General features: G+C 34.3%; 163 protein-coding genes and 2 tRNA genes (1 of these 165 only partly in view). 80 read left to right on the top strand and 85 right to left on the bottom strand.

The window, feature by feature from the left end; genetic code table 11:
- Positions 1-17 precede the first annotated feature (17 nt).
- From ERX46_RS11455 to ERX46_RS11425, 7 genes are all read right to left on the bottom strand, one after another.
- Entirely contained in the window at positions 18-917 is a 900-nt protein-coding gene (locus ERX46_RS11455) for a DMT family transporter (RefSeq protein WP_130094007.1), read from the bottom strand.
- A 701-nt stretch (positions 918-1,618) separates the two neighbouring features.
- Positions 1,619-1,702: transfer RNA gene (locus ERX46_RS11450), tRNA-Leu, on the bottom strand.
- Between the two features lie 137 nt (positions 1,703-1,839).
- Positions 1,840-2,187, bottom strand: coding sequence for a 50S ribosomal protein L20 (gene rplT, locus ERX46_RS11445; RefSeq protein WP_130094006.1), 348 nt, complete (start codon positions 2,185-2,187; stop codon positions 1,840-1,842).
- 102 nt (positions 2,188-2,289) lie between these two features.
- Positions 2,290-2,487, bottom strand: coding sequence for a 50S ribosomal protein L35 (gene rpmI / locus ERX46_RS11440; RefSeq protein WP_130094005.1), 198 nt, complete (start codon positions 2,485-2,487; stop codon positions 2,290-2,292).
- Positions 2,488-2,526: 39 nt separating this feature from the next.
- Positions 2,527-3,069, bottom strand: a complete 543-nt coding sequence (gene infC, locus ERX46_RS11435) for a translation initiation factor IF-3 (RefSeq protein ID WP_130094004.1) — start codon at positions 3,067-3,069, stop codon at positions 2,527-2,529.
- A gap of 16 nt (positions 3,070-3,085) precedes the next feature.
- Positions 3,086-5,041 (bottom strand): threonine--tRNA ligase, encoded by a 1,956-nt coding sequence (gene thrS / locus ERX46_RS11430; RefSeq protein WP_130094003.1) that lies wholly within the window; start codon positions 5,039-5,041, stop codon positions 3,086-3,088.
- A gap of 399 nt (positions 5,042-5,440) precedes the next feature.
- The gene (locus ERX46_RS11425; RefSeq protein ID WP_130094002.1) at positions 5,441-6,448 is read right to left on the bottom strand and encodes an LLM class flavin-dependent oxidoreductase; all 1,008 of its coding nucleotides are present in this window, start codon (positions 6,446-6,448) and stop codon (positions 5,441-5,443) included.
- Positions 6,449-6,998: 550 nt separating this feature from the next.
- On the opposite strand from ERX46_RS11425, the gene ERX46_RS11420 reads away from it, so the two are divergent.
- Positions 6,999-7,763: a hypothetical protein gene (locus ERX46_RS11420; protein WP_130094001.1), complete on the top strand. Its 765-nt coding sequence runs from the start codon at positions 6,999-7,001 to the stop codon at positions 7,761-7,763.
- A gap of 300 nt (positions 7,764-8,063) precedes the next feature.
- Here the strand turns inward: ERX46_RS11420 and ERX46_RS11415 are convergent, their stop codons facing one another.
- Entirely contained in the window at positions 8,064-8,438 is a 375-nt protein-coding gene (locus ERX46_RS11415; protein ID WP_130094000.1) for a DUF3127 domain-containing protein, read from the bottom strand.
- Between the two features lie 17 nt (positions 8,439-8,455).
- Entirely contained in the window at positions 8,456-9,352 is an 897-nt protein-coding gene (locus tag ERX46_RS11410; RefSeq protein WP_130093999.1) for a flavin reductase family protein, read from the bottom strand.
- A 296-nt stretch (positions 9,353-9,648) separates the two neighbouring features.
- Between ERX46_RS11410 and ERX46_RS11405 the strand changes: the two genes are divergently transcribed.
- Both ERX46_RS11405 and ERX46_RS11400 read left to right on the top strand, forming a co-directional pair.
- On the top strand, positions 9,649-10,980 hold the full coding sequence (locus ERX46_RS11405; RefSeq protein ID WP_130093998.1) for a DUF389 domain-containing protein: 1,332 nt from the start codon (positions 9,649-9,651) through the stop codon (positions 10,978-10,980).
- A gap of 46 nt (positions 10,981-11,026) precedes the next feature.
- On the top strand, positions 11,027-11,950 hold the full coding sequence (locus tag ERX46_RS11400; RefSeq protein WP_130093997.1) for an RluA family pseudouridine synthase: 924 nt from the start codon (positions 11,027-11,029) through the stop codon (positions 11,948-11,950).
- 76 nt (positions 11,951-12,026) lie between these two features.
- Here the strand turns inward: ERX46_RS11400 and ERX46_RS11395 are convergent, their stop codons facing one another.
- From ERX46_RS11395 to ERX46_RS11380, 4 genes are read right to left on the bottom strand one after another with little or no spacing between them, the layout of a single operon-like run.
- Positions 12,027-12,665 (bottom strand): hypothetical protein, encoded by a 639-nt coding sequence (locus ERX46_RS11395; protein ID WP_130093996.1) that lies wholly within the window; start codon positions 12,663-12,665, stop codon positions 12,027-12,029.
- Positions 12,666-12,722: 57 nt separating this feature from the next.
- Positions 12,723-13,118: a hypothetical protein gene (locus tag ERX46_RS11390; protein ID WP_130093995.1), complete on the bottom strand. Its 396-nt coding sequence runs from the start codon at positions 13,116-13,118 to the stop codon at positions 12,723-12,725.
- Complete coding sequence (locus tag ERX46_RS11385) at positions 13,118-13,384, bottom strand: DUF493 family protein (protein WP_130093994.1); 267 nt, start codon at positions 13,382-13,384, stop codon at positions 13,118-13,120. Before ERX46_RS11385 ends, ERX46_RS11390 begins: the two co-directional genes overlap by 1 nt.
- Positions 13,385-13,386: 2 nt before the next feature.
- Entirely contained in the window at positions 13,387-13,974 is a 588-nt protein-coding gene (locus ERX46_RS11380) for a hypothetical protein (RefSeq protein WP_130093993.1), read from the bottom strand.
- Between the two features lie 173 nt (positions 13,975-14,147).
- Here ERX46_RS11380 and ERX46_RS11375 point away from each other — a divergent pair, with 173 nt between their 5' ends.
- Both ERX46_RS11375 and ruvX read left to right on the top strand, forming a co-directional pair.
- A complete protein-coding gene (locus ERX46_RS11375; protein WP_130093992.1) occupies positions 14,148-16,544 on the top strand; it encodes a M1 family aminopeptidase in 2,397 nt (798 codons plus the stop codon).
- Positions 16,545-16,955, top strand: a complete 411-nt coding sequence (gene ruvX / locus ERX46_RS11370) for a Holliday junction resolvase RuvX (RefSeq protein WP_130093991.1) — start codon at positions 16,545-16,547, stop codon at positions 16,953-16,955.
- Positions 16,956-17,097: 142 nt separating this feature from the next.
- Here the strand turns inward: ruvX and ERX46_RS11365 are convergent, their stop codons facing one another.
- Positions 17,098-18,456, bottom strand: coding sequence for an ATP-binding protein (locus ERX46_RS11365; RefSeq protein ID WP_130093990.1), 1,359 nt, complete (start codon positions 18,454-18,456; stop codon positions 17,098-17,100).
- 304 nt (positions 18,457-18,760) lie between these two features.
- On the opposite strand from ERX46_RS11365, the gene upp reads away from it, so the two are divergent.
- From upp to ERX46_RS11350, 3 genes are read left to right on the top strand one after another with little or no spacing between them, the layout of a single operon-like run.
- Entirely contained in the window at positions 18,761-19,408 is a 648-nt protein-coding gene (gene upp / locus ERX46_RS11360; protein ID WP_130093989.1) for a uracil phosphoribosyltransferase, read from the top strand.
- A 7-nt stretch (positions 19,409-19,415) separates the two neighbouring features.
- Positions 19,416-19,883 carry a hypothetical protein gene (locus ERX46_RS11355; RefSeq protein WP_130093988.1) on the top strand — a complete coding sequence of 156 codons (468 nt, stop codon included), beginning with the start codon at positions 19,416-19,418 and terminating at the stop codon, positions 19,881-19,883.
- Positions 19,880-20,584: a YjjG family noncanonical pyrimidine nucleotidase gene (locus tag ERX46_RS11350; protein WP_130093987.1), complete on the top strand. Its 705-nt coding sequence runs from the start codon at positions 19,880-19,882 to the stop codon at positions 20,582-20,584. Before ERX46_RS11355 ends, ERX46_RS11350 begins: the two co-directional genes overlap by 4 nt.
- A gap of 501 nt (positions 20,585-21,085) precedes the next feature.
- Here ERX46_RS11350 and rlmB read toward each other — a convergent pair.
- Positions 21,086-21,841, bottom strand: a complete 756-nt coding sequence (gene rlmB / locus ERX46_RS11345) for a 23S rRNA (guanosine(2251)-2'-O)-methyltransferase RlmB (protein WP_130093986.1) — start codon at positions 21,839-21,841, stop codon at positions 21,086-21,088.
- A gap of 344 nt (positions 21,842-22,185) precedes the next feature.
- Here rlmB and ERX46_RS11340 point away from each other — a divergent pair, with 344 nt between their 5' ends.
- Genes ERX46_RS11340 through menD form a run of 3 tightly spaced genes read left to right on the top strand, consistent with a single transcriptional unit; the run spans position 22,186 to position 26,602 of the window.
- Positions 22,186-23,958 (top strand): ABC transporter ATP-binding protein, encoded by a 1,773-nt coding sequence (locus tag ERX46_RS11340; protein WP_130093985.1) that lies wholly within the window; start codon positions 22,186-22,188, stop codon positions 23,956-23,958.
- Complete coding sequence (locus ERX46_RS11335; protein ID WP_130093984.1) at positions 23,948-24,814, top strand: substrate-binding domain-containing protein; 867 nt, start codon at positions 23,948-23,950, stop codon at positions 24,812-24,814. The genes ERX46_RS11340 and ERX46_RS11335 overlap by 11 nt, the downstream gene beginning before the upstream one ends.
- A 54-nt stretch (positions 24,815-24,868) precedes the next feature.
- Positions 24,869-26,602, top strand: coding sequence for a 2-succinyl-5-enolpyruvyl-6-hydroxy-3-cyclohexene-1-carboxylic-acid synthase (gene menD, locus ERX46_RS11330; RefSeq protein ID WP_130093983.1), 1,734 nt, complete (start codon positions 24,869-24,871; stop codon positions 26,600-26,602).
- Positions 26,603-26,880: 278 nt separating this feature from the next.
- Here menD and ERX46_RS11325 read toward each other — a convergent pair whose 3' ends face one another.
- Together ERX46_RS11325 and ERX46_RS11320 are read right to left on the bottom strand one after the other, a co-directional pair.
- Positions 26,881-29,328 (bottom strand): T9SS type A sorting domain-containing protein, encoded by a 2,448-nt coding sequence (locus tag ERX46_RS11325; protein ID WP_130093982.1) that lies wholly within the window; start codon positions 29,326-29,328, stop codon positions 26,881-26,883.
- Between the two features lie 178 nt (positions 29,329-29,506).
- Complete coding sequence (locus ERX46_RS11320; protein ID WP_130093981.1) at positions 29,507-30,370, bottom strand: rhomboid family intramembrane serine protease; 864 nt, start codon at positions 30,368-30,370, stop codon at positions 29,507-29,509.
- A gap of 713 nt (positions 30,371-31,083) precedes the next feature.
- Between ERX46_RS11320 and ERX46_RS11315 the strand changes: the two genes are divergently transcribed.
- The 3 genes from ERX46_RS11315 to fabF all read left to right on the top strand — a co-directional run bounded on the left by ERX46_RS11315 (position 31,084) and on the right by fabF (position 35,849).
- On the top strand, positions 31,084-32,172 hold the full coding sequence (locus tag ERX46_RS11315; protein ID WP_130093980.1) for an FG-GAP repeat protein: 1,089 nt from the start codon (positions 31,084-31,086) through the stop codon (positions 32,170-32,172).
- Between the two features lie 40 nt (positions 32,173-32,212).
- Positions 32,213-34,411, top strand: a complete 2,199-nt coding sequence (locus ERX46_RS11310; RefSeq protein ID WP_130093979.1) for a T9SS type A sorting domain-containing protein — start codon at positions 32,213-32,215, stop codon at positions 34,409-34,411.
- A 193-nt stretch (positions 34,412-34,604) separates the two neighbouring features.
- A complete protein-coding gene (gene fabF, locus ERX46_RS11305) occupies positions 34,605-35,849 on the top strand; it encodes a beta-ketoacyl-ACP synthase II (protein ID WP_130093978.1) in 1,245 nt (414 codons plus the stop codon).
- 553 nt (positions 35,850-36,402) lie between these two features.
- On the opposite strand, the gene ERX46_RS11300 is transcribed toward fabF, so the two are convergent.
- Positions 36,403-37,311 carry a DUF2279 domain-containing protein gene (locus tag ERX46_RS11300; protein ID WP_130093977.1) on the bottom strand — a complete coding sequence of 303 codons (909 nt, stop codon included), beginning with the start codon at positions 37,309-37,311 and terminating at the stop codon, positions 36,403-36,405.
- A 161-nt stretch (positions 37,312-37,472) separates the two neighbouring features.
- Between ERX46_RS11300 and ERX46_RS11295 the strand changes: the two genes are divergently transcribed.
- The 7 genes from ERX46_RS11295 (at position 37,473) to ERX46_RS11265 (ending at position 79,304) form a co-directional block, all read left to right on the top strand.
- Positions 37,473-38,345 carry a cation diffusion facilitator family transporter gene (locus ERX46_RS11295; RefSeq protein WP_130093976.1) on the top strand — a complete coding sequence of 291 codons (873 nt, stop codon included), beginning with the start codon at positions 37,473-37,475 and terminating at the stop codon, positions 38,343-38,345.
- A gap of 605 nt (positions 38,346-38,950) precedes the next feature.
- Positions 38,951-46,540, top strand: coding sequence for an HYR-like domain-containing protein (locus ERX46_RS11290; RefSeq protein WP_130093975.1), 7,590 nt, complete (start codon positions 38,951-38,953; stop codon positions 46,538-46,540).
- A 1,195-nt stretch (positions 46,541-47,735) separates the two neighbouring features.
- Entirely contained in the window at positions 47,736-52,721 is a 4,986-nt protein-coding gene (locus ERX46_RS11285) for an HYR-like domain-containing protein (protein ID WP_130093974.1), read from the top strand.
- A gap of 535 nt (positions 52,722-53,256) precedes the next feature.
- On the top strand, positions 53,257-60,177 hold the full coding sequence (locus ERX46_RS11280; protein WP_130093973.1) for an HYR-like domain-containing protein: 6,921 nt from the start codon (positions 53,257-53,259) through the stop codon (positions 60,175-60,177).
- A gap of 796 nt (positions 60,178-60,973) precedes the next feature.
- Positions 60,974-67,207 carry a PKD domain-containing protein gene (locus tag ERX46_RS11275; RefSeq protein ID WP_130093972.1) on the top strand — a complete coding sequence of 2,078 codons (6,234 nt, stop codon included), beginning with the start codon at positions 60,974-60,976 and terminating at the stop codon, positions 67,205-67,207.
- Between the two features lie 529 nt (positions 67,208-67,736).
- Positions 67,737-68,183 carry a hypothetical protein gene (locus tag ERX46_RS11270; protein ID WP_130093971.1) on the top strand — a complete coding sequence of 149 codons (447 nt, stop codon included), beginning with the start codon at positions 67,737-67,739 and terminating at the stop codon, positions 68,181-68,183.
- 18 nt (positions 68,184-68,201) lie between these two features.
- Complete coding sequence (locus tag ERX46_RS11265; protein WP_130093970.1) at positions 68,202-79,304, top strand: HYR-like domain-containing protein; 11,103 nt, start codon at positions 68,202-68,204, stop codon at positions 79,302-79,304.
- 532 nt (positions 79,305-79,836) lie between these two features.
- On the opposite strand, the gene pyrF is transcribed toward ERX46_RS11265, so the two are convergent.
- From pyrF to ERX46_RS11245, 4 genes are all read right to left on the bottom strand, one after another.
- The gene (gene pyrF, locus ERX46_RS11260) at positions 79,837-80,658 is read right to left on the bottom strand and encodes an orotidine-5'-phosphate decarboxylase (RefSeq protein WP_130093969.1); all 822 of its coding nucleotides are present in this window, start codon (positions 80,656-80,658) and stop codon (positions 79,837-79,839) included.
- A gap of 359 nt (positions 80,659-81,017) precedes the next feature.
- The gene (locus ERX46_RS11255) at positions 81,018-82,151 is read right to left on the bottom strand and encodes an AAA family ATPase (protein ID WP_130093968.1); all 1,134 of its coding nucleotides are present in this window, start codon (positions 82,149-82,151) and stop codon (positions 81,018-81,020) included.
- A gap of 230 nt (positions 82,152-82,381) precedes the next feature.
- Positions 82,382-83,458, bottom strand: a complete 1,077-nt coding sequence (gene prfA / locus ERX46_RS11250; RefSeq protein WP_130093967.1) for a peptide chain release factor 1 — start codon at positions 83,456-83,458, stop codon at positions 82,382-82,384.
- Positions 83,459-83,466: 8 nt separating this feature from the next.
- Positions 83,467-84,633: an AIR synthase related protein gene (locus ERX46_RS11245; protein ID WP_130093966.1), complete on the bottom strand. Its 1,167-nt coding sequence runs from the start codon at positions 84,631-84,633 to the stop codon at positions 83,467-83,469.
- A gap of 643 nt (positions 84,634-85,276) precedes the next feature.
- On the opposite strand from ERX46_RS11245, the gene ERX46_RS11240 reads away from it, so the two are divergent.
- From ERX46_RS11240 to ERX46_RS11225, 4 genes are all read left to right on the top strand, one after another.
- The gene (locus tag ERX46_RS11240; protein ID WP_130093965.1) at positions 85,277-85,510 is read left to right on the top strand and encodes an Imm27 family immunity protein; all 234 of its coding nucleotides are present in this window, start codon (positions 85,277-85,279) and stop codon (positions 85,508-85,510) included.
- 20 nt (positions 85,511-85,530) lie between these two features.
- Positions 85,531-85,920, top strand: coding sequence for a hypothetical protein (locus ERX46_RS11235; RefSeq protein WP_130093964.1), 390 nt, complete (start codon positions 85,531-85,533; stop codon positions 85,918-85,920).
- Between the two features lie 164 nt (positions 85,921-86,084).
- Positions 86,085-86,975, top strand: coding sequence for a DUF4145 domain-containing protein (locus ERX46_RS11230; RefSeq protein ID WP_242494569.1), 891 nt, complete (start codon positions 86,085-86,087; stop codon positions 86,973-86,975).
- 164 nt (positions 86,976-87,139) lie between these two features.
- Positions 87,140-87,853: a hypothetical protein gene (locus tag ERX46_RS11225; RefSeq protein WP_130093963.1), complete on the top strand. Its 714-nt coding sequence runs from the start codon at positions 87,140-87,142 to the stop codon at positions 87,851-87,853.
- Between the two features lie 707 nt (positions 87,854-88,560).
- Here ERX46_RS11225 and dnaK read toward each other — a convergent pair.
- Complete coding sequence (dnaK, locus tag ERX46_RS11220; RefSeq protein WP_130093962.1) at positions 88,561-90,471, bottom strand: molecular chaperone DnaK; 1,911 nt, start codon at positions 90,469-90,471, stop codon at positions 88,561-88,563.
- 354 nt (positions 90,472-90,825) lie between these two features.
- On the opposite strand from dnaK, the gene ERX46_RS11215 reads away from it, so the two are divergent.
- From ERX46_RS11215 to ERX46_RS11205, 3 genes are read left to right on the top strand one after another with little or no spacing between them, the layout of a single operon-like run.
- The gene (locus ERX46_RS11215) at positions 90,826-94,884 is read left to right on the top strand and encodes a DUF7948 domain-containing protein (protein WP_130093961.1); all 4,059 of its coding nucleotides are present in this window, start codon (positions 90,826-90,828) and stop codon (positions 94,882-94,884) included.
- Positions 94,885-95,883, top strand: coding sequence for a PorP/SprF family type IX secretion system membrane protein (locus ERX46_RS11210; RefSeq protein WP_130093960.1), 999 nt, complete (start codon positions 94,885-94,887; stop codon positions 95,881-95,883).
- Positions 95,865-97,796, top strand: a complete 1,932-nt coding sequence (locus tag ERX46_RS11205; RefSeq protein WP_130093959.1) for a tetratricopeptide repeat protein — start codon at positions 95,865-95,867, stop codon at positions 97,794-97,796. Before ERX46_RS11210 ends, ERX46_RS11205 begins: the two co-directional genes overlap by 19 nt.
- Positions 97,797-97,921: 125 nt before the next feature.
- Here the strand turns inward: ERX46_RS11205 and ERX46_RS11200 are convergent, their stop codons facing one another.
- The 5 genes from ERX46_RS11200 to paaA form a co-directional block, all read right to left on the bottom strand.
- The gene (locus tag ERX46_RS11200; RefSeq protein ID WP_130093958.1) at positions 97,922-98,134 is read right to left on the bottom strand and encodes a heavy metal-binding domain-containing protein; all 213 of its coding nucleotides are present in this window, start codon (positions 98,132-98,134) and stop codon (positions 97,922-97,924) included.
- Between the two features lie 598 nt (positions 98,135-98,732).
- Positions 98,733-99,215: a 1,2-phenylacetyl-CoA epoxidase subunit PaaD gene (gene paaD, locus ERX46_RS11195; RefSeq protein ID WP_130093957.1), complete on the bottom strand. Its 483-nt coding sequence runs from the start codon at positions 99,213-99,215 to the stop codon at positions 98,733-98,735.
- Between the two features lie 167 nt (positions 99,216-99,382).
- Positions 99,383-100,141, bottom strand: a complete 759-nt coding sequence (paaC, locus tag ERX46_RS11190) for a 1,2-phenylacetyl-CoA epoxidase subunit PaaC (protein ID WP_130093956.1) — start codon at positions 100,139-100,141, stop codon at positions 99,383-99,385.
- 9 nt (positions 100,142-100,150) lie between these two features.
- Complete coding sequence (paaB, locus tag ERX46_RS11185) at positions 100,151-100,438, bottom strand: 1,2-phenylacetyl-CoA epoxidase subunit PaaB (RefSeq protein WP_130093955.1); 288 nt, start codon at positions 100,436-100,438, stop codon at positions 100,151-100,153.
- 36 nt (positions 100,439-100,474) lie between these two features.
- On the bottom strand, positions 100,475-101,428 hold the full coding sequence (paaA, locus tag ERX46_RS11180) for a 1,2-phenylacetyl-CoA epoxidase subunit PaaA (RefSeq protein WP_130093954.1): 954 nt from the start codon (positions 101,426-101,428) through the stop codon (positions 100,475-100,477).
- 292 nt (positions 101,429-101,720) lie between these two features.
- Here paaA and paaE point away from each other — a divergent pair, with 292 nt between their 5' ends.
- From paaE to ERX46_RS11160, 4 genes are all read left to right on the top strand, one after another.
- Positions 101,721-102,794, top strand: a complete 1,074-nt coding sequence (gene paaE, locus ERX46_RS11175) for a 1,2-phenylacetyl-CoA epoxidase subunit PaaE (protein WP_130093953.1) — start codon at positions 101,721-101,723, stop codon at positions 102,792-102,794.
- Positions 102,795-102,814: 20 nt separating this feature from the next.
- The gene (locus tag ERX46_RS11170) at positions 102,815-103,924 is read left to right on the top strand and encodes a 2Fe-2S iron-sulfur cluster-binding protein (RefSeq protein ID WP_130093952.1); all 1,110 of its coding nucleotides are present in this window, start codon (positions 102,815-102,817) and stop codon (positions 103,922-103,924) included.
- The gene (locus tag ERX46_RS11165) at positions 103,914-104,606 is read left to right on the top strand and encodes an SDR family NAD(P)-dependent oxidoreductase (RefSeq protein WP_130093951.1); all 693 of its coding nucleotides are present in this window, start codon (positions 103,914-103,916) and stop codon (positions 104,604-104,606) included. The genes ERX46_RS11170 and ERX46_RS11165 overlap by 11 nt, the downstream gene beginning before the upstream one ends.
- A 257-nt stretch (positions 104,607-104,863) precedes the next feature.
- Complete coding sequence (locus ERX46_RS11160; protein WP_130093950.1) at positions 104,864-105,298, top strand: hypothetical protein; 435 nt, start codon at positions 104,864-104,866, stop codon at positions 105,296-105,298.
- Positions 105,299-105,475: 177 nt separating this feature from the next.
- Here the strand turns inward: ERX46_RS11160 and ERX46_RS11155 are convergent, their stop codons facing one another.
- Together ERX46_RS11155 and pfkA are read right to left on the bottom strand one after the other, a co-directional pair.
- Complete coding sequence (locus ERX46_RS11155; protein WP_130093949.1) at positions 105,476-106,042, bottom strand: transposase; 567 nt, start codon at positions 106,040-106,042, stop codon at positions 105,476-105,478.
- A gap of 181 nt (positions 106,043-106,223) precedes the next feature.
- Positions 106,224-107,195: a 6-phosphofructokinase gene (gene pfkA / locus ERX46_RS11150; RefSeq protein ID WP_130093948.1), complete on the bottom strand. Its 972-nt coding sequence runs from the start codon at positions 107,193-107,195 to the stop codon at positions 106,224-106,226.
- Positions 107,196-107,375: 180 nt separating this feature from the next.
- On the opposite strand from pfkA, the gene ERX46_RS11145 reads away from it, so the two are divergent.
- On the top strand, positions 107,376-108,356 hold the full coding sequence (locus ERX46_RS11145; RefSeq protein ID WP_130093947.1) for a pyruvate dehydrogenase complex E1 component subunit beta: 981 nt from the start codon (positions 107,376-107,378) through the stop codon (positions 108,354-108,356).
- 782 nt (positions 108,357-109,138) lie between these two features.
- Here the strand turns inward: ERX46_RS11145 and ERX46_RS11140 are convergent.
- From ERX46_RS11140 to ERX46_RS11125, 4 genes are all read right to left on the bottom strand, one after another.
- Entirely contained in the window at positions 109,139-112,405 is a 3,267-nt protein-coding gene (locus tag ERX46_RS11140; protein ID WP_130093946.1) for a choice-of-anchor A family protein, read from the bottom strand.
- A 397-nt stretch (positions 112,406-112,802) separates the two neighbouring features.
- Positions 112,803-113,723 (bottom strand): DUF58 domain-containing protein, encoded by a 921-nt coding sequence (locus ERX46_RS11135; RefSeq protein ID WP_130093945.1) that lies wholly within the window; start codon positions 113,721-113,723, stop codon positions 112,803-112,805.
- A 176-nt stretch (positions 113,724-113,899) separates the two neighbouring features.
- A complete protein-coding gene (nth, locus tag ERX46_RS11130) occupies positions 113,900-114,547 on the bottom strand; it encodes an endonuclease III (protein ID WP_130093944.1) in 648 nt (215 codons plus the stop codon).
- Positions 114,544-115,233, bottom strand: coding sequence for a tetratricopeptide repeat protein (locus ERX46_RS11125; protein WP_130093943.1), 690 nt, complete (start codon positions 115,231-115,233; stop codon positions 114,544-114,546). The genes nth and ERX46_RS11125 overlap by 4 nt, the downstream gene beginning before the upstream one ends.
- Before the next feature lie 29 nt (positions 115,234-115,262).
- Here ERX46_RS11125 and ERX46_RS11120 point away from each other — a divergent pair, with 29 nt between their 5' ends.
- Positions 115,263-115,520 (top strand): hypothetical protein, encoded by a 258-nt coding sequence (locus tag ERX46_RS11120; protein ID WP_130093942.1) that lies wholly within the window; start codon positions 115,263-115,265, stop codon positions 115,518-115,520.
- A 559-nt stretch (positions 115,521-116,079) separates the two neighbouring features.
- On the opposite strand, the gene ERX46_RS11115 is transcribed toward ERX46_RS11120, so the two are convergent.
- Entirely contained in the window at positions 116,080-117,570 is a 1,491-nt protein-coding gene (locus ERX46_RS11115) for an MDR family MFS transporter (RefSeq protein WP_130093941.1), read from the bottom strand.
- Between the two features lie 1,351 nt (positions 117,571-118,921).
- Positions 118,922-119,371 (bottom strand): IS200/IS605 family transposase, encoded by a 450-nt coding sequence (gene tnpA / locus ERX46_RS11110; RefSeq protein WP_130093940.1) that lies wholly within the window; start codon positions 119,369-119,371, stop codon positions 118,922-118,924.
- A gap of 726 nt (positions 119,372-120,097) precedes the next feature.
- On the opposite strand from tnpA, the gene ERX46_RS11105 reads away from it, so the two are divergent.
- Positions 120,098-120,676 carry an anthranilate synthase component II gene (locus ERX46_RS11105; RefSeq protein WP_130093939.1) on the top strand — a complete coding sequence of 193 codons (579 nt, stop codon included), beginning with the start codon at positions 120,098-120,100 and terminating at the stop codon, positions 120,674-120,676.
- Positions 120,677-120,972: 296 nt separating this feature from the next.
- Here ERX46_RS11105 and ERX46_RS11100 read toward each other — a convergent pair whose 3' ends face one another.
- Positions 120,973-121,410, bottom strand: a complete 438-nt coding sequence (locus ERX46_RS11100; protein ID WP_130093938.1) for a hypothetical protein — start codon at positions 121,408-121,410, stop codon at positions 120,973-120,975.
- A gap of 170 nt (positions 121,411-121,580) precedes the next feature.
- Positions 121,581-122,792: a T9SS type A sorting domain-containing protein gene (locus ERX46_RS11095; RefSeq protein WP_130093937.1), complete on the bottom strand. Its 1,212-nt coding sequence runs from the start codon at positions 122,790-122,792 to the stop codon at positions 121,581-121,583.
- Between the two features lie 527 nt (positions 122,793-123,319).
- Between ERX46_RS11095 and ERX46_RS11090 the strand changes: the two genes are divergently transcribed.
- Positions 123,320-123,781 carry a hypothetical protein gene (locus tag ERX46_RS11090; protein WP_130093936.1) on the top strand — a complete coding sequence of 154 codons (462 nt, stop codon included), beginning with the start codon at positions 123,320-123,322 and terminating at the stop codon, positions 123,779-123,781.
- Between the two features lie 702 nt (positions 123,782-124,483).
- Here the strand turns inward: ERX46_RS11090 and ERX46_RS11085 are convergent.
- From ERX46_RS11085 to ERX46_RS11055, 7 genes are all read right to left on the bottom strand, one after another.
- A tRNA-Arg gene (locus ERX46_RS11085) sits at positions 124,484-124,557 on the bottom strand.
- Positions 124,558-124,711: 154 nt separating this feature from the next.
- Positions 124,712-124,981: an ATP-dependent Clp protease adaptor ClpS gene (locus ERX46_RS11080; RefSeq protein WP_130093935.1), complete on the bottom strand. Its 270-nt coding sequence runs from the start codon at positions 124,979-124,981 to the stop codon at positions 124,712-124,714.
- A gap of 66 nt (positions 124,982-125,047) precedes the next feature.
- On the bottom strand, positions 125,048-125,914 hold the full coding sequence (locus tag ERX46_RS11075; protein ID WP_130093934.1) for an EamA/RhaT family transporter: 867 nt from the start codon (positions 125,912-125,914) through the stop codon (positions 125,048-125,050).
- Complete coding sequence (ribD, locus tag ERX46_RS11070; RefSeq protein ID WP_130093933.1) at positions 125,911-126,963, bottom strand: bifunctional diaminohydroxyphosphoribosylaminopyrimidine deaminase/5-amino-6-(5-phosphoribosylamino)uracil reductase RibD; 1,053 nt, start codon at positions 126,961-126,963, stop codon at positions 125,911-125,913. Before ribD ends, ERX46_RS11075 begins: the two co-directional genes overlap by 4 nt.
- A 1,018-nt stretch (positions 126,964-127,981) precedes the next feature.
- Entirely contained in the window at positions 127,982-128,284 is a 303-nt protein-coding gene (locus ERX46_RS11065) for a GIY-YIG nuclease family protein (RefSeq protein ID WP_130093932.1), read from the bottom strand.
- Positions 128,285-128,673: 389 nt separating this feature from the next.
- On the bottom strand, positions 128,674-129,429 hold the full coding sequence (locus ERX46_RS11060; RefSeq protein ID WP_130093931.1) for a hypothetical protein: 756 nt from the start codon (positions 129,427-129,429) through the stop codon (positions 128,674-128,676).
- 859 nt (positions 129,430-130,288) lie between these two features.
- Positions 130,289-131,989, bottom strand: coding sequence for an ABC transporter permease (locus ERX46_RS11055; protein WP_130093930.1), 1,701 nt, complete (start codon positions 131,987-131,989; stop codon positions 130,289-130,291).
- Positions 131,990-132,046: 57 nt separating this feature from the next.
- Between ERX46_RS11055 and ERX46_RS11050 the strand changes: the two genes are divergently transcribed.
- Positions 132,047-133,291, top strand: coding sequence for an exo-beta-N-acetylmuramidase NamZ family protein (locus tag ERX46_RS11050; protein ID WP_242494568.1), 1,245 nt, complete (start codon positions 132,047-132,049; stop codon positions 133,289-133,291).
- 995 nt (positions 133,292-134,286) lie between these two features.
- Here the strand turns inward: ERX46_RS11050 and wecB are convergent.
- The 19 genes from wecB to ERX46_RS10955 all read right to left on the bottom strand — a co-directional run bounded on the left by wecB (position 134,287) and on the right by ERX46_RS10955 (position 157,531).
- Positions 134,287-135,381 carry a non-hydrolyzing UDP-N-acetylglucosamine 2-epimerase gene (gene wecB / locus ERX46_RS11045; RefSeq protein ID WP_130093928.1) on the bottom strand — a complete coding sequence of 365 codons (1,095 nt, stop codon included), beginning with the start codon at positions 135,379-135,381 and terminating at the stop codon, positions 134,287-134,289.
- 71 nt (positions 135,382-135,452) lie between these two features.
- Positions 135,453-136,151 (bottom strand): WecB/TagA/CpsF family glycosyltransferase, encoded by a 699-nt coding sequence (locus tag ERX46_RS11040; protein WP_130093927.1) that lies wholly within the window; start codon positions 136,149-136,151, stop codon positions 135,453-135,455.
- A 94-nt stretch (positions 136,152-136,245) separates the two neighbouring features.
- The gene (locus ERX46_RS11035) at positions 136,246-137,460 is read right to left on the bottom strand and encodes a glycoside hydrolase family protein (protein ID WP_207214160.1); all 1,215 of its coding nucleotides are present in this window, start codon (positions 137,458-137,460) and stop codon (positions 136,246-136,248) included.
- The gene (locus tag ERX46_RS11030) at positions 137,435-139,573 is read right to left on the bottom strand and encodes a bi-domain-containing oxidoreductase (RefSeq protein ID WP_130093926.1); all 2,139 of its coding nucleotides are present in this window, start codon (positions 139,571-139,573) and stop codon (positions 137,435-137,437) included. The genes ERX46_RS11035 and ERX46_RS11030 overlap by 26 nt, the downstream gene beginning before the upstream one ends.
- Entirely contained in the window at positions 139,561-140,607 is a 1,047-nt protein-coding gene (locus tag ERX46_RS11025) for a glycosyltransferase (protein WP_130093925.1), read from the bottom strand. Before ERX46_RS11025 ends, ERX46_RS11030 begins: the two co-directional genes overlap by 13 nt.
- Before the next feature lie 3 nt (positions 140,608-140,610).
- The gene (locus ERX46_RS11020) at positions 140,611-141,861 is read right to left on the bottom strand and encodes an O-antigen ligase family protein (protein ID WP_130093924.1); all 1,251 of its coding nucleotides are present in this window, start codon (positions 141,859-141,861) and stop codon (positions 140,611-140,613) included.
- A gap of 1 nt (position 141,862) precedes the next feature.
- The gene (locus ERX46_RS11015; RefSeq protein ID WP_130093923.1) at positions 141,863-143,038 is read right to left on the bottom strand and encodes a glycosyltransferase family 4 protein; all 1,176 of its coding nucleotides are present in this window, start codon (positions 143,036-143,038) and stop codon (positions 141,863-141,865) included.
- Positions 143,035-143,706 (bottom strand): hypothetical protein, encoded by a 672-nt coding sequence (locus tag ERX46_RS11010; RefSeq protein ID WP_130093922.1) that lies wholly within the window; start codon positions 143,704-143,706, stop codon positions 143,035-143,037. Before ERX46_RS11010 ends, ERX46_RS11015 begins: the two co-directional genes overlap by 4 nt.
- On the bottom strand, positions 143,688-145,100 hold the full coding sequence (locus tag ERX46_RS11005) for a nucleoside/nucleotide kinase family protein (RefSeq protein WP_130093921.1): 1,413 nt from the start codon (positions 145,098-145,100) through the stop codon (positions 143,688-143,690). The genes ERX46_RS11010 and ERX46_RS11005 overlap by 19 nt, the downstream gene beginning before the upstream one ends.
- The gene (locus ERX46_RS11000; RefSeq protein WP_130093920.1) at positions 145,093-146,367 is read right to left on the bottom strand and encodes an oligosaccharide flippase family protein; all 1,275 of its coding nucleotides are present in this window, start codon (positions 146,365-146,367) and stop codon (positions 145,093-145,095) included. Before ERX46_RS11000 ends, ERX46_RS11005 begins: the two co-directional genes overlap by 8 nt.
- A 65-nt stretch (positions 146,368-146,432) precedes the next feature.
- The gene (locus ERX46_RS10995) at positions 146,433-147,443 is read right to left on the bottom strand and encodes an NAD-dependent epimerase/dehydratase family protein (protein WP_130093919.1); all 1,011 of its coding nucleotides are present in this window, start codon (positions 147,441-147,443) and stop codon (positions 146,433-146,435) included.
- Positions 147,443-148,852, bottom strand: a complete 1,410-nt coding sequence (locus tag ERX46_RS10990; protein ID WP_130093918.1) for a nucleotide sugar dehydrogenase — start codon at positions 148,850-148,852, stop codon at positions 147,443-147,445. The genes ERX46_RS10995 and ERX46_RS10990 overlap by 1 nt, the downstream gene beginning before the upstream one ends.
- A 55-nt stretch (positions 148,853-148,907) precedes the next feature.
- The gene (locus ERX46_RS10985; protein ID WP_207214163.1) at positions 148,908-149,264 is read right to left on the bottom strand and encodes a four helix bundle protein; all 357 of its coding nucleotides are present in this window, start codon (positions 149,262-149,264) and stop codon (positions 148,908-148,910) included.
- Between the two features lie 169 nt (positions 149,265-149,433).
- Complete coding sequence (gene pgi / locus ERX46_RS10980; protein ID WP_130093916.1) at positions 149,434-151,038, bottom strand: glucose-6-phosphate isomerase; 1,605 nt, start codon at positions 151,036-151,038, stop codon at positions 149,434-149,436.
- Between the two features lie 209 nt (positions 151,039-151,247).
- Entirely contained in the window at positions 151,248-151,625 is a 378-nt protein-coding gene (locus ERX46_RS10975; protein ID WP_130093915.1) for a hypothetical protein, read from the bottom strand.
- A 253-nt stretch (positions 151,626-151,878) separates the two neighbouring features.
- Positions 151,879-152,877 carry an SDR family oxidoreductase gene (locus tag ERX46_RS10970; RefSeq protein WP_130093914.1) on the bottom strand — a complete coding sequence of 333 codons (999 nt, stop codon included), beginning with the start codon at positions 152,875-152,877 and terminating at the stop codon, positions 151,879-151,881.
- 674 nt (positions 152,878-153,551) lie between these two features.
- On the bottom strand, positions 153,552-154,043 hold the full coding sequence (locus ERX46_RS10965) for a UpxY family transcription antiterminator (RefSeq protein ID WP_242494567.1): 492 nt from the start codon (positions 154,041-154,043) through the stop codon (positions 153,552-153,554).
- A 1,030-nt stretch (positions 154,044-155,073) separates the two neighbouring features.
- On the bottom strand, positions 155,074-155,637 hold the full coding sequence (locus ERX46_RS10960) for a thioredoxin family protein (RefSeq protein WP_130093913.1): 564 nt from the start codon (positions 155,635-155,637) through the stop codon (positions 155,074-155,076).
- 1,447 nt (positions 155,638-157,084) lie between these two features.
- Positions 157,085-157,531: an Lrp/AsnC family transcriptional regulator gene (locus ERX46_RS10955; RefSeq protein ID WP_130093912.1), complete on the bottom strand. Its 447-nt coding sequence runs from the start codon at positions 157,529-157,531 to the stop codon at positions 157,085-157,087.
- A 1,062-nt stretch (positions 157,532-158,593) separates the two neighbouring features.
- Here ERX46_RS10955 and ERX46_RS10950 point away from each other — a divergent pair.
- Positions 158,594-159,841, top strand: coding sequence for a cystathionine gamma-synthase family protein (locus ERX46_RS10950; RefSeq protein WP_130093911.1), 1,248 nt, complete (start codon positions 158,594-158,596; stop codon positions 159,839-159,841).
- 1,855 nt (positions 159,842-161,696) lie between these two features.
- Complete coding sequence (locus ERX46_RS10945; RefSeq protein WP_130093910.1) at positions 161,697-162,278, top strand: DUF1287 domain-containing protein; 582 nt, start codon at positions 161,697-161,699, stop codon at positions 162,276-162,278.
- A gap of 419 nt (positions 162,279-162,697) precedes the next feature.
- On the opposite strand, the gene ERX46_RS10940 is transcribed toward ERX46_RS10945, so the two are convergent.
- Positions 162,698-163,390: a pseudouridine synthase gene (locus ERX46_RS10940; protein WP_130093909.1), complete on the bottom strand. Its 693-nt coding sequence runs from the start codon at positions 163,388-163,390 to the stop codon at positions 162,698-162,700.
- Between the two features lie 255 nt (positions 163,391-163,645).
- On the opposite strand from ERX46_RS10940, the gene ERX46_RS10935 reads away from it, so the two are divergent.
- The 11 genes from ERX46_RS10935 (at position 163,646) to ERX46_RS10885 (ending at position 178,879) form a co-directional block, all read left to right on the top strand.
- Complete coding sequence (locus ERX46_RS10935; protein ID WP_130093908.1) at positions 163,646-165,115, top strand: hypothetical protein; 1,470 nt, start codon at positions 163,646-163,648, stop codon at positions 165,113-165,115.
- Positions 165,116-165,733: 618 nt separating this feature from the next.
- Complete coding sequence (locus ERX46_RS10930) at positions 165,734-168,496, top strand: sensor histidine kinase (RefSeq protein WP_130093907.1); 2,763 nt, start codon at positions 165,734-165,736, stop codon at positions 168,494-168,496.
- Positions 168,497-169,037: 541 nt separating this feature from the next.
- A complete protein-coding gene (locus ERX46_RS10925; RefSeq protein WP_130093906.1) occupies positions 169,038-169,787 on the top strand; it encodes a LytR/AlgR family response regulator transcription factor in 750 nt (249 codons plus the stop codon).
- A 943-nt stretch (positions 169,788-170,730) separates the two neighbouring features.
- The gene (locus tag ERX46_RS10920; RefSeq protein ID WP_130093905.1) at positions 170,731-172,041 is read left to right on the top strand and encodes a hypothetical protein; all 1,311 of its coding nucleotides are present in this window, start codon (positions 170,731-170,733) and stop codon (positions 172,039-172,041) included.
- Between the two features lie 58 nt (positions 172,042-172,099).
- Positions 172,100-173,320, top strand: a complete 1,221-nt coding sequence (locus ERX46_RS10915) for a hypothetical protein (RefSeq protein WP_130093904.1) — start codon at positions 172,100-172,102, stop codon at positions 173,318-173,320.
- Positions 173,321-173,473: 153 nt separating this feature from the next.
- The gene (locus ERX46_RS10910) at positions 173,474-173,971 is read left to right on the top strand and encodes a hypothetical protein (protein WP_130093903.1); all 498 of its coding nucleotides are present in this window, start codon (positions 173,474-173,476) and stop codon (positions 173,969-173,971) included.
- A gap of 50 nt (positions 173,972-174,021) precedes the next feature.
- A complete protein-coding gene (locus ERX46_RS10905; protein ID WP_130093902.1) occupies positions 174,022-174,654 on the top strand; it encodes a SanA/YdcF family protein in 633 nt (210 codons plus the stop codon).
- 221 nt (positions 174,655-174,875) lie between these two features.
- On the top strand, positions 174,876-175,454 hold the full coding sequence (locus tag ERX46_RS10900) for a cytochrome b/b6 domain-containing protein (protein WP_130093901.1): 579 nt from the start codon (positions 174,876-174,878) through the stop codon (positions 175,452-175,454).
- Positions 175,455-175,668: 214 nt separating this feature from the next.
- Positions 175,669-177,060 (top strand): NAD(P)-binding domain-containing protein, encoded by a 1,392-nt coding sequence (locus tag ERX46_RS10895; protein WP_130093900.1) that lies wholly within the window; start codon positions 175,669-175,671, stop codon positions 177,058-177,060.
- Between the two features lie 335 nt (positions 177,061-177,395).
- Positions 177,396-177,935 (top strand): GNAT family N-acetyltransferase, encoded by a 540-nt coding sequence (locus ERX46_RS10890; protein WP_130093899.1) that lies wholly within the window; start codon positions 177,396-177,398, stop codon positions 177,933-177,935.
- Between the two features lie 365 nt (positions 177,936-178,300).
- Complete coding sequence (locus ERX46_RS10885; protein WP_130093898.1) at positions 178,301-178,879, top strand: uracil-DNA glycosylase family protein; 579 nt, start codon at positions 178,301-178,303, stop codon at positions 178,877-178,879.
- 294 nt (positions 178,880-179,173) lie between these two features.
- On the opposite strand, the gene ERX46_RS10880 is transcribed toward ERX46_RS10885, so the two are convergent.
- From ERX46_RS10880 to ERX46_RS10855, 6 genes are all read right to left on the bottom strand, one after another.
- Positions 179,174-179,770 (bottom strand): WbqC family protein, encoded by a 597-nt coding sequence (locus ERX46_RS10880; protein WP_130093897.1) that lies wholly within the window; start codon positions 179,768-179,770, stop codon positions 179,174-179,176.
- Positions 179,770-181,671, bottom strand: coding sequence for a S26 family signal peptidase (locus ERX46_RS10875; RefSeq protein ID WP_130093896.1), 1,902 nt, complete (start codon positions 181,669-181,671; stop codon positions 179,770-179,772). The genes ERX46_RS10880 and ERX46_RS10875 overlap by 1 nt, the downstream gene beginning before the upstream one ends.
- A gap of 12 nt (positions 181,672-181,683) precedes the next feature.
- A complete protein-coding gene (dapB, locus tag ERX46_RS10870; protein WP_130093895.1) occupies positions 181,684-182,433 on the bottom strand; it encodes a 4-hydroxy-tetrahydrodipicolinate reductase in 750 nt (249 codons plus the stop codon).
- 61 nt (positions 182,434-182,494) lie between these two features.
- Positions 182,495-183,079, bottom strand: coding sequence for a DUF5683 domain-containing protein (locus ERX46_RS10865; RefSeq protein WP_130093894.1), 585 nt, complete (start codon positions 183,077-183,079; stop codon positions 182,495-182,497).
- A gap of 4 nt (positions 183,080-183,083) precedes the next feature.
- Entirely contained in the window at positions 183,084-183,983 is a 900-nt protein-coding gene (locus ERX46_RS10860) for a ParB/RepB/Spo0J family partition protein (RefSeq protein ID WP_130093893.1), read from the bottom strand.
- Positions 183,973-184,785 (bottom strand): ParA family protein, encoded by an 813-nt coding sequence (locus ERX46_RS10855; RefSeq protein ID WP_130093892.1) that lies wholly within the window; start codon positions 184,783-184,785, stop codon positions 183,973-183,975. Before ERX46_RS10855 ends, ERX46_RS10860 begins: the two co-directional genes overlap by 11 nt.
- 509 nt (positions 184,786-185,294) lie before the next feature.
- Here ERX46_RS10855 and ERX46_RS10850 point away from each other — a divergent pair.
- Positions 185,295-186,092 carry a M15 family metallopeptidase gene (locus tag ERX46_RS10850; RefSeq protein ID WP_130093891.1) on the top strand — a complete coding sequence of 266 codons (798 nt, stop codon included), beginning with the start codon at positions 185,295-185,297 and terminating at the stop codon, positions 186,090-186,092.
- A gap of 422 nt (positions 186,093-186,514) precedes the next feature.
- Here ERX46_RS10850 and ERX46_RS10845 read toward each other — a convergent pair whose 3' ends face one another.
- Positions 186,515-187,120, bottom strand: a complete 606-nt coding sequence (locus ERX46_RS10845) for an acyltransferase (protein WP_130093890.1) — start codon at positions 187,118-187,120, stop codon at positions 186,515-186,517.
- Positions 187,121-187,171: 51 nt separating this feature from the next.
- On the opposite strand from ERX46_RS10845, the gene ERX46_RS10840 reads away from it, so the two are divergent.
- The 4 genes from ERX46_RS10840 (at position 187,172) to ERX46_RS10825 (ending at position 189,731) form a co-directional block, all read left to right on the top strand.
- Entirely contained in the window at positions 187,172-187,714 is a 543-nt protein-coding gene (locus ERX46_RS10840) for a DNA-3-methyladenine glycosylase I (protein WP_130093889.1), read from the top strand.
- The gene (locus ERX46_RS10835) at positions 187,699-188,391 is read left to right on the top strand and encodes a hypothetical protein (protein WP_130093888.1); all 693 of its coding nucleotides are present in this window, start codon (positions 187,699-187,701) and stop codon (positions 188,389-188,391) included. Before ERX46_RS10840 ends, ERX46_RS10835 begins: the two co-directional genes overlap by 16 nt.
- Positions 188,392-188,404: 13 nt before the next feature.
- Complete coding sequence (locus ERX46_RS10830; protein WP_130093887.1) at positions 188,405-189,226, top strand: hypothetical protein; 822 nt, start codon at positions 188,405-188,407, stop codon at positions 189,224-189,226.
- Between the two features lie 106 nt (positions 189,227-189,332).
- Positions 189,333-189,731, top strand: a complete 399-nt coding sequence (locus ERX46_RS10825; RefSeq protein ID WP_130093886.1) for a DUF1987 domain-containing protein — start codon at positions 189,333-189,335, stop codon at positions 189,729-189,731.
- A 10-nt stretch (positions 189,732-189,741) separates the two neighbouring features.
- Here ERX46_RS10825 and ERX46_RS10820 read toward each other — a convergent pair whose 3' ends face one another.
- On the bottom strand, positions 189,742-190,596 hold the full coding sequence (locus tag ERX46_RS10820; RefSeq protein ID WP_130093885.1) for a DUF1853 family protein: 855 nt from the start codon (positions 190,594-190,596) through the stop codon (positions 189,742-189,744).
- A gap of 423 nt (positions 190,597-191,019) precedes the next feature.
- Between ERX46_RS10820 and ERX46_RS10815 the strand changes: the two genes are divergently transcribed.
- Genes ERX46_RS10815 through ERX46_RS10805 form a run of 3 tightly spaced genes read left to right on the top strand, consistent with a single transcriptional unit; the run spans position 191,020 to position 192,542 of the window.
- Positions 191,020-191,277 (top strand): hypothetical protein, encoded by a 258-nt coding sequence (locus ERX46_RS10815; protein WP_130093884.1) that lies wholly within the window; start codon positions 191,020-191,022, stop codon positions 191,275-191,277.
- Positions 191,278-191,285: 8 nt separating this feature from the next.
- Complete coding sequence (locus ERX46_RS10810) at positions 191,286-191,942, top strand: OmpH family outer membrane protein (protein ID WP_130093883.1); 657 nt, start codon at positions 191,286-191,288, stop codon at positions 191,940-191,942.
- A gap of 42 nt (positions 191,943-191,984) precedes the next feature.
- On the top strand, positions 191,985-192,542 hold the full coding sequence (locus ERX46_RS10805) for a DUF4924 family protein (RefSeq protein WP_130093882.1): 558 nt from the start codon (positions 191,985-191,987) through the stop codon (positions 192,540-192,542).
- A gap of 88 nt (positions 192,543-192,630) precedes the next feature.
- Here ERX46_RS10805 and ERX46_RS10800 read toward each other — a convergent pair whose 3' ends face one another.
- Positions 192,631-193,551: a lysophospholipid acyltransferase family protein gene (locus tag ERX46_RS10800; RefSeq protein ID WP_130093881.1), complete on the bottom strand. Its 921-nt coding sequence runs from the start codon at positions 193,549-193,551 to the stop codon at positions 192,631-192,633.
- A 1,430-nt stretch (positions 193,552-194,981) separates the two neighbouring features.
- Here ERX46_RS10800 and ERX46_RS10795 point away from each other — a divergent pair.
- From ERX46_RS10795 to ERX46_RS10750, 10 genes are all read left to right on the top strand, one after another.
- On the top strand, positions 194,982-196,046 hold the full coding sequence (locus tag ERX46_RS10795) for a VOC family protein (RefSeq protein WP_130093880.1): 1,065 nt from the start codon (positions 194,982-194,984) through the stop codon (positions 196,044-196,046).
- A gap of 91 nt (positions 196,047-196,137) precedes the next feature.
- Positions 196,138-197,217 (top strand): DUF4249 family protein, encoded by a 1,080-nt coding sequence (locus ERX46_RS10790; RefSeq protein WP_130093879.1) that lies wholly within the window; start codon positions 196,138-196,140, stop codon positions 197,215-197,217.
- Between the two features lie 614 nt (positions 197,218-197,831).
- Positions 197,832-198,413 (top strand): RNA polymerase sigma factor, encoded by a 582-nt coding sequence (locus ERX46_RS10785; RefSeq protein ID WP_130093878.1) that lies wholly within the window; start codon positions 197,832-197,834, stop codon positions 198,411-198,413.
- Positions 198,410-198,595 (top strand): hypothetical protein, encoded by a 186-nt coding sequence (locus tag ERX46_RS10780; RefSeq protein ID WP_130093877.1) that lies wholly within the window; start codon positions 198,410-198,412, stop codon positions 198,593-198,595. Before ERX46_RS10785 ends, ERX46_RS10780 begins: the two co-directional genes overlap by 4 nt.
- Before the next feature lie 138 nt (positions 198,596-198,733).
- A complete protein-coding gene (locus tag ERX46_RS10775; protein WP_130093876.1) occupies positions 198,734-199,543 on the top strand; it encodes a T9SS-dependent choice-of-anchor J family protein in 810 nt (269 codons plus the stop codon).
- A gap of 561 nt (positions 199,544-200,104) precedes the next feature.
- On the top strand, positions 200,105-201,214 hold the full coding sequence (locus ERX46_RS10770; protein WP_130093875.1) for a hypothetical protein: 1,110 nt from the start codon (positions 200,105-200,107) through the stop codon (positions 201,212-201,214).
- 1 nt (position 201,215) lies between these two features.
- Positions 201,216-201,806, top strand: a complete 591-nt coding sequence (locus ERX46_RS10765) for an RNA polymerase sigma factor (protein ID WP_130093874.1) — start codon at positions 201,216-201,218, stop codon at positions 201,804-201,806.
- Positions 201,796-202,635: a hypothetical protein gene (locus ERX46_RS10760; RefSeq protein ID WP_130093873.1), complete on the top strand. Its 840-nt coding sequence runs from the start codon at positions 201,796-201,798 to the stop codon at positions 202,633-202,635. Before ERX46_RS10765 ends, ERX46_RS10760 begins: the two co-directional genes overlap by 11 nt.
- A 22-nt stretch (positions 202,636-202,657) precedes the next feature.
- Positions 202,658-204,100, top strand: a complete 1,443-nt coding sequence (locus tag ERX46_RS10755) for a WG repeat-containing protein (protein WP_130093872.1) — start codon at positions 202,658-202,660, stop codon at positions 204,098-204,100.
- A gap of 134 nt (positions 204,101-204,234) precedes the next feature.
- On the top strand, positions 204,235-204,957 hold the full coding sequence (locus ERX46_RS10750; protein WP_130093871.1) for a hypothetical protein: 723 nt from the start codon (positions 204,235-204,237) through the stop codon (positions 204,955-204,957).
- A gap of 147 nt (positions 204,958-205,104) precedes the next feature.
- On the opposite strand, the gene ERX46_RS10745 is transcribed toward ERX46_RS10750, so the two are convergent.
- A complete protein-coding gene (locus ERX46_RS10745; RefSeq protein WP_130093870.1) occupies positions 205,105-205,686 on the bottom strand; it encodes a YqgE/AlgH family protein in 582 nt (193 codons plus the stop codon).
- Between the two features lie 184 nt (positions 205,687-205,870).
- On the opposite strand from ERX46_RS10745, the gene ERX46_RS10740 reads away from it, so the two are divergent.
- Positions 205,871-206,281, top strand: coding sequence for a PH domain-containing protein (locus tag ERX46_RS10740; protein WP_130093869.1), 411 nt, complete (start codon positions 205,871-205,873; stop codon positions 206,279-206,281).
- Positions 206,282-206,314: 33 nt separating this feature from the next.
- Here ERX46_RS10740 and ERX46_RS10735 read toward each other — a convergent pair whose 3' ends face one another.
- Entirely contained in the window at positions 206,315-206,806 is a 492-nt protein-coding gene (locus ERX46_RS10735; protein ID WP_130093868.1) for a hypothetical protein, read from the bottom strand.
- 106 nt (positions 206,807-206,912) lie between these two features.
- Positions 206,913-209,459, bottom strand: coding sequence for a putative LPS assembly protein LptD (locus ERX46_RS10730; protein WP_130093867.1), 2,547 nt, complete (start codon positions 209,457-209,459; stop codon positions 206,913-206,915).
- Positions 209,460-209,526: 67 nt separating this feature from the next.
- Between ERX46_RS10730 and ERX46_RS10725 the strand changes: the two genes are divergently transcribed.
- The 5 genes from ERX46_RS10725 to ERX46_RS10705 all read left to right on the top strand — a co-directional run bounded on the left by ERX46_RS10725 (position 209,527) and on the right by ERX46_RS10705 (position 214,452).
- Positions 209,527-210,675 (top strand): N-acetylmuramoyl-L-alanine amidase, encoded by a 1,149-nt coding sequence (locus tag ERX46_RS10725; protein WP_130093866.1) that lies wholly within the window; start codon positions 209,527-209,529, stop codon positions 210,673-210,675.
- 67 nt (positions 210,676-210,742) lie between these two features.
- Positions 210,743-211,783 carry an MlaD family protein gene (locus tag ERX46_RS10720; RefSeq protein WP_165366216.1) on the top strand — a complete coding sequence of 347 codons (1,041 nt, stop codon included), beginning with the start codon at positions 210,743-210,745 and terminating at the stop codon, positions 211,781-211,783.
- Positions 211,784-211,800: 17 nt separating this feature from the next.
- Positions 211,801-213,141, top strand: coding sequence for a 4Fe-4S dicluster domain-containing protein (locus ERX46_RS10715; RefSeq protein WP_130093864.1), 1,341 nt, complete (start codon positions 211,801-211,803; stop codon positions 213,139-213,141).
- A 29-nt stretch (positions 213,142-213,170) separates the two neighbouring features.
- A complete protein-coding gene (locus ERX46_RS10710; RefSeq protein WP_130093863.1) occupies positions 213,171-213,965 on the top strand; it encodes a (Fe-S)-binding protein in 795 nt (264 codons plus the stop codon).
- Positions 213,966-213,975: 10 nt separating this feature from the next.
- The gene (locus tag ERX46_RS10705; protein ID WP_130093862.1) at positions 213,976-214,452 is read left to right on the top strand and encodes a hypothetical protein; all 477 of its coding nucleotides are present in this window, start codon (positions 213,976-213,978) and stop codon (positions 214,450-214,452) included.
- Positions 214,453-214,549: 97 nt separating this feature from the next.
- On the opposite strand, the gene ERX46_RS10700 is transcribed toward ERX46_RS10705, so the two are convergent.
- Positions 214,550-215,728, bottom strand: a complete 1,179-nt coding sequence (locus ERX46_RS10700) for an acetyl-CoA C-acyltransferase (RefSeq protein WP_130093861.1) — start codon at positions 215,726-215,728, stop codon at positions 214,550-214,552.
- A gap of 175 nt (positions 215,729-215,903) precedes the next feature.
- On the opposite strand from ERX46_RS10700, the gene ERX46_RS10695 reads away from it, so the two are divergent.
- The 4 genes from ERX46_RS10695 (at position 215,904) to ERX46_RS10675 (ending at position 219,571) form a co-directional block, all read left to right on the top strand.
- Positions 215,904-216,857: a DUF3078 domain-containing protein gene (locus ERX46_RS10695; protein WP_130093860.1), complete on the top strand. Its 954-nt coding sequence runs from the start codon at positions 215,904-215,906 to the stop codon at positions 216,855-216,857.
- 399 nt (positions 216,858-217,256) lie between these two features.
- Complete coding sequence (gene aroA, locus ERX46_RS10685; protein ID WP_165366215.1) at positions 217,257-218,510, top strand: 3-phosphoshikimate 1-carboxyvinyltransferase; 1,254 nt, start codon at positions 217,257-217,259, stop codon at positions 218,508-218,510.
- Between the two features lie 50 nt (positions 218,511-218,560).
- Entirely contained in the window at positions 218,561-219,013 is a 453-nt protein-coding gene (locus tag ERX46_RS10680) for a GreA/GreB family elongation factor (RefSeq protein WP_130093857.1), read from the top strand.
- A 141-nt stretch (positions 219,014-219,154) separates the two neighbouring features.
- Entirely contained in the window at positions 219,155-219,571 is a 417-nt protein-coding gene (locus ERX46_RS10675) for a hypothetical protein (RefSeq protein ID WP_130093856.1), read from the top strand.
- A 260-nt stretch (positions 219,572-219,831) separates the two neighbouring features.
- Here ERX46_RS10675 and ERX46_RS10670 read toward each other — a convergent pair whose 3' ends face one another.
- The 3 genes from ERX46_RS10670 to ERX46_RS10660 form a co-directional block, all read right to left on the bottom strand.
- Entirely contained in the window at positions 219,832-220,419 is a 588-nt protein-coding gene (locus ERX46_RS10670) for a 5-formyltetrahydrofolate cyclo-ligase (protein ID WP_130093855.1), read from the bottom strand.
- Positions 220,419-220,718, bottom strand: coding sequence for a YbaB/EbfC family nucleoid-associated protein (locus tag ERX46_RS10665; protein WP_130093854.1), 300 nt, complete (start codon positions 220,716-220,718; stop codon positions 220,419-220,421). Before ERX46_RS10665 ends, ERX46_RS10670 begins: the two co-directional genes overlap by 1 nt.
- A gap of 849 nt (positions 220,719-221,567) precedes the next feature.
- Positions 221,568-222,521 (bottom strand): acetyl-CoA carboxylase carboxyltransferase subunit alpha, encoded by a 954-nt coding sequence (locus tag ERX46_RS10660; RefSeq protein WP_130093853.1) that lies wholly within the window; start codon positions 222,519-222,521, stop codon positions 221,568-221,570.
- 66 nt (positions 222,522-222,587) lie between these two features.
- Between ERX46_RS10660 and ispE the strand changes: the two genes are divergently transcribed.
- A complete protein-coding gene (gene ispE, locus ERX46_RS10655; protein WP_130093852.1) occupies positions 222,588-223,400 on the top strand; it encodes a 4-(cytidine 5'-diphospho)-2-C-methyl-D-erythritol kinase in 813 nt (270 codons plus the stop codon).
- A gap of 39 nt (positions 223,401-223,439) precedes the next feature.
- On the top strand, positions 223,440-223,979 hold the full coding sequence (locus tag ERX46_RS10650; protein ID WP_130093851.1) for a hypothetical protein: 540 nt from the start codon (positions 223,440-223,442) through the stop codon (positions 223,977-223,979).
- Positions 223,980-224,085: 106 nt separating this feature from the next.
- Here ERX46_RS10650 and ERX46_RS10645 read toward each other — a convergent pair whose 3' ends face one another.
- The 4 genes from ERX46_RS10645 to ERX46_RS10630 all read right to left on the bottom strand — a co-directional run.
- On the bottom strand, positions 224,086-226,332 hold the full coding sequence (locus tag ERX46_RS10645; protein WP_165366214.1) for an FG-GAP-like repeat-containing protein: 2,247 nt from the start codon (positions 226,330-226,332) through the stop codon (positions 224,086-224,088).
- A 112-nt stretch (positions 226,333-226,444) separates the two neighbouring features.
- Positions 226,445-226,798: an Hpt domain-containing protein gene (locus tag ERX46_RS10640; RefSeq protein WP_130093849.1), complete on the bottom strand. Its 354-nt coding sequence runs from the start codon at positions 226,796-226,798 to the stop codon at positions 226,445-226,447.
- Between the two features lie 31 nt (positions 226,799-226,829).
- Entirely contained in the window at positions 226,830-229,949 is a 3,120-nt protein-coding gene (locus tag ERX46_RS10635; RefSeq protein WP_130093848.1) for a PAS domain S-box protein, read from the bottom strand.
- A gap of 9 nt (positions 229,950-229,958) precedes the next feature.
- Positions 229,959-230,686, bottom strand: the 3' portion of a protein-coding gene (locus tag ERX46_RS10630) for a sigma-54-dependent transcriptional regulator (RefSeq protein ID WP_242494566.1). Its footprint extends 688 nt past the window's final position; 728 of the gene's 1,416 nt are visible here — the last part of the coding sequence; its start codon lies off the right edge, out of view — the gene reads right to left on this strand; it ends in the stop codon at positions 229,959-229,961.

The raw sequence follows: 230,686 nt of genomic DNA, 5'->3' as shown, positions 1-230,686 counted from the left end.
AATTGTTGTTCAATTCTCTACCTAGGAACCATTCTTGGTTTGGCTTTCTTTTCACGAATGAGATAAACACCAATTAATATAAGCACTCCACTGAAAATGTACCAAGGACTAAACTTTTCTCCATCTAATAATCCCCACATGATTGCTAAAATTGGCAAAAGGTAAGAAACACTACTGGCGAAAATAGGTGTTGTATCTTGAATGAGCTTGTAGTAGATTACAATTGCTATCGTAGTTCCGAAGATTGCTAAAATACTCACAAATCCAAAGGCAGTCCAAGTTTCTGGAGTAGATTCGTGACTGCTAAAGAATCCAGTTGATAATAGAATAACCAGCGCTGGAACGGCCCACATTGTAAACATGCTGGCAGTCAATTCAATTGAAGTTAAGTGTCCCAATTTATCTTTGACAATCAAGGCTGCAATAGCATAACAAATCGTTGCAAAGACAATAAGTAGTGCATAACCGATTTGGGTTTCTTCAGTATTCGATTCAGAGAAGAACATTAATGTTGCAGCGCCAAAGAATCCTATGATTGCTCCAAAAACTTGTGAAATTTGTGTTCTAACTCCATAGAATATAAATCCAAGTACCAACACAAATATGGGGACAAGCGAATCTAATACTCCAGCCAGTGAACTACTGATATGTGTTTGTGCTATTGGAAATAAATAAAGCGGTAAGAAGTTACCAAACAATCCAGACAGAGCAACATAGAAAAGGGATTTCTTTTTCATTTTTCGGATGACAGGAATTCCAATAAATGACAATATAACACCCGAAATTAATACACGTAAAGATCCAATCTCAAAAGGTGAGAATTCAAGCAATGATTTCTTGATCATTATGAATGAACTTCCCCATGTTAGTGCTAAAATGACTAGCAAAAACCAACGGTTACCAAAAATACCCTTCATTATAAAATGAAATTACGAATTGATTAATTTTTTGACCTGTGTTTGAGGAATGATGTGTTTACTGGATGCTGTTGAGTTGAATAAAGACACAGGGGATTTTAATTCTTAAATCATGCTATACCGCATAAATCCTAATTGAGGTGCAAAGTTAAATGAACTTTTTAGATTGAGATTCTATGACTACTGAAAAAGTGTTAAAGTAAAGTGAAATTGTTACCCTGGTTGGTATATTCTAATCTTTATAAAAAAAAACCAACAAAATCCCAGCGGGATAATGAATATCCGTCTAGGATTTTCTACTTTAAATTTAGAGCGGTTTTCTATAATAATTTTAAGATTTCTGCGATATACCTTCCTGCATAAGTACTAACGTGTCTGAAGAAAAACAATCAAAATCCCAGCGGGATGGTGAATATCGTCTAGGATTTTCTCCTTTAAATTTAGAGTGATTTTCGATAATAATTTTAAGATTTCTGTGATATACGATCCTGCATGAGACCTAACGAGTCTAAAAAGTAAACCAACAAAATCCCAGCGGGATGGTGTATTTTCGCCTAGGATTTTAATCCTAGGTTTTCGATAAAAGAATCAGTGGTAGTAAAAGAATCAGCAGAAATGGAGTAAAACTAAGAAAGAGTGAGAAACAAAACGAGAGCGAAGTAAAAAGCGGAATAAAAACTAAGTTTTTATTCCGCTTTTTGTGCCCAGAGAGGGACTCGAACCCTCACATCCATAAGGACACATGGCCCTCAACCATGCCTGTCTACCAATTTCAGCACCTGGGCAACTTTGGTGGCACAAAGATATAAAATTGATTGTATTCCTTGGTGTTTAGCGAGAAATAAAGCACAAAAAATAAAGCATAAAAAAACCGAACTTATCAAAAGATAAGTTCGGTTTTCACTAGTGAGTGATTAATAATTTATTTCTTTATGGATTCTACAACAGCTTTGAATGCACCTGGGTGATTCATTGCTAAGTCTGCAAGAACTTTTCTGTTCAATTCAAGCCCACTTTTGTTGTACTGTCCCATAAATTGAGAATAGCTCATTCCGTGTAATCTAGCTGCAGCGTTAATACGCATAATCCAAAGTGAACGGAATTTTCTTTTCTTTTGTTTACGGTCTCTATAAGCGTAAACTAATCCTTTTTCAACAGCATTTTTTGCTACTGTCCAAACATTTTTTCTTCTTCCGTAGTAACCTTTTGCAAGTTTCATTACTGATTTTCTTCTTGCTCTTGCCGCTACGTGATTTACTGATCTTGGCATATTTTAATGTTTTTTGATAATAAAGTGCTTCTATTTTTCAGAAGTCTTAGGTACTCATCACCGGGTTTAAATACTAACCTCTGTCACCATGACAGAAAAATTTTACTTCATGCAAAGCATTTGCTTAACATTTGGGCGATCCGCTTTAGTTACGTATGCTGTCTTTGTTAAGTTACGCTTTTGTTTTTTACCTTTTTTAGTAAGGATGTGACTTTTGAAAGCGTGCTTTCTTTTAATCAATCCACTACCAGTTACTTTGAATCTCTTCTTAGCACTGGATTTTGTTTTCATTTTTGGCATATTCTCAATGTTTAAATTTACTCACTAGTATTGTATAGACTAATCCTTCTTCGGATTAATCATAATTGTCATTCTTTTTCCTTCTAGTTTCGGCATCAATTCAAGTGTACCGTATTCAGAAAGCTCTTGAGCAAAACGCAAAAGTAAGATTTCACCACGGTCTTTAAATACAATCGCACGACCTCTAAAGAATACAAAAGCTTTCACTTTAGAACCTTCTTGTAAGAATTTCTTTGCGTGATCTAATTTGAAATTAAAATCGTGTTCTTCCGTATTTGGACCAAAACGAATTTCTTTAATTACAACTTTTGATTGCTTTGCTTTAAGCTCTTTTTCCTTCTTCTTTTGATTGTACAAGAACTTTTTATAGTCCATGATTTTACACACAGGCGGATTAGCCTTAGGTGAAATCTCAACTAAATCCAGATCTTGTTCGTCAGCCATTTTAATAGCGTCCTTTGTATCTAAAATTTGAGGTTCTTGACCATCACCAACTAATCGAATCTGTGGAACGCGAATACGGTCATTGATTCTGTTAGGATCCTCTTGCCTCGGTTTAAATGTTCTTCTTGGTTTTCTCATTTATTCTTTTTATCAGTTAAGCATTTAAATCATCATGACTTAACTCTTCTTCAACTAATTTGTTAATTATTTTAATGAAGTCTTCAATTGGCATCGAACCCAAATCTTCTGCACCTCTCTGGCGCACCGAAATTGTGTTCGTTTCCATTTCTTTTTCACCAACGATAAGCATAAACGGTGTTTTTCCCATTTCTGCTTCACGAATTTTCTTACCTACCTTTTCGTTTCTATCATCTATGAAGCCGCGAATATCGGAATTTTTTAAAACTTTAGAAACTTTTTCTGCGTATTCATTAAAATTTTCACTAATCGGTAGAATTGCATATTGTTCAGATGATAACCACAATGGGAAATCACCAGCACAATGTTCTAATAATACAGCAACAAATCTTTCCATAGAACCAAAAGGTGCTCTGTGAATCATCACTGGTCTGTGCTTCTGATTATCTGCTCCAATGTATTCTAATTCAAATCTTTCTGGTAAATTATAATCTACTTGAATAGTACCTAATTGCCATTCTCTTCCCAAAGCATCTTCAACCATGAAGTCTAATTTTGGTCCGTAAAATGCCGCTTCGCCATATTCAATTACAGTATTCAAACCTTTATCAGCAACCGCTTCTAGAATTGCAGCTTCTGCTTTTTCCCAGTTTTCGTCGCTTCCAATATATTTTGAATGATCTTCTTTATCACGCAAAGATATCTGAGCAGTAAATGTCTTGAAATCTAGCGTTTTGAAAATGTAAAGTACAATGTCAATTACACTTTGAAATTCTTCTTTCACTTGTTCAGGCATACAGAAAATATGCGCATCATCTTGTGTAAATCCACGAACCCTTGTCAATCCGTGAAGTTCTCCACTTTGCTCATAACGGTAAACTGTTCCAAATTCAGCATAGCGAATTGGAAGTTCACGGTAGGAGTGAGGTTTTGCTTTGTAAATCTCACAGTGGTGAGGACAGTTCATTGGTTTCAACAAAAACTCCTCGTTCTCATCTGGCGTGTGAATAGGTTGGAATGAATCCGCACCGTATTTCGCATAATGACCAGAAATTTCATACAGTTTTTTACTTCCAATATGTGGAGTAATAACTTGCTGATAACCTCTGTTTTCTTGTACTTTCTTTAAGAAGTTTTCCAAACGCAAACGTAATTCAGCTCCTTTCGGTAACCAAAGTGGTAAACCTTGTCCAACAGCTTGTGAAAAAGTAAACAATTCCATTTCCTTTCCTAACTTTCTGTGGTCACGCTGACGTGCCAATTCAAGTTTCTCTAGGTATTCATTCAGTTCTGCATTTTTAGGGAAAGTGATTCCATAAATACGCGTTAACTGCTTATTTTTTTCGTCTCCACGCCAGTATGCACCAGCAATAGATGTTAATTTAATCGATTTTATAAATCCTGTATGAGGAATATGTGGACCTCTGCATAAATCTGTGAATTCTCCTTGTGTGTAGAAAGTGATTGTACCATCTTCTAAATCTTCAAGTAATTCTAATTTATAAGGATCTTGCTTTTCTTTAAAGTATGCAATAGCCTTTTCTTTAGGCATGTCTTCACGAATGAATTCACTTTTTTGCTTAGCAAGCTCTTTCATTTTTTGCTCTACTTTTTCTAAGTCCTTCTCAGTAAAAGTATAGTCCATGAAATCAACGTCGTAATAGAAACCACTTTTGATAGCTGGTCCGATTGCCAATTTAACTCCAGGATACATAATTTCTAAAGCTTCCGCCATCAAGTGAGCAGAAGAGTGCCACATTGCAGATTTACCTTCTTTATCATTCCAGGTGAGTAACTTTAGGGTACTGTCAGTTTCAATCGGACGCATTGCATCGATTACTTCATTATTTACTTCGGCAGCAAGCACATTTCTTGCTAAACCTTCGCTTATACCTTTGGCTATGTCCAAAGAAGTTGTTCCTTTTTCAACCTCTTTAACAGATCCGTCTGGAAGTGTAACTTTAATACTCATAGTTTTCCTCTACCTTTTTGAGGTGCAAAAGTACGAGAATCATTTGGATTTGTCTTGAGAAGTAAGTAAAATATCCTATGGTTTGTTAATAAACAATTAGGAATTACGAATTATCAATTACGAATCACGCATTCAACTAGGAATTATGATTTTTTCACTTCCCTAAATAGCCTTAAATGCTTTGATTAATAAACTTAACTTATTCCAATCGGAGAATTTAATAAGTAAACTCATATTCAATTGTCAATTACGAATTCTGATTTATCTATTCTCAAATATTCATTTCTATTTTACTCGAGCTATCGCCAGTTTGGAACCCGCAGTCAAGGTTATCGAACTCAAATCCTACAAATCCTACAAATTCGTAATTTCTCTAATTCGTAATTCGTAATTTTTCATTCAACATTCTTCATTTTTAATTTCCTCCATTACCTCAGAAAATATCCCAATCGATTCCAATCTATCCGCTTGATGGAACAAATAAGAAGTCGTCATTATTTCATCCACTCCTGTATCTTCAATAAACTTTTTAGTCATTGCTTTAACTTCATCTTTATCACCAATAAATGTATAATTCAACATTTGTTTTAGAGCCGGATGACTGCGCAATTGACGAATTTCATCATTCATGTCTATTGGCGGTTGCATGTAATCTAATTGTTGTGTCAAAACTCCCAACATCATTCTGTACATGCTTGTTGAACGGCGTTCTGCTTCTTCTGAGGAATTGGCTGCGATAATGTTTACCGCTGCAATTGTATAGGGTTTGTCCAAATATTTTGAAGGCTGAAATTCGTTGTGATAAATGGCTAAAGCATGATGCAATTGAGCAGGAGCAAAGTGACTTGCGAAAACATAAGGCAAACCTTTTTTAGCAGCCAAATGTGCGCTGTCTGTGCTTGATCCTAAAATGTAAATGGGAACATCAACTCCTTCTGCCACAGTTGCACGCACTTTTGTTGTTGATGATGTATTCTCAAAATAACCTTGAATTTCATCAACTTCCTGTGGGAATCTATGAACAGATTGCATTCTATCGCTTCGTATAGCTTGTGCAGTAACTTGATCTGTTCCAGGAGCGCGACCTAATCCTAAATCCATTCGATTTGGAAATAAATTCCCAAGTGTTCCCAATTGTTCAGCAACCACCAAAGGAGAATGATTCGGTAACATTATTCCGCCAGAACCCACACGAATTGAATTCGTTTTTGCGGCAATATGTCCCATTAAAACAGTTGTTGCCGAACTTGCAATACTCACCATATTGTGATGTTCAGCCAACCAAAATCTGTGGTATCCTAATTCCTCAGCTTTTTGAGCAATTTCAACGCTGTTTTTAAAAACGGTTTCGTGAGAAGTGTTCTCGTTCACCATTGCGAGTTCTAGTATTGAATATTTTGTTTTCATGTTTAAAATTCTTGTGTACACATAATACAAATTTAATTAAGGATTGTTATTCTGTTGTATGGATTTAACTTTTAATTATAGTTTGAGAAGTGTTTATTCTAACCCGGTGTTTGGAAAACTTCGCCGATACTTGTAATTCCGAATCTCGATTATTAAACTCAAATCTCCTACGATAAAAACGGAAATACTCTTAACTTAGACCGAAATGCAAAACTTATTCAGATTTATTAATGGATTAATTTACTTACTCATATTATTCTCTTGGTGGACAATTAAGTAATCGTCTAAATTTTTAGCTAATACGGTTCCTACATCCGATTATACTGAAGACATAGATGTTCAAGCTACATTGAATTATGAATACAATGGCTCATGGAATTTTGTCACCTCAAGAAGATTGGACGGTAAATTATTTTACATTCCTTTTTCTTATGGATAAGGAGAGATTTCATGTGATTTTAGTTTGCCTGAATCAACAATGACAAAAAAGGATTCTATGAAATCTGTAAATTCAAAGAAAAAATAAAGGAATTTTTTAAAAATAATTAAGATGAAATTTAAATATCGAACAATAGTTTATGTTTTATTTGTTTTTTGCATCTTAAACAGCTGTAAACCTCAATGTTCAGAGCGAATAGGAGATCAAGAAGTAAATTTATATAACGCTATGAATGAGTTGTATAAAGACTCGTTTAACTTAACGGTTGAAATTAGTCAAGATACTTTATTTGTTGATGTAAAGGGTTTACCAACCTATACTACAGGTAAGGATTATAACCATGTTTTATTTGGATACCTAATGTATAATTTGAATTTAGATAGTGTTAGAAGCTTTCATAAAATAAAGACGACAATATCCCATGATTGTAATGGCCTATATTACAGGTATAATACTGATTTGGATAGGGTTAATTTGGTGACTATTGATTTTTATGCTATCGAGAACTATATTAATATTACTAAATTTATATTAAAAAACTTTTCTGATCGTGAAGCAGCATTTGCAGATCTCATTTTTGAACCGGTTTCAGAATACTATCCGAAAATCACATTCGATGAAGGTTTGTATAACCTTCTTTTAAAACTTCACGTTGCTAAAAATAGAAGTCGAGGTAATATTAGCTATTCTGTTGATAATAAATATGAATTAGAGTTTGCTTTAATGTGGTTATATTATTCGTCTGATTTTTCATTTGAAGATTTATCTTTTCAAAAAGATCTTTTGGAGGAATATATTATGATGAGTAATATCAAAATTAAAAAGGATTTAAATAGAAAGGATTTAGATGAATTTTATAAAAAGCACTTTGGTTAAATAGGAAATGAAGATTTAGCTATGGATCTCAATTCAATCAACTAACAAACTCTATTGAGCGAAGGGCAAGCAAAAATAAAAAAATCCCTTCATGAATAATCACGAAGGGATTTTTAATATCTATACATTTTAAAAACAAATGTTCCCGTAAAAACGTTTTTCCATTTCTAAATTTTAAATCTCAATTTTTGAATTAGAAAATTCAAGAGTTAGACGCAGTATTTTTTGAAATCCAAGGAGTTGACGTTTGTCAATGACTGCTTTCAAAAATTACTGCAACGACGCTATTGGGTTTTATAATCAAAAAGGTAGATCGTCGTCTCCTTCGTCTACTAAAGTCTGCGCACTATCAGCACTTGCTGGAGCGATATCCGCTGGAGTAGGAGCTCCACCACCTTGACTTTTTTCTAATCTCCAAACGTCTAAAGAATTGAAGTATTTTACTTCACCTTGAGGGTTTGTCCACTCACGACCTCTTAAGTTAAATGTAACATTCACCGCGTCATTAACGTTGATGTTGTCCATTAAATCTGTACGTTCTTGTGTCAATTGAAATAAGATATCTTGAGGGTAATTTCCAGAACCATCTGTAATTACAAATTCTCTTTTCTTAAATTTCTCAGTGATTTGTTCAGTGTCTTTTTTCACTTTTACTATTCCCGAAATGCTAAACATAATGTTGTTGTTTTATATTATTGGTTATTAAATGCTAATAGTGTCATCCAAGCGGCTTCAATTTCATTCTTCTCCAAGTGATTCTTGGCTAATTTATGAAGTTCAAGCTCTAATTTGGCTGGTTCATCTTCTAAAGTTACAAAAAGTTCTGATAATTCAATTAACTTGTGTTCGTTAACATCAGTTTCATTTGGAAGTGCTTCTGAACTCCCTAATTTCCCGAAATCGTTTCCAGTTAAGATTGAACTTGCTCTAATGTCTTCCGGAATTTTATCGTATCCAATTCCGATTGCTGTAACAGGTTTTTCTACCTCAAACATCGATGCTTCGTTGGCGCGACAATACCAATTTCCTCCCATTCGCGAAACTAAATCAATTTTGTGTTGATCAATCATGCGATTATCATCCAAAATTTCTTCATTGATGTGGATTTTTACCACTTCACAAATCACTAGATTTCCAGCGCCTCCGCCAGTTCCTAATTCTTTTACTTCAATGACTTTGCATTCCAATTGTACAGGAGATTCCTTTACACGAAATGGTTTTACTTTCTCTGATGGGATTGGAGTTAATCCGCTTTTCACAAACTCGTTGACGTCTATTTCATAAGGAGAAGAACACAAACTCATTTGCTCTACCATGTCGTAATTCACGACATTGATAACGCATTCCGCAACCTTTTTTACATTATCGTAAGTGTCTTTTGTCTTTCCAGTACGTCCACTATTTGCCGGTGAAAAAATTAAAATTGGTGGATTCGCACTAAAAATATTAAAGAAACTAAAAGGAGCTAAATTAGGAGTTCCATTTTCATCAATTGTTGATGCAAATGCAATCGGACGCGGTCCAATAGCGCCTAATAAATAGCGATGTAATTCTGGAATGGGTAGCTCTTTTGGCTCTAATGTTAACATATCAGTCTCTTTATTTTTGCAAGTCGACAAAGGTAACGCTTATCTTCTTCAATAAAAATGAAACTGGTATTTTGTTGAAAAGTTATTGAAATTATGGAAAACTTATTCGCCATTTTCAGTTAAAGTCATAGTGGCTAATACGATTGATATGTCTCTTTTTTAGGTTCTTGAAATACTTATTTTCTAAGGTTTTTGAACCCTCCAATATGAGATTGTGTATTTAACCATCATTATTTTTAACATTTTCTTCAAACTTATTTTCATTATACTATATTTGACACAAATTAACTATTAAGATGACGCCAGCGCAAGCTTTTAGAAAAATCACCGAGTACTTTAGTTTAGACTCTGAAGTTGAATCGCATGACTTTATCCACGCAGAAATTCTCAAAGGATTAAGGTTTAAAGGTACAAATTTATGGATTTTAGTATTCGCTATAGTTGTGGCTTCTGTTGGATTGAACGTAAATTCAACTGCTGTAATTATTGGAGCCATGCTTATTTCTCCCTTGATGGGGCCTATAAATGTCATGGGTTACAGTATTGCGACTTATGATTTTGATTTATTTAGAAAGGCAATAAAAAACTTCGCATTTGCTGTAGGAGCCAGTTTAATCGCTTCTTTTCTGTATTTTTCTTTAAGTCCGCTTTCAACTGCACATTCTGAATTACTTGCCAGAACGAGTCCGACAATTTATGATGTTATTATTGCATTTTTTGGAGGTGTAGCAGGAATCATTGCTATAACTAGTAAAAATAAAGGAAATGTAATTCCTGGAGTAGCGATAGCAACTGCCCTCATGCCTCCTTTATGTACAGCAGGTTATGGTTTAGCAACAGGCCAATTAGAATTCTTTCTTGGAGCAATGTATTTGTTTACAATTAACACCGTGTTTATTGCGATTGCATCGGTAATTGTTACGCAGTTATTAAAATTACCTATCCGAACAATTGTTGATGACAAGCAAAAGAAGAAAGTCAACAGATGGATAACTATAGTGAGTTTTGTAGTTATTTTACCTAGTGTTTACTTTGGTTATGGATTGGTTCAAAACGAAAAATTTTCTGAAAAAGCAAGTAACTATATAGCGAATGTGAGCCTTTTTGAAGGGAATTATCTTTTGAAAAGTGATGTTAATCAAAACAAAAGAGAAATCACTTTAGTTTATGGAGGGACCGAATTAAATGAATCACAAAAAGAAGTGATTAAGGATAAAGTTCATGATTTTGAAATAAAAGATGCAAATATCATTATCCAACAAGGACTTACGTTTTCAAACTTTTCGGATAATAATAACAATAATGATGAAACTTTAAAATTACGAGAAGAATTATCTCATCTTTTAAATGAAGTGAAATTGCGTGATTCTAAACTAGACAGTATTCAGAAAAACCAGTATATGGGACGTGTTTTGTTAAATGAAATAAGAACAATTTATCCGCAGCTTAAAACTTGTACTTATGCCAGTTCTTATAAGTTTAAAGATTCATTAGATACTCCTTATGAAACAGCCATAGTGCTTTTTACTCTGGATTCTTTAGGCATAAAAAAAGAAGACAAAAAACGTGTTGATACATGGGTTCGTTCACGTGTGAAAGCACAAGAAATCAAAGTGTTTTTTGATTAGTCGATCAAGCACTAATAAATCTAATCTTTACAATTTATTCTAAAATATGTCTGATTCTCTTCCTTTACAAAAAACTGAAATCGAAAAGCTTACAGTGGAGGTTTGTGAAGATTCAACAAGGATTTATGATTATCTGGTCGGGAAACTGGTCACTATTTCTTCCAGAAAAGGAGTTAAAAAGGCATTGTCAAGGGATCAAATTTATTTAAATAATCAACTAGCGAAATCTGGTGATTATGTTCATCAAGGAGATTTAATTATCCTTTTTGAAAACAAAATCGTTGATCATAAATATTTTGAGATTGAGTTAAATGTCATTTATGAAGATGAAGAATTGGCAATTGTGGAAAAGCCTGCAGGAATTCCTGTTTCTGGAAATACTTTTAAAACCCTTCAGAATGCTTTACCCGATCACGTAAGTAAAAGTTCAGCTAAAGATTATCTTCCCATTCCTTTGCCCGCTCATAGGATAGATGCACCAACTCATGGAATTGTTGTGGTTGCAAAAACGCACAGTACACGCGTTGAATTGGGCAGAATGTTTGAAAATCGGGAGATGAAAAAGTCTTATCAAGCAATTGTTCAAGGAAGGCTAGAGGGGCGCGGAACATTAAATAGTTCAATTGACGGGAAAAGCGCAGTGACTTATTTTGAGTCTATGGCTGTCTTTCCATCCGTTAAAAATGAATGGATCTCGTTGATCAAACTTTCACCAGTAACAGGGCGAAAGCATCAATTGAGAATTCATTTGTCAAGATTAGGATTCCCAATTGTTGGAGACAAGCAATATGGTAAAAAAGGATTTACGCTGAAGTACAAAGGAATGTTTTTAGCAGCAGTTGGAATTTCTTTTAAGCATCCTAAAACAAATGAAGAACTCTCGTTTGAAATAGAGTTACCCAATAAATTCAATCGCTTCTTAAAACGTGAAGAAAACTGGGTGAAAAGAATAGAGGATAAGAAAAATTAGATTCATCTAATGAACTGACTCAAAACAAGAATTATCTTTTAGAGTTTATCAATAATCAGCTGAATTAAATCTATTCCTACATTTTACCGAAGTAATATGAATAACCAAATCCAATTGTGAAATAGCTTGTGTTTTTGTCCAATTTAGAGTTGTTTATTCCACTAAATGTATCAACACCCATGTGGTATGGAGATGTTTTAAATCCATGAAGTGCATAACCTAAAGCCAATCTGAAAGAAGTTTTTTCAGTTGCCATTAAGGATAATCCAAGTGTTGGTTCTACGAATACTGCATCATTTATAAAAGGTTTACCTCTTAATGAATCATTATAGTTTGTAGCAAAAAAGTTAGCTGCGTATCCAATTCTCACTCCGTAATCAACTCCGAAATTTCCATAAAATTTTTCCTGTCCAACTTTTACAAATGCTCCAGCAATGTGAATTGCACCTGTTAAGTCAACATTATTTTTAAATTCATTGACATTGAAGAAACCATATCGAATTCCTGCACCTATGGAAAGAGTATTTTCAAAGGTATGTTGAAAAGATGGCGTAACGACTACTAATCCTTGCAATAATTCACGAAAAGCGACATTACTCACATTATTAGGAAGACCAATTTCAACTTTAAAAGAAGATTTCGGTGCAAAATCTACTTGAGATTGAGCGTTGAAGAATAAGCTAAGTAGAAGTGCTAAAACGATTAGTTTGTTCATAATTTATGTTTTTAAAGGATAAAGGATTCTTTAGGATTACATTATAAATCTAAAGCATTAATTCCTTATTTCAATAAGTTTTCTTGTCTTTTGATTTTCTGTCTTCGCTTGATAGAAGTAAAAACCATTCTCAAAGTTACGGGTATCAAATTGAATAATGTTTCCTCCTTTTTTATAAGTCTTGTGTTCAATTACTTTATGAATAGAATCATCAGTCGAGAAAACACTTACTTCAACGTTCATTGGTGTATTCATTTCCATAAAAATTGGAACTACACCAAGCGCAGGATCTTTTTCAATTGGATGTAAAGTTAAATACAGTTTTTTCTCAATTTGACCACTTTTCATTCTTCTCACAAGAATGCGGTAGGCAATTAAGAAAAGTGAAATGAACAATGTAATCCATGCAATATTAGCTATGGCTTGTTTAATATCAATTACTAGTAGTACCATTATAATATAATTACACCGTCAATTTTAGCAGCTTCTTCATAAAATTCAATCACTTTATCTGCACTCATCATGATTTCTTTTACACTAATACTTGTATATTTTCCTTTGCTTGAAGGACGAATTGTGATATCCGAAACTTCATCAAACATATTTGTGATTAATGCAATTTTGTGATTGTCGCTAGGAGAGATGAATTTAAATAGGTATAAACTCGGCCACTCTTGTTGTTCTAGCTGTATTTTTAATTTGTCAAATTGTCCTTCCATATCTATACTTTCGTCAACAAAGTTAATCTTTTTACTTCTTTCTTTACGTTTTCAGAGAGAATATTGTAGTTCTCTTTAAGGTCCTTAATTCTTTTTGAATCAATTAACTTTTCTGTTTCTTTCAAGTCTTTTAATAAGTCCATAGGATCTGGCTCCTTACTGCGAATCACCTCAATTTCGTTGTGCTCACTTTCTTCAACTTTCCAAAATTCCGCGTAAAGAAACTCGGTCGCCAACCATTCGTCAATGACATTAACAAGCGCATCATAAGTTTGTGCTTGCAGAAGTTTAGATTTATAAACATTTCTCTGCTTATGAAATTGATGAAATGCGGCTACAAATTCATCTGAGAAAATAATTTCACTTTCTAAATGATTCTGAATATTTTCCTTCGGATTTTCTTGATCTATTAAAACCAAATAAGCTTCAAACTGCTTTTCTAATTTCTTTAATCTCGACATCCAAACTAATCTCAGTGGTGGACGCGTTAGAAAGAATTGCTTCTGTTCGAATAATCGTTGTTCCCATAAATCCTCCAAATCCTCTTCTTTAGGGTTTGGGAAAAATAAATGCGCTTGTTCCTTGGTCATGGAAACAAAATTAATGACTTCTATCGATTATAGTTTTAAATGTCGTATTAATACTTCTTAAAAGTGTATAGGCATATACGCTTGGTATTTTATTAAGTATAACTTTCGTTTTTCTTTGATTTAACACTAAATTCGTCAAGCATTCAGATTTTTCGCACTTTTATACATTCAAAATGAGAAGATACAACACAATAATTTATACTCTGTTTTTATTTTTGGCGACTTCAATTTCTTGTTATAGTCAAACCAATGGAGAGATTGATAATATGCGCAGCGACACAATTAATGTCCTCGATTATCAAATTAAAATGGACTTGACACAGATGTCAACTCAAACACTTTCCGCTTCTTGTAAAGTGAGTTTTGAAAGTAAAATGAATGCGATTGATGGTATTTCTTTGGATTTACTGAAATTAACTGTCGATTCTGTAAAAACAGCTAACAATCATTTGACTTATACTTACAACGATACACTTTTACGTATCGATTTCTTAATTCCTTTGAATACAGGAGATCAAAGTGAGGTAACCGTTTTTTATAGAGGAACGCCGCAAACAGACCCTTCTGGATTTGGTGGATTTTATTTCTCAGGAAACTACGCTTATAATCTGGGTGTTGCATTTCAATCTGAACCTCATAATTATGGTCGTACTTGGCATCCATGTTTTGATAATTTTGAAGAACGCGCAACTTATGATATTGAAATAACAACTCCTTCAACAATTACAGCTTACAGTAATGGATATATCCAAAGTGAAAGTGTAGGGCCGAACAATGAGAATATTCGCCGTTGGGTTTTAGATGAAGAAATCCCAACTTATTTGGCATGTGTTGGAGCGGCTCCATATACGCACGTGGCTCAGACATTCACTAGTAGTTTGACAAATGCTCAAACACCAGTTATGTTAATCGCAACACCACAAGATACAACGGATTTAAAGAATTCATTTGCTAATTTGTTTGGCGCAATGGATGCTTACGAAGCCAATTATGGGCCTTATGTCTGGAATAAAATTGCATTTGCATTAGTTCCTTTTAATGGAGGAGCGATGGAACATGCCACTTGTGTGATGTATCCGAAATTTGCAGTTGATGGAAGTTTGTCTTACGAAACATTAATGGCGCATGAACTTTCTCATCATTGGTGGGGAAATTTAGTGACTTGCCGAACGGCAGAAGACATGTGGATTAACGAAGGGTTGGCATCTTATAGTGAGTCGATATTCTTAGAACATGTTTACGATTATGAAAGCTATATTAATGAATTAAAAGGCGTTCATCGAAACGTAATTCAAAAAGCGCATTTTGATGATGGAGGGTTTTTGTCAATTTCTGGAGTTCCGCATGATGCAACTTATGGAACGCATACCTATAATAAAGGAGCAACTTTAATGCATAATTTAAGATCCCACATGGGCGATGCTGACTTCTTTGCAGGTCTAAAAGCAATTCAAACAAACTATGCTTTAAAAAGTATCAATGCCGAAGAATTTAGAGATGAGTTAACCAGTTCAACAGGATATAATGCTGATAAATTCTTTGATAATTACATTTTTAATCCAGGGTTTAACGGGTTCGAAGTTGATTCATTTATTGTGAATACCCAAGGAAGCCAATTAGATGTAAAAGTATTTATTCAACAAAAACTTTTTGAAGCTCCAGATTATTTCGAAGATGTTCCAGTTCAAATCACTTTTATGGATGCCAATTGGAATACTTTTTCTGTTGTCAAAAACATTTCAGGTGCGACTCAAAATGTTGATGTTTTAGTGCCTTTTGATCCAGTTATGGTTTATTTGAATAAGGAAAGTAAGTTACTCAACGCTGTGACTGGAGAAGATTTGGTAATTACTACAACATCAACTGAACAATTGAATTATGCATATTTCTACTTGAATGTTCAAGAAGAAGATGATTCTTCATTTTTAAGAATTGAACATTATCGAGTGGCGCCGGATGGATTTAATAATTCAAATTTAGGATTTGAATATGTGATTTCACCTGACCGATATTGGAAAGTAGATGGAATTATTTCTAATAGTTTTAAAGCAAAAGCAAGATTGTTTTACGATAGTCGAAATACTGCAGCTGGAAATTTGGACAATGGATTAATGAAAGATCACAACGGAATTTCCTTCAATGAAGATAGTTTGGTTTTATTGTGGAGACCTGATCAAAAATCAGCTTGGCAGGAATATGAGTTTTATGTTCCTTTTAGCCAAGGAAGTTTGACGGATGGTTCTGGAAGAATGGAATTGTCCGAAGTATTAAAAGGTGAGTATGCTTTTGGTTTTCGTAAAAGCGCATTAAATACATCTGGAGAAAATCTTCCTGAGCAAATGAAAATCTATCCTAATCCAACAAAAGATAATTTGCATATTGAATGGGAACAAGCTGAAAAAGCAAATAAAATTAAGATTTTCGACAACAGCGGAAAAGTAATGAACGAGAAAGAGATGGATGGAAACCATTTAATAGTTTCAACAAAGAAATATCCAAGTGGGATTTATTATGTGGCGCTTTACAATCAAAATGAAGTAATAGCAAAGCAAAAATTTATTAAAGAATAAATGAAAAGAATTTTAGCAATTGATTTCGGAATGAAACGCACCGGAATAGCAATTACAGACGAAAATAACATTATCGCTTCAGGATTAACAACTGTTCCCACAAGAGAAGTGATGACTTTCTTAATTAAAACAGTTAAAGAGAAAAGTGTAGGAACACTTGTACTTGGCGAACCAAAACGCCTAAACATGGAGGATTCCCACAGTTCTCAAAATGTTCGTCTCTTCAAAGAAGCATTAGACAAACAATTTCCTGAGTTATCAATAGTCATGATGGACGAAAGATTCACTTCCAAAATGGCAATGCAGTCCTTGATTGCAGGAGGAGTTTCTAAAAAGAAAAGACAACAGAAGGAATTGATCGATGAGGTGAGTGCTACTATAATATTGCAATCGTATATGGCCTCTGTTTAATTGATAATTGATAATTAAAAATTGATAATTCGGTTGCGTTGTTTGTTTTTTAACTTACCACTGCTGAGGGATCTTGTTAGTATTAAAGGACTCATCTTTTAATGTTTGAACAAAGCTTACAGATTAGAGCTTAGTCATTTTCCTAAAGCTTATAATCGTTCAATAACAACTCGATATAATCATAAATTTTAGTACCTAAATAATAGGGTAAATTCATTAAGTAATATTCTTTTCCTTTAGGTGTTTTGGTTTTAATTACGTTAAATTCTCCACCATACATTCTAATTCCATAAGGATGATTGGATCGGTCTATGAATTCATGCAATGATCTTAAAGTACCTGTTTTTCCTGATTTGAATTCTATTGGGATTAACATATTTCTGTGACTTAATATTAAATCCAATTCTGATGAGGATTGAGATTTTTCGCGAACCCAGAAGTTAGGTAATTCCGACTTGAATGTTTGTAAAGAAATGACCTCCTGAGTTATTATGTGGGGTAATAGAGAACCTTTGTAGCTTTCACTTAAATCTTCAGTTAATATTAAATCTGGAGCAATTCTTAATGTGTGATTTACTAAGCCTGTATCTAAAACTTGCAATCGTGGTGATTTCTTTAAATCTGGAATTGCAGGAAATTCTATTGCAGTTGTTGGGTAAATTAATTGAATGACTTTTGCGCTAGTTAAATCTCTAAAAGCCTCTCCAACTTCTCTTGATTTATAATTGGAATTTCCGAAATTTTGAAACTTAATCCTTTCATCCAAATAAAAAGGTGCTGTATTTATGATATGATTTAGAACCTTACTTGAAACAGATCCTTTTGAATATTTCTCCACATCACTTTTGTAAGAGGTCCAAATGCTTTCATAAATTTCAGGTAGTGCCGTAAAATCATTTGACTCAATAAAATTCTTTATTATTTCAGGCATTCCCCCAATAATTGCATATTGATGAAACTCTTTCATTAATAAATCATGGGCATAATTTTCTACAGGAACAGTATCCAGTTCATTTACAATTGATTTATTTGGGATGGCTAAAAGGTATTCTCTAAAATTGAACGGATTCAAATATAAAAACTCAACTCTTCCAACCGGAAAGCTTGCCACTTTGTCCAATGCAAATTCAAGAAGTGAACCAGCTGCTATAACATGTAAATCAGGAGATTCTTCATAGAAATACCTCAATAATTGAATTGCCTTCGGTACTTCTTGAATCTCATCTATTAAAAGAAGTGTATTGTTTTTTTGCTCTAGTTTGATTCCATTAACTAGAAATATCGTATTGATAATTTGATCAATATCATCCGTTTTTAGGAAGTAGTTAGCATGATCTGATTTTTCTAAATTTAAGTAAATAAAGTTTTGATATGTTTCACCAAATTGCTTGACTAGTGTCGTTTTACCAACTTGCCTTGCTCCCCTCAATATTAGAGGCTTTCTGTTCTTTTTTTCTTTCCAAGCCAATAATTGCTTGAACCGCTCTCTTTTCAAAACCATAGCTTAATGTAATTTGATGTAAATGTAACAAAACAAACCCAATTTTCAATAAATAATGTAACAGAACAAACCCAATTTTTAATAAATAGTGTAACAAAACAAGGGCAATTTTTTAAATTATTAATTTATAACGTTTAATAATTAATGCAAGCTAACGGGAGATTACCTTCGGTGCTACTTCGTGGTGTGTCTCGTGGTCTTGTGTTAATATCTTATTCCTAAACAAATCTTAAAAATCCAAAAAAATCAACATAATTCTCTCTATATTGTAATAACGTATTATTTTAGAGCTAAATTTGGAACTATGATAACTGATTTTTCAAAAAACAACTCGATATTCAATCAATTTCTTTCTGAAATTCGTGATGCTAAGGTGCAAAAAGACCGTTTGCGTTTTCGTAGAAATATTGAACGTATAGCCGAAATAATGGCTTACGAACTTTCAAAAACACTGAAGTATTCAGAGAAAGAAATTACGACTCCACTTGGGGAAGCGATGATGAATACATGTGATGATGAAATTGTTTTAGCTACGATTTTACGTGCTGGAATCCCAATGCATCAAGGATTATTAAATTATTTCGATAAAGCAGATTCTGCATTTGTAAGTGCATATAGAAAGCATACTTCAAAAGAAGAATTTGAAATCGAAGTTGAATATTGTGCATCACCAAGTTTGGATGGAAAAGTATTAATCATCAGTGATCCTATGCTAGCCACTGGAAATTCTTTGGCGGGTGTTTATCAAGTTTTGAAAAAATATGGAACGCCAAAGCAAATTCATTTAGTGTTTGGTATAGCAACAGAGCAAGGTTTAAACTTTATTGAGAAAAAGTTACCGAAATCTACAAAAATTTGGGTAGGAGCAGTAGATGTTGAACTTACAGCACAAGCTTACATCGTTCCAGGTTTAGGAGATGCAGGCGATCTTGCTTACGGAGAAAAAGTATAATATAGTGATGTGGACTTACATAAGCTTCGCATTATTTAGTTCATGGAAGTTCATGTTTACTCCATTGGCCGGGCCAGCTGCTGGATTAACTTTTTGGGAGACTTTTATCGTATGTTCTATTGGAGGATATATTTCTGCAACCTTATTTTACTTTGGAAGTAGTTATTTCATGAATCTTTCAGTTGAAAGACATGCAAAGCGTGTCAAAAAAGCGCAACTCAAGGGAAAAGTAATTCCTGTTAGAAGGAAGTTTACCAAAAGCAATAGAAGAGTAATTCGCTATAAACAAAAAATAGGTAGAATTTTTTCTTACTGGGCATTTCCTTTGTTTCTCTCAATTCCAGTAGGAACAATAATAGTTGCGAAGTTTTATAAGCACTATAAGCAAACATTTCCGTTGATTATCTTGTTCCTTACGATAGATTGTTTCATCATTACTGGTGGAACGTATTTCATCAAAGATTTAATGTTATGAATTTTATAAAAGATGTGTTCTTCGATTTAGACAGAACACTGTGGGATTTCGATAAAAACTCCGAAAGTGCATTGCGTATTATATACGACGAACTAAAATTGAGCGATCATTCTTCTTCATTTGATGCTTTCATGACTATTTATCGAGATGTGAATGCAAGATTTTGGAGAGATTATGCACAAGGTAAAATTGATAAAATTCAATTGAGAAATGGTCGATTTACAGATACATTAAAAGAATTTAATATTGATGATTTAAAGATGGGGGAACAAATGGGAAACCGTTATCTCGAAATCTCTCCTTATCAAACGCATCTTTTTCCATCCACAAAAGAAGTCTTAACAGATCTCAAGAATAACAATTATAATTTACATATCATCACCAACGGATTCAAAGAAGTTCAATTTACAAAATTAGAAAATAGTGGGATACTTCACTTTTTTGATGATGTATTGTGCAGTGAAGAAGTTGGAAAAGCAAAACCACATCCACTGGTGTTCCAAGGCGCGTTAAAACGTACAAAAGCAAAAGCAGCCAACTCTATAATGATAGGAGATGACATAAATGCTGATGTAGTAGGAGCAGAAAATGCTGGGATCCGAGGAGTTTTATTCGACCCCGAGAAAAAACACGAAGGAAAATCTGATTTAGTTAGAATCGAACACTTGGAAGAAATTCCACCATTGATTTTACGATTTTAGATAGTGTTTCTCCTGCAGATTTCCGCAGATCTCGCAGATTTTTTTTGAAGGATAATAGGGTGAAATCAATTTTCTCTATTCACTTCAAATCAATGTCGTTTGTGCATCTCTACTTCGGAAAGTTTTACATAATTGTGAAAAGCCTCACATTGTCAAGATCAGTGTGTTTCTGTGTTCACTATATTAGAAATAATTGGCATCGCCACCAACTCAACCCAAACCTCTCTGTTTCTCCATTCACCGCAGGTGAATCCTCTGTGTATCTCTGTGAAAACCCTCTGTGTTCTCTGTGTTAGAAATAAGTGGCACCGCCACTAACCAACCCAAACCTCTCTGTTTCCTCATTTACCGCAGGTGTATCTCCTCCGCGAACTTTGCGAAACCGCATCTAACTCTGCGGTTAAAAAAAAGCGGTACCGCCGCCCACAAACCTCCATCATCCAACAAAAAAGCCGAGAAAATTAATCCTCGGCCAGTATCTATAAATTTCTTTTGAATCTCTTAACTCAAAATCATCTGTCTCATTTTCTCATACAATACAATCCCAGCAGAAACACCAACATTATAAGAAGAAACCGTTCCCAATAGTGGAATTTTAGCTCTCTGATGTGCTAGTGCCAATAACTCTGAAGAAATACCATCTTCCTCAGAACCCATAATAATTGCTGTTGGACCAGTCATAGTAACATCGAAAACTAAATCATGAGTTTTTTCTGTACACGCAACAATACGCAAACCAGATTCTTTTAAGAAAGAAACAGCTTCGTTAAGATCCTTTGTTTTACAAACAGGAATTTTAGTCAACGCTCCAGAAGAAGTTTTGATAGAATCACTTGTAATTAATGCTGAATTTTTATCTGGAATAATAATCGCGTGAACACCTGAACATTCTGCAGTTCTTGCAATAGCTCCGAAATTTCTAACATCCGTAATACGGTCAAGCACTAAGAAATTAGGAATATCTCCTCTTTCAAAAACATCTGTTAAAACATCAGACACTTCATGATAAATCACAGGAGAAATAAACGCAATCACACCTTGGTGATTCTTTTGCGTCAATCGATTTAGTTTTTCGGCTGGAACAAATTGTAACGTATATTTCTTGTTGGCTAAAGCTTCTTTTAACTCTTTAAAGAGCGCTTTATCCATTCCACGTTGAATCATTATCTTATTGATTTCTTTTCTGGCATCAATTGCTTCAATTACAGCATGAACTCCAAAAATTAAATCCTCTATTTCACCTTTTTTATATGACATATCTTATATTGTAGTGTGCAAAGTTAATGCTACTTTTTGAATTAGCTATCTTCAACTTTTATTTATCGAAAATTAGTAGGGTTTTTAAACATCTTCACTCCATGAATTTGTCCTTATTTTAACAATGATTCAGAACGTTTTGCAGAACAACCCAACGTTTTCTCTCTGAATGATTGTCGAACCTTGGGAATTCATCATTATTAAAGGTTCTTACATTGTAACTTCAAATTATTGTTGTCTTTTGAATTGTTGAACTTTCTTACGCAATCAATGTTTCTAATGTTATTACAATAATTTATACTTTAAATACAAGGAAATCTCATTCGACAGGCTATTTTTGCACCATGGGCGATACCAAAAAACCAATATTTGATTTTTACATTCTAAAACGCTTGTTCGTTTATGTAAAACCATACAAGAAATATTTATTTTTAGCGTTTATTTTTACGTTAGGATTAGCTGTCGTTTCCCCACTTCGCCCAAGTATAATCGGGAACATGGTTGACGAATATATCGATAAAGGTCAAAATGCGGATGCTCTTTTATATTGGACAATAGTCATTATTGGAATGCTTATTCTTGAAGCTGTTTTCCAGTTTTTCACGACATTTTTCGCCAATCTTTTAGCCCAATCACTCATCAAAGACATCAGAATCAAGTTGTTCAAACATATGATGTCTTTTAAAATGAAATACTTTGACCAAACGCCAATCGGTTCTGTGGTTACGCGGATTGTATCAGATTTAGAAGCCATTTCTGAAATATTCTCACAAGGATTAATCAATATGTTCAAGGACATTCTTGTCCTTGTCACGATTATAGTTTGGATGTTTCTATCAAATTCATTACTTACTGTCTTTGTTTTATTGCCAATTCCTCTGCTTTTAATTGCAACTCGAATTTTCGCAAAAGCAATGAAGAAAGCTTACCAAAAAGAAAGTGTTGAAGTCAATCGCTTGAATACATTTGTGCAAGAACGTTTAACAGGAATGTCAATTCTTCAATTATTTAACCGTGAAGAAGTTGAGAAAGAACGTTTCGCAGAAATTAATGCACGTCACAGACAAGCGCATGTTGATACCATTTGGGCCAATTCAATCTTCTTTCCAGTAGTAGAATTCCTTACCTCTTTATCTATCGCTTTCCTAATCGTTTTTAGCGCTTGGTCAATTTCTAGCGGACTTTCTGAAGCGGCAGATTCAACTGGAACAATTGTGAAGTTTACACTTTGGGTAAATATGTTGTACCGACCTATTCGTCAATTAGCAGATAAATTCAATGTATTGCAAAGAGGAGTTGTTCGTGCTGAACGTGTTTTCAAAACATTAGACAGAGATGAAGTAATTCAAGATGCTGGAGAAATTAGAAATCTTGACTTTCAAAAAGATATTCAATTCGATAAAGTTTGGTTTGCTTACCAAGATGAAGATTGGGTTTTAAAAGATATTAATTTAACGATAAAACCAAACCAAACAGTTGCCTTTGTAGGTGCAACAGGAGCAGGGAAGTCGTCAATAGTTAATTTGCTTTCTCGTTTCTATGAGTACCAAAAAGGAACAATTACAATTGGAGAAACCGATATTCGAGATGTAGATTTAACGTATTTAAGACAAAATATTTCGATAGTTCTTCAAGATGTTTTCTTGTTTTCAGATACGATAATCAATAATATTACGCTTGGAGATAAAAACATCTCAAGAGAACAAGTAATTGAAGCAGCAAAAGCTGTTGGAGCGCATGATTTCATCATGAAATTACCCAACAATTACGATTACGAAATAGGCGAAAGAGGAGGAGTGCTATCAACTGGTCAGCAGCAATTGCTGGCGTTCATTCGTGCTTATGTTTACAACCCACACATTTTGATTTTAGATGAAGCCACTTCAAGTGTTGACAATGAAAGTGAGGAATTAATTCAAAAAGCAACAGAGAAATTAACTGTCGGTAGAACATCAATCGTTATCGCTCACAGATTATCGACAATTCAACGAGCAGATAAAATTATTGTGCTAGATCAAGGACGTGTGATGGAAGAGGGAAGTCATCAGGAGCTTTTGGCAAAAGATGGATTTTATAAGAATTTATACGAAAAACAATTTTTAGGAGATGAAGAATAGAATGAAGTTGAAAATAGGTGGAGTTCCAGAACACTTTAATTTACCATGGAGATTGGCCATGCAAGAAGGTGATTTCGAAAATGAAAACATCGCTTTGCATTGGGAAGACATGAGCGGTGGAACAGGTCAAATGATCAAAGGTTTGCAAAACAAGACCATCGATGTTGCTGTTTTATTGACTGAAGGAATCTCAAGAGCAATTCTTCAAGGCTTAGATGCTAAAATATTAAAGGTTTATGTAAAATCGCCATTACATTGGGGAATTCATGTGCCTTTTGATGATAAATCGATTCAAAGAACGGAAGAGCTAGAAGGGAAAACTTTCGCAATTTCTCGCGAAGGATCAGGATCGCATTTGATGTCTTATGTTTTGGCTGACCAAAAAGGTTGGGATATCGATAAATTGAGATTCAATAGTGTAGGAGACGTTTATGGCGGACTTTGGGCTTTGCAGAACAATGAAGCACAAGCATTTTTGTGGGAAAAATATACGACGCATCCTTATGTCGAACAAGAGAAATGTCGCTACATTGATGAAGTGGTAACACCTTGGCCTTGTTTCGTAATAGCTGTTCGTACTGAGATTGCTGAACAATATGAAGCTGAATTGCAAACGATGCTTGATGTAGTAAACAAGAAAGCTAGATTTGTAAAAGAAAATGAAAATACGCCAGAAATTTTGTCTTGGAGATATGGTTTGAAACTGGACGATGTTACAAAATGGTTGAGTGAAACAGAGTGGAACTATGAAGGAGCGAAATTCGACGCAGACTTCGATAATGTAATCGATTATTTGTTAAAATTGAAGTTGATTACCACTGAGGAAGCTAAGGATTACATGAAGAAGTTGTTTTAGATAATTTGAGTTATTGGTTTCGAATAGGCCTTCTTGGCTAAATTTAAAAGTGAAATGGGAAAAGTAAGTGAGAAAGCAGGAGTTCAACAATTGGTAGAATCATTTTTTAAACATGGAGTAAAGTACATTGTATTTTCGCCAGGTTCAAGGAATGCACCGCTTGTAGTGAGTTTTGCCAATGACAATCGTTTCAAATGTTACGTTATTCCAGATGAAAGAAGCGCTGCTTTTTATGCTTTAGGAATGGCTGAACAATCAGGTACTCCAGTCCCGGTAATGTGTACTTCAGGCTCGGCACTTTTGAATTATTATCCTGCGGTGAGTGAAGCTTTCTACAGAAATATTCCGCTAATTGTTGTTTCTGCGGATCGACCAAATGAATGGGTAGATCATGGAGATGGACAAACAATTCGTCAAGAAAATGCATTCCAAAATCATATTTGTGCTGCTACAACTTTGTATGAAACGCCGACTTCAAAAGATCAAACTTGGTTCAATAAAAGAACAATCGATGAGGTAATGAATATTGCCAAATCTGCTCAAGGAGGACCAATTCATATTAACTTTCCTTTTACAGAACCTTTATATAAAACTATTGAGAAAGAAACATCTTCTGAAAATGCTCAAGGATTTACCGAAATAATGGAATTGAATCCGCAATTATCTTCTGTTCAAAAAGAGGAATTGCGTGAAATTTGGAACAATTCTCCCCGTAAAATGATTCTTTGTGGTCAAATGCCTAAAAACGGATATTTGAACGAACAATTAAAGAATTTAGCCAATGATAAAAGTGTTGCAATTGTGGTAGAAAACACAAGTAATTTGCAAGACAAAAGTTTTATTCATTGTATCGACAGGACGATTACCAGTTTTTTAGAGAACGATCCAGAATTATATCAGCCTGATTTATTGATTACCATCGGAGGAGCAGTAATTTCTAAAAAGATCAAAACTTATTTGCGAAAATACAAAGCGAAAAACAACTGGAAGATTGGTCAAGAATTTCCGTTTATGGACACTTATCAATCGTTAACCAATTCAATTCCTATGCAACCCAATGCATTTCTAGATTTCCTGTTAGAAGATGGATTCTCAAGAAATACTTCGCGTTATGGAGAGCAGTGGAAACAATTGGATTACTTGGTGAAAGGAAATCATGATCAATATTTGGAGACCGTACCCTATTCAGATTTATCAGTTTTCGATTTGATTTTAGATTCCGTTCCCGATCAAAGTGACTTGCATTTATCGAATAGTTCCGTCATTCGTTACGCACAACTTTTTGACCCGATTAATAGCATTAAATACTATTGTAATCGCGGAACAAGCGGAATAGACGGTTCAACAAGCACAGCCATCGGAAACGCAATAGTAGGAGAAAACAAATTACATACTTTCATCACAGGTGACATCAGCTTTTTCTATGACAGCAATGCATTTTGGAATCACCATGTTCCTTCAAATTTCAGAGTTTTCTTGATTAACAATGGAGGAGGAGGAATCTTCAATATTATTCCAGGACCGCAAAGCACACCAAACGGAGATGAGTTTTTCGTAGCCAAACATTCCTTCTCAGCAAAATCAATTTGTGAAGCGTTCAATGTTAATTATTTCGCAGCCAATTCAATGGAAGAAATTGATCAGCAATTGGATAAATTCTATGAAATCCAATCCAATGATCGTCCAGCGGTTATTGAAATCTTTACAGACGGCAACGAGAGCGGAAAAATCTTATTGGATTATTTAGAGAAAACAAAGGTGAAGGATGTTCCGGTTTTAGGAATGTAATTTTTTTTCACCCCCGTAGAGACGAAATGCATTGCGTCTCTACGGGGGTGAAAAAAATATTTATCGCATGTGAAACCAATAAAAAACCATTTTTCCCAAATAAAAAAAGCCAATTTCGAATAAACGAAATTGGCTTTTTTACTTTAACTTCTAAAAATATTCACATCATAAATTAGACTCAACACTTATTTGAAAAACATCCAACATCTAATTGTCTAAAATCTAATATCTAATTGTCTAACATCTAATATTTAAACATCTAACATCTAAATATCACCTTAATTCTTCACAATCCTGTGCGTACTTTCTCTTGTTTCATTAGAAATTCGAATCAAGTAAACTCCCTTGTTGAAATTTGATAAGTCTACTTGCGTGGAGTTATTAGTAATCGTTTGTGTTTTCAATTTACGACCTGTAGCATCAATCACCTCTAAAGTGTATTGCTTTGCTTCCATGTTTTCTAAAAGAACAGTAACAGCTCCATTAGTTGGATTTGGATGTAAACTTATTCCAAAGCTTTTAACATTGTCTTTTAAACCAACTGTTGAAACTACTGTACAACTTGAAGTGTCTGAACAGCCATTTGATGAAGAAGCGATTACCGCATATTCTCCATTTACTGTTGGATTGAAAACAGCAGCTGTTGCTCCAGCGACATTTGTGTTTGTTAAACAATCAAACCACTGATAAGTTGCCGATGTTGGTGTTGCAGTTGCAGTAAGTGTAGCACCGGTAAGCGATGTTGTTACAGTTACAGGAGCATTCAATGTTAAGTCTAATGTAATTGTACTATCACAACCATTCGCATTCGTAGTTGTTTCTGTGTAGATTCCTGACGCTGTTAAATTTTGTCCTTCAAACAGATAAGAGCTTGCACAAAGTGTAATCGTTGAAGAAGAACTTGTTGGAGGATTAACAACTAATGATAAGTTAATGATACTATCACATCCAGCTGCTGATTGAAATGTTTCAGTATAGCTTCCACCTGTTGTCAAAGTTTGTGTTCCGAGCGTATAGCTATCTCCTTGACAGATTCCATCTGATATATTGTAGGTTTGTGCTGGGGTAACAGTAATAGCTTGTAAATTACTGCTGAACATACATGAACCATTTGTAATTTCTACAAGAAAGTCTGTTGATGCGGTTAATGGTCCAGTTGAATAAGATGATACTATACCGTTTTGTACACTAACTCCACCAATGAAAAATTCATAATTACTGAAACCATTCACTGGTGTAATGTCGAGTATAGAATTTTCACAAAGTACTCCATTAGTAGATGAATTTGTAACATCAAATCCATCAAAAGTAAGTGTAGCGTCAATCATCATGTATCCAAGACCATCGCCTAATGGAGAGGGAACTCCACCAAAAATAGGGAATGTCGCTGCTGCAATAGGATCAACATAAGAATTAAGTTGATTTGCGAAAGGGAAATATCCAGTAATTAAATTAGCGGTTTGACGAAATCCTACATAAATAGTATCTCCAGAAACATCAATTGCACCATTAATGAAACTAAAAATTTGTTTCGTTCCGAGCATAGCTGCCGTAATTGTAAATAAATTGGTTGAATCAAGAATGGTACCTGCTTCGTTTATTAATAATCCTTTCATTGTATTTCCTGAATTGTCCACAGAAACTGGAAAGTAATTAGAAACATTCTCAACAAATGTTGGAAAATTCGATGTGATTTCGTGTCGCACTGCAATAACTCCAGTTCCAGTATTAAATCCTACACCAGATCCTTGAACAGATCCTTGTGTGTATCCTATTGTATCACATTGTACTTGCTGGTTGAATACTTGCGTATTATTTGTAATATCATCATCCGCAGGAATAGAAACAGTTAAAGTTTGAGATCCATTGTTTAATGTTGGTACATTATTAAATAATAAAGTTTCTGTTGCTCCAGGCGCAATTGTAGTAATCGTTTGACTAATCGTATATGGATTTGCTCCTGCAACAATAAGCGTTACAGGTATATTAGTTAAAGGTCCTACTGAAGTATTTGTAATTTGTGAAGTAATTGTTTGTGTCGATTTTATATTATTATTAAAAATCCCTTTTTCACCCGCAAGTCCTGAAACGTTTAATTCATTTGTAAAAGGATTTGTAAATGTAAATTGGAAACATGGTCTAAATGCTGAAGACCCAGAAATTGTTACTGGTGGAGTAGTAGATGAGCTAACTATACCTTTCCAACCTCCTGCAACATCTGTGTTTGCATCATAAGTACCAGCTATTGTTGTAAATGTTGATCCAAGATAATCATAAGCGATGTAGACCGAACCACCTGAATATACAAAACCTGTTGTTAATGTTAACGGAGCTGTTGGTCCAATTGCAGTTGGTAAAGAAAATGCACCATTGTAAACACTCGTCATAGTTGAAATACATGTCGACCAAGTAGTTGATTTAAGATTCGTTACATCAGGTGTATTTTCCAAATAAAATTCAATATTTCCACCGGCAGGTCCGGGAGAAACTCCAGCCGCCATCAGCATATTTAATTTTGTAATTGTAGTTCCAGTAGGAATAGCAGCGAGTTCTGCAGCTGTCACGATAATTACTCCACGAACAGTAGTGTGTGCTGATGTACCATTCGGTGCACGAAGTCCTGTTGTAGCTGTTGCGCTTGGTGCTGTTACAACTAATTCTGTTTGGGAATGACTAAAGAAGGTTCCGAAGATAGGAAGGATCAGTAAAAGTAGTTTTAATTTCATATCATTTTAGTGTTTAATTTGCGATAAACATATGCTAAAAAAATGATTAATTTACTTAGATGTTGAAAATTAACATATTAAAACCTCCAATATTTGAATCTACCAATCCTTAAAACCTCCAATCTCTAAAACCTATAATCCTCCAATTTTCGAATCCACCAATTCACGAAACCATAAATCATTCCTCTTTCTTTTTCCTAGGAACAAAATGATAATTAACCCCAAAACCTTGGGTTGAAGAAGAATTTTTTTCATCAATTGAATTATCTTCTTTCGTTTCATTTTTCAAAGTTTGATTTATTTGTTTTTGCATTTCCAAAGCTTCAACTCTTTGGCGAATTTTTTCTTGATTTTGAAGTTGTTGTTCTTCCCAAATTCTCCTGCGTTCTTTCCATTCTCCTTCTAAATCTGGAGGCTCAATTCCCATTTCCTTTTCAATTTCATAACGGTACTTAGGTGGAACAGGACCTTTCTTGCGAAATGTAACGGCTACTAAAGCCCCAACCATAAATCCAGATAAGTGACCTTCCCAAGAAACACCTTGTTCCATTGGGAAAATTCCCCAAATCATAGAACCATAAACGAAAGCAACAATCAATGAAATCGCTTGAAGTGGCAAATACTTTTTAAAAAATCCACTGATAAATAGAAAGCCAAACAATCCATAAACCACACCTGACATTCCGATGTGATAAGATCCAGTATTGACAGCCAAATACCAAACTAAAAATCCAGTACCCAACCAAACCAAAAGCACAACATATACAGCAATTTCTCGATAAAAGTAAATCAATGTACCCATTAGAATAAACGTTGGAACAGAATTGTTGATGATATGAGAAAAGTTCCGCTGACCATGAACAAAAGGCATTAAAAAGATTCCTTTGATTCCTTCAACAGTTTGAGGTTTTACTCCATATTTATAAAAGTCCAAATGAAAATGTCTGTCGATTAAAAATACAACCCACATTACAATCACTATCAATAAAGGATACAATATGGCTTCTAAAGTTCTGCCTTTTTCAGTCTGTATTAATTTCATGCTTGTTGCTTGTCAAAATCTGTTCCTTGAATTATTCAACGCCATTCTGTCACAGTAATTAAAATTTTCAATTTAAATTAGTCTTGAGAGCGAGGTTGAATCATAGGCAATAGATAAGTGTTAAGCTTTGATTTCTAGTTCAAACAATAGTGTTTAGTCAAATATTTTAATTTGTCTAGAGAGTTCTCAATGGCAAAAATCGGGAGAAGGAGTTTTGAAAGTGGAATAAAATAGTAAAACGAGTTATTGTGAGACACTAAGGAATTATCGATAGATACCTTGCAAGAAGTAATTGACTTTGTTTAATTTTTGCGACAAAAACGCTCAAAAGTGGATTGTGATAATTTAACTCAAGAATTATCAATTATGAATTCAAAACAAATTGAATATCTTGAGATTATAAAAAAAATGGCTCTAGTTTAAAACAGATATGTTTCACACAGTAAATGAGGTTTAAAAAATTGAGTTGCACTTTCAGTGCGCTTAAAATAACAATCACATACCAGCTGGATACGATGTATCCAGCTGATATGATCTGGACTTTCAGCCCGTGAAAAATTCTTAGTATCAGTGCGCCTTGAAAAGGCAATACATTTCAAATCAAGGCATCGCCTTGGGTTAAAATGTAATCTTGAACAATCCAGCGCCTTGAAAAGGCAGCATATTTCAGCATATTTTTAGTATAATTGTAAACTAAAGACTAATTTTTTGGTATGAAGACAATTCTTTTAATTTTTTTTACATCCTTTTTTTTCACGGGAATACAATATGCGCAGAATTTAGGACTTGATCAAAAAGGATCAAATATTATCGGTGAATTCCCCGACGATAAATCAGGATGGTCTATAAGTATGCCTGATTTAAACACTGTGGCAATTGGAGCTTACCGTAATAGTTCTTATTCTGGTCATGTTAGGATTCATAAATGGAATGGAACAACATGGACTCAAAAAGGACAAGATATTGATGGAGAGGCAGCTGGAGATGAGTCGGGGAGATCTGTTAGTATGCCAGATGTAAATACAGTGGCAATTGGAGCTTATCTAAATGATGGGAATGGAGCGGATGCAGGTCATGTCAGAATCTATGAATGGAATGTAACAGCATGGACACAAAAAGGTCAAGATATTGATGGAGAAGCGACTGGAGACGAGTCAGGCTGGTCTGTTAGTATGCCAGATGCAAATACCGTGGCTATTGTTGCGTCTAACAATGATGGAGTAAACGGTGTTTCTTCTGGTCATGTAAGAATCTATAAATGGAATGGATCATCATGGGTACAAAAAGGAATAGATATTGATGGAGAAGGCGCTAATGACGGGTTTCGGATGTCTGTTAGTATGCCAAATAATAATACTGTAGCCATTGGAACCCGCCATAATGATGGAGGTGGATTTGCTTCTGGTCATGTTAGGATTTATGAATGGAATGGAACAGCGTGGATGCAAAAAGGTCAAGATCTTGATGGTGAGTCATCTAATGATCAGTCAGGCGCATCCGTTAGTATGCCAAACGAAAATACAGTAGCTATTGGAGCACCTCGCAATAGTGAAAATGGAAATATTGCAGGTCACGTTAGAATCTATGAATGGAATGGAACAACTTGGACTCAAAAAGGAATGGATATTGATGGTGAATCAGCAGGGGACCAATCTGGAGAAAGTGTTAGTATGCCAGATGCAAATACAATAGCCATAGGTGCTCGTCTTAATAATGGAAATGGTAACGGTACTTTTGCTGGTCATGTACGAGTTTATCATTGGAATGGAGCATCATGGGTTCAAAAAGGAATAGATATTTGATGGTGAAGCTGCTAATGAATGGGTAGGCTGGTGCGTTAGTATGCCAGATGCCAACACAGTAGGCGTTGGAGTTCCTTTTTTTAACATTAATACCGTAGCGGGTCATGTAGAAATTTATAAATTTAAAGGAGTATACGGAGCTTTTTATAATGATATGAACGTAAACTGCATACGGGATGAAATGGGGGTTGTTTTTGGATTGCAAGGTGTAATTCAGCCCGGTAGTATAATTGTACAATCCAATGTAAATGGCAACTGGTACATAGACTCACTTCCTGCTGGGACTTATACTATTACTATTGATACAAATAGCCATTGGCAGCCAACATGTAATATCACACAAAGCTTTACTATTACTGACCCTGAACTATTAACAGAAGCACCATCTTTCGGTATGATCAGCAGTCAACTTTGTCCTGATCCTGATGTTTCTATTGAAATGCCTTTTATTCGTCCTGGTTTTTCTGATCAGAGAGTCTATGTTCAAGCTTGTAATGATAATATCGCTACTGGAGCTTTGACTAATGCCTATGTAGATATAGAATTGGATAACCTAATTACTGTTGATAATGCTTCTTTGCCCTATATTAATTTAGGTAATAATATTTATAGATTTGATGTTGGTACCCTAAATCCAGGAACTTGCGTAAAATTCAATATCTCTAACACCATAAGTACAAGTGCAGTGCTTGGTCAAACTCTTTGTTTAGAAGCCAATTTATTTCCGATAGAGGGATGTACTTTAGATTCTCTTCCAGCTGCCGCCCCGGCAGATTTTACTCCTTGCAGTTTGCCGTGGGATGAATCTTCTATTGTGGTTGAAGGCAAATGCCTTGGTGACTCTATCTTTTTTGCTGTCACCAACACGGGTGTTCTTGGAAATGGAGATATGGACTGTTTTTCTCCTGTTCGATTATATATTGATGGAGCTTACATTTGGTTAGATTCTTTACAGCTGGTAGGAGGAGAGACTTTTACCTATGGCTTTTCAGCTGATGGGCGTACTTGGCGACTAGAAGTTGATCAACATCCTGAACATCCTGGCTTATCTGCCCCAAATGCAACTATCGAACTATGTGGAGATATTGGGAATTGGACTCCAGATTTAGTGAATATTTTCCCTATGGATGATGCAGATCCAAATATAGACATTTTTTGCGGAACCGTTACAGGAAGCTATGACCCCAACGATAAAAGAGGCTTGCCATTTGGATTGGGTAATGACCATTTGATTAAACCCAACGGCCAGTTGCAATATAGAATACGTTTTCAAAATACAGGAACAGATACGGCTTTTACCGTTAAGATAATTGACACTATTGAGCAGGACCTGAACATCTTTTCAGTGACCCCTGGAGTCAGTAGCCACGATTATGTCTTTCGAGTACACGGTTCTCGCGTATTAGAATGGACTTATAATAACATTTTACTTCCAGACAGCAACACTAATGAGCCAGAAAGTAATGGTTTCTTAACTTTTACAGTAAATCAAGTGAAAGGTCTGTCTAACGGCACAGAAATCAACAATTTTGCAGATATTTATTTTGACTTTAATTCACCGATACGAACTGATACCACTAGTCATACAGTTGATAGACAAATAAAAACTGCTGGATGGACTGAAGAAAAAGAGATTACGGATGAAGCATGTGATGAATATGGTTACAACGGATTAATGTATTTTCAAACAGGAATTTATTATCAAATAATAGAAGGGATAGCAATAGATACATTGGTAAAACTCAATCTATCCATTAATAAAATACAAGATTTAGATTTAAATGTAAGTCAAGTAGGTAATGTGTTGACTTCGAATGATTTATTTGCTTCCTATCAATGGATTGATTGCAATAAGGGTAATTTTCCTATAAATGGAGAAACAAATCAATCATTTACGGCAAATTCTAATAGGGATTATGCAGTGATCTTGACTGTTGGGAGTTGTATAGATACTTCTGATTGTGTGAATATTAGTAATGTTGGTCTTAAACTAGTCAATAATTTAACTATTACAAATATTTATCCAAATCCAAGTAAAGGAAGTTTTACGATTGAGTTGGGTGAAGACCATAATAATACAAATTTTACAGTAAAAAATGTTTTAGGAAAAACGGTGTACACTGCTACTAAAAATGGGAATAAGGTAAAGATACAACTAAACGAATCCAAAGGCATTTACTTCGTAAATATTCAAACAGAAAAAGGTGAGTTTGCAATTTTTAAATTGATTGTAGAGTAGTTTAACTTTAATTATAAAGTGAACCTAACAATAAAATACCAAGTATATTGAATTTCAAATGCAAAATATTGGAGTATTGAGATATAATAAAATATAGTTGAATGTATTTTATATTTCAAATTGGTTTATGCTTACAGAAGAAATTAACCCTTATTTTCTTATCTTCGCCACGCAATAAAAAAAATAAAATATTATGCGTAGAGTTGTAATCACAGGGATGGGAGCCCTAACTCCAATTGGAAATTCTGTAGATGCTTTTTGGGAAAATGCACTTGCCGGAGTAAGTGGAGCGGGACCAATTAAAACTTTCGATACGGCTAATTTTAAAACGCAATTTGCTTGTGAATTAAAAGACTTTAATGCAGAAGATCATTTAGATAGAAAAGAACGTAAGAAATATGATATGTTTACGCAATATTCTTTGGTTGCAGTAGACGAGGCAGTTAAACAAGCCGATATCGATTTTGAAAATATCGATTTAGATAGAGTAGGAGTGATTTGGGGATCTGGAAACGGAGGAATCCAAACCTTTGAAGAGCAATTGAAAGAATACCATGATGGAGATGGAACACCACGTTTTTCTCCGTTTTTTATACCAAGAATTCTTGTGGATATCGCAGCAGGTGTTATTTCAATGAAATATGGTCTGTGTGGAATTAATTTCGCGCCAGTTTCAGCTTGTGCAACTTCTACAACAGCTATTATTGAAGCCTTCAACTATGTGCGTTGGAACAAAGCAGATATGATTGTTGCAGGAGGATCTGAGTCTCCAATTGGAGCGGCAACGATTGGAGGATTTAATTCATTAAAAGCATTGTCCACAAAAAATGATGATTATGCAACAGCTTCTCGTCCATTTGATATTGATCGAGATGGATTTGTAATGGGAGAAGGTGCTGGAGCATTAATCGTTGAAGAATTAGAACACGCCAAAAAACGTGGAGCGACAATTTTAGCAGAAATAGTTGGAGGAGGAATGGCTGCCGATGCTTATCATTTAACAGGAACACATCCTGAAGGTTTGGGAGCAATCAAAGGAATGAATTTAGCAATTGAGGAAGCTGGAATTACAGCAGATCAAGTTGATTATGTGAACATGCACGCGACTTCAACACCAAATGGAGATATTAGTGAAATCATCGCACTAGACGCTATATTTGAAAAGAGAAAATCGTTGATGGTAAGTGGAACAAAATCCATGACCGGACATTTATTGGGTGCTGCAGGCGCAATTGAAGCAATTCTTTGTGCAAAATCCATAATGCATCAAATGGTTCCGCCAACAATAAACGTTGAGAATTTTATACCAGAATGTCAAGACAGTTATATCTTCCCAGTAGGAAAAGGAGTTCCAGCAAAAGTTGATTATGCTTTGAGCAACACCTTTGGGTTTGGAGGGCATATTGCGGCAGTTCTGTTGAAGAGATACGAGGAATAAGAAGGAATTACGCAAAGATGCGCTGAGGTGCAGAGTTTCGCAAAGTTTTGAGGGGAATAGAGAGCGAAATTTTCTATTCTCCTTTTTTTTATACGAAACTTTTCTTTCTTCCTTTCTTCCTTTCTTCCTCTGCGAAACTTTGCGAAAACTCTGCGTATCTCTGCGTCATTTTTCTAATTACACAACCACCCTAAAAATATAGCGGACTCACTTCCAACTTCCCACCACTCAAAATTACCGCCGGAAAAGGAGTCTTCACATGGTTAATCACTTCCCTACATAAAACCTCTTCTTTCTTACTTACTTTCCTCTGCGAATCTCTGCAGAATCTCCGCGCATCTTTGCGGTACTTTTATCATTGGCCTTGTTTGTCTTAGAAGTAAAGCGCACTCATCCCCAATTTCCCACCACTCAAAATTACCGCCGGAAAAGGAATCTTCACATGGTTAATCACTTCCCTACATAAAACCTCTTCTTACTTACTTACTTTCCTCTGCGAATCTCTGCACCTCCGCGCATCTTTGCGGTACTTTTATCATTGGTCTTGTTTATCTTAGAAGTAAAGCGGACTCACTTCCAACTTCCCACCACTCAAAATAACCGACGGAAAAGGAATCTTCACATGGTTAATCACTTTAAACAAACTCTTTACCCATTTTTTCTTCGGATTAAATTCTTCAAAATCTATATCTAGAGAAAACAAATACTGACTCTTGGCTTGGAAAGTTTTAATTCCTGATTTGCCATCAAGTATTGCGTACAAATTATAATCACCATGGATCTTTTCATCAATGCTGTACCCAAAACTAAAGCTCAACCATTTTGGAAAAGAGGTTGACGCGCTTAAAAACTGAGCTGGAGTAATCGAAAGCCAATACGTTTGACCATTGTAATCTTTTAAAAGTCTTTCAGAATAAGTACTTCCTAAAACATTTGGTCTGTATTGCGCATAAGGAGTTAAATGAGCGCTGAATTTAAGTTTGAATCGTTGTTCTTTCCAAAGTAATTCTTGCCAAGCGTACCAAGCAATTCCAATTGTATTTGCTCCAACATCACTCCATGAGAATCCCCATTTATTTGAATAACCATCCAATAGTTCCATACTAGCCAAATATCCGAAAGCAACGGAAGAACCAATCAGTAAACTTTTCTTTCTTTCCACTCCCGACCAACGATAAAAGGAGGAGATGTTTCTAGTGATTAAGTGTCCAGTAAAAACATGTCCAGCTTTATCCATTCCTAACCATTGTCGAGAATCATCAAAAAAGTGAAAGTCCTTCGTCCAAGAGTCTTTGTACCAAACGTTTTTTAAAGTGAGAATACTTCCTGTCCATCCAACAGCGATTGCTCCGCTCGTCCAAGCAGTTCTTTTGATGTTTAGTGTTGTATCATTCTCAAAGAAACGCTGTGTTTGGCCATTTAATGCTGAAAACAAAAAAAGAATTAATAGAAGTTTTTTCACCGTATAAAATTAGTTAATGTCTTGTGGATTCCAAAAGGAAATATGTTTTCAATTTTAACATTTCTGGTTTTTCCGTTCTTTTATCAATTAACAAGTACATATATTTCAATTCGTAATTCGTAATTGATTAATTTTATGAATTACATTTTAAAACATAATAAATGGGACACAATCACGATCATTCTTCTACAAAGAATCTAAAACTAGCATTTTGGATGAATCTAGGCTTCTCTATTTTTGAAATTATTGGAGGGATTTATGTTAACAGTGTAGCTATTATTTCTGATGCTATTCATGATTTAGGTGACAGTATTTCTCTAGGTTCGGCTTGGTATTTAGAAAAGAAATCTAAACAAAAAGCGGATTCAAAATTCTCATTTGGATACGCCCGATATTCTTTACTTGGTGCTTTGATCAACAGTGTTGTTCTGATTGTAGGTTCTGGAATTGTTATTTATGCAGCGGTTGGAAGGTTAATTAATCCAGAGGAATCTGATGCGCTTGGAATGATTGTTTTCGCAGTGATTGGAGTAGCGGTTAATGGAATTGTTGTCCTAAAAATGCGTTCTTCAAAAAGTCTAAACGAAAAAGTTGTTTATTGGCACATGTTGGAAGACGTTTTAGGTTGGGTGGCTGTCTTAATCGCTGCAATCGTGATTTACTTTTACCCAAACCCTTACATTGATCCAATTTTGTCTTTGGGAATTACTGCTTACATTTTATATGGAGTCATCGGCCGATTGAAAGAAACCTTGTATTTCTTCCTTCAAGGAGTTCCAAAAGAAATTGATTTGGATGAAATTCAAAAGTCTATTCTTGCAGTTCCACATGTTCATTCGATGCACCATACTCATGTTTGGTCATTGGATGGAGATCACCACGTTTTTTCGACGCACTTGTGTTTGAAGAATATTGATTCATTTGGTCAAATCACATCCACCAAAGCAGCTGTAAAACAATTGCTTGAAGAGAAAGACTTTAGTCATTTTACAGTTGAAACGGAGCTGGATGATGAAAGTTGTAGTTTTAAATAGAGGGATTACTAAACTAAGACTGAAAATATTTTTCGGTTAATTATCGAAATACCATTTAAACTAAAGTCTAATTCAATTTTATAAATTACTGTTATTTAAGTATTTATTATTCAAAGTCCGCCAACTGGAGGACTAACCATTTGGAATACAGACTACCATATACTTGCTTGCGAAAATGAAATGATAATTTTGATAAATACTTTAAAATACAACTCGTTTGGGTTACAGTTAAATTCTTAGTTAGGACTATTAATTTTTCGAAGGATTAAAATTGATTACCCACAGTATTTCATATAAAGCCGAAACTTCCTTCTTCATATTTTTGATTTAAAAAATAATTTATTAACAATTTAACTTTAATTGTTGATAACCAGAATTTGTGTAACTTATTTTTTTAATTTTAACCTCTATTAAACGCTTGTCTTATATGGCTCGTTGCTATTGTTTTAGATAAAAAAAACGTATTTAAGTGAGTAGGTTTGTGACTATAAAGTTTCAATTTTCCAAAACTTATGCTTTTTAATTCAAAAGATCATCTAGTTAATACAGTTTAGAACTTAATTAATCTATAAATTGTTTAACGAAAACGTTATTAAAAATATTGTATGAAAAACTTAATACTAACTGGAATAACCTTAATCTTCTTTGCCTTTTTAGGTAAAACTCAAAATTGCCCTAGTTATTCAACTGTAGTTTCTGCAACTGGCGAAGCTTGCGCGGGACAAAACTATTCAATGACTTTCGAAAATGATGGTTGTAACAGTGAAATATATTTCAACTATAACGGGAATTTATTGGCTGGAGGAAGTGTTGATATTATCAGTGATTTTTCTGGACTTTCTGTCTATTCTGAAACGGGAACTGGCGCATACTCTGGAACTGTTGGTCCATTGGATCCTACAGTGCATGGAACTGAATTTACAATAACTACGGTGAATGGAACTTATACTCTAACGCAAAATGGCGTTTCGGTTGCAGTAGCAGTAAACCAAACCAGATTTTTTAGTTTAAAACCTTTAATTAGTTCTGCAACTTTAACTATTACCACTCCATCAGGGAATTTAACAAAAACAATAGATTATTGTAAAGACATCAGCATAGGTGTTACACTTTCAAATACTCAATTTTGTAATACATTAAATGTTGCTTTACCTTGGGAAATCGTTTGTGACCAGACGAATGCGGTAATTTCTTCGGGCACTCATAATGTTGTAGTTTATCCTGAAGTTCCAACAAATCCAAATGATTTAGTTGATATTGTGTGGGATCCAGTAACTTGTACATGGGATGTAACTGCAAATTTCGATTGTGACAATAACGATATAGGAACCATTTTCGATATTTCTCCTGCTCCTTCAACTGTGCCTGCGAACGCTTGTGTTGATGGAAATCAGACCTTTACTGTTAGCTATTCAGGTTTTGCGGCAGGTCCAGATTGTTGCTCAACAGCAGGTCCGAAAGATCCTATTCTATTAAATACATCATCAGGCGCAACAGTTGTCAACTCCCCATTTGGAGGAATCAATAATGCTGGATTCGTTACTTTTCCGCCAAACAATACAGGCGGTAGCGCAAGTTCAGTAAGTTTAAATGTTGCTGTTAATGGTTATTGCTTTAATCATACAGATCCTAGTGGAATAGTTAGCGTTTATGTAGATGATATTGTAGTTGCTAATTACCCTTTTAGTACCCCTATTTTTAGTTACGGATTTGACCTAACTTTCATGCCATGGTACGATGCAAACAGTACTATTGAAGTTTATATTCATCCAAATACTCTAGATAATGGAGGTAACAATACAACCTATTCTCCAGGAACAAATTGTGGAGCTTTAAATCCTATGGAATGGAGTGGAAGTATTTCTGCTACTTTGGATGTTGAATTTGAAGACTCTATTGGTGCTGGATTAACTTGTACAAGTGATTCAATTATTGCTTTCACGAATTGTACTCCAGATGATCCAATTTTAATATTAGAAACAGCAGCAGCTTGTAATTTAAACAGTACGGTTGCGGTAACGAATTTTGACAATTCTTTATCCTATACTTTTGTTCCAGCCGGTCCTATAATTAGTGGAACGGGAATTATTAGCGGTGCTGCAGGGAATTACACGGTTTCAGCAGGAAATGGGAGTTGTGCAGGCGATGAAACTTTCACAATTGACCCAGGTATACCCATACCATCATTCACACTCAGTTCAACAAACCCTACTGTTTGTGCAGGAACTGACGGGACAATTACATTAAGTGGATTGGATAATAATACAACTTATGCTATTTCTTATGATGATGGTGGAGCAGCTGTTGGACCAATAAATATTACGTCGAATGGTTCAGGAGAAGCTGTAATTACAGGTTTAAGTGCAGGAAGTTATAACAATTTCTCTGCGGAATTGAATGGATGTACTGGAAACGATAATTCAACAATAGGACTTTCAGATCCTAATGGACCAACTGTTGATGCAGGAACGCCTCAAACTATTTGTGCAGGAAGTTCTGCAACTTTAACTGCTTCAGGATATCCAGTAGGTGCAACTATAACTTGGGATAATGGAGTAACGGATGGAGTGCCTTTTATTCCATTAGCAACACAAACTTATACTGTAACTGTTTTATTGAATGGATGTAGCGCAACGGATGTGGTAACAATTACATTAACTCCGCAAGACATTCCAACTTTCAATGCTATTCCAAACTTTTGTGAAAACACAACCGCACCAAGTTTACAGGTGCTTTCAAATGAAAATATTTCTGGAACATGGAATCCAACAGTGATTGCGAATACAGCTGGAACAACAACTTATACTTTTACACCAACTGCAGGATTATGTGCAGCAACAGTAACCTTGGATGTTACCGTTGATCCTGAACCAAATCCTACTATTAATCCAGTAGCTGATCTTTGTATTAGTGCAGCTTCAGTTACCGTTGTCGGTAATCCAGCTGGTGGAACTTTTTCAGGAGCAGGAATGACAGGTGATTCTTTTAATCCGAGTACAGCTGGAATTGGTACACATACCATTACTTATACTTTTACAGATGGAAATGGTTGTACTGGTTCTTCAACAGTTGATATTGTTGTGAATACAAATTTAGATTTCACTCTTACTTCTACAAATCCAACTGTATGTGGCGGAAGTGATGGAACTGTTACTATTGGAGGCCTTTCAAATAATACGAATCACATTGTTTCTTATGATGATAATAGTGTAACGGTTGGACCATCGGTTTTTATTTCAAGTGCTTCTGGAGAAATCGTAATTAGTGGTTTAAATGCTGGAACATATACAGATTTTTATGTTGAAGCTGGAGGATGTTTTAGAACAGACAACACAAATATAAATTTATCTGATCCTAATGCACCAACTGTGGATGCTGGAAATGCCCAAACCGTTTGTGAAGGAACTGCCGTTACGCTTACAGCGACAAATCCAAATGGTGCAGTTATTTCATGGGACAATGGCGTTACAGATGGAACTCCTTTTACACCAGCGACTACACAAACATACACAGTAACAGCTAGTTTAAATAATTGTACTGCTATTGATGATGTTACAATTACAGTGAATATTCAAACCGTTCCTACTTTTAATGTAGCTACAGATTTTTGTGTGAATAATCCACCGCCGACATTACCAACAATTTCAAATGAAAATGTTAATGGAACTTGGAGTCCAGCAGTTGTAGCAACAACTTTGGGAACATCAACTTATACTTTTACTCCTAATGCCGGTGAATGTGCAACAAATCAAACTATTGATATTACAGTAAACCCGCTCCCAACACCAACAATTGATCCTCTTGCTGACATCTGTGAATTTGCAGCAACTGTAACTTTAGTTGGTAATCCTGCTGGAGGTGTTTTCTCTGGTCCTGGAGTAGTGGGTGGCGATTTTGATCCTAGCATTGCAGGTTTAGGAACGCATACTATTACTTACACTTATACTGATGGAAATGGTTGTTCTGCCGATGCTTCAACGAATGTTTTAGTCAATACCAATATTGTATTTACAGTTTCTTTTACTGAACCTACAGTTTGTAATGGAGTAGATGGAACCATTACCCTTGAAGGTCTTGATCCTAGTGATGTTTATGATGTATCTTATTTTAATGGTGCAACAGTAGGTCCTTCAGTAATGAATTCCAATGCATCAGGAAATATTGTGCTTACAGGTTTAAATGCTGGTGCTTATTCTGATTTTGAAATAATTTTTAATGGATGCCAAGGAATTAACAATTCCAGTATTGTTCTTGATGACCCAAATGCAGCAGCAATAGACGCTGGATTCGATCAAGTGATTTGCCCAGGAAATCCTGTCACTTTAACCGCTTTTAATCCAGATGGAGCAGCTATTGGTTGGGACAATGGGGTAACTGATGGAGTAAGTTTTGTGCCGCCTGTTGGGGTAACAGTTTATACTGTTACTGCTAGTTTAGTAAATTGTATCAGTACGGATCAAGTGACTATTACTGTTCCAGGTTCAATAACTGGATTGAATTGTCCAGCTGATTTAACTGCTTCTTGTAATATCTCTCAACAACCTGCTTATGCTGATTTTGATGCGTTTTTAGCAGCTGGAGGCTCTATTTCGATTCCTGCAGGAGGAGTAATTGATTCTACTTCTTTTACATTATTAAGTGAAACTACTGATGGAAATACGTGTGCAGAGGTGATTACAAGAACTTATCAAATTACAGATGCTTGTGGTGTTCAGGTTTCTTGTTCACAAATAATTACTGTAAATGACCTTATTAATCCAACAGGAACTGCACCCGCTGATATAACTGTTCAGTGTACTGCGGATGTACCTGCAATTGATCCAACTACTATTACTGATGAAGCAGACAATTGTACTGCAAATCCATTGGTTGTTCATGTTAGTGATGTCTTAACTGGAAGTGCATGTTTAGAAACCATTACAAGAACTTATAACATTTCTGATGATTGTGGAAATGACATTAACGTTGTTCAAATAATAACGATTAGTGATAACACTGCACCAACAGGGACAGCAGCGGCAATTACTGTACAATGTGCTGGAGATGTTCCAGCACCAGATGTTGCTTATATCACAGATGAAGCAGATAATTGTACCGTTAATCCAATAGTTACTTATGTTGGCGATGCTTCTGATGGAAATACTTGTCCAGAAATAATCACGAGAACATACAATATAGAAGATGATTGTGGAAATAATGTAGACGTTATTCAAACGATTACAATTAACGATGATATTGCTCCGACAGGAACAGCACCTGGTCCACTAGTATTTCAATGTATTGGAGATGTTCCATTACCAGATGCTACATTAATTACAGATGAAGCTGACAATTGTACGGCAATTCCAACTGTTACTTTTGCTGGAGATGTTTCAGATGGAAATACGTGTCCAGAAGTAATTACTAGATCTTACGCTATTGCAGATGGTTGTGGAAATAATACAATCGTGACGCAAACCATTACAATAAATGATGATACTAATCCAACAGGAACAGCACCTGCAGCAATGGCATTTCAATGTATGGGAGACATTCCAGCAGCAGATGTAACTTTAATTACAGATGAAGCTGACAACTGTACTGCTAGCCCAACGGTTACACATACTGGCGATGTTTCAGATGGGAATACATGTCCACAGGTAATTACAAGAACTTACAACATCGCTGATGATTGCGGAAATAGCATAGATGTTACGCAAGAATTCACAATTAATGATGATGTTTTCCCAACAGGAACAGCTCCTGCAGCAGTCGCAGTTCAGTGTTTTGCTGATATTCCAGCTGTAGACATTACTTCAATTACTGATGAAGCTGATAACTGTACAGTGAACCCGATTGTTACACATACTGGAGATGTTTTAGATGGAAATACTTGTCCTTTAACTGTTACAAGAACTTATAACATTGCAGACGACTGTGGAAATAGTATTGATGTAACACAATTAATTACAGTTAGTGATGATATTCTCCCAACAGGAACAGCTCCTGCAGATTTAGCATTACAATGTATTACAGACGTTCCAGCAGCAGATGTTGCATTAATTACAGATGAAGCTGACAATTGTACTGTAGCTCCAACCGTTACTCATGTTGGAGATGTGTCAGATGGAAACACTTGTCCACAAGTAATTACAAGAACATACAACATTGCAGATGATTGTGGTAATAACATTGATGTTGTTCAAACAATAACGATTACTGATGATGTTTTGCCAACAGGAACAGCGCCTGCAGATTTAGCGGTTCAATGTATTACAGATGTTCCAGCAGCAGATATTACTTCAATTACTGATGAAGCGGATAACTGTACGGTTAATCCGATAATTACACACACTGGAGATGTTTCAGATGGAAATACTTGTCCAGAGGTGATTACAAGAACATACAATATTGCTGATGATTGTGGAAACAATATAGATGTCGTTCAAACATTTACTATTAATGATGATACTGATCCAACGGCAACTGCTCCGGCTGATATAAACGTAGCTTGTTTAGCAGATGTTCCAGTTGGAGATCCTGCCGCTATTACAGATGAAGCAGATAATTGCACAGTTAATCCAACAGTGACATTTGAATCTGATGCTTCTGATGGAAATACATGTAATGGAGAGGAAATCACAAGAACATATAGAATTACGGATGATTGTGGAAACTTTGCAGAAGTGACACAAACTATAACGATTGATGCTGTTGCACCTGCGTTTACTGTTTCTGGGACTGATCCTACAACTTGTTTAGGAACTGATGGAACAATTGTTATTGCAGGACTTGATGCTTCTTCAAACTATGAAGTAAGTTATGGAGGTGGAGCTTCAAATTCAATTACAACAAATGCCGCAGGTGAATATACTATAACAGGACTTGCAGAAGGAACGTATATAGATTTTACTGTAACTGAAGCAACATGTTCAGAATGTAGTACAACAGAAAATGTGACCATTACATTAACGGATCCACTTCCACCTGCTGTAGATGCAGGAGCTGATATGCAAGTGTGCGAAAATGAGTCAATAACTTTAACTGCTTTAAATCCAGATGCAGCGAATATCTCATGGAATAATGGAGTAACTGACGGTGTTGCATTTGTTCAACCAGTTGGTTCTACAACTTATACAGTAACAGCAGAATTAGCCAACTGTTTTGCAACTGATGATGTTATTGTAGTTGTTGCACCAACTCCAAATGTTTCTGGTGGTATGTTTACTGAAGTTTGTGAAGGAGAACAAGTTACTTTATCTGGAAGTGGAGCGGCTACTTATGTATGGGATAACGGTGTTGTAGATGGTGTACCTTTTACACAGCCGCTTGGAACTGAAACATACACTGTGACAGGAACATCAATCTTTGGATGTGTAGCTACAGCTCAAGTTCAAGTAAGAGTACTTCCTGTTCCTGTTGTCTCTTTTACTTCAAACACGAGAGAAGGTTGTGCGCCAGAAGAAATTAACTTCATAAGTACAACAGGTGGAGTATCTAATCAGTGTACATTTACTATCGGTGGAAATGTTGTTTTAACGGGTTGTAATGTGAGTAATATATTTACGGAAGCAGGTTGTTATGATGTTAATTTGGAAGTAGAATTGACAAATGGATGTTCTGCCAATGAAACGATCATCGATTATATATGTGTTGATGATTATCCAATTGCTGATTTCTCAATAGATCCTGAAGAACTTTCAACATTTAACAACGAGATAGATTTCACAAACGAGTCGATTGGAGCGGTTACTTATGATTGGAGTTTTGGTGATAATACATATAGCAACTCAATAAATCCAATTCATGAGTATTCAGTGTTAGGAAATCCAGCTGAATTCATCTATGATGTAAAACTGATTGCTTACAGCGACTTAGGATGTGCTGATTCAATTATTGGTGAATTGCCTTTCTATGAAGACTTAATTTACAATATTCCAAATACATTTACGCCAGATGGAAATCTGTATAATGAAACATTTAAGCCTGTATTCACATCTGGGTTCGATCCTTTAGAATATAACCTAAAAATATATAACCGTTGGGGAGAATTGATTTTTGAAAGTAATGATCCAGCTTATGGTTGGGACGGTTCTTATGGTTCAAGCCAAACAATTTATGCTCCAGAAGGAACTTATCTTTGGAAAGTAAGCTTTAAGAAATTAAAAGATGATGAAAATGTTGAAATCATCGGAAGTGTGAATTTGTTGAGGTAAGTTCTCACATAAATGACTTATTAAAGTACAATACAATTAAACACATATTTCCTTTGTGTCTAATTAGAACAAAATATAAAATCAAAGAAGACTTTAGTTTTCTTTGATTTTTTTTTGCTCCATAATATTTTTGGATCTAGATGAAATACTTTGGGTAATCAATATTAATCCTTTGAAAAATTAATAGTTCTACTACGAATTTAACTGTAACCTACATGAGTTGTATTTTTAAATTAATTATCCAAATCATCATTTAATTCTTGCAAGAAAGCATATGGAGTCCTGTATTTCAGCTGGTTATTCCCGTCGGGACGGCATGTTAATAGCCAAGGACGAAAGTCCTTGGTTTAAAACAAATAGATGTAATACAAAACCCAACAAAATCGACCTAACTGCATGCAATTAGGTCGATTTTGTTGGGTTTTGTTTCGGTTTGTATCGTTTGGCGGATGGACTTACGTCCATCCCTATTAACATGCCGTCCCTCTGGGATTTAGAGTGGTAAATAATTAATTAACAGTGCTTTATAAGGTTGGTCGAAATTTATTTTAATAGAAAGTTTCCATTTAAATAAAAGTAGAACCAAATTAACAATCGTTTAGCTTCAATTAAAACCATAGATTTTAAAACTACCCACACAAAATCATATATAACCATATTTTTCTGGATAACTTTTATGGCTCAGTTCTAATAATCATCACAATGTTGATGGTTTTACTATCACTTTCATAACCTTTACACAACATTTCTTGACGTAATACAACGCACACAGGCTTAGCTCTCCAACAAAAGCTCTCCGCCACCTGAAGAGTCCTTCAATCACTAAAATTATTTTTCGAACTTGTTGAAAATGAATTTTAATGAGGGATCTTGCTGGTATTAATGGTTTACAGTTTACTCTTTATAGGTATGAAAAGAGCTTGCAAAATTGGACTATTATTTTTTTTAAAGTTTTTATAATTCAAGTATCATCAATAAAAAAGATGACGATGATTAGAATTGAGCGTTTTTAATCAATTGGTAGTCAGTTGTTTTTAATTCTATAAAATCTTCCAATGATTTCGTAATGCCACATTTCATTTTAATTTTCTAAGTAAAGGAGTAGAGAGATAGCGGGAAATAAAATATTTTCCTCTAAATTCGTGGCATTATTAAGATTTATATCTAATCTTAATATATTTCAACGAAATTATTTATGAGAATCTTTCTTTTGTTATTTACGGTAATTTGTTTTGCGCAAGTTACTCTTGGTCAATGTACTGTTGCCATTAATTCAGCATCAACAAACGTTAATTGTGGGGAATGCATTACACTCAACGCAGTTGGAACAGCCATTGCATATCCGTTAGTTGAGAATTTTAATTCTATGAGTTTGGGTCCTGGATGGTCTTCAAATGTTTTTCTGGATTATTCAAACCCTTGTGGAGCGCCACTGGATGGAAGTGCTTCAGGTTGGTTTGGCGCAGGTGCAAACCCTAGGAGTTTAGAAACCCAGGTTTTTGATGTATCAGGTGGTGGAGATGTTTGTTGGGAGATGAGATTTAGTCAGCAAGGTGCACCAGGTGGTTGTGATGGACCAGATTCCCCAACAGAAGGTGTTGCTTTTCAATACTCTATAAATGGTGGCGCAAATTGGATAGGAATTCAATATTGGCCTCCGAATGGCGGGTACGATCCGATGTTAACAACTTGGAATCAGTATTGTGTTACCATTCCACCAGGAGCCATGGGACCGAATACCCAATTTAGATGGTATCAAAATGTAGGATCAGGTAATCAATTTGACCAATGGGGATTAGATAATATTGAAATTGCTAGTCAACTTATCGGGGTTTATTATTTTGATTGGCTTGAGGATGGTTCGATTAACAATGCTGATACGACCGTTTGTCTTGGAAACTCTGACGAAACATATACAGTACTTTACACTGATGGAATAAACGATTCATGCACAGCTTCAATAACGATTTCAGTAATTGACTCTATTCCCCCAACCGGGACAGCACCTGCTGCAATTTTTGTACAATGTTTAGGAGATGTACCTTTACCAGACGTTAATTTAATTGCAGATGAAGCAGATAACTGTACTGTTAATCCTACTGTAACTTTTGTTGGGGATATTTCAAATGGAAATACTTGCCCTCAAATAATCAACAGAACATACAATATTTCAGATAGTACAGGAAATAATATTGATGTTGTTCAGTTTATCACCATTAATGATACTATTCCGCCAACTGGAACAGCTCCAGCAGATACAACGGTTAAGTGTATTGAAGATTTTCCAGCGGCTGATGTTACTTTAATAACAGATGCAGCTGATAACTGTACAGCAAACCCAATCGTAACCTTTGTTTCTGACGCTATAATTGGTAGTGGGTGTTCCCAAATTATAACTAGAACTTATAGAATTACTGATGATTGTGGAAACTTTTCTGATCTAACCCAAACCATAACAATTTATGATGATATTGATCCAACCGGAACGGTAGTAGATTTATTTGTTCAATGCATAAGTGAAGTGCCACCAGTTGATGTAAGCGCAGTTACGGGAGTGACAGATAATTGTTCTGTAACCCCAACAGTAATTCATGTTTCTACCAATTCTGGTGGGTTCACCTGTCCAGCTATAATCAAAAGAAAATACAGAGTAACTGATGGGTGTAATAACAGCATTGATTTAATACAAAGAATTACGATAAACGATACTATTAAACCAACTGCCAGTAATCCAACCCCTATTTCAGTCCAATGCATTGGCGATTTACCTGCTGCAGATATTTTAGTGGTAACAGACCAAGCAGACAACTGTACTGCAAATCCCGTTGTTACTTATGTCGGAGAAGTATCTGATGGAAATACTTGTCCAGAAATCATTACGAGAACATACAGAATAACTGACGATTGTGGAAATTTCAAAGACGTGTATCATGTCATTACAATTGATGATGATATAAGTCCAACAGGAACTGCTCCAGCAGATTTGACATTTCAATGTTTTACAGATATTCCAGCTCCAGATGTTAATTTGATTACTGATGAAACTGATAATTGTACAGTGAATCCCATTGTGACGTATGTTGGTGATGCTTCAAATGGAAATACCTGTCCTGAACTTGTTACAAGAACTTATAGAATTACCGATGATTGTGGAAATAACACTGATGTCACACAACTATTTACAATAAACGATGATGTCCTGCCAACAGCAAGCGATATTATTACAACTGTTGAGTGTTTAGCAGATGTTCCAATTGTTGATATTTCTGTAGTTTCAGACGAAGCGGACAATTGCACAACAAATCCAACGGTTGCTTTTGTTTCTGAAAGTACAGATGCAAATACGTGTAATGGCCAAGAAATTACAAGAGTTTACAGCGTGACAGATGATTGTGGAAATAGCATAACTGTGAATCATACAATTACTGTCGATTCTTATACGCCGACATTCACAGTTTCAGGAACAGGGACAACAACTTGTGATGGAAGTGATGGGTTTATAACTATTTCAGGGCTTATACCTAACTATAATTATGACTTGAGTTATGATGGAGGAGGAGTTATCCCATTTGTAACAAACGCTGCGGGTGAATATGTTATTACAGGACTTCCAGCTGGTTCTTATACGAATTACACTGTTTCAGATGGTGATTGTTCTTCTTGTACAACTACTGAAAACGTTTCCATAAACATCAATGACCCAACGGCGGCTATTATAAATGCTGGGCCAGATGCTCAATATTGTGAAGGAACAACTGTAGTTTTAAATGCTTTTAATCCTGAAAATGCAAATATTTCATGGAATAATGGTGTAACGGATGGTGTAGGATTTATTCCGCCTGTTGGAACAACTTTTTACACCGTGACTTCTGTTCGTGTGAACTGTTATTCTTCAGATCAAATGATGATTACCGTTTCTCCTGCAATTACGGACATTACTTGTCCAGCAGATTTAACCGCTTCATGTGACATTTCCGAACAAGCTGCTTATGCTGATTTTGAAGAATTTATTACCGCTGGAGGTTCTGCAACTATTCCCTTAGGAGGAGTAATTGACTCAACTTCATTTTCTTTATTCAGTGAAGTTTCTGATGGAATAACTTGTCCAGAAACAATTACAAGAACTTACCAAATTGCAGATACGTGTGGCGTGACTTTAACGTGTACGCAACAAATTGTAATTAGCGAAATTATTTTACCAACAGGAACAGCGCCAAATGATACGTTAGTGCAATGTATTGGTGATGTTCCAGTTGTAGACGTTAACTCAATCACTGACGAAGCCGACAACTGTTCTGCAATTCCAACTGTGACTCATGTGAGTGATGTTTCAGATGGAAATACTTGTCCGGAAGTCATCACAAGAACCTATAACATTGAAGATAAATGTGGAAATAACATTGACGTTATTCAAACCATTACAATTGATGACGATATTCTACCAACAGCAAGTAATCCAGATACAATATTTGTAGCTTGTTTGGCTGATGTTCCTTTGACAGATATTACAGAAGTAACCGACGAAGCTGATAATTGTACAGTAAATCCTACCGTGGCATTTTTATCAGAAGCAACGGATGCAAACACTTGTAATGGAGAACAAATTACACGTATTTATAGCGTTACAGATGATTGTGGGAACTTTAGAAACGTGACTCAAATAATAGTTATTGATTTATTTGATCCTGTTTTTACCGTTTCAAGCACAAATCCGACAACTTGCGATGGAAACGAAGGTACAATTACACTTTCTGGATTAGCACCAAGTTTCAATTATGAATTAAGTTATGCTGGTGGAACTGCTTTTTCTATCACAACTGATGCGGCTGGAGAATACACAATCACAGGTTTAGTTCAAGGAGCTTATACTGGATTTACAATCACTGAAGGAACATGCTTAACCTGCAGTACAACAGACAATGTGACCATGACATTAACTGATCCAATTCCACCTGTTGTAAATGCAGGATCTGACATTGTAGCATGTGAAAATGATATAATCACTTTAACAGCTTTTAATCCAGATGCAGCTAATATTTCTTGGAACAATGGAGTAGTGGACGGAGTTGGTTTTGTTTCCCCAGTCGGAATTTCGACATACACAGTAACTGCCGAAAGGGTCAATTGTTTCACAACAGATCAAGTTCAAGTTACTATAAATCCTTTACCGATTGTGAATGCAGGAATTGACAAAGTAATTTGTGATAGAGATGAGGTAACTTTGGCCGCAAGTGGAGCAACTACTTATTTGTGGGACAATGGAGTTACTGATAATGTTCCTTTTACTCCAACATTAGGAACAGTTACTTATACTGTAATCGGAACATCTGTTTTTGGATGTGTGAACACAGACCAAGTGGATGTTGAAGTAATTATTTCTCCAGATGTATCTTTTACTGCGAACAGAACAATTGGTTGTGCTCCACAAGAAATCAACTTATTTAGTACTTCGCCTGGAATTGGAAATCAATGTATTTACACAATTAATGGTGGGGAACAGTTTACAGGATGTAACGTAAACCCTATTTTCACAGAAGCGGGTTGTTATGATATCAATCTACAAGTGGAATTAACAAATGGTTGTACCGATGACTTAACAGTTACGGATTACATATGTATCGATGATTATCCAATTGCTGATTTCACTGTAAATCCAGAAGAATTGACAAACATTTATAACATTGCAGATTTCACAAATGAAACTACTGGAGCGACAGACTACGAATGGAATTTCGGAGATGGAGATTTCAGCAATGCAATAAATCCAACGCATGAATATTCAGTGGATGAGATTAGCAGAAAATTCATTTTTGATGTGGAATTAGTCGCAACGAGTAATTTAGGCTGTAAAGATACTTTCAATTTAGATTTACCATTTTTTGAGGAATTGATTTACTTCATTCCAAATACATTTACACCAGATGGAAATCAATACAATGAGTCATTTAAGCCACAATTTACTTCTGGATTTGAACCGCTAGAATACAAATTACAGATTTATAACCGTTGGGGAGAATTGATTTTTGAAAGCAATAATCCAGCTTATGGTTGGGACGGTTCTTACGGTTCAAGTCAAACAATTTATGCACAAGAAGGAACTTATCTTTATAAAATATATTACAAGAAAATAAGAGATGGAGAGAATGTTGAGATTGTGGGGAGTGTTAATTTACTTAGGTAAATAATGAAGAATTAAAAATGAAAAGTGAAAAGTGAAAAATGTTGAATGGTGAGTTTTATGGATTTCATGAGGAGATTTAGGGATTCATAATAAAGAATTCTCTTTTCAGTGTCAGAGATGCAGAAGGAGTTGAGTCAGTTAGGTCATGCTAAATCATTCAATTTTTGAATCCTTGAATCATTGAATCCTTGAATCCTTGAATTTTCAGGAATGAGATTTCACTATTTGATTTAGGTATAGACATGGCTTTAACCGACTTGTCCGATAACTGGCGGAACAATAATTAAATAATCAGTACTACCTTGCTTTTAAGCAATAACTCTTTACTATAATTTTTTAGTTTAACAAGAATTTCTTCTTAAGTTATTAACTTAAATTCCATTTCATAATAGGTTTTACATTGAAATCGTTAGTTTTACTTCCAGATAAGATTCTTTTTAATTAGAAATTAAGGAGCAAAACGAATTCGGAAACTCTAAGGATAGTCCAGTTTGATTTCTTTTTTGAACACTTATGGGATCTATGAAAAATACTTATGAGAAAATTTTTACTACTAACGGTTTTGTTTTATGCACAATTTAGTACGGCTCAGCAATGTACTATTGAAATAACACCACCAACCAATGCAATCGATTGTGGCGATTGCTTTACCCTTACCGCGGTAGGGAGTTCATTTACAGTCCCTTTAGATGCTAGTTTTAATGGAGGAGCTTTGGGACCAGGTTGGAGTTCAAACGTGAATATTATGTATGACAACCCTTGTGGACCTCCACCAGATGGAACTGCTGCTGCTTGGTTTGGATTAGGTTCTCAACCTAGAGAAATGGAAACAGTAGGTTTTGATGTTTCTTGTGGAGGTGACGTATGTTTTGAAATGAAATATGCAACTCAGGGAGGTGCTGCTGGTGCTGGGAATTGTGAAGGTCCAAACGAAGCTAATGAAGGAGTGTTTTTCCAATATTCTATTAACGGAGGTGCAACTTGGGTAACTATTGAATATTGGTCTCCAAATGGTGGGTTTGATCCTATATTAACACAATGGAATACGTATTGTGTGACAATTCCGACTTTTGCAGAGACAACAAATACTAAGTTTAGATGGTTTCAAAATGTAGGATCTGGAGCATTATATGATCACTGGGGAATTGATAACGTAAATATTTCAGCTATTAATTGCACGTTTTATTATTATGATTGGCTTTCTGATGGAATAGCCAATAGTGCAGATACAACGTTTTGTATGGCGACTAGTCCTCAAAATTACGAAGTGACTTATACAAATGGAGTGAATGACACTTGTACTGCAATAATTACAATCAGTGACGGTGTAGCTCCAACGGGAACAGCTCCAGCAGCTATAACAGTTCAATGTATTGGAGGTGTTCCAATTCCAAATATCGCAACCATTACTGATGAAGCAGATAATTGTACAGCAATACCAACGGTTACTCATGTTGGTGATGTTTCAGATGGAAACACATGTCCAGAAATCATTACTCGAACCTATAATATAGCCGATGATACAGGAAATAGCATAGATGTCACCCAAACAATAACCATAATTGACGATATAGATCCAACTGGAACAGCACCACCAATGACAGTTCAATGTATTGGTGATTTGCCATTGCCAGATGTTACAGTCATTACAGATGAAGCTGATAATTGTACTGCAAACCCAATTGTTACTTATGTAGGAGAGGTGTCAGATGGAAACACTTGTCCAGAAATAATTACAAGAACTTACAATATTGCTGATGATTGTGGAAACAACATTGATGTCACACAAATAATTTCGATAATTGACGATACGGCTCCAACAGGAACAGCACCTCCAATAACAGTTCAATGTATTGGAGATGTTCCATTACCAGATGTTACAGTAATTACGGATGAAGCAGATAATTGTACTTTGACTCCAACAGTTACTTACGTTGGAGATTTATCTGATGGAAATACTTGTCCAGAAATCATCACAAGAACTTACAATATTGCTGATGAATGTGGAAATAGCACTGATGTTGCACAAACGATAACTATTATTGATGATATTAATCCAACAGGAACTGCACCAGCAGCAATGGCATTTCAATGTTTAGGAGATATTCCAGCAGCGGATATTACCTTAATAACAGATGAAGCAGATAACTGCATTACAATTCCAACAGTTACTTATGTTGGAGATGCTTCAGATGGAAATACCTGTCCAGAAGTTATCACAAGAACATATAGAATTACAGATGTTTGCGGAAATTACACCGACATTACACAAGCGTTTACAATTAATGATGATATCCTTCCTACAGGAACAGCGCCTTTAGATTTTGCATTTCAATGTGTAACGGATATTCCTGTTCCAGACATTACTTTAATTACTGACGAAGCTGATAACTGTACTGTAAATCCTATTGTCACGCATGTTTCGGATGTTTCAGATGGAAATACTTGTCCAGAAACCATCACAAGGACTTATAACATCGCCGATGATTGCGGAAATAATATTGATGTAACTCAAGCTTTTACTATTAATGATGATATTGATCCAATAGGAAGCATAACAAACTTGGTCGTTCAATGTATTGGAGATGTTCCTTTACCAGATATTACAACAATTACAGATGAAGCGGATAATTGTGCTGTAAACCCAACTATTACTCACCTTGGAGACGTTTCAGATGGGAATTCTTGTCCAGAGATCATCACAAGAACTTACAATATAGAAGATAACTGCGGAAATAACATTGACGTTGTTCAAACAATCACGATCATTGATGATATTGCGCCAACAGCGAGTAATCCAACAGCGTTAGCGGTACAGTGTATTGGAGATGTTCCAATAGCTGATGTTTTAGTAGTCACAGATGAAGCAGATAATTGTACAATTAATCCTACAGTTACTTATGTGGGAGATGCATCAGATGGAAATACTTGTCCAGAAATCATCACAAGAACTTACAATATCGCTGATAATTGTGGAAATAACATTGATGTTTTTCAAACGATAACAATTCTTGATGATATTGCGCCAACGGGTTCAACGTCGTCATTAGCTGTTCAATGTATCGGAGATGTGCCAGTGCCAGATATTACTACGATTACCAATATTGCCGATAATTGTACAGTAAATCCAATTGTTACGCACGTTGTAGATGTTTCAGATGGAAATACTTGTCCAGAGGTGATTACAAGAACTTATAATATTGCTGACAATTGTGGAAATAACATTAACATTAACCAAACAATTACAATTAATGACGATACTGATCCAGCAGCCAGTAATCCAAACCCAATTACGGTTCAATGTTTAACTGATGTCCCGCTTGTTGATATTTCAGTGGTAACTGATGAAGCAGACAATTGTACGGTAAATCCAACAGTTGCTTTTGTATCAGAAAGTACAGATGCTAACACATGTAATGGAGAAATTATTACACGTATATATAGCGTTACAGACGATTGTGGGAACAGTATTAGTGTTAGTCAAGCAATCATAGTTGATTCTTACACACCAATATTTACGGTTTCAGGTAATGGACCAACTTTCTGTAATGGAAACGATGGAGTAATTACTCTTTCAGGTCTTGTTCCATTCGAAGATTATGTGTTGAATTATGATGGAGGCGCAACTAATCCTATTACTGCCAACGCAGCTGGTGAGTATTTAATCACCGGACTTTCAGCAGGGACATATACTGGTTTTACTGTTTCAGATGGGAATTGCCAAGCTTGTACTACAACAAATAATATTTCTCTAAATTTGAATGATCCAGCTTCTGCTTTAATAGATGCAGGGCCAGACCAAGAACTTTGTGAAGGAACTACCTTAGTATTAACTGCTTTTAATCCAGATGGTGCAAATATTTCTTGGAATAATGGAGTAACAGATGGAGTTGGTTTTGTTCCTCCTGTTGGAATTTCTTTCTACACTGTGACTGCAGAACGTGCGAATTGTTTTTCTTCAGATGAAGTAATGATAACCGTTTCACCTGCAATCACTGGAATGACTGCTCCAGCAGATTTAACAGCAACTTGTGGAATTTCACAACAACCTGTTTATGCTGACTTTGATGCTTTTGTTTTAGCAGGAGGTTCAGCAACTATTCCAACAGGAGGAGAAATTGATTCTACTTCTTTTAGTCTATTTAGTGAAATATCCGATGGAAATACTTGTCCTGAAATCATTACCAGAACTTATCAGATAGCAGATACTTGTGGAGTAACAGTTTCTTCAACGCAAACGATTACTATTAATGATTTAATTCTGCCAACAGGAACTGCACCAGCAGATTTAGCCGTGCAATGTATTGGAGATGTTCCAGTTCCTGATATCACAGCAATTACGGATGAAGCGGATAATTGCACAACAAACCCAATTATTACCCACGTATCTGATGTTTCGGATGGGAATACCTGTCCTGAAGTCATCACAAGAACTTACAACATTGCAGATGCTTGTGGAAATAACATTAATGTAATCCAAACAATTACAATCAACGATGATACAAATCCAACAGGCACAGCGCCAATGGATCTCGCTGTTCAATGTATTGGTGATGTTCCATTACCAAACGTTTTAGAAATCACCGATGAAGCAGATAATTGTACAGTAAATCCAACGGTGACTCATGTTTCAGATGTCTCCAATGGAAATACTTGTCCAGAAGTGATCACTAGAACTTACAATATTGCAGACGATTGCGGAAATAACATTAATGTAGTTCAAACGATAACAATCAATGATGATACTGACCCAACAGGAACGGCAGCGCCAATTGCAGTTCAATGTATTGGAGACGTTCCGTTGCCAGATATTACTGTAGTTTTAGATGAAGCAGATAACTGTACGGCCAATCCAACTGTAAATTTTGTTTCAGATGTTTCTGATGGAAATACTTGTCCAGAAATCATCACAAGAACTTACAATGTCGCAGATGATTGCGGAAATGATGTCAATATCACGCAAATCATTACAATAAACGATGACATTAATCCAACAGGAACCGCTCCAGCAGATTTAGCAGTTCAATGTATTGGAGATGTTCCAGCAGCAGATATAGCTTTAATCACTGACGAAGCAGATAATTGTACAGCGGTTCCAACAGTAACTTTTGTTTCAGATGTTTCAGATGGAAATACCTGTCCGGAAGTCATCACAAGAACTTACAACATTGCCGATGATTGTGGAAATAATATTGATGTTACTCAAACGATAACGATCAATGATGACATTGCTCCAACAGGTTCAGCAGCTCCAGTTTTGGTTCAATGTATAGGAGATGTTCCAGCTTCTGATATTGCATATATTACAGACGAAGCGGACAACTGCACAACAAATCCAATAGTTACTTTTGTGAGTGATGTTTCAGATGGAAATACTTGTCCAGAAGTGATTACAAGAACTTACAATATTGCCGATGATTGCGGAAATAATACAGATATTACGCAAACAATAACAATTAACGACGATACCAATCCAACAGGAACAGCGCCAAATGATACTTTAGTGCAATGTATTGGAGATGTGCCAATTGTTGATGTTACTAAAATTACAGATGAAACTGATAATTGTACAGCTAATCCAACGGTGACTCACGTTAGCGATATTTCCGATGGGAATACTTGCCCAGAAGTCATCACTAGAACATACAATATTGCTGATGATTGCGGAAATGATATTGATGTTATTCAAACGATTACAATTAACGATGATGTTTTACCAACTGCTTCTAATCCAGATTCTATAACAGTAGCTTGTTTAGCTGATGTTCCATTACAAAGTATTGCGGTGGTAACGGACGAAGCAGACAATTGTACGGTAAATCCAACGGTTACTTTCGTGTCAGAAACTTCCGATGGAAACACATGTAATAGTGAGGAATTGACAAGGATTTATAGCGTAACGGATGATTGTGGAAATACAATTAACGTAACGCAAATTATTACAATTGATTTGATTGCACCAACATTCACAGTCTCAAGCACAAATCCGACAACATGCGATGGAAACGAAGGAACAATCACACTTTCAGGACTTGCGCCTTCTACTAATTTTGAGTTGAATTATGATGGCGGAGCAGTAATTTCAATTACAACGGACGCAGCAGGAGAATATACGATTACTGGTTTAGTTCAAGGAACTTACACTGATTTTACAATCTCAGAATTATTATGTTCAACGTGTAGTACAACAGAAAATGTAACCATGACCTTAACCGATCCAATTCCGCCAGTTGTAAACGCGGGAACCGATATTACAGCATGTGAAAACGATATAATCACTTTAACAGCTTTTAATCCAGAAAGTGCGAATATTTCATGGAACAATGGAGTCGTGGATGGAGTCGGTTTTGTTTCTCCAGTCGGAATCTCAACCTACACAGTAACTGCCGAAAGAGTGAATTGTTTCACAACAGATCAAGTTCAAGTAACGATAAATCCTTTACCAATTGTAGATGCAGGAATTGATTATACTGTTTGTGATGGAGATCAAACTACACTCTCTGGAAGTGGAGCAGATAATTATGTTTGGGACAATGGAGTTGTTGATAATGTTCCTTTTACTCCGAGTTTAGGATTGTTGACTTACACCGTAGTCGGAACATCTGTTTTTGGATGTGTGAACACAGACCAAGTTGATGTAGAAGTAATTATTTCTCCAGATATCTCATTTACAGCAAACAGAACAATTGGTTGTGCTCCACAAGAAATCAACTTATTTAGTACTTCGCCAGGAATTGGAAATCAATGTGTTTATACCATAAATGGTGGTCAGCAAATTTCAGGTTGTAACGTAAACCCTATTTTCACCGAAGCGGGTTGTTTTGATGTTAATCTGCAAGTGGAATTAACAAATGGTTGTACCGATAATTTAACTGTTACGGATTACATCTGTATCGACGATTACCCAATTGCTGATTTCACTGTAAATCCAGAAGAATTGACAAACATTTATAACATTGCAGATTTCACAAATGAAACTATTGGAGCGACAGACTACGAATGGAATTTTGGAGATGGAGATTTTAGCAATTCAATCAATCCAACCCATGAATATTCGGTAGATGAGATCAATAGAAAATTCATTTTTGATGTGGAATTAGTCGCAACGAGTAATTTAGGTTGTAAGGATACTTTCAATTTGGATTTACCATTTTTCGAGGAATTAATATACTTCATTCCAAATACATTTACGCCAGATGGAAATCAGTACAATGAATCATTTAAGCCACAATTTACTTCTGGATTTGAACCATTAGAATACAAATTACAGATCTATAACCGCTGGGGAGAATTGATTTTCGAGAGCAATAATCCAGCTTATGGTTGGGATGGTTCTTACGGTTCAAGCCAAACAATTTATGCGCCAGAAGGAACTTATCTTTATAAAATATATTATAAGAAAATAAGGGATGGAGAGAATGTGGAGATTGTGGGGAGTGTTAATTTGTTGAGGTAAATAATTAAAAATGAAGAATTAAAAATGAAAAGTGAAAAATGGTGGATGGTGAGTTTTTTGGATTTCATAAGGTGATTTAGGGATTTTTAAAAAAAATGAAGAATGAAAAATGATGGATTAGGAAATCATAAAAAAGAATTCTCTTTTCAGTTTCAGAGATGCAGAAGGAATTGGGTCAGTTAGGTAATGCTAAATCATTGAATCATTGAATCATTGAATCATTGAATCCTTGAATTTTTGAATCCTCTAATCCTTGAATCTTTTAATCATTTGAATTGATTCCCTTCACTTCTTTAGAAATCATCACTTTAAAAGTGTTGGAATCCCTTGTTGTATTATAAGATTTACTGATAATTGGAGACAAAACAATTAAATATCTATTAAAGCACTAACTATTTGATTTTTTCAGCGTCTATAGTTTAAGACAATACTATTTCTATGACGCTTTTTATAAAAATAATTCCGCTTTCATTTTTTAATTTTTCAATGTTTTTTCTGTTCGCTCAGATAAAAAATACTGATCAATTTGTAAATTATTTTTTAAGATCAGAAAGAAGTGAAAGAAGTTTGGCTAATAATCTAGGTTTAATAAAGTACTCTAATGTGAAAGTTATTTATGACCGCCTTATTGAAACTTTCCCTGCTAGTCATTTCCATTGTATTCAACAGCTTCTTTCCATTTTGTATTTGTATAAAAAAATATCATTAGATCAATTCGATACTGATAATAATGCTGGCGATTTTAAGATTTCAAATAATTCTTTTCTAACTACAGTAAAACCATAAAGCCCAATTTATGAAATTCCTAATTACAATACTATTAATTCTGTGCCTGACTATAGTCGGTAAAACCCTTCATGCGCAAAATTTTAATATGGTGAATAATGCAACTGTTCCAGCATGTAGCGGAACTTTTTATGATTCTGGAGGTGCCTCAGGAAATTATGGGAATAACCAAGGTTTCACTTATACAATTTGTCCAGCTGGTGCTGGTGGAGTTTCGGTCAATTTCTTAGCTTTTAGTGTGGAAAATAGTTTTGATTTTCTCACAATCTATGATGGCAATACTTCTACGGCTCCCTCTTTGGGAACATTTACAGGCACAAATAGTCCAGGTTTTATTGCAGCAACAGCAAGTAATACCACCGGTTGCTTAACTTTCGTGTTTTTTTCAAATGCTACAAATAACTCCTCTGGTTGGGCTGCAACAATTAGCTGTAGTCCACCTTGTCAAGAGATTGTTGGGAACACTACATTCTCACCCGCACCAGATTTGGATGGAATAATTAGAATTTGTCAAGGAACAACTGTTTCAATGAACGGAAGTGGAACCTATCCTCAAAATAATGCTGCTTATGCGCAGTCTGATGCTACTTCGATATTTAATTGGAGCACATATGATGGAGCGAATCCTGTTGGACAAAACGTGTCACACACTTTCAATAACGAAGGTGGATTTCTTGTTCAATTAGAAATTGAAGACATCCAGGGATGCACCAATGCAGTTGTGGTAGAACAGGAAATACATGTTTCAACAACTCCTAATTTCAGTGGTACAGTGGGTAATCCAAATCCTATTTGCTTAGGAGAACAGGCATCTTTTAATGGTGCAGTTTCAGCAGTGGCCTTCGATAAATCATGTGTTCAACCTGTTTTTCCGCCTATCGCTTTACCTGATGGTAGCGGTGTTTCTTATGAAACTTCAGTGGATTTGGAATGCTTTTCAACAGGACAAACACTGACAAATATTAATGATCTGATTTCAATTTGTGTAAACATGGAACATTCTTATATGGGTGATTTAGAGATCGATATCGAATGTCCTTCAGGTCAAACAGTTATTTTAAAAGGTTTTCCTGGAGGGGGCTCAACCAACTTGGGAATCCCCGGTAATATTGGTGGATCTTCGGCAGGAATAGGTTTTAATTATTGCTGGACTCCAAATGCTACAAATGGTACATGGGTAGGTAATGCAGGAGGGAATTCAACTCTAGCTGCTGGAACATACGCATCAGATAATCTAATGAGTGGATTAGTAGGATGCGACCTAAATGGTGTTTGGACACTTACAATTACAGACTATTGGTCTGGTGATAATGGTTATCTTTTTGATTGGGGAATAAATTTCGATCCAGCTATTATTCCACCTTCAGTTTCTTTTACGCCAACAATCGTATCACAAAATTGGCAAGCTGACCCAACTATTTTGTCAGGAACAAACCCAATAAACGTTGAACCAATAGTTGCAGGGAATGCTTGTTATATCTACAAAGTAACAGATGATTTTGGATGTAACTATGATACTACGGTTTGTATAACAGTGAATCCTTATCCAGAAATAAATTCCATTGCAGAAGTAAATCAATGTTCTCCCTATACGCTTCCAGTTATTACGGGGAGTAATCTAACTGGAAATCAAGCTTATTATACTGGACCCAATGGAACAGGAACGCAATTTAATTCGGGAGATATTATTAGCGCTTCGACAACACTATATATTTATGACATTAGCGCTTCTTCACCTTTGTGTAAGGATCAAGAAATCTTTGACATAAATATTTCAGTTGCTAATACGATGCTTACTTGTCCTACACCTACAACAAAGAATTGCGCACTTTCTGTGGGAGCACCTTTTGCTGATTTCACAAGCTTTATAAATGGTGGAGGTTCAGCTTCATGGGCTATTGGTACTTCTATAATAGAAAGTTCCTTTACTTTATTAAGTGAGGTGACAACTGGTCATTCATGTTCTAAAACAATTACAAGAACTTATCAAGTATCTGATAATTGTGGAAATAATGTGTCCTGTTCTCAAACCATAAATGTAATCGATAATATCGATCCAACAGGAACAGCTCCAGCAGACTTAGCAGTTCAATGTATTACAGCTATTCCAGTTGCAAATATCGCTTCTATAACTGATGAAGCAGATAATTGTACGATAAACCCAATTGTTACGCATGTGGGAGATGTCTCGGATGGAAATACTTGTCCAGAAATTATCACCAGAACTTATAACATTGCTGACAATTGTGGAAATAATATAAATGTTACTCAAATCTTTACAATCAATGATGATGTTCTTCCAACAGGAACAGCGCCCGATTTAACGGTTCAATGTATTGAAGATGTTCCAGTAGCAAACATTAACTCAATCACAGATGAAGCAGATAATTGTGCGGTAAATCCAATTGTTACTTTAGTTAGTGATTTGTCAGATGGGAATTCTTGTCCAGAAGTCATCACTAGAATTTATAACATTGCGGATAATTGTGGAAATAATATTGATGTCATTCAAACCATTACAATTAATGACGATGTTCTTCCAACGGGAACAGCGCCAGATTTAATTGTACAATGTATTGGTGATGTTCCAGCAGCAGATGTTAATTATATTAATGATGAAGCAGACAATTGTACAGCTAATCCATTGGTGACTTTTGTTAGTGAATCTTCCAATGGAAATACATGTCCAGAAATCATTACAAGGACTTATAATATAGCCGATGACTGCGGAAATAATGTTGATGTTGTTCAAACCATTACAATCAATGATGATATTCTTCCAACTGGAACAGCTCCAGCAAATCTGGCTATTCAATGTATTGGAGATTTTCCAGTCGCAGATGTTACTTTAATTACTGACGAAGCTGATAATTGTACAGTAAACCCAACTGTAACTCATGTCGGAGATGTTTCCACTGGAAATACTTGTCCAGAAGTCATCACAAGAACTTACAATATTGCCGATGACTGTGGAAATAATATCGATCTCATTCAAACGATTACAATCAATGATGATATTAACCCAACCGGAACTGCACCAGCGGATTTAGTTTTGCAGTGCTTTTCAGATCTTCCAATTGCGAACATAAATTCCATAACTGACGAAGCAGATAATTGTACTGTAAGTCCAATTGTTACTCATGTTGGAGATGTTTCCAATGGAAATACTTGTCCGGCCGTTATAACAAGAACTTATAATATTGCCGATGATTGTGGGAATAATATCAATGTCATTCAGACCTTCACAATCAATGATGATGTCTTTCCAACAGCAAGCGATATTATTACAACTGTTCAGTGTTTAACTGATGTTCCAATTGCTGATATTTCTGTAGTTTCAGATGAAATGGACAACTGTACTACAAATCCAACAGTAGCGTTTGTTTCAGAATCAACAAATGGAAATACTTGTAACGGAGAAATTATTACACGCATTTATAGCGTAACAGATGATTGTGGAAATAGTATAAATGTGAATCATACAATTACTGTTGATTCTTACACTCCAAATTTCACAGTGGCAGGAACAGGAACAACAACTTGCGATGGAAATGATGGAATGATAACTATTTCAGGGCTCAGACCATCGTATAATTATGATTTGAGTTTCAATGGAGGAGGAGCAAACCCAATAATCACAAACATTTCTGGTGAATATGTTATTACGGGATTAATAGCAGGAACTTACACTGGTTTTACAATTTCAGATGGTGATTGTATTTCTTGCAGCACTACAGAAAATGTTTCGATAAATTTAAATGATCCAAATTCAGCTATTATAAATGCTGGACCAGATGCCGAATATTGTGAAGGAACAACTGTTATTCTAAACGCTTTTAATCCAGAAAATGCAAATATTTCATGGAATAACGGAGTATCGGATGGAGTTGGATTTGTGCCACCAGTTGGAACAACTTCTTATACTTTGACCTCAGTTCGAGTCAACTGTTATTCTTCAGATCAAATGATGATTACCGTTTCTCCTGCAATTACGGACATTACTTGTCCAGCAGATTTAACCGCTTCATGCGATATTTCCGAACAAGCTGCTTATGCTGATTTTGAAGAATTTATTACCGCTGGAGGTTCTGCAACTATTCCCTTAGGAGGAGTAATTGACTCAACTTCATTTTCTTTATTTAGCGAAGTTTCAGATGGAATAACTTGTCCAGAAACAATTACAAGAACTTACCAAATTGCGGATACGTGTGGCGTGACTTTAACGTGTACGCAAAATATAGTGATTAGTGAAATAATTCTTCCAACAGGAACAGCGCCAAATGATACGTTAGTGCAATGTATTGGTGATGTCCCGATTGTAGACGTTAACTCAATTACAGACGAAGCCGACAACTGTACTGCCATTCCAACAGTTACTCATGTGAGTGATGTTTCAGATGGAAATACTTGTCCAGAAGTCATAACGAGAACTTACAACATTGAAGATAAATGTGGAAATAACATTGACGTTATTCAAACGATCACGATCAATGACGATATCCTTCCCACAGCAAGTAATCCAGATACAATATTTGTAGCTTGCTTGGTTGATGTTCCACTTTCAGATATTTTAGTGGTGACAGACGAAGCCGATAATTGTACAGTAAATCCTACCGTAGCATTTGTTTCAGAAAGTACAGATGCAAACACTTGTAATGGAGAACAAATTACGCGTATTTATAGCGTTACAGATGATTGTGGAAACTTTATAAACGTGACTCAAATAATAGTTATTGATTTATTTGATCCTGTTTTCACGGTTTCAAGCACAAATCCGACAACTTGCGACGGAAACGAAGGAACTATTACACTTTCTGGATTAGCTCCTAATTTTAATTATGAATTAAGTTATGATGGTGGAAATCCCTTTTCAATCACAACAGATGCCAATGGAGAATACACAGTCACAGGTTTAGTTCAAGGAGCTTATACTGGATTTACAATCACTGAAGGAACATGTTTAACTTGTAGCACAACAGAAAATGTAACCATGACTTTAACTGATCCAATTCCACCTGTTGTAAATGCAGGAATTGATATTACAGCATGTGAAAATGATATTATCACTTTAACTGCATTTAATCCAGATGCAGCGAATATTTCTTGGAACAATGGAATTACTGACGGAGTTGGTTTTGTTCCTCCAGTGGGAATCTCAACTTACACAGTAACTGCCGAAAGGGTCAATTGTTTTACAACAGACCAAGTTCAAGTTACTATAAATCCTTTGCCGATTGTGAATGCAGGAAATGATTTTACAGTTTGTGATGGAGATCAAACTACGCTCTCTGGAAGTGGAGCAGATACTTATGTTTGGGACAATGGAGTTACTGATAACGTTCCATTTACTCCGACATTAGGATTGTTGACTTACACCGTAATCGGAATATCTGTTTTTGGATGTGTGAACACAGACCAAGTTGATGTAGAAGTAATTATTTCTCCAGACATCTCATTTACTGCAAACAGAACAATTGGTTGTGCTCCACAAGAAATCAACTTGTTGAGTACTTCACCTGGAATTGGAAATCAATGTATTTATACAATTAATGGTGGGGAACAGTTTTCAGGATGCAACGTAAATCCTATTTTCACAGAAGCGGGTTGTTATGATATCAATCTACAAGTGGAATTAACAAATGGTTGTACCGATGATTTAACTGTTACGGATTACATCTGTATCGACGATTATCCAATTGCGGATTTCACTGTAAATCCAGAAGAATTGACAAACATTTACAATAATGCAGACTTCACAAATGAGACTATAGGAGCTACTGATTACGAATGGAATTTTGGAGATGGAGATTTTAGCAATGCAATAAATCCAACCCATGAATATTCAGTGGATGAGATTAGCCGAAAATTCATTTTTGATGTGGAATTAGTCGCAACGAGTAATTTAGGCTGTAAGGATACTTTCAATTTGGATTTACCATTTTTTGAGGAGTTAATTTACTTTATTCCCAACACATTTACGCCAGATGGAAATCAGTACAACGAATCATTTAAGCCGCAATTTACTTCTGGATTTGAACCCTTAGAATACAAATTACAGATTTATAACCGTTGGGGAGAATTGATTTTTGAAAGCAATAATCCAGCTTATGGTTGGGACGGTTCTTACGGTTCAAGCCAGACTATTTATGCTCCAGATGGAACTTATCTTTATAAAGTTTATTACAAGAAAATAAGAGATGGGGAGAATGTGGAGATTGTGGGGAGTGTTAATTTACTAAGGTAAGTAATGAAAAATTAAAAATGAAGAATGAAGAATGAAAAATGGTGAATTTTATGGATTTCATGAGGAGATTTATGGATTTAAAAAAAGAATGAAAAATGAAGAATTAAAAATGTTGAATGGTGAGTTTTTAGATTGCATAATTAGATTTAGGAATTTAAAATAAAGAGTTCTCTTTTAAAAAAAAAATCCAGTTTCGATGATCGAGTTCAGAGTATTGGAAATGTGAATTTGATGCGTTGGATAGACAATTAGGAATTATTCAATGGGGTATTTTAGTTGATTGTAAAAGCAAGCTCCCTACTACTATTTAAGAATTATCCAAAAAAAAATCAAATATTAGAATTCCATTCTTACTTTAAACGTTATATTAACAGTCCAGTTATTAACGATTTACTTATGAATTATTATGTTAAAAGGCTGTTTTCTAGAATGTGCAAGTAATTCTCTAGAATTAGAACAAAAATAAAAGTGAACTGAGCGCAACTTTTTAATGAGTTTTTCCGTTTGTATAACACACAATACTATTTGAATGAAGTACTTAATACAATTGATTTTACTAATATTTTCATTTTCATCAACCACTTTTCTATTCGCCCAAAATAAGTCAACAGATCAACTCGTTGAGGAATTTCTGGGGACTTCAAAATATGAAAATTGTATAATAGATAATCCAGGCTTGATTGAATACCTTAAAATGAAATCTACTGAAGGTTATGAAATTGAAACAGTTTCAAAGGAAAAATTCTCATCTTATAAAGAATTACCTAAAGTTTTGTATTTAAAAAAGGAAATTTCAGCGAATCAATTTTCAAAAGCTACAAAAAGTCCAGATTTCAATTTTTTAAATTACTCTTTTCCAACTATTGAGGAAGGAGCATTTCGTTTAAGTAAAAACGAAAGATCTGTTATAGTAATCTATTCCAGTCAAAACATTAATCGTAAAGTGAGAAATATAAAGTCTATTTCAAACAAATAATACTACAAAAATCCTTTTATGAAACATATAATTTCTATTATTTTTCTTTTCTTAATTATAGGAGTTAATTCAAGCCATGCACAATCATATATCATGACAAATGGTGGCAACGTTTCAACTTGTGGAGGAACTTTTTATGATTCAGGCGGTGGATTAGGAAATTATGGAGATAATCTAAACCTAACCTATACTATTTGTCCAAATAATGGAACTTCTTCCACTGTTGACTTTACCAGTTTTAATATTGAGAACAATTATGATTTTCTTACAATTTATGATGGAGCAAATATTTCTGCACCAGTTATAGGTGTATATACAGGTGGAGTAGGGCCAGGATTAGTTACAGCAACTCCAAGTAACGCCTCAGGTTGCTTAACATTTGTATTTACTTCAGATACAGGAGTGAATAGCACTGGGTGGATTGGAACTATTGGTTGTGTATTGCATTGTCAGGATATTATAGCAAATCCTACTTTTTCACCAGCCCCTGATCCAGATGGAATTATTCGGATATGCAAAGGAGCTTCTATTACTATGAGTGCAACGGGTACTTATCCAGAAAACAATTCATTCTATACCCAATCCGATGCTACTTCAACTTTTATTTGGAAACCACAAGATGGTGTAACGAATTATGGGCAAACTGTTACTCATACCTATAATAATGAAGGAGGTTATATTATTCAATTAGACTTAAAAGATATAAAAGGCTGTTATAATTCAAATGGAATCAATCAGGAAGTTCATGTTTCAACAACACCAAATTTTAGCGCATCAATAGCGATTCCCGATACAATTTGTTTAGGTGATCCATCTTCTATAACTGGTGATGTAGATCCTGTAACATTTGATAAATCTTGTAATCAGCCCGTTTTTCCGCCGGTTGCTTTGCCTGATGGATCTGGAGTAGCCTATTCAACTTCAGTTAATTTGGAATGTTTTAGTATTGGACAAAAACTAAACAATATCAATAATTTGCTTTCAATTTGTGTGAATATGGAACACTCCTATATGGGAGATGTAAATATTGACATCATTTGTCCTAATGGTCAGATGGTTACACTGCATGATTATTCTGGCGGTTTTGGTACTTATTTGGGTATCCCTGTCGATAATGATGCATTACCTAATGCCCAAGGTACTGGTTTTGACTATTGTTGGACTCCCACTGCTACAAATGGAACATGGACTTCTAACTCAGTTTCGAACACCACACTTCCAGCAGGATCATACGAGTCTGATGAACCACTGAATGGATTGGTAGGGTGTAACTTAAACGGAATATGGACTTTAGTTATTAAAGATGAACTTTATTCAGATAATGGATTTGTTTTTGATTGGAGCCTTAATTTTAATCCTGCTATTATTCCACCAGCTGTTATTTTTACGCCAACTATAGTTTCAGAAGGTTGGCAACCTGATCCTACTATTCTAGGAGGAACGAATCCTATTAACGTTTTACCAACAGCACTCGGAAACTCATGTTATACTTATGAAGTTACAGATAATTTAGGTTGTGATTATGATACTACAATTTGTATAACTGTCAATCCCAATACCGTTGTAAATGCGATTCCTAATGTGGATCAATGTACACCTTACACACTTCCAGTAATTACTGGTGCTAACTTATCAGGAAATGAAGCTTATTTTACTGGAATGGGCAGAACTGGAACCCAATACAATGCAGGAGATGTTATTTCAACTACTCAAACGTTGTATATAAATGACAGTGGTTCTTCACCATCTTTTTGCGGTGATGAATCGATAGGTATCGTAATCACTATATTCAGTTCAAGTATAACGATGAGCTGTCCTCCGAGTTTAACTGCAAATTGTGCGATTTCAGAACAACCTCCTTATGCTAATTTTACAGCTTTTCAAAATGCAGGAGGTTCAGCGACAACTAATTTTACAGCCGCAATATTACCCAATTCATTTATTCTACTATCTGAAGTTTCAGATGGGGATTCGTGTCCAGAAACTGTCACAAGAACATATCAAATAACAGATGATTGTGGAAGTACGCAAACTTGTACTCAAATTATTGAGATTGATGATATTATAAATCCAACGGGTACAGCACCAGCTCTTGCGATCCAATGTATCGGAGCTCTTCCTTTGCCAAATATTACAATAATTACGGATGAAGCTGACAATTGTACAACAACTCCAATTGTTACTTATATCGGCGAATCTTCTGATGGAGGTACTTGTCCGGAAATTATCACAAGAACATACCGAATTACGGATGGTTGTGGAAATTCAACGGATGTTTTGCAAACAATTACAGTTATGGATGATATTGATCCAACAGGAACCGCTCCAGCTGCAATAACGGTGCAATGTGTTGGAGAAGTTCCGGCAGCAGATATAGCATTAATCACAGATGAAGCTGATAATTGTACTGTAAATCCCGCGGTAACTCATGTTGGAGATGTATCTAATAATAATACTTGTTCGGAAATTATCACAAGAACCTATAGAATTACTGATGACTGTGGAAACAATACTGATATAACCCAAACGATAACAATTAATGATAACACAAATCCAACAGGAACAGCACCTGTAGCAGCTACACTTCAATGTGTTGGAGATGTTCCAGCAGCAGATATTACTTTAATTACAGATGAAGCGGATAATTGTACTATAAATCCTATTGTTACGCATGAAGGAGATGTTTCAAATGGAAATACTTGTCCGGAAGTGATTACAAGAACATACAGAATTACTGATGCTTGTGGAAACTTTACTGACCTTAATCAAGTTTTTACAATCAACGATGTTATTTCCCCAACGGGAACCGCTCCAGCAGCAACAACAGTTCAATGTATTGGTGATGTTCCAGCATTTGATGTTAACTCAATCACAGATGAAGCTGACAATTGTACAGTGAATCCAACGGTAAGTCATGTGGGTGATGTTTCAAATGGAAGTACTTGTTCTGAAATTATTACAAGAACATACAGAATTTCTGATGACTGCGGAAACAATACAGATGTAACTCAAATCATTACTGTTAACGATGATATTCTTCCAACCGGAACTGCACCTGCAAATATAACAGTTCAGTGTATTGGCGATGTTCCAGTAGCTGATATAAATTCAATTACAAATGAAGCGGATAATTGTACAACAAATCCAGCGGTAACGCATCTCGGTGATGTGTCGAATGGAAATACCTGTGCTGAAATTATCACCAGAACATACAATATTGCTGATGATTGTGGAAATAACATTGATGTCATTCAAACGATAACAATCAATGATAATATTCTCCCAACAGGAACTGCTCCTGCAAACATAACGGTTCAATGTATTGGGAATGTTCCAGCTGCAAATATTGCTTTGATTACCGATGAAGCTGACAATTGTACTGTAAATCCAATAGTTACGCATGTTGGAGATGTTTCAAATAATAACACTTGTCCAGAAATTATCACAAGAACTTACAATATTGCTGATGATTGCGGAAACAATATTAACGTGACGCAAACAATAACAGTTTTTGATGACACTAATCCAACAGGAACAGCACCAGCGAATGTTACAGTTCAGTGTATTGGAGATGTTCCAGCAGTAGATATAGCATTAATCACAGATGAAGCTGATAATTGTACTGTAATTCCAACAGTTACACATGTTGGAGATGTATCTAATAATAATACTTGTTCTGAAATTATCACAAGAACCTATAGAATTACTGATGATTGTGGAAACAATACTGACATCACCCAAACGATAACAATTAATGATGATACAAATCCAACAGGAACAGCACCTTTAGCAGCGACACTTCAATGTTTAGGTGATGTTCCAGCAGCAGATATTACTTTAATTACAGATGAAGCAGATAATTGTACTGGAATCCCTATTGTTACGCACGAAGGTGATGTTTCAAATGGCAATACTTGTCCGGAAGTGATTACAAGAACATACAGAATTACCGATGTTTGTGGAAACTTTACTGACCTTACACAAGTTTTTACAATCGCCGATGATATTTTCCCAACGGGAACCGCTCCAGCAGCAACAACAGTTCAATGTATTGGCGATGTTCCAGCAGTTGATGTTAACTCAATTACCGATGAAGCTGACAATTGTACAGTGAATCCAACGGTAAGTCATGTGGGTGATGTTTCAAATGGAAGTACTTGTCCTGAAATTATTACAAGAACATACAGAATTACTGATGACTGCGGAAACAATACAGATGTAGCTCAAATCATTACTGTTAACGATGATATTCTTCCAACCGGAACTGCACCTGCAAATATAACAGTTCAGTGTATTGGCGATGTTCCAGTAGCTGATATAAATTCAATTACTAACGAAGCTGATAATTGTACAACAAATCCAACGGTAACGCATCTCGGTGATGTGTCGAATGGAAATACCTGTGCTGAAATTATCACCAGAACATACAATATTGCTGATGATTGTGGAAATAACATTGATGTCATTCAAACGATAACAATCAATGATAACATTCTTCCAACCGGAACAGCTCCTGCAAACATAACGGTTCAATGTATTGGAAATGTTCCAGCTGCAAATATTGCTTTGATTACCGATGAAGCTGACAATTGTACGGTAAATCCAATAGTTACACATGTTGGAGATGTTTCAAATAATAACACTTGTCCGGAAATAATTACAAGAACTTACAATATTGCTGATGATTGCGGAAACAATATTAATGTTACGCAAACAATAACAGTTTTTGATGACATTAATCCAACAGGTACAGCACCGGCAAATGTTACAGTTCAGTGTATTGGAGATGTTCCAGCAGTAGATATAGCATTAATCACTGATGAAGCTGATAATTGTACTGTAAATCCAACAGTTACGCATGTTGGAGATATTTCGGATGGCAATACTTGTCCAGAAGTCATTACAAGAACTTACAGAATTACTGATGATTGTGGAAACAATACTGATATAACCCAAACGATAACAATTAATGATGATATTCTTCCAACTGGATCCGCTCCAGCAGATTTAGCTTTACAGTGTTTTGCAGATATTCCAGCTGTTGATATAAACTCGATTACCGATGAAGCAGATAATTGCACTGTAAATCCTATAATTACTCACGTAGGTGATGTTTCAAATGGAAATTCTTGTCCACAAGTAGTGACAAGGACTTACAATATTGCAGATGCTTGTGGAAATAATATTAACGTTTCGCAAGTATTTACAATCAACGACGATACGAATCCAATAGCTAATAATCCAGCTGCAATTACAGTTCAATGTTTAACTGATGTTCCAGCTGCAAATATTGCAGAAGTTGTCGGAGAAACAGATAATTGTACTGTAAATCCAACAGTTGCTTTTGTTTCAGAAAGTACAGATGCAAACACATGTAATGGAGAAATAATTACTCGAATTTATAGTGTAACAGATGATTGTGGAAACAGTATTAATGTTAGCCAATCAATTATTATTGATTCTTACACACCAACATTTACTGTTTCGGGAATAGGAACAGGATCTTGTGGAGGTAATGATGGAACAATTACACTGTCTGGACTTGATCCAAATACAAATTATGAAATGAGTTATGATGGTGGTGGAACCAACGCTATTACCACTAACGCAGCTGGCGAATATGTCATAACTGGATTATCCGTTGGTTCATTCACTAATTTTACTGTTTCGGATGGAGATTGTCCAGCGTGTACCACCACAGAAAATGTTTCTATAAATATTAATGATCCAACTTCCGGATTTATAGATGCAGGACTTGACCAAGAATATTGTGAAGGAACAACGGTAATATTAACGGCTAATAATCCAAGTGGAGCAATTCTCTCTTGGGATAATGGAGTTACAGACGGAGTTGGTTTTGTTCCACCAGTTGGAATAACTTTCTACACAGTTACAGCAGATTTAACGAATTGTTTTTCTTCAGATCAAATGATGATTACAGTTTCGCCAGCGATCACAGATATTACTTGTCCAGCTGGTCTGACTGCAACTTGTGATATTTCTGAACAACCCGCTTATGCCGACTTTGATGAATTTATTGCTGCAGGAGGTTCAGCTACTATTCCAGCAGGAGGAGTTATTGATTCAGCTTCATTCGTTTTATTTAGTGAAATATCAAATGGAAGTACTTGTCCAAAAACGATTACAAGAACTTATCAGATTGCAGATACTTGTGGTGTAACAGTAAGTTGTACGCAAGAAATACTGATCAATGATCTTATAAACCCAACAGGAACAGCGCCAGCAGATGTTTTAGTTCAATGTATTGGAGATGTTCCGGCAGTAGATATTACTTCAATTACTGATGAAGCTGATAATTGTACAGCAAATCCAATAGTTACACATGTAAGTGATGTTTCAAACGGAAATACTTGTCCAGAAATAATTACTAGAACTTACAATATTGCAGATGCATGTGGGAATAATATTAATGTTACACAAATCATAACGGTTAATGATGACATTCTTCCAACAGGAACTGCACCTGCAGATTTAGCATTTCAATGTATCGGTGATATTCCAGCAGCAGACGTTACTTTAATTACAGATGAAGCCGATAACTGTACTGTGAATCCAATTGTAACACATGTTGGAGATGTTTCAAATGGAAATACTTGTCCTGAAATCGTTACTAGAACTTACAATATCGCAGATGCTTGCGGAAATAACATTAACGTTACTCAGTTATTTACAATTAATGATGACACTAATCCAACAGGAACAGCGCCTGCAGATTTAGCATTTCAATGTGTTGGTGATATTCCAGTTGTAGATATCACATCAATCACCGATGAAGCTGATAATTGTACTGTAAACCCGACTGTTACTCATGTTAGTGATGTTTCAGATGGAAATACTTGTCCAGAAGTAATCACTAGAACATACAATATCGCTGATGACTGTGGAAATAATATTAACGTTGCACAGGTATTTACAATCAATGATGACATTCTTCCAACAGGAACTGCACCAGCAGATGTTTTAGTTCAATGTATTGGAGATGTGCCAGCAGTAAATATTAATGCAATCACCGATGAAGCAGATAATTGTACAGTAAACCCAACTGTAACTCATGTTGGAGATGTTTCTGATGGAAATACTTGTCCAGAAGTGCTCACAAGAACATATAATATTGCTGATGACTGTGGAAATAACATTGATGTTATTCAAACGTTTACAATTAATGATGATATTCTACCAACAGGAAATGCACCAGCAGATATTGCAGTTCAATGTATAGGAGATGTTCCAGCGGTTGATGTTAATGCAATTACCAATGAAGCTGATAATTGTACAGTAAATCCAATTGTTACTCATGTTAGTGATGTTTCAGATGGAAATACTTGTCCAGAAATAATTACAAGAACATACAATATCGCTGATGATTGTGGAAACAACATTGATGTGATTCAAATAATTACAATTGATGATGACACCAACCCAACCGGAACTGCACCAGCAGCAGTTTTAGTTCAATGTATTGGAGATGTTCCAGCAGCAGATATTACTTTAATTACTGATGAAGCCGATAATTGTACTACTAATCCAACAGTAACGTATGTTGGAGATGTATCAAACGGAAACACTTGTCCAGAAATCATTACAAGAACTTACAATATCGCTGATGATTGCGGAAACAATATTAACGTAACACAAATAATAACAATCAATGATGATATTCTCCCAACAGGAACGGCACCTGCAGATTTAGCATTTCAATGTATCGGAGATATTCCAGCTGCAGATGTTACTTTAATCACAGATGAAGCTGACAATTGTACTGTTATTCCAACGGTTACGCATGTTGGGGATGTGTCAGACGGGAATACTTGTCCTGAGGTAATTACAAGAACTTACAATATTGCCGATGCGTGTGGAAATAGCATTAATGTAAATCAGTTATTCACAATTAATGATGATATTCTTCCAACAGGAACGGCACCAGCAGATTTAGCATTTCAATGTGTCGGAGATATTCCAGCAGCAGACATTACAGTTATTATAGATGAAGCAGATAATTGTACAGTAAACCCAATTGTAACACATGTTAGTGATGTTTCGGATGGAAATACTTGTCCAGAAGTCATTACAAGAACTTACAATATTGCTGATGCTTGTGGAAATAACATTGATGTTACACAGATATTTACGGTTAATGATGATATTGATCCAACGGGAACAGCAGCGCCATTAGCAGTTCAATGTATTGGAGATGTTCCAGCGCCTGACATTAATTACATTACTGATGAAGCAGATAATTGTGCAGTAAACCCAACTGTTACGCATGTTGGAGATGTTTCAGATGGAAATACTTGTCCAGAAGTGATCACAAGAACATACAATATTGCGGATGACTGTGGAAATAACATTAACGTTATTCAAACAATTACAATTAATGATGATATTCTCCCAACAGGAAATGCACCAGCAGATCTTGCTGTTCAATGTATAGGAGATGTTCCAGCGGTTGATGTTAATGCAATTACCAATGAGGCGGACAATTGCACCGTTAATCCAATTGTAACTCATGTTAGTGATGTTTCAGATGGAAATACTTGTCCAGAAGTGATTACAAGAACATACAATATCGCTGATGATTGTGGAAATAATATGGATGTTATACAAACGATTACAATCAATGACGATACCGCTCCAACAGGAACAGCACCTGCAGCAATCGCAGTTCAGTGTATTGGTGATGTTCCGGCGGCAGATATCGCATTTATCACAGATGAAGCAGATAATTGTACTTTAACTCCAACAGTTGTTCATACTGGAGATGTTTCAGATGGAAATACTTGTCCAGAGGTAATTACAAGAACTTATACTATTACTGATGATTGTGGAAATAACACTGATCTTACGCAAACGATAACGATAAATGATGACATTCTTCCAACAGGAACAGCACCTGCAGATTTAGCAGTTCAATGTCTTGGCGATATTCCAGTTGTGGATATTACTTCAATCACAGATGAAGCTGACAATTGCACAGTAAATCCAACAGTTACGCATACAAGTGATGTTTCTGATGGTAATACTTGTCCAGAAGTGATCACAAGAACTTACAATATTGCTGATGACTGTGGAAATAACATCGATGTTATTCAAACGTTTACAATCAACGACGATATTCTACCAACAGGAACAGCACCAGCAGATGCCGCAGTTCAATGTATTGGAGATGTTCCGGTTGTAGATATTACTGCAATTACTGACGAGGGTGATAATTGTACAGTAAATCCGACTGTTACTCATGTTAGCGATGTTTCAGATGGAAATACTTGTCCAGAAGTGATCACAAGAACATACAATATCGCTGATGACTGTGGAAATAACATTGATGTAGTTCAAACGATTACAATCAACGATGACATCCTACCAACGGCGAGTAATCCAACTGATTTAACAGTGGAATGTTTAAGCGATGTTCCAGCAACTGATATTGCCTTGGTAACGGATGAAGCAGATAATTGTACAGTGAATCCAACTGTTGCATTTGTTTCTGAAAGTTCAGATGGAAATGCATGCGATGGAGAAATAATTACACGAATTTACAGTGTAACTGATGACTGTGGAAATAGCATTGATGTTACGCATACAATTACTATTGATTCATATACGCCACCTGCATTCTCAGTTTCAAGTACTAATCCAACAGCTTGTGCGGCTGCTAATGGAACAATTACACTTTCAGGGCTTAATCCTTCATCAAATTATGAAATGAGTTATGATGGAGGTGCTTCCTATCCGATAACAACAAACTCAGCAGGTGAATATGTTATAACAGGATTAATAGCTAGTTCATACGTTAATTTCACTGTTTATGATGAAGATTGTCCATCTTGTAGTACGACAGAAATAATTTCAATCAACTTATCTGATCCTAATGCACCAGTAATTAACGCTGGACTTGATCAAGAACATTGTGAAGGAACTACTGTAACATTAAATGCTGATAATCCAGAAAGTGCCAATATATCTTGGGACAATGGAGTTACCGACGGAGTTGGATTTATACCGCCAGTTGGGACAACTTATTATACGGTTACTGCTGAATTAGCGAATTGTTTCTCTTCAGATGTTTTGGCTGTTTTAATTCATCCTTTACCAGCGGTTTTAGCTGGAAGTGATATTGATGCTTGTATTGGAGATCCAATTATTTTGAATGGAAGTGGAGCTACTAGTTATACTTGGGATAACGGTGTAACTGATGGCGTAAGTTTCATACAAAGTGTAGGAACAAAAACATATACTGTAACTGGAACTTCAATTTATGGCTGCGACAATACAGATCAAGTTGATGTAACAGTTCATTCATTGCCATTAGCTGATTTTGTAGCCGATACACTAACAGGTTGTTATCCTTTGGAAGTGAACTTTAGTAGTTTATTACATACTCCAACGGATGTCTGTACTTTCACTATTAATGGAACAACAGTTTTACCAGGAACTAATGTCAACTATACATTCAATTCAGTAGAATGCTATGATATAAATTTAGAGGTGGTATCGCAATATGGCTGTATTAATAATCTCACAGAAAATGATTATATCTGTGTAGGTGAATATCCAATAGCCGACTTTTCAGTTAATCCAGACGAACTTTCAAGCTTTAAAAATGAAGCGTCATTTACAAATGAATCAATAGGATCAGAAACGTATGAATGGAGCTTTGGTGACGGAGAATCTAGCACTTTAACAGATCCAAATCATCTTTATTCAGGTGAAGAAGATGGTGTGGATTCATACACAATTCAGATGATTGCTTATAGCGAGTATGGTTGTGCTGACACAGTTTATAAAATCCTGCCGTATGTTGCAGATTTAATCTATTACATTCCGAATACTTTTACGCCAGATGGTGACAAGTACAACGAAACCTTTAAGCCTGTTTTTCACACAGGATATGATCCAATGGATTATAGATTAAGAATCTACAATAGATGGGGAGAATTATTGTTTGAAAGTAATGATGCTAATTACGGCTGGGATGGAAGTTATGGAGTAAATGGAGCAAAAAGAGTTCAAGACGGCGTTTATATCTGGAAAATTGAATTTAAGGAAGCTACAAACAATAATAAAGTGGAGCTGTCAGGAAATGTGAATATAATTAAGTAATTTTTTAATTATGAATTATGAATTATGAGTTATGAATTACGAATTACCATGATTTTCCCAAAGGTTTGACCTGTGTGGCTTCTTAATATTTGTGTGGAGTTGTTAGTTGAATTACGAATTTCGAATTATGAATTACGAATTAGAAATTACGAATTACCATGATTTTCCCAAAGGATTGATCTGTGTCGCTTCTCAATATTTGTGTGGAGTAGTTAGTTGAATTACGAATTTCGAATTATGAATTTCGAATTACCATGATTTTCCCAAAGGATTGATCAGTGTGGCTTCTCAATACTTGTGTGGAGTAGTTGTTAGTTGAATTGCGAATTACGAATTACGAATTACGAATTACGAATTATGAATTTTCGAATTACCATGATTTTCCCAAAGGATTGATCTGTATGGCTTCTCTATTTACGTTTGGAGTAGTTGTTAGTTGAATTACGAATTACGAATTATGAATTTTAAATTGTAAAGCAATTCAAAATCAAAACATCCAAAACGTTAACAATTAAACATTAATAATTAACCATTAAATAAACCCTTTCTCCACTAAAATAACCTCCATTTGTTTTTGAATTTCCTGCGCTTTTTCACCTGCTTTTTGTGCGAAATCTTCACCATTTGAAGCATAAAGAATACCACGAGAAGAATTCACTAACAATCCGCAATCGTCATTCCAACCATACTGAGCAGTATCTATTAAACTTCCGCCTTGCGCTCCAAAACCAGGAACTAAAAAGAAGTGATTTGGAACAATTTTACGTACCGTTTTAATACTTTCAGCTCTAGTTGCTCCAACAACATACATTAAGTTTTCTGGAGTTCCCCATTTTGCTGTTTTCTTCAAAACACGTTCATACAATTTCTCTCCATTCATGTCTGTCATAAATTGGAAATCTAATGCGCCTTTGTTTGAAGTCAATGCCAAAACAATTACCCATTTGTCTTTATATTCTAAGAATGGAGTTATGGAATCTTCTCCCATATAAGGAGCTATTGTAACTGCATCAAAATCCATATATTCAAAGAAAGTCTTTGCGTAATAACGAGAAGTATTCCCAATATCACCGCGCTTTGCATCTGCAATAGTAAACTTATCCTTTGGAATGTAGTCTAACGTTTTCTTTAAAGACTCCCAACCTTTTGGACCATGACATTCGTAAAAAGCAATATTTGGTTTGTAAGCAACACAAAAATCTTTTGTTGCATCAATAATTGCTTTATTGAATTCAAAAATAGGATCTTCAGTGTCCAACAAATGCTTTGGAATTAAATCCATATCAGTATCTAACCCAACACAAAGGAAGGATTTTTTTGATTTAATTTCTGCTATAAGTTTTGCCTTGTCCATAGTCGATCAGTTTAGTTGCTGAAATTTTTTAAAGACACAAATATACTGATTTATTAGGTGATTTATAGTATAAAGCTACTTTAGATTACAATAAGAACGTTTAGTTGACAGAAATAGTATCGCTAATCTCAAAGGCATTGGTCAACAGTTGAAGTTTGACTTTATACTATCTGGAAATTGAGGTTAAATTACCTTTTGAATTTGATGAGATACAATCCATTTGAAAATTAAAAATTACGCAAATTGTATAACGCAAAATGCGTAACGCATTTTAAGAAAATCGCGCTAAAGTTATTTTATTATCAATAATTCCCGTCAAAATGAGAGTTTATTGAATCACATTTTTTAAGTGTTAATTATCAATTCCCTTTCTCCAACCATCTCAATAAGAACTTGTCATATACTTCATAATACGGATGCTCAACTGAAGTATTATAAAGGATCATTTCTTTTTCTAATAATGCATGAATACTTCTGCTCACTGTTGAAGGAGTTCCCAACTTATACTTTTGAATAAAAGAAGTGGCTGTGGGTTGAAGAAGCCTTTCTTCTTTTGCAACCGCCATTAAAGTTTTCCATTGTGGAGTTGTCAGCAGATTTCTATACTGGAAAAAGGTGCTTTCATGAGTATCTAAAATCTCGAGTGCTATCTTCTGTGCAATCTTTAAATCTATCTTTTTATATTTTGAGGCAAATAAAAAATTACAAAAATATTGAGTGTAGAAAGTGTGTCTCATTGTCCATGAACAAATGAAATCTAATGTTGTCTGGTCAATTTCACGATTTGCGCTTTCAAACATTTTCCGAATGAATGTTGAATATTCATCTTGCGCTATATAGCCTAAACTCATTGGCGTGCAACTGGCAAAAAATGGTCGCTTTGCGTTATTGAAAATCTCATGCATTATTTTCTGATTACTTCCGCAGAAAATAAATTGAATATTTTTCAATTGTTGCATTTGAGTACGAAGAATTGATTCTGTATTGTTTTCTGGATATTCTAAAACCTGCTGAAACTCGTCAATCGTCAATGTGATTTGTATCTCCTGATCATCTAAAAACTTAAATAATTGTTGTAAAGTAGCTTCGTTTTGTGACTTACTGCTTATATTAAAACTTATGCTTGGTGAACCTGTAAATTCATCAAATGAAATGTTCGGTCGAAGCGATTGAATGGCCTTTATTATCTTTTTGCCAATTGTATTGTTCTTTTGAAATTCGTTATAAACGCAAGTAGCGAGCATATTTGTAAATTCACCTAACTCTGTTGTTCCAAGAATATCTATGTAAAGACAGACAATTTCTTTATCATCTTTCAATTGGTTGTGTACATGTTTTATTAGCCCTGTTTTTCCCAAACGTCTGTAGGCAAATAAACTAACATTTACTTGATTCTTTATCAGCCGAATTAATTGCTCAGTCTCTTCCTTTCGGTCACAGAAGTATTTACTTCCACCATATCCAGAAATTAAAAATGGGTTCTTATTCTTCATTTAAAACTTATTTACAGTAAATGTAACAATAAATTAAAAATTACGCAAATTGTATAACGCAAAATGCGTTACGCAATTTGCGTAACGCATTTTATAAAATTTATTTCCAAAAAATTAAATTTCTCAATCCATAATCCAGAATTTATCAATTAACTCCGAGTCAACCAAAATTCGTAATTAACAATTAAAAATTCGTAATTGTCTAAGCGTTAACCATTAACCATTAATAATTAACTCTCTCCTTTCAACTTCTCAGCATTCTCAGCCATTTTCAAAGCATCAATCATTTCTTGAATATCTCCATTCATAAATGACGAAAGATTATACATCGTTTTATTGATTCTGTGATCTGTAATTCTTCCTTGTGGATAATTGTATGTTCTAATTTTTGCCGATCTATCTCCAGATGAAACCAAAGATTTACGTTTTTCAGCTCTTTCGCTCATGATTTTATCCAATTCAACTTGGTATAATCTTGAACGTAAAACAGAAAGTGCCTTGTCGTAGTTTTTGTGCTGTGAACGTCCATCTTGACATTCAACCACAATTCCAGAAGGTGCGTGTGTCAATCGAATTGCAGAATCCGTTTTGTTTACGTGCTGACCACCAGCTCCAGAAGCACGGAAAGTATCACGGCGAACATCACCCATATTTAATTCTACATCAACCTCTTCGGCTTCAGGTAAAACCGCAACTGTAATTGCTGAAGTGTGAACACGTCCTTGAGATTCTGTTTCTGGAACTCTTTGAACACGGTGTACACCAGATTCAAATTTCATTCCTCCATAAACACCTTCTCCTTCAACGTTCATTGAAACTTCTTTGTATCCAGTAGTTCCTTGGTTTGAGTTGATGATTTCAACTTTCCAACCTTTTTCCTTGAAGTACATTGTGTACATTCTGTAAATATCTTCAACGAAAATACAAGCTTCGTCTCCACCAGTTCCAGAACGCAATTCAATAATTACGTTTTTGTCGTCTTCAGGATCTTTAGGAATCAACATGAATTTAATATCTTCTTCCATTTCTGGACGTTGATGCTCTAAATCATCCAATTCCATCTTCGCCATTTCTCGCATTTCAGGGTCTTTTTCCTCTGCAAGTAAAGCACGTGAAGATGCGATGTTTTCTAAGACGTTTTTATATTCTTCGTAAACTCTATCTAGTTCCTCTAAATCTTTGTACTCTTTATTCAACTTGACGTAGCGAGTCATGTCCGAAATAATGTCAGGGTCAACAATCAATTGACCAACTTCCTTAAAGCGGTAATGAATAGCTTCTAATTTGCTTAATAATGTATTATCCATAAATGTGATTAATATTCAAAAGTACCGAATTCCGATGTAATCGTAAGTTTTTTTGTATCACTTTCTTTTACGCGACCAACAATTTGTGCATCCACATTAAATGATTCTGAAATCTTAATAATGTCTTGTGCAATTTCTTTAGGTACGTAAAGTTCCATTCGGTGTCCCATATTGAAAACCTTATACATCTCTTTCCAGTCTGTTCCAGATTCTTCATGAATCGCTCTAAACAACGGTGGAATAGGGAAGAGGTTATCTTTAACAATATGTAAATTATTTACAAAGTGTAATACTTTGGTTTGTGCACCACCACTGCAATGAACCATTCCATGAATGTCAGAACGGTGGTGATCTAAAATTTTCTTAATAATTGGAGCGTAAGTTCGTGTTGGAGAAAGTACTAGTTTTCCAGCGTTAATCGGACTTCCTTCAACATCATCTGTTAATTTATAATTTCCACTATACACTAAATCTTCAGGAACACTTGGGTCAAAACTCTCTGGATATTTCTCAGCCAAGTATTTATGGAAAACATCATGACGAGCAGATGTCAATCCATTTGAACCCATTCCACCATTGTATTCCTTCTCGTAAGTCGCTTGTCCAGACGATGAAAGTCCAACAATTACATCTCCAGGTTGAATATTGTGATTGGAAATAACATCTTCACGTTTCATTCTACAAACCACAGTTGAATCAACAATAATTGTACGCACCAAATCCCCAACATCAGCAGTTTCACCACCAGTTGAGTCAATTCCAATTCCCATTTCACGTAAATCAGCCAATAATTCTTCAGAACCATTAATTAATGCAGAAAGAACTTCTCCAGTAATTAAGTTTTTGTTGCGACCGATTGTAGAAGAAACCAGAATATTGTCTGTCGCTCCAACACACAATAAATCGTCAACATTCATAATCAAAGCATCTTGCGCAATACCTTTCCAAACAGAGATATCACCTGTTTCTTTCCAGTACATATAAGCCAAAGCAGACTTCGTTCCCGCACCATCAGCATGCATCACAATACAGTGATCCTCACTTCCAGTCAATAAATCCGGAACGATTTTACAAAATGCCTGAGGAAAAAGTCCCTTGTCAATATTTGCAATTGCATTATGAACATCCTCTTTCCCCGCGGAAACACCTCTTTGATTATAACGATTATCTGCCATGATTCTTTTACAATTATGAAAGTGCAAAGATAATTAAAATTTAAGAGAGGGGGGAAGGTTTTTTAAGAGTATCGGGTAAAAATAAAAGGGTGACGCAAAGTTTCGCAGAGGAGCGGAGATACGCGGAGAAGGAAAGAAGAAAAAGAGAGGGGTAAGCATAACGTCACATTAATTGGAAAGTTCATAGAGTTTAAGGAGATGCTAAATTATTTATTTTTGAATTCGTAATTATAACATTCGTAATTCGTAATTAATTTTGCGTCCTTTTCTGTCTCCACCTCCAATCTGTCTTGCTGAAAAGCCACGCTGTAAAATGCCCCAAAAGGAGCTTCCAAGGTCGCTCTTCTGGTGCATACAGCTGGGTTTTCATCTGTGACAGGATTTTCGTTTTTGTCAGGGCCGGTTGGGGATTAGCGTTGAAATTGGAGGATAGGGAATTTTTATTTGAATTGATTAAAAGTTTGATTGATAGGGTTTAGGTTAGGAATAATTGTTTAGATTTATGGGGTATTAAACAATAAAACTGTACAATGTTATTCATTTAAAGAGATAATGTACGGTTTATTTGGATGTATAAATAAGTTGTGCAACATCGTAAGGCTACAAGTCGGATAGAACAATTGCTTTTCAATTTATAAGTTAAATGATAATGGAAATTGATGGGAAATGGATTGAAATTAATGGGGCTCTTAAGGCAGACTCTAACTGTAAATTAATTGCAGAAATGCTTCAGAATGATCTAAAAGTCATAGAATCTAGTGAAGATGGCTGGACGCAAAAGTTAGAAGGAAAAAATAACGAGATATGGAAATTAACATATCCCCAGAGTCATTTACAAGGTGGAGGTCCCCCGAAACTGACTTTAATTAATGAATAGAAAATACTGTTTATTCGATTATGAGAGTTAAAGAATTAAAAACAATAATTAAAGAATATAATCATCCTGAGATCATCGGGATGTATTATAATTTAAGTGAAGTATTTATTAATTATGTTGCAAACCCTAATCAGATATTTGAAATTCGCTTCAAGAATGTCGCAGGATTTAGATGTTTAGATGAGGGAGACTTGACTAGTTACTGGGGGAAGAAAGATTTGTCAGGAAAATGGTTAGTCGAAATTACAGAAGGAGGATGGCAAGATTCCGAATATGTAAATGGCAATTGTATCGTCTCTAAACAAGACAGTGAAATTCGAGAGTTTTTAATTATGAGCGAAAATGATTGTATATCAATTTTAAGCACAGACGACCCCGAAATAGCGATGACGTTGCATAACAACACCTAAAAAACAATGCAACGATTGCGCTTCGAATGATAAATCATCCTCAGCTCAATCACGCTCCTTTCAAATTATTGCTTATTTTTAAGGATTGCAGCGATTTTATAGCTGCAAAACGTTATGCGCAAATTAAGGTTGCATGCCAAGCAAACAAGTGAAATCAAGTAATTATGATGAAAGATAAGTTTTTTTGTAGAAATTGTAAAGGAATAAGAAATCACAAGGAGATTCATCAAGAAAAAACAAGAGGTGGAGATTATGAGGGTTATTTTCAATGGATGAGGAATTTCTCAATCATTCAGTGCCTTGGTTGCGAGACAATCTCTTTTCTTGAAATTTATGGTGATACAGAAATGATTGAACATAATGAAAATGGAGAGCCAGACTATTACTTTGACAGCACAATTTATCCTTCTTACCTTAATAAGTCTGAGGAACTTGACTATCAGCATTTCATTCCAGAATCAATCAGACTAATTTATGGTGAAACAATTTCTGCATTTAAGGCAGATTCATACATATTGACAGCAGGGGGATTAAGAGCAATAATTGAAGCTATTTGTAATCATTTAAAAATTAAAAAGGGTAACCTTGCAGATAGGATTGACTTATTGCATAATAAGGGTCATTTGACATTAAGCGAATCGAAACGTTTACATTCTATAAGATTTCTTGGCAATGATGCCTTACATGAAATTGAAAAACCTAAGAAAGACCATTTATATATTTTACTTGATATTATTAATCATTTGTTAGCGAATTTATTTATAAATGATAAAAAGCTAAAAGGAAAAATGGATACCATAGTTGATAAATATGATGAATATATTAAGCTTATTCAAAATAAAATTGAAAAAGATATGATTGGAAAAGAATATACAATGAAAGATATTCTTGGAAAGTCCATCCGCCTTATTCCTAAAAAAGATTACAAAAAATTGGAAGATGAGTTAAAGAAGGAAATAAATGTTGGGAAAATCGAATATATCTCGATTGCAAAAGAACCTGACGAAACGATATACAAAATTGTAAAAGGACCAGAATTTGCATTTGACTGGTAAAAAATAAAAGCGCATAACACAGCCTTAGCCGGTCAGCCTTTAAAAACCTTCCATTTTTACATTAATGTAGATCTAAAAGTTTGTATCTTCGATAAAACATTTAACAAACAGGCCGCAGCAAAGGCCCAACCGATGGGCAATATATGAGGTATACGATTTTAATAGTGATAGGAATTTTTATTGCAAATCCAGTCTTTTCACAAGAAGACAGCTCTACTCAGGAAATAAATCCGACTGAAAATGAGGATTCTGTTAGGGGTAATTGGGGATTATCCTTCACGTATTTTTCTGACCATTTTATAAATGATTTTAGTCAGTTTTCAAATGTATTAGGTGAGCATAACACTAACTTAATGAATGAATTAACTTTAACACATAATTGGGGATTGGCAGCAACTTATAAAAAGTATCAAGTAGGGTTGAATTATGGCAATGGAAGTGTAAAAAATAACGAGTATGATTCTTTGAATCTATCTTTTAACTCAAATGTGTTACGGCTTGATTTGGGTTATAAGTTAATTGACCGAAAAAGAGTAATAGTAATGCCTGTATTTTCATTGAAAATGAACCGGTATAAGCTGATTAACAGTGAAAAGGATGAAGACGTATCAATTGAAGAATATTTGGTTAACAGAGACCTTGATATTCGATTTAACCAATTGACAGGATTTATTGGCTTAAATGCCGCTATTAAAATTAATGGCCGCTATTTAAAAATACCCATAAAGTATTGGACTTTGGGTATGTACGCTGGCTACCATTTCAAACTTAATAAATATCCGTTTATAAATTCTTCCGGGAATAATTTGAAAAGTGAACAACAAATAAAAATAAACAGTCTAAATTTTGGCCTAAAGTTAACACTGTATATTATATGATAAGAAATAATGTTGCCCAACACGCATTAAAAAATGTAAGGCATAGAACATTGTTTTTAACAACATAGTATTTAATAAATGACACGTTAACTTAATAGGTATGCGCTTCAAAATGGCCAACGTTTCTTATTAGCACCGTTAGCTGTAATCTAAATAAAAATTCAGATCTACCTCAAAAAGGATTAATAAAAAATAGAAGTAATATTTTAAAAAGGAAATAAGCGCCCTTTGTCCATCCCGTCATCTTCAGAGGTAGGAAAATCTTTCCGAATTTCCGCATTCTTTATTTACCTAGCAACCTCTTTGTTTTCTGTATAACTTCTGTGAACCTTCTTACTTTTGAACCACAGCGTGGTGGTGTACGTTACCATAGGATGTATTCCTATGTTTTCATATTAAGAATTACAAATCTCTGCATCTCTCTATTCCAAAGTGATTTCTTTTTCTCTTCTTCATTCCTCAATTCACCGCAACCAAACCAAACCTCCGTGCATCTCCGTGAAAACCCTCCCTTTTTCTCCGTGTAAAAATAAGCGCCAACGGTGCCTCCTCTCTCTTTCTTCCTCCCCTAAATACCCCACCCAAAAACCTCTGCGAATCTCTGCTCCTCCGCGTATCTCTGCGTCACCCTTCCACCGCAGGTGAACCCCAAAAAAAAAGAGGCCGCTCTCTCGAACGACCTCCATTAACCCTATAAGAATTTAACCTTATTTTTTATCTTCTTCTTCAACTTCTTCGAAGTCAACATCAGTTACCTCGTCGTCACCAGCTGCGTTTTCTGCACCTGCTGCTCCTTGGTCTGCTGCTCCTTCTTCACCACCTTGCTTGTACATCTCTTCAGATGCTGCTTGGAATACAGTGTTTAGTTTTTCAGACGCATAATTGATTTTTTCAATATCTTTTGCTTCGTATGCTGTTTTTAATGCAGCTAAAGCATCTTCAATTGGTTTTTTCTTGTCTGCTGGAATTTTGTCTCCATATTCAGTCAATTGACGTTCAGTTTGGAAGATTTGAGAATCAGCTTTATTAATAGCTTCAACTTCTTCTAATTTCTTCTTGTCAGATGCTTCGTTAGCTTGCGCTTCGCTTTTCATCTTTGCGATTTCTTCTTCGCTCAATCCTGAAGATGCTTCAATTTTAATTGATTGCTCTTTTCCAGTTCCTTTATCTTTTGCAGAAATGTTCATAATTCCGTTTGCATCGATATCAAAGATCACCTCAATTTGTGGTTCACCTCTTCTTGCTGGTGGAATGTCAGTCAACTGGAAACGACCTAAAGTCTTGTTATCCGTTGCCATTGAACGCTCACCTTGAAGTACGTGAATATCTACTGATGGCTGATTGTCTGCCGCTGTAGAGAATACTTGTGATTTCTTCGTTGGAATAGTTGTGTTTGCTTCGATTAATTTCGTTAAAACACCACCCATTGTTTCAATTCCTAAAGAAAGTGGAATAACGTCTAATAACAATACGTCTTTCACCTCTCCAGTTAAAACACCACCTTGAATAGCTGCTCCAATTGCAACAACTTCATCAGGATTAACTCCTTTTGATGGATCTTTCTTGAATAAGTTCTTCACTGCAGCCTGAATCATCGGGATACGTGTAGATCCACCAACTAAGATTACTTCGTCAATATCATCAACTGTTAAACCAGCGCTTTTTAATGCCTTACGACAAGGAACGATAGTTCTTTCAACGATATCAGCGATCAATTGCTCAAATTTAGCTCTTGGTAAAGTTCTAACTAAGTGCTTAGGAATTCCGTCAACTGGCATAATGTATGGCAAGTTGATTTCCGTTGTTGTAGAAGAAGAAAGTTCAATTTTCGCTTTCTCAGCTGCTTCTTTCAAACGTTGAAGTGCCATTGGGTCTTTTCTCAAGTCAATTCCTTCGTCGCTTTTAAATTCGTCAGCCAACCATTTGATGATTCTCTCATCAACATCGTCACCTCCTAATTGTGTATCACCATCTGTAGACAATACTTCGAAAACACCGTCTCCTAATTCTAAGATAGACATGTCAAAAGTACCTCCACCAAAGTCAAATACTGCAACTTTTTGGTCTACGTTCTTTTTATCTAATCCATAAGCTAAAGCTGCTGCTGTTGGCTCGTTGATAATTCTTTTGATTGTTAAACCAGCAATCTCACCAGCCTCTTTCGTCGCTTGACGTTGAGAGTCATTAAAGTATGCAGGAACAGTAACAACTGCTTCTGTAACTTCTTGACCTAAGTAATCTTCAGCAGTTTTCTTCATTTTTTGAAGAATCATTGCAGAAATTTCTTGTGGTGTATATGTACGGTCATCTATTTTAACACGTGGTGTGTTGTTGTCTCCTCTAACTACTTCGTAAGACATTCTTCCGTCTTCGTTATTAACTTCATCATAAGTTACACCCATGTATCTTTTAATAGACGAAATAGTCTTTGTTGGATTTGTAATGGCTTGACGTTTAGCTGGATCTCCAACTTTACGTTCTCCTCCTTCTACAAATGCAACGATTGAAGGTGTTGTACGCTTTCCTTCTGCGTTTGTAATTACTACTGGCTCGTTACCTTCCATCACTGAAACACAAGAGTTGGTAGTACCTAAGTCAATTCCAATTATTTTTCCCATATCAATTTTTGTTTATTCTATTTTTAAATTTTAACTCTCCTCCCTATTCTCAATTCTTGTGCCACTGAATAAATACGCAAATATTCATTCATTTTGACATCTTTTCATTCTTTCGTGCGTCTAATGACTGACATCTTGTCCTAAAACTGTCAATATTGTAGTATGTTTAGTGACTGAATGAAAACGCAATATCCTGATTCATTGATAAGAATACGTCAAAGTCAAGATTAGCTGAGGTTATAATTATCAGGATTTCCGCCTATTAAAGTCAGGATGAATCCAATTATAAAATGTGCAGAACAGTAATTGACGTTTTCATGCAAAGATTATATAGAATTACTTACCTTTAACTTTATGTATCGATTTTCACTATTACTGTACATCTTTCTCCTCGTATTTACTGGAAATACGCAAGAAATAACCCATGCTCATTCCGTTCATCATGCTTTCATTGAGAATAAAGGACAATGGGGAGATCATGTTTTCTTCAAGAATAAAGTTGAAGGAGGAAATATGTGGGTGGAACAAGGAAGAATCTTATTTCAATTACAAGATTATTCAAAACTACAAGAAGCACATTTTTCTAAAAAGGAAATTAAAGAAGATATTACTTTTAAAGAGAAGTTAATTGAATTAGAATTTGTGGATGCGCTTGAAATTCGAAAAGTTGAAAAGAAAGGAGCAACAGCGCATTACTACAATTACTTCTTAGGAAATGATGAATCTAAATGGGCTTCTGATGTTAGAGGTTTTGAAGAGTTTACCCTAAAAGAAATCTACGCAGGAATTGACATAAGATTTATAGAACAAGAAAAGCAAATTAAATATGAGTTTATTGTTGCGCCAGGAATCGAAACAAATCAAATCAAATTAAAATATTCCTATCAAGATGAATTGAAAATTGACAAAGGTGGAAACTTAATCATTAAGACTGAACTAGGAAATATCATCGAAGAAAAGCCTTACGCTTATCAAATTGTAAATGGAAATATTGTTGAAATTTCATGTGAATACGAATTGATAGACAATGTAGTGACTTTTAAATTAGGTGAATACAATAAAAGAGTCGCTTTGGTGATCGATCCAACACTCGTTTTTGCAACATATAACGGAGCGCTTTCAGATAATTTTGGAATGACTGCAACTTATGGGCACGATGGTTCTGCATTTACTGGAGGAACAATTTACGGAAATTCTCATCCTATGCCAGATCCAAATGCGTATGACATTTCCTCAAATATGACAGTGACAAATGTTGGAGGTGTTACTACAGATGCTTTTGTTGTAAAGTATTCTGCTGATGGAACAACAATGTTGTGGGCTACTTTTTATGGTGGAGGAACCAATACAAATGGTACAGATGTTCCACATTCCTTAATTTGCGATGCAGCCGATAACTTGTATGCTTTTGGCTCAACTTCCTCTTTAGATTTTCCAATTGTTAATGGTTTTCAGTCTAATCATGGGGGAGGAGTTCCTTTTGCAATTACATCAAACGGAACAAATTTCGGAATAGACGGAACAGATATTTATGTTGTTAAATTCAGTACAGACGGTCATAATTTATTAGGTTCAACTTATGTTGGAGGAAATAAGAATGATGGAATAAATTATATGATTAGTGCTGGGAATTATACTTCTGCAGGCGCTTATGATAGTTTAACCACAAATTATGGAGATCAATTTCGTGGTGAAATCATGTTGGATTCTTTGAATAATATAATCATAGGATCCTGCTCACGTTCGGCGAATTTCCCAACACAAAATGCCTTTCAGCCTGCTTTAGCTGGACAACAAGATGGAGTGATTTTTAAATTGAAAAATGATTTCTCTACGTTATTATTTTCTAGTTATTATGGCGGATCACAAGCAGATGCTATTTATTCTGTGAAAATAGATTCAAGCTACAATATTGTCTTTGGAGGTGGAACAACTTCCTTGGATTTAAACAGTACTCCTGGTGCATACCAATCTACAAATGCCGGAGGAGAAGCAGATGGATTTATTGGGAAATTATCACCTGACGGGTTGACTTTGACACATTCAACTTATGTTGGAACGCTAAATTATGATCAGGTATTTTTTGTGGAAATAGACCGATTAGATAATATTTTTGTTTTAGGTCAGAGTAATGGAGGACTTTTTCCAGTTATTAATGCCGCTTATTCAAATCCAAATTCTAGTCAGTTTATCGCTAGATTCGATCCTGATTTATCAATTATTGAAGGGTCAACAGTTTTTGGAAGTGGAAACCCAATATTTGATATTTCTCCATCTGCCTTTTTAGTGGATATCTGTGGAAATATGTATGTTTCAGGTTGGGGAGCTAATATTCTGCAAGCTAGTCCGATGAGTGGAATGCCAGTAACTCAAAATGCATTTCAAAGTACGCCGCCCAGCGGATTTGATTTTTACTTAATGGTGGTAGAACAAGATTTTAATGGTCTACTTTATGGGTCGTATTTGGGCAGTACTTCTTCGCCAGAACATGTGGATGGTGGAACAAGTCGCTTTGATAAAAATGGTGTCGTTTACCAAGGAGTTTGTGGTGGATGTGGTGGATTTAGTAATTTCCCAACCACACCAGGAGCTTGGTCAAATCAAAATTTATCTACTAATTGCAATGCTTTAACATTCAAATTTGATTTCAATCTTATTCCAAATGCCGAGTTTTCAATAGCGTCAGAGACAGGATGTGCGCCTTTTGAGGTCAATTTCGAAAACTTTTCATCCGATTCAGATTCCTATTTATGGGATTTTGGAAATGGAGATGTAGATTCAACAACCTTTGAACCCACGGTTATTTATTCAACTCCTGGAGTTTATAATGTGATACTCACTGTACTGGATTCAATTTGTTCAATTGTTGATACAGCTTATATTACTATTGAAGTTTTCCCTCAAGTTATTTTAGAAAGTATTCCTGAAATTAATGTATGTGATTCAACATCTATAACAATGACGGCTGATGCCAATGGAACTGCAACATCTTTCGTTTGGTCAACTAATAATAATTTTACTGATACCCTGAATTTATCTATAGCTGACTCTACTGTAACAATTGTAAATCCTGCAGATGGTTACTATTACTTCATGGCCTCGAATGGTGGCTGCAGCGTCATGGACAGTGTAGAAGTTATTAATCTCGTTTTAGATGCCGACATTACACCTGATAATTCCATTGGATGTTCGCCCTTTATTGTGAATTTCGAAAACACTTCCTCTGGCGCCTATAGTTTTGTATGGGATTTTGGAAGCGGCAATTTAGATTCAACAACAGTAGATCCGACAATTACCTATACAGATCCAGGGTTTTATGAAGTTATACTTATAATTACTGATTCAATTTGTTTTATTTCTGATACTGCTTTTATAACCATTGAAGTTTATCCTGAAATTGATTTAGAAAATATTCCTGAGATCAATTTGTGTGTTCCAGATACGATTACACTAACTGCAGACGCCAACGGAACAGCTACTTCTTTTGTTTGGTCAACGAATATTAACTTTACTGATACATTAAATTTGACTGTTTCAGATTCATCAGTGACTATTAATGATCCGGTTTATGGTTATTACTATGTTACTGTTTCCAATAACGGATGCAGTGTTATTGATAGTGTTTCTGTAAACTTCACTAGCGCTAATTTAGTGATTGAGGGAAACACCAATTTATGTTTGGGTGATGAAACTGTCATTTCTGCTTTAAGTAATAACAGCGCTGTAACTTTTGTTGATTTCGATTGGCAGCCCGATTCTATTGTCGTTTCTGGCGATGGAACAAGCGATGTGACTATTCAACCGAATGTTTCGCAATATGTTTATGTTACCGCAGTTGCCAATAACGGTTGTGTTTTATTCGATTCGATTCTTGTTTTGGTGAGTGATATTGACGTATCTAGTGTCCTTGCTTCAGCATCAGAATCGATTATTCCAGCAGGTACGGATGTAACTTTGTCGGCTAAACCAGATGGATACTCCTATTCATGGTCGCCATCTGAAAATGTTGCGAACCCAACTGCGCAAGAAACCAATGCTACCCTTTTTGAAACAACTACATTCACAGTATCTATTTCAGACGGTATTTGTACAAAAACATCATCTGTTACAGTAAAAGCTTTTCCTTATCTCTGTAATGAACCATTCATTTTTGTTCCCAATGCATTTACTCCAAACGGAGATGGGGAAAATGACGTTTTATATATCCGAAGTCAGATTGTTAGTGATGTCATTTTTAGAATTTATAACCGTTGGGGAGAATTAATTTATGAATCAACGACATTACATGAGGGTTGGGATGGGACTTTTAAAGGAAAAAAACTTGATCCAGATGTTTATGATTATTATTTAGAAGGACACTGTATTGATGATCAAGAGTTCTTAATAAAAGGAAATATTACATTGATTCGATAATTGAAAACGATTAAATACATATTTGTTTTATTGTTGTGGTCGAATTTTGTTCAATCGCAGGACATTCACTTTTCACAATTTGATCATAATCCGGTGTTTCAAAATCCTGCCAATGTTGGTCGTTTCAATGGAGATTATCGGATTCATGCCAATTACCGAGATCAATGGAGAAATGTAACAGTTCCTTTTCAAACTTTCTCAATATCGGGAGAAGTAAAACAAATCTACAAAGATTTTAATGTCGGTGGTTTTCTAACCAATGATGTAGCCGGAGATGGTTCTTTTCGTACAATCGAATTTCAACCCTCTGTTTCTTATACTTATAAACTAACATCAGACTCAGTCCATCTTTTGAGGCCAGGAATTCAATTTGGAATTAACTTTCGTTCTTTCGACGCTTCTGCTTTCACTTTTGACAACCAATGGAATGGTTCACAATTTGATGAATCTTTGTCCAGCAATGAAGTGTTCCAATCTCAAAGAAAAACGAATTTCACATGGGGAGTTGGAGCAGCTTATGAATTTCAGAAAGGCAAACGACAACGTATTATTGCAGGTTTAGGATTATTCAACATCAATAGACCCAATCAAGGCTTTTTTGGAGAGAAAATTAAAAGAGATATGCGTTTTAATTTCTTCACGCAAGCAGAATATAAAGTTGGATTTGACTGGGATATTTTACCAAGTATACAATTGAATTTACAAGGAAAATACCGCGAATTAATTTTAGGTTCTCAAGTAAGGTATATTCTCGAAGACAGATTAGGAAACTACAAATCAATCATGGCGGGAATTTATATGCGAAGTAGCGATGCTTTTTACATCTCCGCAGGAATGGAATATCAAAATTACTGGGCTGGAATTTCTTACGACATCAATACTTCAAATTTATCGCCTGCCAGCAGATCGCGTGGAGGATTGGAATTCAGTTTCCGCTATATTATTCATAGGTTTAAACCTGAGATTATAAAACATAGAGTATGTCCAGATTTTATATAATATTCATCTTTCTGTTTTTGTCAACAGCTTCTTTTGGGCAAGAGTTGAAAAAATATCTTGAGTTTGCCCAAGAAAAATTTCAAGAAGGAGATTATGTCTATGCTTTGCAGTATTATGAAAAAGCAATGAAAATTGATTCTAATACAATTGATATTTTATGGGAATATGCCGAAACATTAAGAGCATATAAAGATTATCCAAAAGCAGCTTTTTATTATGGAAAAGTATATGGCAGAGAAGGAGCAGAGCTATATCCATCCAGTTTATTACAATATGGTTTAATGCTCAAACAAACTGGAGAATATGATAAAGCTTTGGAGCTTTTTAAATTGGGAAAGAAGAAATACAGGAATGACAGAAGAGGATACTTATATCAAAAAAGTAGAGCGGAAATTCAATCTTGTATTTGGGCAAAATCCAATCAAGGAGATTCATTAGATTATATTTTTGAGGCTTTGCCAGATCATATCAATACGCCAAATGCTGAGTTTGGACATAGAATTCATAAGAATCAATTAATTTTCTCATCACTTCGAGCAGATTCTATAAGCACAAGCGAAGAAGTTTACGATCCATCTTATCGCACACATTTATATTCATCAGTAATAAAGGAAGGACAATTTGAAACTGAAAACCGCATTGATGAATTGGCCTACGAAAATGTGCATACTGGAAATGGAACTTTTAGCTTAGATGGAAATCGATTCTACTTTAGTTATTGTAAAGATGATGGATACAATTATAAATGCAAAATTCTTGTGGCTTATGTTGATGGAGAGAAATTCGTTGACATCGACACCTTAGGAAGCATAATAAATGTTGAGAATTCAAATACGACAATGCCATTTATTGGCGAATGGGATGGAAGCGAAGTATTGTTTTTTGTTTCTGACCAAGAAGGAGGTAGAGGAGGAATGGACCTGTGGTACAGTTTTATAAAAGATGGAAACCAATTTCAACGACCAATTAATATTAGAACATTAAATTCTATTGACAATGAATTATCGCCTTTTTGGGACGGTAAAACGAAAACACTGTATTTTAGTAGCTCATGGCATGATGGTTTTGGAGGTTATGATGTTTTTAAATCGCATTACAATACTTCATTCGGAGATCCAGAAAATATGATGGAACCGATTAATTCGCCAGCCAACGATTTGTATTATTTTGAGACTTCTTCAAATGATTCTGCATTTTTCAGTTCTAATCGTTTGGGAAGTAATTACAGTAAAAATCCAACATGTTGCAGCGATATTTATAGCATTAGGAAACCATTAATTGATTTTCCACCAACAATTGAAGAAACGCTAGAAGATTTAAACAGGAGATTGCCGGTCACGCTTTACTTCCATAATGATGTACCAAATCCAAGATCAACCGACACAGTTTCCAATGTCAATTATATAGATAGTTATAATGATTATATCGCAATGATGGACGAATACAAGAAAAAGTATTCAGTTGGATTAAAAGGAGAGAAAAGTGATGATGCAAAAGATGATATCGAAGATTTCTTTTTAGAATATGTCAAGCAAGGAGTAAATGATTTAAACCAATTTATTTCACTTCTGATTACAGAATTAGAACGCGGTCGCAAAATTGAATTAACCGTCAAAGGTTTCGCAAGTCCCTTGGCAAAAAACGATTACAATGTGAATTTGACTAAAAGAAGAATTGCTTCGATGGTAAATTATCTGAGCACTTTTGATAATGGTGTTTTCAAGAAATACTTAAATAACACATCAGAAAATGGAGGAGAATTAAGAATAGTTCAAATCCCATTCGGAGAAGACGAAGCCAACAAAATTGTTAGTGACAACCCAAACGACAAGAAAAATTCGGTGTATTCCAGAGCAGCAGCAAGCGAAAGAAAAATTGAAATCCAAAGTGTGGATTTGCGTAAAGATTTGTAGGGGCGGTTCTGTAGGGGCGATTTGCAAATCGCCCTTACAAAACCGCCCCTACAAATCACCCATATGGAACCGTCCATACGAACCCCCCATACAAATCACCCATACAAAACCGTCCCTATGAAAATCTATGCATCAACCAAAGCCAAATCCATCTCACAAAGAGGACATTGTCCTTCTACTTCATAAGTTTTTCCGTCTTCACAATCCATTGGACATTGGTAAACTTCCTGCTCAGCCGTTTGTTCTTGTACTTCTGTACCTTCAGCGCCACATGCAGTAAACATCATTCCAGCTAGGAAAAACATTCCTGTTGCCATTAAAACTTTCATTTTTTTCATGTTATATTGTTTTTGTGTAATTCTTTAAATTTCCAAGAAAGATAGTTAAAACGATTAATTTAAACAAATTGGAGGAATTAATTTTTATATCGATGCTAGATTTGAATAGATATATTGGGCTGCCAATATAGGTCGTTAATCCCTAATTTTAACGAAATGTTTTTTAATAATACAGCAGATAATCGCATTAATTAATTTTATCTAGAGTTAAACTTTAGCAAAAAGGAAGAAGGGATTCCTCAGTTGTTAAAATCTAATATTTTCTCAACTATCAGAATGACAGTTCTTAGAGAAGTCTTTGGGGTAAAATTTGCTCAAGCGAAGCTTGAGCAAATTTTACCCCACCCAAGCCAACGAAAACCTGTCATTCCGATGGAGTGAAACGACGAGGAATCTCTTTTTAAATAATTACGACTTAGCTTGGTAACCCAATAGAACCATAAAGAACAGCAAACAGTATAAAAGGATTTTGGTAATTACTGATTCTTCTATAATGCTTTTATATTCAATGAAATTAAAAACGATTACGCACAAAAAAAGAGGAAATAATTAATTATCTCCTCTTCAATCAAGCTTTACTCAATATTATATTAATCTTCTACTTCAAACATTTAAAATAATCAAATGGTTCTTGACAATCATTACATTGATAATGTGCTTTACAAGCCGTAGAACCAAATTGAGAAATCAATCTTGTGTTTTTCGACTTACAAAGTGGACAAGGAATAACAGGTTTTTTACCAAAAAGAACAGACTTATCTCCCTCATCTTGTGGCGGAGTAATTCCATATTCTTCAAGCTTTCTTCTACCATCTTGACTCAACCAATCCGTTGTCCAAGCAGGAGAAAGAACCAGTTCCACATCAACTGTAATGTTTTCTTTGGCTAATCTTGCCTTAATGTCTTCCTCAATAACCTGCATGGCCGGACATCCAGTATAAGTCGGAGTAATAATTATCTTCCAATGATCTTTACTCACAAACTGAACATCACGAACAACTCCAAGATCAACAACAGTCAACACAGGAACCTCTGGATCCGTAACGTCCTCAAGCATTGCCCAAATATCCTCAGCTTTCATATTAATTACGAATTATGTAATTACGAATTACGAATTGTTCAGTTGAAAGTATTATGAAATAATTCAAACATTCGTAATTCGTAATTGATTTACAAATCAGACCGTTAACCATTAATGAAAAGTCCAAACGCGTTAACCATTACTAATTAACCATTAACCATTAAATTTTACCATTCCATTCCCGGATAAGTTCTCTGCATATATTGCAATTCAGCCAATAAATAACCTAAATGCTCAGAGTGAACTCCTTTTCTACCACCTGTTAACTGCCATTTTTCTTCTGGAAGTTTCAATGTTGCTTCTTCAAGGATTTTTTCAATGTTGTTTTCAAAGGCTACTCTGAATTCTTTAACATCTGGAATAATTCCTTCCTTAATAAGGATTTCTTCTACTTCATCTTGGTAGAATAATTCATTTATGAAGCGAGATAAATCTTTAACTGATGCTTGAACACGGTCATGAGATTCTTCAGTTCCGTCTCCTAAACGAATAATCCATTCACTTGAATGTCTTAAATGATATTTAACTTCCTTAATTGTTTTTGTGGCAATTGCAGAAATTCTTTCATCCTTACTGTTCATTAATCCTTCGTACAATAAATGTTCGAAGTGATCAAAGAAGAATTGACGAACAATTGTTTTTCCGAAATCTCCGTTTAATTGCTCAACCAGCAATACGTTTTTGTATTCTCTTTCAATACGCAGGAAAGCTAAATCATCTTCAGTTCTTCCTTTGTCTTCAACTTCAGCAGCGTATTTATATAATTCTGTCGCTTGACCAATTAAATCAAGTGAAATATTCGTTAATGCGATGTCTTCCTCAAGGATAGGACCGTGTCCACACCATTCAGACAAACGGTGACCAAGGATTAAACTGTCATCTGCTTTTCGCAATAAAAATTCAAATAATGCTTCTTGTTTTGTCATTTTTTCGGCTTACATGTGTTTAATTCCTTCTGGAACTTCATAAAATGTTGGGTGACGGTATATTTTTGAATTTGCTGGTTCAAACATTGGTCCAGCTTCAGAAGGATCTGATGCAACAACATTTTTAGATTCAACAACCCAAATACTCACACCTTCGCTACGACGTGTGTAAACGTCACGTGCATTATTGATTGCCATTTCTTCATCTGGTGCCCTTAAACTACCCGCGTGTTTGTGACTTAATCCTTGTTTACTGCGAATAAATACTTCCCAAAGTGGCCATTCTTTTTTGCTCATAATTTCTTTTCTTGAATATAATTAGTGAATGCTTTATTAAGATACTTTTTTATTACGTCTAGCTCTTTTTTCAGCATAAACATTTGCGGCTTCTCTAACCCACATTCCATCTTCTTTTGCTTTTTTACGGGCTGCAACACGTTCATCATTACATGGTCCGTACCCTTTTACAACTTGCCAAAACTCATCCCAATCGATTTCTCCAAAGTCATAATGACCTGTTTCTTCGTTGAATTTAAGATCCTTATCTGGAATTTTTAATCCAATTAATTCTGCTTGCGGCACAGTAGCGTCAACAAACATTTGTCTTAATTCATCGTTGGTGTTTCGTTTAATTTTCCAAGCCATTGACTGAGCAGTATGTGTAGATTCTGCATCATTTGGTCCAAACATCATTAATGAAGGCCACCACCATCTGTTCAATGATTCTTGCGCCATTTCTTTTTGAACTTGTGTTCCTCTAGCCAATTGCGTCACGATTTCAAATCCTTGACGTTGGTGAAAAGATTCTTCCTTACATACACGCACCATTGCACGCGCATAAGGTCCATAAGAACATCTGCACAAAGGTACTTGATTCATAATTGCAGCTCCGTCGACTAACCAACCAACCATTCCCATATCTGCCCAAGTCAATGTTGGGTAATTGAAAATACTTGAATATTTAGCTTTACCAGAGTGCAAGTCATCTATGGTGTCTTCACGATCTGCTCCTAAAGTTTCAACAGCACTGTATAAATACAATCCATGTCCAGCTTCATCTTGAATTTTAGCCAATAAAACAGCCTTTCTTCTCAAATTTGGTGCACGTGTTACCCAATTCGCTTCTGGTAGTTGTCCTACAATTTCTGAATGGGCGTGCTGTGATATCTGACGAATTAAAGTTTTACGGTATGCATCAGGCATATAATCTTTCGGTTCAATTTTAATCTCACGATCAACTTTGTCCTGGAAATTCTTGTCTAATGCTTCTAAATTATCTTTCTCCATGTTTTTTAGTTTTTTGAGCGCAAATCTTTTGTGAAAATCAGCTCCTCTACAAATTTATAAAATAATTACGATTTCTTATCTTGATTATCAACTCTACTTTCTGTTTATCTTACTTTTTACCAGTTAAAACAATATAATTAAGCATAAGTTCAACAATATATAATCCTAATGGCTGAAAAGAGCTTAAATGTCACTTTTAAAATCAATGTTGCAATAAGATATAACTTTTTACCACGGAATCCAAGAAAATTGCCTTTAGTTGTTAATTTTGTAAGCACAGAATTTGAAAATTATGAATCCAAGATTTCACACATTAAAAGTAAAAGATATTCGTCAGGAAACTAATGATGCTGTATCTATTGCATTATCAGTCCCTAATGAGTTTGCGGAGAATTATAAATATACACCAGGTCAATACGTGACTTTCAGAACCACAATTGATGGTGAAGATGTTAGAAGATCTTACTCTATTTGTACTGGTTTGCAGGAAAATGAATTGCGTGTAGCTGTTAAAAAGATGGTTAATGGTAAGTTCTCAACTTTTGCAAATGATGTATTGAAGGTTGGAGAAGAAATTGAAGTGATGACGCCAATGGGAACATTTACTACTGAAATTGACGAAAATACGAATAAATCATTCTTGTTTTTTGCTGGTGGAAGTGGAATTACTCCTGTTATGTCATTGATCAAAACAATTTTGCATACTGCGAAGAAAAGTAATGTTACTTTGATTTATGGTAATCGAGGTGTTGACCACATTATTTTCCGTGATGAATTAGAAGATTTGAAAAATAGATACATGAACAAGTTTAGCTTGATGCATGTATTTAGTAATGAGAAATTAGGAAATAAACTACAAGAAGGTTTATTGGATAAAGATAAAATTGAAAGTATTTATAAAGCAGTTTTGGAAGGTCAAGATACAGACGAAATATTTGTTTGTGGTCCTGAACCAACTATTTACGCTGTAAAAGATGTTTTTGAAGAAGCTGGCTTTGATCCTAAGAAAGTGCATTTTGAATTATTTACTTCGCCAACTCAAACCAATAAAAAACCATTACCAACTGTTGCTGCTGCTGAAAAAGTAGAAGCTAATATTAAGGTTATTCTAGATGGTGAGGAGATTTTATTGAATTTGCAAAGTGATGGAGAAAGTATTTTAGATGCAGCTGCAAAAGCGGGTGCTGATGTACCTTTTTCATGTAAAGGCGGTGTTTGTTGTACTTGTAAAGCAAAAGTTTTGGAAGGTTCAGCAAGAATGGATGTTAACTATGCGCTAGAAGCTGACGAAGTTGAAGCCGGATATATTTTAACTTGTCAAGCACATCCGATAAGTGAAAAGTTGGTAGTTTCTTTTGATGAATAATAACGATATAAAAGATAGATATGAGTTTGTTTAAAAAAGTGTTTGGGGGGAAGAAGGAGTCAAGCAAAGACAATAAGAAAGCTACAAAAGAGCAATCGAGTGCTGTTCTTAAAATCAAACAAATTGACCGATTGACTGAAGATGCAGTAAAAGTTGTTTTTGAAGTTCCTGAGGCATTGAAAGTAAGTTATGCTTACGTTCCAGGTCAATATTTGAATTTGATAATGGACATCAATGGAAAAGCGGAACACCGTTCTTATTCTATTTGTAGTGATGTTAATGAACCTTTGGCAATTGGAATTAAGAAAGTTGAGAAAGGAGTTGTTTCTTCTCATTTCAATGATAAAGCTAAGGTTGGAGATGAAATCGAAGTTAGTTTTCCAATTGGAAATTTCAAGATGGCTAAAGTTGATGGGAATTATGTTGCCATTGCAGCAGGAAGTGGAATTACTCCTGTGTTGTCCATTGCAAAATTAATCAACGGAACAGGAGAAGGACATTTAGATTTATTCTATGCAAATAGAAATGACCAATCTATAATGTTTGAAGAAGAATTGAATCTATTATCAGCAGATAAAGTAAAAACAACGCATATATTTTCTGAACAAGAAAAAGAAGGTTACTTACACGGAATGTTGACCGAAGAGGTGATTACCGGTATTATCAAAAATAATTTAGAGTTACTTAAAGCGAAAGGATTCTACTTATGTGGACCTGAGCCAGTAATTATCAATGCGCAAAATGTATTGAAAAAGTTTGGTGTTCCAGATGAGAAAATGTTCTATGAATTATTTACTACGCCGGTTTTAATGGAATCAACTAAAGAGTCAGTAGTTTCTAATTTCACTGGAATATCGAAAGTAACTGTCATTTTGGACGACGAAGAAGAGGTTTTTGAATTGGCGACTGACGGAGATACAATCCTTGAAGAAGTTGAAAGTCATGGAATCGATGCACCATATTCATGTCGTGGAGCAATCTGCTGTACATGTAAAGCGAAGGTTTTAAAAGGTTCTGCAACTATGGAAAAGAACTTTACATTAACAGATAGCGAAATTAAGGATGGTTACATTTTAACTTGCCAAGCACATCCAAACAGTGAAGAATTAATTATAAGTTATGACGAATAAGGTAATTGTAGTTATCGGAGCAAGTAGGGGGATTGGTAAGGAATTAGTCCTTCAATTTGCTAAAGAGAAATCCAATACTGTTATTGCTTTATCGAGAAATACTGAAGCAATGAAATCTAATTTTACTGCTGAAAATATTCATTCAGGTTTTATCGATTTAATGTCGGAAGACCTGCATGTTGACATGGCGAAAACGCTAGACCAATTTCCTACGGTTGATATTGTGATCAATAACGCTGGAAAATTAGTGAATAAGCCTTTTCTTGAATTAACAAGAGAAGACATTAACGCTTGTTACCAAACCAACGCAATTGGTGTTATGCACGCGACGCAATTCATGGTGGGCAAAATGCTAGAAGAAGGGGGGCACATTGTGAATATTTCAACAATGGGAGCGTTTCAAGGAAGTGTGAAATTCCCTGGATTATCCGCTTATTCAACATCGAAGGCCGGAATAACAAGTTTCACGGAACTTTTTGCTGAAGAATACAAAGACACAAAAATTAAAATGAATTGCTTGTGTTTAGGAGCAACTCAAACAGAGATGTTGGAAGAGGCATTCCCTGGATTACAAGCACCAATTTCTGCATCTGAAATGGCTGAGTTCATTGTTGATTTTGCCTATACAGCTCCGAAGTTTTTTAATGGGAAAGTTTTACCTGTGAGTTCGACTACTCCTTAATCAATTAGGAATAATTCAATTACGAACGGCGAAGTAGAGGTAATTGAGCCTGAGGATTTATTAAACGAAGAATGAAATTTATATTTGATTTTGCACGGTACGGACGATTTGCAAATCGTCCCTATACCATGCAAATCGTCCCTACATCATGCAAATCAATTAAATTTTGAAAATTCATCCTACAAGCCACCTATAATTCTTCAAGTCTAACAACCCCCAAAACGTTAACAATTTAACAATAAAAATTAATAATTAAAATGAAGCTGTACGCCATTCGATTAAAGAAACTTTACCTAGCTATTGCATTGCTTTCTCCAATTTGGATTGTGATTCCAGTACTTATTCAAAGAAATGGTGGCCATCAATATCTTGTTATATTTCTTGGACTTGTATTGTTAACATTAACAGGTGTTTTAGCACATAGAGTCGCTCGAAAACCAATAGAACTAAAAGTTGATGATAATAAAGTCACTTACGATGAGATTTCTATACCTAAAAAAGATATACAAAGCATCAACATAAATAAATCAGGAATTGGAATATCAGCTATAGAATTTAATATGAAATCTGGTAAAAAGGTAATTCTACATTTGCCAAATTTAAAACGCAATGCCGAAAAAGGAATTGCGTTTATCGAAAAGAATTTGCCTGAAATAGAAAAGATTGCACCTGTGGATTTGTTGGAGGAGTAGGCTTGCCCTATTAGGGCATGCATACACCGCCAACATGCATACACCCCCAACATGAATGAACCGCCAACATTTATACATACAGCATACACATTATATGCATAGGACCACATCATTCATCCATACCAGCATGCATAACCTTCTAACAAAGATAATCCAACATACCAAACCCAATAAGCATCACCGTTTCCTTTTCCCATTAAAAATATCATCTTCCCATTTCTGAGGATTATTTTCTATATAATTTTGAATTCGTTCAAATGATATAGAATTACGAATGATATGATCATTAAATTTTGGCTGCCAACCGAATGAAGGATTTTTCTTACGTGCATTGATTGTTACGATTCTTTTATATTGATTAATGATAACACCAACACTACCAGGATTCCAATTTTCATTTTTTCCACCAATTCTTATTTTAGATTTTGATTTCGGTTCTGCTTGTTTATTGGTATCATTAGAACTTGATAAACCAGCGCAACCTTTCAAAATTAAAATTCCATGCGTATGATTTGGCATTACTACAAAGTTTTCCAATTGAACGTGAGCAAAGTGATTAGGTATTTCCATCCAAAATTCTTCAGCAAATTTTCCAATATCATTGAGATGCATTGTTCCATTTTTAATTTCACCAAAAAAATGCTTGTGGTTTGCGGCGTTTATTGTTACGAAATAAGCACCATCATTTCGGTAATCCCAAGATTGTAGTCGAAAGGAACCATTTCTGTATTTATTGTTTTTCATGAATTAAGTGGTTTTTGATATTTATCTAAATTAAGATACAAAAACTAAATGCTTTATTCACGCTAAAACAAGACCAATCTCATAAATAACATTTGAAAATAGATTATTAAATGACAATTAAAAAGGATGATAAACAACCAAAACAACCACGCCTAACGAATTATCAATTTACCATTAATAATTACTTCGTAAGCAACTTCAACAAAAGCTCTTCTCTTTCGATTTTAGGCATAGCTTTCTTTTCAATCGCATCTTTAAAGTCAACTGTAATTAATTCATCGGCTTTAATTCCAACCATTTTTTCTGTAACACCAGCCATTAAAAGTTCAACTGCCATAATTCCAGAACGAGTTGCTAAAGCACGGTCATAATAGGAGGGAGAGCCACCTCTTTGAATGTGTCCTAGGATTGTGGTGCGTAATTTGAAGTCTTCTAGATGAGGTTTTATTTTTCGCATAATGTCCATCGCACCGCCTTCTTCATCTCCTTCGGCAACAATGATTATACTGCTTCTGCGTCCTTTATTTTGAGATTTTATTTGATTGGCAATTGCAACTATGTCGGTTATTGTTTCAGGAATTAAAACAGATTCTGCTCCAGATGCAATAGCTGAATTTAAGGCTAAAAACCCTGAATCTCGTCCCATTACTTCAACAAAGAAAACCCGTTTATGTGAGGTAGCAGTATCTCGAATTTTATCTACAGCCTCAACAATAGTGTTTAATGCAGTATCATATCCAATTGTCGCTTCTGTTCCATATAAGTCATTGTCGATTGTTCCTGGAAGCCCAATAACTGGGATATCTACCTCTTTGGCCAATACATTTGCACCACGAAAAGAACCATCTCCACCAATTACGATTAATCCATCAATTCCGGCTTCTTTAACATGGGCAACAGCACTTTTTCTTGCTTCGGGATCTTTAAATTCTGGGCAACGAGCAGATCCTAAAATTGTTCCTCCGCGTTGAATAATGTTGTCAACATCGGTATATTTCATATTTATAAATCGACCATTCATCAATCCTTCAAAACCATCTCTGATACCCACAGCTTCAATCCCATAGTGCATTGCTGCTTTTGTAATTGCGCGAATTGCAGCATTCATTCCTGGTGCGTCGCCTCCTGAAGTAAGTATTCCGATCTTTTTCATAGTAAATTTTGGGTTAATCAATAATTATGTGAACAATGAACCCTAAAAATAAGTGAATAAGTTCAACCTTGCATTATTTAAAGAAAAAAGATGCCGTTTCTTTAAGGTTCAACGCAAAAATTCTTAGTTTTACCCACGTAAATTTACTTTTAATTAAAAGGAAAATATAAGACTTTAATAATGAAGACAGTTCAATTTAGAGAAGCCCTGAGAGAAGCGATGTCAGAAGAGATGCGTCGTGATGAAAATGTATTTCTAATGGGGGAAGAAGTTGCCGAATATAACGGTGCATATAAAGTTTCGCAAGGAATGTTAGACGAGTTTGGAGAAAAACGCGTTATTGACACTCCTATTGCTGAACTTGGTTTTACTGGAATAGCAGTAGGTGCTTCAATGAATGGTTTACGTCCAATCGTAGAATTCATGACATGGAACTTCGCTATTTTGGCAGCTGACCAAATTATTAATAGTGCAGCGAAAATGTTGCAAATGTCAGGTGGTCAATACCATTGTCCAATCGTATTTAGAGGTGGAAATGGTACAGCTGGACAATTAGGAGCAACGCATTCACAAGCGTTTGAATCTTTTTATGCGCATGTTCCAGGATTAAAAGTAGTAACTCCATCAAATCCAGCTGATGCTAAAGGATTATTGAAATCTGCAATTCGTGACGAAAGTCCAATCGTTTTCTTGGAATCTGAGAAAATGTACGGAGATAAAGGTGAAATTCCAGAAGGAGAATACCTTATTCCAATTGGAGTTGCTGATGTAAAACAAAAAGGAAGCGATGTTACCATCGTAACTTTCGGAAAGATCATCAAAGAAGTTTTCAAAGCAGCAGAAGAATTAAAGAAAGAAGGAATTGTTTGTGAAGTAATTGATTTGCGTACTGTAAGACCAATCGATTATGAAACAGTTGTTGAATCAATCAAGAAAACAAACCGTTGTGTAGTTGTTGAAGAATCTTGGCCACTAGCGTCAATTTCATCTGAAATAGCTTATCATTTACAGCGTTATGCATTTGATTATTTAGATGCGCCAGTAATGAGAGTAACACAATCTGATACTCCATTCCCATTCTCTCCACCGTTGATGGAAGAAGCGTTGCCAAATGTAAGTAGAATCATGAAAGCAGTAAAAGCGACAATGTATAGAAATTAGAATTTTCATAATATATTTAAAATGAAGTCCAGGCGTTAATGTCTGGACTTTTTTTTGTTATTGTGAATTAAAAAAAGCGCTACATATGATTTTGAGGGGTTTTGTTCCTGTTTTTTACCAAGGACTTTAGTCCATGGTTATTAACATGTCGCTCTTCTGGATCTACTTAATTATACTAGCTGTAAAAGCTTTTGATTTGAATAAAAATTTAGGTTAACAAGTTAGGTCGAAAATCAATACTGATGATTAACTAATTTACGGATTATAACAATTAATCATCATACAATTTTTACGTAAAATTGAACTCTTGCAAAAGAAAGAGGGGATTCCTCTGGTGCCGAAAATCATAGATTTTGTCATCATTCGGAATGACAGATCATGTGCGGGTTTTCAGCAACCTTCTTCCCACCTAACGCTCGAAAACCCTGTCATTCCGATGAAGTGCAACGACTGAGGAATCCCTTTTAAAAGAATTAAGGCTTAGCTTTGCAACCCATTAAAATGATTATCCACACAAAATCATATAGCGTCTAAAAGATTCCATTCCTTTGATTTTCCCCCTAAAGAATTAGGATAATCCTCTCGCTCGGTTTCTTTTGAAAAGATGCAGTCAGAGTATCACCTTTACGGACTTGTTTTCTTAAAATAAAACAATTAAAATTAGAATTTAAATTGCAATTTATAAATTTGAGTTATCATAATTATCTCAACAAAAAAGTCCAAACATCTCTGTCTGGACTTTAATTCATACGTTTAATAACTATTTAAATAACCTTTAAACTCTATTTAAACATCACTCTACTCGTTCCGAAATTCGTTTTAGAACTTGTGATATTGAAGAACAACACACCTTTTGGTTTTTCTAAATCAAACTGTAATTCATTTCTTCCCTTAGTCAATTTAACTGGAGCAGAATAAACAATTTTCCCAGTTATGTCATGAAGTGTAACTTTCGCATCACTTTCTTCTTCGCTATAAAGAACACATTTAAGGTTTCCATTTGACGGATTAGGATAAACGATAAATTCATTACTCATCGTGCTTAGGAATTCTTGATAACCATCAGGAGCAGATTTTGTGAACTTAACACCTTCAATAGTTAAGTCTAAATCATTTGTTTCAGCTTCAACGGGAAGAAAAGTAAACGTTAACATAGTTAAGTCATTTGCTTTTATGGTTTGCATTGTTCCTGTAGAATTAAAGTAATCAAAAGGAATGTAATAGGTACGTTCCTCTTCTAACACATTTATAGTTGCTTTGTATTGGTTTTTCCAATTCTCAACCGAAGATTTTACTAAACCTAATTCAAGTAATCCACTTCCTTTAGCTGTGAATGATAAGAATTTATAAGCTGAATAATCTTCAGGAGTATTTCCTGGTAACAAAGACTTATAAAGCGTTAAGTAATCAAATTCACTGTGTGCTTTAATGTGCACATTCCTGTGAATCGCCATTTCGTTTTCTTCATAAACTCTCTCAAAATCATTTGAAACAGTATATTCTTCAATGGTAGTAAAAGTAGGGTCAAAATCTAATCCCCAATTACCATCTGCATGATAAAAAGCATCTTGAATTTCTCCATTTACTTTTATTAAAGCATCATATTCATAGCCATCTTTAATTTCAAAACTTACAATTTGTTCTCTTTCAGATTTAAAAGGATTATATCTTAAAGCAGATCCACCAGTTTCAGTATAAACTTCTTCCATCGAAATTTCAATACTTTGTTCTACAGCGGTGCTTTTAAGTTTTATAACCATATCTATACCTTCTCTAGAGACTTTCGCTGCATAAGTTTTAGGTAATTTTTGAATTTCAGTTTGATCAATGTTTGTATTAGAAATTAAATTATTCAAAATATCTTTGACTAACTTATTTGTCTCTTCTGGCGAAGTAGTCCAAACTTGGAAATTATAAACTTCATCAGATTTAGTAAACTCATTTACATACCAATTCGTTTGAAGAGAATAATTTGTTTGATCTTCATTTTTTCCTACTACAAAAGAAATAGCATATTCCACATCTCCATTTCTTTGTTTTATAGCTTGTGCAAGGAAATTATAACCTTCAATTTGAACTGTATTAACGTTTAGAATTTCAGCGCCATTTAATCTGTCACATGAAGCTTTGGTATGATTGTAAACTTTGTCAATTGTTTTAATACCTAAAACAACACCTCTTGTTTTTTCATTAATAGAAAAGTCTACGCTTAAAACTTCTTCCGCTGTAGTGTAATCTAGAATATCTGTAGGAGAAGAAATGTAAGCATTATCTCCAACTTCTAATTCTGTTGGAAACATTTCTAAAAGTGTTTGGCTATTGCCTCCCCCTTTTGTTGCGTTAGACAATAATTCGATTTTATTATACTTTAAAGCGCTTTGCTTATCGAATATGGTAGGAATGCTTTTCATTTTTCGATTAGCGTATTGTTTTGATACAGCATCTCCTAAACTTTCACTTTCTAAACCACCATTATTTCCTGTACTTACTTCATCGGAAGCGATAACAACAGGAATCATATTGGTGTTTTCACAGCCATTGTTATCAATTGTCGTAACAATAACTTCATAATATCCAGCTTGTGTAAAGTCAAAACTCACGTTACTTTGATTAACAAACAATCCTGATCCAATGGAAGAAAGTTCCCATAAAAAATTACTAAATTGATTGCTATTGGTTAAAGTAAAGTACTTGGTAACTGTACTCGTTCCAACGCCTGTTGTTGTTACAGTAACTATTGCATCAATAGTTGGGTGAACTGTTATTTGTAATGTTTCAGTATCACTTCCGTATGTATTTGTAGTCGTTAAAGTAACAGTGTAAGTGCCTGCAGAAGCATAAATATTTGAAGGATTCATGTCTGTACTTGTTGTACCGTCTCCAAAATCCCATAAATAACTTAATGGAGCAGAGGGTTGAACAGCACTTCCGGTGTTGGATGTATTATTAAACTGAAACTGATTGTCATTTAAGCATTGAGAACTGTTTGTAGTATTAAATTCTGAAGTTGGTGAAACTCCTGGAGCTGGCGCGCAACCCGTAATAGAGGGTGCGAAAAGCGCATAATGCATTTCACCTCCTTTGTGATTTAATGACTTACCAATTACTTGTCCTTCTATATTAGATTGATTTACTATTTTCTCAATGTCTGCAAAAGGAGCATAAACAGTTCCTTCAATTGTCGAGTTTCCTTGGATTTTTAAGTTAGTTGTATTGTAGAAGTTATATAAAATATAAGGGCAGTTTTGAAATCCAACACCTGCTTGGTTCCATACTTTCCAGTTGAAATTTCCTGGCGCATTCACGTTGATAATTAAAACCTTAGAAGCGCTAGGTTGCTGATTATATGTAAATACTTGAACATTATTCATGTCAGCTCCAGTAACATTCAAATAATTAATTCCGTTCTGAAGATTGATTTTAACTTGGCTTGGAAGATTTGTGTTTGGAATGGGTTGACCGTTAGGATTTGTCAACTGAGCATTTCCAGAACATTGTGCTATACTTGAAGAAATACTTCTCATTTTTTGAAAAGCATTAGAGAAATCTACAAGATTTCCTTCAAATACGGGATTATTATTTACTCCAACACCGAGTTGATTGGAATTTGCCTGTAGCATGATTCTCGGAGAAGAATTGTAGTTTGAACTCGGTGTAATTCGAATAGGTGAAGCAGCATTGTTTTGATCATAATACCAAACATTTGAACCTTGACTATTTCCAATTTTTACATACGTGTTTTGATTTACATATAATTGATTTCCTGATTCATATTTTACTAATCCACCCACCAAAAGTCCAATCTTAGTTCCGTTTACCAAAAAGTTACCACTGTGGTTTGTTGCTACTTGATAATTGCCTTTTAATATTAAGTCGTTACCACAAGCAACCGGTCCTTCCGACTCATTCGTAGAAAGTGTCATGTCGTTTTCTATAAAAACGTTAAACCCTTTTGCAAGATGTGTAGGACTTTGACCGAATGTTAAGGTCGAACATAAAATGACAATTGCTGACAAGAAAAAATTCAACTTAAGGTAGATTCTAACCATAATAATGTAAATTTATTTACATAAATGTAATGTTTTTAATTAGATGATAATATGTGATTACCTATTTATTTTCTATAATGATATGATTTGAGGTGCTTTATGTACTGCATTGAAAATCCACCTATGATCTGTTATTCCAACTGTTGTCAAAATCTAAGATTTTAAGCACCAGAGAAATCCCTTTTTCCTCTTTGCAAGAGTTCTATATTAACTAAAAATTGAATGATACGATTAATGGTTGTAATTGGTAAATTAGTTAGTCAATATTATTGTTTTACGACCTAACTTGTTAACCCTAATAAATAATATTTTATTCAAATAAACACTCTGCCAAATTATCAATTGCCAATTACCCCAACACGTTAACCATTAATAATTAACCATTAATAATTAAATATCATCTCATTTTCCCGCGTTTATTCAAAAACTGAACTAACAATTCATTCAAAGGCTTATTCGTATCCAACTCATGAAAGTCAATTCCATAAGCTCCACATTTCTGTTCTAACTCCTTGAAATAGTCACCAACTTGCTTGATATAATGCTCCTTTACTTCTCCAGGAATCAATTTCATTTCCTCACCTGTTTCCATATCCACCAAAGTATACGGACGGTTTTCAAATTGAAAATCTAATTCCTTTTTCTTATCCACAACATGAAATAAAATCACTTCATGTTTGTTGTGCTTCAAGTGTTGAAGTGCCTCAAAAAGTTTGTCTTTATTTTCTGGATCATTTAACATGTCAGAAAATACAACAATCAAACTTCTGCGTTTACACAATTCAGCAATGTCGTGCAAAACCTGAACAGATTCAGTGGTTTTTGCTTCTTTTGCTTCGTAATTATGAAGTGACTTTTCTAATTCTGATAAGATATAACGGTGATGTGTATTCGAAGATTTATTTTCAGTATGTAGATCTAATTTATCTGTAAATAGAGAAAGACCAACAGCATCACGTTGACGTTTCAATAACTCCATCAAAGAAGCGATTCCATAAATACTGTATTTCAACTTGGACCAATTGTCATCATGTTGGAAATGCATAGAACTCGAAGTATCCAAAACAAACTGACAACGTAAATTCGTTTCTTCTTCGTATTTCTTTGTGAAAAGTTTATCCGTTCGGGCAAACAATTTCCAATCTACATGTTTGGTAGATTCTCCAGTATTGTACAAACGATGTTCGGCAAACTCAACAGAAAACCCATGAAAAGGACTCTTGTGAAGTCCAGTAATAAAACCTTCAACAATTTGTTTAGCAAGAACCTCTAAGTTCCCAAATTGCTCTAAATATTCACGGTTAATTTGTTCAGCCATGGGGGAAAGATAATAATTAAATTACGAATGAAATAATTACGAATTACGAATTAAAAAAATCTATTTTAATCCGCGTTTTTTAAATCCCATGTCATCCGCGAGTCATTTCACCTAACACCGAGTCATCTCAACGCCCAACAATTCGTAATTCGTAATTAAAAAATTCGTAATTGTTTTTAAGGTTTATAATCCTTCAACACCGACTTCCTCCCAATCGCCTCCGTAATATAATCCACACTCAACTTCGGACTTCTCGCTGGCGAGTGACTTCTGCCATAAAATATAATCTGTAAATGCAATTTGTTCCACTTTTCTTCTGGGAAGATTGCTTTTGCATCTTTTTCAGTTTGTGTTACATTTTTACCATTCGTAATTCCCCAACGATAAAGCAAACGGTGAATGTGAGTATCAACAGGAAACGCAGGATAACCAAAAGCTTGTGACATTACGACAGAAGCCGTTTTATGTCCAACGCCTGGCAAGAATTCTAAATCTTCATAATTATCAGGCACAATTCCGTCATGTTTGTCAATCAAAATATGTGATAAATTAAATATAGCTTTTGATTTTTGAGGAGACAGTCCACATGGTTTAATAATCTCACGAATTTCTTCGATAGAAAGTTTAATCATGTCATAAGGATTATCGGCTTTTGCAAAAAGATGAGGCGTAATTAAATTCACACGAACATCTGTGCATTGCGCCGATAATAAAACAGCAATTAATAAAGTAAATTCATCTTTATGATCAAGTGGAACTGGGGTGGTGGGATACACTTTGTCCAATTCTTCCATTATAAATTTTGCCTTTTCTTTTTTGGTCATTTCTTTAGTTTAAATCCATTCTTTACAAATGCCACAAACTCTTTAAAAACATTTTTGTCAGTAACTAAATCCTTAGAAACTGAACCAAAAGTTTTCGGTGAATCTGTTGCTAACTTTTTAGGTTGTAAACGTTCACCTTGAGGTTTCATTTGAGAACCAGGTTTTGGAAGTGGATTGTCTTTCTTCTGCTGACCGTTAGTTTGCTGTCCATTATTAGAAATAAAATTATCTTCTCTAGCTTCTAATTCATCCAGTTTACCCAGCATGTCGTCTTGAATTTCTGCAAGTCTATCCGCTCTTTCGAAATTGTCTTTCGCTTTTTTCTGATAACCGCGTTTCTCCATGAGTAATCCCAAGTTATTATGAGAAATAGCATCATCCGGATCAACTTGAACCGCTTTTTCGTACAAAACTATTGCAGCATCAATATCTCCAAAATAATCTGTTGCATAAGCCAAAGCAGCATAACGAAAGCCATAATCTTCATCTAAACGAAGAGATAACTCTAAATCGTCAATACACTTTTTCTTTTGATTCAAGTGCAAATAAAGCACTCCTCTATGCGAAAGAATATCCGGATGATTTGGATCTAGTGTCAAAGCTTTATTGAAAGCAAGCAAAGATTTTTCAAACTTTTGCTCATCCAATAGCTCTTGCGCTTTTTTATGTTCTGAATTAATATACATTTGCGTTTCTTAATTAATGATACAAAAATATGGACTTTCCCCAATATAGAAAACGATTTGACAATAAGTCTTTTTACAAAGTTACTTCATTTACCACGTTCGAAGAAGTTCAACTAGTAGGTAAACGTTTTTTAATCCATCTTGTTCATGCAAAAAAGTATTTCGAGCAACTACAAATTCAAGATATGCTAACTTCAGAAATGGAAATGTACCAAAGGAGTGAAGAATCGGAGTTTGAAGAACAATTTCAAGCTGCGAAAATGTTTATTGAGAATAAGAATAGTTGAAAATCTCAATCTTGATTAGGTAAGTTTATTGGGCTCAGAAATAGTTAAAACCATGTAAATTAGCATATCTAGATTTAGTTTCTAAAAACCTTTATATCAATCATTAGATTTTGACGTTAGAATAAAGTCTGCGGTGCATAGCGTTGCACAGAACTTGTCGTGGTGAGCTTGCCGTGATGTCATTCCCGGTTAAAAATTCGTTTGTCAAATTGTTGCAAATAAATTTTAATGCGGGATCCTGCTAGTATTAAAGGATGATTGGGTTACTCACTTAAATCGCAAAACCTTTCTTATATTTCTTTACTTCCAATATAGAAACCTATTAACACGGCAGCGGAAGATCCATAAATTCATATTAAAGAAGTAAAATAGATCCTTCGGAAAACATAAAATTTTTGATTTTTTGATTGAAGGATATTTACATGAGTAAGCCTAAGGGATTAATCTTCTCATGTTTGATCAAAGCTTCCAGATCCGAACGGTTATTTCTATTGAAGTCTTTTAATTCAGATATCATCAATGCAAAATTTGACGATGATTAGATCTAAGTCGTAATAATCTATTTCCTTATCGTAGGAAACTTCGCTGGTGTCCAAATTAGAATCAAAAAAGTTATTACTGCCATTATTGTAATTCCAACATAAACGGAATGTGTAGAATCAAAGAATATCTCACGGAGGAATAAACGCAATTCAGCGCTAGTTTCCTTGGATTGCATAACATCGACCACTTGATTGACTGTTGGTAATTCAGCTTGTAAACTTTGAGGTACCGACTCCATTTTTGATTTAATTCCATAATTGAAAACCACTGCAAATATTGCTGCTCCTAAACTTTGTCCAAAATAACGAGAGAAAATATTTGCTCCAGTGACAACTCCACGCTGCTCATATTCAACGGTTGATTGAACTCCGACCAATAATGGAGTGGAAATTAATCCAAACCCTGCACCCATCATCATTTGAATAGTAACCAAAGACCAAGCAGGTCCCGGGAATTGAATAAAAAGAAAGTTAAATGTTCCAATTGCTACAATTATAATTCCACACAATGCAGTATTTCTGAATCCAATTCTTAAATAGAGTTTACCCGATAAAGCAGATGAGAGCGGCCAAGTGATACTCATGCTTGCGAGAATAAATCCTGCTGCAATTGCACCAACTCCGGTTACTGATTGTGCGAAAACGGGTAAGTACATGCTTGGTCCCATCAAAATCATTCCCATTCCTATTGTTGCTAAGTTTGAACCTAATATTGCACGTTTTTTCCAAACCCAAATTGGTAAAATAGGTTCGGCAGCTTTACGTTCAATGCGAACTGTTATGTAAATCAAAAGGGTACACAACGATAAAAACCCAAGTGTTGTGAAGGAAAGCCATGGCCAAGATTTTCCACTTTGAAGAAGGGTAAACATAATAACTGTCGCCGTGATTAACATTGAGATTGCTCCAGCCCAATCTATTTTTGGACGTTTTAAAGTTTTTCCCTCGTGTAAGAATTTTACAATTAAAATGATTGATAAAATACCGAATGGAATATTGATGAAAAAGATCCAGCGCCATGATGCATAATCTGCTAAAGCTCCACCTAGTGTTGGCCCTAAGATCGCGGCAATTCCCCAAACACTGGAAAGCCAACCTTGTATTTTTGCACGTTCTTCAATGGTGTAAATATCTCCTGCAATAGTATTAACTGTGGCCATGATTGCTCCAGCTCCAACAGCTTGTAAACCTCTGAAAACGATTAATGATGGCATATTCCAAGCAAATCCACAAGCCGCTGATCCCAATAAGAAAATAATTATTCCAAAGATAATGATTGGTTTTCTTCCCAGTAAATCTGCCAGTTTTCCATAAAGTGGAATTGTAATGGTTTGAATTAACAGATAAATAGAAAAAAGCCAACTGAATAAAGAAAATCCGCCTAAATCACCTACGATTTGTGGAATTGCAGTTGCAACAATAGTATTGTCCATCGCTGCAAGAATCATAGTCATCATTAAGGCGGCTAAAATCCAGTTTCTGTTGAGTTCTTTTTTTTCTACTTCCATTTTTTTTATCGACTAGCAAAGTTAAGATTTCAATTAGGTTTAGTCGTTTTATAGAATGGACTAATAGAAGATTTGATATGTTTTGACAAATGGTGGGGTTTAGGTAATGTTTGAATTATCTGTGAGCAGACTAGAGACAGCAAAGCAGTGCTTTGTTTTAGTAATATGCCGCTTCTCTGGAGCTTGAGTTGAGTTGTGATTGGATGGTTGATTTTGGTAGTTTGTTTCTGTTAACTATTAATATTTCGCTCCTCTGGAGCTTTGTTTGGTTTTGTTGGTTTTTATTTTTGAGCTATTAATATTTCGTTCCTCTGGAACTTGGTTTGTTTTTTTGGATTGTCTGTTAACTATTAATATGTCATTCCTCTGGAGCTTGAATTGTGATTTGCTGGTTGATTTTGGTAGTTTGTGTCTGTCTACTATTAATATGTCGCTCCTCTGGAGCTTTGTTTGGTTTTGTTGGTTTTTATTTTGAGCTATTAATATGCCGTTCCTTTGGAACTTGGTTTCTGTTAATTGATGATATGTTGTTCGTCCATAGCTTGAGTTGTGATTTGCTGGTTGATTTTTGTAGTTTGTGTCTGTCTACTATTAATATGTCGCTCCTCTGGAGCTTTGTTTGGTTTTGTTGGTTTTTATTTTGAGCTATTAATATGCCGTTCCTCTGGAACTTGGTTTCTGTTAATTGATGATATGTTGTTCGTCCATAGCTTGAGTTGTGATTTGCTGGTTGATTTTTGTAGTTTGTGTCTGTCAACTATTAATATGTCGCTCCTCTGGAGCTTTGTTTGGTTTTGTTGATTTTTATTTTGAGCTATTAATATTTCGTTCCTCTGGAACTTGGTTTCTGTTAATTAATGATATGTTGTTCGTCCATAGCTTGAATTGCGATTTGCTGGTTGATTTTTGTAGTTTGTATCAGTTAACTATTAATATGTCGTTCCTCTGGAACTTTTTTTGGTTTTTTTGATTTTTATTTTGAGCTATTAATATTTCGTTCATCTGGAACTTGGCTTCTGTTAATTAATGATATGTTGTTCGTCCATAGCTTGAGTTGTGATTGGATGGTTGATTTTGGTAGTTTGTGTCTGTCTACTACTAATATGCCGTTACTCTGGAGCTTTGTTTGGTTTTGGTGGTTTTTATTTTTGAGCTATTGATATGCAGTTCCTCTGGAACTTGGTTTGTTTCTTTTAATTATTGATATGCCGCTCCTTAGGAAGCTTAATCCATTTAATGGTTAATGTCTCTAAAAACCCCTTTAGGGGTGGAATATTAGTATCAACCTAATGCATTTATGATTTTAAAGCTCCGTAGGTGCGACATATTTTTCTGCTTTATCTAAATTGATTTAGAAAACGTAACGTATATCATATTCGATTTCGTTAAGGTCTAAAAATTTAAGATATTCTTCTCGAAATGTTCTTTTCTTATGATGAATTTCTTGATTTTTAATATATTCTGTAACCATTGGTAATTGCGAATATCCTAATGAAAATGCGCTAAAACCAGTTTGCCATCTGAATTTAGCTTTGGTTAAATTGTTTTTATTTATCCATTTTGAAGAATTACATTTTACTTCTTTTACTAGAACTGATAGATTAAAATCTGGTACTGCTCCAATTAATAAATGAACATGGTCAGGCATTCCATTAATAATCATAACTTTTTGATTGTTAGATTTAATAATGCCTGTAATGTATTTGTATAATTCATCTTTCCATGTTGAATGAATTCCATAATCTTTGTTTTTTACAGAGAAAATTGCGTGATAATAAATTCGAGAATATGTGTTAGCCATAATTTAAGTGATTTAAAGGTTCTAAATTAAGGTAGTGAAATAAATGAGTTTACCAGTAATTTAATTCGTTTATTTTTTATTTCAATGGGATTTATAGTGAATACTGTATTGATGAATAAATGATTATATTTTTACTATTGCTGAATAGAGTGGAGGGAATAAGGCGCTGCGTTGTTTTATTAATATGTCGTTCCGCTGGAACTTTGGTTGATTTTTTGTTTGTATCTGTCAACTATTAATATGTTGCTCCTCTGGAGCTTTGTTTGGTTTTGGTGGTTTTTATTTTTGAGCTATTAATATTTCGTTCCTCTGGAACTTTGGTTTGTTTCTGTCAACTATTAATATGTCGCTCCTCTGGAGCTTTGTTTGGTTTTATTGATTTTTATTTTGAGCTATTAATATGCCGTTCCTCTGGAACTTGGTTTGTTTTGTTGGTTTGTGTCTGTCAACTATTAATATGTTGCTCCGCTGGAACTTGGTTTGTTTTGCTGGTTTGTGTCTGTTAACTATTAAAATGTCGTTCCGCTGGAATTTTGGTTTTTTTTTTGTGTCTGTCAACTTTTAATATATCATTCCTCTGTATTTTTATTTCTTTTATCGACATTTTTTATAAAACCTCTGCAGATGAGTGATTAATAATAATTTAATTGTTTAAATGCTACTTAGTTTCGATATATTCCATGACATTTATTAATTCAAAACTTTGTTTATTTCTATATTTGGCAAGTGAATAATAAAATCCTTGTTTTAGACAATTATGATTCGTTTACTTACAATTTGGTTCATTATATAGAATCAAGTGGGGAGTATGAAGTGGATGTTTTTAGGAATGATGAAATCACTTTGGATGAAATTGATAAATATGAAACGATTGTACTTTCTCCAGGGCCGGGTTTACCAGAAAATGCTGGTGTTTTAAAAGAAGTAATTAGAAAACATGCTCCACATAAGAAGATGTTGGGAGTGTGTTTGGGAATGCAGGCAATAGGGGAGGTCTTTGGTGGGGAATTGGAGAATTTAGCTCAAGTTTATCATGGCGTTTCAACTGAATTGACTGTTGTTGATGCGAATGATCCATTGTATTTTGGTCTGCCTCAATCTTTTCAGATGGGAAGATACCACAGTTGGATTATTTCGAATGAAAATTTCCCTAAAGAATTAATCGTTACTGCAAGAGATGAAAATAACCAAGTAATGTCATTGAGACATGTGACGTACAAACTATATGGCGTTCAGTTTCATCCAGAGTCGGTGTTAACTGAATATGGTAAAGAATTAATTGATAACTTTTTGAATATCAAGTAGAGATTTATTGATCACAGAAATATGCGCTTCAGTGCATCCATCTTTGGCTTCTAAAAAGTTTCATATCAAAAAATAGATTTTAGATGTTAGACAAAAGACAAAAGACTAAAATTTGTCTAACATCTAACATCTAACATCTAACGTCTTTTTTTGTCTAACGTCTAACGTCTAACGTCTAAAATCTAAACATCTAACATCTATTGTTAGTTATAGAATTTTATTCTCATTTGAATCTATACTACTTTCAGTCCGTCGTGGTTCATTTTCGATCAACAAAATATAGCAACTTTGGATTTTCATTTCCTCAAGTAAACATGTGAATAACAATCATAACACTGTTCTGATAATACTAATGTTCTGTTGTCAGCAAATTCAAAGGAATGTGAAATTTCTTTTTTATAATCTTTATCATTAAAGTAGTAGATTAAATAATCATTTCCTGTTTCATAAATTGAAGGTGATATTTTAAAAAAGAATTGGCTTACTTGACTAATCTCTTCATCAATGAATAGGTAATGCTTTCCATTTTTATCAAATTTAATAGATTGATTATAGTCCTCTGTTTTTGGTGTTTTTATAGGAAATCCAAAACCAGCCGTTGAATAACTCCATTCCCATTCTCCTATTAGCTTACTACATTCGTCATTGGGAGCCTCAATATCTTTTTCACAGCCAGTAAAAATGATACCGGTCAGCAAGACAATTGTTATGAAAAAGTGGTTTAGAGTTTTCATTACCCCTAAAAATACACAACAAGGTCATTAAATGCAAATTTAGATGGGTAATTATTTTTTTAAAATACTGTTTTACAAAATGTTGGAATTTTCTAAAGACAGTTCTAAAGCATTACTTCCAAAATACTTTAGACTTTTAATTTATCCAATTTTTAAGTTGGACATCATTTTTACGAACTAACTATTAGTTTTTTTCTTGCTCCTTCAAATATCACAAAGTAAATTCCAGGCTTTAAGTTATTTTTGAGTTGAATATTTGATTCAAATTTGGATATTTTTATACTTTTTATTAAAACACCATTTGATGCATAAATTAAAAGCTCCGCATTCTGATTCTGTGTATTCAATTCTTTAAAATGAATCACCTCGCCTTGTCGAATAGGATTTGGCGACATTTCAAAATTAAGAGTAAAATTGCATTCTACACTTTTTACTGGAAAGTATTCAAATAGACCATCAAAATCAGTTTGCTTCAGGCGATAATACGAAACTCCATAAAAAGGATTCTTATCTAAATAAGAGTAAATTGATTTTGAACTACTGTTTCCTGCTCCATCAATATTACTAAGTGTTTCCCAATTTAAACCATTGCTACTGCGTTCTATGGTAAAGAAATCATTGTTTGTTTCAGAGGCTGTTACCCAATTCAGATTAACCACTGATTTATATTCATCTGCCTGAGCAGAAAATGAGATTAATTCAATAGGAAGATAGGCTGATAAAACTTCTGATAAAATATATTCGTCATAAAATGTTCTGTTGGAACCTGATCCATCCATGGTTGTTCCAATGGTCATATTTCCTCCGTTCGACCAATCCATAACTTGTCCAGGCGTTCCATTATATGTCCACTTAATATCTCCGTCGACGTCTAAAGTTCCTACTCCTGTAAATTGATTATATCTAAATCTATAAACTCTAAAAACTCCATCACTTGGAATAGGATACACATTTCCAGCGTTTACATCAATATAATTTGGTGTATTTGTCTCATCTTTGAGTCTAAACTTAACTGTCAAAAAGGAAGCGTCTAAAAATGAAAAGTAACTTCCTCTTTTCATAAATGTTCCAACAGATTCATCTCTTTGATATGCGACTGACAGTTCAATTCCATCCAGGTTAAAGATTGGATTATCTGTAAATATCATTATAATATCCATTTTAGGAAGCCCTGCATTTAGTCCTGTAGTTCCGCCATAACCATTAACATCAACTTTAGCACTTGATGAAATACTTAACGCGTTTGGACCCACATCAGCAATTGTGGGATCAAGCGAAATATCATTCCAAGAGAATTTTGAAACGATTACAGAATGTTGAGAATTAACATTGTAACTAATTAAAAGTGAGATTAGTAGTGCAGTGTAGTAGTAGATTTTCATACCTAAAATTTCGACTAAATTAAGTAAAATACTTATTTATTGAGGAAATAAATAATCATAATTTTGAATAAATTCACCATTTATTTTATATTCGGCTAAACATGAGAGTTTTAAAATCTACAGCTAAATATATCTTTGCGTTTTGTAGCCACTATTGATTTTCTCGATTGCTTTCATTTTTGAATATTGGGTAGAACATTCTTAAATTAAATTTTTCATAATTTAACTAGAATTTGAGATGTCCAAATTAGAAGAATTGTTAAATTTTTAAGAAGTTTAACTTTTAAAATCAACCACTTGAATTGATGTTTGATCGGAACAATTTTATCTGTAGAGATAAGTGCAAAACCCTTGTTGTTAGGTTGATATAATGGTCTTTGTGTTTGGATTTATAAGATTTATTTAACTTAAATATTTTAGGAATTCGAGCTTGTTTACAATGCTAAGATTTTATCATAGTTAGGAATAATGATTTCTGTTTCGTATGTTTAACTATTAATTAACACAAAAAACTAAATTTTAAAGAGATGAAATTAACTAAGATTGTATTAACAGGAGTAATAGCAGCAGCATTGATGAGCACTTCATGTTCTTCAGATTCAAATGATGACATGGCTGGAGATGATGCATCTAATGACACTGTGCACATGAATCATTCTGATGAGCATCCATCTGATTCAGAACATCCAGCAGGAGACGATTCTAACGAGGAACATCCATCAACAGATGCAGAGCATCCATCAGATGGTACTCATGCTGACGGAGTTCATGAAACAAGTGCATTAGTTAAGCACGAAGAAGTGAAGTTAACACTTTTGCCGCCAGCAGTTACTGAAGCTTTAAAACAAGAAGAATATCTTGATTATAAAGTTGAAAAAGCATTTGTAATCAAAGAAAATGATGTTAAAACGTATGAAATACGTGTGAAAAAAGCAGATGTTCAATCAAAAATGCTTTTCAATGAAAAAGGAATCAGACTTGATAGATAATAGAAGGTCTATTTAGATTCAAATAATTTTATAATAAAAAGTCATACCCTAGCGGTGTGGCTTTTTGTTTTTTTAGTCTGATTATCATTTTTAAATGTAGATGATGATCTGGTTTTTTATCATCCGTCAGCTGGCGGATGTTTAGCACTAGCGCAGGATATAATCCTATGCTAATAATGATTACGAGATTTTAGTAATCTTGTGTAATATCAGTTGTCGGGTGCGGGCAATGTTGGGATTTAGGATTCTTGGTCTTTTTTCATTTTATATTTGCTTGTCCCGATAAAAATCGGAATCAGATAAAATATAAAATGAAAAAAGCCTCCACTAAAGTGAAAGCTTTTATTCTTAGTGACCCTGTCTAGATTTCAGATCGTTTAACGCTCCGAATTCCGAATAAAATCTTTACATTCTTTCCGAATGCCAGTCTTTTTTCATTTTATATTTACTTGTCCCGATAAAAATCGGAATCAGACAAAGTATAAAATGAAAAAAGCCTCCACTAAAGTGAAAGCTTTTATTCTTAGTGACCCTGTCAAGATTACAGATCGTTTAACGCTCCGAATTCCGAATAAAATCTTTACATTCTTTCAGAATGCCAGTCTTTTTTCATTTTATATTTGCTTGTCCCGAAAAAAATCGGAATCAGATAAAATATAAAATGAAAAAAGCCTCCACTAAAGTGAAAGCTTTTATTCTTAGTGACCCTGTCAAGATTCAAACTTGAAACCTCTACAGCCGTAATGTAGTGCTCTATTCAGTTGAGCTACAGAGCCATTTTTAATGTTTTTTAATCTTTCGCTAATCGTTCATAGCGAGTGCAAAAGTAACTCTTTATTTTCCAAAAACAAGTGGAATATGGAAAATAATTATCTTTTCTTTTGGCTTAATTTTAATGTGCTTGTAAATCAGTAGATAAAGAACAAAAATTTATTCTACCTCTGCCGAAATTCCACGATCTAACAATCCTGTACACATTCCAGTTAATTTTTCGAATTCACCCGATTTAACGTCACATCTGCCTTTGTAATGAATCAACATTGTACATTGTTCCGCCTGAACAGAATCATGTTTGCATATTTTAATTAATGATTCAATAACATAATCAAATGTGTTAACATCATCATTATAAACGATTAAATTATGTTCTGCAACTTGTTTTTCAACAACCTCTTCCTCAAATAATGTTTCTGTACTCATCTTAACTTTTTTCCATTGGTTTGATAATGCAAAAATACACTATTAATTAATCACCGCCAATTAATTTCACAAAGTCAAAAGCAAAATCGCAGCAATTGAAACAACTCCACCAATTATCTTTAAAGGAGTTGCAGCTTCTTTAAAAACTAAAATTCCAACTATAAAAGAAGCAATTACAACCCCAGTATTATTTACTGCATAAGTAACAGAATCCGATAAATCTGAAAATCTAATTGCCATCATTAAAAAGTAAATTGAGAAGAAATTTGGTATTCCTAGCAAGAAACCACCGATTATAGCACGTTTTTGTAATTGAATGTCTTTGCGCAAAACCTTAATCAACATAATGAATAAACCAATACAAGCAGCAATTCCAAATCCAATGGCTGAAAATAGAGCCAAAGAGAGTTCACCAATAGCTACTTTTTCAACGTAGTTTATGAGCGTGTCCAGTAATCCACCTCCGATAAATAAAACTATTAAAAACCATAGTTTACCTTTGCTCCCCTTGTCTTTAGCGACTTTCTTTTGATAGGTAATTAAAAATACGCCAATCAATGCTGTGATAACGCCTATTATTTTGGTTAAATAAACCGATTCATTATAAAGGAAAATAGCCGCGACAACAGGAATTGCCAAACTCATTTTTACCGTTACCGAAGTAATTCCAATTCCATTTTCTTGAGAACTTTTCCCCATCATTAAGAATAAACCAATGAACAAAGCGCCAACAATAAATACATACGGAATCCATGTACCTGTTGATAAATCTCCTGGTTTCCATTCATCACCGAAAAGTATGAATCCTACCGCGCAAGCAGTTATGTAATTGTATACGATTCCTTGAAAGACATTGATTTTAAATCGCTCAAAAGCTCTAAAAAACACCAAAATCAATGTGGAACTGGCAATGCTTAAAAGTAAATAAATCATGATTTACGAAAGTGTTGAATGATGTCTTTCCCAATATGCTCACTTGAAATTAAAGTTTTATTAGAAAGGGTAGGAGCTTTTATTCCATTTTCAAAAGTAGAACTTCCTATGAGTTGATAAGCTTCGTCCCACAAACCATCTTCAATGAAATGTGCATGCGTTTGAGCGCCACCTTCAATAAAAACGGATAACATTTTCTTGTCATATAGTATGGACAAAATATTCTCTGAGGATATCTTATCCAGTGTAATCAATTCAACATGATCTGGTAAACCTTTAATTTCAGATTTTAAACTGATTATAGTTGTTGGTTCACCATCTTGAAAAACTTTAGCATTCAGATTAACATTTCCATCTTGATCAATTACAAAACGATGAGGAGATTTCCCTGCGATTTTCCTCACATTCAACTGTGGATTATCATTATTAATAGTTTTCCAACCTACCATAATTGCTTGTTCCTCACTTCGCCATTTGTGAACATACATTTTCATCCGAGGTTGAGTAATCCAGTTAATTCCTTTATTTCTATCCTCAGGTAAACGGTCCATAAATCCATCTCTCGTTTCAGCCCATTTCAAAATCACGTAAGGACGCATTTTTTCATGATATGTAAAGAAACGCCTATTTAACCAACGTGCTTCTGACTCCAAAACACCAATTTCAACTGTTATTCCCGCGTCTCTCATGCGTTGAATTCCTTTTCCAGAAACTTCCGAAAAAGTATCTAAACAAGCCACAACAACACGTTTGAATTTATTTTGTACAATTAAATCCGCACAAGGAGGAGTCTTTCCAAAATGAGCACAAGGTTCTAAAGTCACATAAATCGTAGATTCAGAAAGTAAAGACATATCTTTTACAGAATCCACAGCGTTGACCTCAGCATGTGGTTTTCCATGTTCTTGATGGAAACCTTCACCGATAATTTTGTCATTGTGAACAATCACAGCGCCTACCATTGGGTTGGGTGCCGCGTTGACTCCTGCTAGTTTAGCGAGTTGGAGTGCGCGTTGCATGTATTTTTTGTCGATGTCGTTTTGCGTCATATTGGGTGCAATTTAAGGAATATATTAGAAAAATATTCTTCAATCCTCTCCCTTTTTCTATAGAATATACATTTAGGAATATTCAAAAAGGGATTCACAGTCATTTCACTCCATCCGGAATGACAGGTGTTTTATTTTTCCAAATAAACAACAACAACCCAGCCCACTGTCGTTACTATTACGATGAAACAATCGGGATGAATCATTTTTTTATTGGTTTAAAAAGTGAATGCGTATTTTCTAGAGTTAACATCTGCAATAAGGAGTAACCAAAAAAGGGATTCCTCAGTCGTTTCACTCCATCGGAATGACAGCATTGAGGAATCCCTTTTTTACTAGTTTGAATAGGGATTGTTTTCCTTTAGAGTTAACATCTACAATAAGGAGTAACCAAAAAAGAGATTCCTCAGTCGTTTCACTCCATACGGAATGCCAGTGTGTATTTGTTTGAGGTGTGAGAAAGCAGAAAAAGCTTCGCTTTTACACCTCTTTCCCAATAAACCACCTATTCGACTGTCATTCCGAAAATGCACAGCATTGAGGAATCCCTTTTTTTCTAGTTTGAATAGGGATTGTTTTCCTTTAGAGTTAACATCTAGAATAAGGAGTAACCAAAAAAGAGATTCCTCAGTCGTTTTACTCCATACGGAATGCCAGTGTGTATTTGTTTGAGGTGTGAGAAGGCAGAAAAAGCTTCGCTTTTACACCTCTTTCCCAATAAACCACCTATTCGAATGTCATTCCGAAAATGCACAGCATTGAGGAATCCCTTTTTTACTAGTCTGAAAGGGAATGTTTTTTTTTAGGATTACCATCTACAATAGTAACAAACCAAAAAAGAGATTCCTCAGTCGTTTCACTCCATCGGAATGACAATATGTCTTTGATTGGTATGGGAAAGAATTGAAAAAGCTTCGCTTTTCCAACTCTTTCCCAAAAGTGCGCCTCACCAGCTGTCATCCCGAACAGCGCTTAAAATCTGTGATTTTCAGTGGTGGAGAAATCTCTTTTAAATATATTAGAAATTGTTTAAGGGCGCTTCTAATTCTCTCCACTGAGGATTCACCTTATTTATAAGTTTATTCTTTTTTGATCTATTATAACTCTTAATCTGTTGTTCTCTTTTTATTGCCTCATCAATTGAGGTATAAGTTTCAAAATAGATTAGTCTATTAATGTTGTATTTCTTTGTGTGGCCTTCAAAGTATCCGATCTTATGCCTATGAACTCTTTGTGAAAGATTACTAGAAGATCCAACATAAAGCAATTTATTACTATAATTGGACAACATGTACGTGAAATATAATTTAGTGGTTTTCATACTTATCAAGTTAGTAATAAATATCAAAACATAAAAATAAAATATTCTATCTTTTTTAAAATTAAAAGTTTGCCTTGTCATTTTCTAAACATTAACATCTACAATAAGGAGTAACCAAAAAAGAGTTTCCTCAGTCGGTTCACTCCATCTGGAATGACAATGTGGTGTTTGAGTGGGGTGGTAAAGAGGTGCAAAAGCGAAGCTTTTGCACCTCTTTACCAATAAACTACCCAACCGACTGTCATTCCGAAAATGCACAGCATTGAGGAATCCCTTTTTTACTAGTCTGAAAAGTGAATACATTTTCTTAGAGTTAACATCTGCAATAAGGAGTAACCAAAAAAGGGATTCCTCAGTCGTTTCACTCCATCGGAATGACAGTGTGGTGTTTAAGTGGGGTGGGAGAGAGGTGCAAAAGCGAAGCTTTTGCACCTCTCTCCCAATAAACGACCCAACCGACTGTCATTCCGAAAATGCACAGCATTGAGGCATCCCTTTTTTACTAGTCTGAAAAGTGAATACATTTTCTTAGAGTTAACATCTACAATAAGGAGTAACCAAAAAAGAGTTTCCTCAGTCGGTTCACTCCATCTGGAATGACAATGTGGCGTTTGAGTGGGGTGGTAAAGAGGTGCAAAAGCGAAGCTTTTGCACCTCTTTACCAATAAACTACCCAACCGACTGTCATTCCGAAAATGCACAGCATTGAGGAATTCCTTTTTTACTAGTCTGAAAAGTGAATTCATTTTCTTAGGGTTAACATCTACAATAAGGAGTAACCAAAAAAGAGATTCCTCAGTCGTTTTACTCCATCGGAATGACAGTGTGTATTTATTAGAGGTGTGAGAAAGCAGAAAAAGCGAAGCTTTTTCTACTTTCTCACAAAAACGACCCAACCTACTGTCATTCCGAAAATGCAAAGCATTGAGGAATCCCTTTTTTACTAGTCTGAAAGGCGAAAGTGTTTTTTTAGGATTACCATCTACAATAGGAACAAACCAAAAAAGAGATTCCTCAGTCGTTTTACTCCATCGGAATGACAGTGTGTATTTATTAGAGGTGTGATAAAGCAGAAAAAGCGAAGCTTTTTCTACTTTATCACAAAAAACCACCCAACCGACTGTCATTCCGAAAATGCACAGCATTGAGGAATCCCTTTTTTACTAGTCTGAAAGGCGAAAGTGTTTTTTTAGGATTACCATCTACAATAGGAACAAACCAAAAAAGAGATTCCTCAGTCGTTTTACTCCATCGGAATGACAATATGTATTTTTTTGAGGTGTGAGAAAGCAGAAAAAGCGAAGCTTTATCTACTTTCTCACAAAAAAAGACCCAACCTACTGTCATTCCGAAAATGCAAAGCATTGAGGAATTCCTTTTTTACTAGTCTGAAAAGTGAAAGTGTTTTTTTAGGATTACCATCTACAATAGGAACAAACCAAAAAAGAGATTCCTCAGTCGTTTTACTCCATCCGGAATGACAATATGTATTTTTTTGAGGTGTGAGAAAGCAGAAAAAGCGAAGCTTTATCTACTTTCTCACAAAAACTACCCAACCGACTGTCATTCCGAAAATGCACAGCATTGAGGAATTCCTTTTTTACTAGTCTGAAAAGTGAATTCATTTTCTTAGGGTTAACATCTACAATAAGGAGTAAACCAAAAAAGAGATTCCTCAGTCGTTTCACTCCATCCGGAATGACAATGTGGTGTTTGAGTGGGGTGGGAAAGAGGTGCAAAAGCTTCGCTTTTGCACCTCTTTCCCAATAAACTACCCAACCGACTGTCATTCCGAAAATGCACAGCATTGAGGAATCCCTTTTTTACTAGTCTGAAAAGTGAATACATTTTCTTAGAGTTAACATCTACAATAAGGAGTAACCAAAAAAGAGTTTCCTCAGTCATTCCGAAAATGCACAACATTGAGGAATCCCTTTTTTATTGGTCTAAGAAGGAATACTTTTTCTTAGGAATTAAGACTTACATTGAGGAATCCCTTTTTATCTAATCAAACTTCAAAGCCTTGATAGGCGAGATCTTCGTCACCACATACGAAGGAATAATCAAAGCGGCGGTGCACAAAACAATAGTTCCTATATTCAATAATCCAATATGCCAAAAGTTCAATTCCACTGGAACAGCATCTAAATAATAAACCTCAGGATTCAATGGGATAATTGTGAAATAATCTTGCAATAAACACAATCCAATTCCAACCACATTTCCAATAATGACAGCACGTAGGATAATAAATACCGCTTGATATAGAAACAATTTTCTTATGTCCCAATTGTTCGTTCCTATTGCTTTTAACAATCCAATTAATTGTGTTTTTGTGATGATTAAAACCAATAGTCCTGAACCCATGTTAATTGTACTGATCAATAACATGAGAACCAAAATGATAATCACATTCAAATTTAGGAAATCCAACCACAAGAATATCTCTTGTTGATCTTCTGAGATTGTGCGCACGCGATATTCTATTTGTTCATCTGTATCTTGAAAGTAAATCGCACGTTTTATATTATCCGCTATTTCATCCAGTTTAGCGAAATTATTCACCTCAACTTCATATCCGCCAATGTAATTTTGGTGACTTCCTCTTCCGTCTTTATATTCAAAAATAACACGTTTTCCACCTTTGATATTAATTGCGAATTTCGTTCCTGATTTATTTAAAAACTCTTTTTGAATTTGCCCCATTTCTAAGTCTTTAGGAAAACAAGGCAAATATTTATTTCCTTCGACTTTTATGCTCAAATATGCAGTGTCAGGAATAGAATTCAATTCTCCAAAACCGTCTACAAAAGAATAATAATCTGAACTAATTAGTCGAATTACAGTGTCTTTAACATCACAATAAGTAAAACCATACGCATTTTCGAAGCCTTTTCCCCAATCGTGACGGTAGTTTCCATTTCCACCTCTGGCATCTGCATAAATAACAAATTGTCCATCATCCGTAATCGTGTCAGCTACTCGAATTGCAGTTTGAATTCCCCAATCATTTAAGCGCTGAACACTTCTCATATCGCCAATTACAACTTGTTCGTCGAATTCTTGAAGGCCAGTTTTAAAAATTCCTGAAACTTTATATTTTAACTTTACAGGAGTTGCTTTTACGAAAAATACACTCACATCTTCGCCAACTTCAATTCCAAGATTCTTTGCAACTTGGGAGGAAACAATGATTTCATCATGCGGGATACTGTCTCTAACATTTGGAACAATACCTTCAATTAAATGCGATTCAAAAAAAGTCCAATCGTAAGTCTTACCCACACCTTTCATGACAATTCCATGAATTTCTTGTTGCACTTGGAAAGTATCAATTCCGTTCACATTATAGCGATTGGTATCAGGATCCGACTGTAATAAAGCAGGTTTATAGGCAAATGGTTGAATGTTTTTAACCCCTTGAATGTTTCTTACCGCCATTTCCAATGAATCACTGTAGACAATAGGCGCCGTTTCAAAAGTAGAATTTTCACCAGCTTTAACAATTGTAGCGTGCGAACCAAAACCAATTACCTTATCTTTGACCTTGTTCTGAAATCCCGTAACCACAGCTAGGGTTATGATATTGATGACCATAGCCAATATAATACTCAGGCGAGCAATTCGCGTGATGGGTTGCGAAACTTTTTTATCTTCGCCTTTCCCTTTATGGATTTTCTTTGCTATGTAATAGATTTTATTCACAATATCTTAAAATGCTTGCTAATGTACTCATTGCGTCTGTTCCTAAAAAGTTTTTTTGTGTTTTTCATCGTTTCTTGTCAAAGCAATTTGCCAGCACAAGAAATCATTACGCCAAATCAAGTTGAGAAATCAGAAGATACCTTAAAAAAGGCCATAGATCAGCAGTCAGAGAAACTTGTCGTTGGCGCTGAACAAATCGATCTTATAAAAACGCTTTTAGCAAATAAAAAGGTTGGAATTGTAGGAAATCAAACGAGTAGAGTGGGAGAAACCCACTTGGTTGACAGACTAATTTCAAGTGGAATTAATGTAGTTAAGGTCTATTCACCAGAACATGGTTTTCGTGGAGATGCGGATGCTGGTGAACATGTAGCGACAGATAAAGATCCAAAAACAGGCTTGACAATCGTTTCTATTTATGGAAGTAATAAAAAACCAAGCGCGGCACAATTAGAAGGAATCGAAGTTTTGGTTTTTGACTTGCAAGATGTCGGAGCGCGTTTCTATACGTACATTTCAACTTTGCATTACATCATTGAAGCAGCCGCGGAGAATAACATAGAAGTTGTGGTGTTAGATAGACCCAATCCAAATGGACATTATGTAGATGGCCCGATTCGTAAAAAAGGATATGAATCTTTTGTGGGAATGCATCCAATTCCAATAGTTCACGGAATGACAGTCGGTGAAATTGCAAAAATGATCAATGGTGAAAAATGGCTAAAAAACGAAATTCAAGCTAAATTGACAGTTGTTTCGTGCTTGAATTACGATAGAAATATGCCGTATTCATTGCCTGTTTCGCCCTCGCCAAATTTAAGAAGTGACGCTGCAATTCAACTCTATCCTGGCTTGTGTTTATTCGAAGGAACGATTTTAAGTGTAGGAAGAGGAACAGAAACCCCGTTTGAAGTCTTTGGTCACCCTGATTTGAAAGGAAAAGAAGGCTTTACTTATAGTTTTACGCCTGTTCCGAGTTACGGAGCGAAAGACCCGAAGTTAAAAAATCAAGTTTGTTATGGAATGGATTTACATGATCATGGAACTCCAGATAAAAACGATACAGGAAATAGAAAGATTAATCAATTGGAAATTCAATGGTTGATTATGGCTTATAAAGCAATGGGATCGGAAGGGTTCTTTATAACGAAAAATCGTTGGTTTGATATTTTGGCGGGGACTGATGAGTTGCGCAAGGATATTATTGGTGGGAAGAGTGAAGCGGAGATTAGAGAGAGTTGGAAAGTTGGGTTGGAGGAGTTTAAGGGGGTGAGAGAAGGGTATTTGATTTATGGGGAATAAAATGAAAAATGAAAAATTACGTAGAGCGCTGCACTGAGCTTGCCGAATGTGATTCGCGGAGGGGCGGAGGTTCGCGGAGAAGAGATTTTTTTATGAAATCATAGCATTCCATACTATGGCGAAATTCATCACCCGTCAGCTGATGGAGTTTCATTTAAAGAGTAGGTCTTCGATTATGTTAAAGGGAGAGCTTAAGGGATATAGGATGATCTTTTTCTTCATTCTCTACCGATAATTATCGGTACTGTTTCTCACTCTGATTTATTTGGGGCTTCCCTAATTTTCTCTCCGTAAACTCCAAGAAAATAAGGTCGGGCTTTCCGCTATATCTTTTTATTACCACGAGTTAAAAAACTCGCGGTAATAAAAAGGATGCCGCTGCTATCCCTAAGCCGAAGGATATGAAAACATAGCATTGCATACTATGGTGACATACACCACCCCGCTGGGGTTTTTATTTAAAGAGTAGGTCTTCGATTATGTTAAAGGGAGAGCTTAAGGGATATAGGATGATCTTTTTCTTCATTCTCATTCTGTTTCTCACTCTGATTTATTCGGGGCTTTCCTAATTTTCTCTCCGTAAACTCCAATAAAATCAGGTCGGGCTTTCCGCTGTATCTTTTTATTACAACGAGTTAAAAAACTCGCGGTAATAAAAAGGATGCCGCTGCTATCCCTAAGCCGAAGGATATGAAAACATAGCATTGCATACTATGGTGACATACACCACCCCGCTGGGGTTTTGAGCATATTGTAAACCAAAAAAGAACGCAAATTTGCGTTCTTTTAAATTCTAAATGTTTGAATGGAAAGTAATGGCTTGGATATTCGCCTCAATACTAAATACCCAAAATCTTTTACTGATTAATTTAGTTTGTTTTGAATCGAATAAATGAACTATAAGTACATTTTAAATGTTTAAAACAAACTTGGTTTATCGCCTCGATACTCCCTCCTCAACCTGTGCCGATTTTTATCGGTATACTCCCTACTATTTATCCATAAATTTCTAGTAATTTTTCTACAATTCTTCCAGAAGTCTTTCCATCCCACATTGGAATTTCTTGTACTTCCTTCCAGTTACCACTAAACAATTTTTCCATTGCTGGTGCAATTGCATCTGGATTAGTTCCAATTAATTCGTTGGTTCCTAATTCCATTGTTTCTGGACGTTCTGTATTGTCTCTTAAGGTCATACATGGAACATTCATGATTGATGCTTCTTCTGTTATTCCTCCTGAATCTGTTACAACTGCTTTTGCTTTCTCTACCAAATAGTTAAATTCTAAATAGCTTAATGGTTCTACCATGTGCAAACGTGGATGCGATACACCTAAATTGTTTAAGATTTTAGCTGTTCTTGGATGTACTGGGAATATTAAAGGCAATTCATTTGAATGCTTAACGATTTCATCCATTAAATCTTTAAGCTTTTCTTCTTCATCAACATTAGCTGGTCGGTGAAGTGTCATCACCAAATATTCGTTTTCTTGGAGTCCTAATTCATCCCAAACTGGCGGTTTTAGGAAGTGGGGACGCTGAGAAAGTAAGGTGTCTATCATTGTGTTTCCAACAAAGTGAATACGTTCTTCCTTTACTCCTGTTTTTCTCAAATTTTCATTGGCCAACTCTGAGGTAGTGAAGAAATGATCTGTGATAGAATCTGTAATCATTCTATTGATTTCCTCAGGCATACTTAAATCCCATGAACGAATTCCCGCTTCTACGTGTATAACTTGGATATTTAATTTCTTAGCGGTAATACTGCACGCCATTGTTGAAGTTACATCTCCAACAACTAAAACAATATCGCAAGGATTTGCTAACAATTCTTCCTCAAAACGAACCATGATATTGCCGGTTTGCTCCGCCTGTGTTCCACTTCCAACAGCTAAATTTGCATTTGGCTCTGGTATTCCCAATTGATCAAAGAAACTACCTGACATTTTTTTGTCATAGTGTTGTCCTGTGTGGACCAATCTAAAATCGATTGAATTCCCATTAGATTTAGACGAATTAATGGCTTTTATAATTGGCGCAACTTTTACGAAGTTTGGTCGTGCACCTGCTATTATTGTGATGTTTAACATGTTGTTTATTTTTTTGATTTTTAAGCTATAAGGCTATTTAAACCTAATATTTCTATTATGATAGTTTAGATTTATAGTTTCCCCATTTTCAATAGTGCGAAAAACCTCACTAAGTGAATTTGTCTTTTTATTCTACTTGGTTGCTTAACTAAACGATAGGCCCATTCTAAATTGTTGTTGACCCACCAATTTGGAGCACGATCAACGCTCCCAGTGTACACATCAAAACTTCCACCTAAACCTTGGTATAGTGCTGGATGTTTTTGTTGAATCTCTTCCATTAACATTTCTTGTTTGGGAGAACCTAATGCTATAAAAATAATAGAAGGTTTCTTTTCAAGGATATCTTTAATTAATTCTTGTTTTTCTGCTTCAGTCTTTATGTAACCATTTCTGAAATTAGCTATAGTGATTTTAGGATAATCTGTCTTTAATTGAGAAACAGTTTTTTGAATTATTTCTTCTTTACCTCCAACCAAATAAAAAGATTCGGTGTCTTGGTATTGTTGAACAATATCTAACCATAATTCACAACCAGGAATCTTTACTACGCTTTCACATCCTTTACTTTCCAATGCCCAAACAGCACCAACACCATCTGGATAACCTAAGTTACGATTGATGATGTTTCTTGATTCGTCAGTTGCATGAAGAATCTTTTCAGCATTGATAGCAACAAGAATAGACTTGTTTTTAAAAGCATAGGAAATTAATTGCTCACGTGACTGTGGAGCGTATGTTTTTACTCCGTTGAGTTCTTTATAGATCATTTTATTATTGCTGTATGCTTAGTAGATTTAAAAAGTGAAGTTATCTTTTCACTTCCCCCTTTGGAGGGGGACAAGGGGGAGGAGGCTTCTAGAGTTAATTAGTTACTTGTTTTTCTTCCAGCAACAAATAACTCATAGCATTAAACATAAAAGCATTACTCCAACGCATATACGGTATTTTAGAACTCATGCCTTCCTTTACTTGATAATAGAAATAGCCTTTTTTGTCTTGCATATTATTGCTTACCCAATTGAAAACTGAATCCGCTAATACTTTATTCTCCTCAAACTTTCTGTTAATCCATAAATTGACAAATAACTGCCCCGGACAATGTATGTCTATGGGATAGGTTTTGTCATGATAATATTTCGGTGTACCGTCTGCCAAAAAGAAGTTTTCAATGTAGTATTTAAATCCTTTTTCTATACTCTCATTGAATTGCAAGTCTCCAGTTTTATCTTGATAAGTCTGAATGGCATCTAAATTATATCCTGTATGGAAAGAGTCGATCCAAGTTTGAACGGGTAACATTCCATAAATCCATGAACCATCTTCACTTTGAGCTTCTACACATGTTCTCACAGCTATTTCTGCTGTTTCTCTATATAATTCGTTTTTGTTGTAACTGTACAATTGGCTTAAAACTTTCCCACCTAACAAGCTTGCGTTAAACACTGTGTTATTACCGTTTAAGGGAGAGTAGGAGAACAAGAAACCAGATTTGTATTCTGTTCTGTTCAGGTCATTCAATATGAAATTTCCCGCAGATAGGGCAGTTTCTAAATACGTCTTGTTCTTTGTTATTTCATATGCACTCAACAAAGCTGTAACACAAAACGAAGTGGCAACAACAGTAGGAGTATGAGCTGGAAATAAAAACAAACGACGTGCTTGCCAATCGAAATTATATCCCCAGCATGCTCCAGAATAGTCTTTGTTTTGCATCTCCAAAAGTAGCTCAGCTAATTCATGAATATGCATCAATATCTCTTCTTTTGTACCAAAACTTGTATCTCCTTTTTCAGCTAAGATATACAGATTACAATATCCATTAAGAAATAATCCGATTCCCTTGGCATTATGTTGTTTAGGAACCATCAATAACTTTCTAAAGTTGATTGGACTGCGTTTAAATCCTTGAATCCAAGCTAAACGAGCTAAATCCCATTTTTTCAAAGGTGTTGCTCTGAAAATTTTGGAATTTAAGCCGTCATAAGGATCCCAACCTGCGAAGTTTTCTTTTTCGCAGTAGGATTTGAGTGAGTTGAAAGAATCGTTTAGATTAGACTGCATAAGGTTGACTTCCATTTTTTATTGATTCTAAAACTTTGAAAGTTGCACGCGTCACTGCAAAAATATCTTTCATTGGAATAGGGGATTGGCCATCTTTTAGAAGTCCGTTAATAAACGCTTCAACCATTTCTTTCTGACCTTTATTCTGGTTGAATGATTTATTTTTGAAAGGTTTTCCTTTTCCGTATATTTTCAATTCTTTAAAATCTGAAAGTATAGCTGTGTTTCCTGAAGCAAAAACTTCTAGGTATTCTTTTGGTAATTCTTTTGAACCATTTGCATAGTAAGCTACAATTCCTGTAGATCCATTTTCGAATTGTATAGAAATATTTACTGTATCGTTTAATCCATTTGGATCTGGCAGTGCCATTGCGGTTACTGTTTTTGGTAAACTTCCATTGATGAAAGTTAATAAATCTATAAAGTGACATGCTTCACCAATAATTCTACCTCCACCGATTTCCATGTCTTGAATCCAGTTGTCTTTAGGAATGTTTCCTGCATTAACTCTGTAAATCATCGTCATTGGTCCTTCTCCAAATTTCTTTTTAATAGTGGAAATGAATGGTGAAAAACGACGATTAAAACCAATCATAACTGGCTTTTGTACTTTTTGTTGAAGGGTAATAATTTCATCAAGTTCACCTTCGGTCAAACAAATAGGTTTTTCAACAAAAATATTTTTACCCGATTTCAATCCTTTTAAAACATACTCAGCATGTGAATCGTGTCTGGTTGCTATGAATAAAGTGTTTGTTTTATCATCTAAAACATCTTCTTCTTGAGTTGCGCAAAAACCAAATTTAAACTTCTCTGCAACGCGTTTAGACGATGTTCCTGTATTTGTCAATACACCAATTCTACTTACGTCATTACTTTCCGGTATGTTCGGTAATAAATTCCCTTGAGCATAACTTCCCGCTCCAATAAATGATACAGCCACTTTACTATTGGCTTTTAAATCGTTTACTTTTATAGCTTGCTTTGTAACTTCTTTCTCAACATCATATTTTAATGCAATCCCAGAGAAAGGTTCTGTTCGTTTAACAACTAAGTCAAACGCTTTAGGAGCATCATCAAAATTGAACTCATGAGTTGTTAGATAATCTAAATTTATAGCCTTTGTCTCTATTAAACGTTGAAACGCTTCCATGTTTCGTTTTTCTGTCCAACGAACAAAAGCATAAGGATAATCTATTCCTTTTTCTTCGTAGTTTAAATCGTAACGACCCGGACCATAAGAACAGGCCATTTTTAGCTCTAATTCTTTTCGGTACCAATGCGGGTCACGCTCAAAACCAGTTGGAACAGCTCCTAATACAATAACTTTACCTTTCTTACGCGCAATTGCACCTGCAAAGTTAATAGGGTCTAAACTAGATGTTGCAGCGGCAATAATTACTGCATCGGCTCCTTGACCACTTGTTACTGCATTTATCTTTTCTTCAATTCCAGCTGAATCTCTTGTATAAGCAGCATCAACTACTTTGTTTTTGATTGCTTGTTGAACGGGTGCATCTGAGACATCAATTCCGATCACCTGAATTCCTGAAGCTTTTAAAATCATACAAGCCAATTGGCCTAATAATCCTAAACCTATTACAACTGCAGTTTCACCTAAGCGCATATCCGCTTGGCGAATACCTTGCATTGAAATAGCGCCTAAAGTATTGTAAGCAGCGTCTTTTAAATTGGCATCAGTATTTAGTCTAACGCATAAGTTAACTGGAACCGCAACGATTTCTGCGTGATTTGCATATCCTGCTCCAGCACATGCAACTTTATCACCTACTTTAAATTCTGTTACGCCTTCTCCAACTTCTAAAACTTCTCCTGCACAACTATATCCTAAAGGAGAGTAGGCATCCAGTTTTTTCATTACTGCACGGTAAGTTTGAACTGGTCCTTGTTTTTTTAAAGTGTCAATTACTTGCTTTACTTGTTGTGGACGCTCTTTTGCTTTTCCAATTAAACTCTTTCTTGCTGCAGTTACTGTGGAACCTTCTGTTCCTGCACTGATAATTGAAAAATGGTTTTTGACTACGACCATTCCTTTGCCAACTTGTGGATAAGGAAGTTCTTGAATGACCATGTCTCCAGAGCCTAGTTTTTGTGTTAGTTGTTGCATTGGTTGTAAATTTTTGTGTATTCTTGTTTATAATCACTAAGTGTTTTTAACACAGGGTTTTTTGATGCTTCTTTCGAGGTTACCTCTTCTATTTTTAAATATAAATCTTCAATGTCTCCAGTTTTATATAAATATGTTCCTTGAGGCCTTTGAACCACATCCGAAGCAAGAACATTCTTATTTAAAAATAAAGCTTCTCTGATTGTCAATGCGTCTCCATCCGATAAAGTTGGGCGAAGCACTAAATCACTCTCCTCAATTAGCTTAACAAATGAAACCTTCTCAGGAACGATTGATATGAAATTTTCTAAATTATTTTCTTTAATTAAATCTTTAAAACTAAAGTAGTATTCTTTATCCTCATCACGAAGTGTTCCAATTATAAAGATAATATGGATGTTTAATTGGTTTTTCTTTGCTAGTTGAGCTACTCCAATACACTGGTCAAGTCCATATAACTCACTGTCATTAAAGTTTGTTAATCTAAAAGCGTTAGCAGAAACTAATATTTTATTTTCTAATTTTATATCTTGTATTAGCTTTAGTATGCTTAAAGGTAAAATGTCTTCATTTTCTATAATCGGAGGAATAAATGCTTCTTTGATTTCAGCCTTTACTTTAAGACTTTGTGGTAGTTTTCCTTTTATTTCTTTACTTACTACGATTATTAATTTTGTTTTTGATAATAAACGTTCTGTCAATGATGCTTTAAAACCTTTTATTCTATAAGAATGTAAAGTAACAATAAATGGCTTTCTAAATAGAGCGGAAAAAATAATAAAATATAATCTGAGTAACCAATTGCCGCTATGAATATGAATTAAATCATGTTTTTTAAGAGCTTTTAAAATTGATCTTTGATCTTTTAGTCGTCTTATATTTAGTTGGTCTGCTGGAGTTAATCCTGAAGGAGATTCATCAATGTATTCAAATTCGAAATCTTGATTTAGGATTGATGTTAAGCGTTTAATATGAATACTAACACCGCCAACGTAGGAGTGAGGGCCGATTTGTAAGACTTTGCTTTTATTCAATGTTTAGTGCTTAAGTGATTGATAACTATATGCAGTTTGTTTTCGGCCTAATTTTCTATTGGAATTACTTAATAGTGATAAAGATAATGCTAAAAGACAATAAACGACATAGTTATCTCCACCTTGAAGGAATGTAGCGGCCATTAGCATCATAAAGATTACAAGACTTAATTTATAATAATAATGCTTTTTTCCTTTCTTAATTGCTTTATATATTCCAATATAGAATAGCATAAATATTATAAACCCAATAAGACCTTCTGTTTGTAATATTTCAATGAATCCATTGTGAGCGAAAATAGCACTACCCTTATTACTTAACATCTTCTCTCTTGCTAACTCTTCACCTAAACCAAAAAAAATAGATATTACTCCTTCATCCCACCAGTTTTCAAGTGCATAGAAAGCTATCATAAATCGACCAGAACCTATATTTTCAACACTGATACTTGTAGATTCCTCTTGATATATATTTTTTTCCTGAAATCGCATTTGAATCCCTTCATTATTTTGATAGAATACAAATGCACTAAATCCGATGATGACTATGATTGGTGTTAATTTGATGTAGTAGATTAAACTTTTCTTTTGTAAAAACAATATTCCTAAGCCAACTAAAAACATTGCCCATCCTGTTCTAACGTATGTTTGGATAAGTGCAATAGTTCCAATACAAATTAGGATTATAAAAAAAATCTTTACTGATTTTTTTGTTTCTTGTTTAAGAAAGAAAAAAATAATTATTAAAGCAATGGAAAGAATTATTGAAGCAGAATGAGGTTTTTGAAAAACACCAATAAACCCATCTCCATCAATGCCATACTTGGATAAATCATATCCTGATTTTAAAGGTTTTATGAGTTTTAAAATAAATGGAATAGTTGATAATATGATATATGTTGAGAAAGTTTTAAGATAATAAATGGCTTTTTTATTACTTATAAATAAATGGAAATAATGAATTATTAATGGAAATACAACAAACCTAATCATTGAGTTTACAGTAATAATTATTGATGATAAGCCACTTATAGAAAAGAGCATTTTGAAAGTAAGAAGATAACCATACTTTAAATAGTTTGTATTATGAATTATCCGATATCCTTTTAACGTTCTAAGTGCCATAAATAGAAGAACAGGTGCTTTCCAAATTATGGCAAACTTAACTCCAGCAATTTCATATGTTTCAAAGTAAAGAATACAAAAAAATGTACTAAAAAAGAGTATATGATTTATTAACTTTAAAATAATCAAACTAGCTCTTTTTAAACTTTTTAATTATATCCAAAGAAATTTTAGATATTGAAAACTTTGATTGAATAAAATGCGCAGCATTTTCTCCTAATTCGATTTGCATCTTTTCATCTTTTATTAATTTTTTCAATCCAAGTGCTAAAGCATTAGTATCATTTACAATTAGCGAATTAATATTTTTTTTTGTAATATAATCATCTACCCCTTTCATCGATTTTACAACTGACGGTAAACCACACGCCATGGCTTCTAGTAAAACATTTGGCATACCCTCCATAACAGAGTTTAAGACAAATATATCTGATGCTTTAAGATATTTGTCAACTTCATTTGATTCTCCTAAGAATTTAATCCTATCATTTAATAATGAATTCCCATAATTATAGATTTCCTTCATTTCATTTTTGAGATAATACATATAATGATCCTTATCTGGATTAAAATTTCCAATAATTAAAAATTGAAAGTCAACTTCATTTTTTATACTATTTAACGCTTCAAACACTTCTCTGTATCCTTTTCTTTCAATTACATAACCTACACTAATAATATTAATCTTATTTTTAGGAAGACCTAATTCTTCTTTTAGCAATTGTTTTTTTTCCTCTGAAAGAGGAAAAAAAACTTCAGTATTAACACCTTGAGCACTTTCTAGAATTGGTATTTTACTTCCGTATTCATTTACAATGGATTCAGTCATTGCTGGAGACTGAGATATGTATCCTCCCATTTTACTTAAAATATGCTTCCTAAATTTATAAAGTCCTGGGCCAAATTTATTATTTAAGGTTGTAATATCATCTTTTCCAAACATAGTTGATCTAAAGACCACTTCATTATTCAATATCTTTCCTATTAAAATTAGAATAGTATACCCCTGTAGAGGACCAAAAATAATTGATAAATCTGAGATCTTTAAATGTTTTATAAAAGCAGGGAATATTGAGAAGTAAGAAAAGGCTTTTGTGATTTTATTTTTAGTATTTATTGGTATTCGATAGATTTCGATTCCACCGATTATTTCTTTTTTAGCATCCGACCCAAGATTAAAGCTAATTATTCGTACTTCGTGATTATGATCTTTTAAAGCTTTAGCCAAATTATAAGCATTTTGACCAGCCCCTGACTTGTAAGGTAATGTTATAGGACAAAATATTGAAATCTTTTTTAAACTCATTTTTCAACTTGTTTAGTGAATTGAATGATCTTATTTATATTTTCATTAATATTAAATGAAGTATCTATAACGATATAGTTTTCTAACTCTTCAATAATTTTTTTTAAAGTTTCATGTTGCACAAGGCTAACTTTCATAATTGTTGAAGTATCCATTTTAATCATTCTTTTTGGGACACCTCTTTCAAGAAGTCTTTTCAATTGTATTTCTAAATTTAAACTAACAAGTATTGGAGTAGTTTGACAATGACTAGAAGACCATTTGACAAACTTTTTAATACTTTTATCATTAGCTAATTTTTCTGAATATGCAAAGATACTTAGAGTTCGTTGTAAAATTAACTCATCCCATAATATTATGAAATTATGTTTTTTAGAAGATAATAAAGAACTCTTATAGTTGGACAAATTAAGTATAAGTCCTAAAATAGCTAAAACTTTATTTTTGTTTGAAACTTTAGATCGTTGCACTGAACAAATACTGATCCATAATACTGATCTAGCACTCCATATAGATTTAATGAATAGAACAGGGTTTGACAATAATAGTTTGGAAATTGACTTATAACGCTTTCTCCCTCTTATAAAGCTATCAGGGTATTTGTTAATAAGCTCATCCACTATTGTTGTTTTACCTGAAGCAGGAAGACCTACGAATTGAATATGCATAATTTTTTATTTACTTCATTATTTATTTTAGATATTGTCCTCTCTATTTTATCGTCATTTTCGATTAAAAATAATTCGGATTTATTTTTAACTAGGAATTCTTTTTGCGTTTTTATTTTTCTGGTAATATCAATTACCTCATTAGGAGCTAATTTTCTTCTTTTCTTCATATTCTCAATATCTGTGATTACAAGAAAAGAAATATCAGGTTTTTCTAGTCTATTTATTATTCTATTGATTTTTTTAATACGTTTATCAATTACTTTAAAAGGTGAATAAAACTTATGCAAATACAGCTCGTTTAAATTATTAGGAAAATCAAATAAACCAATAACTGGATATCGTTCAAATATAACTATCCATCCTCTGCTTTTTAGCTTATTTCCTTTTATAACTTTTTTACGTCTATCTTTTGCTTTACCTAATTCGAGTAAAGTAACTGAATTATAATAAAGTAGCCATGCTATAGAATATTTTTCTTTTAAAGGTGATAGAACTCTAACAAAGTAATAATTGAAATAGTATAACCTAGTTATAATTGAATAGGTTTTAGAATTACCACCTAAGTAAAACTTTCTACAAGATGTTTTTGCAGAATATTGTTTAAGTAATTTACTTGTAATAGTTGTTTTACCAGATCCGTCTGAACCAATAATAGAAAATGATGTTCCTATTCCGGTAAGTGTTTTATTTGAACTTTTATTAATACGCAGTCTAAATAGATTAAAACGGATCTTAAAATAATGATAAACTAATTTAAGTCCTCTTATCTCTTTATAATTGTTTAATTGTTTATTAACTTTTTTTCGATTAACAGCTGATTTCTTCCCTTCTAATGCTATATTTATTAAATTCTCTGCTGAGTTCTCTAGAATTGGTGCCACTTTGTGAATGAATTGAGATACCTTCTTTATGCTATAATTCGCAGAGAGTAATTTCAATCTTTTCACTTCACTTTCTTTAATTTCTTTTAAGAGCATAGTATTTTTTATGAATAGACGAATCGAAAGAAATGCAATCTCTCCCTCTATATCAACAACCTTTACATTCCTATCTAAAATAAAGTCTTCAAAAATAGATTCATCTAATCTAAAAGTATATTCTTTGGTATAATGATTCCCAGTTATTAGATCATAATATACATGTAAATGAAAGTACTTCCCATTTTCATATTTAATATAATGATTGATTTTCTCTATTCTTATAGAATCAACTACAATTAGAGGGATGAAACCATTTGTGAAAATTATTTTTTCAAAGTTTTGTTTTTGATTAAAATTTACTAAAAGATCTAATTCAGCATTTCCTTTAAAAAACTGTTCTACTTTTTCTGTGTCTTTCCAGATAAAATAGGAAACCTCTTCATCTTTTAAATGTTCAAATAATTTATCCATTTCTTGGATTTATTTTTTTAACTAATAATACTAAATTTCTTATGTCTTTTTTGTTTAACACAATCATTTCTATGTAAGTTGTTTTTGTGTCTCTTTTAAATTTGTTTAACATTATTATACCATACAAAAAATAGGATACGCTTGATGATATTGCCGCTCCGATGATGCCCATTGTAGGTATAGTGATTATACAAAGAATAATATTTGTTGATAAAGATACTATTGAGGTTTTGTAAAGCTCACTAGGTTTTCCAATAGCTTTAAAGTATGAATTAATACATGCAGTTGGAGATTTTGCTATTGCACCGATTATTAAAATTAACATTGGGATGTAAGCTTCAGCGAATGCATCTCCATATAATATTGTGATTATATACTTTCCAAACAATATAATTGTAATTAAAAAAAAGATAGAAAGTGTTGATGATATTTTAAAATACTCTTTTGTTATCTTAATTCGTTTATCAGGTAGACTTTTAACAAGCATAGGATATAATACTGTAGATATTGAAGTTTGAATAACAGTTTGAAATATTAATGTAATTGATATTGCTACAGAATAGATCCCTACTGCACTAATATTTATAATATAACCTATTAACAGAACATCAAATTTTGCTTCTGTAAAGTTCATTATACCAAAGAAATGAACCTTATAACTATATTTAAAAATTTGATTTACTTTTGTATCAGTGGTACTAGTAATTAACTTGTTTTTAACAGAATAGTATAATATTATATTTTGTATAATATTACTTAATAGATACCCCCATAGTAGAAGTTTTAAATCTGTTTTTAATATTAAAATTATAATTAAACCAATTAGAATTATAATTGGATCAAGTATCTGAATTAAATTAAATCTTTTAAAATTAAGAACTGCTTTTAATGAAAATTTTAGAATATTTCCTAAGAAAAGTGAAATCATCAATAATATTTGAGGAAATATGTAATATTCATAATTTACTAATAGATAATAGCTTGCGAAAAATGTGATTATTAGTAATATCGAAAATAATACTGTTATTTTTATTAAAAGTTTGTCAAAATTATTTTTTGATACTTTAGAATTACCTATAAAATATAAAAATCCTTCCCCAAGACTAAAGCCCGCATATAGGGATATCATTGTTGGAATTAAAATTAAAAGAGTAATTAATCCTTTACCTTCTGTACCATATACTCTACTAATAACTATTCCTATTATTAGAGCTATCAAAAGACTTAGAACTTTACTAAGTCCTGTTTTGAATATACTTTTTAACATTAAATTTTTATATAATATTTTTTGTGTAAATATTGATGATTTTTTAAAAATAAAAAGCTTATCAATTATTTATAGTAGTCTTTATACCACTTAACAAACTCCTTTATGCCTTTATTGATGTTGGTAGATGGTTTGTAATTATAATCCTTAAAAAGCGCACTTGTATCCGCCCATGTTTGTTCAACATCTCCTGGTTGCATGGGCATCATAATCCTTTCAGCTTCTTTTCCAGTAGCAACTTCAATTTCCTCTATGTAATTATTTAATTTAATAGGACTTCCATTTCCAATATTGTATAAATTGTAAAGACTTTTATTTGGATTTTTCTTTTCAATAGTATTTATTACACCCTTTACAATATCGTCGATGTATGTAAAATCTCGTGAAAGATTTCCTTCATTAAATACCTTAATAGGTTTGTCATTTAGAATAGCATCTGTAAATAAGAACATTGCCATATCAGGTCTTCCCCATGGTCCGTAGACAGTAAAAAATCTTAATCCAATTGTTTCAATTCCAAATAAATGGCTATACGTATGTGCCATTAATTCATTGCTCTTTTTAGTAGCAGCATACATACTAATCGGATTATCCACATTGTCATCAGTAGCGAATGGGGTTTTTTCGTTTAAACCATATACACTTGAGCTACTAGCATAAACTAGTTTACTAACTTTGTTACTACGTACACATTCTAATAGATTAGCAAAACCAACAATATTGCTTTCAACATACTTCATTGGTTTTTCAATGCTAAACCTAACACCTGCTTGTGCAGCCAGATTACAAACCACATCAAAACTATTTTCTTTAAAAAATACAGGTAAATTTTCTTGATCCTCCAAATTGATTTTAATAAACTGAAGTCTCTTACCATGTATATTACTTTGTACACTTTTGTTGTATTGGATTCCTTTTTCTGAAATACCTAACTCTTTTAATCGATCAAGTTTTAAATTGACATCATAATAATCATTTAGATTATCTAATCCAACAACGTCATGGCCTAGCTTTATTAGTTGTTCACACAAGTGATACCCGATAAAGCCTGCTGCTCCAGTTACTAATATTTTCATTATTTGTTTTGCGTTTTAGAAATTCCAATTGAAGAATAATCAAATCCAATTTTTGACATTAATTCTGCATCCAATAACTTTCGTCCATCAAATACAAAAGCTGGTTTCACTACTGAATCGTATATTTTCTTCCAATCATATTCAATAAATTCATCCCATTCAGTCAAAATAGCAATAGCATGAGCTTCTTCACTAGCTATATAAGGGTCTTTAACGACTTTGAGTAATCTTCTATTTTCTTCTGGACTTCTTGAACCTAAATAATCAAGGTCTTCATAAATTCTTTTCTCGCTTACTTTTGGATCATAAACAATTATTTCTGCTTGTTCATTCATTAAAGCATCAGCCACATAAATAGCCGCAGATTCACGGGTATCGTTGGTGTCTTTCTTAAAAGCCCAACCTAGGAAAGTTATTTTCTTTCCAGATACGGTATTATAAAGAGTACTTACTATATTATCGGCAAATCTTCTTTTTTGGTAATCATTCATAATAATTACTTGCTCCCAATAATCTGCAACTTCATTTAAACCATAAGTTTTTGCAATGTAAACTAAGTTGAGAATATCTTTTTGAAAACAAGAACCTCCAAAGCCAACAGAAGCTTTTAAGAATTTAGGACCAATTCTGCTGTCCATTCCAATTGCTCTGCTCACTTCACCAACATCAGCTCCAGTGACTTCACAAAGTTCTGATATAGCATTAATAGAGGATACTCTTTGGGCAAGGAATGCGTTGGCAACTAATTTTGAAAGTTCAGAAGACCAAACATTGGTGGTTAATATATTTTCTTTAGGAATCCATGTAGCATATATTTCAACTAAGGAATTCATAGCTATTGTACCTTCTTCACTTTCCTCACCACCAATTAAAACACGGTCTGGTGTCAGTAAATCTTGAACTGCTGTACCTTCTGCTAAGAACTCAGGATTCGATAAAATTTGAAATTTTACTCCGTTACCTGTATTGTCTAGAATATCTTTAATGGCTTGTGCCGTTCTTACAGGTAAAGTGGATTTTTCAACGACTATTTTATCTGTCGTTGCAACTTTAGCGATTTGTCTAGCACAAAGTTCTATATATTTTAAATCAGCCGCCATTCCTTTTCCTTTACCATAGGTTTTAGTTGGAGTGTTTACTGAGATAAAGATCATTTCTGCTTCATCAATCGCTTTTTCTACATCAGTACTAAAGAACAAGTTTCTTCCTCTTGCTTCATTAACGATTTCCTCTAATCCAGGTTCATATATAGGTAAATCACCCAAGTTTTCGTCATTCCATGAGTTAATTCGATCTTGATTGATATCAACAACTGTAACTTTTATGTTTGGATTCTTAAGTGCAAGAACTGACATTGTTGGTCCTCCAACGTAACCAGCTCCGATGCAGCAGATGTTTTTAATTTTCATTTTTTTTTAAAATTGTTGTGATGTGATCTTGTGATGAAGTGATGTTGTTATCTAGTTATAAAACGATGCTTTTAATTAGTTTAGAAAGCATTCTTCTGATATAAATTATTTTGTCAAAAATCACCTCTGTTTGAATTTCGTTTGGAATGTACTTTAAGCGGATTGCTATTTCGAATTGTGTCTCTAATTCTGAAAGGGAACCTAAACCTATGTATAAAAAACGGGCAAATTCTTTTTCTCCTTTTCTACCAGCTCCTTCAGCAATATTTGATGGTACGGAAACTGCACATCTTCTCATTTGACTAGTTAATCCATAAATTTCTTCTTTTGGGAAGTTTTTTGAGATGGAGTAAATGTCTTCAACGAGATCCATGCTTTCTTTCCAAACATTTAAATCTTTGTGGCTTTTGATGGTCAATTTTTTTCAGTTATATTGTGATGTTGTGATGTTGTGATGAAGTTATCTGGTTAGGTTGTTATGAAGTTATGTTGTTATGATTTGATGGAAATTTAATTTTAGAATTGTAGTTCCATCAAATCATAACTCCGTAACATGACAACCTCATAACATGATAACTCTTTTAAACCCTCCATTCTTCAACCTTATTCAACAATCCATTTGTAGATCCATCAAAAGCTTTAGCTTGTTTATGCTTTTTAATTGCGACTAATTTATCAGAAGCAAGTTCTTTCCCTAATTCAACTCCCCATTGATCGAAACTAAAAATATTCCAGATAATTCCTTGAACAAAAATTTTGTGTTCATAAACAGCAAGAAGACTCCCTAAATTATAAGGTGTAAGTTCTTTAACTAAAATCGAATTTGTTGGTTTATTTCCTTCGAATATTTTAAAAGGTATTTCATTTTTAGAATGTGTTCTTCCTTTCATCAATGCTTCTGTTTGTGCAAAAGCGTTACTTAATAATTTGTCTTGATGATCTTGCAAACCATTTTGAGAATTGATTGGAATGATAAAGTCACATGGAATAAACTGTGTTCCTTGATGTAAGAGTTGATGAAAAGAATGTTGTCCATTTGTTCCTACTTCTCCCCAAATTACAACTCCTGTTTGGTAATTTATGGGTGAACCATTTCTGTCTGTGCTTTTACCATTACTTTCCATCGCACCTTGTTGTAAATAGGCTTTGAATTTTGATAGATGATGATAGTAGGGGAGGACAGCCTCACTGTTTGCATTGAAAAAGTTAATGTACCAAATACTCAACATCCCCATGATAACTGGAATACTCTTCTCTAGTTTTTCATTTTTAAAATGTTTATCAACAGCATTTGCACCTTTTAAAAGTTCTTCAAACTGCTCATAACCGATTGTTAAAGCAATAGAAATGCCCATAGAACCCCAAAGACTAAATCTTCCACAAACCCAATCCCATATTTCAAAAATATTTTCATCTGGAATCCCAAATTTATTGGCCGCCTCTTTATTTCCTGTAATCGCTATAAAGTGATTTTCAATAAAAGACTCTTCATGACATTCTTCGAGAAATAATTCTTTAATTGTAGTGGCATTGGTCATTGTTTCTTGCGTTGTAAAAGTCTTAGAAGCCACAATAAAAAGTGTTTCTTCAAAATCAATTTCTTCTAACGCTTCTAAAAGATTGGCACCATCTATATTGCTTATGAAAAGAGGTTTCATGTCTTCCTCCCAAAAAGGCTGTAGCGCTTCTGTAACCATTGCCGCACCTAAATCACTTCCGCCAACACCTATATTAACAATGGTCTTGATCTTTTTCCCAGTAAAACCAGTCCATTTCTCAGAATGAATTTCTTCACAAATTGCTTTTATTCTATTTCTTTCGTGTTCAACTAGTGGAGTAATATTCTCCCCATTCACAAGAACAGGTTCATTCGAAAAATTACGTAACGCAGTATGTAAAACCGCTCGATCTTCAGTTTCATTGATGTTTTCTCCATTAAACATCGCAGAAATAGCTTCTGATAGTTGACATTCTTCAGCTAGCTCCATCAATAATTCCATCGTTTTCTCGGTGATAATATTCTTAGAGAAATCAAATAGAAAATCCTCGAACTCAAAAGAGAACTTTTCAAAGCGATTTGTATCATTTTCAAAAAGCTCATTCATGTGAATCGAACCGTGCGTTAGATAATGCGCTTTAAGCTTTTTCCAAGCTTTGGTTTGAGTAGGGTTAATTTTAGGGAACATGTTTTTAAGTAGGGTGTTCGGGGGGTAAATTTGTTTTTTCGGTTATTCGTTAGAAAGTAAATTTGTTTGCATTGCGTCTCGCTCACAAATTCCCGTTATATTTAATTTAATCGTTTTTTTTCTGTTAATTCGTTTATGACAAAGTTTGATAATCCTTGACCAAACAAATTGACTGTTATACAAATAAACAAACTCACGATTTTACAAATTTATCCATTTATCACAATCGAAAAGTCTTGATCAGCGGCTTCCTTAGGATTATAACCAGCTATTTCCTCTTTTTTATACTCAATAATCGGCAAATATAATTTATCACTTGTTCCGTTCGAACCGTTTTTAATTTGATCCAAAGTCTTCATTTCAGCGATAGTTTTATCAAAAACTTTTACACTAATTCCACTTCTATGTAATCCATTGTTGAGTTTCTTAATAATTACACCATCACTACAAAAAGTCATTTGACTTGAAATTGATGGATGAATTATGTTAGATGTGTTATTAAGATTGTGTTTGTTAACTTTTTCTTTAAGTAGTGCTTGGTACTCTTCTTCCAAAGCGATCCACTGGTTTTTTAAATTTGTATTCATGATTTTGGTTTTTTGGTTGTTGATTTGGTTATTCGTTGTTTTTAGATTTCTTTATTCGCTTAACTTTTATAGATGCTCCCCTTAATCCCTCCGGATTTTAACTTAGTACTTTTTCTTTTAGATTAATTATTTGAGTTATATCTTCTTTTCTCTTTACCGCAGGTGAACCCTTCTTTCTTTGCGATCCCGACAACTGTACGGGATTGCGTCTCCTTTGTGCCCTCTGCGGTAATTTTTAGATGCCACCGGCATCCTATTTCAAATTATCCCAGTACCATTGAACAGACTCAGAAACCCCACTTTCAATGACATGAGTAGGATTATAACCCAGTAATTCCTTAGCTTTATCCACAGCCGCCAAAGAATGAGGAATATCTCCTTTTCTATTCGGACCATGCTTAATCTCTACTTTAGAAATCTCACTATCAAAATTAGCCAAATGTTTTTTTAATAATTCAGTTAATTCCAATAGAGTAGTGCGGTCACCTACAGCGGTATTGTAGACTTGGTTTAATGCAGATTTATTTTCTGTCGTCATTGCCAATAAATTCATCTGCAATACATTGTCTATGTATGTGAAATCGCGTGAATAAGTTCCATCACCATTTAAAGTTGGACTTTCGTGATCCATAAATTGTTTCACGAATAAAGGAATAACAGCAGCATAAGCCCCATTTGGATCTTGACGTCTTCCGAAAACATTGAAATAACGTAATCCGATTGTATTTAATCCATAAGTTACAAAGAAATTATCAGCGTATAATTCATTCACATATTTTGTAATTGCGTACGGAGATAATGGTTTACCAATAATATGCTCAACTTTCGGTAAGTTTTCAGAATCACCATAAGTAGAACTACTCGCAGCATAAATAAAACGTTTGACATTAGCATCTCTTGCAGCAACTAACATATTTAAAAAGCCGCTAACATTTATTTCATTTGTTTTAATAGGATCCTTAATAGAACGTGGAACTGATCCCAGGGCAGCTTGATGCAGTACAAAATCCATTTTTTCACAAGCTTTATGACAAGTTTCTAAATCACGAATATCACCTTCAATTAAAGTAAAGTTTGAATTTTCTAGAAAGGTTTTAATATTTTGTTTGTTTCCGGTAGAAAAATCGTCCAAGCAAGTAACTACCGCTCCAATTTCTAATAAAACTTCACAAAGATTAGAACCTATGAAACCAGCGCCTCCTGTTACTAGGATGTTTTTGTTTTTTAAGCTTGTGAATTGTTCTGTATTCATTTTTTTTAATATGATTTTGAAAAGGTGTTTAGCGTCCTCCCCCTGCCCCCTAAAAAGGGAAATGTAAGAATACCTCTGTTCTTTAAATTTTGATTTAATAAGCTAAGTTAAAAAAAGAGATACATATTATTAATAGGTGTCAGGTATTTTGATTTCGTCTCCCTCTTTGGAGAGCCTGTCCCGAAATAATCGGGAGGGGTAGGGGGAGGATTTTCTAACTCCTCTATTACTCCCTCTATTTTTCAATATTCAATACTTTCTCTCCTTTTCCCTACCGAAGGCACCTTCTCCCTGGAAATTGGTGGCTGAGCGGAGCCGAAGCCCCAATTTTCCGCGGCTTCGCCCTCATCAGTCACATTGTTATTTACAACATGTTGATTATAAGTATTCAATAAATATAGTTCGACAATTGGTGCTTGTATAATTTGATTTCTGTGTATACGGACGGTTTACAAACCGTCCCTACAACATTATCAAATTAATCATTCCAATCATGTCAAATAACCACTCTGCGAATTATCAATTTTAATTGACAATTAAAAACCGCCCGAGTCAAATAACCACCCAGCTAACCACCCAGCGAATTATCAATTATCAATTATCCATTGTCAATTGATCCCCCGCGTTAATAATTAAACCTTAATAATTAACCATTAAAAATTTAGGATATGTTGTTAAATTTTGATTTTAACGACGTAACCTAAATTTTTGAGTACCACCCAACATTGATTCCCCGAGATCTTCTTCACCACCCCTTTTTTGACTTCACTTCCCAAGTTGGTAATATCAATTTCACTACCTTCTTTGAGTTGTTCCACCGAAATAATGTTAGCTTGGTTTTCACTCATTTCTTTCAATACATCAATTTCTTGCTCACTTACTTGGGCGGGTTTCCCCATCCAAAAAAGATAGCGCAATGCTCCAGGAACTTCGAAAACGATATCACGTTCTTTGTCCTCTAAATTTACCAATATCATCGATGGAAGTAATGGAGTTTCGACCTTTTTTACTCGGTCACTCCATTGACGGCGTTCGATTCTGGTGGGGCAATATGCATTTACGTCTAATTGCAGTAAGCGGGATTCCACTTTCTTTTCACTTTTAGGTTTCGTTAAGAGCACATACCAAGGCATTGCATTATCATTTAAGTTTGCGAATTTAAACAATTTTATTAGAAGGTTGTAGCTTTAAAGGCTAAAAATAGGAGAGATGATTCTTTTTTGAAGAAATTCTATGGTTGGTTACAGTTGTAAGTTGTTGTATGTGAGTTTTCTATTGTAGAATTGAGACAGAGCAATTTCTCTAAATTAGAGTTTTTCTAAGGTTCGGTTCCTCGTTACTTTTATCCAAAAACAGAAAATTTCTATTAACTTTCATGAGTCTAATTTCTTTTACAATTCGTCACCTTCAACAAGCTCGGTCGCCGAAGAGTAATCCGTTGACTGAGCCTGAGGTTCCTGAGCTTGCCGAATGGATCGAAGGCAGTGTTTATCAGGGTTATACTTCTATGAATTCGTCACCATCGACGCGCTCAGTCGCTAGGGTTTTAAACTTTCGGGACTGAGTAAGTTTAATGATTTCGTAAAGATCCTTCGCAAAGCTTCAAAAACAAATTTTTGAACTTTACTCCAGGATGACGAGGTTTGTATGTGGGGAATTGAAAAACCCCACGGAGCACGTCATCCTGAAAATCGCTAAAGTCCGTGACTTTACGATTGAAGGATCTTTACGGAGTGGAGATGTGGGTTGATAGCCTACAAACAGTAAGTTTTATTTACAAAATCAGCACCTTAAAAGAACATCAGTAAACTGAGTAAGCTTTATGACTTCTTACAGATATTGAAGCTTTACTTTTCAATTTCGTAAACCCTAATTCGTAATTCCCAATTAACAATTCGTAATTATTCAAAAAGAGTTTTTGGTTATTTTAGGATAAAATGTCCAAAAACTCTGTTTGAATTCGTCACCTTGGAAGCGCCAATTACCAAAGAGTAATCCGTTGACTGAGCCTGTCGAAGGCAATGCTTCATCAGGGCAATATCTCTTCGAACTCGTCACCTTCGGCAAGCTCAGTCGCCGGTGATAAAGCTTCGTTGACTAGCTTGTCGAAGGCAGCCTAGATCAGGGCAATCTCTCTTCGAATTCGTAATTTATAATTCGTAATTCGTAATTATTCAAAAAGAGTTTTTGGTTATTTTAGGATAAAATGTCCAAAAACTCTGTTTGAATAGCTTCCCCCTTATTACCATTGTACCAATTTTGCAATTCTATCTTTTGTTTTTCGAAGTCAGCATTTTCTTCTTTAAGTTTTGTAAAAAGGACCTGACATTCTTCTGGGCGAGGTCCCCAAGTATGTAAATCTTTATTGTTTTCATCTCTGATCACTAATTTAGGAATAGCTTTCCCGCCATTTGTTAGGTAATCATCAATCATAAAAGGTTCGGTATCTCTCCAAACGATTTTCAAGGTAATATTTGGATTGATTTCCGACATCATATAAATGAAAGGAGCATTATGCGCTGCGTCACCACACCAAGGTTCAGTAATTAAATACCACGTTTGTTTTTGGTCTATTGCTTTAATTGCCTTTGTTAATTCTTTATTGATTTTCGCCGTTTTCAACCAACGTTTTTGTCTACTGCGATTCAATTTAAAATAATCCAAATACATCGGGTCATTATAGGGTGGTTGAGGTGTCTCTTGTGCTAAGACTTCTTCAAATTTCGCAAGATATCCTTCCCAGTCTGTTATATTATTCATTTTATGTTTTTTTTCTGTGATATTAATGAATGTGAATGGATAATACAATTTGGATAGGGAAAAGTTTACAATATTCACAGATGTCAAGAAAATCTGAAGCCAGAGTAAACTCCAAGACTTCGTAAAGATCCTTCGCAAAGCTTCAAAAACAAATTTTTAAACTTTACTTCAGGATGACGAGGTTTGTATGTGGGGAGTTGAAAAATGGGAAATAAAAAGTTGATGCGCTACATCAATTTTTTATTTCCCATTTTTCACTTTAAAACCCCACGGATCGCGTCATCCTGAAAATTGCTAAAGTCCTTGACTTTACGATTGAAGGATCTATACGGAGTGAAGATGTGAGTTTAAAACAGACCAGATTACAGTAAGTCTGATCTATAAACCCAGCGCCTGAAAATAATACAGTAGACTAGAAACACTTCGCCAATACAAAATAGATGCCTTGACGCCAAAATCAACGAGTTTATGAAGAATTGCTTTGAGAAAGCAAATCAGCAAACCAGAGTAAACTCCAAGGCTTCGTATAGATCCTTTAATTCGTAATTGTTAATTCCCAATTCGTAATTAACTCTTCTCTGTGTACCTCCGTGAAAACCCTCACATTCGACTAGCTCAGTGCAACGCCGTGCGCTCTGTATCAAATCAAGTGGCACAGCCGCTACCACCCTTAAAATTTTCTTCTTTCTTTCTCTGTTACCTCTTCACCATCGGTGACCCCTTCTTTGCGCCCCTCTGCGAAAACCTCAGCTAACTCCGCGGTAAAAGAAAAAAGTGGCACAGCCGCCCCATCCAACCCCCTGAACCAAACAATTTTTCATTTATAATTTTTAATTTTTCATTGCTTCTTCACCACATCCAAAACAAAAGTGCTCTTAATCTGATTCACGTTATTCAGCGCAGCCAACTTCCGACAAGCTCAGTGCAACGCCGTGCGCTCTGTATCAAATCAAGTGGCACAGCCGCTCCCACCCTTAAAATTTTCTTCTTTTTTCTCTGTTACCTCTCTTCACCGCCGGTGGACCTTTCTTTGCGCCCCTTTGCGAAAACCTCCGCTAACTCCGCGGTAAAAGAAAAAAGTGGCACAGCCGCCCCATCCACCCCCCCGAACCAAACAATTTTTCATTTATAATTTATAATTTTTCATTGCTTTTTAACCACATCCAACACAAAAGTGCTCTTAATCTGATTCACATTCTCCAGCGCAGCCAACTTCCGACAAGCTCAGTGCAACGCCTTGCGCTCTGCATTAAATCAAGTGGCACAGCCGCTCCCACCCTTAAAATTTTCTTCTTTCTTTCTCTGTTACCTCTTCACCACCGGTGGGCCTTTCTTTGCGACCCTCCGCGAAAACCTCCGCTAACTCCGCGGTAAAAGAAAAAAGTGGCACAGCCGCCCCATCCAACCCCCTGAACCAAACAATTTTTTATTTTTCATTTATAATTTTTCATTGCTTTTTAACCACATCCAAAACAAAAGTGCTCTTAATCTGATTAACATTCTCCAGCGCAGCCAACTTCCCCGAAGAAAACTGATGATAAGCATCCAAATCTTTCACCATAACTTTCAACAAGAAATCATTCGCTCCACCCATTAAATAACATTCCAAAACCTCCGGCAATTTTCTAATCTCCTCTTTGAAAATTTCAATTTCCTTTAATTTCTGAACATCCAATGAAACCGAACAAAAAACATACATTCCATTGTTCAACTTTCTATTATCGATGACAGCAACATATTTTTCAATCACACCCGATTTTTCCAATTTTTTGATGCGATTATGCACCGGCGTCGTCGTAATCCCCACCAAATTCGCAATTTCCTTAATACTTAACTTCGCATCCCTCTTCAACAATGCAATAATTTCCCTGTCTAATTCGTCTATTTCGTACATATTTTTTTAATTCTTAATTGAATATTAATTATTTGGAGCCTTAATCCGTCTACATTTTCTAGTGGGTTCCGCCTTTTATGATTTTGCTAAGCGCTACAGGAGCATTCCGTTGGTCGCTCTGCATCACCAAGCAAAATTCATAAATGCGTTCACCCAGCTATTCATTTCCGCCGGGGCTTAACACGATGCGATGTAATAACAGTATTGAGTCTCGAGTAATGAGTCTTGAGGCGAAATCAATAAGCATTTCCATCCCCTCCCTAAACTTGCTCCTTAAACTTGCTCCGCTGCTCCCGATGACTATGCGAGATGCACAACTGCGGTCTTTTTTCTCTTCTCCGCACCCTTTGCCTTCTCCCTGCCCTCTGCGGTCAAAACCCTCTGCGAATCTCTGCCCCTCCGCGTATCTCTGCGTAATTCTTTCTTTTCTCCGCACCCTTCCAGTTTAAACCCTCTCCCTTTTTTTTTCCTCCGTGCATCTCTGTGAAAACCCTCCTTTACCCTCTGTGAAACAACCAAGTGCCACAGGCGCTCCCCGCAAACCTATTTCCTCCGCGCCCTTCCTTGTTAAAACCCTCTGCGAATCTCTGCCCCTCCGCGCAACTCTGCGTAATTCTTTCTTTTCTCCGCACCCTTCCAGTTTAAACCCTCCCCTTTTTTTTTCCTCCGTGCATCTCTGTGAAAATCCTCCTTTACCCTCTGTGAAACAACCAAGTGCCGCAGGCGCTCTCCGCGAAATCTCCGCGCCCTCTGCGGTTAAAACCCTCTGCGCAACTCTGCCCCTCCGCGTATCTCTGCGTAATTCTTTCTTTTCTCTGCGCAACTCTGCCCCTCCGCGCCACTCTGCGTAATTCTTTTGTTCCTCCGTGCCCTTCTTAGTTAAAACCCTTCCCTGTTAATCATTTAAAACAGAAAACCATCCCTTTTCCACAACAATCCTTCACCTATAAAAGAATAAAAACACCCAAATTAATAACTTTGAAGAACGTTTTTCCTATTATTCTATAAATATAGAAATATAACATCAATATCTTAACTTTGTAAAGAACAAAAATCAATGTAATGAAAAAGAATTTCAAGCCAGAAAGTTTAATGATGAGCCACGGATACAAACCTGAATTATCAGAAGGTTCGATCAAATGTCCAATTTTCCAAACATCAACATTTGTATTTAAAACAGCTGAAGAAGGAAAAGCATTTTTTGAATTGGCTTATGGTTTACGTCCAAAAGATGAGGGCGAAGAATTAGGATTGATTTACAGCCGAATCAATAATCCAAATTTAGAGATCTTAGAAAATCGTTTGTCATTATGGGATAAAGCCGATGATAGTGCAGTTTTCGAAAGTGGAATGTCGGCCATAAGTACAGTTTTATTAGAATTCTTGAAGCCTGGTGATTTACTACTATATAGTTCGCCAACTTATGGAGGAACAGATCATTTTATACATGATTTCTTACCGAAAATTGGAGTAGATTCAGTGGCTTTTCACGCAGATGATTCTGAAGAACAGATCGAAGCAATTATTAAAGCGACTGGAAAAGCAGATCGTTTGGGAATGATTTACATTGAGACACCTGCCAATCCAACGAATTCTATTATTGACATAGAAATGTGTAACCGTATTGCGGCAAATCACAAAAATGGAGAAGGTAAAACTTATGTTTGTGTAGACAATACGTACATGGGACCAGTTTGGTCAAAGCCATTAGAAATTGGAGCTGATTTAGTTGTTTATTCTGCAACGAAATTCATCGGTGGTCACAGTGATTTAATTGCTGGAGCTGTAATGGGGAATTCAGAATTGATGATTCGTGTGAAAACATTAAGAACTTTCTTGGGGAATATGGTGAGTCCACATACTGCATGGTTAATGCTAAGAAGTTTGGAAACATTGAAAATCCGAATGGAAAAGCAATCAGAAAATGCTCAAAAAGTGGCGAATTTCTTAAATACACACGATAAAGTAGAAAAAGTTCATTATTTAGGATTGATAGGAGAAGATTCACCTTATTATGAATTGTATAAACGTCAATACAACGCTCCAGGAGCAATGATTTCATTCAACATCAAAGGCGGAGAAAAAGAAGCATTCAAATTCTTAAATGCACTTGAGTTAATTCAATTGGCCGTAAGTTTAGGAAGTACAGAAAGTTTAGCACAACACCCACAAACAATGACACACTGCGCAATCGAGCCAAAAGCCAGAGAACGCATGGGAGTAACAGCAAATTTAGTTCGTATTTCGATAGGAGTGGAGGATGCTGGCGATATAATCTCAGATGTAGAGCAAGCATTAAACAAAGTTTAATACTTGAGTATTGAGGGAGAGTTTAGAGGCGAAATTAATTGGTGTTTTCCTCCTTAATCGCTTGCGATTAAGCATAAGAATGGTACGGACGGTTTGCAAACCGTCCGCTCCCTGCTAGTTGAAATTTCAAAATTTAAGGAGAAATGAAATCGCTTTTTAAAAGAGAGATTTGTCTTCGCTTTATGGATTTTTTGCTTTTAGGATTGAGCGTTAGAGGATGGTTTACAAACCATCCGTACCATGCTCGGGGAAATTTCATTTATGAAATTTAGGGAAAAGAAAATCCATGAATCAAATATGAGAATCATTCTTTGCCTCCTTAATCGCTCGCGATTAAGCATAAGATTGGTACGGTCGGTTTGTAAACCGTCCGCTCCCTGCTAGTTGAAATTTCAAAATTTAAGGAGAAATGAAATCGCTTTTAAAAAGAGAGATTAGGCTTCGCTTTATGGAGTTTTTGCTTTTAGGAATGAGCGTTAGAGGATGGTTTACAAACCATCCGTACCATGCTCGGGGAAATTTCATATATAAAATTTAGGGAAAAGAAAATCCATGAATCAAATATGAGAATCATTATTTGCCTCCTTAATCGCTTTTGATTAAGCATAAGAATGGTACGGACGGTTTGTAAACCTTCCGCTCTCTGCTAGTTGAAATTTCAAAATTTAAGGAGAAAGGAAATAGCTTTTAAAAAAAAGAGAGAGTTGGCTTCGCTTTATGGAGTTTTTGCTTTTAGGAATGAGCGTTAGAGGATGGTTTACAAACCATCCGTAACATGTTCATGAAATTTCATATCTGAAATTTAGGGGAAAAGAAAATCCATGAATCAAATATGAGAATCATTCTTTGCCTCCTTAATCGCTTGCGATTAAGCATAAGAATGGTACGGACGGTTTGCAAACCGTCCGCTCCATGCCAGTTGAAATTTTAAAATTTAAGGAGAAATGAAATCGCTTTTAAAAGAAGAGAGATTTGGCTTCGCTTTATGAAGTTTTTGCTTTTAGGAATGAGCATTAGAGGATGGTTTACAAACCATCCGTACCATGTTCATGAAATTTCATATCTGAAATTTAGGGAAAAGGAAATCCATGAATCAAATATGAGAATCATTATTTGCCTCCTTAATCGCTTGCGATTAAGCATAAGAATGGAGCGGACGGTTTGCAAACCGTCCGCTCCATGCCAGTTGAAATTTCAAAATTTAAGTAGAAAAGAAATCGCTTTTTAAAAGAGAGATTTGGCTTCGCTTTATGGAGTTTTTGCTTTTAGGAATGAGCGTTAGTGGATGGTTTGCAAACCATCCGTACCATGTTCATGAAATTTCATTTATGAAATTTAGTGGAAAAGGTTTCTCTCTCTGAGCTTCAGTGCAATCTCTCCCTCCCTAATCACATTCGGCAATGATTACTTCGGCAAGCTCTGCCCCTCTGAGCCCCGCGTAATTCTTCTTTCTCTCCTTCCTTCAAACCCCAACAATAACTTTTTTCTTTCTCTGCGAATCTCTGCACCTCCTGCGCACCTCCGCGTAATTCTTTTTTTTTCTCCTCCCTTCAAACCCCAACAATAACTTTTTTCTTTCTCTGCGAATCTCTGCACCTCCTGCGCACCTCCGCGTAATTCTTTTTTTTTCTCCTCCCTTCAAACCCCAACAATAACTTTTTTCTTTCTCTGCGAATCTCTGCACCTCCTGCGCACCTCTGCATAATTCTTTTTTTCTCTTCTCCGCGCCTTTCGCGAAAAACTCCGCGCCCTCCTTTGCGGTTATTCTTCCTCATCCTTAGCAGTTAACTCCTCACAATATTTACTTTAAATTCACGTTAAAATCAAATATTCTACAAATTAAAACTCTTTCTAAATGAAAATATTCCTCAGTCTATTCCTCAGCATTATTTCTTTTTCTTTAGCCTTCACTCAAATAGGAACTGAAATTTCCAACGCAGCATTAGAATTGACAAAAGATAAAGTCATTTACGATCCGAGTTATTACTCTATTTCCTACCCAAATGGTGATGTTCCCAGTGACAAAGGCGTTTGTACAGACGTAATCATTCGTGCTTTTAGAAAACTAGACATTGACTTACAAAAGGAAGTTCATGAAGACATGAAGAATAATTTCTCAGCCTATCCCAAAGATTGGGGCTTAAAATCAACAGATAGAAACATTGATCACCGCCGCGTTCCTAATTTGATGAAATACTTTGAGCGTCAGGGGGCCAGTTTACCGATTTCAAATAATTCAAAAGACTACAAACCCGGAGATGTCGTAAGTTGGAAACTCCAAAATGGCATGACTCATATTGGAATAGTAGTCGACAGAAAATCAAACGACGGAAAAAGACCAATGATAGTCCACAATATCGGAGCAGGTCAAGTAGTGGAAGATTGTCTTTTCAGTTTTAAAATCACAGGGCACTATAGATTCATGCTTGAGCATTAATCTACAGGGAGAAGGAGAGTAGAGAGTGTGAGATGCACCAGAAAATATGGCCTTTTCATAATTCGGATTCTATAATTTCTTAGCGTTCTCTTTCATCATCTGTGAGATCTTTTCGGCGAATTAACCGAGTAATTCTTCTTTTCATTTTATTCTCTTCTCTCTTTGAATCTCTTTGCCTTCTCAGTGCCCTCTGTGTAAAACCTTCCCCCTCTGCGCATCTCTGTTCCTCAGCGAAACTTTGCGTCATTCTTTTCTTCTTTTTCTTTCTTCTTTGCGAATCTCTGCTCCTCACCGTACCTCTGCGTCATTCTTCTTTTCCCTCTCCCTAAAATCTCTCCCTTTTTTCTCTTCTCCGCTCCCTTTGCGAAAACCTCCGCTCCCTCCGCGGTTACCCCATCAACGCCACTAATTATCAATTATCAATTATCCATTATCAATCGCCCCATCATCTCCAAAAAATGCCCAGGCAATCCCGCCTCAACCACCAATTCCTCCTCCAAAAATGGATGCATTATCCTCAAACTTTCAGCATGCAGCAACATTTTCTCCATTCCAAACTCCTTCAAGAAAAGCGCATTTTGTTTATTACACCCATGCGGACGATCTCCAATAATTGGGTGACGCAAATGATTTAGGTGTTTTCTAATTTGATGCATTCTTCCTGTTTTTGGGAGCGCTTCTATTAAGGAATAGCGGGAAGTTTCAAATTTACCTGAAGCCAAAGGAATTTCAGTATGTTTTAATAATCGAAATTGAGTAACAGCTTCTTGTTCTTTTCCTCTTTCATTAATTAGCGGATGATCTACCAAAATTTCCTCAGGGAAATATCCCCGAACAATGGCTAAATATCTTTTCTTTGTGTTTTCATCTTGCAAAGCCAATTGAAAAGGATGCACAAATTCTTGATTTTTAGCAAATAATAAAACACCAGATGTTTTTCTATCCAATCGATGAATAGGAGTGACCTGATATCCAACTTGATCACGCAATATCTGCAAAGCAAACTCTTTGACATCACGTGCTATTTTTGACCGATGAACCAATAATCCCGCAGGTTTATTGATTGCAATGATAAAATCATCCTCGTACACTATTTCTAATTGTGCTTCCATTGAATTATAAAACCATAAAGATAATTTTTTCCTGTTGGTGGATTACAATGTTTTAAATTCGTGATTCAACGATTCAATCATTCAATGATTCAACCATTCGTAATTATTTCAATGCCTACATTGTTTAATCAAACATCAACACCAAAACCTTCTCCTTCTCTGTGAATCTCTGCACCTCTGCGTAATCTCCGCGTAATTCTTTTTTTCCTCCCTAATTAATTATTATTCCCTATATTTATCTCTCAAAATACACTAATGAAGGCTTTAAAAACAACTATCATAGTCGTTGCTATTCTTGCAATACTTTACTTATCAGCGATTTTTACGCTTGAATATTATATTGGAAAACAATTAGAGAAGCAAGATAAAGTATCTTATTCTGATTTTAAGATGAGTTTTTCTGGAAATATTGTATTGAAAGATCTAAGGTTTTCAAACGAAATTCTTGAAGTAGAAGCCGAAGAAGTGAGTTTGACAATTGGAATAATGAAAATCATTTCTTCTGATACCATTTTGATCCGAAAATCTTATGCTAAAAACGTAAAGTTAAATCATTTCAAAATTGATATTGACTCGACTAAAGTTGATTCAGTAAAGAATAATAGCGATAAGAAGAATGATCAAAAACCTTTCGCATTAAGAAAAGTGCAAATTGAAGGCCTGGACTTTTATTCAATGGAGAAAAACGCTGAAGGAATTAATGATACCATAACAAGAGTTTTAGGGGCGAATTTAGAAGCGACCTTAGGAAATTTAGATGACGTAAAATTTGATCAAATAGAAAAGTTAACTGTTCAATTTCTGAGACAAAAAGCAGGTGTACTCCATGATATTTCAGTAGATTATTTGAGTTACGAAAATCATAAATTTGAAATAGACACTTTTAAACTTTTTACACGTTATTCAAAACAAGACTATATAAATCATATTCCTGAACAAAAAGAACATGTGGATTTAGTTGCTCATAGATTAGTAATTGATAGCATCGATTTGATAACGACTAAAAATAAATTAGAGAAGATTGTTTTAAATGAAATTCAAATAGATTCTTTTCAATTGGATGTTTACCGCGACAAAACTATTCCAGAATACTCGAAAGCTAAGCCAACCTACGGACAAATGGTTCAAAAATTAGATTTTATAATAGATGGGAAAGCGCTTGAAGCAAAGAATTCAAGGATTAGTTATTCCATGAAAGGAGAAGATGGAAAGATTAGTAAAATAGACTTGAATGATGTTAACGCTCGATTGACGCATCTTCACAATATTCCAGAAAGAAAACAAAATGCAATTTTAAAAGGAAATTTTGCAATGGGTCCAGGGTCTTTGGTTAGGGTCGATCTTTCATATAATCAATTCGCAAATGTGGAGACTTTTGTAATGGACGCACATGCTACAAATGTTGAAACCAGCGCGCTTAATAGTATGCTTCGTCCAGCTGTGAATGTCGAATTGAGTGGATTAATTACAGAATTAAGATCGCACATGGATTCTAGAGGAGATGCCGATGGAACATTTATGATTCAGTCACAAGATATCGCAGTGGATGTTTTTGATCAAGAAGGTGAGCGAAGAAAAGTGGTTTCATTTGTAGCCAGTAAATTATTAAATCCACCAATTGAAAAGAACAGTGAAGTAGAGGATTTCAAACGTGATCCGACCAGATCAATGTGGAGATATGCATGGTTCTTTGTCCTAGAAGGAATGAAGAAAACAATTTTATAATTCTGATGAAAAAATCAGAATTACAGATTTGAGTTTGAATATACCGATGAAAATCGGCACAGGTTGAGGCGTAAGTAATTGAGATTAGATTTTCATTGGTCTAATAAATAGTTAAAAATATGCACTATAGTGTGTCTAGCTTTAGCTTCAAAAACTTTTATATCCAACACTATATTTTGATGTTAGAAATAACACAATAATTTAAATGTCTAATATCTAATATCTAATCTCTTGTGTCTAATGTCTAAAGTCTAATGTCTAATATCTTGTGTCTCATGTTTAGTGTCTAAATATTCCGCTAGTTACAGAATTCCCTTCTCAAATGAACAGGTTACACTTTTAGTCTATTTCGATCTATTTTAGTCCAATTATTTATTTTTCCATTCTTAAATTGTGGAATTCTAAAAGAGGTCGGTTTTGCCTTATTTTTATTTAAAACCAACTTAAATTACTCAATGCTCTAGATTTAAGCTTGAATATAGCTATATTGACTTTTGAAACATTCATTATTTATGGTTTCATCAAAATAATAATTTGAAATTAAAACACTACATATTCATATTCATATTCTTTGCTTCAATTTTTCAATTTTGCCTGGCTCAGCAACCATCTCATTTTATGCTCGGAGCTGAGGAATTAATGGGTTTTGATATTTATGATTTGCATCAAGACAGTCAACTAAATTACTGGATTACATCGGATAATGGTCTTTATAAATTTGATGGTTACGAAATAAAAAACATTGAATGTGAAAAAATGATTGACAATTCCCTTTTTAATCTAATTGAGGATAAGCAAGGGAATATTTATTGTCATAATTTAAATGGACAAATTTTTCAGGTTAAAAATGATACTTGTAAAGTTTATTTCACCATTCCAGATAGTCTCATTAAAAATAATATTTCGATTAAATTTGACGATCAAGAACGATTGATAATTTTTTCCAAGAAGATATATCAATTAAGTAATGAAAAGGAAATTTTAACTTTATATGATAAAGAATTAGACCATAATCACTCTGCTTATAAGACTTTGACAGACAGTCTATTATTCTATAATACCTTGGAAAATGAATTCATTCAGATTTCTAATGGTCAATTAACCACTCGCTCTTTAGAAATAGATTTTAAGGTGATATTTCCAAATTTTATGGAGATTGAAAACAAGCTGATAGGTTTCAATAGAAATACCCTCGAAATAATAAAAAAGCTGTCCGATTCCTCCTCAATCGAACTTCCAAACATGCCTTCATCAAGAAGTGATTTTCGAATTTATACAGATAATAAGAGCATTTGGGTGGCTAATTTAACGGGTGGAGCTTACTTTTATAAAGATACTGGTCATTTTACATTACCCTCCAATTTAGTCTTTGAAAAGAATATAATTTCTTGTTTTTTGAGTGATCATGAAGGGAATTCATTGCTGGGCACCTTTGGAAAAGGGATCATTGTTGTGCCTAACACTGGTTTTCAGGACATACAATTTGATTTTACAAATTCAGAAATAGTTAAAGTCGCAAAAATGAAAAATGAAAGCCTGTTTTTTGGAACTCAAGCAGGCGAAATTATTAAAATTGATTCTTTAGGAAAAACGATAAAAATCGTTGAGAAAAGTAATAAACGAATTGAGTTATTAAAAAGTATTCCCGAATTGAATGCGCTCTTTTTTAATGGAAAGAATGATAATTTACTAAGCTATTCGAATAACAAAAACCTAGCGTCTATACCGGGGTCGGTAAAAGACGTTTGTTATTTTGAAAACCATAAATACCTCACCGTCTCTAACTCATATTTATATTGGTTGGATAGTAATAATGTTAAGATTAAAAAATCTAGATCAAGTAATTTTAGATCTTATTCAATAGGTTACGACAGTTTAAGTAAGTCAATATATCAAGGAACCGCGGTAGGATTACGAATTTTCGGATTAAAAAATGATAGGTTATTTCTATTGAATGGTAAAGATGTTCTGGCTGATGATATTAAGTTTTCAGATGGAAAGATTTATGTAGCAACCAAACGGCATGGTTTATTGTTGTTTGAGAATGACTCGTTGATTGAAATATGGTCAACTTCCACTGGGCTGATGTCCAATAAAATTAAATTGATTAAGTTTTATGAGGATGATATATTTTTAGCTACGGATAATGGAATCAATCGAATTACGAAATCGGGTGAATTAGTTCAATCTATAAATTACACAAATGGCTTAAATGCCAAGAATATTTTAGATTTTGAATTGAGTAGGGGAATGCTTTGGATAGTGACCAATAAAGGTGTCCAAAATATTTTGCTTTCTGAAATAAGAAATGATGTCTATACTCCTTTTCTAGAATTGACTTCCATAAAAGTAAATGACAAAACGATTGACACAGCAAAACATAACTTCAACTATGAAAATAATAAATTTGTTTTTGAAATTGCTTCAAAAACATTAAAATACCGCAACGATATACATTACGAATTTCAACTTGTTGGGGTAGATGAGGAATGGGTTACGAGCACGTATGAGAATAATGTTTTTGAATATAAATCACTTCCCCCAGGTGCCTACACTTTCAAAGTAAGGTCAGTTTATGATTCAAACTATAGTGATGTTATTGCTTACGATTTCAAAATTCAAAAACCATTTTGGCTAAAAACCAGTTTCTTTATTCTCGCTGCAATATTCTTTTTACTCATTGTTTTTATCGTTTTATACTTTCAAATTCGTAAACAGAAAAACAAGTTACTTATTGAAAATAAATTTAATAAGACTCAACTCACGGCTCTGAAATCACAGATGAATCCTCACTTTATTTTTAATTCTTTGAACTCAATTCAAGATTTAATATTACAACAAGACAAAGAAAATGCATATAACTATATCAGTAAATTTGCTTTGCTCGTTAGGAAAATCCTTAATCATTCGGACAGGGAGTTTATAGATTTTGAGGAGGAAGTCGATGTTTTAAGCGTTTATTTAAGCCTCGAAGAATTAAGATTTAAGAATGACTTTTCTTTTCAAATTAAAACGAATGGGATAAAAGATATAGAGATTCCCCCAATGCTAATTCAACCATTTGTAGAGAATGCGCTAAAACACGGACTTCTGCATAAAAAAGGAGCTAAAATATTAGGCATAGAATTTATTTTTAAAAATGAAACATTAATCTGTAAAATTGAGGACAATGGAATCGGTAGAAAAAAGTCGAATGAAATTAAACAACGTCAACATAAATTGCATGACTCTTTTTCTATAAAATCAATTAATACCCGCCTAGAAATACTGAAAGAATTGTATGGTAAAGATGTGGGAGTAGATTTTGAAGACTTAACAGATGGAGATTTAGCAACTGGAACAATTGTTATTCTCAAAATACCGTTCAAAAGAAGATTTTAATATTCTGGTTCTATATGTTTTTGTGTGGGTAGATTTAAAATCTATGGTTTAATTGAAGCTAAACGATTGTTAATTTGGTTCTACTTTTATTTAAATGGAAACTTTCTTATAAAATAAATTTCTTTTTATTTTATAAGCGCCTGTTATTTAAGTATTTATTGTTAGAAGTCCCAGAGGGACGGCATGTTAATAGGGATGGACGTAAGTCCATCCGCCAAACGATACAAAACCCAATAAAATCGACCTAATTGCATGCAATTAGGTCGATTTTATTGGGTTTTGTATTATATCTATTTGTTTTAAACCAAGGACCTTCGCCCTTGATTATTAGTATGCCAACCCTACGGGACTAACTAGCTGAAATACAGATTATGTAGGTTACAATTAAATAAGTAGTAGAACTATTAATTTTTCAAAGGATTAAAATTGATTACCCACAGTATTTCATATAGAGACATATTTTTAGACTGTTCCTAAAATTAAAGTGACTATTCATATATATTTCTCTGATAATTAAATATTAAGTTTAATATTTGTAAGTATGCAAAACACCTATAATGCCATATTAGTTGATGATGAACAAAGTGCTAGAAACATTCTGTCTAATTTACTTTCGAATTTTTGTCCTGAAATTAATATAGTTGAAAAATGTGAAGATGTTGAGCAAGCGGTGGAAGCTATAAAAAAACATAAACCCGATTTGGTCTTTTTAGATATAGAAATGCCTAATTATTCAGGTTATGAAATCACTTCATTTTTCGACCAAATCGACTTCGAGATTATTTTTGTAACCGCTTATGATCATTATGCAATCAAGGCATTTCAAGTTTCAGCTGTTGACTATTTGTTGAAACCAATTGATATAAATAAATTAAAAAAAGCGATTGAAAAGTTTATCGATAAACAAAAACTTTTTAGTGCATCCATAAATTACAAAGTTCTGGTAGAGAGTTTAAAGGAGAATATTGTGAGTAAAATTATTATTCCTCATCAAGGCGATCAAAAAGTAATACCACTAGATGAAATTATAGCGATTGAAGCTTGCGAATCCTATAGTTTTATATTCTTAATTGATGAGAGCAAATATATAGTAAGCAAAAACCTTAAGCATTTTGAAAATTTATTTGAGAATAACAACAATTTTATTCGGACCCATAAATCTTGGATTGTTAATATTCACTTTCTCAAATTATATTCCAAATCAAATTTAACTATTGAACTAGAGAATAAGATAATTGCGAAGTTATCGAAGTATAAAAAATCAGTTTTTGAGGAGTCTTTATTGATGTAGATCCCCATTGGCTTAAATCAACTCCATCTTTTACTGCTTCTAAATTGTTACTTGTCGTGAGCGCATCACTTGAGCAAATAACTGTAGTTTTCAAATCCATATTTCTTAGATCTTTATGGTTCTACTATGAAAATAATGGAAGAATATTGCTTAACTAATATTGCAGCCATCTTATCAAAATTTCAAAAAAGAGATTCTTCGGCATTTTAATTCTTATGTAAGAATTAAAACTTTGTCAGAATGACGACTCAGCTTGTTGGTTTTCGTAAAAAAAAAATGGTGCTCAAGCGAAGCTTGAGCACCGTTTTTTACGACTCGTTAAACCAAACCCCCGTCATTCCGACAAAGTGAAACGCCGAGGAATCCCTTCTGTTTGTTTCACATTCTCTTTTTGTCAAAATTACTGAATCAGGGATAAACCATTAAATTCGTGGTAGAACCATCTTTATTATTGTTAATCCTTCAGCAGAAGGGATAATTATGGATATTCTATTTGTAATTCTGTGATAAAAAATAGCTCTATATGATTTTGTGTGGGTGATCTACTTTACTCTTTCTAAAGATAAGGGTAGAACTATGTATTTAACGGACTTGAATATATTTCTTATATATATCTTTTTTACTTGATGAAAAACTCAGTTCCAGCGGAACGGTATATTAGTAGGGATGGACACTAGTCCATCCGATAAACGATGGAAACCGTTACAAAACGCCTTCAAAATAGTACAGTAATGTATGCCTATATTTTAAATATCGGTCAGGAATACTCTCACTTTATTAGAATTCTACAACGCTCTATTTTACTGTAAATCTTCTATCAGAGTCAATAATTATTCGATGAAACACATGAAATCATCCATTAATGAATCAAATAAGTCTGTTAATGAAACATGTCTTGTAATAACTTTTTACATGCTTTAAACTTGCATCATAATTAAATATCATGAAAAAAATCATATCAATTTGTTTAATACTTGTCTCGACTTTTAGTTTTTCTCAGGACAATCAGAATCTCGAAGTTTCTAAAATAGAGTCAGGATCATATCCAGTATATAAAATGCTTGAGCGCGGGTATGAAAAATATATTTTTGAGTTAGCAAAAAAGCAGTGGCCAGTTGAAATTTTTCCAGAAGGAGATTTAATTCCAAAAATCCTCATCAAAAAAGTGGGGATAGTTGAAGAATATTATAAAGCGGATTTACCAGCTTTTCCGGCTTATTATTTTGGAGGAAATGCTGAAGTATGTGTAACAGTAATAGATAAGAAAATCTACTATTACACATGGTCTGGGAAATCAGGCGCTGAAATTAGCTACATTCTTACCAAAGAGAAAGTTTCGACTTACAATTTCGAAAAAGAGCAATTAGATGAATACCGAAAAACAATGAAAGGTCAGCAATCAGGCGCAAGGAGTGAAAGAATTGAAAATAAGGCTGAATTGGCTGCTAAAGAAGCAGAAGAAAATACATTAAAAGGGAAATCAATTAAATCAATCTCTTTAAAAATGGTTGATGCTCCAAAAGAAATAGGTCACCTTTCAGTGGTCTCCATAGGTGTTGAAACAACCCTAACAAATGGTAAGGTTCTTAAAACTAAAAATTTAGGAGGACTAACTCCTTACGCCGATTTTAATATCAAATCTGTTGGTGGTGACTATGCAGGAGGTGATTTTAAAGTGGCAAGCGACAGCAGAAAAATTCCCAATGATAAAATTGAATTAAGTGTTACGTCAAAATATAATTCAGGTGTGAAAGGCACTTTCTCCTATCCCATCAATTATATGAATAATCTACATTATCAGTATCAAGGATTTGGCGGTTCTTTTGGTAGAGGTGGGGTCCATGGGAAATCTGTTCATGGTGGACACGGAAAGAACGGTAGAAGTGTTAATGGAACATTGGAAAAACAAAGCGTTAATGGTCAAAATATCACGAAAATAGTTTTTAGAGATGCTGCCAATGGGCAAGTCTTGACAGAAGCGAAGGTTCATGTTAATAATAAAGTGACCTTGAATGTGAAAGGAGGAAACGGTGGAAATGGAGGAAAAGGACATTTCTCAGGAGATAATGGCGGAAATGGTGGAGATGGCGGAAACGGCGGAACGGTAATGCTTTCAGGAGGCGGTGTGAACCAATTAAATATCGACATCCAAAATGCTGGTGGGAATGCTGGAGCAGGAGGAGCTGGTAATGAAAGTTACAATAAAAAAGGCGCAAACGGAAGAAGAGGAAGTGCTGGAAGTATAATTAAGTAAAACAATAAATATCAAACCAATAAAAATCAAAATAGTAACAAGTCAAAAGTAAAGAATTATGAGGAAATTAAAATTTATTATAGCAATAGCATGTATCGCATTTGCGGGAACAGCAGAAGCACAATCTTTTAAAGAGAAGATGCAAGCCAAACTTGATAAGGCAAATGCGAAATTAGAAAAAGCTGCAGAGGGTAAGTCTAAATATGAATCTTATGATTTTGAAGATCCTAGCGGAATATCGGGAACTTACTTCGTTAATGTTCCAGTAATCCCAAGAGAAAACACGATTGGATTCGAGTTCATAAAAGAAAAGGATGGAGAAATAGTGAATAACCTTGCCGTTATTATGGGTGGAGAGGGTTATGGCGATAGACCTAATTCAATGAAATGCATTTTAAAGGAAAAGTATAAGACGAAGTTTGATGTTATCTACTTTGAAATGGTAGACAAAAGTATCAAAGCACTTGCAAATAATAGTGATGATTTTGTGTATATGGAGATTAATCCAAATGTTTATACTTTAACGCAAAATGGAAAAGTGCTGACTGTATTGGCAAAAGATTCTTCGCTTTTTAGTGACTTTGATGTTGAAACAGCGCAAGTTCTTTATGACCAAAACATGTCGAAAATCAATTCAGCAGAAGCAGAAAAGGAAACAGCAATTTGGATGAAGAATGAGCTGTATGCTAAAAATGTAGATAAAATCATTTTTGCAACGGAAGACTGGCACTTAATGAAAAGAGGATACGGTAATAAACCGCCAATGGTGAATGGAAAAGGATTTACGACTGTATTAGATATGGCTGGAAATATGAACTATATGGCATTTTTTAAAGTTCCACCAGCAACAAAATACCCTGGACAAGAAGTTAATTACGTTTATGAAATGGGCGGAAAATCTACCAATAGAGTAGAGTGTAGATCCAGATCAGCAGCTTGGGGTGGAATGGTTAAAAGACTTGAAACTTCAGATTTTGATTACAGACAGCATTCTCCAAGATCTTTAAGGACTTATAATCAATACCATAGTCAATATGTTCAAGATTATGCATTTATTCAATTACTTCACATGAATAAAGACAATTTTAAAGTAGGAGAAAAGTACAATTTAACAGTAAAAATGTACACTAATCGCGATGGTGAAAACGGAGAATTAATTGCAGAAGGTGTTGTCTCTTTATTGTATTCTGAACAAGCCGAATTAGCGTTTAACGGAGATCCTGATAAACCTGAAAAGGTAGCAATATGGACACAGTTTGAGGAATTTTTAGATGAATAAACATAAAGCGTAAACCACCTTAATAATCAACAAAGCCGTTCTAAGAAAATAGAACGGCTTTTGTTTGTTTCTAAATTAACTTTTTTTCTGCGAACCGTTGTTTAATAATCTATATCTTTATATTAGTATTTTAAATCTAATGTACATGACCTGATGGAAGCAAAACCAATTCAACTCACTCCAAGAACATTCATGAAGAGCCTCAATATTATTTATTGGGCTATATTAATTGGAATGTTACTCATTGGTTGCATAATTGTGCTTATTTTAGAATCTTGGGATATTTTAATGCCCTCTTACGCAGATTCTTTTTTAATTGCCGTACCTTTATTTACTTTCTTAGGTGTTGTTTTAGGACGTGTTTTGTATAAAAGAAAACTAGACAGTCTAAAAAGTGAGAAAAGTCTCAAAGCTAAAATGTCAGGTTTTCAAACAGCATTAATTATAAAGTTTATGTTGGTTGAAGCTCCATTTGTTTTGGGAGTAGTAGCAACAATTTCAAGCAGTAACGTTTTCTATTTAATGATTTCAGGAACTTTGGTTATGTATTTTATTACCCTTAAGCCAACCAAAAGCAAAGTTATAAAGGATCTTGATTTAGATAGTCAGTTAATTCTTGATTTTAAGAATGGTTTAGAATTAATGAAATAAAATTAATCAAATTGAAAATTCAGAAACCAATATTTAAATTTAACAAAAGAATGAAAAAACGCTTAGGCTCATTACTAATAGTATTGGTGTTACCCGTTTTATTCGCCTTTTTTTCAAATATGTTAATTGAGAATACTGCTGACGGGAAAACTTTTTTTGAACATAAAAAAATAGAATCCAATAAAGTGGGTTTGCTGCTAGGAACATCAAAATACAGGGCAGAAGGAGGAATTAATTTATATTTCAAATATAGAATTGATGCAGCAGTTCGCTTATATGAAAGTGGGAAAATCAATTTTATTCTCGTAAGTGGCGATAACAGTACAGAGTATTACAATGAACCCGAGGCTTTTAAAGCAGAATTAATAAAACGAGGAATTCCAGTAGAAAAAATATTTTTAGACTATGCTGGATTTAGGACTTTAGATTCTGTAGTTCGTGCAAAAGAGGTGTTTGGTCAGAGTAGAATCACAATTATTTCTCAAAAATTTCATAACGAAAGAGCTATTTATTTAGCAGAGCATTATGGATTAAATGCAATTGCCTATAATGCAAAAGACGTATCAAAGAATTACGGATTTAAAACCCAAGTAAGAGAGTATTTCGCCAGAAGTAAGGCTATACTGGATGTTTTGTTTGGAGTAGAACCAAAATTCTTAGGAGATAAGATTGAGATTAAGTAGAGAGCTCTATCCAAATGATATGTTGAAATAGCACATTTATTCTTTACGTCGAATCATTAAAAGAAATCCGGGATTATCCCGATTAAAATGCGGGAGAAGATTACGCGTTACAATACAGCGGACATTCAATTACCAATTGATAATTATTTATACTCATTCTTCTCTCTAATTATCGACTAATTTAATTCTATTGAACTACTTTTATAATAAAATATAACATTATGAAAACCAAAAGCTACTCTCGTATTTTCAGAATCTTGCATTGGGCGATTGCCATATCTTTTACCTTACTACTTTTTACGATATTCTTGCGTTTAACATGGATGAATAAATATAATGTTGCCGAAATTATTGGTGATTTTTTAAGTAATACGAATCAGAGTTTATCTCAAGACGAGCTTATCGTTTTAGCAAAACAAATTAGAAAGCCCATGTGGGATTGGCATATTTATATTGGATATGTCCTTACAGGATTGTTTTTAATTCGTTTTACAATACCATTATTCGGATACATGAAGTTTCAAAATCCTGCAGTAAAAGTGCTTACTAAAAAAGAAAAGTTTCAAAGATGGATTTATATCATTTTTTACGTTTGTGTCGTAGTTTCTTTGGTGACAGGCTTAATCATTGATTTCGGTCCAAAAGAATATAAGAAAGATATGGAAGCAATACACGTCCAAGCGCTCTACTATTTAATTCCATTTATTGTTCTGCATATAGGTGGGGTTTTGTTTGCAGAATTCACTACTCAAAAAGGTCTAATATCTAACATTATCAGTGGTTCAAAGCGTGAAAATTAGGGAAAACGCTAATAATTCACTATGTTTGCACAGGTTTTTAACAAAATAGTCAAGAAAAGTAATCCTAAGTCGGGTATCACACTTTTCTATAATTAAAGTCATAAATCAGACTTTTCCTACTGCATCTCGCAGAGTTTTTTATTAAAAAGCAATTATTAATGATGCTTGATTTTTCATTCTAAATGAAGAAACGAGCATAAAACCGTATAGAATTATGAGCAAAAAACGTGTAGGTATAATCGGTGCTGGACCAAGTGGATTGGCACAACTCCGTGCATTTGAAGCAGCTAAAAAAAAGGGAGAAGAAGTTCCTGAAGTAGTATGTTTCGAAAAACAAAGTAACTGGGGAGGAATGTGGAACTATTCTTGGCGAACAGGAGTAGGGAAGTATGGAGAACCTATTCACGGAAGTATGTACAAATACCTATGGTCAAATGGACCTAAAGAATGTTTGGAGTTTTCTGATTATTCTTTTGACGAACATTTCGAAAAACCAATTTCTTCTTATCCACCAAGACCAGTACTTTTCGATTACATCCAAGGAAGAATTAAAAAAGACAATGTTAGAGATTACATTCGTTTTGATACAACAGTGAGATGGGTAAGCTTTGATGAAAATACAAAGAAGTTTACAGTGATGTTGGATGACTTGAAGAACAACAAAACGTATGCTGAGGAATTCGATTATTTAGTTGTTGCATCTGGACATTTCTCAACGCCTAATATGCCATATTTTAAAGGAATTGAAAATTTCCCAGGGAATGTTCTTCATGCGCATGACTTTAGGGGTGCCGATCAATTTAAAGATCAAAATTTACTATTGATAGGAAGTAGTTATTCAGCCGAAGATATCGGAGTTCAATGTCATAAACACGGAGCGAAATCTGTTACTTTAAGTTACAGAACAAATGCAATTGGCGTAGATTGGCCAGAAGGAATGAAGGAAATGCCATTGGTTACTCATTTTGAGGAGGACGAAGCTTTCTTTAAAAATGGGGAAACTGAGAAATATGACGCAGTAATCATGTGTACAGGTTATCAGCATAAATTCCCATTCCTGCCTGATAACATGCGCTTGAAAACGAAGAACAACTTGTATCCTGATAATTTATACAAAGGTGTTTTCTTTAATGAAAATCCTCAATTGATTTATTTAGGAATGCAAGATCAATATTATACTTTCAATATGTTCGACACACAAGCTTGGTTAGCCCGCGATTATATGTTGGGTAAATACAAGTTGCCAGCAAAAGATGAAAGAAGAGTAGATATTGATAAATGGTTAGAAAGGAATGAAAATCTAAAAGATGGTCACGATCATGTAGATTTCCAATCTGATTACATTAGAGATATTATTAAACTTTCAGATTATCCAGACTTTAATCTGGATAAAGTAGCTGAAATGTTTAAAGAATGGTTGAAAGACAAAGAAGAAAATATTTTAACTTACAGAGACAAAACTTACCAAAGTGTTGTAACTGGAACAATGGCTGCAGAGCACCATACCGATTGGATGGATGAAATGGATGACAGTAAAGAACGCTATCTTTTTGAGCCAGAAGAAGAGGAGGAAGATGATGTAAAAATGAACTCTACGGTTATTTAATAAAAAATATAACTCAATTTTTAAGCCCATCAGGAATTTCTTGGTGGGTTTTTTTATGGGTTTTTCTCAAGGAAACATTGCCTTCGACTGGCTATTAGTCAACGGATTACTCTTCGAAAAATTAATTACTGAGTGATTTTGAATATCGGAAATATGGAAAATAACAAAACAGAAATATAAGTCTTAAGATTGAAATGATTTTAGGAACTTTACACCTCGGTGACTGAGCTTGTCGAAGGTGGCGAATTCGGAGGGTAATTTCTTAAGGCAGTGAAAGCAATGAAATCGAATAAAAAATAAATTGCAATAGACATTATCGTTTGTAAATTTGTAAAATGAATAGAGTTTTAATAAATTCAATAAAATCCCCATTCTTCCAAGAAGCTTGGGAATTATATTTATCTGCATTTCCGATAGATGAGAGAAGAGAATTAGCTGTTCAAGAAAAAATTTTCACGCATGAAGATTACCACTTTGAGATTGTAGTAATTGAGAATGAATTCATAGGGTTTATAACTTGGTGGCAATTTGAAGGTTTGCGTTATATAGAACACTTTGCAACATTGCCAATTCACCGCGGAAAAGGATACGGTAAATCTATTTTAGAAAAGTTTATTTCTGAAAATGAAGAACAAGCTATTTTAGAAGTTGAATTGCCTAATTCAGAAATTGATAAAAGAAGAATTGGATTTTATGAACGATTAAATTTTAAACTCAATCCACATAAATATCAGCAATTGCCTTACAGATTTAATGGAGCCAAAGTAGACTTAATGATTATGTCTTATCCAACTAAAATAGATGAGGTGAAATTAGCGAAATTCGAAAAGGATTTTAAAGAGAAATGCTTTGATGGAATTATTAATATCGTTTGATAAGAAAATGAGAACCCTTGCAAATGTTACTTTACAACAAGTTGGTATAGTAACATTTGCAAGGGATGACAGGGTTTGTAGTGATGGTTCAAAAAAATAGGAGGAGAAAATAATTACGCTCAAGCTTAATTTTTTTTCTCCTCCTATTTTTTTGATTATCCACACATACAACTGTCATTCTATTATTACATAAAATCAAAGATTTTAGTAATAGTAGGATCTCATTTATTTATCGACTTACTGGTAAATAAACCTTTAAGTATTTAAATTTTATCTCAATGTTTAAATGGCTAGGTCTTTTAAAAGATTATACTGAAAGACTTTAACAAATAAACCCATTTGTATTTTTTATTTTATATTCGGCTATGGAAAAACTGTTGAATGAAATAAGAAACTGCAAAGTTTGCGAAGAATATTTACCTCATGGATGCAATCCAATAATTTCAGCCAGTAAGAAAAGCAAAATTGTAATTATAGGTCAAGCACCAGGTCGAAAAGTTCATGATTCAAGTATTCCATGGAACGATAAAAGTGGAGATAATCTAAGAGAATGGCTTGGAGTAGATAAAGCAACTTTTTACAATCCTGATAACTTCGCCATCGTAGGTATGGGGTTTTGCTATCCCGGAACAGGAAAGTCCGGAGATTTACCTCCGCGCAAAGAATGCGCGCCGCTGTGGCATCCAAAACTACAAAGCGAAATGAATGATGTTGAATTGACTATTCTCATTGGTCAGTATGCTCAAAAATATTATTTAGGCAAGACAGCCAAAAGATCTCTAACCGAAACTGTAGAGTACTTCCATGAATATCTCCCAAAATTCTTCGTTCTCCCACATCCTTCACCAAGAAACAACATTTGGCAATCCAAAAACAGGTGGTTCTCATCAGAAGTTCTCCCCAATCTAAAAGAAAGAGTGAATACTATTTTAAATAAAATTTAGAAAAAAAAACATAAACCCCAGCGGGGTGATTTATTTCAATACTTGACGCAGTCGAGTTTTTTAAATAACGAAGTTATATAAAAACGTAAGAGGGAACTGGACGAGCGTCCGTGTTCCCTCTTACTAATCAACCTAACCTAACCACCTAAATCATTATAAAGGTACGCATATATAATGCGTTGGCAATGAATTTATTACCATAAAATGAATGTTTTCGACAAACAGCTATATTAGTCGGATGGATATGCTAAAAAAGAGTATTAGTTATGGGATTAATAATGTAAGAACATCATTTTATCTTGGAAGAATGTAATTCCTAGCCAAAGGACCTTCATTCATTAATAAATCGATAATTGAAAGATTCGGGGAGAAAGGATATTTATCTGAAAAAACCTGAATATACTTCTCTTGAGGTAAATCAAACTGTTTTTTATCTAAAGCAATTCGGAAATCTGCTGTACCTTCAGGGATTATATATTCTTTTGAAAATGAAACATCTATTTCTAAATCCAACCAAGTCAATAGTTGTTTTAATATTTTCAAGTTGAATACATGCAAAGAATTTTCTTCTTGATAAATGAGTTCCTTAATTTGTTCACCATAATAGAAAAAGTAAGGGGCATGCTTATAGCTACTTTGCAGAGCTTTCCAATGGTCTTTACGCCAATCTATATCATACGTTATGCGTATATTTTCGACAGGTGTTTTACTTCCGTTTGGACGCATCACAGGAACACTCAAATACATTGGTCCGTTACTCTCTAAAATTTGAGTTCGGTTCCGCCACGTTTGTTTTTTATAATGTTCGTGTATGTCTATTACAATCGCATTGCACTGCGCAATGGATTGAAAATAGGGGATGCTACCAAAGTAATTTGTTGAGTAAATCATTAATTTATTCCAGTAAATAATCTTTCCCAACGTACTCCACCATTTGGATCACTAGAATACCAAACCATAGAAGCTCTACCAACAATATGATCTTCTGGAACAAATCCCCAAACTCTTGAATCTGCCGAATTAAAACGGTTATCTCCCATCATCCAGTAGTAATTTAATTCAAAAGTGTAAGTCGTTACTTCTTTTCCATCAATGAAATATTTCCCGTCTTTTTCTTCAAATGAATGCAATTCATAAGCAGTAATAACACGTTTGTACCATGCGACATTATGCGCATTTAATTGAATTATTTCTCCTTTTTTAGGAACCCAAAATGCTTCGAAATTCGATACCGTATTGTTGTGGTCAAATGACTTTGGATAATAATTCAAGTTGTTTACTTTTTCAGCAGCAGATTGATTTGCAACATCGCCTCTTTCTTGATTTACCAAAGTAAATATTGCTTCAGGATAACTCTTTTTCAAGGCACCTAACTCAGTAGCAGTTAAATTCATGATGCTTCCATTATTGTAATAATCTCTACCTGGCTCTAACCCAAATTTAGATTTCATTACTCTAGCTGAAGGCAAAGAAATGTTTGAAACCTGATACTGTAAGTTTTGATATTTGAAAATTGGCGCCTTTTTTCCATTCACATAAACTTGTGAATTTTCAATTCTCATAGAATCTCCAGGAATTCCTATACAACGTTTAATGTAGTTTTCTCTTTTGTCAACTGGGCGATAAACAACACCAAAATGATCAATCATTCGACCTTCTCCACCAGAGAAAGTACGTTTGTTAACTGCAATTTCGTAACGTGCTTTATCTCTCCACATCTCAATGTTGTCAATGAAGTCTTGGTATAGTTCATCAATGATTCTTGATACGTTTCTGTCTAATTTTAAAGCTTCTAATTGCATTACACTGTCCAAAGCAGCACCTTGATATTGTGTAGATAGTTCTTGACTTCTCTTTTGTAATAAGGCATTACTATTTGGAATCTTACTTTTGTCAATTGATTCTTCAAATAATCTTCTTGCTTCATTATTTACAATACCATGATAATCGTGTCCCATTAAACCATTTGGCATCCGTGGATCATAAACCGCGGTATCTCCAGAAGGATAATTGAATACCACAACGTCATAATTCTCAACATCTGCCCAACCTGGTAGACGCGTATATTCTAGCTTTTCGAATGTTGTGTAAGATTTTATATTAATCCACGGAATGGTGTTGTGAACAAGCGGGAAGGAGAGTGGAGTTACTGGAACTTTCGATCCATACGCCATTTTATTTACCACTAAGAAATCTCCAACCAATAATGTTTTCTCCATTGATCCTGTTGGGATTTGGAAAGGTTCAAAAACATAAGTTCTGATGGCGCTAGCAGCAACTAAAGCAAACAAAATACTGTCTCCCCATTCCTTAATGACTGTCTTTTTACCTTTTTTCTTCTTTTGTAAAAAACTCAATGCATAAGCTACAACATGTCCAATAATAGGAAGTGTTAAGAAAAGAACAACATGATCTCCATTTTTTCTGCGCTCAATATCTGTTTGTTTCTCCCAATCAGTGGTAAAAACGGGTTGAACAGTTTCATCATTGGCAATTTTCGCCATTAATAGAAATGGAAAGAAAATTCCTTGAAGTGTGTCAGCCAATGAGAAAAAACCATGTTTACGAATGTAACTCACATTGAAAACCATCCACATTACGATATGAATTCCTGGAATTACCATTAAAAATGCCCACCAAGCTGGTTGTCCGGCAATTTTAGAAGCTATTGCATAATTATAACCGGGAATTAAAGCTTCCCAAGATTTATGTCCAGCCTTTGGAAAACTCTTCCACCACATTGCGATGTAAGGATAAACTAGAAAAAATAAGTAAAAATATAATGCAGACATTGTTTTTAATTTTTAAGAAAGTTGTAGCACATCTTTCATTGTAAATATTCCTTTTTTATTTTGAATCCATTCCGCTGCTATCACAGCACCCAAAGCAAATCCTGTTCGGTTATGTGCTTCATGTTGAATAGATAATGTATCGATATTTGATTTGTATTCAATAAGATGTGTTCCTTTTACATCCGGTTCTCTAACGGCTTCTATTTTAAGCTGATTTTCTTTTTTTGTGTTTTTCTCACTTTGTGGAATGGTGGCTGAGTTTTCTGATGCACAATACCAATCTTCTAGTTGACTATAGTTTTGGATTATTCCATTTGCTAAAGTAATCGCAGTTCCGCTCGGAGCATCTAACTTTTCAGTGTGGTGTATCTCTGTAATACTCGGTGTATATTCGTTGTAAGGCTCCATTAATTTGGACAATTGTTCATTCAGTTTAAAGAATAAATTAACGCCAATACTAAAATTTGAAGCATGAACTAAAGCTCCATTTTTCTCATCAACAGAAGTTTTTACTTTGTCGTAAGATGAATTCCAACCCGTTGTTCCGACAATTGCAGGAATGTTGTGCGCAAGTAAAAAGTCTATATTTTCAAGAACAGAAGTTGGGGTAGAGAAATCTATGGCAGCATCAGCATTAGCAATCATTTCCTTATTTAGTGGATTGACATCAGTAGCTTTTCCGATAACTTCGTGACCACGAGAAATTAGAATCTTTTCAATTTCTTTTCCCATTTTGCCGTAACCCACCAGTACTACTTTCATAAAGTGATTGTTTTTTGAAGCGTCACAAAATTAGTATTCTCTTGCATCATAGCGAATTATATTAACGAAAATTAAGGCTCAATGCTAGTCCAGGCGTTCGAAAATCATGCATTGTTGGTTTTATACTTAAAGATAAATCTTTTGATACGTCGAAGTTAACGAAATGCGCTTCAACATGAGCATCTAGAATATTTAAACCATAAACTGCTATAAATGCAAAAATCATTAGATCTCTTTTCCTTCTAAAATCTTCAAATAAAGTCAATACTCCTTGATCATCGTATTGCGTATATTTATCGAGATTTGGAGTTTCGAATTCATCCCTGTAAAGATATTCAGCCTTTAAATCTCTTTGCGTAATGTGATTTTGGACAGCTTTAAATCCTGTGTATCCTAAGCCAGCATATATAATTGGGATTTTCCAAAAAGCTTTTTTCTTTCCTTTTGGCATTGCGATATGATTGTAAATCTGTCCTCCTCCAGGAATAAGAGATAATAAAGCAGCTTTTTTTGGCGAATGAACAGTGTCCTTCACTTTTACCTTTGACATTAAGGTAGAGTCGATTGCTAAACTATCAAGCTGTTTAGGTTCTTGTGCTTTTATAGCAACGGTAATAAAAAGAAGAAGTACAAGAAGAAATCGCATTCCTTTATTCGTTCAAAATTTCAATAATTCTATTCAAATCTACCTCAGAATTGAAATTGATAATCAATTTTCCATTTCCAGTAGGTTGTTTTTTTATTTGAACCTTAGCAGCAACTTTATCAGAGAAATCTTGTGTAAAATCATTTTGCTGATGCGTTACAGAAGGTTTAGCTTCTTTCTTTTTTGGTTCTTCAGTTTTGTTTTTCTCCTCACGAAGTATATTTTCTAAATCACGAACAGAAAGTTGTTCTTCAATTACGCGTTCAAAGATTTCAATTTGTGTTTGCTCATCATCAATACTCACTAATGCTCTGGCATGACCCATTGAAATTTCGTTTTCTCTAACTCCCAACTGAATTTTCGCAGGCAATTTAAGTAAACGTAAATGGTTTGTAATGGAAGTACGACTTTTAGAAACCTGTTGTGCCAATTGTTCTTGGGTCAAGTTACATTCTTGAATCAATCTGTGATAAGAAAGAGCCACTTCAATTGCATTCAAATCTTGACGCTGAATGTTTTCAACCAAGGCCATTTCTAGCATTGTTTGGTCATTCGCAACACGAATATATGCAGGGATTTCTGTTAATCCTGCTAATTGTGAAGCTTTGAAACGACGTTCTCCTGAAATCAATTGATATTTACTTCTCCCTAGTTTTCTAACCGTAATTGGTTGAATTATTCCGTGCGTTGCAATAGAATCTTTCAATTCGTTCAATGCGTCTTCCTCGAAATGCGTTCTAGGGTTGAATGGATTGGCTTCAATCGATGTGATTGGCAATAAAGCCACGGAGCCCAATACAGATCCATCTGATAAATCTTCAGAGGTGATATCAGTTAGCGAACTTTCTAATAATGCACTTAATCCTTTCCCAAGTGCTGGTCGTTTTTTAGAACTAGAGCTCATCTTCTAATGAAATTTTATTGTTTTCTTCTGCTAATTTGGCTGCTTCTTCTCGTTGAATAATTTCTCTTGCAAGGTTCAAATAATTCACCGCGCCTTTACTTGTCGCATCATGCATAATGATTGTAGAACCATGTGATGGTGCTTCCGCTAAGTTTGTATTTCTGTGAATTACAGTATCGAAAACCAAGTCTTGGAAATGTGTTTTCAATTCCTCAACAACATGATTTGCCAAACGTAAACGTGAGTCGTAAAGTGTAATTAAAATCCCTTCAATGTCTAAATCTTTATTCAGTCGACCTTGAATGATTTTAATTGTATTTAATAATTTTCCTAATCCTTCTAATGAGTAATATTCTGATTGAACTGGAACAAGAACGGCATCTGCTGCTGTTAGCGCATTTACAGTAATCAACCCCAAAGATGGAGAACAGTCAATGAGAATATAATCATATCTGTCTTTTACTTTTTCAAGTACTTTTCTCATTAAATATTCGCGATTGGGCATGTTGATCATTTCCAATTCGGCACCTACCAAATCTATGTGAGAAGGAAGGATGTCAAGGTTCGGATTTTCTGTTGAAAGAATCACTTCAGATGGATGAACATCGTTGATTAGACAGTCATAAATATTTCGTGTTTGCTTCGGATCAAATCCTACTCCTGATGTTGCATTCGCCTGAGGGTCTGCATCTACAATCAAAGTTTTATATTCAAGTACTCCAAAACTACCTCCTAGATTGACGGCTGTAGTTGTTTTTCCAACTCCTCCTTTTTGATTTGCAATGGCAATTATCTTACCCATGTTTTATTTAATTTTGTAAAGTATAGTACAAATGAGAGAACAAGATATGGATTAATAATTTACCCGTAAGCTTATTTTATCAAAATAATAATAACAGAATCTTGTTAGAAATTCTTTGTTTTTAATCCGAATCTACTAAATCTACTGATGAGTAGATAGATATAATGAAATCAGTTTTCGTTTACAATCAAAATGATTTATTATCATTTTTTTAGACCTTAAACTACTTGATTAAAGTGCAAATATTTCGCTTTTATTGCTCTAAAACAACAATTTTTCTAACTTGTTAATAACTTTGTCCTGCGAGAATTTATAATGTGAATTCTGAAAAGTGTTTTCGCAGTAGAAATGAGACTTTAATTCTTCTTTGCAAGAAAACTTATAATTTTTAAGTCTGTAATATGAAAACTTCATAAACACGCATAACGCAGTATTTGGAGTTTTCTTACAAAGACTAATATAGAAAGCTTTATTTTTATATATATTGAAAACCAATTACCATTTTAAATATGATGAAAAAATACTTTTTTACTCTTCTTTTATTCTCCTTATTGGCTTGTAATACCCATAAAGCAGATGCAATCATCGAAACAACTTTAAAAGCAGATTCAATATCAAATCCTATTGATAGTTTGGATACCACCAATTATCAGCAATTAAATAGCCGAGGAATCGATGAAATGATTGGGATAAGCGAATTGGAACAAAAAATGATTGATGCTGGATTGGTTGACATTCAGTCAGTAGATTCAACTATTCATGTGGATGTAAAGTATGCTACCATGGATAATTTTATGAATAGAATTTTATATGTTGGTTATGAAAAGGTTTATCTTCAGCCAATTGTGGCTGAAAGACTTTCTAAAGCTCAAAAAGCACTTCAAGCGATAGATTCTTCATTAACATTAGTCGCTTTTGATGGTACAAGGCCAAGATCTGTGCAACAAGAAATGTGGAATGGTTTGGATACCGTACCTTTTAACGAAAGAATTAAGTTTGTGAGTAATCCTGCTAATGGAAGTATTCATAATTACGGAAGTGCAGTCGATTTGTCAATTATGGATAAATCAACTGGTGTGTGGTTAGACATGGGAGCAGGTTATGACGATTTGCGTAAAATTGCGTACCCGAGACACGAAGCAAAATTCCTAGCTTCTGGCGAATTAACAGCAGCACAAGTCGACAATAGAAAACTACTCAGAAAAGTTATGCGAGCAGGCGGTTTTTGGGTGATAGAAACAGAATGGTGGCATTTTAATGCTTTTTCAAGGAAAAAAGCAAAGGAAATGTTTGAGATTGTGGAGTAGTTTTTTGTTAATTGTTAATTATTAAGGTTTAATGGTTAATGTGGGTTGCGCTGGACGGTTTTTAATGGAAATGATTTATTAGTAAACTCAATTTCTACACAGTAGAAATTCAATATTCCACCCCGTTAACCATTAATAATTTACCATTAAACATTATATTAAGGTTTAATGGTTAACGCGTTTTTGCGCTGGACGGTTTTTTAGTGGAAATGATTTATTAGTAAACTCAATTTCTACACACTAGAAATTCAATATTCCACCCCGTTAACCATTAATAATTTACCATTAAACATTAAATTAGGGTTTAAAGGTTAACGTTGGTTGCGCTAGACGGTTTTTAAAGGAAATGATTTATTAGTAAACTCAATCACTGCACAGTAGAAATTCAATACCCCAACACGTTAATAATTAAACATTAAAAATTAATCATTACCCTTCACCTTCTCCCAAGTACTAAACATACTCTCCTGACTTGGCCTATTCTCCTCAACTTCCGTCAAAGGCTCACAAGGTTTCAGCGTTTCATAACATTCCTTTGGCAATTGCTGATAAAGCGCTGTTCCTTTGGTTTTCCAGTCTATCATTTCTTGACTAACTTCTTTAATTACTCTCGCAGGATTTCCAACGACTAAACTGCGTCTTGGAATATTTGCTTTTGCAGGAACAAAGCTCAACGCTCCAATAATACATTCTTCTCCAATTACGGCATCGTCCATTACAACGGCGTTCATTCCGATTAAACAATTTGCTCCGATAATTCCACCATGGATAATTGCACCGTGTCCAATATGGGCTCCTTCATGCAAAGTAACTGTCGTTCCTGGAAACATGTGAATTGTGCAGTTTTCTTGAACATTGCATCCATCTTTGATCACGATTTTACCCCAATCGCCGCGAATAGCAGCTCCTGGACCAACATAAACATTCTTTCCGATGATGACATTTCCCGTAACTGTTGCGTTGGGATGAATGAAGCTTGAAGGGTGAATGACAGGTTTAAAGCCATTGAATTCAAAAATATTTGCCATAATTTAACGATTTTCTACAACTTTTTGACCCATTTTTGCGTTGTTGTAATAATGAGTTACTGCGAATTTACAAAAGATTTAAAAGAAAACCATTTGGATAGAAAATATCATGACGAACGGTATGGTTTTCCAACAGAAAGTGACGACGAATTATTTGGTCGGTTGGTACTTGAAATTAACCAAGCCGGATTGAGTTGGTCATTGATGTTGAAGAAAGAAGAAAATTTCAAAAAAGCTTTTGATGATTTTTCAATTCAAAAAGTGGCGAAGTACAATAAAGACAAGATAGAAGAGTTAATGAATGACGCAGGAATTATCCGCAATAGAAGAAAAATTGAAGCTGTGATTTACAATGCGAATCAAATTATTGTAATTCAAGAAAAATATGGTAATTTTAACTTGTGGTTAGATCAATTTCTTGGATATTCCTTAATTGAATGGACTAAGTTGTTTAAAAAAAGCTTTAAATTTACAGGAGAAAAAATAGTTGAAGAATTTCTAATGAGCACAAGCTATTTAAAAGGAGCTCACAATGAGAATTGTTCAATCTACAACAAAATAAAAAACAGTAAACCGAAATGGGAAACAAGATAACTTTACTAATTATAAGCACATTATTCATGTTTGTTAGTAATACTAGTCAAGCGCAATACTCCTTAGGAGGTGGTGTTAGCACTTTTCATGGTTTAAACATTGATATTAATCGTGTTGGATTAAATGGATTTGTGGAAGTGCCAAAAGCCTCTGATATGACTTTATTGGTAAGAGCAGCTTACATGTTTCCTGAGAAAGATACTAGAACAGCTGATATTGAAGCTATAGATTTTGGAATTTCACCATCTAAAGCGCAAACAGACATTGTTGCTAAAACTTCTTATTTCGCTATCGATGGTGGAACACGGCACTATTTTATCAATGATTATGATGTTGGATTCTCAATTTTTGCTGGTCCACATATTAAAGGAATCTTGGCTTCTTATAGCGTAGATTACCGCGTTCCTGATGGTTTAGACCCTAATGATTATAAAACAATAGCAGGAAATGGTTCTCCTTCACAAAGTCTAACTAATTTAAGTCCACAATATTCATTACTGTTTGCTTTTGGAGGAACTGTTGGTGTAAAATATCAATTGCCATACAGAGGAGCATTAATGTTTGATGTAGGTTTGGAAATTGTTACGCAATTGTATGACCCATCTTATATTTTAGGATATGACATTTCTCCATTGTCATTCTCTTTCAATTTAGGTTACCGTTTCGATTGGTATTAAAACATAGTTTTTCATGATTGTTATTGAAAGTGGTGGTACAAAATCGACTTGGGTTTTTGAAGCTAAGTCGGATGAAATTCAAGCTAAAGAAACTGTTGGCCTGCATCCACAAGAGCTATCTGTTGATAAAAAAAATGTAATTCGGTCATTTATTAATGATAATAACCTTAAAAGTGAAACTGTCTACTTTTATGGAGCTGGATGCGAAAGTCCAGAAGCAAAAGTTAAAATCACATTATTTTTAGAAGATTTAGGGCTGAATGTAATTCAAGTGCAAACAGATATTTATGCTGCTTGCTTGGCGCATTTAGGAAATAAAAAAGGCGTTGTTGGAATTATTGGAACTGGAGCTGTCGCAGCAAAGTTTGATGGTGAAAAAGTCGTTCAGCAAACCTCAGGACTAGGTTATTTATTAGGAGACGAGGGAAGCGGTTATGATATTGGAAAACGATTATTGCAAGCGTATTTTAAAGGAGAGTTGTCACTAGAAATTAAAGAATCAATCGAAGCGTATTTTAATCATAAATCAATTCTGCACCGAATTCATGAACCAGATGGAAGAATGTGTATTGCAGGATTAACAAAAACAGTTCGTCAATTTTCTTCAGAACAATCGGTAAAACAGATTCTAGCAGCAGCATTTTCAGATTTTTGTGAGTCAGCTTTAAAACCATTTCATACTAACTCCCCAATTCATTTTGTTGGAAGTGTTGCATATTTCTTCAAAGTTGAATTAGCAGAAGCCTTGCGCAAAGCTGGTTTTGAAATGGGAGAAGTAAAGAAAGTGGCAGTTTTTGGAGTATTTGATTTCCTGTCATCTGAAAACAAGGGTTAAACATTGTTTTAGCGTCGCTTATCTATTTTAATGGATGTATTTACAGTTATAATTTTTTTTACATCATATTTATTAAGATATTGCACTTCCTATGTCAATTAAATAAATGGAAGAATTTGAACTAAAGGCGACTGCCCAGACACCATATATTCATTTTAACGCGCAATCCGGAGAGATGATTGTTCAAGGTAGAGCAATTTCTCAACCTGACGAAGATTTTTGGGCTCCAGTATTGAAGTGGTTTTATGCTTATGCTGTAGCACCGAGTGAAACAACGAACGTTATATTCAATCTGGAGTATTTCAATATTTCGTCATCTAAACAAATCTTGTTCTTACTGCATAAAATGAATGACCTTATGGAAGAAGGACACGATGTTATTGTAGAATGGAGATATTCAGAAGATGATTTAGAAATGAAAGAATCAGGTTTCGATTTTTCATGTGTTGTGAATGTTCCTTTTGAGTTTAAAAGCGTTCCAGTAGAAATCATAACGCCACTTTAGCTAAGCGTTTTTAATCATTCAATCCCCAATCATCAGGTACCACAAATCTTGCTTTTTTGTCATTGAACAGATATAAAATAGGATTTTCTAAGGGTTCTTCGATTGCTATACTTTCTAGATTAATATTATTTTTAACAGGAACAAGTGACGACAACCAATCTGGACGAGATAATATTTCAACGGGTTTAATCTCTAATTTTTTTAATTCTGAAATACGAATAAATGTGTTGGGAGAACTTCTATTGATCCTTCCTGGCAGGATAGCTTCTTCTGCAAAGAAAACACCTTTTATAAACATATATGAAATATCAATTGGTCGATTAATTTTGTCTTGAACTTCCTTTTTTAATCCCATTGGAATTTGATTCGTAACAATTTTTCCAAGTTTTAATTTTAGATTATCGCGAAGTCTTGGACCAACCCATTGAGATCCATCGTTGAAATCATTTAGCTTTTTCAACATATAATATTTTACTGAACATTCTAAATGAATCACCTTTTCGTTGTAAAGAATGATGAAATCAATTTCTCCAATAGTTCTTTTTTCAATGTTAATTTGAAAATTTTGCAATAAGAGTTCAATTTCCCGAAAAGTTTGGAAGAAGTAGGAGAGGAGTGCTTCAGCATAAAATCCTAATCGACTATTTTTTCTTCTCTTCACAAAGTTTTCTATCTCAAATGCATTTTTATCCAATTCCAAAAAGTAATCTACTGTTGCTCGTTTCCATTTATTTGTAATCTCCACTGGAAATAATGAATAAGGCGTTAAATCATAATCATCAGATAATGGAGCTTCTGAAAATAGAAGCCAATAAAGGTCACGAACAGTTTTACTTTTTAGCTTATGATATAATTTGGATTGCATTTGATAAAAATAATGGAATTCTTTGGAATTGTGAGTAAACTTGAAATCGAAGAGCTATTTCGGGTAAGGGGTAGTAGCGGCATCCTCTGACTTTTTAGTCAGAGATATAGCGGAAAACCCGACCCAGATGATTGCTTTTTGTTACTGCAACGTTTTAAACGTGTGGTAACAAAAAGCAATCGTCTGGGATACCCCCAAAAGAAAAAACGGATTAAAGAACAGCTACTTTTCAATTGTCTTTAAGGTGTAATAGTCATTCTAACATTGTGCTCTAATATTAAAAAAACAGATTCCTTTTGCCAATCCTAATTGAATTGATATTTTTGTGCTGAAATTATTCGTTTCAACAATAAGTTTAAATGAATAACGGACAAAAGTAATTTGACTTCAAAAAAGTCATTATCATATAAACGATAGAATAATATGAGAATTGTTGATACTATACCGCACGAACGTTTTAAGATTCAGATCTTTTCGTATAACGGTAAATATACTGTGAAGATTGAATTGGGACAGTTTGAACAAAGTTATAAAATTGGAGAACTCGATGTAATGGGCTTAGCGGACGTTAAAGCGATGATTTCGGATGAATTTTTAGCCAATTGCTTGAAAAGATTCGTAGAAATGCGAACGGATTGGAACGAATCTTTTAAAAATAAGAATACTAACATAACAAATTAATAAACAAAATGAAACGATTTTTTACTATTGCAATTATAGGTTTAAGTACTACTTTGTTAGTTGCTTCATGTGGTGATAAAGCAGCAAAAACTGCTGATACAGAAGATGTTAAACCAGTTGAGAAAAAGCAAATGGGTGATGGGACTACTGGAATAGCTATGGCATTTTATTACCAAGACAGTATTGCAACTCAATTTGGTTTTTACAAAGAGATTGATTCAATGATTAGAGTCAAAGAGATGAATTTTCAGCAAGAACTAGAAGGTAAATACCGTGCTTACCAAGCGTATGAAGCTGATATTCAAAAGAAAATGCAGAACAATGAAATCACAGGATATCAAATTGAAGAGATTCAGCAAGCTGCAATGCAGAAACAGCAATCTATTCAGCAATTTGAACAACAACGTGGTGCTGCACTTCAACAAGAATCAATGAAATATCAAACTGCTTTGATGAATAAAATCGCAGAAGCAGGAAAAGAGTTTTCTGATAAAAAAGAGATTGATTTACTGTTTTTCTATCAAAAAGGTGGACAAATTACGTTTATCAATAATGCGTATGATGTAACGGACGAATTCATTAAATACTTGAACAAAAGAGAAACTGAATTAATGTCTGGATTTGAAGAAGATGTTAAGGCATTGGACGGTGTGGATTTAAAGTAAATTCTGCCATTATTTTATAGCGTTTGTTTAGCGAAATATAATATGTTTATATCACAAGAAAAGTTACAGAGTAATATTGCCGAATACGTAATCTATATGTATCAGGTGGAGGATATGGTGCGTGCTTATCACTTTAATATTGACAAGATTCGTGTTCATATTATTCGACCTCAAGTAAAGAGTGAATCTTTCGAAGCGGAGGCCGTTAAGTGGTATGAGGAGGTAATTAAAGAAATGAAGTCACGTGGTCTAACTTCAAAAGGACATTTACACCGTTTGGGCGAGGTTATCACTGAAATGATTTACTTGCACAACACATTAAAAGATGTTGTTGAAGACAAAAGGTACCTCGAATTAATAGCGAGTGCGGATGAAAATGTTGAAGCTTTTCAGAAGAAAAGTGATTTAGGTTCAATGCATTTTGTAGAGGTTTGTTTCCAAGCTTTATACATGAAATTACTTTTGAAAATACAAGGTAAAGAAGTTGGTGCTGAATCAGAAAAAGCTTTTGATACAATGCGAATTATCTTGGCGTATTTAACACAAGCGTATCACCAAATGAAAGCTGGAGATATGACGATGTTTGAGAAGCAAAAATGATGATTTTGATGAATTATGAATTTTGAATTTTGTTGTGATTTTTTAATCCTTAGAGAAGCAATGCATTGCGCCTCTGCGGATTAAAAAATCACCTCCTGAACTTCTCATTAAACTTCTCCACTTGCTGTTTTCTCAATCCTTCTAAATCCTGTGGAACATCTCTTTTCCAACGTTTATGTGACCAAATCCAGTATTGTGGCGCCTCTTTAATTGTGTTTTCTAATAAATGAACGAATTGCTCAGTGATTTCACCATATTCCAATTCTCTAGGAGTTGAAGTGATTTCTTTCAAACGCATTGTATAGTGTCCTCGCTTGACTTTGTGCAGACTAAAATAAACTACTGCTTGGTCATATTTATTGGCTAACATTTCTGGTCCGAACAACATTCCTGAGGTTTGATTCAAAAATTCCATCCAGTAACATTTGTTTGAATCTCCTGGTGACTGATCCGCTAAAACAAGTGTAGAAATACAATCTTTGTTTTGCATATAAAAGTCATGCACAATTTTTGAATGAATTACTTTCATTCCAAAGCGTGACCTTCGGGCATTCAATTTTTCATCCCAAAATCCATTACTTAAAGGCATTCCAATTCCAACAGCTTGGTGCTTGAACAATAAGTTTTGTCCAGTAATTAACCATTCCCAATTGTTATAATGTCCAGAAACCAATAATACATTTTTGTTTTGAGCATACAATTTATCCATTACTTCGGGATTCTCCACTTTAAAACGTTTCAGTAATTGCTTTTTTGAAATGCTTAAGTTTTTTGCTCCTTCAGCCAATAAATCTGTCAAGTGACGATAAAACTTACGTTCGATACTTCGTTTCTCTTCTGTCGATTTATTAGGAAATGAGCGTTCGATATTTCCACGAACGACTTTTCTTCGGTAAGGAACTACAGTAATCAACAATAGAAAAAAGAAATCAGTAAATAGGTACATCACCCGCAATGGCAGTAGCGATAGAGGATAAATGAGAACGTAATAAGCAAAGGCGCTGAACATTTTGTGTTTTTGGTAAAAATAGAAATTTTTAAGAGAAAAGCAGATTTATACACTTACAGAGAGAAATCATATTGTTAGCGTTTTGATCTTTTAATTTATAAATGTAAAGTGATTGAGCTGTGAAATCAGATAATATTGTCTTTCTGCTAACGGTTAAAAACGACTAGCGTTGAAGTGTTGGTTTTATTGAGGTTCAGAAGCTTTAAAACTGCTATTTCTGCTAAATTACGGAAACGCTAACTGTTCTTTTTTTCACTAACGGTTAAAAACGGCTATCGTTGAAGTGTAGTTTTTATTGAGGTGTAGAAGTTTTAATACAAGTATTCTTGCTAAATCCTTTAAACGGCTACTATATTTTTTTCACTAACGGTTAAAAACGACTAGTGTTGAAGTGTTGGTTTTTTTGAGGTGCAGAAGCTTTAACACAAGTATTCTTGCTAAATTCTTTAAACGGCTACTACATTTTTTTCACTAACGGTTAAAAACGGCTATCGTTGAAGTGTTGATTTTATTGAGGTGCAGAAGTTTTTAAACAGCTATTTCCACTAAATCATTGAAACGCTAACTGATCTGTTTCCACTAACGGTTAAATACGGCTATCGTTGAAGTGTTGATTTTATTGAGGTGCAGAAGTTTTTAAACAGCTATTTCTACTAAATCATTGAAACGCTAACTGATGTGTTTCTACTAACGGTTAAAAACGACTAGCGTTGAAGTGTTGATTTTATTGATATGCAGAAGTTTTTAAACAGCTATTTCTCCAAAATCTCGTAAACGATAACTGTTCTGTTTCCACTAACGGTTAAAAACGGCTATCGTTGAAGTGTTGATTTTATTGAGGTGCAGAAGTTTTTAAAGAGCTATTTCCACTAAATCATTGAAACGCTAACTGATCTGTTTCTACTAACGGTTAAAAAAGACTAGCGTTAAAGTGTTGGTTTCATTGATTTACAGAAGTTTTTAAACAGCTGTTTCTGCTAAATCTCGTAAACGATTACTGTTCCGTTTCTACTAACCGTTAAAAACGACTAGCGTTAAAGTATTGGTTTCATTGAGTTACAGAAGTTCTTAAACAGCTATTTCCACTAAATCATTGAAACGCTAACTGCTCTGTTTCCAATAACGGTTAAAAACGACTAGCTTTAAATCGTTGAGTTTATTGAGGCGCCGAATACCCACATCAGCCGTGTTCCATGATAGCAAAATCCACCAAAGACAGAAACGATGTTAATAAAGTATCAACCTGTTAACAATCAGTTTTTTTTCTCCTTAGGAAACTTGTTTCCATCAAAAATTTCAACCTAGTCTTTCAATTCTAGAAAAGACTTAATAAATGCAAACCAAAATTCGTAATTAACAATTAGTAATTCGTAATTATCTATATTGGAAAAGAATCTTAAATTTGCGAAGTCAAAATAATGCGATAAAAAATGGAGAAAATTATCTGTGGTATTCAGCAAATTGGAATTGGTGTTCCTGATGTTCAAGAAATTTGGAAATGGTACCGTAAATTCTTTGGAGTAGATGTTCGAATTTTTGAAGAAGCTGCTGAAGCGCCTTTGATGACGAGATATACAGGTGGTAAAGTTCACTCGCGCACTGCAACTTTAGCGCTTTCTATGGAAGGTGGCGGTGGTTTTGAAATATGGCAATTTACTAGCCGTGATACAGAAAAACCAAAGTTTGATGTTCAATTAGGAGATTTAGGACTTTATATATGTCGCATTAAATCGAGAGACGTAAAAGCTTCTTATGATTTTATGAAATCGAACGGTGCGAAAGTACTGGGAGATTTAAAAAAGACACCACATGGTGAGCCACATTTCTTTGTGGAAGATCCGAACGGAAATATATTTAACGTAGTTCAAGAGTTCACCGTTTTTCAAAAGACAAAATTTGAAGGTAAAACGGGTGGCGCTGCTGGTGTCATGATTGGAGTAAGCGATATTGATGCGGCAAAGAAATTGTATGCTGATATTTTAGGCTATTCTACCGTAGAATATGACGAAACAGAAGTTTTTGATTGTTTCTCTGATTTGCCAATGGGAGATAAAAAAGTACGTCGTGTATTATTATCACATCCTGAAACGCGTCAAGGACCATTTGCTCCATTATTAGGACCAACTAAAATTGAATTGATTCAAGCAATTGAAAGAACAGATTGCAAGAAGATATTTGAAAATCGTTTTTGGGGAGATTGGGGATTCATTCACTTATGTTTTGACATTAGAAATATGGACCAACTTCAAAAAGAATGTGAAGCTGCAGGTTTCCCTTTTACTGTGGATAGTGGTGCAACTTTCGATATGGGAGAAGCAGGTGGAAGATTTTCATATATCGAAGATCCAGATGGAGCTTGGATAGAGTTCGTTGAAACACATAAAGTTCCATTAATGAAGAAATTAGGTTTATATATTAACCTGAAAAATAGAGATCCTAAAAAATCATTGCCCAAGTGGATGCTCAAAGCAATGGGAATGAATAGAGTGAAATAGTCATTTTCATTTGAATAGTATTGATTAATGAGTGAACAGTGGTGGTGAGGAAATTATTTTTCTTACTTTTATCCTTCATAAACCTTTATATATGTTTAAAAAAATATTCTTATTTAGTTTAGGTCTGGCTTTCTTAGCAGGATGTAATACAAAGTTCAGTGTTAACGGGGAATATGTGGAAACACCAGTTGTTCATTTCTTGCTTGATCAAGGTGAGGACTATCAATTCTTGAAACTAAACAGGACTTTTCTTCAAGAAGGAAACGCCAATGAGTTTGCAAAACAACCTGAATTATCTAATTTCGAAAATGTAGTGGCTACTATAACAGAAATAAAAGATGGAAGCACGTTAAGAACTTGGACGCTTGAAGATACTATTATTAAGAACAAAAAAGAAGGAGCTTTTTATGGTCCGGAACAAAAATTATACTTTTTCAAAGTTGATAGTGATGATGATAATGATAAGCTTCGTGAAGATGCATTTTATCGTTTAAAAATTGATATCGATAATGGAAATCATATAATAACTGGGCAAACACAATTAGTTGGTGGTGTAGATATCACTTACCCAAAACCTCAATTATCATTGAATTTTGCAGAGTTTGACGTTCCGGCAAATGGTTACAGAAGTACTCCAATAACATTTTCAAGATCACCAGATGCAGGAATCTTTAACTTACGAATTCGTTTTGAATACAATGAATTTATTGGTTCTGCCTATGAAAAGAAATCTTTAATTTGGTCAGTTGGTGATATTACTAATTCAGGTATTACATCTAGTTCGGCAACAATTTCAGCCGATGGAGAACAGTTTTATCAGTTTGTTCAGAATAACATTCCAGTAAATCCTAATGTTACAAAACGTACAGTGAGTAGCTTTGAACTTATTTTGGTGGGTGGATCAAATGATTTATACACTTATATGTTAACGAATGAGCCTTCTTCATCATTGGCTCAGAATAAGCCAACATACTCAAATGTTGATGGCGCTCTTGGAATATTTTCCTCACGTGTAAGTGTTAAACAGTTTAAACCAGGCTTTACAGCTCCTTTTACTAGAGCTTTAAATGAAAACTCTACAAAGGAACTGTGTAATGGACAATATACTGCTGCGTTGAAGTTTTGTAGTTCAATTATAAATGATAATGGTACCTCATTTTATTGTAATTAAATAAAAAAGATATTAAAAACTAAAAATGGACGATATTTATATCGTCCATTTTTAGTTTAAAGTAATGTCAACAACCTAAAATCACTTCCAATAATTTTTAAGTTTAACTTTCCCAAGATTTGTTCTTTTATCAGTTTTATTGATTTTGCAAATCGTTGAAAATATGCACTTTAGTGTACCTAGCTTTAGCTTCTAAAAAGTTATAAATTATATGCCTATCCTCTTCTTTGCCCCAAAACATTTACAAGCTGAACCATTAGGATCTCTTTTATGCATCAAATATTAATTTGCGGATAACTTTTTAGGGGTAAGGTGTCCGATAAGCATTTTAAATTAAACAATAGATTTTAGACAAAAGACAAAAGACGAAGACTACAAAAGTCTAATGTCTAACATCTAACATCTAAAATCTTTTGTTTGATATTTATAGAATTGTATTATCATTTGAAGCTTTAGGCCATAGCGGTTCAGTTTCCAATGCAATATTTTTTCACAAATCACGTTAATATATGTGAAATGCTTTTTAATTGCGTTAGTTTTTTACTATACTAATTAGAGCATTAAGCTGTCTGCAAGCAGTTTAATAAACCCTGTTAAAACCCAATATTAAAACTATGAGAAGTATAAACCCCATTTACCATCATTCCGACCAAATGCTCAACCAAGAGCAGGAATGGATAGTATCAGCAAAAGAAAACCCCAAGTTTTTTGCTCCATTGTATGAAAAATATCACGAACAGATATTTCGTTATGTTTATCAACGCATGGAGGATAAACAATCGGCTTATGATGTAACTTCACAAGTATTCTTGAAAGCATTAAAAAACTTAAAAAAGTTTGAATTCCGAGGTGTTCCATTGGCTTCATGGTTATACCGTATTGCAAAAAGCGAAATGAATCAAGCATTTAGAGACAATAAAGCAAAACGTACAATTAACATCGACAATATGCAAGTCGCTACGTTTATGGAAGTTTTCGAAGAAGAAACAAATTCCATTAATAAACAACGTTTATTCAAAGCTTTAGGAGAATTGAATGCACTGGATTTGCAATTGATCGAATTGCGTTATTTTGAAGATAGAGCTTACCGAGAAATCGGCGAAATCATATCCGTTAAAGAAAATAACGCTAAAGTAAAGACATTTAGAGCATTAGAAAAACTTAAAAAATCATTTAATAAAAATTCACGCTTATGAAACGAAAAGTAGTTTATAACCGGTGGAAAGTTCCCTCCGAGGAAATTCAAGAACAGCAAAATTTCGATTCAATTCTAAAGGATTTGAAGAAAGATTCTGCTATTTATTGGAAATCAATAGGATTTTGGGGCACAGTGGGTACTTCCGCTGTTGCCCTATTTTTTTTAATCACACAATTTTAAATTTTAGCGTATAGAAAAACACTTACTTTAATGTTATCTTAAACCGAATGCAAACTTTGTCTACTGAATTTATTACATTTGTAGAGCACATTTGAAGTACAACCATTTTGAGTTGCTTCAATATAATGAATGACGTAGATGAAGAGTATTTTTACAGTTTTAGCAGTTTTAGCAAGTTCAACTTTATTTGGACAAATAACGATTTTGGAAGAGAATTTTGACATGTCAGCGCTTCCTGCGCCGTTTTCAATTATAGATAACGATGGAAACACCGTTGCAAATGACGTTCAAGAATATTCAAGCGCATGGATCATTAAAGAAGATCCAGTGGATGCTACAAATGGAACAGCTTCTAGTACTTCTTATTTTAGCCCAGTGGACAGAGCTGACCGCTGGTTAATTACTCCACAATTGACTCTAGGAACTTTTGGAAATTACCTTTCTTGGAGTGGTTTATCTCATGATCCTTCTTTTCCTGATTCTTATAAAGTAATGATTTCAAAAACAGGAAATACTGTTGCCGATTTCAAAGACACTTTAGTTATTGTGAGTAATGAAATGCCTATTTGGACAAAACACACAGAACTTTTAGATGAATTTGTAGGCGAAGATATTTACATTGCTTTCGTTAATACTACGTATAATGGTTTTAAACTTTATTTAGACAGTATAAAAGTGCGTAAAGATGATCCATTAACAGTGGGAAAAGAAGAAATCAATTTGTCAATTTATCCCAATCCAGTTGCTGATGTTCTTAATCTAAATACAGGAAATGCTATCATCCAAAATATAGAAATCTATAATTCTTTTGGACAAAAAGTAGCAGAGGAGAAGGTTGAAAATTCAACATCAAATCATTCATTGAATGTAACTCATTTGAAATCTGGAATCTACTTTGTTACAGTTGAAACTTCAATGGGAGTTTTGAGAAGGAAAATCGTTAAATAATTATTAATGTTTAATTATTAATGGTTAACGAACTCGTAATTAGAATTTTAGAGGGCTTGAGTGTTCATTCTTTTGTTTGATTTCTTTTTTTGAATTTATTAATTCTCTAATTCCTTTTCTTGCGCAGTTCTAATCATCATCACAATGTTGATTATTTTACTTTCTTCAATACGCTTTGCATAACATGTCCTAACGCAATATTAAGCAAACAGGCTACGCACTCCAACAGGATCCCTTTTTAAAATTGTTTTGCGTACTTGTTGCAAATGAATTTTAAAAAGGGATCTTGTTGGTATTAAGGGTTTATTCTTTTTAGGTATGAACAGAGCTTGCAGTATCGAACTATTATTTATTTGAAGTCTATATAATTCAAGTATTAACAATAGAAAATGTGACGATTAAAACTGAACGCTTTTTTTAATTCGTAATTCGTAATTGACTAAATTCGTAACTGATTTACAATTGACTAATTTCGTATTTATCAATTATAAACTGTCAATTTTCAATTAAAATTGAACCCTTTTAAGGTAAAGATGTACTGTTATAAAAATAAGCATCAATATGTATAAATTACTCGTTTTCTTTGTCTTTTTTTCGCTGCTGGCAAATGGTCAGGCAATTCCGCCTGTTAATAATCAGAATAATTCCAATCAAATCGAGGAGAAGTCGAATATGAAAATTCAGACCCAATCATTATCAAGAAAAGATCTTAATGTTCAATTAAAATCTTTCGAACTGAATGTTTATGAATTACAATCGGAACTGAAAATGATTTCTACTTCATCAGTAAGAAAGTCACCTACTTTGTTTCAACAGCAACAAATGCAATTGCGTTTAAATGAAATTGAGGAAATCAACAATCAAAGTTTTGAATATCACTTATTGAATTATCAAGTGGGGAATTATGATTTTTCTAAAATCAATAGTTTAAAAGCAGCTGAAAAATTAAAGCCAAATGATGTAACTGTCCTCAAGGAGTTGAGCGCATATTCTTACATCATGAATAATAAAGCTGAATTAAATAAATACCTGCAACACTTGAATTCTATGCGTGCGTTTTCTATAGATTTGGAACTCTATGCGATAAATGTTCTCCATTCTTTGCCTTCTAATTCAGTTTTAATAAGTCACGGAGAACAAGATACTTATCCTTTATTGATTCAACAAAAATTAAATAATATCAGAAATGATGTGGAAATTATCAGTTTAGATCATCTACAAAGTGATGAATACAGGAAACGATTGAAAAAGCAAGGATATAACATACCGAAAAAAGATGTGATTGATACGCAATTCTTTGATGAATTTATGAAATTGAATTCTGATAAAAATATTGTAGTTGCTGTTTCTGTTCCAAAATCTTACTTAGAAAAAGGAAAGAATTTGCAGAATGTTGGATTAGGATTTTCATTTGAGAATAAGGCTCCCAATGCAGCTAAAAGTAATTTGATGTTTTTTGAAAATTCTTTAAAATCAAAAATTAATCAGCACATCAGTATTTCTAAGAATGGTCAATTATTGGGTAATTATCTGCCATTCCTTTTCGATGTTAGGAATTCATATATCCTTAAAAAGGATTTTAATTCAATCGATGAGATTGAAAAAATGATAAGGATGATAGGACAAAAATCTAATAAAACAGAGCAAATTAAAGCACTCTTGAATAAATAGAATGGGAATATTTCGAGTTAATTATAAAAAGCAAACTGATGAGCAATTGGTGAGACTAATGGGCAAAGGCGATGAACGCGCTTTTGACGAAGTCTATCAACGCTATGGTTCAAAACTGGCTTATTACTTTACTCGAAAATTGAAGCACGACAAAGAAAAAGGAGAGGACTTCATGCATGATTTATTTGCGAAATTAATTGACCGTCCAGAACTTTTTGATCCCAATAGAAGTTTTAAAACTTGGATTTATTCTGTTGCCAATAATATGTGCATCAACGAATACAAGAAAATGGCTGTGCGTTCAAACACAAATAATGGCATTTCATCGGATTTGCAAGTGGCTGGAAATAGTCAGCCCATTGAAGAACAGTTAAATGAGAAGAACTTTAGCACAGATTTAGAAAAAGCGATATCAAAACTGGAAGATAAACACAGAGAAGTTTTTGTAATGCGTCACATTGATGGTTTATCAGTAAAAGAAGTGGCTGAAATAATGGATATTAATGAAGGAACTGTAAAGTCGCGCTTGTTCTATGCAACAAAGAAAATCGCTGGAGTTTTACAGATGTACAATCCAATTAATGAAGAATAAAATGGAAGATTTCATAAAAAATATAATCGTAGAGAAAAGGTTTTTTAAGTTGACTCCCAAAGAGAAGTCAATACTAAAAGAATGGGCAGAAAATGAAGAAGAGTTTGACGCTTTAAAGTTGACTTTCCTTTCTGTATCCTCATTCAATCAAGAAAAACAAGCTGAATTATCTCCTTCAGTTAAGAAAAGACTAAATGATCGTTTTGCAGCAAAGCATGTGCACCAAAAAGAAATGTGGATGAATAAACTTTGGTTATTCTTCTTTCCAAGAGATACACAGTTTTTCAAGAAACCAGCTTTTCAATTGGTGATGGTTGCTTTAACAGTTGCACTTGTTATTCCATTCTTATGGCAAAATCAAGCACCTCAATATGCAATGAATACTGCTGTTGAGAAATTAGATCCGATAACAATCGGATTAGACACAGTTGAGTCTTTAGAAAGTGAAGCTCAATCGAAAGAATTAAGCCAAGAAAACTCTGATCAGAAAGCAGTAGAGTTGTCTGATGAATTTCGTGAGCCTCAGATTTCGTCTATTGTAGAAGAAAGGTTTGTAGAAACTACTATTGGGCCTTTACCAAATCCTGCAGCTAAAGAAATGAATCAAAATTTCAATCTCGAGGAAAGTAAAATTGATTGGGACAACGGAAAAAACGATGATGATATAGTTGCGAGTCCATCGGCAAAAAGAACACAATCAGATTTTAGACTAGACAATGTCGAGGTGATGAGTCCAGCTGGTAAGAATATGGATACGAAGTTTAGCAAAGCAGCTCCAAAGTTTGTTGATGTTGATGAAACTATGGGTTTATTGATGGCTTTGTATTAATGATAACAATTATAAAATCAAAATGAAATACTCCAAATACATATTGCCTTTAGCTGCTCCTTTCCTATTTGCTTTTACTTCTTATGCTCAGTTTCAAACTATAGAGGAGGGGCCTTCTGGAAAGGTAGATACTATTTATTATCCTTTTCAAAATGACATTCAAATGATCGTTATAAATCATTATGATGCGTGGAGAAGTAAAGTGAGTTTTATGGAGCAGTCTCGTCCTAGAGCCATGAGTTGGTCAAATATTTTAGGGCCAACTCAACCCAATGTTTATGTTTTTAGAAATAAAAAAGGTGAAATTCTAAATGTTTATAATGCAGCTGAAGAAAGTTTTTTAAAACATAAATTCAGGAATGTTGATGATGATAAATTGAATTATCTTTCTAATGAACCAAAAGCACTTCTCTTTTATAATCAAGTAGATTCAGAAACTAATCAAGATAAAACTAAACAACAAACTACTCCTTGGTATTTGTCTGATCACAACATTATTGGAGGACAACGTAAAAAAGGTTTGTTCAGCACGATTAGCGGTGAGGTTGTTTTAGAAGCTAAGTATGATGCAATTGTGCTAAATAAACTATACGAACAAAAAGCTTTTATTGTGATTAACAACGGAAAGTTTGGGTGGATTGATTCTACCTACAAAGAAGATGTTGCTATACAGTTTGAATTAATTGATGGAGATATTAAATATTCTAAAATTAACAGGAGTCATATTATCACGAAAAAAGACGGACTTTGGGGAATAATAGATGAAACTGGGAATGTATTAATGGATTTTAAGTACACTAATATAATAGACTATCTAGATTATTATGCTTATTCAACAGATGGATCTGTTGGCATGTTTGACCCAAAAACTTTTGATCCAATTATCGCTTCACAAAAATACACCTTTATTAAACAAAGAGTCTCAGTATACCCTATACTTGATAGAGAGGAATACCTTGTTAGAAAAAATGGGAAATATGGATATGTAGGACGAAACAATCAGATTATTTTGCCTTTAGAATATGACTCAATCCTTTCAAGAGTCTTGTGGGCAAAAGAAAGACAATGGTGGCATATTGTAAAGAAAGATGATCATTATGGAGTTTTTAATCAAAATTTCGAATTAGTTATACCAATTGAATTTGATACTATTTACCAAAGCCATAAGACAATCCATGTCAAAAAAGATGAGAAATGGGGCTTTTATGACCACAATTACAAACTTATTAGTGAGCCTATTTTTGATAACATATATTGGGTAAGAGGTTATTATGTTTTGATTAAGGATGGCAAGTATGGCCTGTTAAATGAACATTTTGACAATGCTTTACTTATTATTCTCCCAAAATATACTACTATCAGATATTTGAAGAATAATTATTTAAGAGATAAGATTTATTTTAATATTTCAATTGATGGAAAGAAAGGTGTTTTAGAGGCGACTAAGGGTGTTGAGAAATTTTAGTTTAGAATAGAAAGTATCAAGCATGGAACTTAAAAATTTAACAATTAAAGACGGAAAATCCTTTGATGTAAAACGGAAATAACCCTAATAATCAATAGAAAAGTAAACTTCATTCCAAGATAAAACAAATAAATATGAAGCACGTATTATTAACCCTTTTGCTAATCACATCATTATTCAGTTACGGACAATTTCAGTTCGTTTTTCCTGATAATATTGAATTTGAACCTAATAACAGTAATTTAAATATTTTAGGAGTCAAAAAGGTTGAACAGTATTCAATTTCCAAATCGAGTTCAGATTCTATTTTTGGAGATAAGACTTTAGATTATATTTTTGAATATGATTCATTGTCTCGGTTGAAATCTTGGAAATACGACTTTAAAAACGAATCCTTTGAAGTACACAAGCAAGAAGGATTCTCAGAAGCAAAAGTTTATCATTATACGCATGGCAATGCTAATATAATTAAGTTTTTTAACGGATCAACGAAAGTCAATTATAACTATAGCGAATGCAAATTTACATGGGAGAATCACAGACTCAAAACTGTTTTTTATGAACATGCTAAGTACGATCAAAGAAATCAAGGATTCAATCATGGAGCTTTTACATTTATCGATTTAAGTCGTTTTCATCCAACTATTGAAAAAGTCTATGAAGAAGAGAGAATTATAGAAAAAACAACCTTTTATGAAAAGAGATTAAAGACCTTTTCGAAGTACAAATATAAAGCATTTACAGTTCCAAAAAGTGGTGAAATATTATTGCTCTTGGATGCTATCGTAGTTAAGCACTTTGATGAAAAGGGTTTGGAAGAATATGAGGTAATAAAACAGATTAATTATACTTTTTAATATTATAAAATCCGTGATTATCCGCGTTGCTTGCGGTTCTGCTGAGCCTGTCGATGCATCCGCGTCATCCGCGTTCCAATTTACGCAAATACTCACTACTCAAAACTCCCTGTCCCGCAATTATCGCTAACACTCAACACTGACCTACTAATTATCATTAAAGTCTATTGGCGCACGAGACAATATATCATACTTTTTCCCTTCACGTTTCATAAACCTTTGCCAGATATCAGTAATTGAAGTATCCATAATTTCTAGTGGATTCAAAACTGGCGCAACAATCCAATTATTTCTATTGATTTCTTCTTCTAATTGGCCTGGATCCCAACCTGAGTATCCCAAGAAGAAGCGCACTTTTGATGGATCAGCTGTTCCATCGTTGAGTTGTTCGGTCAATAAGTCATAATCTCCACCAATATAAATCCCATCATCTACTTCAATACTCCCAGGTAGTCCATCTCCAAGGGTATGAATAAAGAAAATGTTTTCTGTTTGAACAGGGCCTCCAATGCCGATATTTGCACCAACATCAGGGAAGTTTTTAGCAACCTCAGATAAATCAATATCTAGAAAATTGGTCAATACAAAGCCAAATGTACCTTCACTGTTATAGTCGCACATATAAACTACGGATCGACCAAAATAATCGTCCTTAGAAAATGGATCAGAAATTAAAACTCTTCCTTTGCGCGGTTTTCTTTTATTCTCAAATGATAAATCGATTGCCATGGTTTCTTTGTATTGAACTTTCAATTATTGTATCAATATATAAATTCTTCTTCAACTGATTTGAATTTTGTAAGTTAAATTTAAAATTATTTTAGAAGAATTACTTTGATTTACTATCTTGGTTTCCTATTAAACATATAACTTATATAGAGCTAAGATATTACATCATAAAACAACTTTTAAAATGTATTGTTCGAAATGTGGAGGTGAAATAAATGAAGAAGCTAATTTTTGTTCAAACTGTGGACAGAAAGTAGGCGGTTCCGACGCTTCAAATAATAAGGTTAACGCAATTGAATTTGAAACATTAAGTTTCTCATCACGATTTATTTTAGGAGGCAGCTTATTCACTCCAGACCGTGTAATCATCACTTCAAAAGAGTTGATTTATAGAAAACGCAACAGTCATTTTATTGGAGTGGATGAAATTGCAATTCCATTTAAACGTATTTCATCAATAGAAATTGACCGTAGATTAATTAGCACATCAATTATCGTGTACACAATGGGAAATGAAGTGGTGAAATTGAAGAATTTTTCGATTGGTGACGCTAAGAAAATTAGAGAGGTTTTGAATCAAAGACTGAATAATTGATAATTGACAATTCCTTAAGGTAAACCTAATAATTCATTCGTTAAGTTTTTTAAACTCAACGTTTCCTTTCATGTTGAAGATTAATTCCTTTTCCTTTTCCTTTATTTTGTAAACGCACCTAAATTGACCAATTCCAACCACAAAAGATAAAGTTATTGTCTTCTTATTGATCCAATTATAAATTCCATGTTTACCGCCGTATATTTTATAATTTTCATCCTCAATTCCTTTACATTTCGCCATGTTTTGAACTTGGTGGTCTTCGAACAATAATTGTTCTGTACATATCAATTCATCTTCTGGTACTTTATAAGTTTTCTTATTCTTTGTTAATGTGAATTGTTCTGAAAAGCCTAATATAAAGTCAATATTTTCGTAACCATGAGTAAGTGAATCCTTTTCATAATCATTGATTTCTGCCGGATGCCCCTTATCATATACGTACCAATCCCCATCAATCTTAATTTGAGAAAAAGCAATGGATTGAGATAGTAGTAAAATAAAAATAGATACTATTTTGATCATAAACTGTATTTTAAATCTTAAAAATATACGGTTCTCCGAATCAACATTTATGAATTTGAGATTGAGTAAAACACGTTAATAATTAACCATTGACAATTAACCATTATCAAAGGAATTCCGGTGGTTTACGTAACTCCAATTTCGCACTTTGGAATAGGGCAGAAGTAGCGTTAAATCGAACTAAGAAACTCTGTTGACCACCAATTGGTGTCCAGTAAAACGAGAGTTGCCAACAGTGCATATCACGTGTTAACGTCAAACGTGATTGTGTTAATTCCTTCATGTTTAAATCATAACTTGAGTTTAAACCTAATTTCCATCTTTCTGTAAAACTCACATCTCCTGAAAGTACGATGTTTTGATTTTTTCTGTAGCGTTCAAGTGGATCTGAAGTATTCAAATTCACAAAGAAAGTATGTGTTAAATTTACTTTCCAAGGAATTTTAAAATTGATGACTTCATGCGGATTCATTGCATAATATTGGTAATCTGCTCCCCAATGATCACCCATTAATTCTTGGGTTTTATTGATTTCGTCCCGCGATTCTTTTGCTGTGAATGTGTATGTTGTTGAGAAATTTGCTTTCGTTACTCTACCTAAGCCTTGTCCATTTTTAGAAGCATACTTGTCGTAGGCAATTCCATCATCATTCCATGCATAAGGTGATACAGAAGCTCCAGAAACAATACTTAAACCTTTTATCGGCGCAATTCTCAAAGTGAAATTAACATCAGAAAACTGCATTGAGTCTTTAAATATATCGTAGTTACCATTTACAGAAAGTGCATCAATTATTCTTGTTTTTGCAAATTCTTCTCCAATGGTATCGTTTCTATTGCGGTGTTTTAATTCAAATGTATTGTTTAAATTATAGCTAATTAATCCAACATCTCTTCCTATACTTTCTCTGTACAAACTGTTTTCGTATGGTGAGTATTCAATTTCAGTATTGTCTGGACCTATAGTTTCTGTAACGAAAGAACTGGTGTTTGGTTGGTAACGCATAGAAATTCTTGGAGTAATAACATGACGCATTTTCATTCCGCTTTTTCCTATAAAGTTGTAGTAAGCGTAAAGATTCGTTGATAATTCTGTTTGGAAAGCCGCATCTTGTGAAAAGCCTAAACCACTTAAAGTATCATTAACAATTGAATTTGTTGGCGTATCAAAACGCTTCTCAACAGACTGAAAATTCATGCGTAAATTATATTGTGCTGTTGTATTTAAGGTGACCACTTTCTTAAATAACTGCAAAGGATAACTTGTTCCAAAATTGTGCTGAATTCCGTTTTGCATTCTATCTTGAATAAGGTCAAAACGTTTATCATTTAATAAGCTATCTGCAAAAATAGCTCTGTTTTTTGCTTCTAAAGCATAAGTAAATCCTATTTTTTCATAGAATTTTTCTCCACCAATTTTATTTTTTCTTAAAGCTTTAAAAGGAAAGAAACGATTTACGTTAACATTAAAAGTAGGTAAATCCGCTTCTATATTTTGAGATGCTGAGTTTTGTTTTAAAGCTGCTTTTAATCCCATAGTCACGGGTTTTCCAGGGAAATTTCTAATAAGATTGATGTCTGAGTTAAAGTTGTTCTGGAAATATTGCTGATTCAGCGGATCTAAATTGGTTTTACCACTATTATCGGATTGAAAGTTTACACTAGAATTAAATTTCCAAAATGGATTTGCTTTTACTTCTTGGGCATGTTTCCATTGCACAACAATCTTTTGTTTACGAATTGAATCGGCTGGAAACGGTTGCCTAAACGAACTATATTCAAGGTTTAAATTTCCGTTATATTTATAACGCTTTTTGTAATCTGTTTGGTTCTTTATTTCAAAAGTTCCGCGTGAATATAAACTTGCATAAAAAGTGGTTTGAATTAAATCAGATTTCTTTATTGGGAAATAATATCCAAAATCTTGAAAACCAAATCCATATTGCGATACAGGAGTAAACATTGGGAAAATAAATCCATTTTCTGCTTCTTTATCTTTCGTAGGAATAACACTAAAAGGCAAGCCTAATGGAGTTGGAATTCCTTTTACCCAAAGATTTACAGGACCGGTAGCAATTCTTTTTTCAGGAACCATTACAGCTTTTGAAAGTTGAAAGTGAAAGTGAGGATCATCTAGTTCACAAGTAGTGAATTTTCCTTTTATGAAGTGTACTTCTTCATTCTTTTGACGTTTGGCCACCTCCATTTGAAGGTACATCTCCTCTTGTTTCGTTTTTAATTCTTCAATAAAACCTTTTTCAGTTTCAAAATTATAACGCATACTAGCAGCTGTAAAAGATTGTGTTCCTTCTTCAAATTTTGGAATTCCAACACGGTTTCCGTCTTCATCTAAAGTGTAAATTGCATAAATTTCGCTTTTGTCTGTATCCAATTCAATTAAGTCTGCTGTCATTTTAATGCCGTCATACTCAACGATAGCATCACCATAAATAGATATTTTATTCGTTTTCAGATTGGCAACTATTGAATCTGTACAAGAATAATATACGCGAGATTCCAAAGCATCCTTTGTTCTATAAATGCGTTGTTTCTCTACAATTTTCAAAGAATCTTGAGCGTAAAAAGAAGGTGTTAATAGAATTATTAACAATCCAACGACGAAAAAATGCGTTATGGAATATTTTTTGCTCAATAGGAACTCGTAAATTTGTGTATAATAGTTAACGTAAACGGATGCAAATCTAAAAAATTACATTGTTGTGTGGTCAAAAATATATAAAACAATAGTATTATTTACTCTTCTGTGGTCAGTTCATCCAATGTTCGCCCAAGAAAACCTTGATGACGTATTGTCTAATGGGATTAAAACTGTGGTCATTGATCCCGGACATGGAGGAAAAGATCCTGGATGTCATGGAGGAATTACCAACGAAAAAACGGTTGTTTTGGCTATTGGTTTAAAACTTGGTGAATACATTAAAAGTAAATATCCTCACATTAAAGTTATTTACACCAGAGATTCTGATAAGTTTATTGAATTAGATCACCGAGCAAAAATCGCCAATGAGAATCATGCGGATGTCTTTATTTCTATTCACGCCAACGCAGCGGGTTCAGCAGCCTATGGAACTGAAACTTATGTTTTAGGATTGCACAGAACTGAAAGTCAGCAGCAAGTTGCAGAACGAGAGAACAGCACGATTTTATTTGAAGATAATAGTGAAGAGAAATACAAAGATTTCGAATTAACTCCAGATGCCATTATTGCGCGACAATTGCAATTGAGTGTTTTCTTGAATCAAAGTATCAACTTAGCATCAAAGATTCAAGCACAGTTTAGGGCCATCGACCGAAGAGATAGGGGAGTTAAGCAAGCAGGATTCTTGGTTTTGTATAAAACTACGATGCCAAGTGTTTTAATTGAAACTGGATTTTTAACAAATAGTTCTGAAGAAAAGTTTTTACATAATCCTGTGAATCAGATTAAAATGGCAAACGTTATTTTTAAAGCTTTTCAAGAATATGTTGCTGAAATTGAAGGTGTAAATACTTTAGTTGAAAATGGTGCTGGATTTGAAGCTTCTATAAAAGAAATCAAGGAAAGTGATGAAGAAGAACAAATAGTGTTCAAGGAAGAAAAGGACAATGTTTATTTTAAAATTCAAGTTGAAACATCCCGAGTTCCGCTCTCTGTAAATCATAAGAGATTCAATAATATTGCTGTAAAAGAATACAAACAAGACGGATTATATAAGTACACAGCTGGATTATTTGAAAATGATTTTGATGCTGCAAATGCCTATAAACAAGAAATGCAAAATATTGGTTTTAAGCATGCTTTTGTGGTTGGATTTGTAAATGGTCAAAGAATTCCGATTGCAGAGGCAATAAAATTGGCAAAGAAGTAGAATTTCTATTACATTAGTAAAGGATTTATAAATTTATTCTCATTATTTTAGCACAAAATCGACAACATTGAAAGTATCAAAAGAATTCAAAATAGGTTTAGCAGTAATTTTATCAACAGCACTTCTGATTTTCGGGGTGAATTACCTTAAAGGAAACAGTTTCTTCGGAGGAGATGATGTCTATTATGCTTATTTCCCAACTTCTGGAGCTTTGACTCCATCTTCCTCTGTGACATTGAATGGTGTAGAAGTAGGTAAGGTGATCACGGTAGACCTTGTTAATCCAAATAATTACACAGATCCAAATAAAAGAGTTTTAGTAAAATTCAATATTCATACCGATGGACTAAGTTTAGCAAAAGGTTCTGGAATTAAAATTGTTCCAGGAGTTTTGAGTACTGGTGTTCATATTGAACAAAATTTTATTGCTGAGAAAGGTTATTACAAAATTGGTGATACATTAAATGGAACGGTAAGTCAGGAGATTACAGAACAAATTGAATCGGAGTTATTGCCTATAAAAAGGAAAATGGAAAACCTGATTACTTCAATAGATAACATTGTAAATTCAATCACAGTATTCTGGGACACTTCAGCTGCTTATACATTGGACGAAGGATTGAATGAGGTGAAAATTGCTATTTCTAGATTTGGTCGCGTAGCTTATAATATGGACAATTTGATTCTTGATGAGAAAGCAAAACTTGGTCGTATATTCGATAATGTTGAAAACATCACGCACAATTTTAAAGCAACAAATACTGAAATCCAGAAAGTTGTGGGTAATATGGCGCAATTGACAGATTCATTAGTCACTGTTGATTTTAAAACTGCAATTTCCGAAGCGACAATAACATTGCAGAAAGTGAATGGGTTATTGGAAGAAGCTGCTGATGGAAACGGAACTTTGGGTAAATTGCTTAAAGATGAACAACTTTATGATGAATTGAATACCACCAATGAAAGACTTCAAAATTTAGTTGACGATATTAAAGTTCACCCAGAAAGATACATTCATTTTTCAGTCTTTGGTTCAAAATCTAAAGGAGTTCCAATAACAAAAGATGAGGAACGTAAATTGAAGAAAATACTCGACACTATTCAATAAACATTAAATAATAATTTATGATTTCAATTATAATATTCGCAGTTTTATTACTTGTTGGATTTGGATATTTTGCTTCGAATGCAAATAAGATTCGATCCAATATTTTGATGGGACAAGATGTAAACCGTTCCGATAATAAAGGAGAAAGACTAAAAGTAATGTCGCTGATTGCTTTGGGACAGAAAAAGATGTTCAAACGTCCAATTCCGGCAATTCTTCACTTTTGTTTATATGCAGCTTTTGTAATTACACAAGTGGAATTGATAGAAATTATTGCTGATGGATTATCTGGAGAACATAGACTTTTCAGAGGTTCACTTGGTGGATTCTATACTTTTATGATTTCATTTATTGAAGTACTTTCAGTATTGGCTTTCGTTGCAACTTTTATCTTTTTGGCAAGACGTAACTTGATTAAAGTTCCACGATTGAATATGAAAGAAATGAAAGGTTGGCCGAAAATAGACGGTAACATGATCTTAGTAATGGAATTGATTCTGATAACCTTCATTTTCATGATGAATGGTGCAGACGAAGTACTTTATTCACAAGGTCTTTCTCATGCTGAAAATTTAGGAGATCAATCGTTCGGTTTTGCAATATCTCAATTTGTAGGACCAGTACTTTTCGGTGGAATGAGTGAATCAACATTGATTATTGTGGAAAGAATAGGTTGGTGGGGACACATTTTAATGGTGTTTACTTTCTTAAACTATTTACCATTCTCTAAACATTTCCATATTATTTTAGCTTTCCCAAATACTTACTTCTCAAATCTGAAACCACAAGGTCAGTTTACGAATATGGAGTCAGTAATGAAAGAAGTGAAGTTAATGATGGATCCAGATGCTGATCCGTATGCAGTTCCTGATGAAGCTGAAGGGGAAGCAGAGGTTGCTCGTTTTGGAGCAAAAGATGTGGATGACTTATCATGGAAAAACTTATTAGATGCATACACTTGTACGGAATGTGGAAGATGTACTGATAATTGTCCGGCAAATCGAACAGGGAAATTACTTTCTCCGCGTAAGATTATGATGGATACGAGAGATCGTTTGGATGAGAAGGGAAAAAATATTCGCAAGCACGGAAAGGACCATGATGATGGAAAGAGTTTATTGAATGACTATATAAAAGAAGAAGAATTATGGGCATGTACAACTTGCAACGCCTGTGTTGAAGCTTGTCCTGTGAACATAGATCCTTTATCTATTATTATGGAAATGCGCCGCAGCCTTGTAATGGAAGAATCAAAAGTACCTACTGAATTAGCAGGAATGATTTCTAACATTGAAAACAATGGTGCACCATGGCAATTTAGTCCAGATGATCGTTTGAACTGGAGGGACGAAGAATAAAATTATAAATTGATTACAAAGAAATATTTATGAGCAATTTGATGAAAGTACCTACAATGGCAGAAATGACAGCGAACGGAGAAGTTCCTGAGATCTTATTCTGGGTAGGCTGTTCAGGTAGTTTTGATGATAGAGCAAAAAAGATTACCAAAGCAATTGTTAAGATTCTTAATAAATGTGAGGTGAAATTTGCAGTACTTGGTGCTGAAGAATCGTGTACAGGAGATCCTGCAAAACGTGCTGGAAATGAATTCGTATACCAGATGCAAGCAATGCAAAACATTGAAGTGCTTGATGGATATGGAATTAAGAAAATAGTAACGGGATGTCCACACTGTTTCAACATCATGAAAAACGAGTACCCTGAATTGGGTGGTAACTACGAGGTAATGCACCATACACAATTGATTCAGTCTTTAATTAAAGAAGGAAGATTACAAGTTGAAGGTGGAGACATGTTTAAAGGAAAGAAAATTACTTTCCATGATCCATGTTATTTAGGACGTGGTAATAATGTTTATGAAGCGCCAAGAGAAATGCTTCAAAAACTAGATGCTGAATTGGTGGAGATGAAAAACTGCAAAGCCAAAGGAACATGTTGTGGTGCTGGAGGTGCTCAAATGTTTAAAGAATCAGAAAAAGGGGATAAAGAGGTGAATGTTTTACGTACCGAAGAAGCATTGGAGGTAAAACCTGATATCATTGCTACTGGATGTCCATTCTGTAATACAATGATGACAGACGGAGTGAAAAACAAAGACAAAGAAGGAAGCGTTCAAGTAATTGATGTCGCTGAATTAATTGCTACTGCAGCAGATTTATAATTTAATAATTATGCAAATTTCAAATAAAGATTTATTTACTCAGTTTCCAGACCAATCAAAAGTTTGGTTGTATCAAAGTGATAGAGCGTTGAGTAAAGAAGAAATATCTAAATTAGAAAATGAGTTGACCACTTTCGTTGAAGGTTGGGCAGCACATGGAAGTAAATTATGGGCAGGTGCGAAAGTATTGAATCCATATTTTGCCCTAGTTGCTGTGAATGACTCATTGGTTCCACCTTCTGGTTGTTCAGTTGATGCATCAGTTCATAAAATGAAAGATCTAGGGTTAGAAATGGGAATTAACTTTTTTGATAGAATGAAAGTCACCATTCAAGAAGGTGAGGATTTAAAACAAGTTCACTTCTCTGATTTAGACAATCATCAAGAAGCATTAATTTTTGATCCTTTGATTACTTCATTAGGAGAATTAAGAGCGGCATGGCCAAGACCAATTGAAGAGAGTAGTTTTGCTCACATGGTGGGTTAAGAAAGACATATATAAAACAAAAAAGCAGATCGTGAGATCTGCTTTTTTTGTTTTATATATGTATGGTCGATTTGTAATCGTCCAATTGTTAATCCTATTAATCTATGTTCTGAATTACCATTGCAGAAGCACCACCACCACCATTACAAATCGCAGCAGCACCATATTTACCACCGTTTTGTTTCAATACGTTGATCAATGTTACGATGATTCTAGAACCAGAATTTCCAAGTGGATGTCCAAGTGCAACAGCACCTCCATTCACGTCAACTTTCGTTGGGTCAATTCCTAAAATCTTTGTATTTGCTAATCCAACAACAGCAAAAGCTTCGTTCAATTCCCAAAAATCAACATCGTCCTTAGAAATTCCTGCTCTATCTAATGCGATAGGCAAAGCTTTCGCTGGAGCAGTTGTAAACCATTTTGGTTCTTGAGCAGCATCAGCATATCCAACAATCTTAGCGATTGGTTTCAAACCATGTTTTTCAACAGCTTCTTTTGAAGCTAAGATCAATGCAGATGCACCATCATTTAAAGTTGAAGCATTCGCAGCAGTTACAGTTCCATCTTTATTAAAAGCAGGACGTAATGTTGGAATTCTATCTAAAGAAACGTTAGTATATTCTTCATCTTCTGAAACGATAACTGGCTCACCTCTTCTTTGTGGAACTTCAACTGGAACAACTTCTTCCTTGAATTTACCATCTTTCCAAGCTTTTGCAGCTTTCTCGTAAGAGTTGATTGCAAAGTTATCTTGGTCTTCACGTGTGAATTTGTATTCTGTAGCACATTCATCAGCACAAGAACCCATGTGAACTTGACCATAAACGTCAGTTAAACCATCTTTCACCATTCCATCAACCATTTTAATGTCACCTAACTTTTGACCGTTACGTGCATTTACATAATGAGGAACCATACTCATGTTTTCCATTCCACCTGCAACAACGATATGGTTGTCACCTGCAAGAATAGTTTGAGCTGCCAAAGACAAAGCTTTCATTCCTGAAGCACATACTTTGTTTATTGTTGTAGCAGGAACTTGATCAGAAATACCTGCAAAAATTGACGCTTGACGCGCTGGTGCTTGACCTAAATTCGCTGAAAGTACATTTCCCATGAAAACCTCATTGATGTCTTCTGCTTTAATGTTTGCTTTTGCGATTGCTCCTTTAATTGCAGTTGCTCCTAATTGTGTCGCTGAAACAGTAGATAACCCTCCAAGGAAACTCCCTATTGGCGTACGTACAGCTGAAATAATATAAACTTCTTTCATGATTCTGTTAATTTTCTTTTTGATTGCCACGAAAGTACGAAATTCTTCACTTTTTTACATCATTTTTAATGAATAAGTGGCTTAGTCGCTCAACTATTAGGATTTTTTTAAAATAAGTGACAAATTTGCACCGAATTTAATTTATTGACTTTTTCAACATAAATATTTTTACAGAATGAATTTTAAGGAAATGACTTTTATGGGGCTTATAAGCCTTTTTGTAATTCCAAATTTGAACGCACAAGACGATTCAGATATTCCACCAAAAGAACCTTCCAATTGGAAGCTAGAAAGTAAATATTCTCTGAATGTTACCCAATCAACGTTTACCAATTGGGCGAGTGGAGGTAGAAACAATATCTCAGGTTTAGGTTTTATAAATGCAATGGCAGATTATAAAAAGAATAAATTGAGATGGGCAAGTACACTATCAGCAGGTATTGGTGGAATTCAATATTTTGATGAAGACATAGAAAAAACGGATGATGTTTTGGATGTTCAATCAACATTGTCTTATGGTTTAAAAGATCCATGGTTTGTTTCTTTTTTAGGTGGTTTTAGAACTCAGTTTTTGGATGGTTATTCAAATCCAGGTGATTCAATTCGCTCCTCTACTTTTATGGCGCCAGGCTATGTAAACATATCATTAGGTATTGAATATATTCCGAATGATAATTTAAAAGTTCTGATTTCACCTTTGTCAGGTAAGTTTACTTTCGTTCAAAGTCAAGTTTTGGCAGATTCAGGTGCATTTGGTGTTAAGCCAGCAGAATTATCTAATACAGGTTTAGTAATAAAGCCAGGTGAAAGATTTAGAGCTGAAATGGGGGCGTACATACGTATCGTTTACAAAAAAGATTTAATGGAAAATATTAGTCTAAAATCTCGACTTGAGTTATTCTCAAGCTATGTGAATATCCCTCAAAATATTGATGTAAATGGTGAGTTGATTTTAGATTTTAAAGTGAATAAATGGTTTTCGGCTAATATTCAGTTGAACTTGGTGTATGATGATGATATTGATATCGAAGACAGAAATGGAAATGTTGGACCAAGAACTCAGTTTAAACAAGTAACTGGAATCGGGATAGCTTATCGAATGGCTAACTTTGAGGAAAAAAAGAAATAAATAGTTTAATTAATTAGTATTTAGGGCTCCGACAGTATCGTCGGGGCTTTTTTATTTCAAGTTGAAAAAATATATTTTTCAACCGATGCGATTAAATGAAAAAAATGTCGTAAAATTGAACTAAGTATGACAACTTTTAGGAAGATGTCAATTTAATTTAAATCTAAAATAACAATCATGGCAAAAAGTCAAGATGCAAAGAAAAGTGATAAAAAAGCGCCTGTAAAAACTGCAAAAGAGAAGAAAGAGGCGAAACGTGAAAAGAAAGCTGGTAAATAATCAGCACGTATAAATTTTTTGAATGCTACTTTAGTTTCTGAAGTAGCATTTTTTTTGTTTAAAAATATTCTCAACTTCAATAATTCCCTACACTTAATTATCTTCGTATTTATGAATGTAATGAAGATTCAAATAAAAAATAAAATTGACGGAGAAGTAAATATTCCTTCCTCGAAAAGCTATGCGCAACGTGCAATTGCATTGGCAGGATTGTCTCAATCTACTGTGATTATTCGTAATTTAACAAATAGTGATGACGTTATTGCTGCGCAAGGAATTATTGAATCATTAGGTGCTAGATTTATTCGTAAGAATGGTGAACTTCATTTATCGAAAGGAATATCACGTGATTCTACTAAAGAAATTTCCATAAATTGTAAAGAATCTGGCTTAAGTACAAGATTGTTTAGTGCTTTCTCATTGCTTTTTGATCAGGAATTTCAAGTGAATGGAGAAGGTTCAATTACGCAGCGAACAATGGAAATGGTGATTGATGGATTGAAAGAATTCGGAAAGGATATTCAAAGCAATGATTTCAAATTACCATTGATTATAGAGGGAGAAACTTCGAAACATGAAGTTGAAATTGATGGAAGTATAAGTTCTCAGTTTCTGACTGGATTATTGATTGTAGCACCGTTTTTAAAAGCCGATACACAAATTAATGTGCTGAATTTAAAGAGTAAACCTTATATAAAAATGACCATTGATTTAATGCATCATTTCGGATTGGAAGTAGGAAATAAAGATTTTAAGATTTTTAATAGTAAAGGAAATCAAAGCATAAATAAACCAATAGATTATAAAGTAGAAGGAGATTGGAGTGCCGCTTCGTTTCTCGTAGTTGCCGCTGCAATTGGAGGTAAAGTGAAATTAACAGGATTGTCAGCAAATTCTCGCCAAGGAGACAAGGTTATTCTTGATGCAGTTCAATTGGCTGGAGCAAATGTAAAATGGGAGAACGAAGATTTATTGATTGAAAAGAATAAGCTTCAACCGTTTGAATTTGATGCTACAGAATGTCCAGATTTATTTCCTCCATTAGTTGTTTTAGCAGCTTATGCAAAAGGGAAATCAGTAATTAAGGGACTGAATAGATTGAAACACAAAGAAAGCGATAGAGGATTAACACTTCAAGAAGAATGTGCAAAAGTAGGAGTGAAGCTTGAATTGTTGGAAGATGAAATGATTATTTATGGAAATGGTCAACCAATTATTTCAGAAGAAACCACCTTCTCTTCACACAATGATCACCGAATTGCAATGGCGATGACTTTGTTTAGTATTGGTGCTGAAAAGCCTATATTTATTGAAAATGCTAACGCAATAGAAAAATCTTATCCTGATTTTTATAAAGACTTTTTAACAATTTAAACCTATTAATCCGACTGTTTTCGGATAAATAATATCGACATTAGAAGAATATGGAAACCATAAAGAAAGAGGTAATTAAGGCGATTGAAAAAGAGTTAGAAGAAAGACTAGCTATTTCAACACAAACATACAATGATGCTTTAGAATCGCGTAACAACGACACGAAAAGTAGCGCCGGTGACAAATACGAAACTAGCAGAGCGATGATGCAACAAGAAATGGACAATGCTGAAGCAAGAATTCATCAAGTAAAGGTGTTCAAGAATGAATTGAATCGTTTGCCAGTCGAAGAGAAGTCAGATATAATAATCTCAGGTAGTTTCGTGGAAACAGATTTGGGATTGTATTTTATTGGATTGAGTCTTGGAAAAGTTGAAATCCAAAATCAAATTGTATATGCTATTTCAACAGCTTCTCCTTTGGGAAAAATGTTGTTGCATAAAAAGGTAGGGGACGAGATTAATTTGAATAATACGAAGCAATTTATTAAGAGCATAAATTAATTGATAGTTGACAATTAACAATTGATAATTTTTAATAAATATTCCTCTATTTTTCATTACTTCATAGCATCGATGGAGAAGTGCTTCGAACTAAATATTAATGTTGGGGTATTTAAACAAAAGTAATTTATAGAATTAGAAATGTCATTAACGAAAATCCCAAATAAAATAAAACAAGGAGAAAATTTGATTTATTTATCACTTTTCGTTGGACTTATTAGATCAGTTTTGTATGAAACCATGACAACCCAGAAACTACTGTCTGATCCACTATTCTTGAAGTTTGAAATAATTACGATTTTTATTATCGGATTTCTTGGTTATAAGATTGGACGAGGAAAAAATTGGGCAAGAATTACTTTACTAATTATCTTTATAATTGGAATGATAAGCTATCCATCAATAATATTGACCGAATTTCAAACTAATATTATGATAAGTATCGTTTCAATTACTCAAATTTTGATTCAGCTATATGTTCTTGTTATTCTTTTTAATGGAGAATCAAAAGAATGGTTTAAGAAACAAAAAATAAAAACCACCCGAAATAAAGCATAAGATAGATTAAAGAGGGAGAGTTTAGATAGGATAACTGTTACAGCGAGATAAAATCTCGCGGTAACAGTTAAGAAAAAGGTTTAAGAATCGAAAAAATCAGCTACCGAGAGATTTTATTTCGTGGTCTGATTTTATCTCGAATTTTATAACGGTAACGTTTCCTTTTAACAGATATTGATCATTTACGCAAATAGCCATCCTTTCGAATTATCCATTAATTCCCTATCACGTTAACAATTAATCATTAACCATTAGAAAAGCTATCTCAAAGGAGCGGGCTGCTCAGCTGTAGTTTGCAAAACACCTTTTGGAGTAACCACATAATGTAAAGGAATGTCAAATTCATCGATTTCCGTTAAATCATCATGAATGTCAAACATTGTCACTCCGATAAATAATGTTTCAGGTGAACATTCAGCTAAAAAGCGATCATAAAAGCCTTTTCCATAACCTAAACGGTTTCCATGTTGGTCGACTGCTAGTAAAGGCACAATAACCACTTGAATGTCTTTCACATTCACATCTTCACCAGTCATAGGTTCTGGAATTCCATAAGCATTGTCTTGAAATTGCGTGTGCTCATCCAAAATCTTGTGCGTCATGTTGTTTTTGTCGAAATTCGAAACGGGAATACAAACTCTATTGTTTTGTCTCAGTCTTTTCACAAGCGGAATAGTATCTACTTCCCTCAATCTATGAATCGGCAAGAAACAGTGAATTAGCTTGTGATTGAACATCCAATTTCTAAGGAAGTTATTGGTTACTTGCTGTGAATAATAGATGCATTGTTCAGGTGTAAATTCCTTTCTCAATGCGCGGTAGTGGTTTCGAATTTCTTCTCTTGTCATTACATTCCTGGTATTAATCCTTTTGCAGAATTTGCCATTTCTTTCTCATTGGCAGCGTCAGCAGCTTGAATAGCGCGGTTTAATGCAACGCTTAATAAATCTTCTAGATCTGATTTATCCATTTGGTCTAATGCAGTATTTATAGAAAGATTTGTGAGTTTTCTATTTCCGTTCATTTCAACTTCAACCAAGTTTCCTCCAGCTTCACCACGAACGATAATTGTATCTAACTTCTCTTTTGACAATTGTGCTTGCTCTTGCATTTTCTGCAATTTTGCCATCATATCTTTTCCAAACATATCTTCTGATTTTTAATTACAAAGATAAAAAATGTTTATGATAAAGAGGGGGTTAAACACATGGTGTTTCTCCCGCAGATTCCCGCAGATTTCGCAGATTTATTTTGGTTTGGTGATGTCTGGTTTGTGAAATGTTTTTTCTCCGCTCTTATTCTCTTTCTCACTCTATTTTTTATCCCGCAGATTCCGTAGATTTTTTTTGGTTTGGTGATGTCTGGTTTGTGGAATGGTTTTTCTCCGCTCTCATTCTGTTTCTCCCGCAGATTCTCGCAGATTCCGCAGATTTATTTTGGTTTGGTGATGTCTGGTTTGTGGAATGTTTTTTCCCCGCTCTCATTCTCCTTCTCACTCTATTTTTCTCCCGCAGATTTCGCAGTTTTTTTTGGTTGGGTGGTGATTGGTTTGTGGAATGTTTTTTCCCCGCTCTCATTCTCATTCTCATTCTCACTCTATTTTTTCTCCCGCAGATTTCGCAGATTCCTCAGATTTTTTTTGGTTTGGTGATGATTGGTCTGTGGAATGGTTTTTCTCCGCTCTCATTCTCCTTCTCACTCTATTTTTCTCCCGCAGATTCCGCAGATTATTTTTTGGTTTGGTGATGATTGGTTTGTGGAATGGTTTTTCTCCGCTCTCATTCTGTTTCTCCCGCAGATTCCCGCAGATTCCGCAGATTATTTTTGATTTGGTGATGTTAGGTTGGTAGTATGTTTTTTCTCCGCTCTCCCTCTCTTTCTCCCTCTATTTTGTCTCCCTCTATTTCTCACTTTCCTCTTCGCTCTGTAAAAACTACCGCAAAAAAAAGCTCCAACATTTCTGTTGAAGCTTTCAAATATTATAGGATAAAAGAGTCTATTGATAAACTCCCATATCTGTAAATTTCTTCATTCTTTTTTCACAACGTTCTATTGGATCTAACTTCGTTAACAAAGTGATTTGACGTTTAACTTCACGTTTTACAATAGAGAACATTTCTTCTTTATTTCTGTGGGCACCACTTATTGGTTCCTTGATTACTCCATCCACAAGTTTCAATCTTTTCATGTCTTCAGAAGTCAATTTCAAAGCTTCAGCAGCTTTTTCCTTGTAATCCCAAGATCTCCATAAAATTGAAGAACAAGATTCAGGTGAAATAACAGAATACCAAGTGTTTTCTAACATGATCACTTTATCTCCAACACCAATTCCTAACGCACCTCCAGAAGCTCCTTCACCAATAATAATACAGACAATAGGAACTTTGATGTTCATCATTTCGTATATATTTCTTGCGATTGCTTCACCTTGACCACGCTCTTCAGCTTCTAGTCCAGGAAATGCTCCCGGTGTATCAATGAAAGTTACGATTGGCTTATTGAATTTCTCCGCCATTTTCATTAAACGCAATGCTTTTCTATATCCTTCTGGATTCGCCATTCCGAAGTTACGGTATTGACGCATTTTAGTGTTCATTCCTTTTTGCTGACCAATAAACATTACTGTTTTTCCATCAACGGAACCCCAACCACCAACCATGGCTTTATCATCGCCTACATTTCTGTCACCATGTAATTCTTGAAAATCACCATGAGTAATAGCATCAATGTATGCTAATGTATAAGGTCGTTCTGGGTGACGAGACAATTGTACTCGCTGCCATGGAGTTAGATTGGAAAAAATCTCTATGGTTTTCTCCTCAAGCTTTTGTTCTAAAGCCTTGATTTTATCAGTCATATCCAACTCTGCATCTTGTCCAATCTCTTGCGCTTTAGCAATTTGTAACTCCAATGCTTTAATCGGTTCTTCGAAATCTAAATATATTGACATTTTTTTATATTCTTTTTGAGCAGCGAAAGTTACTAAAAATTGTTAGCTATTTCTAAATTTGTAGCTATGATATCATTTCCAATTTGCAAAATTAACCTAGGATTGAATATTCTAGCCAAAAGAAAGGACGGTTACCATGAGATTAACTCATTGATGTACCCTGTTCCTGTTAAGGATGTTCTTGAAATTGTTCCCGCTGACGAATTCAAATTTGAATCGGCTGGTTTACCTATTCCTGGTGAATCAAAAAACAATTTAGTTTTGCTTGCTTATGAAATGATAAAAGAAGAATTCAATATCCCTCCAGTATCAATCTTTTTGTATAAAAATATTCCGATGGGAGGAGGTTTAGGCGGGGGTTCTTCCAACGGAGCTTTTACATTAAAAATTCTCAATGAATTATTTCAATTAGGAATGTCAACTGAAGATTTAAAAGTCAGAGCGGTAAAACTAGGGTCAGACTGCGCTTTCTTTATCGAATCAACTTCACAAATAGCGAAAGGTAAAGGGGAAATACTCACGGAATTTGATTTGACTTTAAAAGGTAAAACTTTAGTCTTGGTGAATAACGGATTACATATTAGTACAAAAGATGCGTATGGAAGGATTAATCCTAAAACTCCAACTTTTTTACTGGAGAATGTTCTTCTGGAACCAATTAAAAGTTGGAAAGAAACGCTAATCAATGATTTTGAAGAACCAACTTTAGCGGTTTATCCAGAATTAAATATCATAAAAGAAAAACTGTATGATTTAGGAGCAACTTATGCTGCAATGACTGGTTCTGGCTCAACAATGTTTGGGGTTTTTGATACTGCTCCGGATTTGAAAGGGCAATTTGAATATGAAGGAGGATTTATTGAGATCGTGAAACTTTAGAGAAAAAATAAACTCTTAATTAACTTGATGTAAATCAATATGAAAAAACTAAATATATTACTAATCTTGTTTCTAGCTTTAATTTCTTGCGAGGAAAAAACTAATGGTCATTCAGCTAAAATAAATATGCCAGACGAATTTATTTCTCGCATACATACTCCAGAATTTGAGATTGATAATTATAAAATTTTAGGGAAGACCTATTTTGATAAACATATTGCCGATTTTAAAAAGATTAATTGGAAAAAGGACTTTTGGAGCGAGTATGATTCTGATAATTTCAATATGTCGAATATTGAGGTTTTTAATTTAACCGATTCCAGATATTTAGGAATATCGACTGGAATTAATACGAATGAAAACTTTCAATTTATTATTGGACTTGGCACTCATATGGAAGAGAGTCCTTCGAACAAACCATATAGAAAAATAAAACTGTATTATTCAGAAACAGAAAATGAAGAAATACCAAAAAATATTATTGAACTATTTTTTAAGAAAGAATACTCTAAAATCAATATAGAACTAAGTAAATACTCAATGGAGGAGATTGAGGATTTATACTTAAATATAAATTAATCTATTTGAAAGTTATTCGCAGCAGTCCTCCCGCTCAATTTGCGGGTCCAATGGGTCTAAACTAACTTCATTTAAAAAATATCATCATTCATCACTCCTAATTATTTTAGTGAATAACTATCTTTCTAGTTGAAACAAACTGAGAAGAACTTTTGAAAACCACCGTATAAACTCCTTTCGCTGCATTCGATAAATCTAAGTGACTTGTGCTCCAAAGTTGATTGCTTTCTTTAATAAGCTGACCTAAATTATCGTATACTTTTAGATTAAGTTCTTGATCCATTTCTCCCAAATCAATAGTAAATAAACCACTGCTACTTGGGTTTGGATAGATGTTTATCTGTTCATCTATTTGCTCTAAATCATTTACTGTTAATATTAAATCACTTGATGTTCCTGCGATATACGCCCAAATACCTCCTAAATCTGTTCCTACAAACATTTCATATCTTCCGTCTGAACGAATTTTATCAATGAACGGGGCGGAATAAGCTCCTGTTTCTATAAATGAATAATGATCAGATAAGAGTGTAAAAGAATCTCCATCAGCCAAATTTCCGTCAATGTCACCATAATAGTAAATCGTTCCTTTTCGATTTCCAATAAACAAATGTGTGGTGTCGTCATGTCGAAGAAATGCTGGAACAGAATAATTATCAGGGCTAAATTGCTCTCCCATATCGATATTTCCTAGGTCTTCAGTAATTAATTCAAATGAAGGTAGAGTAGGAGTTCCAGTGTTTTTGTAATAGGTCAGACCAGCTGATTTTCCTCCAATGATAAGATCGAGTAAACCATCATCATTTAAGTCAAAGATTTGTGGAGAAGCAAATGCGCTGACTTGAATAGGTTGAGCTAAATTATCTGTCATGTTGATTTGTTGAAGTACAAAATCTTCTGATCCATTTCCCGTTTTAGTATATAAATGCAAGCTTCCATCAGCTGTTCCAAGAACCATTTCTACCTTTCCATCACTAAAAATATCTCCGAAGGCTGGATGCATTCTCAATCCATATCCTGCATTGGAAAGTGACAACCAATCATCAGAGATAAATGTAAATTCGGGTGTGTCAACGGTTCCTGTATTTTGAAAATATTGAATTTTAGAAACCTTATCTGAAGGATCTAAATACCTGAAATTTGAACCTACCAATAAATCTTTTAGTCCGTCATTATTCAAGTCAACCAATACTGGAATAGCGCCTTTTCCATTCTCAATCATTTGATCTTGTAAGAAATTCTTTTTGACATAAGAAAAGTTCGGATTTTCATTCGTTCCAATATTTTTATAATACCAAACACTTTCTAAATTTTCTGAACCTCCGCTGGCATTTGTTCCAATGATTAAATCCTTTATTCCATCATGATTCACGTCAACGTAGTAGGGAGCAGGAAAAATGGGAAGATTAACGGGTGTTGTATTGCTTGGGAAATTCGCATCCATACTCGTCATTAACGCTGTGTCAGTTGGTAAAGCTCCGTTCGTAAGTGCTGTTAAGTTGTAATGAGAAACATCACCTAAAATTAAATCCATTGCATTGTCATTGTTTAAATCAATTGCAAGTAAGCTAGATCCTGAATGTCTGAGGCCATTAGGTGTTTCTGTAAAGCTAGATCGGTCGCAAGGGCCAGCATTAGAATTGAGTTGAATATTGTTATCGGTATCACTTTCAATGAATTTTCCCCAACAAGCATCTATCAATTCAAATTCCAACGAATCTGGAATTCCGTAATTCTCCATAGATGTGTTTTTGTGGTATTCCACTTGTTGACCACCAATATTAAATGTCAACACATCAATATCCCCATCTCCGTCAATATCCATAAATGCTGGAATATCAATGGAACTTACATATAGATTTGAATAGTTTCCATTAGAATATATTGATTTCAATCGCTCTTTTTCTAATACCCATTGCAATCCATTAGTTGCGTCGCCACTATTTCGGTAAACTTTCACACCTCCAATTCCATAAGTGAAAATGTCCTTTTTACCATCGCCATTAAAATCTACCATGGCAGCTCTGTAACGAATATCTTCTGGAAATAAATCTCGACTGTTGTATAAATATTTATAGCTTTTTACGCCATTATTTACAACAGTTTTAAAAACACGAATTTGATTTGTACTTCTATCGAAAATGAATAAATCTTCTAATCCATCAAAATTCACATCAATTGTAGAAAATTGCGCATGATTTAATCCGCCAGCCCAAGGAAAATCTAAAGTATTTCCTCCTTTTTTAACTTGAATACTGTCGTTGTAGATAAAACCGAATTGAGCAAATCCGAAATTTACCAATAGAAAAACAAACACGTTTAAAGTCAGTAGGGAAGAGGTATTCAATTTCATATTGTATAATTTACTGCAAGTATAGATTTGCATTAGGTAAATTTATTGATTTTAAATGTTTTGACCTAATGGTTGATAAATCTGGACTTGATAAAAATATCCTTTGCTTCCTTTAGAAGTTATATTTATTCAGTATTTTTTCATTAATATCATTTTTTACACGAACCATAACATCATTAATTTTATTGATAAGTTCTTCTATTTCTACATTCGTGAGACTTTCTATTTTAATCTCTAATATTTCAATTGTTCTGTACAATTCCCTTATTTGGAAAAGCTTAAAATTAGATTTTAATTTATGAGCAAAAAATGAAATCTCTTTTAAATTTCGATTTTTAAGTTCTTCATAAAACATTTTAATACATGATTCAGATTCACTTATGAAAGCGGCGAGTAATTCTTTTTTATCTTCTTGTGATTGAACCATATCCAATACATCAAGCGAGTATAAATTATTTTCTTTCATTTTTTAAAATATTAGTGATGACTTTTATATTCTATAATATATGTTTTCGAATAACATTCATTAAATCACTTTCTAGATAGGGTTTTGTCAAATAATCTACCATTCCAACTGCATAACATTTATCTATTTCAGCTTTAAATGCATTTGCACTTAATGCAACAATGGGCGTTTTTATTCCTTTTTCTTGAATGAGTATTTTTGTTGTTTCAATACCATCTTTTAAAGGCATTTGAATATCCATTAGAATTAGATCAACAACTAAATCCTCCAAAGCTTCAATCGCCTCAACTCCATTCTTTGCAGTGAAAATTTCAATTTTACTATTTTCTAATATTTTTTTTGTTAAAATCAGGTTTAATACATTGTCTTCTACTACAAGTATTTTTTTACTGCTTAAATTTACGGTTTTCACACTAGGGATATCTATCAAAGATTCTATATAATCTTCATAAATGACCGGGATTTTTATTGTTGTTTTTGTTCCTTTACCTAATTCACTTTCCAATTTTATTGAACCATTCATTAGTTTTAGTAGCTCATAAGTTATTGGCATACCTAAACCAGTTCCAGATTCTTTTCTGATGCTAGAACTATCGGCCTGGGAGAATTTATCAAAAATGTTATTTAAAAATATTTTACTCATTCCAACTCCAGTATCGCTAATTGTTATTATTAGCATTTGAAGCTTAGATGATATTTTTTTAGAGACAACATTGAAATTAACTTCTCCGCTTTCTGTAAACTTTATTGAATTTGAAATTACATTTATGAGTATTTGTTTAATTCGAGTCCTGTCTGCTAAAACACCAAATGAAATATTTTTATCTATTGTTGAAATAAATTTCAACCTTCTTCTCATAGCTAAGGGAGAAAGTATTGAGATAATGTCATTGAACACCTCTTTAAAATTAAACATCTTATTATTGAGTTCAAGTTTCCCAGCGTTTATTTTTGAGAAATCTAGAATATTATCGATTAAAGACTGTAAGTGATTTCCAGAGTCGATAATATGCTTGATATATTCATACCCCTTTTCTTCTTGTTTAAACTTTTCTAATTGATGCGAAAGCCCGATTATGGCATTAAGCGGAGTTCTGATTTCATGACTCATATTGATTATAAAAAGTTCTTTCGCAGCATTAGCTGTTTCTGCTATTTCTTGCGCTTCCTGCATTTTTTCTTGGGTTCTCTTCTGCTCGGTAACATCCAGACATACAACTAGAGAGCCTATAAATATTCCGTTTTCATCATAGTTTGGAGCTCCACTTACTAGCCACCATTTATGTAATCCGGTCTTTGTAATAATTTCGATTTCATAGCTGTCTGTAATTCCTTTTTTACGTAACTCGCTTTTATCCTCAACTATCTTTTTGTTATTTTTACTATGAACAAAATTATTTATATTCTGTCCAATCAATTCACTTTTTGAGTATCCTGAGATCTTTTCATAACTTTCATTTACATTAGTAACGTGTTGATTATCATCAAGTTCAATTAAGCCTAGATTAATGTTAGAAATGATTCCACGGTACTTTTTTTCTTGCGTTTTCAGGTTTTCATCATATTGATGTTTTAATGTAATATCATTAATGTATCCATCAAGTCTTATGATTTGACCTTTAAGGTTGTTCTTCGCTTTGATTCTTAACCTAAACCATTTATGTTCTTTGTTTTTATTGAAATATACTTCACAATCTGTTTCTCCAGTTAGCTTTAGATCTTTAGATATTCTGGCCAAATCTTCTGGTTCAAGAAGTTGAAGAATTTGAAGGTTTTTTACTTTGGTTTGAATTTCTTTCTCATTCAGACCAATAAGATTTTCAATCGTAGGAGAAACAAAAATTATTTCGCTATTAAATAAATTTACAGACCAAATAACGTCTTGCATATTATTAACTATTCGATCAATAATTTGCTGTGCCTTTTCTAATTTTTGTTGTGCTTGAATTAATGTTGTAATTTCATTAAAGTACAGATTGATGAATTTCTGTTTCTCGATATATTTAGGCGTTATCGTATAATATTTTCCGTTTTCAGTATTTACTTTAAAGTGATTAATACTTTTATTACTATTCAAGTTTTTTATAATGAGTAAACTAAGCTCATCAAAGCTTATCCACTTACCTTTCTCTAAGCATAATTTTTGTCTTTCTATTTCTTTAGAATAATGATTCCTCAAGATAACTTTTCCTCTTAAATCTATTCTGATAATCGGCTCTGGACTTTGTAAGTGAAATGAAGCAAGATTTTTTACTTCTGTGGAATTAATTTTCCTTTCAATATTTAGAGAGATGTTGCTTGAGAAAGTTCTTAAAATAGATATTTCAACGGAGCTCCAAATACGTTTATTCTTACAATCATCATAGCCAATCATGCCCCAAAGGGTATCCTTATAGAATATTGGGATAATAAGTGCTGATTTTATTCCTTGACTAGCCAATATTATTTTCACCTGTGATTGCTGGGGTAATTCTGAAACAACTGTCTGGTAAGGCTCATTTTTCCTCATTGGTTCAATAAACTCTTCCATAGGCTGAACAGATAAATTTTGTAGTTCAGGATTATTAATCTGAGACTCCGCAATTCCTGAATTCCACTCTAGGCGTTGAGAAATTAATTCTTCACCTTCTGAATTATTATGAAATTCAAATAAATAGGTACGATCAACATTTACAGCATCTCCTATTATCGAAAGTGATTTAGAAATTGAGTCATAAAAATCCAGATTAAAGGACAGTTCAGTTGTTGCATCTGCAATTGCTTCAAGCATCTTCTCTCTTCTCTCAAGTAAATACTCTGTGTGAACTATTGAGGTAATATCTTTAGATATTGCTAAAACATATTCCTTCCCTTCAAAGTCCTTGATGAATACAGATACCTCAACGGGCGTTTTTTTCTGAGTTAATAAATTCGTGTTTTCGCTACGTATGGTTAAGAATTCATTCTTTCTTAATTCTTTGACATGTTCTTCCCAGTTAGATTCCTCCTTATAGATTGGTTCAAAGTCCTTTACGTTTATATCTTTAATATCCCCTTCAATTCCAATCCTTTCTTTGGCTATTGAATTCATATAACATAGATCACCATTGAGGTTTGTAATTTGAACTCCATCTCTTATGTGATTAATAAAATCATAAATTAACTTTTCCATCGAATGAGTTTAGTTTTTTAATTTCCCTTCTTTAATAAATCGATATATCGTTGATTTACCCATATCGAGATTTTTAGCTGTTCGGACGACATTATTATTGTTTTCTGTGAGCTTTTTTTGAATAATTGCAATTGTGTATTCTTCTAAAGTGTTCGCATTGTTGTAGTTGATGTCTAAGCTAGTCGAGATGTCTAATTGCATATCTTTTGCCATTATTTTTTCATCTTCTCCTAAGATAAAAGAAGTTTCAATAATCGCCTTTAACTCCCTCACATTTCCAGGAAAAGGATGTTTTAAGAGAGTGCTTTTGGAACAATTGTTTAATTCTTTTGGGGGTAATTTATTTTTTTGAGCAAATTCTTTGGCGAAGTATTTGGCAAGAGAAATTACATCTTTGCCTCGATCTCTAAGTGGTGGAAGTTCTATTGAGAAGCCCATAAGTCTATAATATAAATCTTCTCTAAAGCGTCCTTCTTTAACTTCTTGTTGTAAATTTTTATGCGTTGCAATTATTAACCTGAAATTTAATGGAATATCTTTATTTCCACCAACTCTGTTGATTTCCATCTCTTGAAGAACTCTTAACAGTTTAGCCTGAATTGTAAGGTCCATCTCTCCAATTTCATCAAGAAACAATGTTCCGTCTTTGGCTTCTTCAAATTTCCCAATTCTTTGCTGATGCGCACCCGTAAAAGAACCTTTTTCATGACCAAAAAGTTCGCTTTCGACCAATTCTT

It is taken from the genome of Brumimicrobium glaciale (genome assembly GCF_004152935.1).
In the GTDB taxonomy this organism is placed as follows: Bacteria; Bacteroidota; Bacteroidia; order Flavobacteriales_D; family Crocinitomicaceae; genus Brumimicrobium; species Brumimicrobium glaciale.
Note: the sequence above shows the minus strand (reverse complement) of the source record. Positions and strands in the feature narration are given on the sequence as shown.

Excerpts from the sequence above, each read along its gene's own strand:
- ERX46_RS11455 (WP_130094007.1), bottom strand. The coding sequence starts at position 917 with ATGAAGGGTATTTTTGGTAACCGTTGGTTTTTGCTAGTCATTTTAGCA.
- rplT (WP_130094006.1), bottom strand. The coding sequence starts at position 2,187 with ATGCCAAGATCAGTAAATCACGTAGCGGCAAGAGCAAGAAGAAAATCA.
- rpmI (WP_130094005.1), bottom strand. The coding sequence starts at position 2,487 with ATGCCAAAAATGAAAACAAAATCCAGTGCTAAGAAGAGATTCAAAGTA.
- infC (WP_130094004.1), bottom strand. The coding sequence starts at position 3,069 with ATGAGAAAACCAAGAAGAACATTTAAACCGAGGCAAGAGGATCCTAAC.
- thrS (WP_130094003.1), bottom strand. The coding sequence starts at position 5,041 with ATGAGTATTAAAGTTACACTTCCAGACGGATCTGTTAAAGAGGTTGAA.
- ERX46_RS11425 (WP_130094002.1), bottom strand. The coding sequence starts at position 6,448 with ATGAAAACAAAATATTCAATACTAGAACTCGCAATGGTGAACGAGAAC.
- ERX46_RS11420 (WP_130094001.1), top strand. The coding sequence starts at position 6,999 with ATGAAATTTAAATATCGAACAATAGTTTATGTTTTATTTGTTTTTTGC.
- ERX46_RS11415 (WP_130094000.1), bottom strand. The coding sequence starts at position 8,438 with ATGTTTAGCATTTCGGGAATAGTAAAAGTGAAAAAAGACACTGAACAA.
- ERX46_RS11410 (WP_130093999.1), bottom strand. The coding sequence starts at position 9,352 with ATGTTAACATTAGAGCCAAAAGAGCTACCCATTCCAGAATTACATCGC.
- ERX46_RS11405 (WP_130093998.1), top strand. The coding sequence starts at position 9,649 with ATGACGCCAGCGCAAGCTTTTAGAAAAATCACCGAGTACTTTAGTTTA.
- ERX46_RS11400 (WP_130093997.1), top strand. The coding sequence starts at position 11,027 with ATGTCTGATTCTCTTCCTTTACAAAAAACTGAAATCGAAAAGCTTACA.
- ERX46_RS11395 (WP_130093996.1), bottom strand. The coding sequence starts at position 12,665 with ATGAACAAACTAATCGTTTTAGCACTTCTACTTAGCTTATTCTTCAAC.
- ERX46_RS11390 (WP_130093995.1), bottom strand. The coding sequence starts at position 13,118 with ATGGTACTACTAGTAATTGATATTAAACAAGCCATAGCTAATATTGCA.
- ERX46_RS11385 (WP_130093994.1), bottom strand. The coding sequence starts at position 13,384 with ATGGAAGGACAATTTGACAAATTAAAAATACAGCTAGAACAACAAGAG.
- ERX46_RS11380 (WP_130093993.1), bottom strand. The coding sequence starts at position 13,974 with ATGACCAAGGAACAAGCGCATTTATTTTTCCCAAACCCTAAAGAAGAG.
- ERX46_RS11375 (WP_130093992.1), top strand. The coding sequence starts at position 14,148 with ATGAGAAGATACAACACAATAATTTATACTCTGTTTTTATTTTTGGCG.
- ruvX (WP_130093991.1), top strand. The coding sequence starts at position 16,545 with ATGAAAAGAATTTTAGCAATTGATTTCGGAATGAAACGCACCGGAATA.
- ERX46_RS11365 (WP_130093990.1), bottom strand. The coding sequence starts at position 18,456 with ATGGTTTTGAAAAGAGAGCGGTTCAAGCAATTATTGGCTTGGAAAGAA.
- upp (WP_130093989.1), top strand. The coding sequence starts at position 18,761 with ATGATAACTGATTTTTCAAAAAACAACTCGATATTCAATCAATTTCTT.
- ERX46_RS11355 (WP_130093988.1), top strand. The coding sequence starts at position 19,416 with ATGTGGACTTACATAAGCTTCGCATTATTTAGTTCATGGAAGTTCATG.
- ERX46_RS11350 (WP_130093987.1), top strand. The coding sequence starts at position 19,880 with ATGAATTTTATAAAAGATGTGTTCTTCGATTTAGACAGAACACTGTGG.
- rlmB (WP_130093986.1), bottom strand. The coding sequence starts at position 21,841 with ATGTCATATAAAAAAGGTGAAATAGAGGATTTAATTTTTGGAGTTCAT.
- ERX46_RS11340 (WP_130093985.1), top strand. The coding sequence starts at position 22,186 with ATGGGCGATACCAAAAAACCAATATTTGATTTTTACATTCTAAAACGC.
- ERX46_RS11335 (WP_130093984.1), top strand. The coding sequence starts at position 23,948 with ATGAAGAATAGAATGAAGTTGAAAATAGGTGGAGTTCCAGAACACTTT.
- menD (WP_130093983.1), top strand. The coding sequence starts at position 24,869 with ATGGGAAAAGTAAGTGAGAAAGCAGGAGTTCAACAATTGGTAGAATCA.
- ERX46_RS11325 (WP_130093982.1), bottom strand. The coding sequence starts at position 29,328 with ATGAAATTAAAACTACTTTTACTGATCCTTCCTATCTTCGGAACCTTC.
- ERX46_RS11320 (WP_130093981.1), bottom strand. The coding sequence starts at position 30,370 with ATGAAATTAATACAGACTGAAAAAGGCAGAACTTTAGAAGCCATATTG.
- ERX46_RS11315 (WP_130093980.1), top strand. The coding sequence starts at position 31,084 with ATGAAGACAATTCTTTTAATTTTTTTTACATCCTTTTTTTTCACGGGA.
- ERX46_RS11310 (WP_130093979.1), top strand. The coding sequence starts at position 32,213 with ATGCCAGATGCCAACACAGTAGGCGTTGGAGTTCCTTTTTTTAACATT.
- fabF (WP_130093978.1), top strand. The coding sequence starts at position 34,605 with ATGCGTAGAGTTGTAATCACAGGGATGGGAGCCCTAACTCCAATTGGA.
- ERX46_RS11295 (WP_130093976.1), top strand. The coding sequence starts at position 37,473 with ATGGGACACAATCACGATCATTCTTCTACAAAGAATCTAAAACTAGCA.
- ERX46_RS11290 (WP_130093975.1), top strand. The coding sequence starts at position 38,951 with ATGAAAAACTTAATACTAACTGGAATAACCTTAATCTTCTTTGCCTTT.
- ERX46_RS11285 (WP_130093974.1), top strand. The coding sequence starts at position 47,736 with ATGAGAATCTTTCTTTTGTTATTTACGGTAATTTGTTTTGCGCAAGTT.
- ERX46_RS11280 (WP_130093973.1), top strand. The coding sequence starts at position 53,257 with ATGAGAAAATTTTTACTACTAACGGTTTTGTTTTATGCACAATTTAGT.
- ERX46_RS11275 (WP_130093972.1), top strand. The coding sequence starts at position 60,974 with ATGAAATTCCTAATTACAATACTATTAATTCTGTGCCTGACTATAGTC.
- ERX46_RS11270 (WP_130093971.1), top strand. The coding sequence starts at position 67,737 with ATGAAGTACTTAATACAATTGATTTTACTAATATTTTCATTTTCATCA.
- ERX46_RS11265 (WP_130093970.1), top strand. The coding sequence starts at position 68,202 with ATGAAACATATAATTTCTATTATTTTTCTTTTCTTAATTATAGGAGTT.
- pyrF (WP_130093969.1), bottom strand. The coding sequence starts at position 80,658 with ATGGACAAGGCAAAACTTATAGCAGAAATTAAATCAAAAAAATCCTTC.
- ERX46_RS11255 (WP_130093968.1), bottom strand. The coding sequence starts at position 82,151 with ATGAAGAATAAGAACCCATTTTTAATTTCTGGATATGGTGGAAGTAAA.
- prfA (WP_130093967.1), bottom strand. The coding sequence starts at position 83,458 with ATGGATAATACATTATTAAGCAAATTAGAAGCTATTCATTACCGCTTT.
- ERX46_RS11245 (WP_130093966.1), bottom strand. The coding sequence starts at position 84,633 with ATGGCAGATAATCGTTATAATCAAAGAGGTGTTTCCGCGGGGAAAGAG.
- ERX46_RS11240 (WP_130093965.1), top strand. The coding sequence starts at position 85,277 with ATGATAATGGAAATTGATGGGAAATGGATTGAAATTAATGGGGCTCTT.
- ERX46_RS11235 (WP_130093964.1), top strand. The coding sequence starts at position 85,531 with ATGAGAGTTAAAGAATTAAAAACAATAATTAAAGAATATAATCATCCT.
- ERX46_RS11230 (WP_242494569.1), top strand. The coding sequence starts at position 86,085 with ATGATGAAAGATAAGTTTTTTTGTAGAAATTGTAAAGGAATAAGAAAT.
- dnaK (WP_130093962.1), bottom strand. The coding sequence starts at position 90,471 with ATGGGAAAAATAATTGGAATTGACTTAGGTACTACCAACTCTTGTGTT.
- ERX46_RS11215 (WP_130093961.1), top strand. The coding sequence starts at position 90,826 with ATGTATCGATTTTCACTATTACTGTACATCTTTCTCCTCGTATTTACT.
- ERX46_RS11205 (WP_130093959.1), top strand. The coding sequence starts at position 95,865 with ATGTCCAGATTTTATATAATATTCATCTTTCTGTTTTTGTCAACAGCT.
- ERX46_RS11200 (WP_130093958.1), bottom strand. The coding sequence starts at position 98,134 with ATGAAAAAAATGAAAGTTTTAATGGCAACAGGAATGTTTTTCCTAGCT.
- paaD (WP_130093957.1), bottom strand. The coding sequence starts at position 99,215 with ATGAAAGCTGAGGATATTTGGGCAATGCTTGAGGACGTTACGGATCCA.
- paaC (WP_130093956.1), bottom strand. The coding sequence starts at position 100,141 with ATGACAAAACAAGAAGCATTATTTGAATTTTTATTGCGAAAAGCAGAT.
- paaB (WP_130093955.1), bottom strand. The coding sequence starts at position 100,438 with ATGAGCAAAAAAGAATGGCCACTTTGGGAAGTATTTATTCGCAGTAAA.
- paaA (WP_130093954.1), bottom strand. The coding sequence starts at position 101,428 with ATGGAGAAAGATAATTTAGAAGCATTAGACAAGAATTTCCAGGACAAA.
- paaE (WP_130093953.1), top strand. The coding sequence starts at position 101,721 with ATGAATCCAAGATTTCACACATTAAAAGTAAAAGATATTCGTCAGGAA.
- ERX46_RS11170 (WP_130093952.1), top strand. The coding sequence starts at position 102,815 with ATGAGTTTGTTTAAAAAAGTGTTTGGGGGGAAGAAGGAGTCAAGCAAA.
- ERX46_RS11165 (WP_130093951.1), top strand. The coding sequence starts at position 103,914 with ATGACGAATAAGGTAATTGTAGTTATCGGAGCAAGTAGGGGGATTGGT.
- ERX46_RS11160 (WP_130093950.1), top strand. The coding sequence starts at position 104,864 with ATGAAGCTGTACGCCATTCGATTAAAGAAACTTTACCTAGCTATTGCA.
- ERX46_RS11155 (WP_130093949.1), bottom strand. The coding sequence starts at position 106,042 with ATGAAAAACAATAAATACAGAAATGGTTCCTTTCGACTACAATCTTGG.
- pfkA (WP_130093948.1), bottom strand. The coding sequence starts at position 107,195 with ATGAAAAAGATCGGAATACTTACTTCAGGAGGCGACGCACCAGGAATG.
- ERX46_RS11145 (WP_130093947.1), top strand. The coding sequence starts at position 107,376 with ATGAAGACAGTTCAATTTAGAGAAGCCCTGAGAGAAGCGATGTCAGAA.
- ERX46_RS11140 (WP_130093946.1), bottom strand. The coding sequence starts at position 112,405 with ATGGTTAGAATCTACCTTAAGTTGAATTTTTTCTTGTCAGCAATTGTC.
- ERX46_RS11135 (WP_130093945.1), bottom strand. The coding sequence starts at position 113,723 with ATGGCTGAACAAATTAACCGTGAATATTTAGAGCAATTTGGGAACTTA.
- nth (WP_130093944.1), bottom strand. The coding sequence starts at position 114,547 with ATGACCAAAAAAGAAAAGGCAAAATTTATAATGGAAGAATTGGACAAA.
- ERX46_RS11125 (WP_130093943.1), bottom strand. The coding sequence starts at position 115,233 with ATGTATATTAATTCAGAACATAAAAAAGCGCAAGAGCTATTGGATGAG.
- ERX46_RS11120 (WP_130093942.1), top strand. The coding sequence starts at position 115,263 with ATGGACTTTCCCCAATATAGAAAACGATTTGACAATAAGTCTTTTTAC.
- ERX46_RS11115 (WP_130093941.1), bottom strand. The coding sequence starts at position 117,570 with ATGGAAGTAGAAAAAAAAGAACTCAACAGAAACTGGATTTTAGCCGCC.
- tnpA (WP_130093940.1), bottom strand. The coding sequence starts at position 119,371 with ATGGCTAACACATATTCTCGAATTTATTATCACGCAATTTTCTCTGTA.
- ERX46_RS11100 (WP_130093938.1), bottom strand. The coding sequence starts at position 121,410 with ATGAAAACTCTAAACCACTTTTTCATAACAATTGTCTTGCTGACCGGT.
- ERX46_RS11095 (WP_130093937.1), bottom strand. The coding sequence starts at position 122,792 with ATGAAAATCTACTACTACACTGCACTACTAATCTCACTTTTAATTAGT.
- ERX46_RS11090 (WP_130093936.1), top strand. The coding sequence starts at position 123,320 with ATGAAATTAACTAAGATTGTATTAACAGGAGTAATAGCAGCAGCATTG.
- ERX46_RS11080 (WP_130093935.1), bottom strand. The coding sequence starts at position 124,981 with ATGAGTACAGAAACATTATTTGAGGAAGAGGTTGTTGAAAAACAAGTT.
- ERX46_RS11075 (WP_130093934.1), bottom strand. The coding sequence starts at position 125,914 with ATGATTTATTTACTTTTAAGCATTGCCAGTTCCACATTGATTTTGGTG.
- ribD (WP_130093933.1), bottom strand. The coding sequence starts at position 126,963 with ATGACGCAAAACGACATCGACAAAAAATACATGCAACGCGCACTCCAA.
- ERX46_RS11065 (WP_130093932.1), bottom strand. The coding sequence starts at position 128,284 with ATGAAAACCACTAAATTATATTTCACGTACATGTTGTCCAATTATAGT.
- ERX46_RS11060 (WP_130093931.1), bottom strand. The coding sequence starts at position 129,429 with ATGCTGTGCATTTTCGGAATGACAGTCGGTTGGGTGGTTTTTTGTGAT.
- wecB (WP_130093928.1), bottom strand. The coding sequence starts at position 135,381 with ATGTTAAACATCACAATAATAGCAGGTGCACGACCAAACTTCGTAAAA.
- ERX46_RS11040 (WP_130093927.1), bottom strand. The coding sequence starts at position 136,151 with ATGATCTATAAAGAACTCAACGGAGTAAAAACATACGCTCCACAGTCA.
- ERX46_RS11035 (WP_207214160.1), bottom strand. The coding sequence starts at position 137,460 with ATGGAAGTCAACCTTATGCAGTCTAATCTAAACGATTCTTTCAACTCA.
- ERX46_RS11030 (WP_130093926.1), bottom strand. The coding sequence starts at position 139,573 with ATGCAACAACTAACACAAAAACTAGGCTCTGGAGACATGGTCATTCAA.
- ERX46_RS11015 (WP_130093923.1), bottom strand. The coding sequence starts at position 143,038 with ATGAGTTTAAAAAAGATTTCAATATTTTGTCCTATAACATTACCTTAC.
- ERX46_RS11010 (WP_130093922.1), bottom strand. The coding sequence starts at position 143,706 with ATGCATATTCAATTCGTAGGTCTTCCTGCTTCAGGTAAAACAACAATA.
- ERX46_RS11005 (WP_130093921.1), bottom strand. The coding sequence starts at position 145,100 with ATGGATAAATTATTTGAACATTTAAAAGATGAAGAGGTTTCCTATTTT.
- ERX46_RS11000 (WP_130093920.1), bottom strand. The coding sequence starts at position 146,367 with ATGTTAAAAAGTATATTCAAAACAGGACTTAGTAAAGTTCTAAGTCTT.
- ERX46_RS10995 (WP_130093919.1), bottom strand. The coding sequence starts at position 147,443 with ATGAAAATATTAGTAACTGGAGCAGCAGGCTTTATCGGGTATCACTTG.
- ERX46_RS10990 (WP_130093918.1), bottom strand. The coding sequence starts at position 148,852 with ATGAAAATTAAAAACATCTGCTGCATCGGAGCTGGTTACGTTGGAGGA.
- pgi (WP_130093916.1), bottom strand. The coding sequence starts at position 151,038 with ATGTTCCCTAAAATTAACCCTACTCAAACCAAAGCTTGGAAAAAGCTT.
- ERX46_RS10975 (WP_130093915.1), bottom strand. The coding sequence starts at position 151,625 with ATGAATACAAATTTAAAAAACCAGTGGATCGCTTTGGAAGAAGAGTAC.
- ERX46_RS10970 (WP_130093914.1), bottom strand. The coding sequence starts at position 152,877 with ATGAATACAGAACAATTCACAAGCTTAAAAAACAAAAACATCCTAGTA.
- ERX46_RS10960 (WP_130093913.1), bottom strand. The coding sequence starts at position 155,637 with ATGAATAATATAACAGACTGGGAAGGATATCTTGCGAAATTTGAAGAA.
- ERX46_RS10955 (WP_130093912.1), bottom strand. The coding sequence starts at position 157,531 with ATGTACGAAATAGACGAATTAGACAGGGAAATTATTGCATTGTTGAAG.
- ERX46_RS10950 (WP_130093911.1), top strand. The coding sequence starts at position 158,594 with ATGAAAAAGAATTTCAAGCCAGAAAGTTTAATGATGAGCCACGGATAC.
- ERX46_RS10945 (WP_130093910.1), top strand. The coding sequence starts at position 161,697 with ATGAAAATATTCCTCAGTCTATTCCTCAGCATTATTTCTTTTTCTTTA.
- ERX46_RS10940 (WP_130093909.1), bottom strand. The coding sequence starts at position 163,390 with ATGGAAGCACAATTAGAAATAGTGTACGAGGATGATTTTATCATTGCA.
- ERX46_RS10935 (WP_130093908.1), top strand. The coding sequence starts at position 163,646 with ATGAAGGCTTTAAAAACAACTATCATAGTCGTTGCTATTCTTGCAATA.
- ERX46_RS10930 (WP_130093907.1), top strand. The coding sequence starts at position 165,734 with ATGCTCGGAGCTGAGGAATTAATGGGTTTTGATATTTATGATTTGCAT.
- ERX46_RS10925 (WP_130093906.1), top strand. The coding sequence starts at position 169,038 with ATGCAAAACACCTATAATGCCATATTAGTTGATGATGAACAAAGTGCT.
- ERX46_RS10920 (WP_130093905.1), top strand. The coding sequence starts at position 170,731 with ATGAAAAAAATCATATCAATTTGTTTAATACTTGTCTCGACTTTTAGT.
- ERX46_RS10915 (WP_130093904.1), top strand. The coding sequence starts at position 172,100 with ATGAGGAAATTAAAATTTATTATAGCAATAGCATGTATCGCATTTGCG.
- ERX46_RS10910 (WP_130093903.1), top strand. The coding sequence starts at position 173,474 with ATGGAAGCAAAACCAATTCAACTCACTCCAAGAACATTCATGAAGAGC.
- ERX46_RS10905 (WP_130093902.1), top strand. The coding sequence starts at position 174,022 with ATGAAAAAACGCTTAGGCTCATTACTAATAGTATTGGTGTTACCCGTT.
- ERX46_RS10900 (WP_130093901.1), top strand. The coding sequence starts at position 174,876 with ATGAAAACCAAAAGCTACTCTCGTATTTTCAGAATCTTGCATTGGGCG.
- ERX46_RS10895 (WP_130093900.1), top strand. The coding sequence starts at position 175,669 with ATGAGCAAAAAACGTGTAGGTATAATCGGTGCTGGACCAAGTGGATTG.
- ERX46_RS10890 (WP_130093899.1), top strand. The coding sequence starts at position 177,396 with ATGAATAGAGTTTTAATAAATTCAATAAAATCCCCATTCTTCCAAGAA.
- ERX46_RS10885 (WP_130093898.1), top strand. The coding sequence starts at position 178,301 with ATGGAAAAACTGTTGAATGAAATAAGAAACTGCAAAGTTTGCGAAGAA.
- ERX46_RS10880 (WP_130093897.1), bottom strand. The coding sequence starts at position 179,770 with ATGATTTACTCAACAAATTACTTTGGTAGCATCCCCTATTTTCAATCC.
- ERX46_RS10875 (WP_130093896.1), bottom strand. The coding sequence starts at position 181,671 with ATGTCTGCATTATATTTTTACTTATTTTTTCTAGTTTATCCTTACATC.
- dapB (WP_130093895.1), bottom strand. The coding sequence starts at position 182,433 with ATGAAAGTAGTACTGGTGGGTTACGGCAAAATGGGAAAAGAAATTGAA.
- ERX46_RS10865 (WP_130093894.1), bottom strand. The coding sequence starts at position 183,079 with ATGCGATTTCTTCTTGTACTTCTTCTTTTTATTACCGTTGCTATAAAA.
- ERX46_RS10860 (WP_130093893.1), bottom strand. The coding sequence starts at position 183,983 with ATGAGCTCTAGTTCTAAAAAACGACCAGCACTTGGGAAAGGATTAAGT.
- ERX46_RS10855 (WP_130093892.1), bottom strand. The coding sequence starts at position 184,785 with ATGGGTAAGATAATTGCCATTGCAAATCAAAAAGGAGGAGTTGGAAAA.
- ERX46_RS10850 (WP_130093891.1), top strand. The coding sequence starts at position 185,295 with ATGATGAAAAAATACTTTTTTACTCTTCTTTTATTCTCCTTATTGGCT.
- ERX46_RS10845 (WP_130093890.1), bottom strand. The coding sequence starts at position 187,120 with ATGGCAAATATTTTTGAATTCAATGGCTTTAAACCTGTCATTCACCCT.
- ERX46_RS10840 (WP_130093889.1), top strand. The coding sequence starts at position 187,172 with ATGAGTTACTGCGAATTTACAAAAGATTTAAAAGAAAACCATTTGGAT.
- ERX46_RS10835 (WP_130093888.1), top strand. The coding sequence starts at position 187,699 with ATGGGAAACAAGATAACTTTACTAATTATAAGCACATTATTCATGTTT.
- ERX46_RS10830 (WP_130093887.1), top strand. The coding sequence starts at position 188,405 with ATGATTGTTATTGAAAGTGGTGGTACAAAATCGACTTGGGTTTTTGAA.
- ERX46_RS10825 (WP_130093886.1), top strand. The coding sequence starts at position 189,333 with ATGGAAGAATTTGAACTAAAGGCGACTGCCCAGACACCATATATTCAT.
- ERX46_RS10820 (WP_130093885.1), bottom strand. The coding sequence starts at position 190,596 with ATGCAATCCAAATTATATCATAAGCTAAAAAGTAAAACTGTTCGTGAC.
- ERX46_RS10815 (WP_130093884.1), top strand. The coding sequence starts at position 191,020 with ATGAGAATTGTTGATACTATACCGCACGAACGTTTTAAGATTCAGATC.
- ERX46_RS10810 (WP_130093883.1), top strand. The coding sequence starts at position 191,286 with ATGAAACGATTTTTTACTATTGCAATTATAGGTTTAAGTACTACTTTG.
- ERX46_RS10805 (WP_130093882.1), top strand. The coding sequence starts at position 191,985 with ATGTTTATATCACAAGAAAAGTTACAGAGTAATATTGCCGAATACGTA.
- ERX46_RS10800 (WP_130093881.1), bottom strand. The coding sequence starts at position 193,551 with ATGTTCAGCGCCTTTGCTTATTACGTTCTCATTTATCCTCTATCGCTA.
- ERX46_RS10795 (WP_130093880.1), top strand. The coding sequence starts at position 194,982 with ATGGAGAAAATTATCTGTGGTATTCAGCAAATTGGAATTGGTGTTCCT.
- ERX46_RS10790 (WP_130093879.1), top strand. The coding sequence starts at position 196,138 with ATGTTTAAAAAAATATTCTTATTTAGTTTAGGTCTGGCTTTCTTAGCA.
- ERX46_RS10785 (WP_130093878.1), top strand. The coding sequence starts at position 197,832 with ATGAGAAGTATAAACCCCATTTACCATCATTCCGACCAAATGCTCAAC.
- ERX46_RS10780 (WP_130093877.1), top strand. The coding sequence starts at position 198,410 with ATGAAACGAAAAGTAGTTTATAACCGGTGGAAAGTTCCCTCCGAGGAA.
- ERX46_RS10775 (WP_130093876.1), top strand. The coding sequence starts at position 198,734 with ATGAAGAGTATTTTTACAGTTTTAGCAGTTTTAGCAAGTTCAACTTTA.
- ERX46_RS10770 (WP_130093875.1), top strand. The coding sequence starts at position 200,105 with ATGTATAAATTACTCGTTTTCTTTGTCTTTTTTTCGCTGCTGGCAAAT.
- ERX46_RS10765 (WP_130093874.1), top strand. The coding sequence starts at position 201,216 with ATGGGAATATTTCGAGTTAATTATAAAAAGCAAACTGATGAGCAATTG.
- ERX46_RS10760 (WP_130093873.1), top strand. The coding sequence starts at position 201,796 with ATGAAGAATAAAATGGAAGATTTCATAAAAAATATAATCGTAGAGAAA.
- ERX46_RS10755 (WP_130093872.1), top strand. The coding sequence starts at position 202,658 with ATGAAATACTCCAAATACATATTGCCTTTAGCTGCTCCTTTCCTATTT.
- ERX46_RS10750 (WP_130093871.1), top strand. The coding sequence starts at position 204,235 with ATGAAGCACGTATTATTAACCCTTTTGCTAATCACATCATTATTCAGT.
- ERX46_RS10745 (WP_130093870.1), bottom strand. The coding sequence starts at position 205,686 with ATGGCAATCGATTTATCATTTGAGAATAAAAGAAAACCGCGCAAAGGA.
- ERX46_RS10740 (WP_130093869.1), top strand. The coding sequence starts at position 205,871 with ATGTATTGTTCGAAATGTGGAGGTGAAATAAATGAAGAAGCTAATTTT.
- ERX46_RS10735 (WP_130093868.1), bottom strand. The coding sequence starts at position 206,806 with ATGATCAAAATAGTATCTATTTTTATTTTACTACTATCTCAATCCATT.
- ERX46_RS10715 (WP_130093864.1), top strand. The coding sequence starts at position 211,801 with ATGATTTCAATTATAATATTCGCAGTTTTATTACTTGTTGGATTTGGA.
- ERX46_RS10710 (WP_130093863.1), top strand. The coding sequence starts at position 213,171 with ATGAGCAATTTGATGAAAGTACCTACAATGGCAGAAATGACAGCGAAC.
- ERX46_RS10705 (WP_130093862.1), top strand. The coding sequence starts at position 213,976 with ATGCAAATTTCAAATAAAGATTTATTTACTCAGTTTCCAGACCAATCA.
- ERX46_RS10700 (WP_130093861.1), bottom strand. The coding sequence starts at position 215,728 with ATGAAAGAAGTTTATATTATTTCAGCTGTACGTACGCCAATAGGGAGT.
- ERX46_RS10695 (WP_130093860.1), top strand. The coding sequence starts at position 215,904 with ATGAATTTTAAGGAAATGACTTTTATGGGGCTTATAAGCCTTTTTGTA.
- aroA (WP_165366215.1), top strand. The coding sequence starts at position 217,257 with ATGAAGATTCAAATAAAAAATAAAATTGACGGAGAAGTAAATATTCCT.
- ERX46_RS10680 (WP_130093857.1), top strand. The coding sequence starts at position 218,561 with ATGGAAACCATAAAGAAAGAGGTAATTAAGGCGATTGAAAAAGAGTTA.
- ERX46_RS10675 (WP_130093856.1), top strand. The coding sequence starts at position 219,155 with ATGTCATTAACGAAAATCCCAAATAAAATAAAACAAGGAGAAAATTTG.
- ERX46_RS10670 (WP_130093855.1), bottom strand. The coding sequence starts at position 220,419 with ATGACAAGAGAAGAAATTCGAAACCACTACCGCGCATTGAGAAAGGAA.
- ERX46_RS10665 (WP_130093854.1), bottom strand. The coding sequence starts at position 220,718 with ATGTTTGGAAAAGATATGATGGCAAAATTGCAGAAAATGCAAGAGCAA.
- ERX46_RS10660 (WP_130093853.1), bottom strand. The coding sequence starts at position 222,521 with ATGTCAATATATTTAGATTTCGAAGAACCGATTAAAGCATTGGAGTTA.
- ispE (WP_130093852.1), top strand. The coding sequence starts at position 222,588 with ATGATATCATTTCCAATTTGCAAAATTAACCTAGGATTGAATATTCTA.
- ERX46_RS10650 (WP_130093851.1), top strand. The coding sequence starts at position 223,440 with ATGAAAAAACTAAATATATTACTAATCTTGTTTCTAGCTTTAATTTCT.
- ERX46_RS10645 (WP_165366214.1), bottom strand. The coding sequence starts at position 226,332 with ATGAAATTGAATACCTCTTCCCTACTGACTTTAAACGTGTTTGTTTTT.
- ERX46_RS10640 (WP_130093849.1), bottom strand. The coding sequence starts at position 226,798 with ATGAAAGAAAATAATTTATACTCGCTTGATGTATTGGATATGGTTCAA.
- ERX46_RS10635 (WP_130093848.1), bottom strand. The coding sequence starts at position 229,949 with ATGGAAAAGTTAATTTATGATTTTATTAATCACATAAGAGATGGAGTT.